The sequence below is a fragment of the Thermaerobacillus caldiproteolyticus genome, assembly GCF_013761245.1.
In the GTDB taxonomy this organism is placed as follows: Bacteria; Bacillota; Bacilli; order Bacillales; family Anoxybacillaceae; genus Thermaerobacillus; species Thermaerobacillus caldiproteolyticus.
The window spans coordinates 1-230686 of sequence record NZ_JACDUT010000006.1 but is presented as its reverse complement, the minus strand read 5'-3'; the positions used below and the strand labels follow the sequence as shown (position 1 = coordinate 230686).

General features: G+C 40.4%; 236 protein-coding genes, 2 other RNA genes, 15 pseudogenes and 3 riboswitches (1 of these 256 cut by a window edge). Of the genes and pseudogenes, 181 read left to right on the top strand and 72 right to left on the bottom strand.

The window, feature by feature from the left end:
• The 6 genes from HNR31_RS11300 to HNR31_RS11275 all read left to right on the top strand — a co-directional run.
• A protein-coding gene (locus tag HNR31_RS11300; protein WP_181556334.1) for a pyridoxamine 5'-phosphate oxidase family protein crosses the window boundary here: on the top strand, positions 1 to 463 show its 3' portion. 83 nt of this gene lie to the left of the window's left edge; 463 of the gene's 546 nt are visible here — the last part of the coding sequence; its start codon lies beyond the left edge, outside the window; it ends in the stop codon at positions 461 to 463.
• Positions 464 to 633: 170 nt separating this feature from the next.
• Positions 634 to 1383 (top strand): IclR family transcriptional regulator, encoded by a 750-nt coding sequence (locus tag HNR31_RS11295; protein ID WP_181556333.1) that lies wholly within the window; start codon positions 634 to 636, stop codon positions 1381 to 1383.
• The gene (pxpB, locus tag HNR31_RS11290; RefSeq protein WP_181556332.1) at positions 1380 to 2090 is read left to right on the top strand and encodes a 5-oxoprolinase subunit PxpB; all 711 of its coding nucleotides are present in this window, start codon (positions 1380 to 1382) and stop codon (positions 2088 to 2090) included. The genes HNR31_RS11295 and pxpB overlap by 4 nt, the downstream gene beginning before the upstream one ends.
• Positions 2065 to 3051: a 5-oxoprolinase subunit C family protein gene (locus tag HNR31_RS11285; protein WP_181556331.1), complete on the top strand. Its 987-nt coding sequence runs from the start codon at positions 2065 to 2067 to the stop codon at positions 3049 to 3051. Before pxpB ends, HNR31_RS11285 begins: the two co-directional genes overlap by 26 nt.
• Positions 3038 to 3799, top strand: a complete 762-nt coding sequence (locus HNR31_RS11280) for a LamB/YcsF family protein (protein WP_181556330.1) — start codon at positions 3038 to 3040, stop codon at positions 3797 to 3799. The genes HNR31_RS11285 and HNR31_RS11280 overlap by 14 nt, the downstream gene beginning before the upstream one ends.
• 111 nt (positions 3800 to 3910) lie before the next feature.
• Complete coding sequence (locus tag HNR31_RS11275; RefSeq protein WP_181556356.1) at positions 3911 to 5053, top strand: NRAMP family divalent metal transporter; 1143 nt, start codon at positions 3911 to 3913, stop codon at positions 5051 to 5053.
• Positions 5054 to 5983: 930 nt separating this feature from the next.
• Here HNR31_RS11275 and HNR31_RS11270 read toward each other — a convergent pair.
• The 6 genes and pseudogenes from HNR31_RS11270 to HNR31_RS11250 form a co-directional block, all read right to left on the bottom strand.
• Positions 5984 to 7081 carry an acyltransferase gene (locus HNR31_RS11270; protein ID WP_181556329.1) on the bottom strand — a complete coding sequence of 366 codons (1098 nt, stop codon included), beginning with the start codon at positions 7079 to 7081 and terminating at the stop codon, positions 5984 to 5986.
• A 141-nt stretch (positions 7082 to 7222) separates the two neighbouring features.
• Positions 7223 to 7596 (bottom strand): annotated as a pseudogene (locus tag HNR31_RS19440) (ISNCY family transposase); the annotation flags it as partial.
• Between the two features lie 180 nt (positions 7597 to 7776).
• Positions 7777 to 8151: an ArsR/SmtB family transcription factor gene (locus HNR31_RS11265; RefSeq protein WP_181556328.1), complete on the bottom strand. Its 375-nt coding sequence runs from the start codon at positions 8149 to 8151 to the stop codon at positions 7777 to 7779.
• Positions 8151 to 8585 carry an SRPBCC family protein gene (locus HNR31_RS11260; RefSeq protein WP_181556327.1) on the bottom strand — a complete coding sequence of 145 codons (435 nt, stop codon included), beginning with the start codon at positions 8583 to 8585 and terminating at the stop codon, positions 8151 to 8153. The genes HNR31_RS11265 and HNR31_RS11260 overlap by 1 nt, the downstream gene beginning before the upstream one ends.
• A gap of 645 nt (positions 8586 to 9230) precedes the next feature.
• Positions 9231 to 10022: a phosphotransferase gene (locus tag HNR31_RS11255; RefSeq protein ID WP_181556326.1), complete on the bottom strand. Its 792-nt coding sequence runs from the start codon at positions 10020 to 10022 to the stop codon at positions 9231 to 9233.
• Positions 10023 to 10061: 39 nt separating this feature from the next.
• A complete protein-coding gene (locus HNR31_RS11250) occupies positions 10062 to 10400 on the bottom strand; it encodes a formate dehydrogenase accessory sulfurtransferase FdhD (protein WP_220129499.1) in 339 nt (112 codons plus the stop codon).
• Between the two features lie 483 nt (positions 10401 to 10883).
• Between HNR31_RS11250 and HNR31_RS11245 the strand changes: the two genes are divergently transcribed.
• From HNR31_RS11245 to HNR31_RS11235, 3 genes are all read left to right on the top strand, one after another.
• Entirely contained in the window at positions 10884 to 13232 is a 2349-nt protein-coding gene (locus HNR31_RS11245; RefSeq protein WP_181556324.1) for an FdhF/YdeP family oxidoreductase, read from the top strand.
• Positions 13233 to 13410: 178 nt separating this feature from the next.
• A complete protein-coding gene (locus tag HNR31_RS11240) occupies positions 13411 to 14262 on the top strand; it encodes a GNAT family N-acetyltransferase (protein ID WP_181556323.1) in 852 nt (283 codons plus the stop codon).
• 97 nt (positions 14263 to 14359) lie between these two features.
• On the top strand, positions 14360 to 14932 hold the full coding sequence (locus HNR31_RS11235; RefSeq protein WP_309505685.1) for an HAD-IA family hydrolase: 573 nt from the start codon (positions 14360 to 14362) through the stop codon (positions 14930 to 14932).
• 127 nt (positions 14933 to 15059) lie between these two features.
• Here HNR31_RS11235 and HNR31_RS11230 read toward each other — a convergent pair whose 3' ends face one another.
• The gene (locus HNR31_RS11230) at positions 15060 to 15794 is read right to left on the bottom strand and encodes a class I SAM-dependent methyltransferase (protein ID WP_181556322.1); all 735 of its coding nucleotides are present in this window, start codon (positions 15792 to 15794) and stop codon (positions 15060 to 15062) included.
• A gap of 598 nt (positions 15795 to 16392) precedes the next feature.
• Here HNR31_RS11230 and HNR31_RS11225 point away from each other — a divergent pair.
• The 5 genes from HNR31_RS11225 (at position 16393) to thiE (ending at position 21636) form a co-directional block, all read left to right on the top strand.
• Positions 16393 to 18060 carry a DUF6044 family protein gene (locus HNR31_RS11225; RefSeq protein WP_181556321.1) on the top strand — a complete coding sequence of 556 codons (1668 nt, stop codon included), beginning with the start codon at positions 16393 to 16395 and terminating at the stop codon, positions 18058 to 18060.
• Positions 18061 to 18072: 12 nt separating this feature from the next.
• On the top strand, positions 18073 to 19104 hold the full coding sequence (locus HNR31_RS11220) for a glycosyltransferase family 2 protein (RefSeq protein WP_181556320.1): 1032 nt from the start codon (positions 18073 to 18075) through the stop codon (positions 19102 to 19104).
• A 56-nt stretch (positions 19105 to 19160) separates the two neighbouring features.
• Positions 19161 to 19270, top strand: a riboswitch (TPP riboswitch).
• A 62-nt stretch (positions 19271 to 19332) separates the two neighbouring features.
• Positions 19333 to 20142: a hydroxyethylthiazole kinase gene (gene thiM, locus HNR31_RS11215; RefSeq protein ID WP_181556319.1), complete on the top strand. Its 810-nt coding sequence runs from the start codon at positions 19333 to 19335 to the stop codon at positions 20140 to 20142.
• 13 nt (positions 20143 to 20155) lie between these two features.
• A complete protein-coding gene (gene thiD, locus HNR31_RS11210; protein ID WP_181556318.1) occupies positions 20156 to 20965 on the top strand; it encodes a bifunctional hydroxymethylpyrimidine kinase/phosphomethylpyrimidine kinase in 810 nt (269 codons plus the stop codon).
• Positions 20966 to 20979: 14 nt separating this feature from the next.
• Positions 20980 to 21636: a thiamine phosphate synthase gene (gene thiE, locus HNR31_RS11205; RefSeq protein WP_181556317.1), complete on the top strand. Its 657-nt coding sequence runs from the start codon at positions 20980 to 20982 to the stop codon at positions 21634 to 21636.
• A 13-nt stretch (positions 21637 to 21649) separates the two neighbouring features.
• On the opposite strand, the gene HNR31_RS11200 is transcribed toward thiE, so the two are convergent.
• Positions 21650 to 22645, bottom strand: coding sequence for an acyltransferase family protein (locus HNR31_RS11200; RefSeq protein WP_181556316.1), 996 nt, complete (start codon positions 22643 to 22645; stop codon positions 21650 to 21652).
• Between the two features lie 97 nt (positions 22646 to 22742).
• Here HNR31_RS11200 and HNR31_RS11195 point away from each other — a divergent pair, with 97 nt between their 5' ends.
• From HNR31_RS11195 to HNR31_RS11185, 3 genes are all read left to right on the top strand, one after another.
• Positions 22743 to 22949, top strand: a complete 207-nt coding sequence (locus HNR31_RS11195) for a hypothetical protein (RefSeq protein WP_181556315.1) — start codon at positions 22743 to 22745, stop codon at positions 22947 to 22949.
• Positions 22930 to 23112 (top strand): H-type small acid-soluble spore protein, encoded by a 183-nt coding sequence (locus HNR31_RS11190; RefSeq protein ID WP_181556314.1) that lies wholly within the window; start codon positions 22930 to 22932, stop codon positions 23110 to 23112. Before HNR31_RS11195 ends, HNR31_RS11190 begins: the two co-directional genes overlap by 20 nt.
• A gap of 89 nt (positions 23113 to 23201) precedes the next feature.
• Positions 23202 to 23369 (top strand): twin-arginine translocase TatA/TatE family subunit, encoded by a 168-nt coding sequence (locus HNR31_RS11185; RefSeq protein ID WP_181556313.1) that lies wholly within the window; start codon positions 23202 to 23204, stop codon positions 23367 to 23369.
• Between the two features lie 135 nt (positions 23370 to 23504).
• Here the strand turns inward: HNR31_RS11185 and HNR31_RS11180 are convergent, their stop codons facing one another.
• Complete coding sequence (locus tag HNR31_RS11180; RefSeq protein ID WP_181556312.1) at positions 23505 to 24971, bottom strand: amino acid permease; 1467 nt, start codon at positions 24969 to 24971, stop codon at positions 23505 to 23507.
• Positions 24972 to 25072: 101 nt separating this feature from the next.
• Positions 25073 to 25258, bottom strand: a riboswitch (Lysine riboswitch).
• A gap of 145 nt (positions 25259 to 25403) precedes the next feature.
• On the opposite strand from HNR31_RS11180, the gene HNR31_RS11175 reads away from it, so the two are divergent.
• On the top strand, positions 25404 to 25988 hold the full coding sequence (locus HNR31_RS11175; protein WP_181556311.1) for a YitT family protein: 585 nt from the start codon (positions 25404 to 25406) through the stop codon (positions 25986 to 25988).
• 192 nt (positions 25989 to 26180) lie between these two features.
• On the opposite strand, the gene HNR31_RS11170 is transcribed toward HNR31_RS11175, so the two are convergent.
• Both HNR31_RS11170 and HNR31_RS11165 read right to left on the bottom strand, forming a co-directional pair.
• Positions 26181 to 27536: a S8 family peptidase gene (locus HNR31_RS11170; protein WP_181556310.1), complete on the bottom strand. Its 1356-nt coding sequence runs from the start codon at positions 27534 to 27536 to the stop codon at positions 26181 to 26183.
• Between the two features lie 643 nt (positions 27537 to 28179).
• Entirely contained in the window at positions 28180 to 29562 is a 1383-nt protein-coding gene (locus HNR31_RS11165) for a peptide MFS transporter (RefSeq protein ID WP_181556309.1), read from the bottom strand.
• A 254-nt stretch (positions 29563 to 29816) separates the two neighbouring features.
• On the opposite strand from HNR31_RS11165, the gene HNR31_RS11160 reads away from it, so the two are divergent.
• The 3 genes from HNR31_RS11160 to HNR31_RS11150 all read left to right on the top strand — a co-directional run bounded on the left by HNR31_RS11160 (position 29817) and on the right by HNR31_RS11150 (position 33475).
• A complete protein-coding gene (locus HNR31_RS11160; protein WP_181556308.1) occupies positions 29817 to 30608 on the top strand; it encodes an MBL fold metallo-hydrolase in 792 nt (263 codons plus the stop codon).
• A 138-nt stretch (positions 30609 to 30746) separates the two neighbouring features.
• Positions 30747 to 31448 (top strand): thermonuclease family protein, encoded by a 702-nt coding sequence (locus HNR31_RS11155; RefSeq protein WP_220129498.1) that lies wholly within the window; start codon positions 30747 to 30749, stop codon positions 31446 to 31448.
• 86 nt (positions 31449 to 31534) lie between these two features.
• Positions 31535 to 33475 carry an electron transport protein gene (locus HNR31_RS11150; protein WP_181556307.1) on the top strand — a complete coding sequence of 647 codons (1941 nt, stop codon included), beginning with the start codon at positions 31535 to 31537 and terminating at the stop codon, positions 33473 to 33475.
• Positions 33476 to 33682: 207 nt separating this feature from the next.
• Here HNR31_RS11150 and HNR31_RS11145 read toward each other — a convergent pair whose 3' ends face one another.
• Together HNR31_RS11145 and HNR31_RS11140 are read right to left on the bottom strand one after the other, a co-directional pair.
• Complete coding sequence (locus tag HNR31_RS11145; protein ID WP_181556306.1) at positions 33683 to 34048, bottom strand: hypothetical protein; 366 nt, start codon at positions 34046 to 34048, stop codon at positions 33683 to 33685.
• A gap of 41 nt (positions 34049 to 34089) precedes the next feature.
• Complete coding sequence (locus HNR31_RS11140; RefSeq protein WP_181556305.1) at positions 34090 to 35211, bottom strand: histidine kinase N-terminal domain-containing protein; 1122 nt, start codon at positions 35209 to 35211, stop codon at positions 34090 to 34092.
• Between the two features lie 219 nt (positions 35212 to 35430).
• Between HNR31_RS11140 and HNR31_RS11135 the strand changes: the two genes are divergently transcribed.
• The 3 genes from HNR31_RS11135 to HNR31_RS11125 are packed head-to-tail and all read left to right on the top strand — an operon-like array spanning position 35431 to position 38488.
• Positions 35431 to 36432 (top strand): YncE family protein, encoded by a 1002-nt coding sequence (locus HNR31_RS11135; RefSeq protein WP_181556304.1) that lies wholly within the window; start codon positions 35431 to 35433, stop codon positions 36430 to 36432.
• Entirely contained in the window at positions 36404 to 37078 is a 675-nt protein-coding gene (locus tag HNR31_RS11130; protein WP_181556303.1) for a response regulator transcription factor, read from the top strand. The genes HNR31_RS11135 and HNR31_RS11130 overlap by 29 nt, the downstream gene beginning before the upstream one ends.
• A gap of 3 nt (positions 37079 to 37081) precedes the next feature.
• Positions 37082 to 38488 carry a sensor histidine kinase gene (locus HNR31_RS11125; protein WP_181556302.1) on the top strand — a complete coding sequence of 469 codons (1407 nt, stop codon included), beginning with the start codon at positions 37082 to 37084 and terminating at the stop codon, positions 38486 to 38488.
• Positions 38489 to 38734: 246 nt separating this feature from the next.
• Here the strand turns inward: HNR31_RS11125 and HNR31_RS11120 are convergent, their stop codons facing one another.
• Entirely contained in the window at positions 38735 to 38908 is a 174-nt protein-coding gene (locus tag HNR31_RS11120; protein ID WP_181556301.1) for a hypothetical protein, read from the bottom strand.
• 146 nt (positions 38909 to 39054) lie between these two features.
• Between HNR31_RS11120 and cysK the strand changes: the two genes are divergently transcribed.
• The gene (gene cysK / locus HNR31_RS11115) at positions 39055 to 39978 is read left to right on the top strand and encodes a cysteine synthase A (RefSeq protein ID WP_181556300.1); all 924 of its coding nucleotides are present in this window, start codon (positions 39055 to 39057) and stop codon (positions 39976 to 39978) included.
• Positions 39979 to 40641: 663 nt separating this feature from the next.
• A complete protein-coding gene (locus tag HNR31_RS11110; RefSeq protein WP_220129497.1) occupies positions 40642 to 41280 on the top strand; it encodes a Bax inhibitor-1/YccA family protein in 639 nt (212 codons plus the stop codon).
• Between the two features lie 88 nt (positions 41281 to 41368).
• Here HNR31_RS11110 and HNR31_RS11105 read toward each other — a convergent pair whose 3' ends face one another.
• A complete protein-coding gene (locus tag HNR31_RS11105; protein WP_181556298.1) occupies positions 41369 to 42175 on the bottom strand; it encodes an ABC transporter permease subunit in 807 nt (268 codons plus the stop codon).
• Positions 42172 to 43059, bottom strand: coding sequence for an ABC transporter ATP-binding protein (locus tag HNR31_RS11100; RefSeq protein WP_181556297.1), 888 nt, complete (start codon positions 43057 to 43059; stop codon positions 42172 to 42174). Before HNR31_RS11100 ends, HNR31_RS11105 begins: the two co-directional genes overlap by 4 nt.
• Before the next feature lie 161 nt (positions 43060 to 43220).
• Between HNR31_RS11100 and HNR31_RS11095 the strand changes: the two genes are divergently transcribed.
• The 13 genes and pseudogenes from HNR31_RS11095 to HNR31_RS11040 all read left to right on the top strand — a co-directional run bounded on the left by HNR31_RS11095 (position 43221) and on the right by HNR31_RS11040 (position 56457).
• The gene (locus HNR31_RS11095; RefSeq protein ID WP_181556296.1) at positions 43221 to 43814 is read left to right on the top strand and encodes a TetR/AcrR family transcriptional regulator; all 594 of its coding nucleotides are present in this window, start codon (positions 43221 to 43223) and stop codon (positions 43812 to 43814) included.
• Positions 43804 to 45167, top strand: a pseudogene (locus tag HNR31_RS11090) (aldehyde dehydrogenase). Before HNR31_RS11095 ends, HNR31_RS11090 begins: the two are co-directional and overlap by 11 nt.
• 328 nt (positions 45168 to 45495) lie before the next feature.
• Complete coding sequence (locus HNR31_RS11085) at positions 45496 to 47748, top strand: DEAD/DEAH box helicase (protein ID WP_181556295.1); 2253 nt, start codon at positions 45496 to 45498, stop codon at positions 47746 to 47748.
• A gap of 100 nt (positions 47749 to 47848) precedes the next feature.
• Positions 47849 to 49111, top strand: a complete 1263-nt coding sequence (locus HNR31_RS11080) for a ribonuclease H-like domain-containing protein (protein WP_374058307.1) — start codon at positions 47849 to 47851, stop codon at positions 49109 to 49111.
• A gap of 156 nt (positions 49112 to 49267) precedes the next feature.
• Positions 49268 to 49342 carry a hypothetical protein gene (locus HNR31_RS18765; protein WP_228485713.1) on the top strand — a complete coding sequence of 25 codons (75 nt, stop codon included), beginning with the start codon at positions 49268 to 49270 and terminating at the stop codon, positions 49340 to 49342.
• A 143-nt stretch (positions 49343 to 49485) separates the two neighbouring features.
• Positions 49486 to 49719 carry a CotD family spore coat protein gene (locus HNR31_RS11075; protein WP_181556293.1) on the top strand — a complete coding sequence of 78 codons (234 nt, stop codon included), beginning with the start codon at positions 49486 to 49488 and terminating at the stop codon, positions 49717 to 49719.
• Positions 49720 to 49791: 72 nt separating this feature from the next.
• A complete protein-coding gene (locus HNR31_RS11070; RefSeq protein ID WP_181556292.1) occupies positions 49792 to 50361 on the top strand; it encodes a DUF1273 domain-containing protein in 570 nt (189 codons plus the stop codon).
• Positions 50362 to 50407: 46 nt separating this feature from the next.
• Complete coding sequence (gpsB, locus tag HNR31_RS11065) at positions 50408 to 50704, top strand: cell division regulator GpsB (protein ID WP_181556291.1); 297 nt, start codon at positions 50408 to 50410, stop codon at positions 50702 to 50704.
• A gap of 77 nt (positions 50705 to 50781) precedes the next feature.
• Positions 50782 to 51179, top strand: an RNA gene (gene rnpB, locus HNR31_RS11060) — RNase P RNA component class B.
• Positions 51180 to 51311: 132 nt separating this feature from the next.
• Positions 51312 to 52451 carry a THUMP domain-containing class I SAM-dependent RNA methyltransferase gene (locus HNR31_RS11055; protein ID WP_181556354.1) on the top strand — a complete coding sequence of 380 codons (1140 nt, stop codon included), beginning with the start codon at positions 51312 to 51314 and terminating at the stop codon, positions 52449 to 52451.
• Positions 52452 to 52590: 139 nt separating this feature from the next.
• A complete protein-coding gene (locus HNR31_RS11050; protein ID WP_181556290.1) occupies positions 52591 to 52761 on the top strand; it encodes a hypothetical protein in 171 nt (56 codons plus the stop codon).
• Between the two features lie 157 nt (positions 52762 to 52918).
• Positions 52919 to 54856 (top strand): ATP-dependent DNA helicase, encoded by a 1938-nt coding sequence (locus HNR31_RS11045; RefSeq protein WP_181556289.1) that lies wholly within the window; start codon positions 52919 to 52921, stop codon positions 54854 to 54856.
• Positions 54857 to 54948: 92 nt separating this feature from the next.
• The gene (locus tag HNR31_RS11040; protein ID WP_181556288.1) at positions 54949 to 56457 is read left to right on the top strand and encodes a carboxypeptidase M32; all 1509 of its coding nucleotides are present in this window, start codon (positions 54949 to 54951) and stop codon (positions 56455 to 56457) included.
• Between the two features lie 36 nt (positions 56458 to 56493).
• Here the strand turns inward: HNR31_RS11040 and HNR31_RS11035 are convergent, their stop codons facing one another.
• Genes HNR31_RS11035 through HNR31_RS11025 form a run of 3 tightly spaced genes read right to left on the bottom strand, consistent with a single transcriptional unit; the run spans position 56494 to position 58791 of the window.
• A complete protein-coding gene (locus HNR31_RS11035) occupies positions 56494 to 58140 on the bottom strand; it encodes a b(o/a)3-type cytochrome-c oxidase subunit 1 (protein ID WP_181556287.1) in 1647 nt (548 codons plus the stop codon).
• Positions 58137 to 58613 (bottom strand): cytochrome c oxidase subunit II, encoded by a 477-nt coding sequence (locus tag HNR31_RS11030; RefSeq protein WP_181556286.1) that lies wholly within the window; start codon positions 58611 to 58613, stop codon positions 58137 to 58139. The genes HNR31_RS11035 and HNR31_RS11030 overlap by 4 nt, the downstream gene beginning before the upstream one ends.
• 22 nt (positions 58614 to 58635) lie before the next feature.
• On the bottom strand, positions 58636 to 58791 hold the full coding sequence (locus tag HNR31_RS11025; protein ID WP_181556285.1) for a cytochrome c oxidase subunit 2A: 156 nt from the start codon (positions 58789 to 58791) through the stop codon (positions 58636 to 58638).
• Between the two features lie 327 nt (positions 58792 to 59118).
• A riboswitch (purine riboswitch) is annotated at positions 59119 to 59220 on the top strand.
• Between the two features lie 148 nt (positions 59221 to 59368).
• On the opposite strand from HNR31_RS11025, the gene HNR31_RS11020 reads away from it, so the two are divergent.
• The 17 genes from HNR31_RS11020 to HNR31_RS10940 all read left to right on the top strand — a co-directional run bounded on the left by HNR31_RS11020 (position 59369) and on the right by HNR31_RS10940 (position 71709).
• Positions 59369 to 59956, top strand: a complete 588-nt coding sequence (locus HNR31_RS11020; RefSeq protein ID WP_181556284.1) for a xanthine phosphoribosyltransferase — start codon at positions 59369 to 59371, stop codon at positions 59954 to 59956.
• Entirely contained in the window at positions 59953 to 61260 is a 1308-nt protein-coding gene (locus HNR31_RS11015) for a nucleobase:cation symporter-2 family protein (protein ID WP_181556283.1), read from the top strand. Before HNR31_RS11020 ends, HNR31_RS11015 begins: the two co-directional genes overlap by 4 nt.
• 114 nt (positions 61261 to 61374) lie before the next feature.
• Positions 61375 to 62448 (top strand): type III polyketide synthase, encoded by a 1074-nt coding sequence (locus HNR31_RS11010; RefSeq protein WP_181556282.1) that lies wholly within the window; start codon positions 61375 to 61377, stop codon positions 62446 to 62448.
• 6 nt (positions 62449 to 62454) lie between these two features.
• Positions 62455 to 63015, top strand: a complete 561-nt coding sequence (locus tag HNR31_RS11005; RefSeq protein WP_258561061.1) for an isoprenylcysteine carboxyl methyltransferase family protein — start codon at positions 62455 to 62457, stop codon at positions 63013 to 63015.
• Between the two features lie 91 nt (positions 63016 to 63106).
• Positions 63107 to 66793, top strand: a complete 3687-nt coding sequence (locus HNR31_RS11000; RefSeq protein WP_181556281.1) for a dynamin family protein — start codon at positions 63107 to 63109, stop codon at positions 66791 to 66793.
• Positions 66790 to 67536: a nucleotidyltransferase domain-containing protein gene (locus HNR31_RS10995; protein ID WP_181556280.1), complete on the top strand. Its 747-nt coding sequence runs from the start codon at positions 66790 to 66792 to the stop codon at positions 67534 to 67536. The genes HNR31_RS11000 and HNR31_RS10995 overlap by 4 nt, the downstream gene beginning before the upstream one ends.
• A gap of 13 nt (positions 67537 to 67549) precedes the next feature.
• Positions 67550 to 67744, top strand: coding sequence for a hypothetical protein (locus HNR31_RS10990; protein WP_181556279.1), 195 nt, complete (start codon positions 67550 to 67552; stop codon positions 67742 to 67744).
• On the top strand, positions 67737 to 68000 hold the full coding sequence (locus HNR31_RS10985) for a YpbS family protein (RefSeq protein WP_181556278.1): 264 nt from the start codon (positions 67737 to 67739) through the stop codon (positions 67998 to 68000). Before HNR31_RS10990 ends, HNR31_RS10985 begins: the two co-directional genes overlap by 8 nt.
• 11 nt (positions 68001 to 68011) lie before the next feature.
• On the top strand, positions 68012 to 68848 hold the full coding sequence (locus HNR31_RS10980) for a sulfurtransferase (RefSeq protein WP_181556277.1): 837 nt from the start codon (positions 68012 to 68014) through the stop codon (positions 68846 to 68848).
• Positions 68849 to 68911: 63 nt separating this feature from the next.
• Positions 68912 to 69052 carry a hypothetical protein gene (locus HNR31_RS10975; RefSeq protein WP_015864064.1) on the top strand — a complete coding sequence of 47 codons (141 nt, stop codon included), beginning with the start codon at positions 68912 to 68914 and terminating at the stop codon, positions 69050 to 69052.
• An 89-nt stretch (positions 69053 to 69141) separates the two neighbouring features.
• Positions 69142 to 69654 (top strand): TlpA disulfide reductase family protein, encoded by a 513-nt coding sequence (locus HNR31_RS10970; protein ID WP_181556276.1) that lies wholly within the window; start codon positions 69142 to 69144, stop codon positions 69652 to 69654.
• 114 nt (positions 69655 to 69768) lie between these two features.
• Positions 69769 to 69900 (top strand): FbpB family small basic protein, encoded by a 132-nt coding sequence (locus tag HNR31_RS10965; protein ID WP_181556275.1) that lies wholly within the window; start codon positions 69769 to 69771, stop codon positions 69898 to 69900.
• Positions 69901 to 69955: 55 nt separating this feature from the next.
• Positions 69956 to 70099 (top strand): acid-soluble spore protein N, encoded by a 144-nt coding sequence (locus HNR31_RS10960; protein ID WP_017437393.1) that lies wholly within the window; start codon positions 69956 to 69958, stop codon positions 70097 to 70099.
• Between the two features lie 74 nt (positions 70100 to 70173).
• Positions 70174 to 70407: a small acid-soluble spore protein Tlp gene (gene tlp, locus HNR31_RS10955; RefSeq protein WP_181556274.1), complete on the top strand. Its 234-nt coding sequence runs from the start codon at positions 70174 to 70176 to the stop codon at positions 70405 to 70407.
• 150 nt (positions 70408 to 70557) lie between these two features.
• Positions 70558 to 70974: an acyl-CoA thioesterase gene (locus HNR31_RS10950; protein ID WP_181556352.1), complete on the top strand. Its 417-nt coding sequence runs from the start codon at positions 70558 to 70560 to the stop codon at positions 70972 to 70974.
• Between the two features lie 10 nt (positions 70975 to 70984).
• Complete coding sequence (locus HNR31_RS10945) at positions 70985 to 71287, top strand: hypothetical protein (RefSeq protein ID WP_181556273.1); 303 nt, start codon at positions 70985 to 70987, stop codon at positions 71285 to 71287.
• Between the two features lie 17 nt (positions 71288 to 71304).
• A complete protein-coding gene (locus tag HNR31_RS10940) occupies positions 71305 to 71709 on the top strand; it encodes a hotdog fold thioesterase (RefSeq protein ID WP_181556272.1) in 405 nt (134 codons plus the stop codon).
• Between the two features lie 25 nt (positions 71710 to 71734).
• Here the strand turns inward: HNR31_RS10940 and HNR31_RS10935 are convergent, their stop codons facing one another.
• Positions 71735 to 72022 carry a HesB/YadR/YfhF family protein gene (locus HNR31_RS10935; RefSeq protein ID WP_181556271.1) on the bottom strand — a complete coding sequence of 96 codons (288 nt, stop codon included), beginning with the start codon at positions 72020 to 72022 and terminating at the stop codon, positions 71735 to 71737.
• Between the two features lie 144 nt (positions 72023 to 72166).
• Here HNR31_RS10935 and HNR31_RS10930 point away from each other — a divergent pair, with 144 nt between their 5' ends.
• Positions 72167 to 72304: a hypothetical protein gene (locus tag HNR31_RS10930; RefSeq protein ID WP_181556270.1), complete on the top strand. Its 138-nt coding sequence runs from the start codon at positions 72167 to 72169 to the stop codon at positions 72302 to 72304.
• Between the two features lie 266 nt (positions 72305 to 72570).
• The gene (locus HNR31_RS10925) at positions 72571 to 73509 is read left to right on the top strand and encodes a magnesium transporter CorA family protein (RefSeq protein WP_181556269.1); all 939 of its coding nucleotides are present in this window, start codon (positions 72571 to 72573) and stop codon (positions 73507 to 73509) included.
• A 28-nt stretch (positions 73510 to 73537) separates the two neighbouring features.
• Here HNR31_RS10925 and HNR31_RS10920 read toward each other — a convergent pair whose 3' ends face one another.
• Entirely contained in the window at positions 73538 to 74134 is a 597-nt protein-coding gene (locus HNR31_RS10920; RefSeq protein WP_181556268.1) for a DUF502 domain-containing protein, read from the bottom strand.
• 180 nt (positions 74135 to 74314) lie between these two features.
• Here HNR31_RS10920 and HNR31_RS10915 point away from each other — a divergent pair, with 180 nt between their 5' ends.
• The 10 genes and pseudogenes from HNR31_RS10915 to HNR31_RS10875 form a co-directional block, all read left to right on the top strand.
• Complete coding sequence (locus HNR31_RS10915) at positions 74315 to 75754, top strand: NAD(P)/FAD-dependent oxidoreductase (RefSeq protein WP_181556267.1); 1440 nt, start codon at positions 74315 to 74317, stop codon at positions 75752 to 75754.
• Positions 75755 to 75879: 125 nt separating this feature from the next.
• Positions 75880 to 76875: a biotin synthase BioB gene (bioB, locus tag HNR31_RS10910; RefSeq protein WP_181556266.1), complete on the top strand. Its 996-nt coding sequence runs from the start codon at positions 75880 to 75882 to the stop codon at positions 76873 to 76875.
• A gap of 125 nt (positions 76876 to 77000) precedes the next feature.
• Positions 77001 to 77909: an NAD(P)/FAD-dependent oxidoreductase gene (locus HNR31_RS10905; protein ID WP_181556351.1), complete on the top strand. Its 909-nt coding sequence runs from the start codon at positions 77001 to 77003 to the stop codon at positions 77907 to 77909.
• Between the two features lie 550 nt (positions 77910 to 78459).
• Complete coding sequence (locus tag HNR31_RS10900) at positions 78460 to 79830, top strand: aspartate aminotransferase family protein (protein WP_181556265.1); 1371 nt, start codon at positions 78460 to 78462, stop codon at positions 79828 to 79830.
• On the top strand, positions 79814 to 80515 hold the full coding sequence (locus HNR31_RS10895) for a CoA transferase subunit A (protein WP_181556264.1): 702 nt from the start codon (positions 79814 to 79816) through the stop codon (positions 80513 to 80515). Before HNR31_RS10900 ends, HNR31_RS10895 begins: the two co-directional genes overlap by 17 nt.
• Positions 80500 to 81156, top strand: a complete 657-nt coding sequence (locus HNR31_RS10890) for a 3-oxoacid CoA-transferase subunit B (RefSeq protein ID WP_373367411.1) — start codon at positions 80500 to 80502, stop codon at positions 81154 to 81156. The genes HNR31_RS10895 and HNR31_RS10890 overlap by 16 nt, the downstream gene beginning before the upstream one ends.
• A gap of 15 nt (positions 81157 to 81171) precedes the next feature.
• Positions 81172 to 82458, top strand: a complete 1287-nt coding sequence (locus tag HNR31_RS10885; RefSeq protein WP_181556263.1) for a peptidase — start codon at positions 81172 to 81174, stop codon at positions 82456 to 82458.
• Between the two features lie 16 nt (positions 82459 to 82474).
• Positions 82475 to 82847, top strand: a pseudogene (locus HNR31_RS19435) (aminotransferase class III-fold pyridoxal phosphate-dependent enzyme); the annotation flags it as partial.
• 777 nt (positions 82848 to 83624) lie between these two features.
• Complete coding sequence (ablB, locus tag HNR31_RS10880) at positions 83625 to 84458, top strand: putative beta-lysine N-acetyltransferase (RefSeq protein WP_181556262.1); 834 nt, start codon at positions 83625 to 83627, stop codon at positions 84456 to 84458.
• Between the two features lie 69 nt (positions 84459 to 84527).
• Positions 84528 to 84860: pseudogene (locus HNR31_RS10875) on the top strand (lysine 2,3-aminomutase); the annotation flags it as partial.
• Positions 84861 to 84907: 47 nt separating this feature from the next.
• Here HNR31_RS10875 and HNR31_RS10870 read toward each other — a convergent pair.
• From HNR31_RS10870 to HNR31_RS18755, 3 genes and pseudogenes are all read right to left on the bottom strand, one after another.
• A complete protein-coding gene (locus HNR31_RS10870) occupies positions 84908 to 86470 on the bottom strand; it encodes a recombinase family protein (RefSeq protein WP_181556261.1) in 1563 nt (520 codons plus the stop codon).
• A gap of 4 nt (positions 86471 to 86474) precedes the next feature.
• A pseudogene (locus tag HNR31_RS18760) lies at positions 86475 to 86848 on the bottom strand (ImmA/IrrE family metallo-endopeptidase); the annotation flags it as partial.
• 242 nt (positions 86849 to 87090) lie between these two features.
• Entirely contained in the window at positions 87091 to 87258 is a 168-nt protein-coding gene (locus HNR31_RS18755; RefSeq protein ID WP_233414636.1) for a helix-turn-helix domain-containing protein, read from the bottom strand.
• A 344-nt stretch (positions 87259 to 87602) separates the two neighbouring features.
• On the opposite strand from HNR31_RS18755, the gene HNR31_RS10860 reads away from it, so the two are divergent.
• Positions 87603 to 87782, top strand: a complete 180-nt coding sequence (locus HNR31_RS10860) for a hypothetical protein (RefSeq protein ID WP_181556260.1) — start codon at positions 87603 to 87605, stop codon at positions 87780 to 87782.
• A 403-nt stretch (positions 87783 to 88185) separates the two neighbouring features.
• Here the strand turns inward: HNR31_RS10860 and HNR31_RS10855 are convergent, their stop codons facing one another.
• Positions 88186 to 88407, bottom strand: a complete 222-nt coding sequence (locus HNR31_RS10855; RefSeq protein ID WP_220129495.1) for a hypothetical protein — start codon at positions 88405 to 88407, stop codon at positions 88186 to 88188.
• Positions 88408 to 88536: 129 nt separating this feature from the next.
• On the opposite strand from HNR31_RS10855, the gene HNR31_RS19135 reads away from it, so the two are divergent.
• Entirely contained in the window at positions 88537 to 88689 is a 153-nt protein-coding gene (locus tag HNR31_RS19135; RefSeq protein WP_181556258.1) for a hypothetical protein, read from the top strand.
• A 281-nt stretch (positions 88690 to 88970) separates the two neighbouring features.
• On the opposite strand, the gene HNR31_RS10845 is transcribed toward HNR31_RS19135, so the two are convergent.
• On the bottom strand, positions 88971 to 89624 hold the full coding sequence (locus HNR31_RS10845) for a cupin domain-containing protein (protein WP_181556257.1): 654 nt from the start codon (positions 89622 to 89624) through the stop codon (positions 88971 to 88973).
• Between the two features lie 155 nt (positions 89625 to 89779).
• Here HNR31_RS10845 and HNR31_RS10840 point away from each other — a divergent pair, with 155 nt between their 5' ends.
• On the top strand, positions 89780 to 89941 hold the full coding sequence (locus HNR31_RS10840; RefSeq protein ID WP_181556256.1) for a hypothetical protein: 162 nt from the start codon (positions 89780 to 89782) through the stop codon (positions 89939 to 89941).
• A gap of 285 nt (positions 89942 to 90226) precedes the next feature.
• Here the strand turns inward: HNR31_RS10840 and HNR31_RS10835 are convergent, their stop codons facing one another.
• Positions 90227 to 90484: a YesK family protein gene (locus HNR31_RS10835; RefSeq protein ID WP_181556255.1), complete on the bottom strand. Its 258-nt coding sequence runs from the start codon at positions 90482 to 90484 to the stop codon at positions 90227 to 90229.
• 317 nt (positions 90485 to 90801) lie between these two features.
• On the opposite strand from HNR31_RS10835, the gene HNR31_RS10830 reads away from it, so the two are divergent.
• The gene (locus HNR31_RS10830) at positions 90802 to 91305 is read left to right on the top strand and encodes a DinB family protein (protein WP_181556254.1); all 504 of its coding nucleotides are present in this window, start codon (positions 90802 to 90804) and stop codon (positions 91303 to 91305) included.
• Between the two features lie 125 nt (positions 91306 to 91430).
• Here HNR31_RS10830 and HNR31_RS10825 read toward each other — a convergent pair whose 3' ends face one another.
• From HNR31_RS10825 to HNR31_RS10815, 3 genes are all read right to left on the bottom strand, one after another.
• Positions 91431 to 92171, bottom strand: coding sequence for a metallophosphoesterase family protein (locus tag HNR31_RS10825; RefSeq protein WP_181556253.1), 741 nt, complete (start codon positions 92169 to 92171; stop codon positions 91431 to 91433).
• 243 nt (positions 92172 to 92414) lie between these two features.
• Positions 92415 to 92780, bottom strand: coding sequence for a cupin domain-containing protein (locus tag HNR31_RS10820; RefSeq protein ID WP_181556252.1), 366 nt, complete (start codon positions 92778 to 92780; stop codon positions 92415 to 92417).
• Positions 92781 to 93916: 1136 nt separating this feature from the next.
• Entirely contained in the window at positions 93917 to 94102 is a 186-nt protein-coding gene (locus tag HNR31_RS10815; protein ID WP_181556251.1) for a hypothetical protein, read from the bottom strand.
• Between the two features lie 545 nt (positions 94103 to 94647).
• Here HNR31_RS10815 and HNR31_RS18745 point away from each other — a divergent pair.
• A pseudogene (locus HNR31_RS18745) lies at positions 94648 to 94910 on the top strand (SunI/YnzG family protein).
• Positions 94911 to 95186: 276 nt separating this feature from the next.
• Here the strand turns inward: HNR31_RS18745 and HNR31_RS10810 are convergent.
• The 3 genes and pseudogenes from HNR31_RS10810 to HNR31_RS10800 all read right to left on the bottom strand — a co-directional run bounded on the left by HNR31_RS10810 (position 95187) and on the right by HNR31_RS10800 (position 97235).
• A pseudogene (locus tag HNR31_RS10810) lies at positions 95187 to 96006 on the bottom strand (radical SAM protein).
• Between the two features lie 64 nt (positions 96007 to 96070).
• Positions 96071 to 96586 (bottom strand): annotated as a pseudogene (locus HNR31_RS10805) (methylated-DNA--[protein]-cysteine S-methyltransferase).
• On the bottom strand, positions 96570 to 97235 hold the full coding sequence (locus tag HNR31_RS10800) for a bifunctional transcriptional activator/DNA repair enzyme AdaA (RefSeq protein ID WP_181556249.1): 666 nt from the start codon (positions 97233 to 97235) through the stop codon (positions 96570 to 96572). Before HNR31_RS10800 ends, HNR31_RS10805 begins: the two are co-directional and overlap by 17 nt.
• A 341-nt stretch (positions 97236 to 97576) precedes the next feature.
• Between HNR31_RS10800 and HNR31_RS10795 the strand changes: the two are divergent.
• Positions 97577 to 98435 (top strand): annotated as a pseudogene (locus HNR31_RS10795) (DNA-3-methyladenine glycosylase family protein).
• 540 nt (positions 98436 to 98975) lie between these two features.
• Positions 98976 to 99443, top strand: a complete 468-nt coding sequence (locus tag HNR31_RS10790; protein WP_181556248.1) for a hypothetical protein — start codon at positions 98976 to 98978, stop codon at positions 99441 to 99443.
• A 110-nt stretch (positions 99444 to 99553) separates the two neighbouring features.
• Here the strand turns inward: HNR31_RS10790 and HNR31_RS10785 are convergent, their stop codons facing one another.
• From HNR31_RS10785 to HNR31_RS10765, 5 genes and pseudogenes are all read right to left on the bottom strand, one after another.
• Positions 99554 to 100261 (bottom strand): polysaccharide deacetylase family protein, encoded by a 708-nt coding sequence (locus tag HNR31_RS10785; protein ID WP_181556247.1) that lies wholly within the window; start codon positions 100259 to 100261, stop codon positions 99554 to 99556.
• A gap of 193 nt (positions 100262 to 100454) precedes the next feature.
• A pseudogene (locus HNR31_RS10780) lies at positions 100455 to 100846 on the bottom strand (NUDIX domain-containing protein).
• Between the two features lie 614 nt (positions 100847 to 101460).
• Positions 101461 to 101910 (bottom strand): prenyltransferase/squalene oxidase repeat-containing protein, encoded by a 450-nt coding sequence (locus tag HNR31_RS18740; protein ID WP_258561060.1) that lies wholly within the window; start codon positions 101908 to 101910, stop codon positions 101461 to 101463.
• 318 nt (positions 101911 to 102228) lie between these two features.
• On the bottom strand, positions 102229 to 102414 hold the full coding sequence (locus tag HNR31_RS10770) for a hypothetical protein (RefSeq protein WP_181556246.1): 186 nt from the start codon (positions 102412 to 102414) through the stop codon (positions 102229 to 102231).
• Between the two features lie 569 nt (positions 102415 to 102983).
• On the bottom strand, positions 102984 to 103163 hold the full coding sequence (locus tag HNR31_RS10765; protein ID WP_181556245.1) for a small acid-soluble spore protein H: 180 nt from the start codon (positions 103161 to 103163) through the stop codon (positions 102984 to 102986).
• Positions 103164 to 104677: 1514 nt separating this feature from the next.
• On the opposite strand from HNR31_RS10765, the gene HNR31_RS10760 reads away from it, so the two are divergent.
• The 5 genes from HNR31_RS10760 to HNR31_RS10740 all read left to right on the top strand — a co-directional run bounded on the left by HNR31_RS10760 (position 104678) and on the right by HNR31_RS10740 (position 107325).
• Positions 104678 to 104992 carry a hypothetical protein gene (locus tag HNR31_RS10760; RefSeq protein WP_258561059.1) on the top strand — a complete coding sequence of 105 codons (315 nt, stop codon included), beginning with the start codon at positions 104678 to 104680 and terminating at the stop codon, positions 104990 to 104992.
• Positions 104993 to 105069: 77 nt separating this feature from the next.
• A complete protein-coding gene (locus HNR31_RS10755) occupies positions 105070 to 105318 on the top strand; it encodes a hypothetical protein (RefSeq protein ID WP_181556244.1) in 249 nt (82 codons plus the stop codon).
• 105 nt (positions 105319 to 105423) lie between these two features.
• A complete protein-coding gene (locus HNR31_RS10750; protein WP_181556243.1) occupies positions 105424 to 105705 on the top strand; it encodes a hypothetical protein in 282 nt (93 codons plus the stop codon).
• Positions 105706 to 105852: 147 nt separating this feature from the next.
• Positions 105853 to 106176 (top strand): NUDIX domain-containing protein, encoded by a 324-nt coding sequence (locus HNR31_RS10745; RefSeq protein ID WP_181556242.1) that lies wholly within the window; start codon positions 105853 to 105855, stop codon positions 106174 to 106176.
• Positions 106157 to 107325 (top strand): IS3 family transposase gene (locus HNR31_RS10740; RefSeq protein WP_181556241.1). Its coding sequence is split into 2 segments (ribosomal slippage): positions 106157 to 106424 and positions 106424 to 107325, totalling 1170 coding nucleotides; the frame shifts between segments, so codons are not numbered across the junction. Before HNR31_RS10745 ends, HNR31_RS10740 begins: the two co-directional genes overlap by 20 nt.
• A 196-nt stretch (positions 107326 to 107521) precedes the next feature.
• Here HNR31_RS10740 and HNR31_RS10735 read toward each other — a convergent pair.
• Together HNR31_RS10735 and HNR31_RS10730 are read right to left on the bottom strand one after the other, a co-directional pair.
• Positions 107522 to 108613 carry a class II aldolase/adducin family protein gene (locus HNR31_RS10735; RefSeq protein ID WP_181556240.1) on the bottom strand — a complete coding sequence of 364 codons (1092 nt, stop codon included), beginning with the start codon at positions 108611 to 108613 and terminating at the stop codon, positions 107522 to 107524.
• A gap of 42 nt (positions 108614 to 108655) precedes the next feature.
• Positions 108656 to 109882: a zinc-dependent alcohol dehydrogenase gene (locus tag HNR31_RS10730; protein WP_181556239.1), complete on the bottom strand. Its 1227-nt coding sequence runs from the start codon at positions 109880 to 109882 to the stop codon at positions 108656 to 108658.
• Positions 109883 to 110004: 122 nt separating this feature from the next.
• Here HNR31_RS10730 and HNR31_RS10725 point away from each other — a divergent pair, with 122 nt between their 5' ends.
• From HNR31_RS10725 to HNR31_RS10700, 6 genes and pseudogenes are all read left to right on the top strand, one after another.
• A complete protein-coding gene (locus tag HNR31_RS10725; RefSeq protein WP_181556238.1) occupies positions 110005 to 110619 on the top strand; it encodes a lysophospholipid acyltransferase family protein in 615 nt (204 codons plus the stop codon).
• Between the two features lie 428 nt (positions 110620 to 111047).
• Positions 111048 to 111935, top strand: a complete 888-nt coding sequence (locus HNR31_RS10720) for a diacylglycerol/lipid kinase family protein (protein ID WP_309505679.1) — start codon at positions 111048 to 111050, stop codon at positions 111933 to 111935.
• A 513-nt stretch (positions 111936 to 112448) separates the two neighbouring features.
• A pseudogene (gene kamA, locus HNR31_RS10715) lies at positions 112449 to 113537 on the top strand (lysine 2,3-aminomutase); the annotation flags it as partial.
• Positions 113537 to 113806: a YokU family protein gene (locus HNR31_RS10710; RefSeq protein ID WP_181556349.1), complete on the top strand. Its 270-nt coding sequence runs from the start codon at positions 113537 to 113539 to the stop codon at positions 113804 to 113806. The pseudogene kamA and the gene HNR31_RS10710, both read left to right, overlap by 1 nt.
• Positions 113807 to 113876: 70 nt before the next feature.
• The gene (locus HNR31_RS10705) at positions 113877 to 114095 is read left to right on the top strand and encodes a YozE family protein (RefSeq protein ID WP_181556236.1); all 219 of its coding nucleotides are present in this window, start codon (positions 113877 to 113879) and stop codon (positions 114093 to 114095) included.
• 138 nt (positions 114096 to 114233) lie between these two features.
• Positions 114234 to 114872 carry a hypothetical protein gene (locus HNR31_RS10700; protein WP_181556235.1) on the top strand — a complete coding sequence of 213 codons (639 nt, stop codon included), beginning with the start codon at positions 114234 to 114236 and terminating at the stop codon, positions 114870 to 114872.
• Here HNR31_RS10700 and HNR31_RS10695 read toward each other — a convergent pair.
• Positions 114864 to 115010 carry a hypothetical protein gene (locus tag HNR31_RS10695; RefSeq protein WP_181556234.1) on the bottom strand — a complete coding sequence of 49 codons (147 nt, stop codon included), beginning with the start codon at positions 115008 to 115010 and terminating at the stop codon, positions 114864 to 114866. The genes HNR31_RS10700 and HNR31_RS10695 overlap by 9 nt on opposite strands.
• A 132-nt stretch (positions 115011 to 115142) precedes the next feature.
• Between HNR31_RS10695 and HNR31_RS10690 the strand changes: the two genes are divergently transcribed.
• On the top strand, positions 115143 to 115319 hold the full coding sequence (locus HNR31_RS10690) for a YozD family protein (RefSeq protein ID WP_181556233.1): 177 nt from the start codon (positions 115143 to 115145) through the stop codon (positions 115317 to 115319).
• A 20-nt stretch (positions 115320 to 115339) separates the two neighbouring features.
• On the opposite strand, the gene HNR31_RS10685 is transcribed toward HNR31_RS10690, so the two are convergent.
• Positions 115340 to 116479 carry a DUF2515 domain-containing protein gene (locus tag HNR31_RS10685; protein WP_181556232.1) on the bottom strand — a complete coding sequence of 380 codons (1140 nt, stop codon included), beginning with the start codon at positions 116477 to 116479 and terminating at the stop codon, positions 115340 to 115342.
• A 91-nt stretch (positions 116480 to 116570) separates the two neighbouring features.
• Here HNR31_RS10685 and HNR31_RS10680 point away from each other — a divergent pair, with 91 nt between their 5' ends.
• The 5 genes from HNR31_RS10680 to HNR31_RS10655 all read left to right on the top strand — a co-directional run bounded on the left by HNR31_RS10680 (position 116571) and on the right by HNR31_RS10655 (position 119573).
• Complete coding sequence (locus tag HNR31_RS10680; RefSeq protein WP_181556231.1) at positions 116571 to 116759, top strand: hypothetical protein; 189 nt, start codon at positions 116571 to 116573, stop codon at positions 116757 to 116759.
• 2 nt (positions 116760 to 116761) lie between these two features.
• Positions 116762 to 117577, top strand: a complete 816-nt coding sequence (locus HNR31_RS10675) for a serine/threonine protein kinase (RefSeq protein ID WP_181556230.1) — start codon at positions 116762 to 116764, stop codon at positions 117575 to 117577.
• Entirely contained in the window at positions 117561 to 118325 is a 765-nt protein-coding gene (locus HNR31_RS10670; RefSeq protein WP_181556229.1) for a sporulation protein, read from the top strand. Before HNR31_RS10675 ends, HNR31_RS10670 begins: the two co-directional genes overlap by 17 nt.
• A 650-nt stretch (positions 118326 to 118975) precedes the next feature.
• Positions 118976 to 119293, top strand: coding sequence for a hypothetical protein (locus tag HNR31_RS10660; protein WP_181556227.1), 318 nt, complete (start codon positions 118976 to 118978; stop codon positions 119291 to 119293).
• A gap of 121 nt (positions 119294 to 119414) precedes the next feature.
• Positions 119415 to 119573: a hypothetical protein gene (locus tag HNR31_RS10655; RefSeq protein WP_181556358.1), complete on the top strand. Its 159-nt coding sequence runs from the start codon at positions 119415 to 119417 to the stop codon at positions 119571 to 119573.
• Positions 119574 to 119627: 54 nt separating this feature from the next.
• On the opposite strand, the gene HNR31_RS10650 is transcribed toward HNR31_RS10655, so the two are convergent.
• Positions 119628 to 119783: a hypothetical protein gene (locus HNR31_RS10650; RefSeq protein ID WP_181556226.1), complete on the bottom strand. Its 156-nt coding sequence runs from the start codon at positions 119781 to 119783 to the stop codon at positions 119628 to 119630.
• A gap of 114 nt (positions 119784 to 119897) precedes the next feature.
• Between HNR31_RS10650 and HNR31_RS10645 the strand changes: the two genes are divergently transcribed.
• The 3 genes from HNR31_RS10645 to HNR31_RS10635 all read left to right on the top strand — a co-directional run bounded on the left by HNR31_RS10645 (position 119898) and on the right by HNR31_RS10635 (position 122347).
• Positions 119898 to 120299 carry a hypothetical protein gene (locus HNR31_RS10645; RefSeq protein ID WP_181556225.1) on the top strand — a complete coding sequence of 134 codons (402 nt, stop codon included), beginning with the start codon at positions 119898 to 119900 and terminating at the stop codon, positions 120297 to 120299.
• A 421-nt stretch (positions 120300 to 120720) separates the two neighbouring features.
• Complete coding sequence (deoD, locus tag HNR31_RS10640) at positions 120721 to 121425, top strand: purine-nucleoside phosphorylase (RefSeq protein ID WP_181556224.1); 705 nt, start codon at positions 120721 to 120723, stop codon at positions 121423 to 121425.
• Between the two features lie 70 nt (positions 121426 to 121495).
• The gene (locus HNR31_RS10635; protein ID WP_233414674.1) at positions 121496 to 122347 is read left to right on the top strand and encodes a M15 family metallopeptidase; all 852 of its coding nucleotides are present in this window, start codon (positions 121496 to 121498) and stop codon (positions 122345 to 122347) included.
• A 100-nt stretch (positions 122348 to 122447) separates the two neighbouring features.
• Here HNR31_RS10635 and HNR31_RS10630 read toward each other — a convergent pair whose 3' ends face one another.
• A complete protein-coding gene (locus HNR31_RS10630) occupies positions 122448 to 122699 on the bottom strand; it encodes a hypothetical protein (RefSeq protein ID WP_181556223.1) in 252 nt (83 codons plus the stop codon).
• 72 nt (positions 122700 to 122771) lie between these two features.
• Complete coding sequence (locus tag HNR31_RS10625) at positions 122772 to 123473, bottom strand: class I SAM-dependent methyltransferase (RefSeq protein WP_181556222.1); 702 nt, start codon at positions 123471 to 123473, stop codon at positions 122772 to 122774.
• A 189-nt stretch (positions 123474 to 123662) separates the two neighbouring features.
• On the opposite strand from HNR31_RS10625, the gene HNR31_RS10620 reads away from it, so the two are divergent.
• From HNR31_RS10620 to rarD, 7 genes are all read left to right on the top strand, one after another.
• Entirely contained in the window at positions 123663 to 124541 is an 879-nt protein-coding gene (locus HNR31_RS10620) for a cation diffusion facilitator family transporter (protein WP_309505678.1), read from the top strand.
• A 73-nt stretch (positions 124542 to 124614) separates the two neighbouring features.
• Positions 124615 to 125571, top strand: a complete 957-nt coding sequence (locus HNR31_RS10615) for a magnesium transporter CorA family protein (RefSeq protein WP_258561058.1) — start codon at positions 124615 to 124617, stop codon at positions 125569 to 125571.
• Positions 125572 to 125709: 138 nt separating this feature from the next.
• Positions 125710 to 126252 carry a peroxiredoxin gene (locus tag HNR31_RS10610; protein WP_181556221.1) on the top strand — a complete coding sequence of 181 codons (543 nt, stop codon included), beginning with the start codon at positions 125710 to 125712 and terminating at the stop codon, positions 126250 to 126252.
• Between the two features lie 32 nt (positions 126253 to 126284).
• On the top strand, positions 126285 to 126725 hold the full coding sequence (locus HNR31_RS10605; RefSeq protein WP_181556220.1) for a TlpA family protein disulfide reductase: 441 nt from the start codon (positions 126285 to 126287) through the stop codon (positions 126723 to 126725).
• A 641-nt stretch (positions 126726 to 127366) separates the two neighbouring features.
• Positions 127367 to 127459, top strand: a complete 93-nt coding sequence (locus HNR31_RS10600; RefSeq protein WP_181556219.1) for a YjcZ family sporulation protein — start codon at positions 127367 to 127369, stop codon at positions 127457 to 127459.
• A 22-nt stretch (positions 127460 to 127481) separates the two neighbouring features.
• Entirely contained in the window at positions 127482 to 127607 is a 126-nt protein-coding gene (locus tag HNR31_RS10595; protein WP_181556345.1) for a YjcZ family sporulation protein, read from the top strand.
• Between the two features lie 123 nt (positions 127608 to 127730).
• Positions 127731 to 128666 (top strand): EamA family transporter RarD, encoded by a 936-nt coding sequence (rarD, locus tag HNR31_RS10590; protein WP_181556218.1) that lies wholly within the window; start codon positions 127731 to 127733, stop codon positions 128664 to 128666.
• 272 nt (positions 128667 to 128938) lie between these two features.
• Here the strand turns inward: rarD and HNR31_RS10585 are convergent, their stop codons facing one another.
• The 3 genes from HNR31_RS10585 to HNR31_RS10575 form a co-directional block, all read right to left on the bottom strand.
• The gene (locus HNR31_RS10585; RefSeq protein WP_181556217.1) at positions 128939 to 129733 is read right to left on the bottom strand and encodes a DUF817 domain-containing protein; all 795 of its coding nucleotides are present in this window, start codon (positions 129731 to 129733) and stop codon (positions 128939 to 128941) included.
• Between the two features lie 400 nt (positions 129734 to 130133).
• The gene (locus HNR31_RS10580; RefSeq protein ID WP_181556216.1) at positions 130134 to 130355 is read right to left on the bottom strand and encodes a helix-turn-helix domain-containing protein; all 222 of its coding nucleotides are present in this window, start codon (positions 130353 to 130355) and stop codon (positions 130134 to 130136) included.
• Between the two features lie 10 nt (positions 130356 to 130365).
• Positions 130366 to 130848 (bottom strand): DUF2975 domain-containing protein, encoded by a 483-nt coding sequence (locus HNR31_RS10575; RefSeq protein ID WP_181556215.1) that lies wholly within the window; start codon positions 130846 to 130848, stop codon positions 130366 to 130368.
• A 514-nt stretch (positions 130849 to 131362) separates the two neighbouring features.
• Here HNR31_RS10575 and HNR31_RS10570 point away from each other — a divergent pair.
• From HNR31_RS10570 to HNR31_RS10550, 5 genes and pseudogenes are all read left to right on the top strand, one after another.
• The gene (locus tag HNR31_RS10570; protein WP_071880425.1) at positions 131363 to 131461 is read left to right on the top strand and encodes a YjcZ family sporulation protein; all 99 of its coding nucleotides are present in this window, start codon (positions 131363 to 131365) and stop codon (positions 131459 to 131461) included.
• A 38-nt stretch (positions 131462 to 131499) separates the two neighbouring features.
• Positions 131500 to 131652: a YjcZ family sporulation protein gene (locus tag HNR31_RS10565; RefSeq protein ID WP_181556214.1), complete on the top strand. Its 153-nt coding sequence runs from the start codon at positions 131500 to 131502 to the stop codon at positions 131650 to 131652.
• Positions 131653 to 131845: 193 nt separating this feature from the next.
• Positions 131846 to 132046 carry a DUF1028 domain-containing protein gene (locus HNR31_RS10560; RefSeq protein ID WP_309505677.1) on the top strand — a complete coding sequence of 67 codons (201 nt, stop codon included), beginning with the start codon at positions 131846 to 131848 and terminating at the stop codon, positions 132044 to 132046.
• Positions 132047 to 132268: 222 nt separating this feature from the next.
• Positions 132269 to 132433 (top strand): hypothetical protein, encoded by a 165-nt coding sequence (locus HNR31_RS10555; protein ID WP_181556212.1) that lies wholly within the window; start codon positions 132269 to 132271, stop codon positions 132431 to 132433.
• A gap of 228 nt (positions 132434 to 132661) precedes the next feature.
• Positions 132662 to 133404 (top strand): annotated as a pseudogene (locus HNR31_RS10550) (sulfite exporter TauE/SafE family protein).
• Positions 133405 to 133700: 296 nt separating this feature from the next.
• Here the strand turns inward: HNR31_RS10550 and HNR31_RS10545 are convergent.
• The 4 genes from HNR31_RS10545 to HNR31_RS10530 all read right to left on the bottom strand — a co-directional run bounded on the left by HNR31_RS10545 (position 133701) and on the right by HNR31_RS10530 (position 138536).
• Positions 133701 to 135065 carry an MATE family efflux transporter gene (locus tag HNR31_RS10545; RefSeq protein ID WP_181556211.1) on the bottom strand — a complete coding sequence of 455 codons (1365 nt, stop codon included), beginning with the start codon at positions 135063 to 135065 and terminating at the stop codon, positions 133701 to 133703.
• A 191-nt stretch (positions 135066 to 135256) separates the two neighbouring features.
• Positions 135257 to 136519 carry a two-component system sensor histidine kinase NtrB gene (locus HNR31_RS10540; protein WP_181556210.1) on the bottom strand — a complete coding sequence of 421 codons (1263 nt, stop codon included), beginning with the start codon at positions 136517 to 136519 and terminating at the stop codon, positions 135257 to 135259.
• A gap of 81 nt (positions 136520 to 136600) precedes the next feature.
• On the bottom strand, positions 136601 to 137353 hold the full coding sequence (locus HNR31_RS10535; protein WP_181556209.1) for a TatD family hydrolase: 753 nt from the start codon (positions 137351 to 137353) through the stop codon (positions 136601 to 136603).
• Complete coding sequence (locus HNR31_RS10530) at positions 137346 to 138536, bottom strand: alanyl-tRNA editing protein (RefSeq protein ID WP_181556208.1); 1191 nt, start codon at positions 138534 to 138536, stop codon at positions 137346 to 137348. Before HNR31_RS10530 ends, HNR31_RS10535 begins: the two co-directional genes overlap by 8 nt.
• Before the next feature lie 220 nt (positions 138537 to 138756).
• On the opposite strand from HNR31_RS10530, the gene HNR31_RS10525 reads away from it, so the two are divergent.
• The 3 genes from HNR31_RS10525 (at position 138757) to ilvA (ending at position 143236) form a co-directional block, all read left to right on the top strand.
• On the top strand, positions 138757 to 139959 hold the full coding sequence (locus HNR31_RS10525; protein WP_181556207.1) for an MFS transporter: 1203 nt from the start codon (positions 138757 to 138759) through the stop codon (positions 139957 to 139959).
• Positions 139960 to 140728: 769 nt separating this feature from the next.
• A complete protein-coding gene (locus HNR31_RS10520) occupies positions 140729 to 141958 on the top strand; it encodes an MDR family MFS transporter (RefSeq protein ID WP_181556206.1) in 1230 nt (409 codons plus the stop codon).
• Between the two features lie 69 nt (positions 141959 to 142027).
• Complete coding sequence (gene ilvA / locus HNR31_RS10515; protein ID WP_181556205.1) at positions 142028 to 143236, top strand: threonine ammonia-lyase; 1209 nt, start codon at positions 142028 to 142030, stop codon at positions 143234 to 143236.
• Between the two features lie 40 nt (positions 143237 to 143276).
• On the opposite strand, the gene HNR31_RS10510 is transcribed toward ilvA, so the two are convergent.
• Entirely contained in the window at positions 143277 to 143528 is a 252-nt protein-coding gene (locus HNR31_RS10510) for a DUF6154 family protein (protein WP_181556204.1), read from the bottom strand.
• A gap of 134 nt (positions 143529 to 143662) precedes the next feature.
• Between HNR31_RS10510 and HNR31_RS10505 the strand changes: the two genes are divergently transcribed.
• On the top strand, positions 143663 to 144445 hold the full coding sequence (locus tag HNR31_RS10505; protein WP_181556203.1) for a GNAT family N-acetyltransferase: 783 nt from the start codon (positions 143663 to 143665) through the stop codon (positions 144443 to 144445).
• A 175-nt stretch (positions 144446 to 144620) separates the two neighbouring features.
• Here the strand turns inward: HNR31_RS10505 and HNR31_RS10500 are convergent, their stop codons facing one another.
• Positions 144621 to 144872 carry a DNA alkylation repair protein gene (locus HNR31_RS10500; protein WP_181556202.1) on the bottom strand — a complete coding sequence of 84 codons (252 nt, stop codon included), beginning with the start codon at positions 144870 to 144872 and terminating at the stop codon, positions 144621 to 144623.
• Between the two features lie 146 nt (positions 144873 to 145018).
• On the opposite strand from HNR31_RS10500, the gene HNR31_RS10495 reads away from it, so the two are divergent.
• From HNR31_RS10495 to HNR31_RS10485, 3 genes are all read left to right on the top strand, one after another.
• Positions 145019 to 145777 (top strand): alpha/beta hydrolase, encoded by a 759-nt coding sequence (locus HNR31_RS10495; RefSeq protein ID WP_181556201.1) that lies wholly within the window; start codon positions 145019 to 145021, stop codon positions 145775 to 145777.
• 26 nt (positions 145778 to 145803) lie between these two features.
• Positions 145804 to 145965, top strand: a complete 162-nt coding sequence (locus tag HNR31_RS10490) for a hypothetical protein (protein ID WP_181556200.1) — start codon at positions 145804 to 145806, stop codon at positions 145963 to 145965.
• A 458-nt stretch (positions 145966 to 146423) separates the two neighbouring features.
• A complete protein-coding gene (locus HNR31_RS10485; protein WP_181556199.1) occupies positions 146424 to 147434 on the top strand; it encodes a thymidylate synthase in 1011 nt (336 codons plus the stop codon).
• A gap of 410 nt (positions 147435 to 147844) precedes the next feature.
• On the opposite strand, the gene HNR31_RS10480 is transcribed toward HNR31_RS10485, so the two are convergent.
• Complete coding sequence (locus tag HNR31_RS10480) at positions 147845 to 148390, bottom strand: flavodoxin family protein (protein WP_181556198.1); 546 nt, start codon at positions 148388 to 148390, stop codon at positions 147845 to 147847.
• Between the two features lie 175 nt (positions 148391 to 148565).
• Between HNR31_RS10480 and HNR31_RS10475 the strand changes: the two genes are divergently transcribed.
• The 18 genes from HNR31_RS10475 to HNR31_RS10390 all read left to right on the top strand — a co-directional run bounded on the left by HNR31_RS10475 (position 148566) and on the right by HNR31_RS10390 (position 165063).
• Positions 148566 to 149216, top strand: a complete 651-nt coding sequence (locus tag HNR31_RS10475) for a TetR/AcrR family transcriptional regulator (protein WP_181556197.1) — start codon at positions 148566 to 148568, stop codon at positions 149214 to 149216.
• A gap of 136 nt (positions 149217 to 149352) precedes the next feature.
• Positions 149353 to 150495 carry an acyl-CoA dehydrogenase gene (locus HNR31_RS10470; RefSeq protein ID WP_181556196.1) on the top strand — a complete coding sequence of 381 codons (1143 nt, stop codon included), beginning with the start codon at positions 149353 to 149355 and terminating at the stop codon, positions 150493 to 150495.
• A 58-nt stretch (positions 150496 to 150553) separates the two neighbouring features.
• Complete coding sequence (locus tag HNR31_RS10465) at positions 150554 to 152188, top strand: AMP-binding protein (RefSeq protein WP_181556195.1); 1635 nt, start codon at positions 150554 to 150556, stop codon at positions 152186 to 152188.
• A gap of 18 nt (positions 152189 to 152206) precedes the next feature.
• A complete protein-coding gene (accC, locus tag HNR31_RS10460) occupies positions 152207 to 153559 on the top strand; it encodes an acetyl-CoA carboxylase biotin carboxylase subunit (protein WP_181556194.1) in 1353 nt (450 codons plus the stop codon).
• A gap of 23 nt (positions 153560 to 153582) precedes the next feature.
• On the top strand, positions 153583 to 153795 hold the full coding sequence (locus HNR31_RS10455) for an acetyl-CoA carboxylase biotin carboxyl carrier protein subunit (RefSeq protein WP_181556193.1): 213 nt from the start codon (positions 153583 to 153585) through the stop codon (positions 153793 to 153795).
• Between the two features lie 14 nt (positions 153796 to 153809).
• Positions 153810 to 154718, top strand: a complete 909-nt coding sequence (locus HNR31_RS10450) for a hydroxymethylglutaryl-CoA lyase (RefSeq protein WP_181556192.1) — start codon at positions 153810 to 153812, stop codon at positions 154716 to 154718.
• A 36-nt stretch (positions 154719 to 154754) separates the two neighbouring features.
• Positions 154755 to 155537, top strand: coding sequence for an enoyl-CoA hydratase (locus HNR31_RS10445; RefSeq protein ID WP_181556191.1), 783 nt, complete (start codon positions 154755 to 154757; stop codon positions 155535 to 155537).
• Positions 155538 to 155549: 12 nt separating this feature from the next.
• A complete protein-coding gene (locus HNR31_RS10440; protein ID WP_181556190.1) occupies positions 155550 to 157112 on the top strand; it encodes an acyl-CoA carboxylase subunit beta in 1563 nt (520 codons plus the stop codon).
• 26 nt (positions 157113 to 157138) lie between these two features.
• Positions 157139 to 157828 carry a CoA transferase subunit A gene (locus HNR31_RS10435; protein WP_181556189.1) on the top strand — a complete coding sequence of 230 codons (690 nt, stop codon included), beginning with the start codon at positions 157139 to 157141 and terminating at the stop codon, positions 157826 to 157828.
• Between the two features lie 5 nt (positions 157829 to 157833).
• Positions 157834 to 158487, top strand: coding sequence for a CoA transferase subunit B (locus tag HNR31_RS10430; protein WP_181556188.1), 654 nt, complete (start codon positions 157834 to 157836; stop codon positions 158485 to 158487).
• A 45-nt stretch (positions 158488 to 158532) separates the two neighbouring features.
• A non-coding RNA gene (ssrS, locus tag HNR31_RS10425) (6S RNA) lies at positions 158533 to 158724 on the top strand.
• Between the two features lie 182 nt (positions 158725 to 158906).
• On the top strand, positions 158907 to 159347 hold the full coding sequence (locus tag HNR31_RS10420; RefSeq protein WP_181556187.1) for a MarR family winged helix-turn-helix transcriptional regulator: 441 nt from the start codon (positions 158907 to 158909) through the stop codon (positions 159345 to 159347).
• 3 nt (positions 159348 to 159350) lie between these two features.
• Positions 159351 to 159989: an HlyD family secretion protein gene (locus HNR31_RS10415; protein ID WP_181556186.1), complete on the top strand. Its 639-nt coding sequence runs from the start codon at positions 159351 to 159353 to the stop codon at positions 159987 to 159989.
• Between the two features lie 9 nt (positions 159990 to 159998).
• The gene (locus tag HNR31_RS10410; protein WP_181556185.1) at positions 159999 to 161681 is read left to right on the top strand and encodes a DHA2 family efflux MFS transporter permease subunit; all 1683 of its coding nucleotides are present in this window, start codon (positions 159999 to 160001) and stop codon (positions 161679 to 161681) included.
• 111 nt (positions 161682 to 161792) lie between these two features.
• A complete protein-coding gene (locus HNR31_RS10405) occupies positions 161793 to 163841 on the top strand; it encodes a transglycosylase domain-containing protein (RefSeq protein WP_258561056.1) in 2049 nt (682 codons plus the stop codon).
• 108 nt (positions 163842 to 163949) lie between these two features.
• Complete coding sequence (locus HNR31_RS10400; protein ID WP_181556184.1) at positions 163950 to 164102, top strand: DUF2639 domain-containing protein; 153 nt, start codon at positions 163950 to 163952, stop codon at positions 164100 to 164102.
• Positions 164103 to 164189: 87 nt separating this feature from the next.
• Positions 164190 to 164393 (top strand): NETI motif-containing protein, encoded by a 204-nt coding sequence (locus tag HNR31_RS10395; protein WP_181556183.1) that lies wholly within the window; start codon positions 164190 to 164192, stop codon positions 164391 to 164393.
• Positions 164394 to 164847: 454 nt separating this feature from the next.
• Positions 164848 to 165063: a DUF6501 family protein gene (locus HNR31_RS10390; RefSeq protein ID WP_181556182.1), complete on the top strand. Its 216-nt coding sequence runs from the start codon at positions 164848 to 164850 to the stop codon at positions 165061 to 165063.
• A 70-nt stretch (positions 165064 to 165133) separates the two neighbouring features.
• On the opposite strand, the gene HNR31_RS10385 is transcribed toward HNR31_RS10390, so the two are convergent.
• The 4 genes from HNR31_RS10385 to HNR31_RS10370 form a co-directional block, all read right to left on the bottom strand.
• Entirely contained in the window at positions 165134 to 166324 is a 1191-nt protein-coding gene (locus HNR31_RS10385; RefSeq protein ID WP_220129503.1) for an MFS transporter, read from the bottom strand.
• A 172-nt stretch (positions 166325 to 166496) separates the two neighbouring features.
• Positions 166497 to 167636 carry a Ger(x)C family spore germination protein gene (locus HNR31_RS10380; RefSeq protein WP_181556180.1) on the bottom strand — a complete coding sequence of 380 codons (1140 nt, stop codon included), beginning with the start codon at positions 167634 to 167636 and terminating at the stop codon, positions 166497 to 166499.
• Positions 167633 to 169159 carry a spore germination protein gene (locus HNR31_RS10375; RefSeq protein ID WP_181556179.1) on the bottom strand — a complete coding sequence of 509 codons (1527 nt, stop codon included), beginning with the start codon at positions 169157 to 169159 and terminating at the stop codon, positions 167633 to 167635. Before HNR31_RS10375 ends, HNR31_RS10380 begins: the two co-directional genes overlap by 4 nt.
• A gap of 2 nt (positions 169160 to 169161) precedes the next feature.
• Positions 169162 to 170247: a GerAB/ArcD/ProY family transporter gene (locus tag HNR31_RS10370; protein ID WP_181556178.1), complete on the bottom strand. Its 1086-nt coding sequence runs from the start codon at positions 170245 to 170247 to the stop codon at positions 169162 to 169164.
• Positions 170248 to 170558: 311 nt separating this feature from the next.
• Here HNR31_RS10370 and HNR31_RS10365 point away from each other — a divergent pair, with 311 nt between their 5' ends.
• The 3 genes from HNR31_RS10365 (at position 170559) to HNR31_RS10355 (ending at position 173214) form a co-directional block, all read left to right on the top strand.
• Positions 170559 to 171491: a DMT family transporter gene (locus HNR31_RS10365; protein ID WP_181556177.1), complete on the top strand. Its 933-nt coding sequence runs from the start codon at positions 170559 to 170561 to the stop codon at positions 171489 to 171491.
• Positions 171472 to 172404, top strand: coding sequence for a DMT family transporter (locus HNR31_RS10360; protein WP_181556176.1), 933 nt, complete (start codon positions 171472 to 171474; stop codon positions 172402 to 172404). Before HNR31_RS10365 ends, HNR31_RS10360 begins: the two co-directional genes overlap by 20 nt.
• 132 nt (positions 172405 to 172536) lie before the next feature.
• Positions 172537 to 173214 (top strand): YetF domain-containing protein, encoded by a 678-nt coding sequence (locus tag HNR31_RS10355; protein WP_181556175.1) that lies wholly within the window; start codon positions 172537 to 172539, stop codon positions 173212 to 173214.
• A 47-nt stretch (positions 173215 to 173261) separates the two neighbouring features.
• Here HNR31_RS10355 and HNR31_RS10350 read toward each other — a convergent pair whose 3' ends face one another.
• Positions 173262 to 174518 (bottom strand): ATP-binding protein, encoded by a 1257-nt coding sequence (locus tag HNR31_RS10350; protein ID WP_181556174.1) that lies wholly within the window; start codon positions 174516 to 174518, stop codon positions 173262 to 173264.
• 203 nt (positions 174519 to 174721) lie between these two features.
• Between HNR31_RS10350 and HNR31_RS10345 the strand changes: the two genes are divergently transcribed.
• The 5 genes from HNR31_RS10345 (at position 174722) to HNR31_RS10325 (ending at position 180570) form a co-directional block, all read left to right on the top strand.
• A complete protein-coding gene (locus tag HNR31_RS10345; RefSeq protein ID WP_181556173.1) occupies positions 174722 to 175111 on the top strand; it encodes a GntR family transcriptional regulator in 390 nt (129 codons plus the stop codon).
• Positions 175104 to 176003: an ABC transporter ATP-binding protein gene (locus tag HNR31_RS10340; RefSeq protein WP_181556172.1), complete on the top strand. Its 900-nt coding sequence runs from the start codon at positions 175104 to 175106 to the stop codon at positions 176001 to 176003. Before HNR31_RS10345 ends, HNR31_RS10340 begins: the two co-directional genes overlap by 8 nt.
• A complete protein-coding gene (locus HNR31_RS10335; RefSeq protein WP_220129491.1) occupies positions 175978 to 177969 on the top strand; it encodes a DUF6449 domain-containing protein in 1992 nt (663 codons plus the stop codon). Before HNR31_RS10340 ends, HNR31_RS10335 begins: the two co-directional genes overlap by 26 nt.
• Positions 177970 to 178109: 140 nt before the next feature.
• A complete protein-coding gene (locus tag HNR31_RS10330) occupies positions 178110 to 178475 on the top strand; it encodes an ArsR/SmtB family transcription factor (protein WP_181556171.1) in 366 nt (121 codons plus the stop codon).
• Positions 178465 to 180570, top strand: coding sequence for a heavy metal translocating P-type ATPase (locus HNR31_RS10325; RefSeq protein ID WP_181556170.1), 2106 nt, complete (start codon positions 178465 to 178467; stop codon positions 180568 to 180570). Before HNR31_RS10330 ends, HNR31_RS10325 begins: the two co-directional genes overlap by 11 nt.
• A 104-nt stretch (positions 180571 to 180674) precedes the next feature.
• Here HNR31_RS10325 and HNR31_RS10320 read toward each other — a convergent pair whose 3' ends face one another.
• Complete coding sequence (locus HNR31_RS10320; protein WP_181556169.1) at positions 180675 to 180908, bottom strand: hypothetical protein; 234 nt, start codon at positions 180906 to 180908, stop codon at positions 180675 to 180677.
• 130 nt (positions 180909 to 181038) lie between these two features.
• Between HNR31_RS10320 and HNR31_RS10315 the strand changes: the two genes are divergently transcribed.
• The 8 genes from HNR31_RS10315 to HNR31_RS10280 all read left to right on the top strand — a co-directional run bounded on the left by HNR31_RS10315 (position 181039) and on the right by HNR31_RS10280 (position 191252).
• The gene (locus HNR31_RS10315; RefSeq protein ID WP_181556168.1) at positions 181039 to 182643 is read left to right on the top strand and encodes a spore germination protein; all 1605 of its coding nucleotides are present in this window, start codon (positions 181039 to 181041) and stop codon (positions 182641 to 182643) included.
• Between the two features lie 19 nt (positions 182644 to 182662).
• Positions 182663 to 183871: a Ger(x)C family spore germination protein gene (locus HNR31_RS10310; RefSeq protein ID WP_258561055.1), complete on the top strand. Its 1209-nt coding sequence runs from the start codon at positions 182663 to 182665 to the stop codon at positions 183869 to 183871.
• Between the two features lie 16 nt (positions 183872 to 183887).
• Positions 183888 to 184976, top strand: a complete 1089-nt coding sequence (locus tag HNR31_RS10305) for a GerAB/ArcD/ProY family transporter (RefSeq protein WP_181556167.1) — start codon at positions 183888 to 183890, stop codon at positions 184974 to 184976.
• A 283-nt stretch (positions 184977 to 185259) separates the two neighbouring features.
• A complete protein-coding gene (locus HNR31_RS10300) occupies positions 185260 to 186729 on the top strand; it encodes a SpoIIE family protein phosphatase (RefSeq protein ID WP_309505676.1) in 1470 nt (489 codons plus the stop codon).
• A 12-nt stretch (positions 186730 to 186741) separates the two neighbouring features.
• Positions 186742 to 187161 (top strand): ATP-binding protein, encoded by a 420-nt coding sequence (locus HNR31_RS10295; RefSeq protein WP_258561054.1) that lies wholly within the window; start codon positions 186742 to 186744, stop codon positions 187159 to 187161.
• Between the two features lie 6 nt (positions 187162 to 187167).
• Positions 187168 to 187605, top strand: coding sequence for an STAS domain-containing protein (locus HNR31_RS10290; protein WP_181556166.1), 438 nt, complete (start codon positions 187168 to 187170; stop codon positions 187603 to 187605).
• Between the two features lie 130 nt (positions 187606 to 187735).
• Entirely contained in the window at positions 187736 to 189475 is a 1740-nt protein-coding gene (locus HNR31_RS10285; protein ID WP_181556165.1) for an ABC transporter ATP-binding protein, read from the top strand.
• Positions 189456 to 191252 (top strand): ABC transporter ATP-binding protein, encoded by a 1797-nt coding sequence (locus HNR31_RS10280; protein ID WP_181556164.1) that lies wholly within the window; start codon positions 189456 to 189458, stop codon positions 191250 to 191252. Before HNR31_RS10285 ends, HNR31_RS10280 begins: the two co-directional genes overlap by 20 nt.
• A 37-nt stretch (positions 191253 to 191289) precedes the next feature.
• On the opposite strand, the gene HNR31_RS10275 is transcribed toward HNR31_RS10280, so the two are convergent.
• The 3 genes from HNR31_RS10275 to HNR31_RS10265 form a co-directional block, all read right to left on the bottom strand.
• Entirely contained in the window at positions 191290 to 191946 is a 657-nt protein-coding gene (locus tag HNR31_RS10275) for an MOSC domain-containing protein (RefSeq protein WP_181556163.1), read from the bottom strand.
• A gap of 13 nt (positions 191947 to 191959) precedes the next feature.
• Positions 191960 to 192964 (bottom strand): LLM class flavin-dependent oxidoreductase, encoded by a 1005-nt coding sequence (locus HNR31_RS10270; RefSeq protein ID WP_181556162.1) that lies wholly within the window; start codon positions 192962 to 192964, stop codon positions 191960 to 191962.
• A gap of 130 nt (positions 192965 to 193094) precedes the next feature.
• Positions 193095 to 193754 carry a hypothetical protein gene (locus HNR31_RS10265; RefSeq protein WP_181556161.1) on the bottom strand — a complete coding sequence of 220 codons (660 nt, stop codon included), beginning with the start codon at positions 193752 to 193754 and terminating at the stop codon, positions 193095 to 193097.
• Positions 193755 to 193895: 141 nt separating this feature from the next.
• On the opposite strand from HNR31_RS10265, the gene HNR31_RS10260 reads away from it, so the two are divergent.
• The 18 genes from HNR31_RS10260 to HNR31_RS10180 all read left to right on the top strand — a co-directional run bounded on the left by HNR31_RS10260 (position 193896) and on the right by HNR31_RS10180 (position 209263).
• Positions 193896 to 194456: a thioredoxin family protein gene (locus tag HNR31_RS10260; protein WP_181556341.1), complete on the top strand. Its 561-nt coding sequence runs from the start codon at positions 193896 to 193898 to the stop codon at positions 194454 to 194456.
• Between the two features lie 247 nt (positions 194457 to 194703).
• The gene (locus HNR31_RS10255; RefSeq protein WP_181556160.1) at positions 194704 to 194904 is read left to right on the top strand and encodes a cold-shock protein; all 201 of its coding nucleotides are present in this window, start codon (positions 194704 to 194706) and stop codon (positions 194902 to 194904) included.
• A 290-nt stretch (positions 194905 to 195194) separates the two neighbouring features.
• Entirely contained in the window at positions 195195 to 195590 is a 396-nt protein-coding gene (locus HNR31_RS10250) for a gamma-glutamylcyclotransferase family protein (protein WP_181556159.1), read from the top strand.
• Between the two features lie 270 nt (positions 195591 to 195860).
• Complete coding sequence (locus tag HNR31_RS10245; RefSeq protein ID WP_181556158.1) at positions 195861 to 196208, top strand: GNAT family N-acetyltransferase; 348 nt, start codon at positions 195861 to 195863, stop codon at positions 196206 to 196208.
• Positions 196209 to 196253: 45 nt separating this feature from the next.
• The gene (locus tag HNR31_RS10240; protein WP_309505690.1) at positions 196254 to 196970 is read left to right on the top strand and encodes an ABC transporter permease; all 717 of its coding nucleotides are present in this window, start codon (positions 196254 to 196256) and stop codon (positions 196968 to 196970) included.
• Between the two features lie 82 nt (positions 196971 to 197052).
• The gene (locus HNR31_RS18735) at positions 197053 to 197154 is read left to right on the top strand and encodes a MerR family DNA-binding transcriptional regulator (protein WP_233414518.1); all 102 of its coding nucleotides are present in this window, start codon (positions 197053 to 197055) and stop codon (positions 197152 to 197154) included.
• Positions 197155 to 197538: 384 nt separating this feature from the next.
• Entirely contained in the window at positions 197539 to 197811 is a 273-nt protein-coding gene (locus tag HNR31_RS18730; protein ID WP_233414517.1) for a TipAS antibiotic-recognition domain-containing protein, read from the top strand.
• Positions 197812 to 198037: 226 nt separating this feature from the next.
• Positions 198038 to 198922 carry a sulfite exporter TauE/SafE family protein gene (locus tag HNR31_RS10230; RefSeq protein WP_181556156.1) on the top strand — a complete coding sequence of 295 codons (885 nt, stop codon included), beginning with the start codon at positions 198038 to 198040 and terminating at the stop codon, positions 198920 to 198922.
• A 784-nt stretch (positions 198923 to 199706) separates the two neighbouring features.
• The gene (locus HNR31_RS10225; protein ID WP_181556155.1) at positions 199707 to 201071 is read left to right on the top strand and encodes a glutamine synthetase family protein; all 1365 of its coding nucleotides are present in this window, start codon (positions 199707 to 199709) and stop codon (positions 201069 to 201071) included.
• Between the two features lie 275 nt (positions 201072 to 201346).
• Positions 201347 to 202126, top strand: coding sequence for a sugar phosphate isomerase/epimerase family protein (locus HNR31_RS10220; protein ID WP_181556154.1), 780 nt, complete (start codon positions 201347 to 201349; stop codon positions 202124 to 202126).
• A complete protein-coding gene (locus HNR31_RS10215; protein ID WP_181556153.1) occupies positions 202117 to 203064 on the top strand; it encodes a sugar kinase in 948 nt (315 codons plus the stop codon). The genes HNR31_RS10220 and HNR31_RS10215 overlap by 10 nt, the downstream gene beginning before the upstream one ends.
• 1 nt (position 203065) lies before the next feature.
• Positions 203066 to 204364, top strand: a complete 1299-nt coding sequence (locus tag HNR31_RS10210) for an MFS transporter (protein ID WP_181556152.1) — start codon at positions 203066 to 203068, stop codon at positions 204362 to 204364.
• A gap of 76 nt (positions 204365 to 204440) precedes the next feature.
• Positions 204441 to 205082, top strand: a complete 642-nt coding sequence (locus HNR31_RS10205; protein ID WP_181556151.1) for a bifunctional 4-hydroxy-2-oxoglutarate aldolase/2-dehydro-3-deoxy-phosphogluconate aldolase — start codon at positions 204441 to 204443, stop codon at positions 205080 to 205082.
• A gap of 137 nt (positions 205083 to 205219) precedes the next feature.
• Entirely contained in the window at positions 205220 to 206233 is a 1014-nt protein-coding gene (locus HNR31_RS10200) for a LacI family DNA-binding transcriptional regulator (RefSeq protein ID WP_181556150.1), read from the top strand.
• A 48-nt stretch (positions 206234 to 206281) separates the two neighbouring features.
• A complete protein-coding gene (gene hxlA, locus HNR31_RS10195) occupies positions 206282 to 206914 on the top strand; it encodes a 3-hexulose-6-phosphate synthase (RefSeq protein ID WP_181556149.1) in 633 nt (210 codons plus the stop codon).
• Between the two features lie 2 nt (positions 206915 to 206916).
• Positions 206917 to 207468: a 6-phospho-3-hexuloisomerase gene (hxlB, locus tag HNR31_RS10190; RefSeq protein ID WP_181556148.1), complete on the top strand. Its 552-nt coding sequence runs from the start codon at positions 206917 to 206919 to the stop codon at positions 207466 to 207468.
• Between the two features lie 202 nt (positions 207469 to 207670).
• Positions 207671 to 208624, top strand: a complete 954-nt coding sequence (locus HNR31_RS10185) for an MBL fold metallo-hydrolase (RefSeq protein WP_181556147.1) — start codon at positions 207671 to 207673, stop codon at positions 208622 to 208624.
• 381 nt (positions 208625 to 209005) lie between these two features.
• Complete coding sequence (locus HNR31_RS10180; RefSeq protein WP_181556146.1) at positions 209006 to 209263, top strand: YiaA/YiaB family inner membrane protein; 258 nt, start codon at positions 209006 to 209008, stop codon at positions 209261 to 209263.
• Between the two features lie 842 nt (positions 209264 to 210105).
• Here the strand turns inward: HNR31_RS10180 and HNR31_RS10175 are convergent.
• Complete coding sequence (locus tag HNR31_RS10175) at positions 210106 to 210444, bottom strand: YmaF family protein (RefSeq protein WP_181556145.1); 339 nt, start codon at positions 210442 to 210444, stop codon at positions 210106 to 210108.
• A 464-nt stretch (positions 210445 to 210908) separates the two neighbouring features.
• On the opposite strand from HNR31_RS10175, the gene HNR31_RS10170 reads away from it, so the two are divergent.
• The 4 genes from HNR31_RS10170 to HNR31_RS10155 all read left to right on the top strand — a co-directional run bounded on the left by HNR31_RS10170 (position 210909) and on the right by HNR31_RS10155 (position 214195).
• Complete coding sequence (locus tag HNR31_RS10170) at positions 210909 to 211223, top strand: hypothetical protein (RefSeq protein ID WP_181556144.1); 315 nt, start codon at positions 210909 to 210911, stop codon at positions 211221 to 211223.
• Positions 211224 to 211513: 290 nt separating this feature from the next.
• On the top strand, positions 211514 to 212311 hold the full coding sequence (locus tag HNR31_RS10165; protein WP_181556143.1) for an SGNH/GDSL hydrolase family protein: 798 nt from the start codon (positions 211514 to 211516) through the stop codon (positions 212309 to 212311).
• Positions 212308 to 213222, top strand: a complete 915-nt coding sequence (locus tag HNR31_RS10160) for an ABC transporter ATP-binding protein (protein ID WP_181556142.1) — start codon at positions 212308 to 212310, stop codon at positions 213220 to 213222. The genes HNR31_RS10165 and HNR31_RS10160 overlap by 4 nt, the downstream gene beginning before the upstream one ends.
• Complete coding sequence (locus tag HNR31_RS10155; protein ID WP_181556141.1) at positions 213215 to 214195, top strand: ABC transporter permease; 981 nt, start codon at positions 213215 to 213217, stop codon at positions 214193 to 214195. Before HNR31_RS10160 ends, HNR31_RS10155 begins: the two co-directional genes overlap by 8 nt.
• 30 nt (positions 214196 to 214225) lie before the next feature.
• Here HNR31_RS10155 and HNR31_RS10150 read toward each other — a convergent pair whose 3' ends face one another.
• Together HNR31_RS10150 and HNR31_RS19130 are read right to left on the bottom strand one after the other, a co-directional pair.
• Positions 214226 to 214645, bottom strand: a complete 420-nt coding sequence (locus tag HNR31_RS10150; RefSeq protein ID WP_309505675.1) for an FMN-binding negative transcriptional regulator — start codon at positions 214643 to 214645, stop codon at positions 214226 to 214228.
• Between the two features lie 61 nt (positions 214646 to 214706).
• Positions 214707 to 214838 (bottom strand): FMN-binding negative transcriptional regulator, encoded by a 132-nt coding sequence (locus tag HNR31_RS19130; protein WP_309505674.1) that lies wholly within the window; start codon positions 214836 to 214838, stop codon positions 214707 to 214709.
• Positions 214839 to 215395: 557 nt separating this feature from the next.
• On the opposite strand from HNR31_RS19130, the gene HNR31_RS10145 reads away from it, so the two are divergent.
• The gene (locus tag HNR31_RS10145; protein ID WP_181556140.1) at positions 215396 to 216229 is read left to right on the top strand and encodes a pirin family protein; all 834 of its coding nucleotides are present in this window, start codon (positions 215396 to 215398) and stop codon (positions 216227 to 216229) included.
• A gap of 551 nt (positions 216230 to 216780) precedes the next feature.
• Positions 216781 to 217635, top strand: a complete 855-nt coding sequence (locus tag HNR31_RS10140) for an MBL fold metallo-hydrolase (protein ID WP_181556139.1) — start codon at positions 216781 to 216783, stop codon at positions 217633 to 217635.
• Between the two features lie 628 nt (positions 217636 to 218263).
• Here the strand turns inward: HNR31_RS10140 and HNR31_RS10135 are convergent.
• Positions 218264 to 218899, bottom strand: a complete 636-nt coding sequence (locus HNR31_RS10135) for an FMN-dependent NADH-azoreductase (protein WP_181556138.1) — start codon at positions 218897 to 218899, stop codon at positions 218264 to 218266.
• Positions 218900 to 219207: 308 nt separating this feature from the next.
• On the opposite strand from HNR31_RS10135, the gene HNR31_RS10130 reads away from it, so the two are divergent.
• From HNR31_RS10130 to HNR31_RS10120, 3 genes are all read left to right on the top strand, one after another.
• Positions 219208 to 219432 (top strand): DUF4062 domain-containing protein, encoded by a 225-nt coding sequence (locus tag HNR31_RS10130; RefSeq protein WP_181556137.1) that lies wholly within the window; start codon positions 219208 to 219210, stop codon positions 219430 to 219432.
• Between the two features lie 1145 nt (positions 219433 to 220577).
• A complete protein-coding gene (gene nfsA / locus HNR31_RS10125) occupies positions 220578 to 221327 on the top strand; it encodes an oxygen-insensitive NADPH nitroreductase (protein WP_181556136.1) in 750 nt (249 codons plus the stop codon).
• Between the two features lie 176 nt (positions 221328 to 221503).
• On the top strand, positions 221504 to 222010 hold the full coding sequence (locus HNR31_RS10120; RefSeq protein WP_181556135.1) for a GNAT family N-acetyltransferase: 507 nt from the start codon (positions 221504 to 221506) through the stop codon (positions 222008 to 222010).
• 528 nt (positions 222011 to 222538) lie between these two features.
• Here the strand turns inward: HNR31_RS10120 and HNR31_RS10115 are convergent.
• Positions 222539 to 223120, bottom strand: coding sequence for a beta-class carbonic anhydrase (locus tag HNR31_RS10115; protein WP_181556134.1), 582 nt, complete (start codon positions 223118 to 223120; stop codon positions 222539 to 222541).
• Between the two features lie 628 nt (positions 223121 to 223748).
• On the opposite strand from HNR31_RS10115, the gene HNR31_RS10110 reads away from it, so the two are divergent.
• The 3 genes and pseudogenes from HNR31_RS10110 to HNR31_RS19290 all read left to right on the top strand — a co-directional run bounded on the left by HNR31_RS10110 (position 223749) and on the right by HNR31_RS19290 (position 225129).
• Entirely contained in the window at positions 223749 to 224351 is a 603-nt protein-coding gene (locus HNR31_RS10110) for an NAD(P)H oxidoreductase (RefSeq protein ID WP_181556133.1), read from the top strand.
• 357 nt (positions 224352 to 224708) lie between these two features.
• Entirely contained in the window at positions 224709 to 224843 is a 135-nt protein-coding gene (locus tag HNR31_RS18725; protein ID WP_258561053.1) for a hypothetical protein, read from the top strand.
• A gap of 23 nt (positions 224844 to 224866) precedes the next feature.
• Positions 224867 to 225129: pseudogene (locus tag HNR31_RS19290) on the top strand (NAD(P)-binding oxidoreductase).
• A gap of 848 nt (positions 225130 to 225977) precedes the next feature.
• Here HNR31_RS19290 and HNR31_RS10100 read toward each other — a convergent pair.
• Together HNR31_RS10100 and HNR31_RS10095 are read right to left on the bottom strand one after the other, a co-directional pair.
• Positions 225978 to 226889 (bottom strand): pseudouridine-5'-phosphate glycosidase, encoded by a 912-nt coding sequence (locus tag HNR31_RS10100; protein ID WP_181556132.1) that lies wholly within the window; start codon positions 226887 to 226889, stop codon positions 225978 to 225980.
• A 3-nt stretch (positions 226890 to 226892) separates the two neighbouring features.
• On the bottom strand, positions 226893 to 227990 hold the full coding sequence (locus HNR31_RS10095; RefSeq protein WP_181556131.1) for a carbohydrate kinase: 1098 nt from the start codon (positions 227988 to 227990) through the stop codon (positions 226893 to 226895).
• Between the two features lie 356 nt (positions 227991 to 228346).
• Between HNR31_RS10095 and HNR31_RS10090 the strand changes: the two genes are divergently transcribed.
• The 3 genes and pseudogenes from HNR31_RS10090 to ybaK all read left to right on the top strand — a co-directional run bounded on the left by HNR31_RS10090 (position 228347) and on the right by ybaK (position 229760).
• Positions 228347 to 228649 (top strand): ArsR/SmtB family transcription factor, encoded by a 303-nt coding sequence (locus HNR31_RS10090; RefSeq protein WP_181556130.1) that lies wholly within the window; start codon positions 228347 to 228349, stop codon positions 228647 to 228649.
• A gap of 118 nt (positions 228650 to 228767) precedes the next feature.
• A pseudogene (locus HNR31_RS18715) lies at positions 228768 to 228886 on the top strand (LLM class flavin-dependent oxidoreductase); the annotation flags it as partial.
• Between the two features lie 391 nt (positions 228887 to 229277).
• Positions 229278 to 229760 (top strand): Cys-tRNA(Pro) deacylase, encoded by a 483-nt coding sequence (gene ybaK, locus HNR31_RS10085; RefSeq protein ID WP_181556129.1) that lies wholly within the window; start codon positions 229278 to 229280, stop codon positions 229758 to 229760.
• Between the two features lie 473 nt (positions 229761 to 230233).
• Here ybaK and HNR31_RS10080 read toward each other — a convergent pair.
• Positions 230234 to 230515, bottom strand: a pseudogene (locus tag HNR31_RS10080) (acetone carboxylase subunit gamma); the annotation flags it as partial.
• Positions 230516 to 230686 lie beyond the last annotated feature (171 nt).

The window sequence follows — 230686 nt, the reverse complement described above, 5'->3', positions numbered from 1 at the left end:
GGCAGATGGCGACGAACCGTATGTCGTGCCGCTCAATTTTGTTTGGTGGAACAATTGCGTTTATGTGCATGGAGCCGAAGAAGGGCGAAAAATGGAGATCATCAAGAGCAACCCGCGCGTATGCTTTACTGTAAGCGAGAATGCTGGAACGATGGTGCATCCGGTGCCGGCGAAAACGAGTACGGCTTATATGAGTGTTATCATATTTGGGCGGGCATCGGTTGTTTCTGACTTGGAAGAGGCAACAGCAGCGTTGCAGCAATTGCTTTATAAATATGTTCCGGGGTATTTTTCCACGCCGCTTTCTAAGCGGCACGTGTCCTCATACCGTTCTTCAATGGGAAGCGGTACGGTGGTGTTAAAAGTGATTCCTGATATGATGACAGCGAAAGAGAAACCGATGGACGAGCAGCGGCAATTTTACAAAGGAAGGACGGTTCAAGACGACATCGGACGTTTTTAAGCTTGAAAAAGAGCATGAACGCGAACGAATGTAGCGAAGAAAGTCGTTACTCGATTCGCGTTTTTTATTGCTGAAATATATAGAAAATTTTGTTTATTTTTATTATAATGAACATACTGATTTGATTTTTGGGATAAATGTTTCAATATTCGGAACAAAGGGAGAACATCATGAATAAAACAGTTGTCAAAACGATGGAGATGTTGCGGTTGTTTGTCGAACATGAGCGGCTAACGCTACAACAAATGGTATCGTTATTGCAGATGCCAAAGACATCGGTGTACCGGATGGCACAATCGTTATTAGAAATGGGGTTTTTACAAAAAATAGGAGATCATTACCAGTTGGGATTGGCGTTTTTATCGTTTGGCATGTTAGTTGCGGAACGATTGGATCTTCGCCAAGTGGCCTTGCCGGTGATGAGAAGGATAAAAGAAGAAACGAAAGAGGCAGTTAATTTAGTTATTCGTGATGGCGATGAGGCGATTTATATCGAAAAAGTGGAAACATCTGAACCTGTACGCGTCTATACAAAAGTAGGTCGTCGTGCTCCTTTATACGCAGGAGCGTGCCCGCGTGTGTTATTAACGTTTATGGAAAACGAAGAGCAGAAACGATATATTGACCATATTGAACTTGTAGCGATCGCAAAAAATACGATTGTTGACCGACAAACGTTACGGAATACGATTGAACAAGACCGCAAACGGCAGTATACCGTTAGCTACTCGGAATTGGAAGACTACTCCGCAGCGGTGGCAGTGCCGATTTTCAATTATGAGGGAAAAGTGGTAGCCGGGTTAAGTATTGCCGGTCCGGAGCCGCGTTTTTCTCAAGAGGCGGTCGAGCACATGGTGCCAATATTGCAAAGAGCTGCATTTGAGATTTCTAAACAGCTTGGCTTTTCAAGGAAGGGATGAATGTGAAGTATACGATGTTTCCATTAAGCGAAAATGCCCTTACGATTCGATTTTTCCATGAAGTGAGCGAACAGGTGAATGAGCGAGTTCATCAATTCACGTTGATGCTCCAAAAACAACGTTGGGAAGGAATCGTGGATATTGTGCCGACCTTTTCTTCTCTCACCATTTACTATGACCCACTTTTTGTTGGAGCGTATGAGCGAATGTGCGAAAGGCTGCAAACAGCATTAGAGCGGCTCGAACAGGAAGTGCCTCCTGTGCCAGAACGAACGATTGTTATCCCCGTTTGTTACGGCGGGAATTTTGGTCCCGATTTACCGGATGTGGCTGAGTATCACGGATTGACCGAACAAGAAGTAATCAATGTTCACTCCCATGGCACGTACAAAGTGTTTATGATTGGTTTTGCCCCGGGGTTTGCGTATTTAGGGGGACTATCTCTAGACATTGCGACACCGCGCCGGGCGACACCTCGCATAGCCGTGCCGGCTGGTTCTGTGGGAATTGCCGGGAATCAAACGGGAATTTATCCCCTTTCAACTCCCGGTGGATGGCAAATCATTGGGAGAACGCCTCTTTCTTTATTTCGTCCACACGATCCAGAACCAAGCTTATTGCGTGCGGGAGATATTGTCCGATTTCAACCTATCACTGAAGAAGATTATAGGATGTGGAATGATGAACGCGATTCATGTCATTCATAGCGGGTTGTTGACAACCATTCAAGACTTAGGGAGGTGGGGATTTCAAAAAGATGGAGTGTCTGTGAGTGGAGCGATGGACTCATTTGCCAGCCGTATTGCGAACTTCCTAGTCGGAAATGAAGCCCATGAGGCGACATTAGAAGTGACAATGCTTGGACCTACGCTTCGTTTTGAAAAAGACGCCCTCATTGCGATTTGCGGTGGCGACTTTTCCTGTACATTAAATGATGAGCAAGTTTCATTATGGAAACCTTTGTTCGTCAAAAGTGGTAGTGTTCTTTCGATTGGAGCGTGTCGGAACGGATATCGAGCTTATATTGCATTTGCAGGTGGGCTTGACATTCCGCTCATCATGAACAGCCGCTCTACTTATTTACAAGCACAAATTGGCGGGTTGCATGGAAGGGCGTTGCGAAAAGGAGATATGTTGTTATTGCGTTCTAGTGACCGACCTATTTTTCCACACCGTGTCAACTGGGGGATTGCTGTTTCTGCACGCGTCTATATTTATGGAAAGAAAAGGACCATTCGAGTGACGGAAGGAATAGAGTATGCCACGTTTACAAACGAAAGTATCCATTATTTTTTTACATCTCCTTATAAAATCACAACACAATCTGATCGGATGGGCTATCGTTTGCAAGGACAGGTGCTTGAACGAAACACGGAGCAGGAAATGGTGTCAGAAGCAGTCACATTTGGAACGATTCAAGTGCCGAAAGACGGTCAACCGATTATTTTAATGGCGGATCGGCAAACAACAGGGGGGTATCCGCGTATCGCCCAAGTGATTTCCGTTGACTTGCCGATATTAGCCCAGGCGCGTCCCGGGGATGTGATTCAGTTTCAAAAAGCGAAATTCGAAGAAGCGCAACAGCTGTACATTGAACGCGAGCGGGAGATGAACCGATGGAAAACAATCATTGATCAAAAATGGAGGGAGATACGTGGCGCGAATTGATATCAATTGCGATTTCGGCGAAAGTTTTGGCGCGTATCGGATTGGTGAAGAGGAAGCGATTTTGGACTATGTGACTTCCGTTAATATTGCCTGCGGATTCCATGCTGGGGACCCTATTGTGATGCGGAAAACGGTACAGATGGCGCTTTCGAGAGGAATTGCGGTCGGAGCGCATCCCGGTTTTCCCGATTTGCTTGGATTTGGTCGTAGAAACATCGATGTTACTCCAGATGAAGTATACGCGTATGTCGTGTATCAAGTGGGGGCGTTATCCGCATTTGTTAAAGCGGAAGGGGGGGAACTGACGCATGTGAAGCCGCACGGTGCTTTATACAATATGTCTGCAAAAGATGTGCCACTTGCTGAAGCCATTGCCAAGGCGGTGTATGATATTGATCCGACATTAATCTTGTATGGATTAGCGGGGAGTGAATTAATTACGGCTGGTAAGAAAATCGGTTTAAAAACAGCAAGTGAAGTATTTGCCGACCGTACGTACCAACAAGACGGTTCACTGACACAACGAAGCGATCCGAATGCGCTCATTGCCGATGAACGTGAAGCAGTTCGTCAAGTGATGAGAATGGTTCAAGAAGGACGCGTTCGTTCGTTACAAGGCATTGATGTTTCCATTGAAGCGGAGACAGTTTGCATTCATGGAGATGGAGCAAAAGCTGTTATATTTGCGAAACAACTCTATGAAACATTGCAGGACGCAGGTGTTGAGATTAGACCTTTCAGCGACTAGTAGGGGAGGATAGGAAAAGTGAGTGTCGAGCGTGAAACGGAGAAAAAGACTATATCCATTGCGAAGAAGGGCTCATCAAATATCGGAGTGTTGGCTGGGGCTGTTTTCTTAATGGCCACGTCAGCTATTGGACCAGGTTTTTTAACACAAACGACCGTATTTACACAACAGCTTGCCGCTAGTTTTGGCTTTGTCATTCTTGTTTCTATTATTCTTGATATCGGAGCGCAAGCGAACATATGGCGCATTATTGCTGTATCGGAAAAGCGGGCGCAAGACATTGCTAATGACGTTTTACCGGGATTAGGATATATGTTAGCAGGCCTGATTCTGATTGGCGGATTAGCGTTCAATATTGGCAATATCGGTGGCGCTGGATTAGGGATTAACGTCCTTTTTGGGCTGTCACCGAAAACGGGAGCGGTCATTAGTGCGGTCGTTGCTATTGCGATTTTTCTTGTTCGTGAAGCAGGAAAAATGATGGATCGCTTTACGCAATGGTTAGGCATTGTGATGATTGGATTGACGCTTTATGTCGTATGGACCGCGAAACCTCCGCTCGGTGAGGCCGCTGTTAAAACGTTCGTGCCTGAGAACATTGATTTATTGGCGATTGTCACACTTGTTGGAGGTACGGTTGGCGGCTATATTACATTTGCCGGCGGGCACCGATTGTTAGACGCCGGAATTAAGGGAAAAGACAGCTTGCGACAAGTGACGCAGAGTTCCATCTCTGCGATTGGGGTAGCTTCATTAATGAGACTTTTATTATTTCTTGCTGCTCTTGGCGTTGTCGCCCAAGGGCTAACGTTAGATGAAGCGAATCCGCCAGCTTCGGTGTTTCGTTTAGCGGCGGGTGAGGTAGGGTATAAGTTTTTTGGTATTGTTATGTGGGCAGCAGCGATTACGTCCGTTGTCGGTTCCGCTTATACATCGATGTCATTCATTCGTACCTTTCATCCGACCTTAGAAAAATATCATCGCTTGCTGATTGTTTTATTTATTGTGATTTCTACGTTTGTGTTTGTTTTCGTTGGTCGTCCGGTGAAGACGATGATTTTTGTCGGGGCATTAAACGGGCTTGTGTTACCGATTTCGTTAGGGGTTATGCTAGTAGCTGCCTATAAACGAACAATCGTCGGAGATTACAAGCATCCGCTCTGGATGACGGTGTTTGGCGGAGTAGTTGTCGCAGTGATGGCATATATGGGCATTTATACGATAGTTCACCAAATCCCCCAACTGTTTCGATAAGTGATCCGCTGGAAAGAAACCTGAATGTAGTTATTTTTATAGAAGAATAAATTGAAAATCGAGATACACGTCGTTTCTGATGATGGCGAACGATGCTTTGTTTTTCCGTCTGGTCATTGACAATAAAGTTATTTCATTTCGGTCTTATAAGTACATATACCACCATTCAAGCTTTTTAGAACGGTGGTCAAGTCGTTGTTTAATTTTTCATATCCTATACTAATTTTCTCAAATTCAACAACAATGAAGTTGTTTAAAAATTGGAGGCCAACTAACAGTTAGCTTTTTGCAAGGTTGAATTGCCATGAAGCACCATATTTATTTTTACTCCAACCATACTTTTTACTAACTGGAGGAGCAGCTAATGGCATTAGAACTTTTATCTTTTTATTGTCAGTCAACACCATTAATAAGTGAAGTTCTTGCTTTTGTCTGGGAGATGCGGCTAATTTGATAGTCTAACCGTTGATGAATGGAGATGGTGGCTTCTTTTTTTGGAAATTTCACGGCGAATACGGGCAATCTCGTGCAGCATGCTGTCCTGAAGGATGTGCTGTTCAATCTGATTGTCTCGAATCGCTTTCGCCATTTTGTGTTTTCATCCATTTGCACTGGGACATTTCTTGCAGTGTACCCAACGAAACGATATGTATATTCAATACAAAATCAGGTAAAAATGGAACTAAAAACTTTGCTTTGATGACAGTGTTCCGCTAGGTTACGATAGATTTAAATAGGAATACTTTGAGGTTTGCTATATGTATGCCATTTATGAAGGAAACTTTAATAAAATGCATATCCTAGCTTAAACACTATCTTTACAAAATTGATCCCCACCATTTTATGGTGGGGGTGCCATTAACCTGTATAATTTCTCTATCTATTTGATAATTAAAGGTTTATCTAAAACTTTAAAATATAATTTTAGAATTAAGTAGAAGTTCTTATGTTTGCTAATTTTTGTTGGGTTTTATTATATATTATAGCCTTTAAATATTGAAGCAAATGATATAAAAAATAGGAAAGAACAAAAAGAATAGGGGAATAAAGTAAATTCCAAATCAAAGTCCTCGTTATATATTCTATTTCAAGAAAAATTAGTGCATGATAAGTTAAACTTATAATTAACGGATGGATTACATATATACCGAATGAACTTTGTCCAACTTTACTTATGAAAGTTCCCTTTCCTAAACTTTGGTAATTTATAACCATTAATATAAGACAAATGGTTGATGGTATTGTGAAAATGTAATAGTTGCCCCAAGGACCGCCGAATCTTTTAACAAGTACATAAGCTTCAACTAATTGAAATAGGGTAAACAATATAAATAATATGAAAAGAAGTGTTGGACTTACTCTTAACGTTTGAGCCTCATATTTTTTACTTAGATAGTAGCCGAGTGTAACGTAGAATAAACCAAAAAACAAAGCATCTCTTGTCTGTAATGGAACATTGAATATACTTGAATAAGATTGACCGAATAATCCTATGAAATTCAAAATAACACTGAAAACAAGTAATAAATGAATTTTATTTATTTTGATAAAAAAATATAATATGACGATACACCACATAAGAGCCATTAGAAACCATAAATGGAATGAAGTACCGTAAGTCATTCCGTAATACAATCTTCTTAATGTGAAAGCAGAGTTTAAGTAATGTATTACTTCTGATTTTATATGTAAACCATTTAAATAAGATGTTATCACAAGTATTAATAAATCATATAAAAAGTATATAATAGTCCAACTAATAAGTAATTTCACTATTTTCAATAAATAATGTTTAATATACGAGAAAGAGTTTTTGTTTTTCGTAATTTTAATTTTTTTGCCTAATAAATAACCGGAAGCAGCAAAGAAATATGGAACACCAAATCTAGCAAATACATTTATTATAAAACCAATGTTTTCTCCTTCAATAAATTCATTTTTATAATGAAGAAAAGGGGCCGTGTGTATAGATACAACAGCGAAGATGGCGAAAAACTTTATGAAATCAATCGAGTAATTTCTTTCCATGTTTTCTACCCTCAGTGAATTGCATGTTATATATTCCCATCAAAAGATGAAATGACTAAAAATAAACGTAACAGTATCTGCGTTTTTTTGTAATAAACTCATTTTATAATAAAGATGGTGTTGTGAAATAGAGTGAAAAATCAAAAATATGCATAACTGCACGTGTAGTGAATAGCGGTGAACTCCATACCAGCGTGGTTGCTCTACCTCATTGCTCTTTAAACTGATTGAATACATGCTTTGAATACATGCTCAATCGAATTGTGAAACCCAAATAGCCACTTTCTTAATCTGGTTTTCAACAAGACCCGGATGACATGGCCATATGCGTCTTTTCACTCACCACTATTTCATCGATTAGCTGGTGAAAAGAACAATATTCCGGATTGTTCGGCCACTTTACGGACGTTTTCACTATCATACGCTTCATCTCTAAGAGCAAACTCGATGCCCCATTCTTGTAAAGACGAAAGTAGTTAAGGTACCACCGCTGTATCATTTCGATTTGCAGTCGTAAAGAAAATGAAATCAAATACAAGAGGGAGATTTCATAATCTACTGCATGTTCAGTGACCAAAGCGGAATCATGTTAGTGTCCACCCCTTGGATTGTGTTTTAGCTGCTTTCCAAGGCGGTGGATTTTTTACATCTTTTATGCATCAATTATGTGTTTTGCAACACGTTCAATCTTCTTGTCACGAATCTTTAGATTCCTCATTGGATTTAGGGATGATGAGATTGAGATTACCTGCTTCCTCGTTTTCCACAAAGTGTTTAAGCATTGAAATCTTGTTGTCCCAAAATTGCTCGAAAAAGGAAAGCCAATGCTTAAGTTCGAGTAGCGCCTCTGGTTGGAGTTTGTATAACTTCTCCCTTCCTGACTTCTCCACACTGACAAGTTTCGATTCCAGTAAAATGCGCAAATGTTTAGAAACGGCTGTACGGCTCATAGGAAAATGCTTGCTTATTGCCGTAACGGGCAGTTTCTTATCAGCGAGCAGTCGAAGTATTTTCCGTCGAGTGGGATCGGCGATTGCTTGAAAAATATCATGCTTTGGCGCGGCTGACATTAAGCCTCAACTACTTTGCGCAGTTTCTCTTTAACAAGAGATTCCCAACCATTGTCCATTCGATTTCTTATTACTGAGTGTGTTTCCCCCGGTGCTGGAATAATCTCATTAGGCTCACCCCAACCAGAATGAATGAGTGTAAATTCCGTTTTTCCATCTAGTTCCTTTAATTCAAAAGAAACACGCCAACCGAATGTATCCCATGAAAAGGAAAGTCGGTTAGGTGGATCGAGTTCCAGAACTTTGCAAGGTGAGGGTCCAAAAGGTGACTGTAAAGTGAATTCATGTCCAACTTTTGGCTCAAAATCATTTGGCATAAACCATGCGGCAATACCTTCTGAAGTTGCCACTGCTTCCCATACTTTTTGAATCGGCGCATTAAATACGGCAGTTTTTCGGATGTCTGGAACTTTGCTTTGATTATTTACTTGCATATGACGTACCTCCATGTTGATTAATATGTAACCAAAAGGTTTCGTATTTCAGTATATGAAACCTTTTGGTTTCGTGTCAACTCTTTTTTCCGCTATGCTGTCCGTTAGAGAAGGAATATATTATTTTATACAAAGTCACTTCTTTTAGGAGAAAAATAACTCAGGATGTTTTTGTTACTTCTTCTATTTAGTCTATTGTAATCTTGAGATATCTTACATTAGTAAACGGTTTCAGTTGTAGTGCTTAATAAAGAAATCAATGTTAATTCCAGTTGCTCCAGGACCGCATTTTGATAAAGAGTAAGTTGTCCCACGTTTGCATTTCCACAACGGTCTTATAGCCTCGTAACTTTGCGATGAACGGCATGGAGCATTAATGTTTCTGATTCCTTTTGCCATGCTGTTCTTTTGCAACGGCAATATTCACAATCTCTACTGTTTCATCGTCCTTGATGATCTGCTCACCTACTTCGGCCACACAGCATCGTCCTCTTGTTTATATGTTGGCCAGTCTTTCAGAAGGATCGGCTAACAAGATAGTAAATACATTGGAGGCTGTTTATCATTATGTTTCCTCTTTTTTCACAAAGTGTATCCGATCATTCATGTATGGCTTTTTAAAAGAAATTTTTACAAGAGACGTTGTTAAAAAAATTCATATAATCCATTCGCAAAATAATTATAGTCTTCTTCATTGATAAGTTTGTCACCATATCCTTCAAAGAATATATGGACATCGAGTTCGGAATCAAACGCTTTTCGTTTTGGACGGATTGCTAAAGACACATCATATCTAGGGTCGCCGAAGGCTCCGCCGCTCCAATCGATTACACCGACAATCATTCCGTTACGGACTAAAACGTTATCAATCGTGAAGTCGCCGTGAATAAATGTTTGTTGACATTCTTTTGGACGATTTGTCTTTAATTTATTTAAAAGCTTTGCTGTTCCGTCAACGTTATAGTGCTGGAGATTGTATTCGGCTTGTGCCAACATTTCGTCAAGCCATAATGGATTTTTTACTAATTCGCGTGGGCATGGGGTGGAATGGATCTCTGACAGCGTTTTTCCGAAATAAAAAATCATTTCAAGTCTTTTATCTTCGTTATTTTCCTTCCATAGTGAGCTTCTTAATGTTTCTCCTTCAATATAATCGAATAATGCCCAAGATTGCTTTTCATTTTTTTGTTCAATAAACTGATGAACTTTTGGCACGGGAAGCTTCGTGTGAGATATGCTGTTTAATACAAGCACTTCTTGAGATAAATAAAAACAAAAACGTTCCCCTTTTGTTCGTTTTAAAGCATAACAACCGTTTTGGCTCTCGATCATTCCGACATCGGAAGTGTGGCCTTGTCTGGGAAATTGAATATTTTTAATTGTGCCTACATAATCGACGATTTCGTTAGGTATGTCATGTAATGTGAAGGGATGCAAATATCGTTCACCTCTTATATTAGTGGCATAAATTCGCTTTCAAACACAATCTGGATGAGTGTATGGCGGATCAAGACGACAGCTGTTATGCTCAAGTCTTCCGACAACTGGGGTGGAGTGGGCTTTGAACAATAAAATCCCAACGACTATTTTTTGCACTTTTAACCATACTTTAGAAGATACTCTACCGCTAAAAGCAACGATTTTAGTTTGTTGGATCATGCAATATCTGTAAAGTTTATCAAGAGCGTTGTGTCTTTCGATGTCGGACTTTACTACAATGATTTCGGATTCACCGCAAAGCGCTGCGTTATGAACTCCGCCTATTTGTTGGAAAACGATGCTCCTGTACTGTAAGTGTTCCATGAGATAAAGCATTGCTCCACCTAATGTTTCTATTCGTCATCGCTGTTTTACATCATTGGGCAAATAAAATTGTCTGCTTTTCCTGCAGAAGGAACCGAAAAACACTGCTGGTTAATCGGTTGCTTTGCGTGTACATCAATATAGGCGAAGTTGAGATTGGCATCAGAACCAATAAGACCCTCGGAAGCAAGAAACCAATGACTAGTTAAGCGTACAAACCATTGTTTCGAATGGTTCGCCGTTTACAACAATGGTCAGTAGATATTTTTTCACAATGCCGTCTTCTTGTTCGAACCCTATGTTTTCGTAGCCTTTCATCTTGTTTTTTAGCCGTTGTCTATTTTGTTTACCTTCTTTATTTTTATGTTACAATCATATTATAAGAATAAACGAATGATTTTGAAAATTGCAAACTATTCATAATGTCCGGAGCTAGGCGTATAGAGCATGATGTTATTCATTTTGCCAATATGCCGTTTTTAGGGAGGATTGATGATGGGAAAAACGAAACATACGGGGCCGATAAAATTGGACAAAAGTCCAAAACCTTCTCTTTGGGCAAGTGTTATGCCGATGGGGTTAGGAAAGGTAAAGCCGCATCATATTCGTGATACATTAAAGGTCGTCTGGGAAAATAAAGATCAGCTGTCTTATGCGTATCGCATTTTGACGCAAGGAGTATGTGACGGCTGCGCTCTCGGAGTTGCCGGATTGCGCGATCAAACGTTAACAGGTCCACATCTTTGCACGACGCGCTTAAATGTGCTTCGCCTAAATACGATGCCTGCAATTGATGGGAAATGGCTGGAAAATGTCGATAAATTGAGAGAATTAGATAGCACAGAGCTCAGAAAACTTGGGAGAATCCCGTATCCGCTTTCAAGAAAACCGGGAGAAAAGAAGTTTACGAGAATTAGCTGGGATGAAGCGTTAAACCGCATCGCCGAAAAAATTAAATCAATCAATCCAAAGCAGTTAGCGTTTTATTTAACGGCGCGCGGCATCACGAATGAGGTGTATTATACGGCGGCAAAAGTAGCGCGGTTTTTAGGAACAAACAATATTGACAATGCATCGAGAATTTGTCATTCACCAAGCAAAACGGCATTAAAGCGGTCGCTTGGAATCGGCGCATCCAGCTGCAGTTATAAAGATTGGATTGGCACAGATGTCCTTGTATTTTGGGGCTCTGTGGCGGCGAATAACCAGCCGGTTTCGACGAAGTATATGTACGCGGCAAAAAAAGCGGGTACAAAGATCATCGTCATTAATCCGTATCGCGAACCGGCGATGGAGAAATATTGGATTCCGTCAATTTGGGAAAGTGCGCTTTTTGGCACAAAAATCGCCGATGATTTTTATCAAGTGAACATTGGCGGCGATATTGCCTTTATGAATGGTGTCATAAAACATTGGTTCGAAATGGAGGAAAACAATCCGGGCTCAGCCATCGATTGGCAGTTTGTCCGTGAGCATACGAACGGAATCGATGAATTAAAGGTGCATGTCGCAAAATACGATTGGGAAACGTTAGAGAAATCTTCTGGTCTTTCTAAAGAGAAGATGTATGAGTTCGCAAAATTGCTCGCTGAAGCGAAATCGGGCGTGTTTGTCTGGAGTATGGGGCTTACTCAGCATCGCTTCGGTACGGACAATGTTTCGCAAGTGGCCAATCTCGCCATGCTTCGCGGCTTTATCGGACGCGCTCATTGCGGGCTTATGCCAATTCGCGGCCACAGCGGTGTTCAAGGCTCAGGGGAAATGGGAGCCGACCCGTTTGTATTACCGGGAGGGGAATTTGATGAAGAAAATATCGCGCGTATCGAAAATATTTGGGGATTTCCGATTCCGCGCTGGCAAGGGGATACGATCGGACAGACGCTCGAAAACATCCTACTTCCTGACGGTCATGAACGAAAAGTGAGAGTGTTATATACGAGCGGCGGCAATTTCTTAGAAACAATGCCGAATCCAGATTTTATCCGCAAGGCGTTGGAAAGCTTGGAATTGCGTGTTCATCAAGATATTATTTTTAACACGTCGACATTGTTGGATGCCAAAGAAGAAGTGATTATCTTACCGGCAATGACGCGCTATGAACAGCCGGGCGGTGGCACATCGACAAGCACGGAGCGGATGGTGTATTTCAGTCCGGAAATCGAGGGACCGCGAATTGAAGAAGCACGGGCGGAATGGGAGATTTATATCGACCTTGCTTCACGCGTCAAACCAGAAGAAAAACATTTGATTCATTTTAGTCATGCGCAGGAAATTCGCAACGAAATTGCCATAGCGAATCGAAACTATGATGGAATCCAGCATTTAAAGAAAAAAGGTGATGTTTTTCAATGGGGCGGTGCTTGGCTTTGTGAAGGAGGGGTATGTCCGACAGCGGACGGTCGTGGTAATTTAATTCCAATTGAATTGCCGGAGCTGCGAAAAGCGGAAGGACAATTTTTTGTGACGACTCGACGCGGCAAGCAATTTAATTCGATGATTTATAGCGACAAAGATCCATTTAATGCGGCAGATCGTTATGATATTTTAATGAATCGTGAGGATGCAACGAAACTTGGCATTCGTGAAGGCGAGACGATTGTTGCTTATAATCGTCATGGAATGATGCAGGGCCGAGCAAGGTTCGCAGATGTAAAACAAGGAAACATTGCTGTCTATTGGCCGGAAGGAAACGTGTTAATTCCAAAAGGAGTCTATGAAACATACGCCCAAATCCCAGAGTACAATACTATCGCTATCGTCGAAAAAGCTGAGACGTTCCACGCACAGAAAGATCAGAAATACGTTGAAAAGCGCATTGAAGAGATGGAAATGACCGTTGACTAACTTCATAGCTTTTAAGATGTGATTTATTTGCAAAGTATAATTTTTTATAAATTCCAATAAAATCTTTTAATCAATAGGAAAAGTGATATTATCTTTATCACTTCATGACTGTTGAAAGGGATTGAATGTGGAGATTTTTGTTTTTGGCAAATTGAAAATTAGGGGACAGGAGAGAAATATGATCGAATTAAGAAAATACAGTGATGCTTCGGTATTTAAACAAGATGTACTCCCATTTCTCGGGCAATATGAAGGAGAAAATAATTTACTGTTAGGAGTACTCATGAATTTAAATGAAGGCGATAAGCCTCTTTATATGGGAACGGTCACAAAAAACGGGGAGTTATCGCTTGTATTATTGCAAACGCACCCTCGTCAAATGATTTTATCAAAATCATTGCCGTTAACATCTGAAGAGATTGCTGATTTAGCTAAGAAGCTATACGAGGATTATCCAAATATTCCTGGGTTGATCGGTGAGTCTACCCTCGTAACATCGCTCGCTGAACAAATTGCGCGTCTGAAACATAGTGACGTTCATATTCATATGAAGCAACGCATTTACGTCCTGACTGAAGTGAAAAAACCGGCTTCGGCAAGCGGAAAGCTGCGTCAAGCAGAAATGAATGATTTCGCAACTATGAAAGAGTGGATCTACCACTTCTGTCAAGACGTAGGGGAGCCGATATCGGTTGAGGAAGCCGTACAAAAAGCGGAAGAGATGATCGAAAAAAAGAGGTTGTATGTATGGGATACTGATGGAAAGCTCGTTTCCATGGCCTGCTGGGCACGCCCGACAAAAACGAACGTAACGGTGGGGTTTGTGTATACGCCGCCGAAAGAGAGAAAAAAGGGCTATGCTTCCGATTGCGTTGCTGCTCTCACACAACATTTGTTAGATTCGGGATATAACACAGTTTCCCTGTATACAGATTTAGCAAATCCCACGTCAAACAAAATTTATATGGAAATCGGCTATGAGCCGGTGATGGATTCAATGGTAGTGCTATTTCGAAAGGAGCTATGCTAATGAGCCGAATCCCCTTTGCCTTAATTTTCGATATGGATGGTACACTGTTTCAAACAGAGAAAATTCTTGTCCCAGCATTGCATAAACGTTTGACCGGTTGCGGAGTGAAGGACAATGGCAAGGAGAAACTCCCGTTCGGCAATATTTGAATATTCTCGGCGTCACTCTCCCAGAAGTGTGGCGTCAGCTTTTACCGAACGCAAGTGAAGCGGTTCGCGAAGCTGCAGATCGATGGTTTCTTGAAGATTTAGTGCAGGAAATTGAGCAAGGAAACGGGCAATTATATCCGGGAGTCGTATCTACCCTTGCCTATCTCAAGGAACAGGGAATTTCTCTTTTTGTTGCCAGCAATGGGTTGGAGCGTTATGTCGATGCTATTCGGCAATACTTTTGCTTAGAACGTTATTTCACCGATTTTTACAGTGTCGGTCGCTTTCATTCGCCGTCGAAATCCGCTTTAGTTGCTCGGTTGTTGAGAGATTATGACATTGAAAAAGCGGCGATGGTTGGCGATCGGAGTTCCGATATTCAAGCGGCTAAAGAGAACGGTTTGTTGTCCATCGGCTGCCGGTTCGGATTTGCCAACGATAATGAGCTGCGTGATGCCGATTTCATTGTACATGAATTTTCGGAGATTGTTTCAATGATCGTGGAATGGAAAAAGATATAGTAGTAGAGAAAGACTGTCTCAAACATAAACAGGCCGATTTCAATAACACATAAAAAATGGAAAATCCTCAACTCGTGTCGGTGTTCGGCGATGAGACAATCCTTTTTGCATCATATAGGTTAGGACTTTATTTTTTATGAGCTACAACGATTTGTGAAAATGGAAAGGTGTAAAAAATTCGTTTTGTTTCAATTTGACTTGCTAAGGGTGCCAATATCTCGATATATTCAGATATTCGCTGAATGTCAGAAATGACTAATCTTCCGTTTGGACGCAAGACCCGCCACATCTCCCGAACTGCTTGTTCTCTATCTTCAGGGCTTTTAATATTATGAATAACAAAATTTGACACAACGGCATCAAAACTTTCAGCTGCAAATGGCAATTCACAGGCATCTCCATCAATAAGTTCAATATCAGCTACCTGTTCTATTTCTGCATTTTTTCTAAAAGCTTCCCTGCTGTTGCCGCTAATGTCCCACTGTGACCAACGATCAATGGCTGTTACTTTACATCCCATTTGTGCTGCTGCAATTGCAAGAAGTCCTCGACCTGTTCCTACATCTAGTACCTTATCATTCCTGTCAACTTGAGCTAGCCGTAAAATAACGTGTCGGTGCTTTATTTTGATAACTGTGGAGTACAAGAACATCCATAAACCCATAGATAACATGAACAACCCAAAGAAGAGGCCGCCTATACTTTGAGGCAATCCTTTGAGACTAACAAGAGAAAATATCAATCCGATGACGATGAGAATCCCTACCCAAAAAGGGGCATCAATCCATATCGAAGCGTAAATCGCATCCGTTATCCTCCTAAGTTTTTGTATCTGAATTACATGAATATTAATAACAGTCATTCTAATTCTATGACACTAATTTAATATATGGGCATGTGTGAATCAAGTTTTTTAGAGAGGACTGATGTTTTTGGGAAATATTAACTTTTTCTAAGCGATCATCGCATCATTTTGTCACGAGACAGTTGTTTTCCGAAGGAGCTGTTCTCGAATGTTCACAGCAGTATCAAAGAGGTTGACAATGGTTTTAAACGATTAAGGAGATTCGTTCTAAATTTGACCTGCATGTATTGTTTGAGTTTTATCTTGCTCTTTGTTTTACGAGAAAAGAACTATATTCGCTTAAGATAAGCTATCTAAAGATTCTAGGAAATGGCCCTTTTTCTTGGTATTATCTCGTTCTAGCATGTTAATCCCGACTCTTCCTCTTTTCAGAATAGAAATTCTGCTTATTGTTGTTTTGCTATTTTCTAGTCAGAACGAAAAACATACGAGCAATATCCTATTGAAGACATCCCATCTTATCTTTATAAACTTCTAAAAAACAATCTCTTCCTGTGAAAGGAAGAGCTTTTTTATGCATATTTTCCTTCTTATCGTTAGAAAATAAAGGGAGACAATAGGCGTCTGTTAGGACGAGGCAAAGGAGGAGAAGAGAATGGAGAAAATGGAAAAGCGATTACTGTTCTTCTCGTTCCTTGCAATTGCTGTTTTTGTATCGCCGTATTTTGTTTTTGGCGAAGATGCGCATATGCGTGTTCACGATAATCTTGATTCCAATATTGCGTGGTATAAGGTGTTAACAAGAAGCGGGGAGCTGTTTGGTCCGATTAATGCCGTCATTCCGCAAATTATTAACGGCTTACCGAGAAATGCGTATGGAACAGAATTTAGCGGAATCGTTTGGCTTCATGCGTTATTTCCATCCATTTACGCCTATGGATTAAGCCAAGCGATCACGCGCGTGTTTGCGTTTATCGGCATGTATCTTTTGCTTAAAAAACATGTGATCAAATCCCCGGAATGGTCTTGGATTCGCGTCGGTGCAGCTCTCGCTTTTGCATTGACGCCGTTTTGGCCGTCGGGCATGTTAAGCACGCTTGGAATGCCGCTTGCGTTATGGGCGTTTTTAAACATTCGTGCCGGCGAGCGTTCGTGGGTAAATTATCTTGTGCTTACGCTTTTGCCCTTTTATTCCAGTCTTGTGCTCGGTTTTTTCTTTTTCCTTAGTGCCATGGGAGTTTTTTGGCTTGTGGATGTTGTGCGCGGGAAAGGGTGGAATTGGCGATTTTTATTGGCGATTGTGTACATGACGGCTATTTATGTTGCGATTGAATACCGCCTTGTCCATTCGCTTTTATTTGCTGATGAACCGACGAGTCGTGATGAATATTTTCATGCCCGTCTTTCTTTTTGGCGTGCTATTCGATTGACGTTGAAAAATTATATTCTTGGCCACAATCACGTGATGACGGTGCACGGTCTTGTCATTTTGCCGGTGACGTTCGTCGCTTTATATATGGTTTGGAAAAAGAAATTATGGAAGCAAGAAAAAATGTTTCTGTTTCTTCATGCTTTGAACTTCGCTCTTTCGGCATGGTATGCGTTTTGGTTTTATAAAGGATGGGTCCCGTTAACTGAACGCTTTGACATTCTCGATAAATTTAACTTTGCCCGCTATCATTTTTTGCGGCCGATGGTGATTTACATGCTATTTGCGCTTTCGTTAAAAATTTTATGGCAACAAGGACAAGCGTGGAAAAAAGCATGTTTTACCGCGATTGCGGCACAACTCATCGTGCTTGCGATATTTAATGAGGAAATCTTTTATCGCCACAAACCGTCGTTTAAGCAGTTTTACGCCGAAGAACAATTTCAAGAGATTAAAGAATACATAGGCCTTCCTGTGCACAAATATCGCGTCGCCAGCATCGGAATTCATCCGGCGATCGCCCAATATAACGGGTTTTACACATTAGATACGTACAATAATTTTTATCCGTTGAGGTATAAACACCAGTTTCGAAAAATCATTGCGCGTGAGCTAGCGAAAAATAAAAAGCTGCGCGAGTATTTCGATGAATGGGGAGGACGTTGTTATATTTTCGTAGACGAGTTAGGCAAGCATTATATGTTTAAAAAACATTCAAAGAAAAAGATTACCAATTTACAGCTAAATACCGATGTGTTTCGTCAAATGGGCGGACGCTATATTTTTTCCGCCTTACCGATTACAAATGCTAAAAGCAATCAATTAGCACTGGAAAAAGTGTTTCATTCCGATGAATCCGCATGGACGATTTATCTATATAAAGTGACATCGTAAGGAGGAATAGCGATGAGCGAACCGGTTCTCACTATTGTAGTCCCTTGTTATAACGAAGAGGAGGTGCTTCCAGAAACGATTCGGCAACTTCGTGATTTGCTTCAGCAATTAATCGCCGAGCAGCTTGTTTCTGAACAAAGTAAACTATTGTTCGTTGATGATGGAAGTCAGGATACTACGTGGACGATTATTTATAAAGCAAGCTTGCGATATCCAGAAGTGAAAGGATTGAAACTCGCCCGCAATGCCGGGCATCAAAATGCCCTTTTAGCCGGATTATTTGCAGCTAAAATGCTTTCTGATTGTATCGTTTCCATAGATGCTGATTTACAAGATGATATTTCCGTCATTCGTGAGTTTATGAAAAAGTTTCATGAAGGATACGAAATTGTATACGGAGTACGGAATAAGAGAGATACGGATTCGTTTTTTAAACGCCACAGCGCCCAAGGGTTTTATAAATTAATGAAAGCGATGGGGGTGCATATCGTTTATAATCATGCCGATTATCGTCTCATGAGTCGACGCGTCGTTGAGGAGCTCGAACGGTTTGAAGAAGTGAATTTGTTTTTGCGCGGCATTGTACCGTTGCTCGGTTTCCGTTCGACAACTGTTTATTATGACCGAAAAGAGCGATTAGCAGGAGAAACGAAATACCCGCTTAAAAAAATGTTGGCGTTTGCTTTAGACGGGATTACCTCATTCAGCATTACACCGATTCGTTTCATTTCGCTCGTTGGATTTGTTTCCTTTTTTGTGAGTTTGTTTTTTGGGGCATATTTTCTATTTTTAAAATTTAACGGTTATACGCAAACGGGGTGGACATCGCTTATTACGTCGATTTGGCTTCTTGGCGGACTTCAGCTCATTGCGCTCGGCTTGATTGGGGAATACATCGGGAAAATCTATAAAGAAACGAAACGCCGTCCGCGTTATATCATTGACCTTGATTTATTCAATTTCCCGTTGCCGCTTCCGGTAAATCATGTTCCATCGCTTGGAGAAGAGCGGAAAAGCATCGATATTCAGAAGAGGAATAGGTAACGGCGATTTTTTGCTTGCATTCCTTTTCAAGAAGGAGTAGACTGGGCTTGTAAAAACAAATAGTGAGCGGGAGCCTGTGGAATCAGGCTGAGAGTACGACTAATCCGTCGTTGACCGTTTGAACCTGTTGGGTAATGCCAGCGTAGGGAAAGTGACAAGGAGAGAAGTGTACACTTTGCTTACGCGCAAAGTGTTTTTTATTTTTGCGTGGAAAGGAATGGAACAAGGATGGACGTGCAAGAGATTGCCAAAACATTAGAAAACGTGCGGCAGGCTAATCCGCTCGTTCATAATATCACTAATGTTGTCGTTACAAATTTTACGGCAAACGGTTTGCTTGCATTAGGCGCTTCTCCGGTTATGGCATACGCGAAAGAGGAAGTGGCTGATATGGCAAAAATCGCTGGAGCGCTTGTATTAAATATCGGCACATTAAACGAAACGGAAGTCGAAGCGATGTTGATGGCTGGAAAATCGGCGAACGAACACGGCGTTCCGGTCATTTTCGATCCGGTTGGGGCAGGAGCGACGCGCTACCGAACAGAAACGGCAAAAAAGATTGTTCGTGAAGTGAACGTTTCTGTCATTCGCGGCAATGCGGCGGAGATTGCCAATGTCATAGGAGAAAATTGGATGATTAAAGGTGTGGATGCCGGCGAAGGAAACGGTGATGTCGTTGTGTTGGCAAAAAAAGCAGCACAGCAGCTTCATACCATTGTCGCGATTACGGGCAAAGACGATGTGGTTACCGATGGGGAGACAACATACGTCATTCGTAACGGCCATCCGCTTTTAACGAAAGTCACTGGAACGGGCTGTTTATTAACATCGGTCATCGGGGCGTTTGCCGCTGTTGAATCCAATTTATTGGTAGCGGCAGCTTCTGCGCTTGTCAGTTATGGAGTTGCTGCGGAAATCGCAGCGAAAAAAGCGGGAGAAGCGGGTCCGGGAAGCTTTCAAATTGCCTTTTTAAACGAACTTGCTCGTGTAGGGGAAGAAGATATTCGTCAATATAGTCTCATAGAACAAGTGAAGTGAAAGGGAGATTGTCATGAGAAACGTGTACAAAGCGTTAACGATTGCTGGTTCTGACAGCGGCGGCGGCGCCGGCATTCAAGCAGATTTAAAGACATTTCAAGAGCTGCGAGTATTTGGAATGTCCGCATTAACAGCGGTGACGGCGCAAAATACGCTCGGCGTACAAGGAGTATATCCTTTATCCGTTGAGGCGGTTGAACAGCAAATTGAATCGATCGGGACGGATTTAGGAGCCGATGCCGTCAAAACAGGGATGTTGTTTAGCGCGGAAATTATTCAAGCGGTGGCAGCCAAAGTGAAGCAATTTGGTTGGAATCAGCTTGTCGTCGATCCAGTGATGATTGCGAAAGGTGGTGCGCCGCTTTTACAAGAAGAAGCGGTTAGCGCCTTAAAAACACACTTGCTTCCATTGGCGATGGTCATTACTCCTAATATTCCGGAAGCGGAAGTGTTAACAGGCATGACAATCCGGACAATCAATGATCGCCATGAAGCCGCAAAGCGCCTATATGAACTAGGTGTCAAGCATGTCGTCATTAAAGGCGGTCATGATGATGACGACGATGAAGCAGTCGATGTATTGTACGATGGTCATGAATTTTCATATTTTACAAGCAAACGGATCGAAACGAACCATACGCATGGGACAGGTTGCACATTTGCAGCAGCGATTACGGCGGAACTCGCGAAAGGCCGCAGCGTCAAGGAAGCGGTACAAACAGCGAAAGCATTTATTCAAGCAGCAATTGAGCATGAATTAGGCATTGGTCACGGTCATGGTCCGACGAATCATTGGGCGTACCGACAAGCGAATTTATCATGATTAGGTGATGAACGGTGACACGAATCTCAACAGAAACGATGAAAGAATTGTTACGCGTGTATTTTATTATGGGCAGCAGCAACTGTAAGAAAAATCCTTTGAGCGTTTTAACCGAAGCAATCACTGGCGGGATCACATTGTTTCAATTCCGTGAAAAAGGAAAAGAGGCGTTCACAGGCGAGGAGAAGTATGCTTTCGCAAAAGAGTTGCAAAAGATTTGCCGACAACATGGCGTGCCGTTTATCGTCAACGATGACGTCGAATTAGCAATTGAGCTCGATGCGGATGGAGTGCATATTGGACAGGACGATGAAAAAGCCGATGTCGTTCGCAAGAAGATCGGCGATAAAATTCTTGGCGTTTCCGCTCACAATTTGGAAGAAGCGCGCGCGGCGATGACAGCTGGAGCTGATTACATCGGTGTCGGTCCAATTTTTCCAACGACATCGAAAGACGATGCAAAGGAGGCGCAAGGCGCTTCTATCATTCGGTTTCTTCGTGACAGCGGCATCGACATTCCGATCGTGGCGATTGGTGGAATCACGCATGAAAATGCAAGTGAAGTCATCGCTGCTGGAGCTGATGGTGTTTCTGTCATTAGCGCGATCGCCTCTGCAGAGTCGCCATTTGATGCAACAAGACAACTTGTTCAATGTGTAAAAGTTAAATAACGGGCTGTTTCAGTTACGAAACAGCCCGTTTCTTTTTTGGAAAGCGCCATTCAATTAGAGGTCGCACAAGCCGAACAATCGGTTCGCTTCCTAAAATGAACATGACGAACAATGATAAAAGGAGCAACAACGGATAACCGTGAATGTCCATAATGAAATCAGGAAAATGGGTTACATGTAAATATTTTAAAATAAACCCGTGAAGAATATAAATATAAAACGTTCTTGTGCCCAACGTTGAAATTGGTAAGCGACGATTTGGGATGAGCGACATAAAGCAAAACATCATGAAAGCGCTCGCTCCATAAATAATCAGTCGACCTATAGCTCCTTTTTCTTCATGAACACCTAGCGTTTCATATGATTTAGAGCCGTACAACCATTCTTGCGGCAAATCAGGAAACCCGAGATGAATACAGATAAACATGCCGATTAAGACGATTAATGAAAATAGGCGAACACGTCGTGTCAGCAATCGTTCAAAATGGCTTTTCTGCAAGAAAAAACCCATTAAAAAGAACGGAAAAAACGTGAATGTTCGAGATAAGCTCAACCATTTTTCCGCTTCGATCATTCCGGCCCCCACGCCGAGTAACAAGGCGATCAATAGAGAAATATGTTTAGGTATATTGGCAAAAATCCATAATAATATATTCCAGCTAAACAAACTGATTAAAAACCATAAACTCCAATGCGGTGTAAAAACATCGATTTGTACCGTATCTTTTTCATATAAAAACGAATAATAAATCGAATACAATAGTTGAAAAATAAGATAAGGAAGCAATAATTTTTTCGTGATTTTTTTCAAATACCCATGCTGACGAAATCCTTTAGCAAAGTAGCCGGAAATTAAAATAAACGCTGGCATATGAAAAAAGAAAATCCAAACGTATAAGCTATGGACAAACAACTCACTATCAATATAAGGGCGGAGAAAGTGGCCAAACACGACGAGGAGCATTAAAAAACATTTCGCATTGTCGAAATAGCAATCGCGTTCGCTCATCACACCTTCCCCCATTCTCTTTTTTCTATACTAATTCGAATTTTTTTTGCTTGTTATGGGGGTGATATTGCGTTGAATATCGACAGGAGGGTAAATCATGGAACACGAAACGACAGATATGACTCAATTGCTAGAAATTATCAATGCAAAAGGAGATGCAGGAGAACTCGAGCAAATTGTTCATCCGTATGTGCAGCTTATTTGCAATGATGAATTATTCTGGAAAGAATTACGGGTAATAGCAGAAGATAGTGCAAAAGATAATGAAGAGGAGGGAAATAACGATGGAAGTCATGCGCGCTAAACAAATTGCTGAGACGGGAGAAATCATTCCCGTTATGTATGAAGGAAAACAAGTATTCATCCAGCACGTTGATGAGGAACGAAAAATGGCAAGAATTTATCTGAAAGAACGGTCCGAAGAAGAAATGGAAGTTCCTGTTCGCCTTCTTCAAGAGCGGAACTAGCTAGCTTCTATTATTAGCGTGTGATATAATGAAATAGGATATGTTGAATGTGGTGATTTAGTGGATCATTGGAAAATGGAGTGAATACGATGAATATTGGATTTGGCGAAATTGCCCTTATCGTGTTTTTTGCGTTGTTAATTTTTGGTCCAAAGAAATTGCCGGAACTTGGTCGAGCAGCAGGGAAAACGCTTCGTGAGTTTAAAAATGCGACAAAAGGAATTATCGACGACGAAGAGCAAAAGGTACAAAAATAAACATGGGCTTGGTGTAGCTGTACACCAAGCCCATGTTTATTGATATAAACAATGGTATCACAAAAGCCTGTTACAAAATGAATAGACGCTTTTTAGTTTAGAAGGAGATGCCACGGGCAGATGGTGTTCTAATTGTTATTTGAATTTACATTCATGAAGCGGAACGACTTTTGTCTTTTTCGTCCATTTATACCCTAACCAAACGATAATAAATAGTGGTAAGCCAATATAAGAAACGAGAATGCCATACCAATCGATTGTTCCACCTATAAATGCAGAATAGTTTTGTCCCAAAATAACGATCGTACAAAGAACCAACGCAAAGATTGGACCAAAAGGAAACCATTTTGCTTTATAAGGTAAATCGCGAAGATCCCGACCTTGAGCAACGTAGGCTTTTCGGAAACGGTAATGGCTGATGGCGATTCCTAACCATGCGATAAACCCCGACATTCCTGAGGCATTTAACAACCATGTATAGACAACACCGTCCCCAAATAAAGAGGCCAAAAAGGCGAGCGTTCCTAAAGATGAAGTGACGATAAGCGCATTCACAGGTACGCCGCGTTTGTTTAACTTTGCTAAAAATTTCGGTGCCTTACCTTCGCGAGCTAAGTCCCACAGCATGCGAGTAGATGCATACATCCCTGAGTTACCAGCCGATAGAACCGCTGTTAAAATGACTGCATTCATGACGGAAGCAGCAAACGCAATTCCTGCCTTATCAAATACAAGCGTAAATGGGCTCACGGTTACATCGCTATTGGCAAGTTTTTCATTCGTGTAAGGAATCAATAAACCAATCGCTAAAATAGCTAAGACATAGAATAAAAGGATGCGCCAAAATACTTGGCGAATGGCACGCGGAATGTTGCGCTTAGGATCTTCGCTTTCGCCGGCAGCGACCCCTAACAATTCTGTTCCTTGAAAGGAGAATCCTGCTGCCATGAAAATTCCAAGCATCGCCATAAACCCGCCATGAAATGGAGCGTCTCCAATCGTAAAGTTTTTGAAGCCGACTGCTTCACCGCCCATAATCCCAACAATCATCAAAAAGCTCACAATTAAAAAAATGATAACAGTTGCGACTTTAATAAGAGAAAACCAATATTCAGCTTCACCGAATCCTTTTACGGATAAATAGTTTAATAGAAACATGACGGCTAAACAAAGCGCGCTCCATAAAAGCGAAGGGCTGTTAGGGAACCAAAACTTCATAATCATCGTGACGGCAGATAATTCGGCGGCAATGGTGATTGCCCAGTTGTACCAATAGTTCCATCCTAGCGCAAATCCTAAAGCTGGGTCCACAAACTTTGTGGCATAGGTGCTAAATGAGCCGGCGACCGGCATATATGTAGCCATTTCTGCAAGGCTTGTCATTAAAAAGTACACCATAATTCCAATGGCCGCATACGCAACGAGTGCTCCGCCAGGCCCTGCTGTGTGAACGGCGCTACCGCTTGCTAGGAATAAACCTGTGCCAATCGTTCCTCCTAAGGAAATCATTGTTAAATGCCGCGCCTTTAATTTTCGGTGTAACTCATTCGAGGACAGAGAATCGGAAGCAGACATTGCTTCTTTTTTCGTGACTGTCTCCATTGGTTCAATCACTCCTTTTCATTAGAATAATTGAGGAATAAAAAAGCCGTCGAAGGAGATTCGACGGCAGTGTACTCAATACCCGCACGCATCAAACCTTCCATGAAGATAGCGCTCCACGTCTGCTCCATGCAAACGTGACAGTGCTGTTCCTATTCGGCAACAGCCCCAGCTTAAGCATCCAGAGAAATGCCCAAGCTTCGGCAGCTTTTCCTTTCCAGTGAAGTCTTTGACGTCTCTGCGTCTCGTTCACTGTACTCATAAAAGCTGCGACCTCTACCTCATTGGTCTAATGAGCGTCCTATTCAGTTCTACCAATCATATTGTAAATGATTTTTGTAGTCGCGGCAATATAAAAATATTAAGAGACAAGTCTTTAAAAACAGTGCCATATATATTGAAATAGAGCGAAAAAAATGAGGTGTGGCACAAATGTTCAAAAAGATGGTTGCAATCGGTGTCGGCAGCGTTTTACTAGCCATTGGCATTAACGTTTTTTTGGTTCCCCATCACTTGTTAGACGGGGGAATCATTGGAATCGGCTTAATCGCGAAATACATTTGGCAAGTTAAAGTAGGGTTGACGACCATGTTGGTAAGCGTACCGCTTTATATTATTGCATGGTTTTACTATCGACCGTTTTTTTACAATAGTTTGCATGGACTGTTATTTTCCTCACTAATGATCGATGTATGTTCGGTGTTGCGTGGGACGGTATCGGTTGATCCGATGATCAGCTCGATTATTGGCGGAATTTTTGTCGGGACAGGCATCGGTATGATGTTACGGGAAGAGACAAGCACGGGCGGAACAGATTTATTAGCCCAATTTATCGCTAGAATCACAAATTGGAATGTAGGGATTATCATTTTTATAATGGATGCGTTGATTATTACAGTAGGGAGTTTTCTAATCGGTTCGACGTCATTTCTTCACTCGTTCATCGTTGTGACAGTCGTTGGTATTGTGACTACAATATTGACCGAAACAAAAAGATGGAGTCGCCCCATCATTTGACGTCTCCATCCTTTAATATAAGCGTTGAATCGCTGCTAGTTTTCTTGTGCCAAACTAGCGCTTGGGAAGTGACAGGCACTTCTACCGGCGAAGAGCATTTAGCTTTGAGAGAGCTGGGATGGCGATATTTCGTCATTTATTCACAGGACGTGGTCAAGTATATAGAAGAAATTGGACGCTTCCGCTTTCTTGTCATCGCAAGTCATTGGCAAGTTCAAGGGCGCGATATACGTTAATTAATCCGTGACCAAAATATGCATCTTTTCCGATTGGGCCTAAATCAACGGTTGTTCTTGTGATGATTTGCATAACTTGTTTGTTCGTTAGTTTCGGATTCAAAGAGCGAATAAGTCCTGCCAGAGCGGACACATGCGGAGCGGCCATTGATGTGCCAGAAAGAGCTGCATAGCGATGCCCGAGAAATGTGCTTGGAATATTCGTTCCCGGAGCCACAACATCTAAATAAGTTCCATAATTGGAATATTCAGCAGATGAGCCATCAGGATTGATTGCACCGACGCTTAATACTTCAGGATAAGCGGCGGGAAAGCTAGGCTGTGATGAGCGATCATTTCCGGAAGCAGCCACTAAGACGACATCGTGGTCATAGGCGTAGCGTACAGCTTCTTGTAATAATGTCGATGTCTGATAGTTGCCAAGGCTTAAATTAATCACTTTAGCTCCATGATCTACCGCCCAGCGAATTCCTTTTGCGACGTCAAAGGATGTGCCGTATCCTTCATTATTTAATGCTTTAATCGGCATAATGGGGTTAAACCACGTAATACCGGCGATACCTTCGTGATTGTTCGGGTCTGAAGCAATAATGCCCGCCACATGTGTACCATGTCCGTTATCGTCTTGAGGGATGTCATTATCTGCTAGCACGTTATATCCTTTTTGAAGGCGATGAACTAAATCGGGATGGTCAAGATCGACACCGCTGTCAATGACGGCAATCGTAACGCTTTTCTTCCCGTGGGAAAGCTGCCATCCTTCCTCCGTTTGAATGGCTGGCAAATTCCATTGATAGCGCGAATACAGTAAGTCGTTTGGCTGTTCATTTTGCAAAAAAATATAATTCGGTTCGGCATAGGCAGCATTCGGATGTTGGCGAAAGTAGTTGATTAATTCGTTATACGTTTTGCTGTTGGAGCGAAAGATGAAAAAATGGTCAAAACGGTTGACTGCTGTTCCGTCAATCTCTTGTTCGATGCGCGCTATATCCCGCTCCGTCGGCATCCGGTGAAATCGAACGGTAATTTCGTGATTGTAATAATGGCTTTGATCGCGGCCATTATGATTGATTTTCACAATCTTTGGATGGCGATTTAATTTGGTTTTGATCGTCTCGTTCATCGCTAAGCTATTAAGGGTAATGATGGTCGGATGGGAACGAGGCGCTGGCTCATAAGGGGCTGGAGCAGTTTTTAACTGTTGAGCTTGTTGTTTGTTTACTGCGGGACGATACAAAGCAATGATTCCTGCAACGGTAACGAAGACAATGGCAAGTCCAGTGACAATGATCAAAAATGATGTTTTTTTCATACGTTTCACCTCATTCATTAGAATGAATCAATCGCAAAAAAATATGAAAAATGGGATTCCGGCTGTCGCGGCCGAATCCCATAGTTGAAACATTGCGGAGAGGGAAGGTGCGAATTATCGTTCGTTGTTTGTAAAGGGGGGTAAGACGCCTGCGTGTCTACGTGTATCTTCTTTTGCGCGTTCGTGGGATAATCGTAGACTTTATTCATATATTGGCTAGTTTGCCCTTGAAATTGAATCACAGCGTTTAAATGCTGTTTTAATGTATTGCATATTTCCGGAGCGATGCTTCGTCACATCGTATAGACTTTTACATCGTTTTTCTTGGTGATGACAAAATCCGTAGCAATCGGTTAAGAACGCTGGTTGTTTTGCTCATAAGCTAAAAGATTTTGTAAGCCATGTTGTGTTGTTGTGTTTTTTGAAGTCGTGATTGGAGTTCTAAAGCAGATACCGCTCGTTGCATTGCGACACTTTTGATTTTTAAACGCCAAAAGTTCATGAAGTTCTAATGTTTCATATGCTCTCAATTGCTTTCATTGTCTCTCATCACCTTACGAGAAATAGTGTGTACTGGAAGGGAATTTGTACGCATGGAAAATATATAGAAAGAAGGCTAACTCCGATTAAGGAGTTAGCCTTCTTATTCCATCATACGTACAAGTTTTTTCGTCAACAGCAATAAAATAAGTCCTAATCCAATCGTTAGGCCGCCAATTAAGCTGAAGATTTCTAAATAACCTAATGATTCGGTCAACGCGGCTAATTGACCACCTAAAACTTGAGCAACTCCTGTTCCTGCTAACCAAACGCCCATTAATAGTGATGCTAAACGAATTGGAGCAAGTCGGCTTACCATAGACAATCCTACTGGTGATAAGCAAAGCTCACCAAGCGTATGAAGGAAATAGGTCAAAATGATAAACATAACATTTGCTTTTTCGACAATGTGATGTTCATTGCTGCCAGTTTGTAGTACAGCAGGAATTAAAACAGCAAATCCAAGACCAAGTAAAATCATACCAATCGCCATTTTGGCTGGAATTGGTAAGTCACCACGTTTTGTATTCGAAAGTTTCACCCATAAGGCCGAAAGAATCGGTGCTAACACAACGATAAAGAATGGGTTCAATGATTGGAACCAAGACGTTGGGATTGCCCAACCACCGATGGATTTATCAACAAATTTATTTGTATATAATGTTAATGAGCTTCCGGCTTGTTCAAATCCAGCCCAGAAGAAAATGATAAAACATGCTAGAATTAAAATTACTGCGGTACGTTGCTTTTCTTTTTTCGTTAATGGAGTTTTTGGAACAGTTGCTCCAGTTTCCGTTTTCCCAACTGGTTTTTTTCCAATTTCCCCTAAATAACGATTTCCAAAGACATTAAAAATGATTTGACCGATAATCATACCGATCGATGCAGCAAGGAAACCGTATTTAAATCCGTATTGGACAACACCATTGACAGTTGTTTTAAAGTAATCTTCTGCTAAGAAGCCGCAAACAAGTGGTGCGAAGAAAGCACCGATATTAATACCCATGTAGAAAATAGTAAATGCTGCATCCCGACGCTTATCGTTTGGCCCGTAAAGTTCTCCAACAAGCGTTGAAATATTTGGTTTAAAGAAACCGTTACCAATAATTAGTAAAGCAAGTCCGAGATATAGACCTGTATGGTTGTTGATGGCAAAAAGTAAAAAGTTCCCAAGCGCCATCGTAATACCACCAATTGTAATCGCTAGCCTTCTACCTAAAAAGCGGTCAGATAGATAGCCACCGATAATTGGGGTAAAGTAGACAGCTCCTCCGAAGAAGCCGTAAATGCTCATCGCGACGCTTTCTTTAAATCCTAAGCCACCGCTAACGAGCTCTGTTGTTAAATAAAGAACAAGAATGGCTCTCATTCCATAATAACTGAAACGTTCCCAAAGCTCTGTAAAGAATAATAAATAAAGCCCGGGAGGATGCTTCTTTTTTGAATGATGATCGTTCATCACTTGAGTTTCTGCTAGTGCCCCCATGATGTTTCCTCCTCGTAAAAATGATGACATGTCCTATTTTAATTTACAAAATATTTATAAGTCAATAAAATTATATAGAAATAAAAAATTCTAAAAGTTTTGATGTTTATTTTTGGTTAAGACAGAAAATATAAATTTTTTAAAATATATATATAAATTATTTTAGTAAATAATTGTGTAAGTGCATAGTCGGGCATGGATGCTTACAAATTATTAAAGATGGAGGATTACTAATCCATGAGGAGGAAAGAGCGATGGGACCATATAAAAAGCCGTTTGTCGCTTCACATATTGCGAAATTGCGTACGTATATCGTCAATGTCTATTTCATTCAAATACCGGATCAGCGGGCATGGGTACTTGTAGATGCGGGAACTGCGTTTTCTGCCTCTTTGATTCGGCGTATGGCAGAACGATTATTCGGTAAGCACTGCCGCCCCAAAGCGATCATTTTAACGCATGGACATTTTGACCATGTCGGAGCGTTAGCAGATTTGCTGAGCGATTGGGATGTTCCTGTATATGCTCATCGGTTCGAGATGCCGTATTTAACAGGAAAAGCAAATTATTTGCCACCTGATCCGACCGTTGGTGGTGGACTTATAGCATGGCTTTCCCCGCTTTACCCACATGAAGGAATCAACCTAGGAGAAAAGGTGAAGCCGCTATCGGAAGACGGAGCTATTCCGTTTTTACCAGGATGGCGAGCGATTCATACGCCGGGGCATACACGGGGACACATTTCTTTATTCCGTGAAGAAGACCGTGTCTTACTTACAGGTGATGCGTTCATTACGGTGAAACAGGAGTCATTGTGGGCGGTGTTACTGCAACAGAAGGGAATTCACGGTCCGCCGATGTATTTTACGCCAGATTGGGAGCAAGCAAGACAGTCGGTCATCCAATTGTATCACTTGCAACCAACTATTGCGCTTCCCGGTCATGGTATGCCGATGTATGGAGAACAGTTACAAAACAGTCTAGAACAACTCGTAAAACGATTTGACGAGCTTGCTATTCCTGATCATGGCCGTTATGGTTCATGAGTAGATAAAGAAAAAGAGTGCCATCCCTCTTGTACAGACAGGAGCCGTCTTGTTACAAGAGGGATTGTTTATGAGTAGGAAAAGTAATGGGGAGTTGACAACGTCGTTATAATGAAGGAGAAGAAAGGAGGATAAACTTTGAATCTAATAAGAAAGAAATCATTACGAACATACATAGCGATTTTGCTTTGTTTTGCGTTTCTTGTTGGTTGCCAATCCTCTTCCCATCGAATTCCTGCTGAAGTAGTAAAAGTCGTTGATGGAGATACGCTAAGGGTCAAAGTGGGAAAAAAGGAAGAGACGGTACGAATGTTGCTCATTGATACACCGGAATCCGTACATCCAACGAAACCGGTACAGCCATTTGGTCTGGAAGCGAGTCGCTACGTCAAATCGTTATTACCGAAAGGAACGAATATCGAGCTTGAACTTGATGTAAGAGAGCGTGATAAATATGGTCGTCTTCTTGCTTACGTATGGTTCGGAAATACAATGGTGAATGAATTGTTACTAAAAAAAGGATATGCGCGCGTCGCTTATGTATTTGAGCCGAATACGAAGTATGTCGATGAGTTTCGCAAGATTCAAGATGAGGCAAGAAAAAAACGGTTGAAGATTTGGTCGATCGAAAATTATGCAACAGACCATGGATTTAATGATCAAGTTAGTGCAGAACATCAAACGTGCCAAAAACCAATGATTAAAGGGAACATTGCGAAAAACGGTAGGAAAATTTATCATGTGCCCGGCAGTCCGCAATATAAAGTGACAAAAGCAGAAGTGATGTTTTGTACAGAACAAGAAGCAAGGGCTGCGGGATTCCGTCCGCCGTCCCGTTAGTGATGAGTTTTGCACAAGCGACTAACGGAACAGAGAGAAGGATACAATATGCTTGGTGAAATTCTTCTCTATGGACGGTGGTTGCGATGCGAAAGAGGTATGTCGCTATAATAGTGGTGCTCCTATTGCTCATTGGAGGGGGAGTGCTATACCATTCGAACTTTGAGTACGCTCTATTGCCGGAGGAAAACGATATAAAGCAATATAAAGCGAATGAACAGAAAGGGTTTGATATTTGGGGAAAATGGATCAGTCAGCATGAAAGTAATACTCAAAAGTCGTCAACAAACGAAAAGAAAACTCTCTTTTCTCCAGAGCAAGGAGCTATCCCTATCGATGAACGCCTTTTAAAATTAGGGCGCGAAGTATTTTATAAGGAAACGTTTGGGAACGAAGTGTTTTTGACTGATATTATGGGGATTATCGATGGCCCGCTTACCATCGGGAATATGGCAAAAGCGATTCTTGACTTGAAAGGGAAGGGGACAACGAATTTAAAAGTCGAATTAGCAGAAGATATTACAATTGGAGACCGAACGTATAAAAAAGGCGAGAAAATTGATACAGGTATTGATGTTCCAAAAGGAGCTTATTCCCCGCTAGGAATGCCGGTTGTTTGGAACGATGGAAAAATTCGCATCGGCATTAGCTGTGCAGCTTGCCATGCGACTGTTGATCCACATACGAAAAAGGTTATTGAAGGTGCACCGAATAACGATTTAAATGCGGGGTTATTAATGGCTTTAGCAACGAACTCCTCCGCCTATTTTACACATGCCCATATAGAAGGATTGCAAAAATATATTCGTTCACTTGATCGGAAAGTCATTGATTCGAAGGGAAAGGAAGCTATTTTACCTGACCCGGAAGCGCTTGAGAAAGAGGTAGATCGAATTTTTGCCAGTTGGCCAAGGGGAAATTTCGATTCAACGATTGATATGAAAGCCAATCCTTCACAAATTCCTGATTCTTTCACTTTAGGTGATCATCCGTATGGATGGAGCGGTTTTGCCGCGGCAGGGTCGTTTAACGGATTGACCGTTTTCAGCAATAATGTGCATGCACAAAACGCTGATTCTCTTGCGCAATCGGAAATTAGTGAACCATTATTTGGAATAGACGAGGAAGTGTATTTAGGGACGATATTGCAAAATGCAGCGAATCCAAAATTGCGATATAAGCCGACCACTGAAAGAAAACCGTCGGAATTTTTTCAATCCGTTGACCCGACCCCTGGTGTAGTGGGAGTCAATCAATTAGTGGCGCCTCCGCAATTTCCAAAAGTATCACTAGTCGCACCGGATGGCCTTATTGTGAGTGAAAAAGGCTTTCGTTTTAACGAGCAAAATAATGCGGTAGCTGCTTGGCAAAATACGTTAAATCCCCCAGATCCAAAGAAGCGTCCGACGGCTGAACAAATCGAGCGCGGTCGCGAAGTGTTTGTAAAAGCAGGATGCGTAAGCTGTCACGCCGGAGCGCATTTAACCAATCATCGCGTTGTTTCCTCGCAATTCATTGGCACAGAACCTTCGCGTGCCCAAGCGTTAAAGAAAACGGAAAAGGTATTTGGCGAAGCAGTTTTATATGCTCCAGATACACCTGTTCCGATTCCAAAAAATGCAAAAGTGTTAAAAGTGCCGACGGATCATTTAGATAAAGAACAAATTCGATTGGCGTTTGCTCATGGCAACTCTCCTGGAGGATATAAAGTGCCAAGTCTCATCGGACTTTACTGGACAGCCCCTTATCTCCATGACGGTGGCGTAGCAGTAGGACGAAATGGGGAGCCCGGCATATCAGGTACAGTATTAAAAGGAATCGTCCCAGATCCACGCAATAGTTTGCGAGCACTGATGGATCGGAAGTTGCGGGAGCAGGTGATTAACGCGAACAAATCAAGTAAGCAACTTCAAGATGTGCATGTAAGCGGTGAAGGCCACCGCTATTGGATTGATGAAGCAAGTGGGTTTACAAAAGAAGAACAAGAAGCGGTCATTGACTATTTATTTTCCGTTACTTCGCCGTAACAGCGTCTTTTAGGGATTAGTTAACATGAAAAAATATGCTTCTTCCTGTCCAAAAATGTTTTTACTGCGAATGTGAGTGCGAAGAGTCAAAAATGCACTATGTTTCTTTTTACACTTCTAACGAAGAACGAGAGGAAGTGTTATGCCCTGAATGCTATAAGGAATGGTTACATGGAATGAAAGGATGATGGAAACGCCGCCCCGTTGTTACATGGGGGCGGCGTTTTGTGTAAGAAGAGGCGGGACTTTTACAATGTTGTCAAGACTGCTTTTTTCATCGTAGGAGCGATAGACCATCGGAGAGGCATGAGCCGAAGAAATACAGATGAACAAAATGTGTTCTTTTTTCGTTTCCTCGCCGATCAGTCTTGTTTCCATCGACAATGTTGTGTTGCCTATTTTGAGAAAATAGAATCGGTATGTTAAACCAAGCCATGTGCGTTCCGTCACCCAAGTGTCCGAATGTTGTTGAATTAACTTCGCAATATCAGAAAAGGATCGTTTTTCTTGTTGTAGCCAATCGGTAATCGCTGTTGTTGCTTGTTTCATCCATTCTTTCCACGTTTCAAACATTTCGCTCACCTTTTTTTATTCTTAGTATGGCTTGGTCATATTTATACGATTCTCTTTTTTTCGAGCGGCAAGGAAATCGAGAAAGAAGTCGCTTGTTCATTGGAGGTACACGTGATATGCCCTCCATGCTTTTCGATAATTTTCTTACAAACATAAAGACCAATTCCTGTCCCCAATTTTTTTGTCGTAAAAAATGGTTCAAAAATAGTTTTTACAATTTCTGGTGGGATAGCTGGGCCGTTGTTGGAAATGTGAATGTGAGTGAAATTTCCTGAGACAGATGCACAAATGTGAATTCGTCGTGGCTTTGGTTTTTCTTTTACCGCTTCAATGGAGTTCAGCAAAATGTTGATAAATACTTGCCGCAATTGATCTTTATAGGCGAATACTCTTATATTTTTGTCAATCGCTGTTGATACTTCAGCATCTCCATCGACAAAGCTTGGATATAAAAATTCAATAATTTCCTCGAATAGTTCGTACAGAAAAAAGGTTTCTTTTTCACTTTCTAAAATATCTTTTCTCGATGCATGAAGGAACTGGGAAATTCGAAATTTTAACTGTTCGAGCTCATGTTCGATGATATCGAGATACTTTAAATCTGGGTGTTCAAATTTCAATAGTTGAATAAATCCCATAATCGAGGTGAGCGGATTGCGAAATTCGTGAACAAAGCTCGAAGACATTTGTCCAAGAAGTGTTAAGCGATCTTTGTGAGACTGAGTAATCAATAAGTTTTTTTCTTGCAGTTCCGCTTCTTTTAACTCCGTATATTTCGTAACCGCATAAAACGAAAAGTGATCGAACAAATAATTAATATCATCGATAAGTGGTTGCAATTCCTCAATCGGCAGGCCGGATTGGAGCGAGTATTTAATGACCAAACTCCGTCCGAGATTGGTGTTATAAACAAAGTCCCCAATATTAATATTCGCCTCTGCTCGTTCTTTCGCAATTTTGTAAGCTAATTGCTGGATTTCGTCGATGCATAAGCGGCGTCCCATCGCTGTTTTGACTAATTGAAACACGGCCAATCCATTATGTTCGACGTAGCCAATATATTTATCATGATTGGCGATATACATATGATTTTTCCAATGTTGGAGAAAATGGGAGAGATTCTGTTCTAAAAATTCGATCAATTTTTTGACAGAGGATTTCAAGCAATTCACCCCGTTTTCTATTCACCGTGACAATGGTTCTGTGATACAGTCATATGTAGTTGGTTTCTTATTTCTTATTATAAATGATAAAAGAAAAACATGAATAGAAGCAAAATAATATTTTTTATATAGGAGTCACGTGAAAAGTTAACAATACTTCACAAATCTTTCACAATATTCGTTTATAATCAACTTGTTTTTGAAAAAAAGGGGGAAATTATGAGACTCGTTTGTGCGTTAATCGTTAGTTTTTGTGTGTTATTAGCAGGGTGTGAAAGCGAGACGCTCCCCTCCATTTCGCGACAGATAGAAACGTTGATTAGCGTGAATGTAAAAGATGGAAGCGTTACATTTTTCGATTTGTACAAAGGAACTACAGTAGCGCAATGGAACTTGAAGCAACCTGTGAAAGGCGGGGCACTGTTTCCCGATGGAAATACGTTGCTATTGTATGGAGACGAATTGGACAGAGTGTATGTATACGATGTAGTGACCGGAAAGCTGAAAAACGAGTGGAAGACAGGAAAAGGAATTGTGAGCGCTCTTGTTTCGAACGATGGAAACCGTATTTTTCTTGCTGATGGGCGGCGAAAAGCGATACGAATGTTTCAAATGAACGGGAAGGAAAGCGGTGAAATCAAAGTCGGGAGTCAGCCGCTTACGTTGCTGCAAAATAGTACAGGAACGAGGTTATATGTCATCGATTTTTATGATGAAAAAGCCTATGTCATCGATGTGGACAAGCGGCAAGTGATGGATACATTCTCCGTTCCGAAATTTGTATTCGGGGGATTGCTTCGCGAACATGAACAAGAGCTTTGGGTTGGGGGTCATGGCAGCGGCAGTACGGTCGAAACAAAAATACACGTGTATTCATTAAAAACCGGTAAGCTTTTGAAATTAATTGACGCCCCAGATATGCCAGTGAATTTTGTGGAAACAAACGAAGGCGTTTTTGGATTAAGCCATGGCTCGAACATGGTTCGAAAATGGAGCAAATCGGGGCAACAAGAGGCTTCATTAACCGTTGGAGCGAACCCTTTCACGATGATAGGAGCAAATGGGCGTTTATATGTCGCTAGCTATGATAGTGATGAGATTTATGTGATAGATGAGCGCACATTACGAATCGTCGCCCGCTGGAAAACCGGAAAAGGACCGTTTCAATTACTTATTCGAGGAGAGGATGTGCTTGGAAAAGAAAACAGTGTTAATCGTTGACGACGAGGAAGATATGCGATTTTTAGTGAGCATGTACTTAGAAAATTCAGGATTTGCTTGTTTGCAGGCAAAAGACGGTGAAGAGGCATTGCAAATCATAAGGAGAGAACAAGTGGATTTGATTTTGCTTGATATTATGATGCCGAAGATGGACGGGTTTACGTTGTGCGCGCGCATTCGCGAACAATCTGATGTGCCGGTGCTGTTTTTAACAGCAAGAGGAGATGAATGGGACAAAGTAAAGGGATTAAAGCTTGGCGGGGATGATTACATTGTTAAACCGTTTAGCCCAGGTGAGCTCATTGCCCGAATTGAAGCGGTCATGCGGCGTGTATATCAGGAGAAGCATCGAAACGGAGGACTTTCTTTCGGACCGCTTTGCATTGATGAAAAAGGAAGAAAAGTAACAGTGGATGGAGAAACAATCGTGTTAACGTTAAAAGAATTTGACTTACTTCTTTTTCTTGCCAAACATCATGGACAAGTATTCAGCCGGGATGATTTGCTTGTACGCGTATGGGGATATGATTATACAGGCAATGCAAGAACAGTCGATACGCATATTAAAACATTGCGCATCAAGTTAAAGCAAGGAAGCCATTTCATTAAAACGGTATGGGGAATTGGCTATAAGTTTGAGGTGTAACGAATGCGACCAAGGTCGATGACATTAATGCAAAAAATTTGGCTTACGATTAGTATGGGTGTAATTGTCACCGTATCGTTTTCTTATTTTCTTTTAAATTATTTTTATCAAAAATTATATGTAGATAAAGTTGAGCAGACATTAATTGAAGAAGGGAAAAACTTAGCGGGCGATTATCACGGCGGACCGATTACAGCAAGTTATCGAAAGCAAGTGGAATGGTATAATGAAAAATCGACAGCGGAAGTGTTGTTAGTCAATAACCCGCGAGAATTAAGCGCGTGTTTGCCGTTTCAAATTGATTACGATTCGTTAATTAGCGAGTCAGACCGCGCCAAACTGTTAAACGGTGACATTGTAACAAAGATCGGTTATGAAAAGCGATTTGGCCACAAAATTATGGGCATCATTGTTCCGCTTTTAGATGAACATCGGTTAGAAGGGGGGCTTTATCTCTATATTCCTCTAGCGAGCATTCAAGATATGACAAAAGAAGTCGCTGATATTTGGATTCCGCTGGCGCTCGTGTTTGTAGTGATGTTGCTTGCTGTGGGAAAAAGAATGGCTCGTCACATCGCCGGACCGTTAAAAGAAATGGAAGAAGTGGCGTACAAAATGTCACAAGGGGATTATAAAGCACAAATTCCGATTCGTACGGATGATGAAGTGGGAAGGTTAGCAAAAGCCTTCAACGTGATGGCTAGATCGATTGATGAAGAAGATATGAGAAAGCGGGAATTTTTAGCGAATGTCTCTCATGAGTTGCGAACGCCATTAAGTTATGTCAAAGGATATAGTGAAGCCATTCTTGAAGGAATGGTGAAAACGAAAGACGATGAAGAGAAGTATGTAAGATTGATTCACCGTGAAGCGAGCCGAATGGAGCGGCTTGTCCGCGACTTGCTCGATTTAGCACAGCTGGAAGGAAAAAGTGTTCCGCTGCGGAAAGTTCCTCTTGTGTTTTCCCAAGTGATTGAAGATACATTAGCTAAGTATGAACCATTTTTGTGCGAAAAACAATTGTCTCTGACGACGGATTTAAACCCGGACATTATCATTGAAGGTGATGGTGACCGAATAGAACAAGTCATCCATAATCTTCTGGATAACGCAATTCGCTATACGCCAAACGGTGGAACGATTCATGTGCAGCTTGAGCAAACCGATCCTCGCCATTGTCAGCTGATGATTCGTGATTCAGGGAAAGGTATTCCGAAAGAGAAACTTCCATTCCTTGGTCAAAGATTTTTCCGCGTTGATGAGGCGCGGACAAGAAAAGAAGGAGGAACGGGATTAGGATTAGCGATTGTCAAGCAAATTATTTACCTTCATGGCGGAACGGTGTCGTTTTCAAGTGAGGAAGGGAAAGGGACAGCTGTTTTCATTCATCTGCCTATATGGACAGAATAAACGAAAAGGGGACGGACCGTGAGGGGAGGTCCTCTTGATTTTTAGGCGGCTATTGTTTCTGTTTCTTTTTCGATTATGCGCGCAGCATTTTTGCCGCTAAGAAAATACCCGTCCAAATGCTAATCGAGGTGAGCTTGTTTGCTTCTTTACTCATTGCGTACCATCTGAAGCAATAGTTACGATTGTTTCTTTTTCGTCGTTCAGTTTGACGATGTACATTCCATGATTCGTGACCCCCTACATCATTTAAGTCGAAAGCACATGTTTCACCGGCTTTTTCCACGGCATCGAACATGGAAATATGTTCGCCATGTCCATCACGATGATGCGAGTGATGGTTAATGCCCCCATGAGCCACCGCTCCGTTAATAATAAACCTGCTCCTGTTTCGATAAAAAAGGATAAAATGTACTTTTTCATAGTCTTCCTCCCATTTCTAATGCTTCATGATAAAGGCAAGATGTGTGCCGAATACGATAATGATGACAAATGTGTGAAGCATTGAAAGGAAATGATGAAAGTCATATAATCAAATAAGAATGAGCGAATAAAGGTTGGAGATGCCGATGAAACGATACGAATCAATCCTAGATTTAATCGGGAATACGCCGGTTGTAAAACTAAACCGAATTCCTGACCCGCATGGAGCAGATGTATATATAAAATTGGAATTTTTTAATCCGGGAGGAAGTGTCAAAGACAGGGCTGCGCTCAATATGATTCGCCGGGCCGAAATGGCAGGAAAGATTATTCCCGGAAAAAGCACGATTATTGAGCCGACTTCAGGGAATACCGGAATTGGTCTGGCGATGGTATGTGCTGCAAAAGGCTACCGATGCATCATTACGATGCCGGATAATGCGACAGTGGAGCGGGTTAAAATTTTAAAAGCGTATGGGGCAGAAGTGTATTTGACTCCAGCTGAGCTGCGCATGCAAGGAGCGATTGATGAAGCAAATCGGCTTGCTGCGCAAATTCCGAATAGTTTTATCCCGATGCAATTTGAGAATGCGGCTAATCCGGATGCGCACCGTCACAGTACAGCGATAGAAATTTTGGAGGCGTTTGATGGGAAGCTCGATGCGTTTGTCTTAACAGCCGGTACGGGCGGAACGGTAACGGGAACAGGAGAGGAATTGAAGAAACATATTCCCTACTTACGAATTTATGTTGTCGAACCATATGGCTCGCCTGTGTTGTCAGGTGGAAAACCGGGCCCGCATAAAATTCCCGGAACCGGTCCAGGTTTTATTCCGAAAATATTAAATCGTAATATTTACGATGACATTTTTTTAATTAAGGATGAAGATGCGCAAATGATGTCGCGCCGTCTTGCTGCCGAGGAAGGAATTCTCGTTGGCGCTTCAGCAGGTGCCGCAGCCTATTACGCCATCGAAGTAGCCAAACGCCTTCCTAAGGAAGCACGTGTTCTTTGTATGGCCCCAGATTCCGGGGAGCGATATTTGTCTTCGGATTTATTTGCGGATTAATTTCTAAATGTCAAAAAGCTCGCATGATCGCGAGCTTTTTATCGTATCAGATATGTATGTATATCTTGCTTCCTTTTTGTAGAGAATGGTCTAGCGTAACTAAAAATCCCATTTGTATTCGTATCGAGTCATTTGTGTACGGATGAATGCAAAGGTTTCAAAAGCATTCCGTGGATAATGGCCATGTAAAATGGAATTTTTCACAGTCAATCTTTCAGGTTGTAATAAACACCGATCAATACGACGAATGGAAAAGTAAGTATCATTGTTGTCAATGGTAGTTAGAAACACAGGGGAAAATACGGTGCGGATACGAAAAAAATCTCGCTTGACAAAGATATAACAAGGAATATTTCCAATGACGACAGCTAGCAAAAATAACGATCTACAGCCTTTTTAGTTGATACGTAAAAAGGAATTACCTCAATATTGTTCCTAAAGAAAAAAACGTTTATAAAAATGCTACTCCACTTTAAGCTTCTTTTTGGATTAGCATAGAGTAAAAAAACGGTTCAGTAACGGCAGAGTTTTCGATAGCCGATTTATAATCACGTTGATATCCAATTAGACATTTCATTTTTCTTCTTTTATAACAAAAAAGATCCAACAAACCAATGACCAATAAGCCGCAATATGATAAACTGAGTAAAAAAGGGGGAATGAATGGTGAATTATTCATCAACGTATTCATCGAGTCCAATTGCGAAATTAGTGTTTACGTTTTTGGCTGCATTAGCGGTAGCTACAGGGGGATTATACGTCGGTCAATGGATTCCCGCAATAATGTACTTTCCACTCCTCGTACTAGAATTGATTTTATTGATTGTGATGATATTCGCAAGAAGCAAAAGAGCAGTCGGCTATCCACTTATGTATAGTTTTATGTTTGTTTCTGGTGCGACGTTATTTCCGCTCATTGCACAGTATATTGCGATCATTGGCGCGGCTGCGGTGTTAAAAGGGTTTGCATTAGCGGTTGTATCCTTTACGGGAGTAGCGCTTTATGCAGCGAAAACGAAAGAGGACTTCTCCTTTCTTGGCAGCTTTTTAATGATGGGAGCATTTGCTTTACTCGGCTTACTCCTCATTCAATTTTTTATTCCGTTTTCTAGTGTCGGGCAAATGGGCATTTCCGCATTAGGGATTTTGATTTTTCTTGGATTTACGATTTACGACATCAATCGGTTAGCACGTTACGGATTTTCTGAAGCGGACATTCCGATGATTGTCGTCAATATCTATCTCGATTTTATTAACTTATTTACTTACATTTTACGTTTTTTCGCAAGCGATGAAGATTGATCGAACCTTTATACAAAAAGGACTGTTTCCTCTATTGGTTAGGGAACAGTCCTTTTTCATTGTACACAAGCTATTTGATTGCAAGAAGTCAGATCGCTAAATCGCGCTTCGAAAAGATAAGGATGGCCATTATATAGCTGATCATACCTAACGCAAATAAAAGAATGCATACAGGAAGAAGATCTGCATTTCCTTGAGCAATTTCTGCTGGCTGAAACGTCGCAAATAGAGAGATGTTTCTTAGCCATTCTACTTTCTCAGCCAATTTACCGACTAAATCGAAACAGTAGAATAAGAAAGTGACACCTGCTGATAAAGACAATGCCTGTTTTTCGTCATTGACAATGGCTGAAAAGAAGAAAGAATAGCCACTGATGGAAAAAAATAGTAGAAGACCAACAAGATTCATTTGGATAAATAACGAGCGATCAAGTGAGTAGTCGGAAACGAGCCACTCGGCACCAGCGATTCCAGCTATTGTTGTGATAAAAACAATTGTTACTATACCTGTTAAAAGGACAAGTGCTTGGGTAAAAGCGATTTTTTGCCGGGAATTCGGCGTTGCAAGCAAATACGCTATCGAACCGCGATCGATTAACCGCGCCATGAGCTGATTGGCTGTCATGATGCAGTAAATCGAAAGGATTAAAATGAAAAGTAAGCTATAATATTCTCCGGCGACAAATTCGGTCAGATTTCCCATGCCGGTATTCAAGCCAAATGCTTTGAGCCATTGCTCTGGCATTTGTTTTAATAACTTTTCCATTGCTTGTGAATCGGCAATGGACGGATATATCCCGACAATTAATAACAGATAAAAGGCAGAGCCGATGGAGTAACTCAATATGGTTTTGCCATGAACTTTTAGCATTTGCTTGTATAAGGCGAAATTCATCGCTCATCACCTCGCCGATCGTAATAATTCATAAAGATGTCTTCCAGACTTTGCACATGCACATCCATACTTTGAACGTTGTATTTGGCAAGTTCGCGGATAAATGTATCATAATTTCCTTGCACAGCGATCCGCACACGATTGCCGTTATGGCTGATAATGTCTAATGGTGATTGCAAAAGATCTTGAACCTCTGACTCAGATGTTAAGACGACATCAAATAGTTTTCGTTGCATCGATTGAAGTTCGTGAATATTTTTCACGGCAATGATTCGCCCATCTTTGATAATGGCAGCCCGGTCGCATGTTCTTTCAATCTCAGGAAAACTATGCGATGACATGAAAAACGTCTTTCCTTTTTTCTTTTCTTCAAGAACAATCTCAATAAACGTTTGTTGCATAAGCGGATCGAGACCGGATGTCGGCTCGTCAAGAATAATCACTTCGGGATCGTGCATAAACGCGGCAACGATTCCAACTTTTTGCTTCATTCCTTTTGACATTTTTCGTATTGGCGTGTGAACATCAAATTGAAGTCTTTCGATAAGTTCATCGCGGTATTTGAAGTTTTTCATTCCGCGCATTCCAGCTAGTAAGTTTAAAAATTCGAATCCTGTCATTCCTTCGAGGAACGAGATTTCACCGGGCAAGTATCCTATATGTTTCTGAACCGAGGATGCTTCGTTCCAACAATTGAAATTGTTAATTGATGCCGTCCCTTTTGTCGGCTTCATAAAGCCCATTAAATGTCTAATGGTTGTTGATTTGCCTGCACCGTTTGGTCCTAAAAAACCAAACACTTCACCTTTTTCGACAGTAAAGGTGATATCAAAAATTCCTTTGCCATTCGGAAAAACTTTTGTTAATCCTTGCAGTTGAATCATAATGTTCCACCTCCGAGGTGAAAATGAAATTTTTTATGATGGATATTTCATTTTTCATCATACGCTTTTATTATTTCATCGTCAATGAGTTTTGAAATATTTATTTATAATTATTTCATTAAATGTCATAATAGAAGTATAAAAAGGAGGAAGGTGGTACGATGAGCGGCTTTGCCAAGCGGACAGAAAGAAAAAAACAAGATATTAAACGAGCGACTTTAGAAATGTTAAAAGATACAGATCCGAAAAATATTAAAATCAGCGATATTGCCAAAAAAGCAAATGTGTCGCAAGTGACGATTTACAATCATTTTCACAGTAAGGAACAGCTGATCAGAGAAGTCATCATTGAATATCTCATTGAGCAAGTGGAGCAACGTGAACAATTTTTAAAAGCGGACCGTCCATTTCAAGAAAAAGTCGAATATATTATTTTCGAAAAGAAAAGGGCGATTCGACAAATTCGTGTAGATCTTTTTCAAAACTTGATGAAAGAAGATGAACAAATTCGGAACGTCGTAGAATCTTTATATCAAACCCGGATCATTCCGCTGTTTATCGAAATGGTCAAGGAGGCACAACAAAAACGAGAAATCGCCCCGAATATTTCGATCGACACACTGTTATTTTATTTAAAAATATGGAGAGAAATGGGGGATCGACTCCATCCATCTTTGTATGATGAACGGTTTACGGAAGAACTTGCTCGTTTATTTTTCTATGGGGTGAAGGGGGCGGACTGTCATGAGTGCTGAACTCCTAGCCAAGCAACAACAATATTTTCGCACCGGAGAAACGACGAGTGTTAAATTTCGCCTAAAGCAGCTGAAAAAGCTAAAAGAGACAATTGAATCATACGAAGAACAAATCATGGAAACATTGTATGAGGAATTGCGAAAATCACCGCTTGAAGCATATAGCATGGAAATTGGTTTCGTATATAAGGAAATCCGCTTTATGATGAAGCATTTGCGAAAATGGACAAAGCCGAAGCGGGTAAAAACGCCGCTGACACATTTGGGGGCGAAAAGTTTTCTTTACCCGGAACCATATGGAGTGAGCCTCATTATCGCTCCTTGGAATTATCCGTTTCAGCTTGCAATCGCTCCGTTAGTGGGGCCATCGCTGCAGGAAATTGTGCAATTGTGAAGCCATCAGAGTATACGCCGAAGATGTCGGCACTTTTGAAAAAAATCATTTCTAAGGCGTTTGATGAGCAGTATGTGGCGGTCGTGGAAGGGGGAGTTGACGTCAGTACGGAACTATTAAAGTTGCGCTTTGATCATATTTTTTTCACCGGAAGCGTTCCGGTTGGAAAAATCGTGATGGAAGCGGCGAGTCGACATCTCACTCCGCTAACGCTTGAATTAGGGGGAAAGAGTCCTGCGATTGTCGATGAAACGGCGAACCTTGAACGGGCAGCAAAACGGCTGGTTTGGGGAAAGTTCGCGAATGCTGGGCAGACGTGTATCGCCCCTGATTATTTATTGGTGCACGAAGCGGTAAAAGAGCAGCTTCTTGAAAAGATGAAGCATTATATTCGGGAGTTTTACGGAGAACAGCCAGAAACAAGCGAGCATTATGCGAAAATCGTGAGCGAACGTCACACAAAACGGCTGGTTTCTTTTTTGCACCAAGGAACGATCGTACACGGTGGACGATATGAGATCGAACAGCGATGGATCGAACCGACCATCATCGAAGGGGTCTCATGGGATGATCCAATCATGCAAGAAGAAATTTTCGGACCGATTTTACCTGTATTTGCTTTTACGTCCATTGATGAAGCGATTGCGAGCATTCATCGTTATGAAAAGCCGCTTGCTTTGTATATATTTTCCGAAAATCACCGCGTTCAACAACACATAATCGAGCGCGTGAGCTTTGGCGGTGGCTGCATTAACGATACGCTTATGAATATTGCAACACCATACTTACCGTTTGGCGGCGTTGGTCAAAGCGGGTTTGGCGCTTATCATGGAAAGGCGAGTTTTGATGCATTTTCCCATTATAAAAGCGTTCTGAAACAAACGACAGCGTTAGATTTGTCAATTCGGTACCCGAATCATCCGAATGCGTTAAAATGGATGAAGCGGTTGTTAAAATAGTATGGAAAAAAGTTGGGCTCACTTTGTTTTAGAGGGAAGAAGACACCCTTGAATGAGGAAACCGATAGATGGAAACATCTCTTAGGGATTGTCGGGTGATACTCACAGCCGTTCTTTTGCCCATCAGCGCTTTCTTCAAATGTTTTATTCATTAAGGGACTAATATGAGCTTTGCCTAAAAACAAACTAAACCATGTTCTCACCGCATAATCCGAAAATAACCCTCCGGCTGATCCCGGTGTTATAACGGGGGATAATATTATTTTTATAGAAAGCATGATAGATTTTTGATTAAAATAAGAGTTGGATTGAATGAGGTGAGGAAATGATGAAGAAAAAAAGCCTTTCTGAATTGATAGAAGAATTGAGAGGTAATCCAAATGTCATATATTGGTATGAAATTGAACCACAAGAGGCGAAAACGGTTCCTATGCCGGACACGATCGATCAACGTCTTCGAAAAGCCTTAGAACAAAGAGGAATTGCTGCACTTTATACGCATCAATATTCTGCTTACGAAGCGATTCAAGAAGGGAAAAATATTGTAGCAGTTACCCCAACGGCTTCTGGGAAGACTCTTTGTTATAACTTGCCAGTTCTGCAGGCGATTGCTGAAGATGAGAACAGCCGAGCGCTTTACTTATTCCCGACAAAAGCACTTGCGCAAGATCAAAAAAGTGAGTTAAACGAAATTATTGAGGAAATTGGAATTCCAATTAATAGTTATACGTATGATGGAGATACAGCACCAAGTATCCGCCAAAAAATTCGTAAGGCAGGCCATATTGTTATTACAAATCCAGATATGCTTCATTCTGCGATTTTACCGCATCATACAAAATGGGTATCATTATTTGAAAATCTAAAATATGTGGTGATTGATGAGCTTCACACGTATCGCGGGGTATTTGGGAGTCATGTTGCCAATGTGATTAGGCGCTTAAAACGCATTTGTCGCTTTTATGGAAGCAATCCTCAGTTTATTTGCACATCAGCAACAATTGCCAATCCAAAAGAGCTTGCAGAAAATTTAACCGGAGAACCGATGGCTCTTATTGATAATAATGGGGCTCCTAGAGGGCGGAAGCATTTTGTTTTCTATAACCCACCTGTAATAAACAAGCCGTTAAACATTCGGAAAAGCGCCACAGTAGAGGTCAATCACCTCGCCAAAGAATTTTTGAAAAATCATGTCCAGACCATTGTTTTTGCGCGTAGCCGTGTGCGTGTAGAAGTCATTTTGAGCCATATTCAGGAACTTGTTAAGGATGAGCTAGGCCCTAAAACGATTCGTGGTTACCGTGGCGGGTATTTGCCAAAACAGAGGCGAGAAATTGAAAAAGGCTTGCGGAGTGGCGAGATTATAGGAGTCGTTAGCACAAATGCCTTAGAGCTTGGAGTCGATATTGGACAACTTCAAGTATGTATTATGACAGGATATCCGGGAACGGTCGCCAGTACATGGCAACAAGCTGGACGGGCTGGGCGAAGACATGGAGATTCGCTCATTATTATGGTGGCGAGTTCTGCCCCCATGGACCAATATATTGTACAGCATCCTGAGTACTTTTTTAATCGCTCCCCGGAATCGGCGCGAATTAATCCGGATAATTTAATTATTCTTGTTGATCATTTGAAATGTGCAGCATATGAATTACCCTTTCGCAAAGGGGAAAAATTCGGTCATATCGAAGTTGATGAAATCATGGAATTTCTTGCTGAGCAACGAGTGCTTCACTACAGTGGTGGGAAATGGCATTGGATGAACGAATCGTTTCCAGCGCATAATATTAGTTTACGTTCAGCATCGCAGGAAAATGTGGTCATTATTGATATTTCGAATACTGCAAATCATAAAGTGATAGGGGAAATGGACCGTTTTAGTGCGATGACTCTATTGCATGAGGAAGCGATTTACCTTCATGAAGGTGTGCAGTATCAAGTAGAGAAGCTGGATTGGGAAGAGAAAAAAGCGTATGTAAGGGAAGTGAATGTAGAATATTTCACTGATGCAAACCTCGCTGTCCAACTAAAGGTTCTCGAGGAAGATAAAGCAGAGGAAAGGAATTTTGTGCGTTTACATTATGGTGATGTTACTGTAAACGCTCTTCCGACGATATTCAAGAAGATCAAGTTAAGCACGTTCGAAAATATAGGCTCCGGCCCGATCCATTTACCTGAAGAGGAACTGCATACTAGTTCTACATGGATTGATTTTTCCGAAGATGTATTTCCTTTAGGTACTCAAACGATAGAACAAGTGCTAATGGGAATTTCGAATGTTTTAAGTAATTTAGTTCCTGTATTTGTCATGTGTGATCGTGGAGATGTACATGTCGTACCGCAAATCAAAGCAGCTCATTCTGGTTTGCCAACGATCTTTTTGTATGACCGCTATCCGGGCGGTATTGGGTTATCAGAAGAAGTGTTTAAGCGTTATGATGAAATCATGAGGGAAGTTAAAAAAGTGATTGAAAGCTGTCCATGCGATAAGGGATGCCCTTCCTGCATTGGGGTTATAGAAGAAGCAACTGATAATATTAAGCAAACCATTTTAGCGTTTTTGGATAAGCTTGTATAAAAGAGCAATATGTGTGTTTGTGCTATACCTCATCCATAAACAGATGTGTTACATTTGTTGACTGCTTTAAATTAAGCAATGAGAGGGTTAGATGATGTCGATTAAACATAAGTTAGCAAGATTGAAAGGGCATATAGCTAGAAATGAGCCGACTCATCAAGATGAAACACAAGTGTCATCTCCCGCAAAAACGGGAGATGAGACCATTCCATATTTTGAGCGTTGGCTCGATTTTGGCGTTAAGCCGTTCTTTTTTGATGGTGAATATTGTCTTATTCGCGAAGTCGTCTATCCGCTAGACTACCGACATGGTCAATATCATCTCGGTGAATTACATGATGTTTGTAGTATGTGGCAGCAGGCTCCCTTTACTCACCCGCTTTCAAGCAAAGGGCACGAAGTCAGTGACTTATTTTTCTTTGATACAGAAACGACCGGACTTGGAAGCGGGACAGGGCATGTCATTTTTTTGCTTGGCCATGCCCGCGTTTATTCCGATCGTGTAGTTGTTCGTCAGCATTTTTTGCCAAATCCGGGGGCGGAGATCGCTCTCTATCAAAGTTTTTTATCGGAAGTCGATTATACGACATTGGTCACGTATAATGGAAAAGCGTTCGATTGGCCGAAACTGAAAACGCGCCATACGCTCATTCGTGACACGGTACCGAAATTGCCGGCATTTGGCCATTTTGACTTATACCATGCGGCACGAAGAATGTGGAAACAGAAGCTTGAATCGGTTCGATTAGCGAATGTGGAAAAAGAAATTCTTGGGATTGAGCGCGAACATGATATTCCGGGCTTTTTAGCGCCGATGATGTATTTTGATTTTCTCTCCACACCACATCCAGAGCGAATTTTCGGAGTGCTCCAACATAATGAGATGGATATATTGTCGTTAATAACCCTCTATATTCATCTTTCTAAACAAATTTTAGAAGCGAACGAGATGGGGGGCACGCTTGAACAATTCGAGACAGCTCGCTGGTTTGCTGCTTTAGGTGAAATAAATGCGGCGAAGGAAGTGTACGAACACGTCGCCGAAAGTGATATGCAAGAATCCATAAAAGCGAAATGGAATTTATCGCTTCTTTACAAAAAGGAAAAAAGATACGAAGAGGCGGTGGAAATCTGGAAGGATTTATTCCAACATAGCAACGACTCGCTGAAAATGAAGGCAGCAACCGAATTAGCGAAAGCGTATGAACATTATTTCCGCAAGATAGAAGAAGCGTACAACTATGCCATCCAGTCTTATGAGATATGGAAATCGCTCGTTCGCACTTATAAACAAAAAGATGAGGAGCAGGAATACGAGTTGATCAAGCGAATCAATAGGCTCAAACGGAAAATGAAAACATAACTATTTCCTCGGAAAGCGCAAAATACGACAGAAAATAGAGAAAATTTTGTTTTTATAGATGAAACTTGTAGAAAAAACAAAAAATATGTACAATTATGTTTTGGGAATAGAACGTGAAAACGAAAGCAATGGACGGAGAGAAGAACGATGAGGAGCATGTATAAGAAAATTTTCTACTTGTTTTTTGTTGTCGTTTGCCTAACTGCGGTTGTATTTACAAATTTAACGTGAAGGAAGCTTGTATTTGGCACTTGGGATGCCCATTCATAGACATCTATGGGAAAAATGGGTATCTATACTAGTACGAGTCCGCTCCTTTCATCATAGGCTAGTATTGTAAAGAACAGCTTATGATAAAGAAAGGAGAAATCGATATGCATTGCAGACCACATGTTGTGGCACCGATTGTTCATCCACCAAAATGTTGTGAACAACATTATTTCGATGCAACGGTTGTGCCACATATTCATCCATCTCACACAACCCATGTGAACCATCATATTTTTCAACATCAACATTATTTCCCGCACACCGAATCGGTTGTGAATGAGGTAGCGAACCAACATTTCCATTGCGGTGTCCCTGCTCCGTTTCCATGGGGCTACTAAACCGCGATAAAACAGGAACTGAATCATCAGTTCCTGTTTTACTATATGTTATAAATAAAAGGAGAGACACCTTTGGTTAAAGTGCTTGCCGTGACAGGTTATAAACCATATGAATTAGGTATTTTTACAAATGATCATCCTGCCGTTTTTTACATAAAAAAAGCGGTCGAAAAGCGTCTTCTTTCACTTATCGACGAAGGTTTGGAGTGGGTGGTAATCAGCGGACAATTGGGCGTTGAGCTTTGGACAGCAGAGGTCGTGTATGACTTACAAGCGACATATTCGCATTTACAATTGGCTGTACTTACGCCATTTCTAAATCAAGAAGAACGATGGAGCGAAACAAATCGAGAATATTATGAATGGATTGTTTCGCAAGCTGATTTTGTTGACAGTATTACAAAGCGACCGTACGAAAGTCCTGCTCAGTTTCGGATGAAAAATGAATGGATGGTGCGAAAAAGCGATGGGTTACTCATCGTCTATGACGAGGAAAAAGAAGGAACGCCGAGATATATGCTAGAAGTTGCAAAGAAAAAAGAAAAATACGTCATTTTTCCCATTACTTTTGCGGATTTGCAAGCTATCATAGAAGAAGCGCAAGCAGATGAGTCGCAAATTGACAATCGTTTTGATTTCTGAAAAAATAAAGAAAAAGATAGCGGAACTGGAATTGGGGTGAAGAACTATGTTAGCGGGTCGCATTAAGTTAACAGCGAAAGACATTTTAGAAAAAGAGTTTAAAGTGAGCATGAGGGGGTACAATCAAGACGAGGTTGATCAATTTTTAGATATCATTATTAAAGACTATGAAACGTTTCAGCAGGAAATCGAGGAACTGCAGCAAGAAAATATGCGCTTAAAACGCCAAATCGAAGAGCTACAAAAGCGCCCATCGACACAAGCGGGGACAACGAATTTTGATATTTTACAGCGGTTGTCCAATTTAGAAAAGCATGTGTTTGGCAACAAACTTTATGATTGACGGTACATAGTCGGAAAATTTCCCATTGAACTGAACGGAAAAATCGACTATACTACAATATGCAGACGGCGTTAATAATGTTCGGGTAATCGCTGCGACAATTGTTTGTCGTAGAGGAAAGTCCATGCTCGCACGGTGCTGAGATGCCCGTAGTGTTCGTGCCTAGCGAAACAATAAGCTAGGGCAGTCTGGCGCAAGGCTGGGCTGACGGCGGGGAAAGAACCTACGTCCTTAACAGGATATGGTTCGATTACCCTGAAAGTGCCACAGTGACGGAGCTCTAAGGGAAACCTTAGAGGTGGAACGCGGTAAACCCCACGAGCGAGAAACCCAAATGATGGTAGGGGCACCTTCCCGAAGGAAATGAACGGAGGGAAGGACAGATGAAGTTTTCATCTGTAGATAGATGATTACCGCCGGAGTACGAGGTGATAAGCCGCTTGCAGTACGAAGGTACAAAACATGGCTTACAGAACATTATTAACGGCCGATATAGTATGATGAAAAGCTCTCCTGCATAGAGGGAGAGCTTTTCGCATTTTTATTACATCAACGGGGAAACATGTTTATACTACATATAGACAACATGAAGGATTAGGTGACGAATATGGGAAATATAACATTGATCGCGACAGCAGCAATGGGAATCGAGTCGATTGTAGCCGACGAAGTACGCCGCCTCGGTTACGAATGTCAGGTGGAGAACGGAAAAGTGACGTTTGAAGCCGATGAGTTAGCGATTTGTCGCGCTAATTTGTGGCTTCGTACCGCCGACCGCATCAAGCTCAAGGTCGGAGAATTTAAGGCAACATCGTTTGACGAGTTGTTTGAACAGACTAAAGCGCTTCCTTGGGCGGATTATATTCCGGTCAATGCCGAGTTTCCGGTCATCGGAAAATCCGTGAAATCGCAATTATTTAGCGTTTCGGATTGTCAAGCCATCGTCAAAAAAGCGATTGTAGAAAGCTTAAAGCAGCAGTATCGGGTATCATGGTTTGAAGAAAACGGTCCGCTCTATCGCGTTGAAGTGGCGTTGCATAAAGATATTGCGACACTTACGATCGACACAAGCGGCGCCGGCTTGCATAAGCGAGGCTACCGCGTTGCTCAAGGGGAAGCTCCATTAAAAGAGACGTTGGCTGCTGCTCTTATTCAATTAACGAATTGGACGCCGGATCGTCCATTTGTCGATCCGTTTTGCGGCTCTGGAACGATTCCGATCGAAGCAGCACTCATCGGTCAAAACATCGCCCCAGGGTTTAATCGCGAGTTTGCTTCCGAACAGTGGGAGTGGATCGGCAAGCGAACGTGGGAACAAGCGCGAGAGGAAGTGGAAGATTTAGCAAATTACGACCAGTCTCTCGACATTTACGGTTTTGATATCGACCACCGTATGGTAGATGTCGCCAAAGAAAATGCGCTTGAGGCAGGATTAAGCGATCTCATTACGTTTAAGCAAATGCAGGTGAAAGATTTTACCTCAAAAAAACAATATGGTGTTATTGTCGGCAATCCGCCGTATGGCGAGCGTCTAGGAGAACGGAAAGAAGTGGAACAAATGTATAAAGACATGGGAAAGACGTTCGCGAAATTGGATACATGGTCGATTTACATTTTAACGTCTCATAAAGAGTTCGAGAAGCATTACGGCAAAACAGCAACGAAACGTCGCAAACTGTTTAACGGTTTTATTGAAACACATTACTATCAATACTGGGGACCGCGGCCTCCAAAACATGATTATTGATTCATAAAAATGGACCACACTTGCCTGCAAGGAAGTGTGGTTTTTTTGTTGAATCGAAAAATACAAGAATGATCTCTCATTTCTTCGCATAGAATACAAATATTGTAAAGATGTTATTTTTCTGGAGAGGTGGTTTACGATGAGGCAACCGTCTGTTGATTTATTAAAGATCTCCCAAGCGCTCGACAACACCTATACTCTCTTAGAGCAGCATGATGTCGAAACGGAAAGGTTAAAACAAATTAAAATTGCTAAAGATGTATGGAAACAGGCATTTACATATGTATTGTCAAGTACATTTAGGGTATAACCGCTCGACATGATTAACGTGACGGTTCGTTGTTTGAAAAACCTTCTATGTTTTTAAGTACCGAGTCAAGCGGTTCGTTCCTTTTTATTGACTTCTGAGAAAATATCGATGATAATAATAATTTGTGACTCTTATTATTTTGGAGGTTTTTCAGACGATGAGCCGTGAGCGCTATCCTTTTACGTTAGAGAAAAACGAGAACTTTTTTGATAAATTAAACGAATGGATCGGTGATGTCTTTTACGACATTTTACCGGAAGCAGGATTCGAATTGCGGGACGAGCAAGTATATATGGCGTTTCAGTTAGAGCGTGCTTTTAAAGAGAAAAAGGTTATGTTTGCTGAAGCAGGGGTAGGGACTGGAAAAACAATTGTGTATTTGCTATATGCCATTTGTTATGCGCGTTATACGGGAAAACCGGCGATTATTGCCTGTGCCGATGAAACCCTCATTGAACAGTTAGTGAAAAAAGAAGGAGATATTGCAAAACTATCGCGAATTTTGAATTTACATATCGATGTGCGTTTAGCCAAATCACCAGACCAATACTTATGTTTAAATAAGCTCGATGAAGCCTTGCTTCACGATGACGACATTGAGCTTTATGAACAGATTTTTGATGAGCTTCCTGCCTTTGTTCATGATAACAAAACGTTGCAGGCGTTCCACCATTACGGCGATCGAAAGGAATATGCCCATTTAAGCGATGAACAATGGAAAAAAATCGCGTGGGATCCGTTTCAAGATTGCTTTACATGTGAAAAGAGACATCGCTGCGGACAAACGTTGTCGCGTGAACATTACCGAAAAGCAGCTGACTTAATTGTTTGTTCGCATGATTTTTACATGGAACACGTCTGGACCTATGAAGCGCGCAAACGGGAAGGACAACTTCCACTCTTGCCGGAAGCGAGCTGTGTCGTGTTTGACGAAGGGCATTTATTAGAGTTTGCTGCGCAAAAAGCATTGACGTATCGCATGAAAGAAGCGACGTTAGAGACGTTATTAACGCGCTTATTAGAAAACGATATCCGAGAAGAGCTTGCTTATTTAATTGAAGACACGTTACAAATCAGCGACCGCTTTTTTGCTGAGCTTTTAGCATGTTCTACCGAGGTTGCCGGGTCAAACCGGCAAGAAATTACATTTTCTCCGGAACTTGTTCGCCTTGCGAAACAGCTGCACGGAAAAATCGGCGAGATTGGTAACGAGCTTGTGTTTGAAAGTGAGACGTATACGATCGATCATTACCAGCTAAATATTGTCGATGAATATTTAGATCAAATCGAACATTCATTGCATCTTTTCATTCATAACCGTGAAGCGATTACGTGGTTAGAAGCGTCTGACGAAGGAAAGACGCTTGTCATTATGCCGCGTACTGTACAAGAAGTATTGCGCGAAAAAGTGTTCAGCAAGCGAATGCCGTTTATTTTCTCATCAGCGACATTATCGAATCGCAAATCATTTACATACATTGCCGAAAGCTTAGGGATCGATGAGTATTTATCGTTTAGCGTCGATTCACCGTTTGATTATGACGAGCAAATGACGATTTATATGCCGACGTTTTCAAATGACGAAACGCTATTTTCGCAAAAATATAACTACGCTTTACAAAAAATACGCGAAACACAAGGTCGAGCGCTTATTTTGTTCCCATCGAGACAAGAATTACAACAATTCAAGGCAGTCGCTTCTCAAGAGAGCGAATTTTCCTTTTTGTTTGAAGGAGACCGCGAAATTAGTGAACTCGTGGCTACGTTCCAAGCTGAAGAAGAAACGATTTTATGTGCTGAGCATTTATGGGAAGGACTCGATATCCCAGGACCGTCGCTATCGAACGTCATCATTTGGTCGCTTCCATATCCGCCGAATGATCCAGTGTTTCAGGCGAAACGAAAAGCGTATGACAACCCGTTTTGGGATGTTGACGTTCCGTATATGTTATTGCGGTTACGCCAAGGGGTGGGCCGCCTCATCCGCACCCATGAAGACCGTGGAATCGTTTCGATTTTTATCACAAATGATGAACATGAAAAAGTCATTGAAGCGGTAAAAGATGTGTTGCCGACGGATGTTAGGGAAGAATAATATTCTTCCCTCTTTTTGTCATAAAAAAAGAGGAGATTGGTGTTTTCAATGGAATTATATATGTGGCGAACGAAGCGATAGGGGGATGAGTCATGATCAAAAATATAGAGCAGCAATTTTTACATTATGTGAAAAAAATGATGAGTTACAATGAAGCCATTCAATTGATGTATTGGGATATGCGAACAGGAGCGCCGAAAAAAGGAATTGAGCAACGCTCCGAAGTAATCGGTGTTCTTTCCCACGAAGTGTTTAAAATGTCGACATCTGAAGAGATGGCAGCATATATTGCGAAACTTTCGCCAAGAGATGTGCAAGAACAACTATCTGAAGTTGCTCGCTATACGCTTGCGGAATGCAAAAAAGAATATGAACGAAATAAAAAAATTCCGGCGGACGAATATAAAGAGTATGTCGTGTTACAATCGAAAGCGGAGAGCGTGTGGGAAGAGGCGAAAGCGGCGTCCGATTTTGCGATGTTTCGCCCGTATTTAGAGAAACTAGTGGAGTTTAATAAAAAATTTGTTGAATATTGGGGATACAATGGAAATCCGTACAATACGCTGTTAGATTTATATGAACCTGGAATCACCGTTGATGTGTTAGATGAGGTATTTGCGAAATTACGGGAGCGCATTGTCCCGCTTGTGAAAGCGGTAGTTGCTTCACCGCACAAACCGGAAACGTCGTTTTTATTTCACCCGTTTCCGAAAGAGAAGCAGCGGGCGTTTAGCCTGAAATTGTTGCGCGAACTCGGTTATGATTTTGCGGCGGGCCGCTTAGATGAAACCGTCCATCCGTTTGCGATTGGGCTTAATCCAAACGATGTTCGCATTACGACTAGATACGATGAGCGCGATTTCCGCACAGCGCTGTTTGGAACGATTCATGAGTGCGGTCATGCTTTGTATGAGCAACATATTTCTAAAGAGCTCATCGGTACCCCGTTATGTACAGGAACATCAATGGGCATTCACGAGTCACAGTCATTATTTTATGAAAACTTCATCGGCCGCCATTATTCATATTGGAAACGAAATTATCCGCTTTTACAGCAATATGCGCCAGAACAATTTGCGAACGTACCGCTCGATGAGTTTTATCGCGCGATTAATGAAGCGAAACCGTCGCTCATTCGCATTGAAGCCGACGAATTAACATATCCGTTACATATTATGATTCGTTACGAAATTGAAAAAGGGCTATTCAATGGAACGATTGAAGTGAAAGACTTGCCAGATATTTGGAATGATAAGTATGAAGAATATCTCGGCATTCGTCCCGACAATGATGCGGTTGGCGTCTTGCAGGATGTGCATTGGTCGGGAGGAAGCTTCGGTTATTTTCCTTCCTATGCTCTTGGCTATATGTATGCCGCGCAATTAAAAAACGCGATGATTAAAGACCTTCCTCATTTTGATGAGTTACTAGAAAGAGGGGAGTTGCTCCCGATTCGCGAATGGCTAACGGCCAACGTTCATCGCTTTGGCAAAACAAAAAAGCCGCTTGATATTTTGCAAGAAGCGACCGGTGAAGGATTGAATGCCGACTATCTTATTCAATACTTAGAAGAAAAATATAAAGCGATTTATCGGTTATAAACGAAATCCCCTCCTTGTTCGGGAGGGGATTCACTTCTACCATAGCTTATAACCTTTTGAACCCGGAGGAGCGTTTTGAATCATATCGATAAACGGAATGGTGTAAGCAATTAAAATAAGTACGACAGTAATACCGATCCAAAGCTTCCAGTTTTCTAACACAAGCGGTGTACGTTCTGTGCTTTCAGCGGCTTCGCCAACAGGGAACTCTGTTTCTCCTTTTGGTGCAAAGAATGCCAAGTTGGTTACAATGACAAGTACTAAGATAATACCGATGAATAAAATTGTTCCACCGACTGCTTGTGCAATCTGATATGGAATCCATTCAAGCGCTTGTGGCGAGTTTCCGTATGTGGAAAAAGCGGAACGACGCGGCGCGCCAAGCAGACCAGCAAAGTGCATCGAACCGGACATAAAGCACATCCCAACAGCCCATACTACCGTTTGGATGATTGCTAATCGATTCATTGCTTTTGTCATCACTCGTCCGCTTAAATGCGGAATGAGCCAATATGCTGCACCGAAGAAGGTGAGAACGACCGTTGTTGCTATTGTTAAGTGGAAATGCCCAGTAACCCAAACCGTATTATGCACGACTTGGTCTAACTGGTGAGAAGCATTGATAATTCCGCCGGCACCGGCAGGAATAAAGAATACCATTCCTACAAACGGTGCGAAGAAACGCGCATCTCCCCAAGGAAGTTTACGCAACCATCCGAAAAGTCCTGTAGTACCTTTTGAACGACCGTACATTTCAAAAGTCGCAAACATCGAGAAAGCGGTCATTAAAGATGGAATTACGACCATAAACGTTAAAACAACCTGTACATATTTCCAAAAAGGCTCAATTCCTGGCTCCAATAATTGATGGTGGAATCCGACTGGAATTGAGAAAATCAAGAATAAAATGAACGCTAAACGAGCTAGTGAGTCAGAGAAAATTTTTCCACCTATGACTTTTGGAATGACCACATACCATATCATATAAGCCGGTAGTAACCAGAAATAGACAAGCGGATGTCCAAAATACCAGAACAATGTCCGGCTGACTAATATGTTAATTCGATCGACAAGACCTAAAGACCAAGGTAATAATTGAATAAGAACAGTTGCCGCAACGCCTAATGTGCAGACTAGCCATAAAACCATGTTCACAACAGCCATAAAGGTGAGAAGAGGGCTTACTTGGCCTGGATGTTCTTTTTTCCATTTCATATAATGCGCGAACATCGCAAAGCCGCTCATCCAGCTTCCGACAACGACAAGTGTTAAACCAAGATAAAAGCCAGGATGTGCTTGTAAGGGTGCATAAAATGTGTAAAGAACAGAAGCTTGACCTGTTAAAATGAAGAAAGCGGTCATTGCCGTACCAAACGTCATTGTCCAAAAGCCGATCCAACCCCAAAAACGGACGCGATCGGAAAACGTACCGGCTGTTCGGCTTATCGCGGCAAATTGGAAGCCGATAATAAAGAATGTTGTTAATACAAGCCCAAGCAATACACCATGTGTTGTTAAAATCGTATAGTAGCTAATGTTGGCTGGAAGCGTAAACTTTCCAGAACGCACTAACGTTTGTAATAAACCGGCTAATCCCCCTAATCCTAATGCGATAAATGCGACGTAAATATGTGCTAATGCTAATCTCGCATCGCGACGATCCACTTTCAATGTTTCATTCATTGTTTATCCACCACCTTAATTCTTGCCGTCATCATATGGTGGCCGGCACCGCAATATTCGTTGCATAAAATGGTATATTCCCCGGTTTTATCAAAGGTTTTTGTGAATGAATTCACATATCCGGGCTCAACCATCATATTAATATTTGTTCCTACGACTTCAAAGCCGTGGATGACGTCTTTTGATGTGACATTGATCGTAACTTTTGCTCCTTTTGGGATTTCCACTTGGTTCGGTGTATAAGCAAATGCGGAAGCAACAATGTTAAGCTGGTATTCATTATCCCCTGTTTTTACTAACCCCGGCTTGTTAAATGGCGGAGTTTGATCTACTTTCTCAGGGTCGATCGTTGTTAAACAGCTTGGAGGCTGGTTGCCTTCGGCGAATGCGCTTACTCCAACAATTGTTAGAAACACAAATAAGCAGCCAATTCCGAACACGAGCCAAACTTTTTCATATTTATGCATATGCATATCGCCTTTTCTCTCCTTTCATTTATAGACGATGTAAAAACAAGAAATAGACGCTAACCCATGTGAAAATAAGGAAAAAACCGAGTAAAAAAACAGAGGTGAGTGTTCCTTTTAATGATGTTTGTTCTTCTGATACTCTGACGTTTGTCTTTGAGTGGTGTAGCTCTGTTTTTGCCATCCTCCCATACCCTCCTTTCTGAATCCCCCAGAACTTTCTACACTTTTATCATACAAAACTAGTTAGAAAATGGTAGGAGCGTTTTACCATTTCACAAATTGTTCATTCCTTACTTTGTCACTATCATAACAGTAAAAAATTGATACGACAGTGATTTTCGCCGCATGAAGCCGCAAAAACTTGTGAAAATATTGTGAACGTCTGTCTTAGGAAAGGAATGATGATGAGGAGATAGAAAACGAACTATGATGTGTTTTTTTATATAATTGTTCGTGTTTTTTGAAAAAACTCTTTCCAAATTCAGAAAACCATGCTATACTGCTAGTAACTTTATATAGCTGACTCACTCATATAATTGCAGGAATATGGCCTGCAAGTCTCTACCGGTCGACCGTAAATCGACCGACTATGAGTGGCAATGTCAGAAACGGTTGGGTGAGGTTGACGTTTATGGCCCCAGTGTCTCAGTGAAGTGGCGTCAATCATTGCCCGTTTACGGCTTAAAAGACATTGCCTGACTCATGCATGAGTGAGGTCGGTGTTTTTTAAGCTTTTTTATTTTTAAAGGAGGAACAACATGCGTGAACTGATTGAAAAAATTGTAGAAGAAGGGGAAGTTCTTTCCGAGCACGTTCTCAAAGTGGATCGCTTTTTAAATCATCAAGTTGATCCGGTGCTGATGAAGCGGATTGGGGAAACATTTGCAAAAACGTTTCAGAACGAGAGTGTTACGAAAGTCTTGACGCTTGAATCATCGGGTATTAGTCCAGCGCTGATGACAGCGTATGCGTTAAGGGTGCCTCTTTTGATTGCCCGAAAACGGAAGTCATTAACGCTACAAAACGACTTATATACAGCGAAGGTTTATTCGTTTACGAAACAGGAAGAAATAGAAATTTCTGTTTCGCGATCATTGCTTCATGAAGATGACCACGTCGTTATCATTGATGATTTTTTAGCTAATGGCCAAGCGGCTTTAGGGTTAACAGAAATAGTAAAACAAGCGAATGCAAAAGTGGCTGGCATTGGGATTGTTATTGAAAAAGCGTTCCAAGACGGGGGAACATTATTACGGAATCGCGGTTTTCGCGTTGTATCACTTGCGCGCATTGCTTCCCTGCAAGGTGGAAAGGTGCAATTTGCAGAAGAGGTGGTGTGCCCATGAACCCGATGAAGCTATTCTCTTTAGGACTTCAGCATGTCCTTGCCATGTACGCGGGAGCGATTATTGTTCCTCTTATCGTCGGCAGCGCACTAAAACTGTCGACAGAACAACTTACATATCTTGTGGCAATTGATTTGTTCATGTGCGGAATCGCGACATTGCTTCAAGTGTGGAAAAATCAGTTTTTTGGCATTGGTCTTCCGATTGTGCTGGGTTGTACGTTTACCGCTGTAGGTCCGATTATTGCCATTGGTCAACACTATGGGATGTCCGCTGTATACGGAGCGATTATCGCTGCAGGAGTATTTGTTGTTATCGTCGCCAAATATTTTAGTAAGCTGCGTACGTTTTTCCCGCCGATTGTGACCGGTTCTGTCGTGACCGTGATTGGGCTTACTCTCATTCCTGCGGCGATGAATAATATGGCAGGAGGACAAGGGGCAAAAGATTTTGGAGATATCAGCAATATTGCTCTTTCGTTCGGTGTGTTGTTATTTATTATCTTTTTATACCGCTTTTTTACTGGATTTATTCGTTCGATTGCAATTTTACTCGGCATGGTGGCGGGGACGATTGTAGCAGCGTGGATGGGAAAAGTGGATCTAAGCGCCGTAAGTGAAGCTTCGTGGTTCCATATGCCTCGATTATTTTATTTTGGCATGCCGATGTTTAATATAACCGCCATATTAACGATGATTTTAGTCGCAACAGTCAGTCTCGTCGAGTCAACAGGTGTTTATTTTGCCTTGAGCGATATTTGTAAACGTCCGTTGACGGACAAGGATTTAGCGAACGGTTACCGTGCGGAAGGATTAGCGATTATCTTGGGCGGATTATTCAATGCATTTCCATACACGACGTATTCGCAAAACGTCGGCCTTCTTCAGCTATCCGGAGTAAAGACGCGCCAAGTGATTTATGTTGCCGGAGCCATGCTCGTCGTGCTTGGATTGATTCCGAAAATCGCGGCGATGACAACGATCATCCCGGCTCCGGTACTAGGCGGAGCGATGGTAGCAATGTTCGGGATGGTCATCGCATACGGAATAAAAATGTTAAGCTGCGTCGAATTTACATCTCAGGAAAACTTATTTATCATTGCTTGTTCGGTCGGCATGGGGCTTGGGGTGACAGCTGTTCCTAATTTATTTGCGGAGTTACCGTCAAGCATAAGAATTTTAACAGATAACGGCATTGTTGCAGGCAGTGTCACCGCGATCCTCCTTAACATTGTCTTTAACGTGTTACCGGCGAAAAAAAGAGTGCAATCTGTTCCATCGCTTCATGAACAACAGGTTTCATAATGATCTATATATCCGTTTTCTTTGTATCATGAACTAATGGAAGTATTTGCATAACTGTGATGATAAAGGGAATATTAGCTGTAAGCAGTGATTGGAAAGAATTGAGGTGTTATTATGCCAGCTATTGTTTCTGTTGGAACAGCGTCATTGCCTTACAAAGTGAAGCAGGAAGACGTTCGCGGATATACGAAACAACTATTTGAGCACTCATTTCCACATATTGATCGATTGCTCAACATCTTTGAAAACGGTGAAATTGAATCGCGATATTTCGTTCAACCGCTTGAGTGGTATCAAGAAAAACATCGGTTTTCCGAAAAAAATGATTTATATATAAAAAGCGCCGTTCACTACAGTTGTGAAGCGATACAACGCTGTTTGCAAAATACAACGCTTTTAGTGAGACCTATTTCTTACGATGAAATTGAAGCGATCTTTTACATATCGACAACCGGGTTGGCAACTCCCAGCATTGAAGCACGAATTATGAATATGCTCCCTTTTTCACCGCATACAAAGCGAATCCCGATTTGGGGATTAGGGTGTGCAGGGGGAGCGGCTGGATTAGCGCGTGCGTATGAGTATTGTCTCGCCTTTCCAAATGCCAAAGTGCTTGTGATCGCAGCAGAGTTTTGCAGTTTAACGTTTCAGCCCCATGACGATTCGAAAAGCAATTTGATTGGCACGTCGCTGTTTGCTGACGGAGTAGCGTGTCTTTGTGTTGCCGGAGATGCCGCATTGGACGAGTGCATTCGACCGCGCATTGTAGCGACGCAATCAGTGCTGATGCCCGACTCAGAAGATGTGATGGGATGGGACATCCGCGATGACGGATTGTTCGTCGTTTTTTCGAAAGACATTCCGTCGCTAATTTGCTCATGGCTCAAACCGAACGTAGAATCGTTTTTACAGCAATACAACCTAGCGATGAGCGACATCGCTCACTTTATTGCTCATCCGGGTGGAAAAAAAGTGATTGCTGCTTATCAAGATGCATTTGGAATTGATGAGCAAAAAACAAAGGCATCATTTCAAGTTTTACGAATGTTCGGAAATATTTCGTCAGCCACGGTATATGTTGTGCTTGAACAGTTTATGAAAGCGTCAATTCAGCGCGGCGAATACGGGCTTATGGTCGCGCTCGGACCAGGATTTAGCGCTGAGCTCATTTTATTGCGATGGGAGTGAGGCTGATTGGTCTTTTATGCCTTTTTCTTTTTTATTGTTGGTGAGCGGCTTGTTGAGCTAGCGATCGCTAAGCGGAATGAGCGTGTATTGAAAGCGATGGGAGCAAAAGAATTTGGTGCTCGTCACTATCCGTGGATCGTGGCCATGCACGCATTGTTTTTCGTTTCGTTTTGGATCGAAGCCACATTAAAAGGGGGACAGCTTTCGCCATGGTGGCCGTTTCTTTTTAGTTTCTTTGCCGCTGTTCAAGGGTTACGCATATGGACACTTTGGTCGTTAGGGCGACTTTGGAATACGAAAATTCTAGTGCTGCCAAATGCTCATGTCGTCGTTAAAGGACCATATCGCTGGTTACGTCATCCGAATTATCTCATTGTCATCTTGGAAATGATTCTGATTCCCTTGTTATTTGAAGCGTATTGGACGGCGCTCATCTTTTCGGTGTTGAACGCCTTTTTATTATCGATTCGGATTTCTACCGAAGAACAAGCGCTTTCAGCGATGACCAATTACAAACATAAATTTCGTGATCGTCCACGTTTCTTTCCATTTCGTCCCGTCAAATAATTGACGGGATTTTTGCAATTTTTTGTATTGGGAAATGTGCGTAAATACAGTAAAATGATTGTATACGATGCAAACATAAGGGGTTTTGGATATGGTCCATGTTACGCAACAATCATCATTGCGACAATGGTTAAAAAAATTAACGTATATTCATGAAGAATTTGCAAACCGAGGTGATGAAGCGAATGTGAAAAAAGCGCGCCAGCTGTTGCAAAAAGCGGCGAATGAAGAGTTTGCCATCGCTTTTTGCGGCCATTTTTCTGCTGGAAAATCAAGCATCATCAATGCATTGCTCGGCGAGCCTCTCCTGCCATCAAGTCCGATTCCGACGAGCGCGAACCTTGTAAAAGTGAAATCAGGACGAGAGTATGTTCGTGTGTTTTATAAACATGAGCCGCCCGTTGAATATGCAGCGCCGTATGACTATGAGCAAATTCGCGCACATTGCAAAAACGGAGATGCGATTGAAGCGATCGAAATTAGCCGATATACCTCGCTCATTCCAAAAGGAATTGTGATGATGGATACACCGGGAATTGATTCGACTGATGATGCGCATCGACTTGCAACGGAATCCGCGCTTCATTTAGCCGATGTCGTGTTTTATATGATGGATTATAATCATGTTCAGTCTGAACTTAATTTTCAATTCATAAAAGAGCTAACGAGTTATGGAAAAACGCTGTATCTTATTGTGAATCAGATTGATAAGCATCGCGATCAGGAACTGTCGTTTTTGCAGTTTCGGCAAACCGTTTATGACGCGTTTCGTGATTGGGGAGTGCCGGTTGAACGCATGTTCTTTACTTCTCTAAAGGAACAGAACCATCCGTATAATGAATTCAATGAACTCGTACAATGTTTACAAACGTTGTTTCATGAAAAAGAAGAACGGTTCATGTATGGTGTGGAGATTGCTGCGAAACGGCTTATTGATGATCACCTTGCATGGTTGCAACATCGCGATGCGGAAGCAGAAGAAGCAATTCACGTTCGCCTTGCTGAAAGCCAAAGCCATGAAACAGAAGAGAACGTTGTATGTGAACGCCTAGCCAACATGAAAAATGAGCTGCAGGCGCTTGAAGAGGCTTGTTCTGAAGCAGAAGCGCAATTTCGAAAAGAACTAGATGATATCCTTGAGCATGCCTATATCATGCCGTTTGAAACGCGCGAACTCGCCAAAGCATACTTAGAATCTATTCAATCTGATTTTAAGGTAGGTCTTTTCTTCACAAAATCAAAAACAGAACAAGAACGGACGAATCGATTGCGAGCTTTTTACGAAAATCTGAAAGAAAAAGCGATTTCGCAAATGGAGTGGCACCTTCGCGAACTGCTCGTGCGTTTTTTAAAGCAGCATGGTCTTGCTGATGCAAGGCTCATAGGCGAATGTCAACAATGGACAGTAGCGTGGAAGGAAGAAGTATTGCGTAACCTCGTTAAAAAAGGAGCAGGCCTAACAGGGGAGTATGTGTTGAACTATACCCATGATGTAGCAAATGAGTTGAAAAAGCGATACCGTGATGAAGCAATGCGCTTGTTTGCTATTTTATTGTCTAAATGGCAAGAGAAAACAAATGAACAACGTCAGCACTTATTAAGCGAAATCGAAAAAGAAACAGCGAAATATAAGCTTATTCAACAGTTGAATGCGCTCAAACAAAAACGAGAACAGATTTATGTGCAGCTGCTCCACGTTGTAGAGACAGACGAATCATTTCCGGAAATCGATGAGGAGCGCATAGCTGCGCTTATATCGGAAACGTTACCAGTGAAAATTGAGGAGAATGATCACAAACAGCCTCAAGTCCCTTCGCGTAACGAAAAAGCGGAAACAAAACATGAACGAGCGATCGGTCGCCATGAACAAACGGGACAAAAAGTACAACGGGCGATTGAACATTTACGGAAAGCGGCTCATTTTATCGACGGAATAGCGGGGATGAATCGTCTTGTTCATGAGTTAACAGAAAAAGCAAAACGATTAGAACATCGTACGTTTACAGTGGCGCTATTTGGAGCGTTTAGCGCAGGGAAATCGTCGTTTGCAAATGCCCTAATGGGAGAGCGAGTGCTGCCATCGTCACCGAATCCGACAACCGCAACGATTAATAAAATCGTTCCGCCGACTCATGAGTGTCCACACGGTACCGTGATCGTGCAGCTAAAAACATCACAACAATTGCTCAAAGATTTGCAAGCCTCGCTGCGCTATTTCCACATGAAAGCCGAAACGCTAGAAGAGGCGCTAGCGCTGAGTGAAAAAGCATTGCAAATTGAAAAGGTCGATGCTCGGGAAAAACCTCATTATTCGTTTATTCAATCTGTTGTTTCTGGCTATGTTCGCATGGAACAGCAGCTCGGTCGCACCTTACAGATTGATCTAGAACAGTTTGAACAATATGTTGCGGATGAGGCGACCGCTTGCTTTGTCGAATGGATTGAGCTCCATTATGACTGTGCTCTCACCCGGCAAGGAATCACCATTGTTGATACACCGGGGGCCGACTCCATTAACGCTCGCCATACGGGAGTCGCTTTTGAATATATCAAAAACGCTGACGCTGTTTTATTCGTAACGTATTATAATCATGCTTTTTCCAAAGCAGACCGTGAATTTCTTATCCAGCTTGGTCGTGTGAAAGATACGTTTACGATGGATAAAATGTTCTTTGTTGTCAATGCGGCTGATTTAGCCCATTCTCATGAAGAATTACAGACGGTTCTTGCATACATTGAAGATCAGCTTGCGCGTTTTGGTATTCGCTCTCCGCGGCTTTATGCTCTCTCAAGCCGCTTCGCTCTCGATGAGAAAACAGGGGCAAAAGCAGAAAGCGGATACGGTATTTTAACTGAATCGGGGATTCGCCAGTTTGAAGAAGATTTTACCCGTTTTATGATGGATGAATTAGCAGAAGTGGCGGTGGCAGGGGCGTACGCGGAAATGGAGCGCGCGAAAATGACGCTTCGGGACTATATCAAAGAAGCTGAACAGAGCAACGAGGAAAAAGCTGCAAAGCTCAAAACGTTAGCAAGCGCCCAAGCGATGATCCAACAGCTGTTACCTTCGCTCAGCATTGATCATGATCTTCAAGCTTTAAAGCAAGAAATTTCTGAGTTGGTGTATTATGTGAAGCAGCGCATTTCATTTCGTTTGAACGACTGGTTTAAAGAGGCATTCAATCCAGCTTCTTTGCGCGATGATGGCCGCGATGTAACTCAGGCGTTGCAAAATTGTTTACAAGAGTTGCTTCATTCCGTCGGCTTTGATTTAGCTCAGGAAATGCGAGCGACAAGTTTGCGGATTGAACGTTTTTTGATCTCTAAGGTAGAAGAGCACTTTGCTGAGCTTACCAATAGCATTTACCGCATTCATGAAGGCATCCCGCTTTCTAAAATGGAGCAAGAACCGTTTATGACAATGGAATTTGCGATAGGTTTGGAACATATTGATGCCACACGGTTTAAAAAAGCCTTATCGCTTTATAAAAACGCGAAATCGTTTTTTGAACGGGACGAAAAACGATTGATGAAGGAAGAAATAGAAAAACAATTGCAACAGCCGATCAACGAATATGTCGCGGAACATGAACAACGCCTCTTTGCGTTTTATAAAGAGGAATACGAGAAAGCTATTGCCCGTCTCTCTGCTTTCATCGAACAACAAGTCGACGATTACTTTGCCGGTCTTATGACGACGTTAACCGAGCGGGTCGATATGGAACGGTTGCGCGAGTGTGAAAATCAACTGGCTCATTTGTTAGGGGAGAGAGCATGAACGAGTACATTCACAAACGGATTACGACGCTACAGCAAGAACAAAACGTGCGCATTTTGTACGCTTGTGAAGCGGGAAGCCGAGCCTATGGAATCGCTGCTCCCGGAAGCGATTATGATGTTCGGCTTATTACGATAAAGCCCGTACGCTCGTATTTGTCCGTTTCGAGCGTACGCGAAACGTGGAGCGAATCGCTTCCGCCTGTCGAGTTGCATAGTTGGGATGTATTTAAAGCACTCAAACTGTTCACAAAATCGAATCCGTCGCTTTACGAGTGGTTTCTCTCTCCTATTATTTATAACAAAGACGATTTCTTTTATAATAAAATGAACGCGATGATACAGCGGTACTACTCGTTGCGGCGATTAGCGCATCATTATCATTCACTGGCAAAAAGAAATAGTAAGGAATTGGCAAGAAAAGAACAAGGGAGTAGGGCGTATATCAAAACGTATGTGCAAGCATTGCGCGGAGCATTAGCCGTCCGTTGGATCGTTCAAAATCGGACACTCCCCCCACTTCCGCTTCTACATTTAAGCGATGGGGATGAAACAATGAGCGAACTCGTCTGTTTGTTACAAAAAGCCAAACAAGGCGAGCGAATTGCTCTCCGCTTTTTTTCTGTCGATCGGTTATTACCGCTTATTAACATCGAGCCAACGATGATCGACTCATTGCCTTCCGGCGAAACGATCGACGCTCGTGTGCTTGATGAGTTCGTCTGGGCGTTATTAGGGGTATAAAAGGAGCGATAAGATGAGCCGTTTTCATGCTTGCGCTACATGTATTCATTACGGCATTCGCAAAAGCGACCAAGGTCTTTATACGTATTGCCAGCGGCTTGGTTATGAAACAAAACCGTATTACCAATTTCGCTGTTGGACGCCAAAGCCACACGTTCAAGCATTAATGGAAAAAGAGCAACAACGAAAGGAGAACCAAAATGAGTGAAGTTCATCAAGCGATTACCGCACATTCACAGAAACAACATGCGATCGTCAAGCAATTTTTACAGCTTGAGGCGAAACGAGAACAATATATTGACGAGGCAGTAGCGCTTTGCCAAAACGGGCAACCGTTTACGGTTGAAAAAATTAATGAAATAACCAAACAAATGAACGAGCTTGCCAAACAAGGCATCGTTCCACAGCGAAAATATGTCACCGTCGACATGGTTAAAGAATATGTCAAACGGCTAAAAAAGTGAGGGGAAACAAAATGAATTATATTGTCTCGCACGAATGGCTGGCTGAGCGCTTGCACGATGACAATGTGCGTATCATTGATTGCCGTTTTTACCTTGGGGATGCCTCCCGTGGAATTAACGAATACATCCGCGATCATATCCCGGGTGCCTTATACTTTGATTTAGAGAAGGATTTATCAGGGCCTGTTCAAGAACATGGGGGGCGGCATCCGCTCCCATCCATCGACGATCTTGTGACGAAACTATCGTCAGCCGGAATTGATGGAACGATGACCGTCGTTGCGTATGATGAACAAGATGGTGCCATGGCTGCTCGTTTTTGGTGGCTGCTTCGCTATCTTGGGCACGAGCGGGTATACGTATTAGACGGGGGCTATACAAGATGGAAAGAAGCAGGCTACCCAACAACATCAGACATCATCACAGTGAAAAAACGTTCCTTTCTTCCTGCCCTTCAACCATCTCTTTTGGCGACTGTAGACGACGTACGGCATGCAGTTCATGAATCCTCAGCTATTTTAATCGATTCGCGCGAACGAAAGCGTTATTCAGGCATCGAAGAACCGATTGACCGAATCGCTGGCCATATCCCGGGAGCACAAAACATCTTTTGGCGCGAAAGTGTCACGAGCGAGGGAAAGTGGAAACAACCGAGCGAACAAGAAAAACGGTTTGCTTCTTTCCGAAAGAAAGATCCGATCATTGTGTATTGCGGTTCAGGTGTAACAGCCTGCCCGAATGTTCTCGCCCTGTATGAAGCTGGATATACGAACGTGCGCTTATATGTCGGAAGCTGGAGTGATTGGATTTCTTATCCTGACAACCCTATCGCCACAGGAGAAAAATAACAGCATATTTTTTCGTGATTCACTGAGACTATCCATATACCCTTTTGTAAAGGAGTGAATCATGTGGGACGAACAAAGCTTGGAAATGCTAACGCACAACGCAACAATAACGCAAAACAAAAAAACGGTTTTAACAATGAATTCGCTTCATATGCTGAGGTTGAAGCGAAAAAAATGAAAAATGAACATAAAAATATTCGTTAACGAACAAAGGCTGGTCGTTTTGACAGCCTTTTCTCTTTTTTTCATGCTCTTTTTATGATTAAATAAAACATAGTGGGAGGGAAAAGGAAATGAAAAAACTAGTAGCGATCATATTGCTGCTTGGCCTCACTGGGTACGGAATTTGGCAGGCGCTCGCGGCAGGGCAAAGCAAGGAAGTAGGTCTTTCGGTTCGGAATACCGCACCCGATTTCGCTTTGAAAACCATCGACGGCCAATCGATTCACTTATCCGATTTTCGTGGCAAGCCGGTTATCGTTAACTTTTGGACAACTTGGTGTCCACCTTGTCGTGAAGAATTGCCAGCAATGCAGAAATTTTACCAAGAATACAAAAACGAGGTTCAATTGTTAGCCGTTCATTTAACATCGCAAGACGAACGTCAAAAAGTGGAACCTTTTATCCAAAAATATGGAATCACTTTTCCGGTTGTGCTTGACGAGAAAGGGAAAATATTGAAGTTATATAACATTCAAACGCTCCCAACATCTTATCTCATTGACTCTAATGGCGTCATTCGCAAAAAAATCGTCGGCCCGATGACATACAAACAAATGGTGGAAATTACAGCTAAACTCCGCTAACGAAAGCATCTGTCCTCATGGAAGATGCTTTTTTATTTTTTGAAAAGTTGTAATAAATTTTATCTATTTTGGTAATTACTAAAATTATAATAAGTAGAGAGGGAGGGAGCGAACATGAGAAAAATCCGGAAGTTTACATTTGAAGAACTCGTTATGGAAAACAAACGCCAATTATTAAATGATGAAAAAGCAATGGAAAAAATTGAACAGAAACTTGAAGAGCGTATTTTGGAAAAAGCAGAATAAGCCATGTATAGCATAAAACGAAGCGGATAGACTAGATGGTGAGGAGGCGAGGTACATGAGCAATCCGAAAGGAAGCCGTAAGCATTTCGTCCCGAACCATCTAGGCACCCAACCTCGTGCCGCTGGAGGAAATAAAGGGAAACAAATGCAAGATCAATCTGGACAACACGCCCAAGTCATTCAGACAAAGGGTGAGTAACTTTTTGTTAACATAATATAATTATTAGAAATTAAAAATAAGAAGTAAACATCGATTTTGAAGGAGGAACGACGATGGCTTACCAGCGACCGAATCCAGACGACCGTAGCGATAATGTCGAAAAATTACAAGACATGGTGCAAAATACGATCGAAAATATTGAGAAAGCACATGAAACGATGCAGTTTTCTTCACCGGAAGAACGTGAACAAATTGCTGCAAAAAACAAACGACGTGAAGAAGCCATCGATGCTATGCGTGCGGAAATTAAAGACGAAGCAGCGTCACGCGAAAACAGTTATCAATAACAAATTTGTGAAAGCCATAAAATATAGCATACCGGGGTTATCCTGTTTACAGGGTAACTCTTTTTTATTGTTGGCTTTCTGGATTAGTGTGATAAGATATAAAAGTGATACATTTGTATGGAAAAGTGAGGATAACGGAGGTGAACAATGATGAAAATTGCTGAAAAGCAAATCGAAGTCCGTTATGCAGAAACGGATCAAATGGGAGTAGTATATCATGCCAACTATCTTATTTGGATGGAAGTGGGGCGAACAGAGTTAATTAAACAGTTAGGATTTCATTATGCTGATATGGAAAAAGAAGGGATTATTTCTCCTGTGATTGACCTTCACGTTTCCTATAAAAAGCCGCTTCATTATGGGGAAACGGCCACCATTAAAACATGGATTGAGGCATATGACGGAATTCGTGTAACATATGGATACGAAATTTTTACTCCTAACGGCGAGCTTGCTGTAACTGGAAGATCGCAACATGTTTGTGTCAAGCGCGATTCATTTCGCCCAATTGTAATTCGCAAATATTTTCCAGATTGGCACGAAGCTTATGAACGGGCGAAAAAGTAAGGTGATACATATGGCATTTGGCATTCGCAAGCAGGAATTAGATGCATGGAAAGAGAAAGTACAAAATGGTGAAATTGCTTTTCTCACCCATTTTTGGTATGATCCCCGATTTCCCGAGTATACGACAGTGACGAAAGTGGGCTGTGGCGATGTAAACAAGCTGGCTGCATGGGGGATAAAATATGGATTACGAAAAGAATGGATCCATCAGCGCAATTCGTTTCCTCATTTTGATTTATTAGGGGAGAAACAAAAAAACATTTTACAACAAGAAGGACTAATCGACCATATTGAACGATTTCACTTACGGTAAACGAAGGGAAGAGGAAAATGAATGTAAAAGAAATGGCAAAAGGCACATTGCTGGAGGCGTTAGGTATTGAGATTACCGAATTAGCGGAAGGACACATTGTCGCGACAATGCCGGTCGACCATCGCACCCATCAACCATTCGGCTTGCTTCATGGCGGCGCTTCTGTGGCGTTAGCGGAAACGGTTGCAAGCATTGGTGCCTATGCACTTGTCAATCATGAAACGGAAAGTGTCGTTGGCCTTGAAATTAATGCGAATCACATTCGTGCTGTACGAAGCGGCATCGTCATCGCTACAGGAACGGTTCTTCACCGCGGCAAAACGACGATGGTATGGGACATTAAAATCGTTGACGAACAGCAAAGACTCGTCTGTGTTTCCCGCTGTACGATTGCCGTAATTAAAAAGAAAGCTAGCTCTTAAATCGGATGAGCTAGCTCCTTCTATGTTATTGGACTAAAAACACCGGTTCGTTTGCTTGTTCGTTAAAATCGACGATTAAATCGTGGTTGTCAAAATACCATATATCATTATCCTCGATAAAAAAGGTTACCCCATCCACCGTCGTTTGCGCCTTCGGATGAATAGGAGTTTCTTTCGTAATTCCGAGAGAAAAACCTTTTTGCACGGTGCCGCATCCGCCATAACGGGCAAAAAAGCGAACAAAATCACCTTCGTGCAAATCTAACTCTTCTTTGTACCACTCAAATGCTTTTGGTTTAATGACAATTTCCATTTGTATACCCTCCTTATCCCTTATTATAAGTTAATGAGCAGCAATATGTAAAAATATTCATGAACATCTCATGACATTTTTGACTAAATCATTCCATTTTTACATAAAGTAAAGATATGGACAACGAAAAGGGAGGGCGGCAATATGGACAAAAAGTCAACGTTTCGTTTAAGCTACGAATCCGATGGTGTGATGGGAAAGCGAGAGTCAAAACAGCCATCCGCAAAAAAAGAGAAAAAAAATCAACACGATTTTTTTAACACAACACAATCGAGTGAATAAAGTAGCCAGTAGGCTGCTTTTTCTTTTGAAAAACACTATACAAATCATCGTTTCGACGTTATTATTAATCGAGGATAGAAATTTTTGTGAAAGGAGTGACGTTTTCGTCTATGAGTAGTCGAAGTTCGGCTGAACCAGAACCGGAATATAGCGGGGAAGTCGCGTCTTCTTTTCCAATGAACGAGCTACTCATCATTCGAAAACGAGCTCCGTTCGGAAAGGAAGAATGACAAACTTCCTCGCGTCGAAAAGGAGGAAGTGTTCATATGATGAAAATGTATTTATCAAACGCAAATGGAAAAATCGAAGAAATTCATGAAGTAAAAAATGGGTGCTGGATTAATCTTGTCGCTCCGACGGAAGAAGAAATCCGGTATATTGCCAATCATCTCGATATTCCGATCGATTCTATCAAAGATGCACTGGATGATGAGGAACGGTCGCGTGTCGAAAAAGAAGACAATCATGTGTTAATTATCGTCGATATTCCGATTATCACTCATGATGAAGTCGATGGCCCGATTTATGAAACGATTCCGATCGGTATGATTATTACAAACACGTGCTTTATTACGGTTTGTCTTCAAGAAAACCCGATTTTTGAAGAATTTTCCAATAATAAAATTAAAAACTTCTACACGTTTATGAAAACGAGATTTGCGCTGCAAATGCTTTATATGATTTCGACGTATTATTTGCGCTATTTAAAACAAATTAACCGAAGAACAAGCGAAATCGAAAAAGAATTGCACCAGTCCATGAAAAATAAAGAATTGTTTTCGTTATTAAGCATGGAAAAAAGCTTAGTGTATTTTATGACTTCACTGAAGGCAAACAATATTGTGATGGAACGGCTTATGCGCCTCAATTATTTACGCATGTACGAAGATGATCAAGACTTGCTGCAGGATGTCATTATCGAAAATAAACAAGCGATTGAAATGGCCGAAGTCTATAGCAGCATTTTAAGCGGGATGATGGACGCATTTGCTTCTGTCATCTCGAATAACTTAAACATTGTTATGAAGTTTTTAACAGCAATTACAATCGTCATTTCCTTGCCGACAATGGTCGCTAGTTTTTACGGCATGAACGTGCCGATTCCTTACCAGCATTCTCCGTATGCATTTATGGTCGCGATGCTGCTTGCGGCTTTGCTTTCGAGTGTAACGGCATTTATCTTTTGGAAAAAGCGATATTTCTAGAGAAGAATTATGTTAAATGGGCTTCCCGCTATTTTCGGGACAGCCCATTATTTTTTACAGATGTCATTCCTCCGGAAAGAACGAACTTCATCGCTTCTTCCGGTTTCATATCAATGACCTCAACTTGTTGTTTCGGAACTAAAACGGTAATCCCAGCGACTTGGAACGTTTGCGGAATATAGACAGCGACGTGATCTTTAAACGGATGGAATAAGTTTTCGACTTCCTCCGATGTAATAAAGCCGATGCATTTCATTCCCGTATTTGGCAACTCCACGAGCACAACTTTAGAAAACGACCGTTTTTCTCCAACAAATGAGGCGACTGTATCTTTAATGACGGAATAGACAGTTTTCATAAGCGGAATGCTTTCCAACAGACGGTCAATCAGTTTAATCACACGTCCACTAATGTATTGCGTCGATAACCAGCCGAGAACGGTAATCAGAACAATCGTACATAAAATGCCGATTCCCGGTATGTACGCATCGTGAAGATACGGTTTGACATATCTTCCAAGCAATCCGTCAAAAAACGTAAATACTTTATAAAATACGTAGATGGCTAAAATAATCGGCACAATCGTTAGTACGCCGTTTAAAAAGTTTTTAACAAGGAACTTCATAATCTCACACCCTCTCTTTTTTGTACTCTACAAACTTATCAAGTTTTTTGATGAAACACAAGTTTGAAAACACGAACATTTTATGATGTTTTTTGTGTAAAAGTTCGTTTTTGGTATTGACGGGAGTTGTTATGCTTGGTATAGTTACAGATGGAAAACGATAAGGTAGGGGATGCATATATGAAAACACATTATGATGTCATTGTTGTCGGCGCAGGGCCGGCAGGAATTTTTACTTGTTATGAACTTACGTTAAAACTTCCAGGAGCTAACGTGTTACTAATTGATAAAGGACACGATATTTATAAACGAAATTGCCCGATTCTTCAGAAAAAGATCGAGAAATGCCCACCGCCAGCAGGAAAAAAAGATTATGCTGGCTGTGTACCGGCCTGTTCCATTACAAACGGTTTTGGAGGAGCAGGAGCGTATTCAGATGGAAAATTTAATATTACAAGCGAATTCGGCGGTTGGATGACCGATTATTTGCCAGCTTCTACCGTGATTGAACTCATCAAATATGTCGATTCAATTAACTTGAAGCATGGGGCGACCGAATCGATTACCGATCCGATGACGGAGAAAGTGAAAGAAATCGAGCGTCGTGCCTACGCCGCAGGACTTAAACTGTTGCGCGCCTATGTTCGCCATTTAGGAACAGAGCAAAACTTAGAAATTTTAAAAAGCATTTATGAATATTTACATAAACGGATTGACATGCGCTTTCAAACAGAGGTTGAAGATATTGTGACGGAAAAAGAGAATGATCGCCATCGCGTAATTGGTGTCATTCTAAAAAACGGTGCAGTCCTTACGGCTGATAAAGTCGTCATTGCTCCGGGAAGAGATGGCTCTGTATGGCTGACAAAAGTATTAAAAAAACGTCGTCTACGCATGATCAATAACCAAGTCGATATCGGCGTGCGCGTCGAAACATCGAACATTGTCATGGAAGAAATTAATGAACATTTGTATGAAGGAAAGTTTATTTTTAACACGTCGGTGGGCACCCAAGTGCGCACGTTTTGCAGCAACCCATCGGGACACGTTGTCGTCGAAAATCATTCTGGCATTATGCTTGCCAATGGTCATGCGTATAAAGATCCGAAGCTTGGCAGCAACAACACGAACTTTGCGCTATTAGTGTCGCATAAGTTCTCTGAGCCATTCGATAAACCTAATGAATACGCTCACGAACTCTCTCGCCTTGCCAACGCGCTATCTAACGGCGGAATCATTGTGCAAAAGTACGGTGATATTTTAAAAGGAAGACGTTCAACTGAGAAGAGAATTAAAGAAGGATTTATTGAACCGACATTGAAAGAGGCCGTTCCCGGCGATTTAGGTCTCGTTTTACCATACAATACAATGAAAAGCTTAATTGAAATGACCGAAGTGCTGAACCATGTTACTCCGGGGCTTGCTTCCGAGCATACGCTCTTTTATGGAGTCGAAGCGAAATTTTATTCCGCTCGCCCGAAGTTGAATGACCGTTTTGAAACAGAAATTTCCGGACTTTACGTCGGTGGAGACGGTGCGGGCATTACGCGCGGTCTTGCCCAAGCAGGCGCCTGTGGGGTATGGATTGCACGCGACATTGTCGAAAAATTAACGAAATAAAAGGATGGGAAGTCTGCTCATCCTTTTTATCTTTAGTAATAGTTAACTACATTTTTATTTTAGTTGACAATTTATCGCTCGTTGCCATACGATAAATGTAATCACATGGAAAGGGGAGAGGACATATGCAAAATTGGTTAGCATTAGCTGACCGTGTTCTTGCGGGAGAAGAAATCACGAACGAAGAAGCAGAAGCGATTTTAGACTGTCCGGATGAAGAACTGCTCGTGTTGCTACAAGGAGCATACAACATTCGCCGTGCCTATTTTGGCAACAAAGTAAAATTAAACATGATCATTAACGCGAAATCGGGGCTTTGTCCGGAAAACTGCGGATATTGTGCGCAATCATCCGTGTCCACAGCACCTGTTAAAACGTACAAAATGGTCGATAAAGAAACGCTCATTCGCGGAGCGGAAGAAGCGTCTCGCCTTCGCGTCGGAACATACTGTATTGTTGCAAGCGGCCGCGGTCCAAGCGAAAAAGAAATCGATACCGTCATTTCGGCCGTAAAAGAAATTAAAGAACGTTTCGGACTCAAAATTTGCGCGTGTTTGGGGATTTTAAAACCAGAACAGGCCGTGCGGTTAAAAGAAGCGGGTGTCGACCGTTATAACCACAACATTAACACGTCCAAAGAGCATCATCCGAACATCACGACATCACATACATATGACGATCGTGTCAAAACGGTGGAAACGGTCAAACAAGCTGGCATTTCTCCGTGTTCCGGCGTCATTATCGGCATGAAAGAAACAAAGCAAGATATTATTAATATGGCGCGCAGTTTAAAAGCGCTTGATGCCGATTCAATTCCTGTCAATTTTTTGCATGCGATCGACGGAACACCGCTTGCGGGCACAGACGAGCTTGATCCGCGTTACTGTTTGAAAGTGTTAGCGCTGTTTCGCTATATTAATCCGACAAAAGAAATTCGTATCTCTGGCGGACGTGAGGTTAATTTACGCTCCTTGCAACCGTTCGGATTATATGCGGCTAATTCGATTTTCGTTGGTGATTACTTAACAACGGAAGGTCAAGAAAAATCGGAAGACTATCGCATGTTAGAAGATCTTGGTTTTGAGATCGACTTCGCAGGAGAACAACAACCTGTTTGTTAATATTGGTTTAGAGGGCTGTCTCTCTCGTTGGAGACAGCTTTTTTCGTTCAATTATGAATGAAACAAAACAAGTAAACTACACTAAGAAAGAATAATACATACTAGGAGTTGAAACAATGGAACGAATATATGAATGCATTATTGTCGGCGGTGGTATTGCTGGATTGCAAGCAGCCATTCAGCTAGGACGTTATCGTCATCATGTTCTTGTGATTGACGCACACAACGGCCGCTCAAACCTTTGTCGCGCTTATCATAACTTGCTTGGCTGGCCAGATGGTGTAAGCGGCGAAACATTGCGCACGCTCGGAAGAAAACAGGCGGAACGATTGAATATTCAGTTTGCTGACGATGAAGTCATTGCCGCAAAAAAGAAAGAGAAGAAGTTTTTATTGTTCGGAAGAAGCGGACAAACGTACGAAGCAGAACGGATTTTATTGGCAACAGGAGTGAAAGACCGCATTCCGCCTATTGATAACCTCGTTCCGTGTTTAGGAACAAGCATTTACGTCTGTCCTGATTGTGATGGGTATGAAGTAACGAACAAAAAAGTCATTGTGTTAGGGGCAGGGACGGCAGGAGCGAATATGGCGAAGACGTTACTGTACTGGACCAATGATATTACGTATGTCAACCATGATGGAGAAGAACTTTCCCTTGACTTACAACAGCAGTTATCCCAACAAGGTATTCATTATGTGCGTGAACCGATTCAATCCGTTTTAGTGACAGAAGGGCCATTTTTTTGTGGTGTTCGTCTGCAAAATGGAACTGTACTTACCGGAGAACGGGGATTTATTGCGTTTGGAAATAATCAAGTTAACACGGAATTAGCAAAACAACTTGGGGTTGAGCGATTAGAAAACAAGCATATCCCAACAGACGCCCGAACGAAACAAACAAATGTAAAAAATATTTGGGCTGCTGGTGACATCGGCGTTCATTCTGAACAAGTAGCAATTGCGATGGGAGAAGGAGTGCAGGCGGCCATTTGGATTCATAAAAGCATTATGGCAGAGAAAAAAGCGACGTAAATCCGTCGCTTTTTGATGTTTTTCGTAAGAACTACTCCGGTGTTCAGCCGCTCGGAGGCAAATAACCTTTTTCAAGAACTTCTGGCAAATAGAGAACATTTGTCCATCGCGGGAGACAGGATGGTGACATTCCGCCGTTTGCCACAGGATGTGAAATTTTTTGGTAATAGGGGGTGCTTGAGCTTTTTTCGTTTTCAAATTGAAACTATTTGTCTATTTCGGTAATAAGGCTTGATTTCCCTTTCCCTATCGTCTAGCTCGGCTCCCGACACTTGTTAGTTAGAAAAATCATTTTCTGCTGTCAAAATGCAATCATTTTTCGTCGGAAGAATATGTTCTTTCATCCTTAGGAAGAGATTTCTTATTGTCCCTCGCTCTTTTGTGACAAATCATCTTTCATTTCCAAAGTGAAACAAAGCAGCGATTTCTTGCTTCAAGAGAATTTCCTTTGCAGCTAGACGTTCGGTTTCGCTTTTCTTTTCATGAAAAAGTTTTTTGCAGCATACTATTTCACTACAAGGGAGGGAGTGAAGGAAAGGGGGAGAAAGTGATGGCATCTGCGTATTTAATTAAGCCTCACCTTCATCGGACGTATCCAATAGTGCAATACGGCAAAGGCATATACCTTTATGATACAGATGGAAAAAAATATATAGACGGCTGTTCAGGGGCGGTCACCGCCAATCTCGGTCATGGGGTACAAGAAATCATTAATGCGATGAACAAACAAGCGAAAAAAGTGGCGTTTGTATATCGTTCGCAGTTTACGAGCGAAGCGGCGGAAGCGCTCGCAGAAAAATTAAACAAACACATTTCTCGACACACACACTACTGGACGTTCTTGGTGAATAGTGGTTCTGAAGCAACGGAGACGGCGATGAAAATCGCGATTCAATATTGGCAAGAGCAAGGCATAAACGGGAAAAACAAAATTTTATCGCGTTGGTTAAGTTATCACGGCATTACGCTCGGAGCGCTTTCCATGTCCGGTCATCCTACACGAAGGGTGCGCTTTGTCCCTCTATTAGAAGAGTTTCCATCCGTTTCTCCGCCCTATTGTTATCGTTGTCCTTATCATTGTACGTATCCATCTTGTCGGTTACGCTGTGCGGATGAACTAGAAGAAGCGATTATTCGCATTGGGGCTGAGCATATTGCTGCTTTTATCGCCGAGCCCATTGTCGGGGCGGCTGGGGCAGCGATCACCCCACCTGATGAATATTACAAACGCATTCGTAATATTTGTGATCGCCATAATATTTTATTTATCGCTGATGAAGTCATGACTGGACTCGGTCGAACGGGAAAAATGTTTGCGTTGGAACATTGGAATGTAGAGGCGGATATTGTAACGCTTGGAAAAGGATTAGGGGCGGGATATACACCGATCGCGGCAACGTTAGCAAGCGAACGTGTTATGGAGCCGATTTTATATGGATCCGGCGTTGTGATGAGCGGCCATACGTTAAGTGCCAATCCGTTATCGGCAGCGACAGCGCTAGCCGTTCTTGAATTTATTGAAAAGCATCAACTTGTCCAAAACGCAAACAAAATCGGGGGCTATTTATTTGAACAACTACGTTCGTTACAAGCGAGCTTTGGCTGGATTGGCGATATTCGCGGAAAGGGATTATTGATTGGAATGGAATTTGTCCATCCCAAAACGAAAGAAATGATTCCTAGTTCCCTTGCGTTTACCGATATGGTTGTCACCATCGCACAGAAAAACGGATTGCTCGTCTATCCGTCCGCTTCAGGGAACGGAAAAGACGGAGCAGCGATCATCATTGCTCCACCGTTAACGATGAATCAAGAAGAAGCGGCGGAATTCGTTGATCTGCTTACACGTTCCTTTGTAGAAATTGATCATGACCTTCCAACGTGGATGAAAGGAAAGAATCATCATGACAATGGTCAGTAACGAGTATGGAAAAATCATCACCATTGAACAAGCGGTTGAGATGATCGACGATGGTTGTTCGTTAATGGTTGGAGGGTTTGGGGGCATTGGTTCTCCTCCATCCCTCCTTCAGGCGATTATCGATAAAGGGGTACAACAGATTACCTTAATTTGCAATGATACGGCGTTTCCTCATATCGGCGTCGGTCCGCTAGTGGCTCAAGGAAGGATAAAAAAAGCGGTTGTTTCACATATTGGCTCCAATCCTATTGCAGGACAATTGCTGCACGAAGGAAAAATGGAGGTCGAATTTTCTCCGCAAGGCATTCTGATTGAGCGAATTCGCGCAGGCGGGGCAGGGTTAGGCGGCATTCTTGTCGATATTGGGGTTGGCCACGAATGGTTAGCCAAAGGGAAACCAACCGTCGATATCGACGGAAATCGCTATCTGCTTGAGCGTCCTTTAACCGCGGACATTTCTCTCGTTTATGCGAAAAAGGCTGATCCGTTTGGAAATTTAATTTACGATAAAAGCGCTCGTAACACGAATCCATTAGTGGCGATGGCCGGGCGCATAACGATTGCGGAAGTAGAAGAAATCGTGCCACTCGGGGAATTGGATCCTGAGGAAATTGTTACGCCCGGTATTTTTGTAACGTATATTGTGCAAAGCAATGGGGTGGACTGGAAATGGATATGGGAGTAAGGGAACGAATCGCTAAGCGTGCAGCACAAGAACTAATAGACGGAATGGTCGTCAACCTTGGCATTGGTATTCCGTCACTCATTCCTAATTTTTTACCAGAAGAAAGAAGAATCATCTTTCAAGCGGAAAACGGCATCCTTGGCATTGGAAAAAGTCCAAAAAAAGGTGAAGAGGATGCTCATCTATGCAATGCTGGAGGCTATCCCATTACCGTGGTAGAAGGGGCGTCGTACTTTGATAGCGCGACAGCATTTGCGATGATTCGTAAAGGGCTTATTGATGTGACTGTCTTAGGCGGTTTACAGGTGAGTGAACGAGGAGATTTAGCGAACTGGATGGTTCCTGGGAAACGTGTACCGGGAGTCGGCGGAGCGATGGAACTGGCTCAAAAAACAAAAAAAGTGATTGTCGTGATGAGCCATGTCAATAAAGACGGTGAACCGAAAATTGTGCAGCAATGCTCGTTGCCTCTGACCGCTTGGCGTTGCGTCGATCTCATCATTACCGATATGGCCGTCATCGAAGTAACGGATGAAGGACTTTTATTAAAAGAAGTGATGGCTCCGTATGATGTAGAAGATGTGATTTCATGCACTGCTGCTCGCCTGAAAATGGCAAGTGCGATAAAGCGGATTGAATAGAAAGGGGATAGGAGAGTGGAACATCCACAACAATTGCTTCATCACTGGTTTTTACAGCAGCGTAAATCAGGCATTGAGCTGTTAAGGCGTCTTGTTCAAGAAGCGAGTACACAAGGGAACGAAGCAACTGCTCAAGCGCTCATTATTGAAAAGTGCCGTCAATTACAGTTGGAACTCGATATATGGGAGCCTAATTACGACGAGTTGAAACACCATCCTTATTTCGTGGCTTCGCGTTCTGATTTCGTGAATAGCCCGAACGTTGTAGCTGTATGGAAAGGAACAGGTGGGGGCCGCTCGCTCATTTTAAATAGTCATATTGATGTCGTGCCGGAGGGAGATCCCAATCAATGGAAAGCAGAACCATATAGCGGCATAGTCAAAGATGGAAAAGTATATGGTCGCGGCGCTTCCGATATGAAAGGAGGAACAGTATCTCTTCTTTTGGCCATTGAGGCAATTCAGTCGCTTGGCATTCGGTTGAAGGGAGATGTTATTTTTCAAAGCGTGATTGAAGAAGAAAGCGGCGGAACAGGGACACTCGCGGCGATTTTGCGAGGGTATCGAGCAGATGGAGCGATTATTCCAGAACCAACTAACATGAAAATTTTCCCAAAACAACAAGGATCGCTGTGGTTTCGCCTCACCGTTCAGGGGAAATCAGCGCATGGTGGCACTCGCTATGAAGGAGTCAGCGCGCTAGAAAAGGCGTGGGTTGTCTTTGAGAGCGTACGACAGCTGGAGGCAGAGCGAAACACTCGAATTCATGATCCGCTATATCAAAACATTCCAATCCCTATTCCGATCAATATTGGCACGGTTAACGGAGGAACGTGGCCTTCCTCTGTACCGGATTGCGTCATTCTCGAAGGAAGAATGGGGATTGCTCCGAACGAGACAGTAGAGCATGCCAAACAGGAGATGGAAGAAACGATTTGCACGCTCAATGAACGCGACAAGTGGTTTCGGGCCCATCCCGTTCAACTCGAATGGTTCGGCGCCCAATGGTTACCAAGTTCTATTGATGATACGCATCCGCTCATGAATGCGATGATGGATGTCTATCGCCGTGTGAAAGGAGAAGATCCGATCATTGAAGCTTCTCCGTGGGGAACAGATGGCGGATTGTTAACTCAGGTCGGGGCGATTCCGACCATTGTGTTTGGTCCGGGAACAACAGCGGTGGCTCATTATCCGAATGAGTATATTGAAATCGACCGTATGTTTGATGTAGCAGAAATGATTGCGTTACTCATACTTGATTGGTGTGAAATCGCACAAGCGGGCAGAAGAAAATTATGAGTCGTTCATTTATTAATTGAGAACAGAAATTCCGGGTCCGAAAGCAAAATAACGTTTACAAAGGAAACCGCGGCACGTTCTGCACGGGCTGCTTAATACGATACTGACGTTTGTTTCAAAGGACGATGTTGACGGGGAATGTGTTCATCGATTTTGCCGGAACCATCGGGACATTAAAGTGAAACGTCGGCTACTGCGATAATTGAACAAGTCAAAGTGTATCTTCACATGATGTACGAACCGTATGCGCGCTAGCAGAAAAATGAAACGAGATTGTGCCGATTGATGGGGAAAAGAAAACGTTTTTCCTGAATAGCGGAGCGAAAGCGGTAGAAAACACGATAAAAATCGCCAGAAAATATACGGGACGAAGAGCTATCCTTTCGTTTGCTTCCTTAGGCGCATATATATGGCGATATCGCTAACAAGACATGGGTTTGGCCTATTCGTTATAAATTGGCCGTATCCATAGGATTATCGCACGCCGGTATCAGAAGGAATGATAGAACGTGGTATTGCCAGCAAAATCGCAGCAGAAGTGCCGGCGAAAGGGGCTGTGTAACAATTTTTGAACTTGTCCCAAGGAGACAGAGGAATTCAAGCCGGGTTTGCCTGAACAGGAAAACTATTTGCGACGGCGTTATGCCTCATTTAATGACAATGTCGAAATCGATTGCCGCTAGTGTGCCGATTAGTACCGTAGACAGGGAAAGAAGACATCATGGAGGCTCCAAACGTCACGGACTATATGGCAGAAATGCACTCGATTGTATCACTGCGTTAAAAGTGATTGAAATGGTTGAATAAAAAACTTGACAAAAATGACATCATGGACTATATGGTAAAATGGGAAAACGCACTTGATTTTGTCGGTGATGCGATTGTACTTGAGGCATGTGCGTGATCGAAACCGTCAAAAGCAAACAATCAAAACAGTCTGATCTGGAGCGAACGAAACGGCTATTAACAACGATTTATCCAAAAGGTGTTGTCATCTTAGGCGTTGGATGATACAGTGGTGTCATTCGTTTATTACCTCCGCTTGTCATGAAATGGCGAACAAGTAACAGAGAGACTTGATGTCATCGGAGAAGCGCTTATCGAAAAAGCCTAACGACATCCGTTAGGCTTTTACTTTCTAGCCCAGTGTAGAAAGGAGAGAAATGATGAACAATCATGTCATCCGAGATGAGACATTTGTGGCACACGTGATTTTTGATGATATAAATGAGCGTATACGAGTAGAAGACTATCGCGGAGATGTTCAAAGATGTATTGGGTATCTCAAACAAATCGATCGGCAAAAATATAGTAAAGTTATTGTGAAGGCGCGGCAGGAGCATGTCCCTCTTTTTATTGAAAACGGATTCAATTATGAAGGATGGATTGAAGGGTACTTTAGAGGAAGTCATGCCCATTTTCTCACCTTTTATTTCCAGATGGAACGAAAAATGAGTCGACATTGGTGTATGGAAGATCAAGTGCTCGAAGCTGTTCAAACGAAACAACGAACGGTTTTATCGTCTTTACCGAACGGCTATCGATTTCGGAAAGCAACCGTAACGGATGCAAACGAATTATCCAACCTTTATCGTACAGTATTTGCGATTTATCCCGCTCCTTTACATGATGTCAGCTATGTCGAAAAAATATTAAAAGAAGGAGCGATGTTTTATGTAATCGAACATGATGGAACGATTGTGAGTGCTGCTTCCGCCGAAATCAACCGCACTTACTATAATGCCGAACTTACAGATTGCGTAACGCTGCCGGATCATCGTCAGCACGGATTGATCAAATATTTATTACAACAGCTGGAAGCTGATCTGAAACATCAACAAATTTTTTGCGCATACTCTTTAGCGCGCGCTCAATCATACGGAATGAATGCAGCATTTCATCAACTAGGCTATCGATATAGCGGACGATTGGCAAATAACTGTTATATTTTTGAAAACTTAGAAGATATGAATATTTGGGTAAAAGATTTATCGCAGTGAGTGTGTAGTTACCAATCTTCCCCTATTTGCATGTAATATTACTACACGATGAAAAGGGAGGATGAATGGATGACATCATTATATCGTCCAAAACGTCATTGGAAGGAAATTGAGCTTTGGAAAGATGTTACTGAGGAGCAATGGAATGATTGGCTCTGGCAATTAACGAATACCATTCGCACGCTCGATGACCTGAAAAAGGTCATTCACCTTACACCGGAAGAGGAAGAAGGAGTCAAAATATCAGCAAAAACGATCCCGCTTAACATTACCCCTTATTATGCTTCATTAATGAATCCGGACGATCCGCGCTGTCCGATTCGTATGCAGTCTGTTCCAACGGCAAACGAGCAATATAAAACAAAGTATGACTTAGAAGACCCCCTTCATGAATGTGAAGATATATGCTCCTAAATAAAAAGAAAACCGTTAAAAAACGGTTTAGCCTATCAAATTTTAGGATATAATTGAATGATAAAGTCTCTTGGATCGGTCGATTCCGGTAACCGGCGATATGTTACCTTTTCAAGCACGGATTTGAGAAGGTGATTTTTCTTTTGTACATCGTCTGTGCTTAGATATGCATCAATCACATGTTCTACTTGTTTTACATACGCATTTAAATCTTTATTATTCTTTTCTTTCTCTTGGTTGATTTGTTCTTCAATCGCGAAAATTTCTTGTTGTTTTTCTCGAATGCGGTTACCTAAGTGTTGCTGACGGCTCATAAATGTGTGGATATCATAAACTTCTTTTTCTAGTAAATCGTGTAGATTTTCTTTCTGTTTTTCAAGTTCGTATAACTCTTTGCGTTTTTCTTCTAAAATCTTCTCGAAGTTTTGGATCATTACAGGTTCTTTCTTTGTTTGCTTCGACGCAATCTTTAATTGCTTCATTAATTCTCGCAGCCCCGTAATAACCGCTTCCTCGACATATTCCATTTTAGCCGATTTCTGTGTTTTTTGGGTCCGGCATTGCGTAGAGATACAACGATAGTAATGATATATATCTCCGTTTCGTTGAGGGGAATAATTTCGTTCCATGGAATGCCCGCAAACTTCACATTTTAAAATGCCAGCTAAGGGATTTGCTAATGGTTTTGTTTTATTTTTTGGTGGCCGAAACCGTTGTGACATTATCTCTTGAGCTCTTTCGAATACTTCGCGCGACACTAACGGTTCATGAGCGTCTTTTGCTATGATAAGCGCGTTTTTATCTGTATATGTACGTGAAGCTCTCTCATTCCCTTTTTTTAGTACCGATTTTCGATAAACAATATCGCCTGCATAGGCTTCGCGTTTCAAAATTTTCATAATACCATTGTCTGTCCATTTCTTTCCGCGGGGCGAGGGGATATTCAATCTATTTAGGTGTTCCGCGATTTCCGCACGTAGCTTCCCTTCTCGCACGAACATGTCAAAAATCATTTGCACAACCCAAGCGGTTTTCGGGTCGGGGATAAGTTTTAAATTCTCATCTTTCAAATATCCGTATGGCGGTTTAGCAGCGATGAATTTCCCTTCTCTCGCACTTTGGTTCCGCCCGCGAATAAGACGTTTGTTAATTTGTTTCAACTCTTCACGAGCGATAATGGACTTGATACTAAACGTCAATTCTTGAGTCTCATCGGCTGGGTCAATTACTTCAAGAGGAGTGATGATAAGAGTCTCTGTATATTTTAAGATGCGGTAAATCGTTCCTTGATCCGCCATGTCACCGCGCCCTAATCTGTCTAAATCCATAACTAACACTGCGTCAACAGGTTGATGCTGTAAATCACGCAACATTTCTTGCATTTTAGGACGTTGGTCGAGGTATTCGCCAGATACAACTTCTTCATACACATTGAGAATGGTGTGTTTCTCTTCTTTTGCTAGATTAAACAATTGCTTCCGATGGCGATCTAGTGTGTCGTAGCTTCTTCCTTGAGTAGCTGCTTTTTGCTCTTCTTCAATGTCGCGCCGGCTTTTACGAAGGTAGATAAAGACATTTAGGTTCGTGGGTCTGTTCATAACATCACCTCAAAAATTTTTTAGGTGAACAAGTTTTTTTAGGTACACTATGTATTTCTGTTATGTCATATATGGTTATATTTATGTTTTTGTACTGGGAAATAAATTCGTCTGGAAGCAATAATTCCAAAGCAAATGTACTAGTTTCTACTTCTAATTTTTCAACAGAAAATAATGTGTTCGCTCTTAAAAAAGGGAGTGTTGGATTTAGAGGGGAATACAGCATCTCCAAGTTCGTGAGCACATACAAAACGCTGCTCCAGTTCATTCAGTTTATTATTAAATATAAATGAACTGAACTCGCTTGTAAGAACTATAAAAACCAAGAGTATTTCCAAGCTCCGCAAATAAGGTTCTTTTGCTATTTTTAAACGGATCATCTTATTTATAAGTTGCTTAACTATTTCTTTTCTTGCCTTCATTGCCTATTTTTTTAGGAGGAACTTTTTCTTATCGATTTGTTTCGCTAGCCGCATACAGTTCTCCAAAGAAATTTTGATGAACTCTTTAGTTTCCTCGTCCATTGGTCACCGTCATACATTAAACCTTCACAATTCTCAAGGTTATCCATGATTCTTTGTAAGCCTTTTGCGATATTGGGCTCATCTTGTTCGATTAGTTCAGGTAGTTTTGAGTCCAAATTTGAGTTTTCTTGCTTCTAAAGGGCGATCTTCCAGTAACTGATAGGCATTAGCTATAGACTTTAATACATCAAGACTCGGGCTGTATCTGTCATTTTCAATGTCTGCTAAGTAAGGTCTAGGAATGTTTGCTTTATTAGCTAACATCAATTGTTTGATTTTTTAAAAAATTAATGTTATTTCCAAATTGTCATATGTAAGCACTCCTTTATAGTCGGTTATTCCGACATTATAGAAGGGGATAATCGCTAATTATGGCAGAAATACAAGTTATTGATTTTGATTCAAATGACTGTCAAGTTCCGGGCATTGAGAAATATATATAAATTATTAGTTAATATGGTAAAAAATAGAAGGAATCACAACAAGCTGTTTTTTACGCAAGAAATTTGGTGTTTTGTCACAGAAGATGGGACAAAACGCTAAATGCATACAATTTAAAAAGGCAACTCATCAACGGGTATACACATAAATAAAAGGGAGGGGAGAGTATGAATCAAGAAATCCCATCCAAAACGATTTATCTCGGCAAAACCAAGATTATTATTCATTCATTGCTTATGGGGATGACAGAGGATGAGCAGGAAAGGTGGTTCGAAGATGAATGGAAGAAAGGTAACCCCGTCTTAAAACAGATTGTAGAAGCGGCGTGGAAATGCCTTGAAGGATAAAAATGGAATAATAAATGAAACGTGTAAAAAGGATGAAGAGATTGAAATGGAAGGCCCTGACTAGTAGAAGTCGGTCACGGATATGACGTCGAGTACACATGTCCAGAATGTGGATATTGGGACACATCATACGAGTTCTAAAAAGCTTCTAATGGGGGCGTTCTTTTCGGAAGAAAATTGGACAAGCAGAGGGGAGAAGTATGGCAGAAGTAACAAATGGCTTCTGCAGCAACAGAGGTTGTAACGGTAAAGTGCCAATATGTTGGATGTGAAAATAAAAATAAAGCTACGGCTTTTTTGGATACATCTCCATTCTTAAGAAACGTTTTGATAATATGAGGTTTTCCATTGATGTAAAGGCCAAGTTCCAGATTACATAGTAGCTTCATGTATTCTTCTATTCTTAGGCGGATGAAACCAAACCATTTCTTTTCAGCCCCAAAATTTTTGGTAGTTCTCGACATGTTTTTTGTAATTCATTTTTTGCCGTCTTGCTTCTGTAATTCCGCAGCGTCACAATATCTTTATTTTCACGATGCATGGTGACTACAGCGTCACGGAAGTCTTTCCGGTAATCTGTAGCAGGATTATATTCACCACGTCTTTTGATTTCTTTCACTTTCATTTGTCAGAGAAAAATCAATGAAGCCTGTAAATGAAATATTTATTTTCATAACATTCACCTCCTTCCCGTCAATAATGATTCGACAGGAAAGGAGAAAATCCTACAAAAAGAGAAAGAGGGGAGATAAGGATGGATAAAGGCAAAGATTTGAAAGTTATTGCTCATGAAACTGCACACCAATCGTCCACGAAGTTGATTGAACGATACAAGGGGCACTCGTTTATGCTGATCTGCCTCACATTTTGGAGACACGGACTAAACGGCATTACAAACATGAAATAACAATCCAAGATCACGTTGAATTGTTAGATTTGCTTGCTGTCCATCCCGGTCCGGTTCTCCTTTCAGGATATCCCCATCCGATAAATGATAAACGCTTGGCAACGGCCGGGGAAGAAACAAAAAGAGAGGAAGTCATCCAACAGCAGCCGAGCAAGGATACTTTTAGCAATCTCTATTTAGCATCATTTAAGAAACAAAATAAGCAGGGAGTTTCCCTTTAGACACAAAACGTGACATAACATAAAAAGACAGGGACTTACAATAGTCTTGGCCATACAAAATTAAGCGTAACCTGAATGAGGAAGTTGCTGATATTGGTAATTGTAAGGGGGGTGAGGGTAATGATGGATATAACGCTGGCTTTGATAGGTCAATCTAGCTTGATCATTTTGATGTTGTTTACGATTACAGTTTTTATGTGGACCTATAAATGTATTGGATTGAATAGGAGCTATAGTTTTTTTCCATTCATTTTCATTGAGGCAATAGGTATGTGACATGATATTTGGTGGAGTAAATTTCAAGAGATCTGAACCTAAAATTACCTCAGGAGTTGGTGCATTAAATATGGCCAGAAGGTGTGTATTATCCATAGTTGCTACTTCATAATGCCACCATCCTTGTGGAACATTTGCCACTTGGCCTGGTTTAATTGGATAGTTATGAATTTGTTTAGTAAATGGGTTGAATAAGGAAACTACAGCAGATCCTGAAATACAATAAACAAGCTCAGCAGCATTTGGATGATAGTGAGGCTCTATGACATTATTTGAGCTTAAGAAAATGTCCAATAAAGATATATTTTCTAATGTGTTTAACTGTTTAATTCCTAAGACATTTATAAAATTGCGTTTATCCTTTGTGAACACATTACTATTGTTTACATCGAAAGTGAATTGAGTATTAGGTGATGTGTAATCCAAATACAAAACCATTCTGATTCACTCCTTTGCATGAAATATTGTGATTACAAACTAATCTATGCAAACACGTAATAGTAGTGCATGTACCTATCTTTTATGAATAACCAGCATAGTAATGTACGAAACACAAATAGCAATTTTATTTCCTAAATGAATGGGGAATAAAAATGAATTTGCGAGGGATTGACCGTTTGGTTGCAGAAAAAGTGATGGAGTGGGAACCCTTTTATGATGATGGCAATCTCATTTCATTCGTCACGGAATTTGGCACTTTGTTCTTTTCTGATGATGAATCAATGAATCGAAATGGAATCCTACAAGAGACGTAACAGACGCTTGGCAAATGGTGAAGAAGTTACGGGCAAGAAGAATATTTAGTTTGTGCGATGTTTGGGATGAAAAGGATAAGCCGATTTTTTACGCTAATTTTCAATATAACGACGGATATCACATTGTTAGTTATGATGCTTACGCAGAAACCGCCTCACCTAGCTATTTATCTAACCGAACTGAAAGCGGTGAGCGCAGAAATGATGGAAGCACCAGAAGAAACAAAACAAGCAATGTGTTTTATGTTTAGCAAATAACAAATAAAAAGAGAATACTGTTTTGTATCATTTTCCTTTTATTAGAAAGTAGAAAAGGCCAACGAGATAAAGAAGAAGACCAAGGGCGGCAGTCATCAGACCAATAAATCCAACTGCCATTCCTTCGAAACCACCGATTATTCTAATGCTAAATACGATAGTTAAGAAACCTAAGAGAATAATAATTAGCGAGAAAATTATGGTTATGAATCTTTTTCCCATAAACATTAGTGTTAAAAATGTTATAAACATCATAATCGCAATATATTTAATAATTTCTTCCAAGAAAAACACTCCTAAATAAAGGGGAATTTATTCCATTATATGGTTAAAAATGTGGTTTTTTTAAGTATAACTATAAAGATAGGCAAGAACTGTTTCCATTCCAATGCAAGTAAACAAAATGATAGGTGAACTCCCAAAACATATATTATTTGCGATTTACGAACGTATGTTTTATAATATGCAAGGTGGACCAGTTGTAAAAGCAGGAGTGCTCAATTCAGAATTACATCCATATTGAGCGACTATGCTATAGGAACAGTAAGGTCATGTAAGGTAAAACTGAATCCAATCATATTGAAAAACGGAGGAATGGCAAAATGTATACCACAATCGCAGAATTTATCGAGGAATGGAGCCAAGAAGCGACCTTGACTCAGAAAGTGTTGGACACTTTGACGGATACGTCGCTTCAGCAACAAGTTTCGCCCAATGGTCGCACTTTAGGGAGAATTGCATGGCACATCGTAACCAGTATCCCGGAATTTCTTTCCCACTTCGGACTTTCTGTTGAAATGGTGAAAGACTCAGCCACTGTTCCATCCTCAGCTAAGGAAATTGCTGAGAGCTTTCGAAAAATAAGTGCTGATGCAGCGGAAGCAGTGAAGCAGCAGTGGACAGATGAATCCTTAAAGCAAGTTCAGAATGCATTTGGAAGAGATTTATCGAATGCTGCAATACTTTCACTGCTCATCAAGCATACCATTCATCACCGTGGGCAAATGACGGTTCTCATGCGTCAAGCCGGACTAAAGGTTCCCGGAGTTTATGGTCCTGCAAAGGAAGAATGGAGTCAGATGGGGATGGAAGCTCCTGCGATTTAATAATATTAGAGTGTCTGTTTTCCGAGTAGAGCGCCAAATGAGCCTTAGAAGCTATTCTAAAGGCTCATTTTTGGTCCTTTTGTATGTCTTCCTCAACGAACGCATCCGTTTGTTCAATAGGAAAGCTACTCCTTAATACCTCGGTATCGTGCTGTTGTTAGTTCTTGTATATATGGTTCGAGGTCAGGCATCCCACTTTCTTTTGCCAGTTTCACAGCTAACTCTATATCGTAAGGAACACGGATCAGCTGAATAGAAAAACTTCCTGTTTCTTCAAGACCGTATTCTCCTTCTAAAATTGCATAGGATGCTTGGGTGATTTCAAGGGGATTTCCTACGCTTCCTACATTGCATAACGTTTTTCCTTTAAAATTTTGAATGTAAGCATTATGTATATCTCCATAACAAATAACGTCTGGTTCCCTTTTTCCAAATATATTTTGCGTATTTATCGTATTTTCAAATAAACTCAAACGACGATCTATTGGGTCCCACGGCTGAATTCTTTCATATACACTTCTTGGTGAAGCATGAAATAATCTGATTAACCTTCCGCTCATAATAAACTCAACTGAAAAGGGGAGTAGTTTTAAATAATTCTTTTGTTGATAAGTTAATTGATCCTGGTGCCATTTTATAGTGTGCGATTCACTTGGCTTTGTAATAAAGTCATCCCAATTCCCCATAATGACTGTTTCGCAATATTGGTTAACCATATCTACTGCTATACTGGAATGAGGGCCTTTTCCGACTAAGTCACCTAAGCAGATGATTCTATGAATTTCTCTCGCTCGTATATCTTTGAGGACTGATTGTAAGGCAGGAATATTTCCATGAATATCTGAAATAACTGCTATTTTGTCCAAATCTGTACCACCCTCTTTTCTTTATTTAAAGGAAATTTTCTCCTATCCTAATTAATTCCCTGATATAGTCAAAAATCCTTTTAAAGATGTACATTAATTAATCTGACCCGTTAGCCACCCATGCATCGCTTCGCGGCACGAACTTAATTCGTTCTTCCATGGGAGACCACCATACCGCATTTATGCGGCACCATTGGAAGAATGAAAACATTCATTTTCAGGATAGTAGAAGAAGAAACGGTTTTATTCTGTTGCTTTAATTTTCATAAAAGATTCAGGATTTAAAGTTTCAGATTGAATTACTATTGCAGTCATTCCCTTATCACTTCCTGATTCGTGCCATTCTCCTTTCTCCCAGAAAACACCTTCTCCTCTTTTTACAAAGATTCTTTTGCGGTCCTCACCTGTTACCCAACCTTCCCCTTGAACCACCAGAAACAATTGAGAGACGGGTGCTTCGTGATATCCAACAACTCCGTTAGGCTCTATATACATACAACCGAGAACAGAAGGTTCACTTGTTTTTATAATTCTTGTATAAATTGCTAAGTCCGAGTTGTATTTCTTTACTTTTTCACCGACTTCTTTATCAAATCTAAAAATTTTCATAATAAAACCTCCGAATTTAGCAAAATATCCCCCATCTTATGGAGTTCAACAATATATTGACTATTACCTCTTTTTTAATTGGGGGTCCCTATTAATGAATTCTGCTCGTTAGATGGACAAGGAGGTCAACAACATTCTAATAAACAATATTTTGATAAAATTGGTTATTTTTATTAATTATACATAAAATGTAAATTATGCGATTCATTTTTATATATTTGTTAAACTCAGTAGTATCAACGGGTTCAGCTGATTACTTAATTATCCAAAATAGAAGTTATGGGGAATAGGGTGTATGCAAAATGATTGCAAAAGTAAAATTAAAGCCTTCTGATCAGTTCGGCCATCTTTAAACAAAGCTGGCTTTTTATTTTTGAATTTTTTAGCGAGAAAGATTGCACATAATAATTCCCACAGGGGTAAATGGGAAATTGCAGAAAACAGAAAGGAACGAACAGCATATGGTTTGAATATACAAGTATTAATAATTGGTCAAGTGTTTATTTTATACAGCATGATGGCTCTATCAAGAGAGATTTAACTACAAATATTGAGAAACGGGTTAAAGAAGTGCAACAAGGAAATCCGGACAAATGACATGTACTACATACGACAACTGGGGGATAAAATTTAGAAAGACTTTCAAATCATTGTATAAAAATGAAAGGTTTACACCGGATGATGAGATTCTGGAGTTTATTGAAAATTTTAAGTTCAAAGATGAACTTTATGGAAAATTAGAATCTATAGTTAAGGCTATCAGATCAAAAAAAGAGAATGGGAAGCATTAGTGATGTTAACTAGAGGAGGATGTTTCTGATAATTATTGTGTTTATCAAAGAAAAATTCCTCATAGGAGGATGGAAAGCAGGAGATTAGACGTTTTTTTGTGTAGAAGAAATGTACTCCGGTGACATAGAAACTCAGAAGGGGAAGAAATATACCGCGTATCATATAATTTATTTTGGCAGGCTTGTGTCAGAAAAAAGCAGAGCATTTTATGATGGTATCGTAGATAGTTTGTTGAAGCAGGACGTCACTCCGATCGGAGGGCTTTTTTTCTTTCAAGCACTTCTTAATACTCGGTGAATATAAGAAAAAAAACAGACTCAGGCAAGAGCCTGAGTCCGTAAAGTTTATTTATCTACTAGAGCTATTATTCCTTTGAATATAAGGACTAGTGAAAAAACAAGAATAGCTAAAATCCCAATTAAGGACGTTATTGGTTGTATAGCAGCTAAAGCTGAACCGGCTAAAGGAAGGTTTATTAGTGCAAAACCAGCAAGGATGCAAGCTAAGAACAAGAACACGAAGTTACCCATGCTACTTCCTCCTTTCAATAACAATATATGTAGAAGTAGAAGAATTTGTTCGTGAAGAAGGAACAATGAATGATTCTAAGGCATCCATTTTTAGTGGAGGGATGCAAATAGAAGATTAAGGATCTGTTGAATAAGCAATAAAAAGGAATTTGACATAGATTAAATCGAAAAATGAGAAACTGGCACAGAATCTGGATTTGATGGGCGCTCGTCGAGATGTCACAAGAGGGGGCATGGGGGGATTAGACGCAAAAAATATCGATATTTGACGAGAAGGTGATGTAGGAAAATTCCGCCTTTTGTCGAAAGAACAAAATTATATGCATTCCCAATACGAAGAATTAAATTGCAAATACTAGGGGGATGTTCTTGAAGCCACCACTAATAGCATTTTATAACAATTGCCCCCTTACAAATCGAGGTAAATAATTATTGAATAAAGCAAACAGTACATAATTATAGAAAGAAGAACGAGAGTCCGTCTTATCGAATGGCATGAAGGAGATGATTATACATTACTTCACCGGAAGACTGGAGGAAATATTATGTCAGGGATAAAAGTAGAAAAATTAAATGATAATTTAGTTATTAGTTGGCTATTAGCAAAATAGAAATACCCATTTCTGAGATTATAGAAGTAACACTTGACGATACTTATGGAGGGGAGGAGAAAAAAGCTATCAGAGTTGGTACTCCATATGGTACATCTGATAGAGTTGTCATTAAAACTAATTCTAATACCTATATTTTATTTACAACCAATGCAGTCTCAATTACAAATAAAATCAGTTCGTGTATGAACAATTAATTCAAATATAAGCTCCATTAATGTCAAACCTCCCATTTTAACGGGTGGTGAAGAAGACAATCAGAAAGAAGCGGCATTCAGGCGACTGAAAAAGCTTGATGCCGCTTAACTTTACTTTACCATTAGATTATTAGGACAGGAATTTCCAATCGATAAATATATTCCTTTTTTTTAAAATGTGACTCTTCACCAAAAGATGTACTCGACCTTTCAACAGAAATGTGTTGAAACAGTCTTGTTGTCACTGTTCACCCTACCAATATATCTCATTATAAGTTAAGGCAAGAACCCATTCCGGCTCAAATAGATTTGTTCATCTGGGAATACTTTTTTTAGTCTGTCATACACGATACGATATGCGGAAGGATCATACCATTCTTCCAAACCCAATTCTTTGTACATAGAAAAAATGTCTAAATTCTTGGTTCGTTTTCCTTCGCTGCCATCTCCCATGAAATAATCATCCACACAGACACGATCGACTAAGTTCTTTAATTTTTCCGGAAACTTTTCACTACTAGGCAACACAGGGGCGATTGTGGTTTGAGTCGGCACACCTGCATCAGCTAAAAGCTGTAGCGCTTTTAATCTAGCGCTAATCGGTGGGGCATGAGGTGTAAAATATTTACGTATATCTTCTCTGTCTGTTTCAATAGTCATGCTAACTCGGACTCTATCCTTTAAAAGAAGAAATAAATCAATGTCTCTACATACTAGAGGGCTTCGGGTTTGTACGAATAAAAAATCCGGTTTATTTTCCACCATTACTTCCAACAAGGATCTTGTTACTTTCTCCTTATACTCAATAGGCTGATAAGGGTCTGTGCTCGATGACATAAAAATCGTCACTTTCCCTTTATTCTTGGCTCTCTCAAGCTCTTTACGAAGTAAGTCTGCCGCGTTCTGCTTTATGTCTACCCAGGTTCCCCATTCCTCCTTACGGAACATCGAAACAGGCATTTGACGCACATAGCAGTATGAACATCCAAATGAACAACCAGTGTATGGATTCAGAGAATGACTATAACCGGAAAGAAATCCTGTTCCTTTATTAAGAAGAGTTTTTTGGGAATTTGTAAAAAAACTCAACCTTCACATCGAATTCTCCCATAGGTGTTACATACGTTCTGTGATACTATTCGGCATGCAGGGGGGCTTTCTCATAAGCGTTCCAACTGTAGCAGACGTTTCTTCATTTCCAAACCGCCCCGATAACCTGTCAGTGTTCCATTTTTACCGATAACCCGATGACAAGGTACCACAATTAAAACTGGATTGGCGCCAATAGCGGTTCCAACGGCACGTACCGAAGCAGGTTTTTGAATATGATTCGCAATTTCCGAGTAAGATTGCGTTTGTCCGTGCGGAATTTCGCACAATGCGTTCTACACTGATAATTGAAACGGAGTACCGTATAAATCAACAGGTATCGTAAAGGTTTTGCGCTTTCCTTGGAAATATTCTGCTAATTCGACTGTATAAGGTTGTAATTTCTCATCATCTTGCACTAAAACGCTGTTCGGAAAGCGTTTTGTAACCCAATTGGCTAACTCTTCAAATGGCTTATTCGGAGAACCTACGTAACAAAGTCCATTTGATGTGGCAGCTATATGCATTTGCCATTGTTCATACATAAATAAAGTCCAATAAACCGTTAGATTATTTTTTGCCACCATGATTTAACGCCTCCATCGTTATTTTATTGCTCATTAATTGTCGATAATCTGTAGGCGTATAACCCGTTTCTTTTTTAAACAAAGTGATAAAGTATGCTGTATTAGGAATGCCTACTAATAAGGAAATTTCTGCAATGGTTTTACCTGAAGTGGTCAGATACTGCATGGCTTTGGATATTCTTGTTTGCCGGATATATTCGGCTGGGGTTATTCCCTTGATCCGTTTAAATGTACGGTGCAAATGGTAGGGACTGCCGTGACACATATTCGCCAATGTTTTCAGCGTTAAAGTTTCACTGTAATTCGTATCAATGAACTGTGTGATTTGGGCCACCCATTCTTCATCCGGCAACCGTTGTCCGGTCGGTTTGCATCGTTTGCATGGGCGGAAATTTTCTGATAGGGCTTGTTGCGCATTTTGAAAGATGCGAACGTTTTCCTTTTTTGGGGGACGGGATTTGCAAGAAGGACGGCAAAAAATACCGGTAGTCTTTACGCCGTAAAAAAATTTATCGTCATAGGACGAATCGTTGTGCACGATCGCTTGCCATATTTCGTCTGTCATGCTGCCCTTACCTGTACCTATTTTATTAGCGTGTTGAGGTATAATTTGAAAATTTTCTTGTTCTTGTTGCGTTTTAGTCTTCATTCGACCACCCTCCGCTTATAGTATACCTCGTGCGATAGCCGCATGTACGTTTTTACAAATGTAAAAGCAAGATTTCAAAATCACATCGAATCATTTTATGTTGCAGCTAAGAGTGCATCGCTATTGTTTTATAAGTGGAGGGAATTTACATGAAACATAGTATGATTTATCCTAAGTGGGACGCCCCTTATTTTATAGGAATGAAAACAACGAAGATCTATTACTTCCCCTAGTGCAAAGGAAAACCAAAGTCGAAACAGGCCGGCTACCGTCCTTGCAAAAATTGTTGTTCCGGTCTTCCGCTAGGTTCTTGGGAAGATAACAAGCAAGAGATCAAATTGATGGTCCGAAAGAATTCAGCTTTGCCGAAAACATGAAATACTTGTCTAACGCCCCAAACGAATGCATGTATCATATTAAGAATAATAGAATCTACAGAGTAGTTCCGATAGAGCAGGAAAACACGTTAATAGAAATAAGGGCTGATCATGAAGATGCTATTACCATACGTTTTGTGGGCAACACAGCTCCTTCTCGCAAATAGGTGCGGGCCGCGGTGGCGCGATATGTAAGAGAATGGTTTGATTTGGAGAGCGATTTACGCCCGTTTTATGATTTAGCGAAAAGAGAGATTTTGCTGCAAAAAGCAGTCAGACAATTTTATGGGCTTCGTCTGATCGGAATTCCCAACTTATTCGAGGCCCAGTGCTAGGGGATCATCGGACAGCAAATGAATCTTACCTTTGCGCATACATGAAAAAGGCGTTTCGTGGAAACCTTCGGCCGGCATGTAGAATGGGACGGAGAACAACATTGGATATTTCCATCCCATCAAGGCATCGCGGCATTGACGGTAAGCGATTTAACTGGATTACAAATGACAACTTAGGAAAAGCGAATATCTAATTGGAGTAGCTCAACTCATGGCGGAAGAGAAATTGATGAAAGAGTTGTTGATGGGCGCAGGAAGTTGTAAAGAAGCAGAAAAAATGTTAGTCAATATCCGTGGGATTGGGCCTTGGGCAGCAAACTATGTTTTGATGCGCTGTCTGAGAATGCCTTCTTCCTGCACAACGCCATTAAACACTTTCTGGGCTCCAAGAACAAATTCTTCTAAAGAAGAAATCTTAAAGTCATTTTCAAGATGGACAAACAGGAAGACCCATGCAACTTTTTTATTTGTGGAGATTCCTTTATTAATTTTGGGTATATCCCCATCACATTGGACAGCGTCGCTAAATAAGAGCAAGAGCTTTTGTAAAAATTTCAACGTCATCTTTGTTATTTGATACGGGGCTGTGCGTACAACATATTTTTCTTTGTTTGTAGTGTCAGCACTAAGTTTCATTTTTATGTTGATTCTTGCGCGATAAGATACACATTGCAAACTTGTATGTTATTATTAACTTTCTCCAATATTTACCTAACGAAAGCATTAGTTCAATAAGAAAAACAAAAGGTAAGCAAACGATTAATATGTGCTTACTTTTATTTTTGGATTTCAGGTCTTGATAAGCCTTATCCTGTCTTCTCGTATATGGCGATAGAGCATGGCATAAAGTATTGCAAGCGGGGAACGAAATGTGGTGCCGGCAATATGAAATTTTGCATGAAGGGTTATGCAAACACGATTTTTGAAGGAGGATAGTCGGAAATTGTTGAATCCCATTTGTAATAAGATGATATGAAAGAAATCAGCAGTTTCTAAATTCCTACAAATATAATAGGGGAGATGATGTTATGTATTTTTGGAATGTTAAAGCATTGGCTGAAGAATTAATGCAAAAAAAGATAACACCACAGAAGAAAATGCAATATTTACTAGCATTTATATTGGTGGAAACAATTTCCGTGGAACTATCATATTGGTTAGGTATTTATAGCAAGGCTAATATTTATGATGTCCTATATAGTTTTTTCTCTATAGCTATTAATTTTTTAGGCGTAATCTTTTGTTATAAGGCTAATAAAAGAGGCGACAATCAGGATTTTATTGAAAGGTTTGTATGTATTGGTTTGCCTATAAGCATAAGGATTTTATTCCTCGGTATTGTTATGGTTGGTTTATATATTCCCATAGGAGGATACTTTGGATTTTATACAGATTCAACAAACATTATTGATTTTATTATTTGTATTTTGCTTGAGGTACTTTACTACGCTCGGATGAGGTCTTATATTTTGAAGATTTCTACCCATTCAATATGAGAAAGAAACAGGATTTTGGGACAGGAATATTATGACGTGTAGGTTCTTCGAAAAAGTATTTTAAAAATGACATATTGTAAAATAAGCTTTTTAAGCCATTTCCTATTCATTTACTTATTCTGCAACTTTTGTAGTTCATTAACCGTGACAAATTGATAACCTTTTTTTGATAAAGAATCTAATATTCCTTCAATGGTTTTTAATTCGTTACCAGTCTCATCATACATTGGATGTAACAAAATAATGGTTCCTGGTTTTACATTTTTATTTACATAGTTCACTTTGTCAGAAACTGAAGAATAATAGGTGTCGGGTTCAAGACTCCATGTAATGGTTTCTATGTGATGTTTTTTCAAATAATAGGGTAAACCAAGCAGTTTTTTTCCATTAGGTGGACGAAAGTCTATTTCTCCTTTATAACCTGTCTTTCGAATCAATTGGTTGGTCATTTCAATTTCCTGCTTGATAAAAGAAGGTTTTTTGAAAATCATTCGTTTATGAGAATATGTATGATTTCCGATTTGATGTCCAGATTCTGCTATCTCTTTTCCTAACTTTAGATTTTTCTTCAGTTCATTTCCAATTACAAAAAAGGTAGCTTTCGCATTGTATTTATCCAAAAGAGGCAATATTTTCTCTACATTTTTTGTCGGCCCGTCATCAAAAGTCAACGCAACTACTTTTTGGTCTGTATCTATGTGACTAGTTAATCCTCCAAATAACTGGTATGTTCTTGAATTCATTAGTTTATATGTACCGTATAATAAAAGGAAAATGGCTAATATCACTATCCCAAATGTAACTATCCTTTTTTTCATACATTAACAACCTCACATCATAATTCAAATTAATTTCACTTTCGAGAATTAGCGTACTAATTATATTAAAAATTATATCAAAACTAGCAAATTACTTTTTCTTTAATTAAACCGCCCTTTAGTTGAATAAAAAAGCACTTCTGTTCTTGTTGCAGAAATGCCCCCGCTAGTGCAAAAAGAAACAAAAAGAAATTTACTTTAAATTTCTTTGAATATCGTTGATTAAAAATTCTCTATCTTCAGAGTAGGGCAGCTCTAATTTTTTAATTTCCTCTGCTGATTTCCAATCAATATCGTAAATTAGATTATCGGGGTCTTGAATTTTACGTTCTCCACCAATTACCTTTGTCAAAAAATAATGAACCTCGTATGAAATATTTTATATACTTCTTCAACTAATTGAACATCATAGCCTGTTTCTTCATTTATTTCTCTAATACAACATTCTGAAAAAGTTTCGTTGTTTTCTAACTTCCTTGAAGGAATAGACCACGTTTTTGTTTCTCCTGATTTGCCTTGCAACACCATGAGTAATTCTGCATGATCATTTATACATATCTCCACCGAACCAAACCATTTTTTCATGTAATACCGCTCCATATTAAAAGAAATTAATCAACTATTCTATATTAGCTACCCATACATCGCTGCGGGGCACCACAGATGATGGATTCTATGGGAGACAACTATGCCGCATCTATGCGGAACCATTATGAAGAAGGAAAATATTAATTTTCAGGATGGATTGCGTTTTAATTTTCTATATGGCCAAAAGAACGAAGAATCCTTAAATATTCAAGCGTTAACCAACCTCTCCACTCTTCTTTTGCCGTTTCCCATTCCTCTTCAAATTGTCCCTAGGACCCAAGTAGGCTCCCAATATCCATCTTTTGTTTGCTTCGTTACTAAATAATTTAGATTCATCGGGATTATATCTGCAAATAAATCGTAGTATTCTGACCTAGGTGAATTTACAACTTGAATTGGTTGAAGGCAATAGGAATCCCATTTTTCTGGGGCATCGGTAACACAAGCTTTCACCATTTCTCGTAATTTGTTAGACATTAGGTTGTATTGTTTGTCAGGTAATTTCTCTGATAGCTTTAGGAAACTAAGTAACTCGTGATGTTCAAATTTATTTAAATGATTTACATAATCAATGGCATATTGAGTCACATCATCCAAGAATTCAGTAGGCACTAATCCTTTATAATGATGAAGAAGACCAATGATTTCTGCACTGGGATTTCCCATTCCCAATTTTCAATATAATTCCACCAACTAGCACGAGGAGCTGTTTTCACTTCTTTCGGAACAATTTGCCATCCCATTTTTTCTTTGTTAAACGTATTTAATAAATAATTAACGGCTTTCTTGACCATTTCATCTGTTTCATCCGCATCTGCTCTAGATAGATAGTGAAGACCGATTGCTGTTGCTAGTGCTGAAGATTCCTTACATCTAAAATCAGGCTCTAATCCGTTCCCAAAACCGCCATCTTCATTTTGATAAGTCTTTAATTGTTTTACAACATGTTCCTTGCTTCCATTTTCAAATTCAAATTCGAACAGAGCACGTTCTAATTTTCTTGCTTTTGATTTTAAAAAAGTTTTTGCTTGTTCAAACCGATTTTTGGATAATTTATTCATTAAAGTTCACCACTTTTACTTTTTTACATGTCCAATTTCTCTATGGTAATCTTGTAATTCCTTCTTCAACCTATCCTGCTTTGTTAGTTGAACAGGATAATCAACAACATTCTTTAACAGAGATTTGTTTTTAAAGGGACAGAAAACGGAAAGAAAGAGGACGGAATATTTCTGTTTAGACGTGTTGTGATGATATCGCGGATAGTTTATTAAAGCAGGATGTCGCTCCGATCGGGGTGACGTTTTTTCTCTCAAGAACTTCTTAATACTAGGTGAAGAGAAAAAACAGACTCAGGCAAGAGCCTGAGTCCATAAGGTTTATTTACCTACTAGGGCTATTATTCCTTTGAATATAAGGACTAATGAAAAAACAAGAATAGTTAAAATCCCAATTAAGGACGTTACTGGTTTTATGCCAGCTAAAAGTGAACCGGCTAAAGGAAGGTTTATTAGTGCAAAACCAGCAAGGATGCAAGCTAAGTACAAGAACACGAAGTTATCCATACTACTTCCTCCTTTCAATAACAATATATGTAGAAGTAAAAGAATTTGTTCGTGAAGAAGGAACAATGAATGATTCTAAGACATCCATTTTTGGTGGAGTGATTTTATGCTAAGCAGACCAAAGAAGCCTTGCTCTTTTCCCCGTTGTCCTAATCTGACTGTGGAAAGGTATTGTGAGCAGTATAAGCCGCAGGAGCATAAACGATACGATGACAGATGAGCGAAAGAGAATATGATTACCGTTGGAGAAAGGAATTATGCGTGCAAGGCGCAAATCCTTACACGTAAAAACTTCATTGGCTTTTAAATCATTCGTTTCTAATTTATTCGCTTTAACGCCACTCTTTCTTGGCGAATTGAGGTCAGCCCGGTTGCCTCTTGCGTTTATGTGTGAGGGGGAAGCAAGATGCGGAGCGTATTTAAGAGTATTGTTGATTTTCTTCTAAGCTAACGGAGCAGGATCGTTAAAGAAGACGCAAATGAGCTTAATCAAGCATGAAAACACCACTCTGAGGGTGGTGTTTTATTAAATGCTATTGCTTTATTTGATTGGGAGAATACTTGACAAATCAATGCTCTTTTAAGCTGGATACAGAAACTTTTTGTTTATTCTTTGGTTCGTCAAGGGGATAGATTGTAGCTGTTCCATTTTGTTCATCCACCTGTTCAATATAGATAGGTACGCCATTATAGGTTACATTAGCCATAACTGGTGAAGCAGCAATTTCTTTCGCCCGTTGTGTGTTCATTATAAATAATGACCTCCTTTTGATTTGTAACAGTTTATAATATTTGCTCCAAATTACTTGAATATACTTGTTGTTATTGAAATATGGTTATAACATCACGATCTCGCACGTTGGATGCGACGGGGGCATTTTATGTGGTTTGAGTATATATTCTAACTAAAATATGTGCTAAATAAGAAGCAAGACGACAAGCATGGAACGATAGGACGAGTAAAAAAGTCATAATTTTTTAATTATTTTTGTAATTTTTAGTTCATTTTGTGTATAAATATATAACCGTGAAAATAAAAAAATCACCCGGTATGGCAGTACCAGGTGAAGGAATGAACTGCTATCTGACAAGAACCACGATTAGAGCAAGGAAGGTGATGATAAAAAAACAGAAAGCTGAAAAAGCTAAATACATTTTGTTCATATGTTCCACCTCCTTTGTTACCTTTATATTTTTAACGAAGGAACTTTATGCCATTTTTTTGAGAAATTTAAACATTTTTTGTACAAAATAAACTAAATCTTAATTATGATGAATTGGGTTTTGTTGATATTTGATGAATAGAAAATGTAGGAAAATATCTCCGTTTGTCGCATTAAGTTGGAAACGGTGAAGGGAAAGGAAAAGCAAAGTAAAAAATGATATTAAAGATTCTGTAAAGGATACTGCCATCGATACTACGATGTAGGAAGTGATACCGTAGCAAATATCGCCAAAGAAACATTTACGGAATATTTCGAGAGATATTGGTTGATGCAGGAGCTTCATTAATTCCAAGAGTATATGGAGCTATATCCGGTTATAAGTGAGCTCGTTTTGAACGGAACATAAAGAAATTTACCGGCGATTGTATTCAAAAATTGAAGAAATAAGGGTAATTTTAGATGTAAAACAGAAGGGAAAAAAAGCAAAATTGACCAACTATTTGGTTAAGAGGAAAAGATAAAATTTGTGGTTAATGGTTTTGTTAATATCACAGAACATGCTCAAGTTACAGAAGATCTTGTGTTAACTTATTATGCTGTCTTCTAAGGTTCATGTATTCATCACATTATTGGGTAAATGATGCTGAAAGAAAAACCTATGAAGATGTTATGAAAAGACATCGACTAAGTTACGAGCAGGATGAGTCTGTACGTCGGAACTTAGTTTGTTTACAACAAAAACAGATTTAAGTATAAATGATGATTCAGTTAAAATATACAGAGTATTTAAATAATTATATGCTTATTTAGATGAATTAACAACCCTTGGATATAAACGTTCATTACCAAAGTCAAAGATGGCTTACAAATATCTAGATTTGGACGAGATTTTGTTGAGTTTTTTTGGAACTTAGAAACAGGACAATAATAGTCCTGTTTTTACTTTTTTGAGAGAGGAAGAAAAATGAATTCCGAGATATTTTACTTTGCTTAAACTTGCGAAAGAAATAGAAGAGAAATCTGTTTTGTATTTCCGCCGAAGAAGAATTCTTAAAGCAAATGGATATTTTTGTTGAAGTAAATTATAGATACATTAGATGTTTTGGTTAACAAAGAATGACGTGCTAGATGGAATCCGAAATGTAGCAACAGCGTTAAATAAAAAGACAATGATTGCTGCAAAGAAACATTCCGGGAATACAGCTCTTATGTATGGGATGAAAAAGCGGCGGAACGTGGAGAAGATGAGCCAGTCAAACAAAAACGATCACCAGCTTAACGCTGATCCGCTATTTTGTCAATACGGTGTTATTCGGAAACAAAGCCCGCGCTGTTCCGGCTTTACATTAGACTCCGTCAAAGAATTCGGTTCTGGTACTAGAATAATTTTAAGTTCATTCTATGTATCTTAGAACCTATTGAATTTGTATCTGTTTGTGAGAAAATGTAAATAATAAGGAATAAATTGTAAACAGAAAGGGATAAACAGGTGAAAAAGATAAAAAAGTATTTTAATCTAATTTCAATAATCATACTCACTCTAATACTGTTTAACTTACCTCATACGGATTATAGACTGACACTTTTAGGAATGGTGGTAGGATTCATTTTAGCTAAAAAAGGCGAACCAGGACTTTTGAAATGTTTTGCTTTTGTAGTTTTCACGCTTTGTATTATGTATTTATTACTTGTGGTTCTGGCTGGTATTCTTATGGGCGGGGCAGCAAGATATTTGTAAAATTAAAAAAGTCTGGAATAAGCGATTTGCAGTGAATGAAATTGAAATCTAAAATAAACAAGAACACAAAACGATTTATTCTGTTTTAGTGAGAGGATAAATACTATGATTGAGAAAAATTATGGACATTGGCACTTAGATTATTACTGTGAAGAAAGAGACTTTTATACAACAGCTACTGGATTTTGGAATGATGAGGGGAGTTGGGATGTATTTTTTAACGAATTAAAAGATAATGAGATGTGCAAATTGTTCGGTAGTTTGGGTTATGAAATAGATAAGGCTTTTGGTGTCGTATTGTTCAAAGCAAATGATTTTGATGATGTACATGATAAGTTCGTAAGGTGGGTAGAGGATATGCTGCTACCATTTTTGGAAAAGAAATAAAAAGGTGCTTCTTTCACTGAACGGGTGCGATACTTCAACAAGAGGGGATCGCTTTTTCCTTATGTACTAACGATAGTTAATCAAGGGATATAAAACTAAGTGTAGAAATCAGACTAAACAGTTATAAGTTTAAGGTAGGGGAACTAAGTGGATAAAGACAAGAAATTTCATCGAGCTTTTGGAGTATATGGCATTTATTTTGAAGATGGAAAACTATTAGTGATAAATAAAAATGGAGGACCTTATATCAATCGTTTTGACCTTCCAGGAGGGAGCTTAGAAGAAGCTGAAAGTTTAACAAATGCATTAAAAAGAGAGTTTCTTGAAAAGACAGGTCTTGAAGTCAAAGTCGTAAAGTGCTTAGGTGTTATTGATGTTAGTCTAAAAAGTGGACACAGAGAACAGAGAGATTATAATAAACTTAATTACAATCGGTTCGAGGTGTCCAATCATGAAAAAGAGAACATTTGATCAAGAATACAAGATTCAAGCCGTTGAGTTATGCTTGGAGGGGGACAAGTCCATCGCCCAAGTGGCAAAAGAGTTAGGTTTGGCTTACAACACTCTTCACCGTTGGGTCAAAGAATACAAAGAAAGCAATGGCACAAGCTTTGTAGGTTCAGGAAACATCAAGCCACAAAATCAAGAAATCATCGAATTACGCCGCCGCAATCAAGAGTTAGAGGAGGAATTAGCCATCCTAAAAAAGGCGTTAGGCATCTTCACCAGAAACCAGAAGTAATTTACGCGTTCATTTTTCAACATCGAAATGAATTTCGCGTGGTGAAGATGTGCCAAGTTCTCGGTGTTTCTAAAAGTGGGTATTATGCATGGCTGAAACGCCCAAAAAGCAACCAAAAAGAGAAAAAAGAACAATTGACCCAACAGATTCGGAACGAGTATCTCAAGTCACGCAAGATTTACGGAAGTCCGAAAATTACGCAAGAACTACGCAAACAAGGAATTCGTGTGTCTCAAAAGACAGTCGCTCGTATCATGAGCGAAGAAGGATTGAGATCAATTACAGTGCGTAAATACAAGGCAACGACCAATAGTAATCACCCTTACAACGTGTATGCGAATCTGTTGGAACAGAACTTCCAAGCAACGGCTCCAAATGAAGTATGGATGGCCGATATCACGTACATTCCTACTGATGAAGGATGGTTATATTTAGCGAGCATCATGGATTTATATACACGAAAGATTGTAGGTTGGTATATCGATACACGAATGACCAAAGAGTTAGTTATCAAAGCCTTACAACGAGCGTTAAACAACGAGAAACCAACAGGAAGAGTGATTCACCACTCGGATCGTGGAAGCCAGTATGCGTCGAATGATGATCAACAACTGTTACAAGAGCATCATTTCCAAGTCAGTATGTCGAGACGTGGGAACTGTTACGACAACGCTTGTATGGAGTCGTTTCATAGCTTAATCAAGAAAGAATGCATCTATCCAAATCGATTCCGTACGCGAAAAGAAGCGAAACAAACCATTTTTGAGTACATCGAATGCTTCTACAACCGAAAAAGGAGTCATTCCGCTCTTGGCTATGTATCGCCATGTGAATTTGAGGCTGCTTACTACGCTAACCAGAGAAAAGTAGCTGCCTAAGTTCAGCTATTTCTCTCTGTTTAACGTGTCCATTTTCTTGACATAATACCATGTATTAAGGGTTATTAGAAAATATCATAAAGTTCCTGAAATGAGAATAGCTCCGTGTTATAATTAGCTTATATTTTCATCATTGGGAGAAATCCCGATTTTTTAAGATGACGTTTACGGTTTTTTATCTAAGCAACTAATTATATTAAAACATTGGTACTTGAGGAATAATTTTACCTTCGATACGTTCAAATATATCATCTAAATCGGTACCAGTTATTGTTAAGCCATGGTTTTTAAGACCAATAATAGCTCTAGAAGGTTCCTCCGAATTTCTGACAAGTTCAGCCACTGTTTTTGCAAGCTCAATTGTTCCACATGGATAATTAATCTCTGTAGCTCTTATGCCATCCATCCAAGCATGAACATGTACAATCGCTCCTACCTCCGGGTGTTCTTTATAAATCATCCAGTGCTCAATAGCGTCGACAGATGCCCTTTTTGGTGTTATATTCGGGGGAACGCTTACTTTCATGGCATTTTTATCAGGATCATATCCCCTTATTAAGAGAAAATCTTCACCAACCGTTTTCATATCTGCTTTGTTAATTCCGCTTGCGCTCATCCAAAAGCTTTCACTGTCCCGTCTGGCACTGAGGTTTCCATAGCTTAGTCCTCCGATTCCGTAAAGCTTTTTTAAATGTCTCATATCACGAGGTGTAAGATATTCCTCCAATGGAAATGGAGCAGGGAGTAAATTCATACGGTCAAGCTTTTTTCCTGATTCGCTTAATGATCTCGTAATCTCATCGCCGTTCCACATTTCTTCTGGAAGATCATCATAGAAATCATTATCAATCACTAATTGCGAAGCGGCAAGCGGTTCTAATCTTTCATAAATACGTTTGAAAAATGTTTCTTCTTCTCCTTTTCGATACGTCAATTTGTAAAACCCTTGTTCAGGTGTAAGAAAATAAATATCTGTTGTTTCATCCTCGTTATGTAAGATATACATCAAATGATTGGCTAAAGACCTGATTAAATATGGATAGGCTGATTTGTGAATGTTTTCGGATTTTTGGGATGTCTCCATAACAGAAACGACAAACGTTGCCTGAGCCTTTCTCCGGTAAGGCCGTGGTTTTTCAGGATCAATAAAATGAAACACAAGTTTAATATTTTCTTCAGGAGCGGAATAAAACGTATAACCCCTTGACAAAAACTCGTCTTTTATTCCTTCTACAAGCCAATTTAAAAAAGGAGTTTGCTTGTTTCCACTAATGGTGAAAGTTCTCACGGTGTTTCCCTCCAAACTAGTGTTTTGATATTAAAACAGCGCTTAAGGTTCGAATACAACTTTCATGGTTGAACCTTTTCTTTTGTTAATAACCGTTTGTAAGGCATCCTGATAATTTTCCAAAGGAAAACGATGTGTTACCAATGGGGATAAATCCACCTTTTGACTACGCATTAATTCAATGGCGATTTGTAACGTCCGCATTTTCTTTCCTTGATATTCTTCTGTACTGTATGCAAAGCTTCCTTTAATATCTAACTCATTAAGCCAAACGGTTGTCCAGTCAACACCGTCAATGATCCCTGCTAATCCCAATAGAACGACTTTTCCTCCATGTCTAGCAAAACGGAGTGCATCGTTTATGCTTTGCTTATTACCGACACATTCAAAAATAAGATCGGCACCACCTTGTACAACTGGATCGCCAAAGAGCGGCTCTAACAGGCTTGCATGAAGAGATTTGGCTGTTTGGTAAATATAGTTTTTATTTTTTGTCAGATAAATGATTTCATCTGCACCATAGTGGGAAGCGAGTTGTGCTTGAAAGGCGTGTTTTGCCAAAACCACAATTCGGCAGGGAATTTCAAGTGCTCTAATCGCAGCGACAACGCAAATCCCTATTGTACCAGCTCCAATGACCAATACCTTATCATCCTTTTTCGGACGATTTCGCAAAACCGCATGCAGGGCACAGCTAAAAGGCTCTACCAACACACCATTTAAATCATTTACATTATCAGGAAGCTTCAATACTTGACTTTTATGTGCAACAAGATAAGATCCCCAGCTTCCGCCGGTGTCACGGCAAGTGCCTATTAACATCCCTGGTGAAATGATCCCTTCAGTCATAAAATGACAAAGGCTATAATCCCCCTGTTGGCAGTTAGGACAAGGATCTGCTATCCCTCTTGTTATACATGATAATATTGGGTCAATGACTACCCGGTCTCCGACATGAATGTTTTCTGCCTTTGAACCAACTTCTTCAATCGTTCCTACTACTTCATGTCCAATCGTAAATGGAAAAGACGCAAACGGAGAAGTGATTGGACTATCATTTAAAAGGATAAGATTTAAGTCACTTCCACAGATTCCTCCGTATTTTACCTTTACTTTTACCCATTCATCGTTTGGAAGTTTGGGGACTTCTACACGGCGTAATCGAATGCAGGATAATCTGGAATTCCAATAAAAAGATTTTGAAACTTTTCCCATCATTTTACTTAAGACATACCGCGGTATACTGTATTCAAATTGAATGGAATTCATTTTTATATCACCCCCTTATATGGAATATTCTTGTTAACAAGTATAATTTATTCTTTTGAGTAGAAAATATACATGACAACTAATTTAAACAACATTTTCTTATAGGGTATGAGTGAAGAAGTATGTTCTATGCGAGTATGAGATGGCTTTCAAAAATAATCTTATGTTTCATTTTTCGAATTGAAGTGATTGGCATAAAAAATGTTCCTAAGACTGGTCCGGTCATTGTGGCAGCAAATCATATAAGCAATTATGATCCCATTATTCTTTCCAGTATCTTTCACCGAAAAATTCATTTTTTAGCGAAAAAAGAACTGTTTCAGCGACGTTTTACCAATTGGTTTTTTCAAAAACTTCACGCTATTCCTGTTGACCGACAAAGCGGAATTGTCATTCGTCCAGTTCGCCGTTCCTTAAAAGTGATTGAAAACGGGGAAGTGCTTGGAATTTTTCCTGAAGGTAAAAGATGTAAAAATGGGGAAAGTATCAAACCGAAAAAAGGGGTAGCTTTTTTCGGTTTAAAAACAGGAGCACCTGTTCTTCCGGTTGCGATTGTTTATCTGGATACGAAAAAGTGGATTCGAAAGCCAGTAAAAGTTGTTATTGGGCCAATGATGTATTTAAATGAACTTAAAAGTTCAGATTATACCGTACTTGCTGAGGCAGTTATGAATCGCTCAAGAGAACTTGGAGAAATATATGCGCAAGTTGACGATTATCAGGAAATTTTGGGGTAAATACGTTGTGAATATTGAAGCAGTGGCATGTAGACATTCAAACTGTTAAAAACCCCTTTATACATAGCTCAGTTGTTTCGGTTACTCAGATGTTTTTTCTTTTGCCAATCACTATACTATTTCTTCATCAAAAATTTTTCTTTCCAAGGATATGCCAGTAAACTTAGACGGAGAAAAAAGCAGCATCAATTACTTGCATTTTCAAGTGATTCCCGAGCATATTCGTGTATTTGTCCCCTTAGACAACATAAATAGAGCTGTTTGAATATTTTCCTTATAAAAAAGGAAAAATTGTTATTAAAAATATACGGTAAAAATTAACAAAAAATAACCCTAGTTATAGAATACCTTTTTAACCATGCACAATAAACCGATTTTCGCATATCCTGTAAAACTCTTACCATCTCTAATAAAAAGGAAAGATCTATATGATGTATTATTTTATCGTCAATAAAATCTCGGGAAATGGAAAAGGACTAAAAGTTTGGAAAAAGGTTGAGAAATTGCTTCAAGGGAAACGGGTAAATTATCAAGTGCGTTTTACTGAACGTCCAAAACATGCAGCAGAAATCGCTAAGGAGTTATCTTCTGAACAATGTGATGCTGTTGTTGCCGTAGGCGGAGATGGTACAGTCCATGATGTTGCTAACGGATTAATCGATTCGAATATACCTTTGGGTGTTATTCCTGCAGGATCGGGGAATGATTTTGCAAGGGCTCTTGATATACCAATGGACTATAAAAAGGCGTTAGAACGTATTTTAATGGGAAAGCAAAGAAAGATTGATATTGGAAGAATTGGTAACGAATACTGCATCACTGTAACGGGGATCGGTTTTGACGGTAAAGTCGCCGAGGTAAACAATGCCTCGAAATATAAAAGTTGGTTGAATTTTATTAGATTAGGTGATCTTTCGTATGGACTTAGCTTCTTGCATGTTTTATTAAAATATCGTCCTGTCAACATTCAATTAAAGGTTGATGGGAAGAACCTAGTTTTTTTTAATGTATGGTTAATTGCCATTGCTAATATCCCGAATTACGGCGGAGGCATTAGAATATGCCCAGACGCTTATTATAATGATGGACTTTTTGACATTTGTATCGTACACAACATGACAAAATGGGAGCTGTTACGCACTTTTCCAAAGGCGTATAAAGGCAGACATATTTTTCATCCGTGTGTAACCATAATAAAAGGAAAACAAGTAGAAGTTATCTCTGAATTGCCGATTATTGTACAAGGCGACGGCGAGCTTCTTACTAAAACTCCGGTGAATGTGACGATTCATAAGGATGCATTACTTATCATTTAATAGAGGACGATAACCAGAATACTTAGTGAGAACAACACCGAGGCTGCCACTAGATGCAAAGTACATTTCATTTTTTGTGTTTCTGTTTAGGGGTTCCTTCAGCATAAAAAATAGTAGATAAGCATACATGAATTTACTCACTTTATTTACACTCTTTTTCGGTTAAACACCTTGAAGTGATAGTGAAAAATTCTAAAATAGGTAAATAAAATTTCTAATCTTTTTTATATAAATCATCTACTGTCCCACCTAACCGGTTCGCTAGTTTAAAGGCTTTATCCAGTGGAGGTTAACTTCTTCCTTTCATGCAATTTGACAGTTGATTTGCCGATCCGCTATGAATTTCTTTTTGTTTGATGATGCCGTCAATTTTGCATTTCATTGTATTCACTCATATACATTTTTCTTGCTGAAATCCTTTTCGAATGAGAGCGATAAAAAGAAGGGGGAGTGAGACTTATGCATATATACTGTATGAATGGGGAGTCAGCTTTTTAGAAGCATAGATCTTCATATGAAGATGAGGATTCGCCTGTTCCGGGACTGACACACCGCTATCCTGACCGAGTTCTCTTTTTAATTACGAACCAATGCTCTATGTACTGCCGCTACTGTACAAGGCGGAGATTTTCCGGGCAGATTGGCATGGGAGTGCCGAAAAAACAATTGGATACGGCCATTGATTATATTGCCCAAACCCCACAAGTACGCGACGTCCTGCTGTCCGGCGGTGATGCGTTATTAGTCAACGATCAAATTTTGGAATATATTTTGAAAAAACTGCGCGCTATTCCTCATGTAGAAATCATCCGCATTGGAACAAGAGCTCCCGTTGTATTCCCGCAACGCATTACCGAAAACTTATGTAACATTTTAAAGAAATATCATCCAATTTGGCTGAATACCCATTTTAATACATCCATCGAAATTACAGAAGAATCGAAACGAGCATGTGAAATGTTAGTCGATGCAGGTGTTCCTGTTGGCAACCAAGCGGTCATTCTTGCTGGCATTAACGATAGTGTGGCTATTATGAAAAAGCTCATGCACGATTTAGTAAAAATGCGCGTGCGTCCGTATTATATTTATCAATGTGATTTATCGGAAGGCATTAGTCATTTCCGGGCACCGGTGGCAAAGGGTCTGGAAATTATTGAGGGATTGCGCGGACATACGTCGGGCTACGCAGTACCAACGTTTGTCGTCGACGCTCCGGGTGGCGGTGGAAAAATAGCTTTACAACCGAATTATCTTATTTCGCAAACACCGGAAAAGGTCATTTTGCGCAACTACGAAGGGGTCATTGCCTCATATCCAGAACCGACCGGATATGTACCAAACCGAGCGGAAGCGTATTTCAAAGAAATCTTCCCGAACTTAGATGACAAACGCTCGACGACAGGAATCGCAGCAATTATCAATGAAACAAAGTTTTCTATCATTCCAGAGAAGCTAGAACGTATTGAACGCCGAAAAATATATGAAGCGGACCCGAATCATAAATCATTAAAGGATTTGCGTGAAAAACGAGATGAACTGAAAGAGAAAAAATATCAAACAATGTTGAAGAAATGGAGTGAAACGGAGGAGAAAAATCAATGATGACTTGCCTTTGGTGCACATCTTCACGCGTCACCGCCACGTTGCAAACCGTTTACTGGGAGCTTCCTGACGGCTTTCGAGCGATCGAAATTACCGATACACCAAGCGTTTCATGCGCCGAGTGCGGAATGATATATCAAGAAGAGGATATTGTAGAAAACATTGAAGACCAATTATTCCTCATCGATACAGCGCACCTAAATAAAACGATCAGTTACGATGAACTTATGCAAAAGCCGCGGCGACTGAAACGAAATTATTTTAAGTAAAATCGCTTCACAAAAACGAAAAAACTCATTACAATGACAAAAAAGAGGAATAGAAAGAGGATGAGGAGAAATGGCACGTTCGTTTTACCACTATTTGCTCAAATTTCGTGATGGCAAAAAAGAAGATCCGTTTGTTCGATTTGCCAATGGAGTCTATCATGATCACGGATTTCCAAAAGAGTCAACCGATTATGATGAAATTAGCCGCTATTTAGAGCTAAACGGAGATTATTTAGAAAGCATGACGATATTTGATGAAGCATGGGAACAGTTTTTACAAGAGGCTTGAGCGTTCGTTATGAGCGCTCTTTTTTTGAAAACGCTATCATATTAATATTGTGTGATTGACATTCGTGACATACAACGGTGTCCACTCATTTGTATTTGCATATAATTTATTATCAATCTTTCGAACGGGGGGAGACAAATGGGTGGCCCAAAACAGCCAAAATTTTCGCTTGGTGATGTCGTTGTCAATACGTTGTACGGGACAGTTGGGACGATTACGGATATTCAACAAGTTGATGGAGCGTTTTTATACGAAATTAATCATAGCCATAGCTTATTTATGGAGCATACATTAGTCTTATTATCTGAATTTACTGGTGATTTATGGATTACAGAAGAAATTGAAATTGAATTGCCGTTTTTCTTAGGAGAAATTGTTCGGGTGAAAGATTATGGACATGATTTATTTAAAATTATTGGAGTGCGTACGGAAATTTATCGTTATCAAGATGGAGGATGGGAGGAAATTATATACGAACTAAAGCGATTATTTGATGGACTAGAGATTGAGGCCAATATCGACGATGTGATTTCACTTACCGATTATGAAGAAACATCAGTGATTATTTTGCAGGATGTCATTTTGTCAGCTATAGTAAAACCCCATGCGCTATCGTCTCCTCAACAAGAAAAAATCGAATCGATTGATGGCTTACTCGATTTGTATAACGACTATAAACGATTATACGAGTGGTTTGGCGATGAACAATACAAACATGTAATGGAACTCGTATTAAATCATTTACATGGGCGTGCGGACAAAAAAGAGCTACCATAGCAAAAACTGAATCCATACGTAAATGAAATACGGGATTCCAAGGAAAACGATAAGAGCAAACAGCATGTTTAAGACCGTTTCCATTATTTTATCGATGATGTCATCGAAAGTAGAATGCTTGTCCAATAGCCGATTCATGATAACTCCCCCTCGTTTTTTGCTATTTCCAATGTATGAATGAACATCACCTCCTATTACATACAGAATAAAAAATTCTTTTGACATAAAACGGTATCGGCCTACATAATACATTACAAAGGGGGCGATATTGTGAAAGAAATAGAGGTTGTCATTGACACGGAAGAAATTGCAGAATTCTTTTACAATGAACTCATTCGCCGCGGATTTGTCCCGTCGCGAATCGAACTCGAAGAGCTTGCCGACATTACGTTTGATTACTTAATTGAAAAATGCATTATCGATGAAGAATTCGAGGTAGAAGAATAGAGGAGAAACGACGAGTAGAGCTACTCGTCGTTTTTTAGTTTTTTCATCGCAGCCGCAGCTTGTAATTCAACGAGATGATGGGAATAGGTTGTTGTCATATCTCCGTCGATGACAAACGGAATGTTCTTAATAGCTTTTACAATCGTTACATCCTCGAACCAATCGCGACGGTCTGGAAAGTGGTGAACGATGTCTGGCCATGCATCTTCAAGACACGGACTGTAGATGGTTGATATGTGTCGGGTGTTTGTGGAAGAAAAGGCATGTGGCCAAAAATCAGCGCGCGAACCGGTATGTTCACAGTGCACAGCAAAACGGTAGGCGCGTTTTATTAACCATGGTTTATAAAATAACATTCCATAAAGAGTTTTGCCGATGTGAATGCGGTGATGCACATCTGCAAAATCGCGAATCGTGATTCCAGCAAGCCGGACCTGTTTCGTCGTTTTATACGGAATGAGAACATCATTCATCCCAAGCCATTGCTGAACCAAAAATGGCAATGTAGAAAGCACGTGTTTTTGGAAAAATTCATCTTCAACGACCCTCTGCTGAATATACTGTTGTTCATTAATAATGAGAGCCACGGTTAGTAGAGCGGAGTGTCTTGCTTCGAAAAAATAATCCCAAAACGGTTTCATAAAAGAAGAAACAAAAAAGCACGGCAACAAGTGAAACAATGGTTTCTTCCTTCGCTTGCTTTCTTCGTATAATAGAAGCTGCGGATAAGCGTCATGAAAAATAAGAGCATTGGCTCGTTCTAAAAACAAAAAAAGCGGTTCAATTTGTTTGGGTGGGATGAGATTAGGAATGAGGTCCCCTTTTAAATCGGTCATATTCCAGCCGCCGTTACGGGAGACAATATGCGCTAAAAACGCCCAATGTACTTCAGGACAGCGTTGAAAAAACGCGAGATACGCGCGTGTACGCGTCACATTGTTGCGGTTAAGCTCTTTCGTTTTCTGTTGAATGGCTGCGACGATATCCTTTTCTTCTTCGGTCATTGTCTCGACTGTATGGGGGTGGGAGGCTTCCCATCGCTGTGAAAGCTGTTTTACTATGTGAGGGGAAGCGGTGCGAATCGTTCGCCGATACAGCCAATAACGATACAGCGATTGAAACGGATGAGTTATTTGATATACAAAATCATTCCATGACATCTATGATTCTCCTCCAAAAATATGATTGCTTTTGAAACTTACGTGTCGTTGTTCCGTATATATAAGTAATCTGTGATAAAGGAGAGATTTTATGTTAAAAAAACTTATTAAAGCGATTTTAAAAGAAAAATCCCATCATCATTATCATAAAGCGCATTATAGCAGCAGCGACCACTATCCGAAATATCACAACCATATTCATCCTTCCCACTACGGTCACGGACATTATAAAAAGAAGCACCATAGCGGCAGTTTCTTTTCAAGCTTTTTCGGTAGTTAATGATGGGCATTCCATATTTTCGATTTTTCGACCGACATTATAAAGAAGGTACGCTCATTCGAGGCCGCTATCAAATCGTGAGAGAACTTGGAGTGGGAAGTTATGGAATTGCTTATGTAGCCAACGATTGGGAAACAGGAAGACAAGTCGTCATTAAACAATTGCGAAAAACAAGACGAAAAATGCAAGAAAAAATACAGTCATTCCAGCGGGAGGCCGTCATTTTACGGCGGCTGCAACATCCGCAAATTCCAGCGTTGTATGAAACGTTTATAGAACGAGGAGTTCCCCATCTTGTGATGGAGTATATTTCTGGAGAAACCATTGAAACGTTAATTTTTGACAAAGGGAAAACGTACACGGAACAGGAATCATTTCAACTGCTAAGGGATGTGCTAGATGTTGTGGAATACATTCATGCAAATGAAATTGTCCATCGTGATTTGCGCATCCCGAATATTCTTTTCCGGGATGGGAACGTATTCATTATCGATTTCGGGTTAGCCCGATTTTTTCATGAACAAATCCCACATGTAGAAACATATGTATTGGAGAAAAAGTTAAGGCGGCAAATTGATGTCAAAAGCGATTTTTATGCGTTAGGTCATTTTACGTTATTCTTGTTGTACTCTTCATACGAGCCGACAACGGATGAAGAGAGAAGCTGGGAAGAGGAATTATCCATTTCCGAACATGCCCGTTTTATATTGCGAAAAATGTTACAGATTGATGAACCTTACCACCATATTCGTGAATTAATGAAGGATGTTGACGAGTTAATTAGAAAGGATGGGGCGACCGATGTCATTGTTTCATAAACTACTAGCGCGCGTTGGTATTGGAGCGGCTATTGTTGATACGAAATTGCTGTCTGAGCGGTTAATGATTGGCGATGAAGTAGAAGGAATCGTTGAAATAACTGGAGGAAACACCGAGCAAGCGATTGATCATATTTATTTATCTCTTTATGCTACGTATACAGTGGAAGTGGATGACCGAAAAACGACGAGCCACGCTTTAATAGGAAAGTGGAAAATTACCGAACCGTTTACGATTGGTATCCATGAGCAAAAGAAAATTCCGTTTCGATTTACGCTTCCGCTTGATACACCCATTACGGTCGGCAAAACAAAAGTGTGGCTCCATACTGGGCTTGATATGAAATATGCTCTTGATCCGAATGATCAAGATTATATCCGGGTTGAACCAACACCGGTTATGAATGCGGTCCTAGCGAGCATGGAGGATATGGGATTTCGCCTTCGAGAGGCGGAATGCAAAAAAGCAGTGAGTGCCAAACGGCTTCCGTTTGTGCAAGAATTTGAGTATGTGCCGAAAACAGGTCTGTTTCGCGAGCGACTAGACGAAGTCGAAATCATGTTTGCATCGATTTCTAAAGACGAAGTAATCGTATACATGCAAATTGATCGTCGGGCTCGTGGGTTGAAAAGCTTATTTGCTGAGGCTCTTGATTTGGATGAATCGTACGTTCACTTACGCGTCACAAGCGATGATCTCTCTCAGCTATCTCAAAAACTTTCTCGTTTCATTCAATCATATTGCTAAAGATTGGGTGCTGACTCAATCTTTTTTTATCTTTTATTTTCGGAGAACGCTCTAGTTCCAGTGCCAACTTTAAGCAGACGTAAGAAGGGAATCATAGGAGTGAATGGTAACATTACATGCTCATCGTGAGTTTATTGTGGCTCGGTAGTTTAACATATGATAATTCATCCTTTCATTCGTTCGACGAAGGGGACAGAGAAAAAATCGATCGCCTGCTTTCCCCGCATTCCTTGTTCGGAGTGCGTGTTGTCAATGTGCAATTAAAGCTTTAGATCGCCGAAGAGCGGATGCAGTGGACCCATTTGACCTATAGTTTTCCAAGAGGTCACGCTATAAATTCAACAGCCTTTTTTCTCTTTTTTACCAACGCACCCGCTATTAGGGGCATAGGTGTTTGTGTTTCTTTTGGTAATGCCGGTTTTAGTGAGTATGAGCCGTGTTTATTCGGAGCTTTCTATCCGGCCGATGCCATTGCTGGAATGATTGGTGGTATCTTATTAGGAACGGGCTATATCGTTGGGTTAAAAAGAGGATTCGACAAAACAACAATAATTTTGCTAAAGGAATCGACATCACGAATCGCTAATATGTTTGACAAACGGTATTGGATCGCCGTTTAGCATCCATATTGGGTAGAGGAGTGATGTCCGATGGTTCGCCTTTTAATGAAGAAAATGCTACACACAAAGCAAACATATGATGTAACGTTGTTTCAAACACCTCGATTTGGTCAGACGAAAGGATATCGTCAAGTATATCGGTTAACAATGGCAGCATTGAACCATGACGAAGCACTATCACTGGTGTATCGCATGTTTAACGTGTCGGATTTATTGCCGAAAGATTATAAAGCACGTTATGTCAGCACAGGGGATATTGTATTAATTGATGAAGGAATTAAGGGACAGGTATGTTATAAATTATGCCCGGAAGGATGGAAAAAAGTGAATCGTATTCATATTCGATAAATATAGATCTAAAAATTCTAAATATTCCGTTTTATATAACGCAATATCATGATATAATGAAAAAAATGAATAGTTTTATCTACACAAGGGAAGGGATATAAAAGGAAAGGGGGGCGATGATGTGCGACAACGAGAGGAAGACAAACAAATCCCTACTGTAGCTCCAGGAATGGATGACGATGAAGAGTTAAATGAGAAAGCGACAAAAGAAGAAATTGTTCACGGAGATTATACAAAAGTTGTCACGTTGTCATTCGATGAGGTCGATCCTTCCACATAGAAAACCCTTGTGTAGAAACAAGGGTTTTCTATGTTTTGCTAGCGTATGGGAACGTTATGAATCAGGATTATCATGATGTCCCGGACCATTTTTCCGTCCTGTTGCAGAGTATTCCTTTGCATGGGCTGCATCCTCAGCGATTAATGCTTCCTTTGGAATGTGATTATTCTTTTTCTGTCCGTTAATTCGGTTGCGGTGTTTTTTACCCATTGTGTTTTCCTCCTTTTATTGATCACTATTAGTTTGTTCGCTCAATATTCGTTCTATTGACGGAAATTGCTTGTAATTGAAGGTGTGTACAATTTCGAAAAAGGAGAATAAAGGATGACGGCATTATTCGTTTCCGCTTTCCTTGGCGCCGCTTCTACCATTGCTTTATTATTTGTAAAAGTGGAGATGGAAAGATTGTTTCATCGTCGAAAAGATTTTCCTTTGTTACATGTTGTAAATGTACTTGTCACAGGTGGTGTGGTTGCTATTTCATATTACCTATTTAGTGACATTCATATCGAAATATCCGAGATTAAGGAAACTAAACGGTTTTTTTACGTATATGCAGGAGCTCTTCAGCTCATTCTTCCTATGTATGCGGTCATCGCCCTATTATTTCAACAGAGGAGAAAAAAGCAGAGAAAATATACAACAAGCAAAGACAAAAAAGTGTTGTATATTAACGAAAAATATTTGGCGCGACGGTATGACGATTACCATTCGAAAACATCATAAAAAAGGGGGAGGACGTTCCCCCTTAAAAATTTTTTTGAGCTTGATGTCGATGGTTGGTGCGCGGTACAGGATGACGGACTGGTTTTGTCCGCGTATTCAACAGCTTGTTCTAGTTTCTTTTTTCATCTGTTTTCCCTTCGTGATGGTTGTTATTGTCTCCTCTTCCTTCTTAATAAAATACAAATCTGAAACGAACATTGTCTAGTTTCAGTGACAGCCCTCTTGTGCTAAATCATCTTCATGTTCCAAAAGTACCAAGCTGTCTTGCGAGTGAAGAACATTTGAGTTCGTGAGATGATGGTGGTGATTTCGCTTTTCTTATCTTGTCCTTCTTTTCCTTTCGTTGCATGTATGATATGATAAAAAGGATGCGAACCAAGCATGATATTTCTGCTGGAAAGGATGCTAAGGAGGACAGGTTATGAGTATTCACATCGAAGCAAAACAACATGATATTGCTGATAAAATTTTGCTACCGGGTGACCCGCTTCGGGCTCAATATATTGCCGAAACTTTTTTAGAAGGGGCGACGTGCTATAATCGAGTGCGTGGCATGCTTGGATTTACTGGTACATATAAAGGGCATCGCATTTCCGTACAAGGAACTGGGATGGGGGTACCATCCATTTCGATTTACATTAATGAATTAATGCAAAGTTACAATGTACAAACATTAATACGTGTCGGTACATGCGGTGCGATTCAAAAGGATGTACGTGTTCGCGATGTTATTTTAGCGATGAGCGCATCAACCGATTCCAACATGAATCGTTTAACATTTGGAGGAATGGATTATGCGCCGACAGCCCACTTCGATTTATTGCGAACTGCTTATGACGTTGGTATAGAAAAAGGATTGCAGCTAAAGGTTGGAAATGTCTTTACTGCTGATATGTTCTATAATGACAATGCGGACTGGGAAAAATGGGCGCGTTACGGTGTTTTAGCCGTAGAAATGGAGACGGCAGCTTTGTATACGCTAGCGGCTAAATTTGGTCGTAAAGCTCTTTCTGTTTTGACGGTGAGCGATCATATTTTAACAGGGGAAGACACGACAGCACAGGAACGACAAACAACATTCAATGAGATGATTGAAGTTGCTCTAGAAGCTGCGATTCGGGTATAATGACAAACACTCTTGGCGAGCCCAAGGGTGTTTCTATCACGATATTAACGAAATAAGTAAGGTGGAAAGAATGAAACGTTTATACATGTTATCGGTCATAGCTACTGTTTTCCTTATAAACGGTTGTACAGCAGCTAATTCTTCTCCCTCCCATTCAGCACAACCAAATAAAAATGTGACAAATGGGCAAAGCGTTGAGACTCCGTCCTCCAGCGAGCAAAGTAGCGTTCAAGGACAAGCGGGGACAAATGAATCGAAGGCGTCAGTCGATCCTGATTTATTATTGGAATCGAAATATTGGAATGTCGTTAAAGTGCAAAATGGGATGAAAGTCATTATGAATCCAAGCAATATTTTAGCGCTGGTGAATAAAGAGCAAAGTTTACCTGCTACGTATAAACCAGCCGATTTGGTCGTTCCCCGTGTGCAATTTTCTTTTGCAGAAAAAAATGTTGATAAACGCTACATGCGCGCCGAAGCAGCCAAAGCGCTTGAACAATTGTTTGCAGCTGCTCATCAAGCGGGTATAGAGCTGGTGGCGGCGTCAGGGTATCGGTCTTACGAGCGCCAAAAAGCCTTATTTGACGAAGAAGTGAAAAAAGGCGGGAGAGAAGAAGCTGTTCATGCTGTAGCGATACCGGGACAAAGTGAACATCAGACGGGATTAGCGATGGATATTACCAGTCCAAGTGTAAACAATGCGCTTACAACCGCATTTGGTGACACAAAAGAAGGAAAATGGGTCGCTCTTCATGCCCATGAATACGGTTTTATTATCCGCTATCCAAAGGGAAAAGAGGCAGTTACCGGCTATCAATATGAACCATGGCACTTACGATATGTCGGAAAAAAGGCAGCTAAAGTTATTTTCGAAAAAGGGATTACGCTAGAGGAATACTTCCGCATTGTAAAAAAAGTATAAGAAAACAAGGTGGCTTATTGCTCAGCAAACAGCCACCTTTTTATTTTTCTTTAAGAACATGTGCTCATCGCATTTAGCGAATTTCCTCTGCTTTTCGGATTTACCAAAAGAGGCCGATTAATGCAATAGCAGCAATAGCGGCGAGAGCGATTCCAAACCCCCAGCCCCAACCCCATCCCCCATAAAAGCCGAAACCGAATCCACCAAGATTTCGACGGCCGACTGGTGCGATATAGACGCGATTCGGGGTGACGCGCGTAATACGCCCAATGTGTACATTGCCAAATTTATCATGGATTCGCACGACTTGACCATGATAGCGGCAACAAACATTGTACCATTGTTGTGACATATGCGTTCCTCCTTTTTTGTTTACTACATCTATAGCGTATGAGAAGGGGACTAGGGAAGTTTGTACCTATGACTACTTTTCACATGAAAATATACAGTAACCAAGTCGTCGACCATATTGTTTTGTCATATGCTCGTGAGTGTGTAAAATGGTGAGCATCTCTTCAGAAACGTCAGCGGTAATGGTAAAAGGAGTTGCTGCAAGTACACGTTGTTGCATGACAGGATGATAAGCGGTTTGCACTTTATGAAATCCATTTTTGTGCAAGTAGGCTTCCCATTGCTGTTCTGTGAGTAAATGACGAAACCCGTAAAACGAGGTGATGTCTTTTTTTTCGGTTTCAGTTAATTGAGAGTGGGCCACTTCAATGGAGAGCAGTTTTCCCTTTGGTTTTAACACACGGTAAATTTCTTGCAGAGCTTTGGATAAGGAGACAAATGATAAAACTGATTCGCATAATATCACGTCGAATTGCTCTGAGGAAAACGGAAGTGATTCAATAGAGGTGTTATAAAGATGAACAGGATGTGATAAAGAAGCGAAACGTTCTTTTGCTTTTTGGAGCATCGTTGGGTGAATATCAATGGCAGTTACATTCGCACGATATTGTTCGGCGATGTAGGCCGCTGTTTGTCCAGTGCCGCAGCCAACATCGAGAATGCTGCTCGTTTGCTGTATGTTAAGTTTACGTAATATATTTTTTGTTAATGAAAAACCCCCGGGATGAGCACTATCGATTCCTAATTCCGCTAAAACATCGAGATATGTGGTCAATGTGATGTCCTCCAATCGTTCTTTTTCATAATCTATGCATATACGTTAACTTTTGCCCTTGCTCAATAAAGTTACCTATGTAGGAAAAAGTTTGTCCAATTCTATAGTCATTCCATATCCCAACTTTGTTGCTGTAGACTCACACAATGTTATGTTGCTAAACTAATATATGCAAATAAGGACGATAAGTTGGTGAAGTATGTGAAAAAACGGATGAAAGCGGAATTAGGAGCTTGGGTGAGTATTGCGAGCTATATCATTTTAGCTGTTGTAAAACTGATTATTGGATATATAGCTCATTCGGATGGGGTGACAGCGGACGGCTGGAACAATTTGAGTGATATAATTGCTTCCATTGCTATCTTAATTGGAATTAAAATTGCGCAAAAGCCAAGGGATCATAATCATCCATATGGTCATTCGCGGGCAGAAAACATTTCATCGCTCATTGCTGCGTTTATGATGATGTCAATCGGGATTGATGTTGTTTCTGAAGGAGCTTCGTCACTCATTCATCACGATCGAAGCCAGATGCCGAAATTGCTCGCGGCGTGGGTGGGAATGTTTTCGGCCGCTGTGATGTTAAGCGTATATTGGTTTAATAAGCGTCTCGCTCAACATGTCAATAGCCAAGCACTCGCCGCTGCAGCGAAAGACCATTTGTCAGACGCGCTTGTGAGCATAGGAACAGCGATCGGGATTGTCGGTGCACAATTTCATCTCTTTTGGATTGATCCACTCGTTGCTTTTCTCATTGGTATTATGATTTGTAAAACGGCATGGGATATTTTTATGGAAACGTCCCATATGTTGACCGACGGATTCGATGAACAAGCATTAACGACATATAAACAACAAATTTCTACGATCGAAGGGGTAAGACGTGTAGCGGATGTAAAAGCCAGAATGGTAGGAAACCAAGTCATTCTCGACGTTACAATCCATGTCGATCCGAATTTAACCGTCGTTAAAAGCCATGAGATTGCTGATGAAGTGGAACGAATGATGAAGGAACAGCATGACATTGAAACAACCCATGTCCATATCGAGCCGGATACGATACCTTAATCGCGTCTTCGCGATTAAGGTTTTTTTATAAAAAAATGTGAAAACTATACATAAAAAAGAAAGGAAATGGACGATGTTATACTACGATGAAATGAAACAGACAGTGATTGAAACGGAAACGTCATTGCTTCCCAATCTAAAAGGGGTATGTTGGCTGCATTTTACGGAGAAAACAAAATCAGATCTAGAGAGATTATTAACCCAGCTTCCGATTCATCCGTTGGCCAAGAAGGCATTATTGTCCGGTACAGATATTCCGAGGGTTGATGAATACGAGCAGTGTTTATTTGTTTCACTTTTTATCGCACGGCATGATTTACAAATGACACAATTACAGCTTGTCGCTACAGAACAATATATTATTAGTTATACAAACGAAGATGAATCGTTTATGAGAACCGTAAAAGAAAAATTGATTCATCACCCCCAATACTTGTCACATCCGGGTTATGTCTTATATCAATGCTTTGATGTAGCCACTATTCATTTTTTACGAGTCATTGATGACATCGCTGACAAGATTCAATCGCTAGAAAAGCAAGTGTTTAAAACGCCATTTGCCAACGAGATTGGACGTAGTGTGTATCGATGGAAAGTGAAGATTCATGAGCTTCGTCAAATTGCTGAAGCACAAGAGGAAATGATGAAAACGATCCATCATACGAAATTTCCATATGTCAATGACGAAACGAACCCGTACATTCAAGACGTCATTAGCCGATTTTCAAGAATTACAGCTGCCCTTGATGCATTTAAAGAAACGCTATCAAATATTTTTAACTTACAGTTATCGCTGAAATCCGATCATATGAACGTTATTATGAAAACATTGACGCTAGTCAGTGTTATTTTCATGCCAATGACCTTTGTTGCTGGAGTGTACGGAATGAACTTTGAAATCATGCCGGAGTTGACATGGAAGTATGGATATGCTTATGCGCTAATTGTTATGGCAAGCCTCGGTGTCCTTATCGCTTTTTATTTCAAGAAAAAAGGATGGTGGGGGGAAGATGAAACGAAGGAGAAATAACAGACAGTGTTCTGTTATTTTTTTATAAAAGATACTTTTTTAAATTAATTATAAAAAAGTATTGACTATAAATTAATATTTTATATAATATAACATGTATTAAATAATAATCATTTTAAATTAGTGGAGGTAAGAGAAGTGGCACAGCGCATGGTAGGAAAACAAGCACCGCGTTTTATGATGGAAGCAGTGATGCCAAATAAAGAATTTCAAACAGTCTCTCTTGAAGAAAATATGAAAAACGGAAAATGGACAGTATTATTTTTCTATCCGAATGATTTTACATTCGTTTGCCCAACAGAAATTACTGCATTAAGTGATCGATATGAGGAATTTGCTGATTTAGATGCAGAAATTATCGGCGTTTCTACTGACTCTGTGCATACCCATCTTGCATGGATCAATACAGACCGCACACAAAATGGTTTAGGTTCATTGAACTTTCCGCTTGCTTCTGATAAAAATATGAAAGTTTCCAAAGATTACGGCGTATTAATTGAAGAAGAGGGAATCGCGCTTCGCGGGTTGTTTATCATTAATCCAGAGGGAGAATTAATGTATTCTGTCGTAAACCACAATAATATCGGCCGCGATGTGGATGAAACATTGCGTGTCCTTCAAGCATTACAAACAGGGGGGCTTTGCCCTGCGAACTGGAAACCGGGACAAAAAACGCTTTAAGATAACAATGTACAGAAGGAAGGGATAAATTGATGAAGTTGCGCGATGAAATGCCAGAATTAGTCGGTGCTACCGAATGGATTAACGGTGAGGTCAGAAAAGAAGACTTGCTAGGCAAACCAACGTTGATTCACTTTTGGTCTGTCAGCTGCTATTTATGTAAAGAAGCGATGCCAGAGGTGAATGAGCTTCGCGATGAATATAATGATGAATTAAATGTTGTGGCTGTTCATATGCCGCGTTCTGAAGACGATTTAGATATTAATGTCATCCGTCAAATGGCGTTGGCTCACGATATTATCCAACCTATTTTTGTCGATAATGATCATAAGCTAACAGACACTTTTGAAAATAAATATGTTCCTGCTTATTACGTATTTGATGCGGAAGGGAAGCTCCGTCATTTCCAAGCAGGAGGAAGCGGTATGGCGATGCTACGGAAACGCATTAACCGCGTGTTAGGAAAAGAGTAAAAGATAAAGTAGCCTAAATGGGGTGGTTACGCCTCGTTTAGGTTTTTTATTGATATATTTAAAGGTGAACTATCTAGCTCCAATGATCAACCAGTTTGTTTCTTGAATCACATGACTTGAAACATGGTGCTCAAGAGCTGAAGAGTCAAACTAGCAAAGCTTTTCGGAAGAGAGAACATGTGCTGTCGCGAAAGACAGGACAGCGCCATTGGCCGTTTGCGTTTTTCTTCCTTATGATTAAAATGAACTATCCGTCACTTAACATATTTGAAGAGGGGAGATTTGCGGCTTGTATGTTTTAGCCGAATGATAAGCAACATAAAAGGAATCACTTTAGGCTTCCCCCGTTCCGAAAGAGTTCTAACATCACGATAGAACATATATTCTATTTTGTGGACTGAAGGTTATCTTCCTATTCAAACAAAACTTCGTCATGTTCTTGAAGTGGAAGGGCTCTTTCGGAATTATGCTAAAATACTGTCTCCCCTTCTTGTGACAAACCAGTTCCCTCAGGAGGAACATTTGGATTTGAGAGTGGTTCGTGCCTTGCGCTTTTCTTGATTGTCCACTGGGCATTCGCCCTGCCACCTGACTAGGCGAATACATATACTACCCCTGAACAGCTAAAGGAGGTGCTCGCCATGAGCGGCGTTTATAGCAGTGGTTATACATTAGTAGTTGTGTTATTCATCTTATTAATTATCGTAGGATGTGCTTGTATCGGTCGTTATTAGTGAAGAAACGGGGGAGTAAGTGATGTGGTACTACGGTTATGGACCATACTATGATGGATGCGGTTACGGATATGGTCACGGTTATACGTTCGCGCTCATCGTTGTTTTATTTATCCTGTTGATTATTGTATTAGCAGTGATTAAATAACGCGCCTGTTTTTCACAACAGGCGTTTTTTCTTGGAAAGAAAATCAAAAACGTTTTATAATGGACTTTGTTATAAATTAGAGGAACATCCCGCTTTCACTTAAAATCAAAGGAGATGAAGACGATGAAGCAGTCGGGATATAACGAAAAGATAGGGATTTTTTATACAGCGATCGCCTATGTCATGTGGGGAGTTTTACCGCTTTATTGGAAGTTATTAGATGAGCGCTCTGCTGCGGAAATTTTAGCACATCGCATCGTTTGGTCATTTGTTTTTATGATGGGGCTATTACTCGTCACTCAGCAAATGAAACGATGCCGTGAGCAGTTTCTGGAAATGATGAAGCAGCCAAAATTGGCCATAGGGGTCATTACTTCTGCATGTTGCATTAGCGTAAACTGGTTTATTTACATATGGGCGGTCAATCATGAACATATCGTAGAGACGAGTTTGGGTTATTACATTAATCCGCTTGTCAGTGTTGTATTAGGAATGGTTGTATTGAAAGAACGGCTCAATATTTGGCAATGGATTTCGTTTGGGTTAGCTTTTGTTGGCGTATGCATCATTACGTTTCAATATGGAAAGTTTCCTTGGATTGCATTGTCACTTGCGCTGTCCTTTGGATTTTATGGATTGGCCAAAAAATTAGCGACATTTGATTCAGCGATCGGTCTTACCTTTGAAACGATGATTGTCACACCGCTTTCACTTGTTTATCTGATTTTTCTCTATGGTCATGACAATACGTTTCTGTCGATTTCGATGTGGCAAGCAATATGGCTGATCGGTGCAGGACCAGCTACTGCATTGCCGTTACTGTACTTTGCCAAAGGGGCCAAACGCATTTCGCTGACGATGGTTGGTTTTCTGCAATATATTGCTCCGACTTTAAGTTTGCTATTTGGCGTCTTTCTTTTTCATGAGTCATTTACAAAGACTCATGTTTATGCGTTTAGTTGCATTTGGGGAGCGCTCGTTATTTTTTCATTGGCAAAAACCAAACGGATGCAAGACTTCCATCATAAACTTATTCGGCGCAGCTCTTTTGAAGGATAGAGTAAAAACGGATCTTCCTGTAAGATTACAATAAAGTTATTTAATTTTATAACCTCAAACACACAAAACCCCGTTCTGATTTAGGACGGGGTTAAAATAAAGTTGTTTAATTTTTGATATAAAATGCTTTACCGAACTCAAAACTATTACAAAAAAGTCGTTTAAATCTAAGGATTCTTATTCAACAATCGCGCCTGATTGTTAAACAAGCTAATACAGGCTATGTTTGAATCAGAAAGAAATTTCAATAGATTTTGAAATCTATTTAACAGTTATAAAAATTGACTAGTACTAGTTTCTCCTAGTTGAATTTTTCCCTTAGCCTGCTTTAACGTCGCTACTATAAGAAAGCTAACAATCACTAATAAGAACCATGAACTCACCTTTCCTAGATGAACGAAACTCCATGCATCGGTTTGGTTTGGATATTCCCAAGCTCCAAAGAACGTTGCGATATTTTCGGCTATCCATATAAAAAATCCGATAAGCACAAAAGAAAGTGCGAGTGGCATACGGTAACGAGTTCCATCAACCTCGTATGTGACCCATGATTGCCAAAAGACGATAATTACAAGTCCAGATAACCACCAACGAACGTCAATCCAATAATGGTGGGTGAAAAAATTCAAATAAATCGCAGCTGCAAGAGGTACAACTACCAAAAACGGTGGCCAATTAACCAGTTCAACCTTAAGCCTCCTCCACGCCTGGCAAAGATAACTCGCTACACTTGCGTACATGAATCCACTATACAAAGGCACTCCAAAAATTTTGGAATATCCTTCCTCTGGATAAGACCAGGAGCCCATATGTACCTTGAAAAGTTCAAGAGCAAGTCCAATAAGGTGGAACAATGTGATAACCTTTAGTTCATCCCGTGTTTCGAGCCCAGAACGCACCATCCACCACTGCATCAGAAGGCAGATGATGAGCAGCCAGTCATACCGTGGTAGGAAGGGAAGTGGCATGATTTTTGTAAAAGCCAAAGAGGCAAAAATAACGACAGGAAACAAACATGATAGGGCCTGCTCCCAACCAAAACGAACGAGTTGTTTTAGGGCTCTCACGATTTGTGCCTCCAAAGGTTTTTTCTGAATATATGTAAGTCCTGCTTAGTATAGTAGCTAAATAGATTTAGGGTTATGTACATAGGTTCACCGCCGAATAATTTCTTTTATTTTAAAAGGCTATTTAAAGAAGATTTATATCATCTAATTCCTTTTTATTTCCAAAATCTTTAGAAACATTATGAATGGTTAAACTCATGAGTAACTCCCCTTTTATAAATTTGATTCATTTGATAATGGATATTATTACAGCAATGATAGAAACTCAGAATATCATGGTGGAATAGGAGATTGCCAACGTAAAAATTAAATGTTAACCCTCCTACTACCACCATTTTTGAAAGGATTATTACTTATAAAAAATGTCAACAATAACATCCTGTAAAATATCCCCACTTTATTATCCTTGAGTGTCTTCGTCACTTTTGTATTCTAAAATATCTCTAGGCTGACATTCTAAAGCCTTACAAATCGCATCTAAAGTTGATAATCGAATCGCTTTTGCCTTTCCATTTTTCAATATAGAAAGATTAGCCATCGTGATTCCAACCCTCTCCGAAAGTTCTGTAACGCTCATTTTCCTTTTAGCCAGCATTACATCAATATTAATTATAATTGCCATGTTATTCACCTCAGATCGTTAAATCATTTTCTGATTTTATATCGATGGCTTCTTGTAAAAGCCTTTGAAGAACAGCAGCAAAGACTGCAATAATCGTTGAAGCAAAAATAATGCCCAATCCGATTAGCATGATACCTGGGGCGTCTTCTAACTTCGCAGCGATATAGAAGAATGGCAAACCTGGCACATACAAGATACTGATTGTGATTGCACAGTATTTTATATTCTTTAAAGCCTTTACAGATAATTCCGAGAACGCTTTGTTCTTGTCAATATAACTTAAAAGTTTAAAAGCCTGATACAGAGCGAAGAAAAATGGTATCGCCGATACATACATAACGATTAAAAAGCCATATAGTACATAAGCGAACTCCGAATTACTTTCTGCTGCTTCTTTAGCTAACATAGGCAACCCAAATATACATAAAGCAAGAACTGGAGTTCCGATAATAAAAACAGCTATTTTTAAAAACAATGTTGATCTTTGTTTCATAAAAAGCACCTCACTAATTTATTTTCGAATAAATTTTAATACATCATTTATCGTTTTACAATAAAAATTTATTAAATGTTGATAAAAATTTGTTGTTAAATTTGACCGAAAACTTGAAGTCGGGAAAACCTTACCATTGATTCTCATATAATTATAGAAGCATCTCTGATTTCACAGAGATGCTTCTTAAAATTAGAATATCAGACACAAAAAACATCAAAAGAAGTATATTGGGCTTATTGTGCAACATCCCGTTAATTATAAGTATTTTCCTTTAAAAATAACTGGTACGCTATTCAACAATACGGCCCGTTTGTTGAATAAAAAACTAAACGACTTTTTTATTTTTTAAATGACATTTTTATAATTTAAACAACTTTTTTATTACTCAACACTTCCGTGTGAAGATCCGTTTTTTTTTGACTCAACAAATACCCATTTTTATGAAAACGTCTAACCATTTTTAGCCTAGATGAATAGTCTACTAGTACAAAAGTGAAGGAGGTGCTCAAAGATGGGTGCAGCTTACGGTGGCGGCTTTGCGTTAATTGTCGTCTTGTTCATCTTGTTAATTATTGTTGGATGTGCATGTATTGGTGGTTGGGGATACTAATGAACAACGATAACGATGTCATATAAGGAGGTGGATGTATGCCATTCGGATATGGATACGGCTGGGGCGGCTATGGCGGCTGGGGCGGCTATGGCGGCTACGGGTACGGCGGCTACGGTCATGGCCGTAGCTTCGTGCTAATTGTCGTCTTGTTCATCTTGTTAATTATCGTTGGTGCTACATGGTGCTAATGCGTATAAACGGGAAGAAGCTCCAGAACAGCTTCTTCCTTTTTTATTTTTAGATAGAATGAATGAAAAAGAGAAAGAATTATGACAGGATAGGATAGCTGTGCATACACATTCCATAGTTGAATATGATCAGGAAAAATGAGTTGGGCAGTCGGTTCAGAAATTTTTCGGAGTCGACGCTGTCATTTCGTAGGTGAAAGCTGGGGCAGGGATGATTGTAATTCAATCGTATGCGAACACATCTTACGCCGCCAGAGGATTAGAATTAATGGCATCAAAAAAATGTCATAAGAAACGCCTAAGTAAGATATTGCTGACAGAAGAGAGCGACCGCGAACGAAGGGAAGCCGGAATCGTGGATGCGAAAGGAAATACAATGGTATTTTACAGTTAAAAAATGTTATCCTTAAGATGTTGGAATTATCAGAAACTACTACGCTGCACAAAGAATATGTTAGGAGAGAAGAAACAGTATTAGTGATGGGAAGAACGTTTGAACAAAAAAGGATTGCCTCAGGCTGCTTGTTGAAGGCGTTATATGCTAGCTAAGAAGCTGGGACATCCAAGGTAAACAGTCGTTCCGCGTTTTTAGTTGTCAAAGAACATGGAGGTTTTGGTGGCTACAATGACCGTTATATTGATTTATGCGTCAATGACCATTATTGCAGAGTTGTCCTTTACCAAAACCGAAAGAGAGAAACATCGCTGCTATGAAGAAGAAGTGAAAAATGAGCTTTCATGCCTTTTTTCTCACATCGGCTGTCTAAAAGGCGATAATTGATGTAATCATCTTTACGAAGCGTTAACCTTGCATTATTGAGTGACCATAAAGATGCGGAATTATCAATAATGCCGTTGAATTTACAATAGAGCTTTTTTACTTTTCATACTCAACTAAATTGGTAAAGGTGATACGATGATAGGGAGGGTTATCGCCGTTACTCCTAAAGCAGACATTGAAAATTATATCATTCTCTGATTAGATTTAGAAATTTTTTGGGGGAGTATCTTGGATACTTTGTTTTTTGCTTTATTAGGGGTAGGAATTATCTCTTCTTTTGTTGGAACGTTAGCTGGCGGTGGCGGATTAATTACATTACCAGCAATGATGCTTGTAGGAGTTCCTATTCAAATCGGCATTGCCGCCAATAAGTTTTCATCTGGGATTGCCGCACTAACGAGTGTATCATATTTGTTAAAAAATAAATATCTAGATGGCAAAACGATATGTATGAATGTTTGTATTGCATTGCTTGGAGGGATTTGCGGAGCTCTAATTACTACAAGTATTGACGAAAAGACTATGAACGTTATAGCCCTTATTTTATTGGTAGTTGCCTTAATTGTTACTTTAAGAAGCAAACAGTGGGTATCGTCTGTTGAAGGGAAAAACAAAAAAACTAGTATCGTAAGCAGAATTGTCCCTTTCTTCATAGCTGCATACGATGGAGGATTTGGACCGGGATCTTCAACGTTTGGAATTATTCACTATATGAGTCAAGAAAATACTTACATGAAGGCTGTTCAGCTTACAAGGGTTTTAATTTTAGGAAGTTGTTTGGGAGCATTTGGTGTATTTTATCAAACGGGATTTGTGCAATGGCATTATGCTTTTGCTATGGCAATAGGATCAGCAATAGGTTCTCAATTTGGCTTACTGACATTACCGCATATTCCTGTAAGATATGCTAAGTCTTTATTAATCACTATCATTTTTTGTTGATAGGACAAGTATTATACAAGTTCATATAAACTTTTTGTTTAACACAAACATTTAAATTTTCCTTTTTTTAGATAATTTAGTTGAACTAGCAGAGGGCTGAATAGTTGAGGGGCATGAAAAGGCTTTATATTACTGTTTCACATAATAAAGTTGCAGCTATTTTTATTATCCAAGTAAGGCTTAAGAGTTTTGTTATTGAATACGTATTTACATACGGAGAATATTTTGAAAAACGATGACTTGAAAATGAAACATTGATTGCGAAGTGCTTGACCATATGAAGCAACAACGCTGAAAGGAGAAAAGGCTGACAGTTATTCATCTGTCAGCCTTTCATTGTTTGTATGCGGTGGTAGCGGCGTTGGATAAACAAAAGACGGGCAAGAAGGAAAACGGCACCAGCAGCTAAGCCTGCAATAAGCCCAATCCAATAACCAAACGCGTGAGCTGAAGTGAACTTCGCTAGTAGATAGCCAAATGGCAGTCCGATGACCCAGTAAGAAATTAAGGCGGCTACAAACGTAGCATTTACATCTTTATACCCTCGCAATGCTCCTTGAATCGGAGCAGCAATCGCATCAGAAAGTTGGAAGAAAATAGCGTACAACAGAAATTGTTTCGTTAGTAAAAGCACTTCTTGTTCTTTTGTGTAAATTGAAGCGATTTCTCCACGGAAAAAATAAAGAAAAAGCGAAGTAAGAACGGCTGTACATACCGCCATTCCGATGCCGAGAAAACTGTATTGTTTGGCATCTTTATAGCGATTTGCCCCAACTTCAAAACCAACAGCGATCGTTAGTGCTGTGGAAATACTTAACGGAATCATATAAAGAAGTGAGGCAAAATTCATCGCGCTTTGATGGGCAGCAATCGTTGTTGTGCTAAATTCACTCATCAATAATGTAACCGCAGCAAAAATACTCGTTTCAAAAAAAATTGCAAATCCGATCGGAAGTCCTACTTTTAATAACTCTTTCCACATGGCCAATGAAATAGGATAAAGGCGATGAAGAACACGATAACGGGCAAATCGGCGAAAACGATGGATGACTAATAAAGCAGAAAAGCAACAACACCAATACGTAATCGCTGTTGCATAGCCTGCGCCGACTCCACCTAGCTTAGGGAACCCTAGCTTGCCGTAAATGAGTAAGTAATTAAAAAAGATATTCATCGGCAATGCGGTTAAGGTAATGAACATTGTTACTTTCGTTTGTCCAAGTGCATCGATAAAACAACGTAACACATGATAAATGAACAATGGAATAATACCAAAAGCAAGAGCGACTAAATAATCATAGGCAATTTGTTGCACGTTATCTTCTAACTTCATTTGTTCTAAGATAAAGTCCAATCCGATCATTCCGCATCCAATAATGACAAATGCAATGACAATTGCTAAATACATCGCTTGCATGACCGAATAAGGGATTTGATCATATCGTTTGGCTCCGAGGTGTTGAGCAACGATCGGGGTAATGGATAACAGAATTCCACTAAGGCCCGTAAAAACGGGAACCCAAAGGCTTGATCCAATGGCGACCCCCGCTAAATCCACAGCACTTGCATGACCTGACATTGTTACATCGGCAAAGTTCATCGCATACAAGCTGAGCTGCGTGATTAAAACAGGAAAGAGAATGTGCAGTAATTGAGCTGCTTTATCTTTTAGTGTGACGGTTTGTTGCATTTCCGACGCCTCTCTTTTACAAAGAAATTCCACTATTACTATAGATTACGAGAAAAAGAGAAAAGAAACAATAATTTTAAACGAAAAGATATGGCGTTCGCAAAAAGGGATACGAGAATCGAATTATGTTTATATATTTAAGTAAACATTGTTCTAAATGAATAATATAAATGAAGCTGTCTCGACTATATTTAAGACAGCCTTGCTTTCACAATGGGCAATTCGATGAAAAAGCATGTTCCGCATTCGCTGCTTTGCACTTTCATCGTTCCTTTATGTAGTTCAATAATTTTACGTGATAACGATAGTCCGAGCCCTGTTCCGGTTTCCTTTGTCGAGAAAAATGGGTCAAAAATGTGATCGATAATGGTCGGAGGAATTCCTGGGCCGTCGTCACAAAATTGAATTTGTACAATGTTGTTATGTAATTTGCTTGAAATCGATACATTCATCGTTTTTTTCACTTTCGCTTCGACTGCGTTGCGAAATAAGTTTAAAAACACTTGCAGAAGCTGATTTTTATCTGCTTCGACATCATAATCGGTTAAACGTTCATCTAAATTAAAACGAATCTCCACGTTATGGAGTAACCCTTCACTTTGTAGTAACATGCCTAACTCCTCTTGAATAAATTGATTGATTTGTATTTTTTCCATCTTGATGTCAGCGGGTTTGGCGATATTCAAAAAATCGGTAATAATGCTGTTAGCACGGTCGAGTTCAGGAATAAGCAATTGATCGATAAGTGAAACGATTCGGTCAGGGAGATCGCTCTTTAAAAATTGCAAATATCCGCGCACGGTTGTCAGCGGATTGCGAATTTCATGGGCAATTCCTGCAGCGATACGTCCAGCTACGGCTAATTTTTCCGTTTCTTTCATCAAGTTTAACGATTGAAACATACTGATAACACGTTTGATAGAGCCGTCCTCATTCCGGATCATGCGCGTATTAATAATTCCGTAATAGCGGTCTAATACTTCTTGATTATAAATCGGTTCGTTCATTTCAATTGATTTTAGCGTGACAATGAGTTCATCCGGTAGTTTTACTAAATCACGTATATGCTTTCCAATAACAGAATCGCGGTTAACTCCCATATCGTTGGCTGCTTGCAAGTTGCAAAGCGTAATGATTCCGTTACCATCCACAAACACGATATGATGTGGAACGAAATCAAGAATCGGTGCTAAAAATGTTTCGATTTTCTCAAAAGGTAAATCGCTATCCAGATTGATATCAAGCTGAAGATAGGTACCTGTTTCACGAGAAGTGGAAAGCGAATGAATCGTTGGTGCTATTTTTCCACGCTTTTTTTTCAATTTCATTCCTAATGAGTGATCCGTAAATTCCACTGGAAAAGGAAGCTCCTTCACAAAATTTTTATATAATTGTAATTCTTGTTCTAATTCGGTGATGCGCTGTTTGAGCTGTTCATAGGAAAAATCGATCATACTACACGACTCCTTGATTAAAACGTTCGTTAGTTAGTGTACAGAAAAATGGTCGTTTCCGCTAGAGGAATTTTTGCGACGTCATTTGTAAAGCTTCCTTGTATTGGTAACGATGCTTGCCCGTATTGTTGCAATATCTTGGCGATAAAAGGAAGCGACGGCTTGAAGCGAATACGATAATAATAAAGGCGATGTAGGAACATCGGTGAACGGTCCATCAAATGGCCAAGGTCCGTCCGTTTCTAATAACAGTTGCTCGATCGGAACGTGAGAAAGCAATTGTCGATCACGTTTCCGATAACAAACTTCTGGAGTAACGGAAATATAATAACCGCATTGGATAATTTGCTGAACGAGAACGGGATTGGCTTTTAGCCAATGAAAATGTGCCTTTGTGGCTTTATACTTTTGCAAAATTGTTAAAGCAGTCTGCGCGCGATCATATACGGCATGAATCGCTAAAGGTAAGGAAGTATCGACAGCAAGCTGAGTGATCTGTTCAAATAAATCGCGATAGTAGGGAAAATGCGAAACGGCTTCCGCTGAATAGTACGGAAGCCCGACTTCTCCGATGGCAGCAAGATGTTGACGTTCTTGTTGTAATAAACGAGTCCATTCGTTCCAATCTGCTTGATTTGGCAGCGGTTGTTCCGGATGAAAGCCGATCGCTGCATAAATGAAGGTAGGGAACCGTTGTTTGAGCTCGAGTGTCCGATAACTTGACCGTAAGTCGGTAGATACAGCGACAACCGCCTCAATTCCTGCCTCTTGCCATTGTTGTATAGTTTCTTCGATATCAGCATATTGGTCAAGATGAATGTGGGCATCAATCATTCGCTGTCACTCTCATCACTTCCGTTTCCAACCAATGCATAAACGCATGTACATCTTCAATGGTTGAAAAGGTTGCCTGTGCTTGTCGTTCGTTACCGCCACCTTTTCCGTTCATTGCTTCGAGCTGCTGTTTGAACAATTGTCCGACATGTAATGAAAGAGAAGGGGACTTGACCATGACTAAACGATGTTCTGTTGTTGTTGCCAAAATGGCAGTTTTATTGTAACGGGTCACGATTTCGTTCGCAATGGCCTGCAAATCTTTCATCGTATATTGTTCATAGAGGCGAACGACAACTGGAATATTTTCGGCTTGTTGAGCGCTTGTTTGTGCTTCGCTTCCATAAATGACTTGCTTTAGCTGCTGCAGCTGTTTCTGTAACTCCTTGTTTTCTGATTCTAGTTTACACAGCACATCGAACAACATTTCTCGGTTTGTTCCGAATTGTTGAGATATATTGGTAAGGATAGTGTGAGAGGCGCGATAATCGTCAAGCGCGCGTTTACCGCATTTAAACGACAGGCGCGTCATACCGCGATGTCGTTCGGTTTTTAATAGTTTAATCATTCCAATTTCTCCAGTCCGTGCGACATGCGTGCCGCAGCAAGCGGAAACATCTACTCCTTTGATTTCTACGACGCGAATTTCACCATCGACATCCGGGAGTTTACGAAACGGAATCGTATGAGCTTCTTCTTTTGAGACGTAGTACGTTTTAACAGGAATGTTCGCATAAATAAGCTCGTTCACCCGGTCTTCAATTGCCATGAGTTCGTGTTCCGATAAGGATGGAATGTTCAAATCAATCGTAACGATATCACTGCCAAGATGAAAACTAACGGTATGGGCATCAAATAAGTCGATACATACGGCGGATAATAAATGTTGACCGCTATGTTGTTGCGTATGATCAAGACGACGATCAGCATCAATTTGACAGTGAATCGTTGATGTAGACGGAAGGGAAGGGAGGCGATGATATACTTCCCCGTTTTGTTCAAAAACATCGATAACAGGAATATCTTCTATCATTCCTTTGTCAGAAGGCTGGCCACCCCCTTCTGGATAAAAAGCTGTTTCTGCTAATGTGACGATATATGTATCACCATCTTCGCGACAGCTGGTGATCGTTGTCATCCATTCCGTCGTCGAGGGCGAAGTATAGTACAATTTCGTAGTCACAAATTTCATCCTTTCTTGTCATCTCATTTTCTTTATTTTAACAATTTTTCAACCTCCTGCCCACTTTTTGTTATATATATTTTTAATAAAACTATGTTCTAAATAAATAATTGTAAAAATCAAAAATAACATGCAATAGAAAAGAGTGAAAAGAGAAAAATATTTCTCTAATCGAAATAGTGTGATAAAATGTCAATGGCAAAAAAGAGGAGATGGTGACATGTGGAAAAACCAAAATGTGTGGCTTGTGCTAATAGGAGAATTTGTTGCAGGATTAGGGTTGTGGTTGGGGATCATTGGGAATTTGGAATTTTTACAACAACATGTTTCCTCTGATTTTTTGAAATCCCTTATTTTATTTATAGGGTTGTTGGCGGGGGTTATGGTAGGTCCGATAGCGGGAAAAGTGATTGACCGCTACAAGAAAAAAACGGTATTGCTATATGCAGGCTTTTTTCGAATGGCCAGCGTCATATTTATGATGCTAGCGCTGCATTTTTCATCCGTTGGTTGGATGGTTGTGTTTATGGTTGTCATTCAAGTGTCAGCCGCTTTTTATTTTCCAGCACTTCAGGCAGCGATTCCGCTCATAGTGAAGGAAAAAGAATTGTTATCAATGAATGGGGTTCATATGAATGTTTCGACGGTGGCTCGAATTCTCGGCACTGCCTTGGGTGGAGCATTGCTTGCTGTGATGAACCTTCACTCGCTATATGTATTCAGCATGATTGCCTATGGAGGCCTATTTGTATCAACGTTTTTCCTACATATTCAGGAAGAGGGAAAACAAAGACGGAACAAGCATCACCAAGCAGCCAATTTTAAAGAAATCGTCCCTGTTTTAAAACAATTCCCTCTTGTGAAAATCGCATTGTTATTAACGATTGTTCCAACGTTGTTTCTCGGCGGATTTAACTTAATGGTCATCAATATAAGCGAATTGCAACATGACAGCACGATTAAAGGGCTTTTATATACAGCAGAAGGGGTTTGCTTTATGATCGGCGCGTTTATCGTGAAACGAATTGCGGAGAAATGGGATTTACGAAGAATGTTATACAGCTTTTCTCTGTTGATTGCTTGCGCTCATTTATCGTTATATTTTGCGGAAATGAAAATTGCTCCATTGTTGTCATTTGCTGTATTTGGTTTTGGAGTTGGCTGTTTTTTTCCGATTGCTGCAACCATTTTTCAAACAAACATTCCAAAACAATACCATGGCCGCTTTTTCTCGTTTAAAAATATGTTAGACCGCGTCATGTTTCAAGTCGTTCTTCTTGGAACGGGATTGTTGCTTGATACGATTGGACTATCATATATGGTCGTCGTCTTTGGTACCATTTCATTGGCGCTTGTTTTATACTTTTTTACCAAAGAAGTAAAGAAGCAACCGTCCTTTCATCATCATGACCCATCGGCATGATCATAATATTATCTAATGAAACTATGTTCTAAATAATCAACTAAAAACAAAGTATCTTTCTTAGGAAACAACTTGCTGATTGTCCTTTTTAAACTTGACAACAAATAATAGTAAAGAGACAGAGTGAATGCAGATAAAGCAATGCTATATAATTACGAAAGTTCAATCATTATCGTAAACAGCTATTCTGCTGTCGAAGGATCGAAAAATACAACCTAGCGAATCGAAAGAAGTCCAGTGGTGCTTCCTTGACTGCTTATAGCGTGTTTTGTAATGGGCAATGACAAACAAGGGAAGATCACGCCGTTTCCAATCTCGGAAATGGATAAGTATAGGGGGCGTGAGGAAATGAATTACTAGAAAAACGGGCGCAAGCTCTAGTAGCAGAAACAACGATTCATGCTTGATCACTTTTTTCCTTCTCCGAATTTTTCAACGAGTTTGCTGGCCAGTCCCATATTAATTCTGTTGAGTGAAGCACTGCGAGTTTTGCGGCATAGTAAGCAAGACCAGATAAAGATATACAAATATGGCTAAAGCCCTAGTCGGTTTCTTTTCTTTCGGTAACGATTCTTTTAAGAAAAAAGAGGTTATGAGCAATAAAAAAGGGAATTACACGATTTTTTAGCGAAAATCTTCCAATTGTAGGGTCACAAATAATCCAATCCCGATCGCTTTATAACAGCGGGAGAAAGCGAAGTTTTCCATAGCTGACACTTCCGTTATGTACTATCCCAATGGCAAAATATATCGATTTAAGGGGGAACGTATGGGTACACTCAAAACATTGCATCCGTTAAGCTTACATATTATTATCGGAACATTATTCGCAAGAACGGCAACATTTATGGCGATTCCTTTTTTATCGATTTATTTAACAAAAGTAAAGGGAATTAGTCCTGTAGAGGCGGGAGCTATTATCGGAATCAGTGCATTTGTCAGCTTGTTTAGCGGATTTATAGGCGGTCACTTATCTGATCGTTTTGGAAGAAAACGGATTATGCTTGCTTCTATATGGGTATGGGCATTCGTGTTTATTGGTTTTGCTATAGCAGAGCATGTTTTTGTCTTTTTTCTTCTAAATGCCCTAAACGGAATATGCCGTTCATTTTTTGAGCCATCTTCGCGGGCATTGTTATCGGATGTAACAAAACAAGAACAAAAGTTGCTTGTATTTAATTTGCGCTATGCTGCTATTAATGTTGGAGCTGCTATTGGTCCATTGCTCGGCTTAAAAATGGGAAGTGCTTCCTCGACCTCTGCTTTTTGGCTTACCGCCATCATTTATATATTATACGGCTTGTCGCTATCGCTCATGTTCCACCGCAAACAATATACGATAGCCTCGCCGTCTGGTGAAACGAAAGAGCATATCACATTACGGAAGGCATGTTACGTATTAATCCATGATAAAGTATTTTTCTTTGCAATTATCGGTATGACGTTAGGTGTGGCAGGATATTCGCAATTTAGTTCCACCATTCCTCAATATTTATCGAGTGCCCCGTATTTTCAAAATGGAGTAGAATTGTTTTCTTATTTGATCGTGGTGAACGCTGTTACTGTTTTAGTGGCGCAATATCCGGTTTCACGAATTGGCAAATTTTATTCTCCTATTGTATCGATTATGCTTGGTACGGTCACAGTTGGAAGTGGATTATTCTTATTTGGACTTGTTCATCAGCCTTGGTTGCTAGTCATAGCTGTGGTCATTTTTACGATTGGAGAAGTGATGATGTTTACAATGAATGACTTATTTATTGACCAAATTGCCAATCCAGAGATGAAGGGATTATATTTTGGAGCAATGAGTTTTACTTCGATCGGCAATGCGTTTGGGCCAACATTAGGCGGATTTTTCATTTCTGTATTCGGTGTTTCTGGGGGAGGTTACTTATTCGGGTCTCTAGCGCTCTTAAGTTTCTTGGGCTTTCCGTTTCTTTTCTACGTATCCCGTTTATTAAAGGTGGAAAAGCAACATATTGAATATAGTTTGTAGATGAATAACCGCTTGATATATAATAGCAATGCAAACGCTTAAATGAATGATAGTTAGGTGATAGAAACGATGTTGATACTTAATGACGTTCTACAGGCAAGAGAAAAAATGAAAGGGACGATTCACGAAACTCCTCTTGAACATTCGCAAACGTTCAGCAAACTTTCTGGTAATGATGTGTATATGAAGTTAGAAAATCTGCAAAAAACAGGGTCATTTAAAGTGCGCGGTTCGTTCAATAAAATTATGTCGTTGCGGGAAGAAGAACGGCAGCGCGGAGTAATTGCTGCATCTGCAGGAAATCATGCCCAAGGAGTTGCTTATTCAAGCAGCATGATCGGCATTCCATGCACGATCGTCATGCCGAAGGGAGCGCCGTTAAGTAAAGTCCAAGCAACACAAGGATATGGGGCAGAAGTGATTTTACATGGAGATGTTTTTGACGAGTCGCTTGACTACGCGCTAGAACTGCAGCGGCAGAGGGGAGCGACATTCGTCCATCCGTTTGATGACTTAGCCGTCATGGCAGGACAAGGAACGATTGGGCTAGAGATTTTAGAACAACTCCCAGATGTGGATGTCGTGTTATGCCCTGTTGGTGGAGGAGGGCTACTTTCCGGATTGGCGTTTACGTTAAAGCAATTGAAGCCGTCGATTCAAGTGTATGGGGTCGAATCATCAGCTTGTCCAGGAATGACAGCGGCCCTTCGCCATAAAAAGCCGGTAACGATTACTTCTTCCGATACGATCGCGGATGGCATTGCAGTAAAGAAACCAGGAAACATTACATATGAGTATATTGAAAAATACGTTGATGGCGTTGTTTGTGTAGAAGAAGCGGAAATTTCGCGAACGATGCTGTATTTACTTGAACGAAATAAACTGTTAGTCGAAGGTTCTGGCGCGTGTCCACTCGCTGCTTTGTTATATCATAAATTACCGTTTACAGGAAAAAAAGTTGTCGCTGTGTTAAGCGGGGGCAATGTGGACGTCACACTCATTTCCCGCATCATTGAACGCGGATTAGTCGAATCGGGGCGATTTGTTACGTTTACAACGGTCATTTCTGATAAACCGGGACAACTTAATAAACTATTGCGCATCATCGCTGAATTGGAAGCAAACGTCATGTCGATTCATCACCAGCGCATCGGAACAAAAGTGTTACCGGGTCAAGCGGAAATTCATTTCTCACTTGAAACCAAAAATCAAGACCATATTCATCAAATTCACCAAGTGTTAATAAAAGAAGGATATGATGTGGAATTTTTTCAATAATTCCAAAAGGATGGCTATATAAGCCATCCTTTTGCTTTGCCTAATGAACCACTGATGCAGACGGCATCTTCGTTTGCCCGAGTCCTTCGTGCGCCATTTTGGCTTTAAGGCTTTCGAGAATGAAAAGACCTACCATGCCCATTAATTCATCATCATCCATTTCTTTAATAAGTTGAAGTAAATCATGTCGGTCTAACTCTTCTAAAATCGACATCGTCACGACTTCTGCGTCTTCCTCGTCTCCTGTTAGCCGATCTTTGTAATATTCATATAGCTCGTCAACAAATTTCATTATTTAGTCCTCCACGTGTTCGTTTTACTATCAGTATAAATAAAAACGAAAAATTTATGTACATTGTTACTGTCTATTTTTAGTTAAATATAGTATTCTAGTAAAAATATTAAAAAACAGGGGAGATAGATGGGATGATTCGTCGTCTAACGAAAAATGATCATAAGTTGCTTTTTTCTTTACTAAAAGAAGAACCGTCATTCAATCTGTTTATTATTGGGGACATCGAATCTTTTGGATATGACGCAGATTTTCAAGACATATGGGGAGAATTTGACGAAAATGGTACGTTAAACGCAGTGTTGCTTCGCTATTACGATTCTTACATTCCATATGCGCGAACATCGTTTCATATGGAAGCATTTGCGCAGCTTATCCGACAAACGTCTACCTCGTCTTTCGTGTTGTCTGGAAAATCAGAAATTGTCGAGCAATTCGAGCACGTGCTACCGCTAGGAAACAAGCGTGTTACCTATTTTTGTGAATGTCAAACAGATAAACTCGCGACAGGAACAGAGAATATTGACATCAAAAAGGCGACGCTTGATGATGTTGACCGAATTATCGCTCTGCGACAAAGCATTGCGGAATTTACAACAACGCCGAGAGCGCGGGAGATGTTGGCGAAAGGGCTAGAGACGAATACAAGCAGAACATATTATATTGAGGAAGATGGAAAAATGGTTGCTTCCGCTTCGACGACTGCGGAAAATTCATTATCGGCGATGATTGTTGGTGTATGTACAGAAGAAGCATATCGGCAAAAAGGGTATGCGAGTGCCATCATGAAAAAACTCATACAAGATTTGATTTCCGAAGGGAAAACATTATGTTTATTTTACGATAATCCAAAAGCAGGAAATATTTATAAGCGTCTTGGATTTCGAGACATTGGCACATGGACGATGTATCTTTAGAAAATCGCAAGATGCTTGCTTAGGCGATGATAAGCGTTGAGGCTTACCGAAAAAAGCACGGTAAGCCTATTTTTTTAAGAGAGATTATTATCCATCGGCTTTGTTCAGTGTGGCGCGGCGAATATGTCCGTTTCCTTTTGCATTATTATTAACGGTTTGCTTTGGTGGCCATTTTTCACCCCATTTCCGAAGAATGTTGCGCTCGTTTAATAAACATTTCCGGATTTTCAATGAGTCCACATGCAGCGCATTGAACGCGATAGCTCGGCCCGCGATAAGGAAGATGAAACGGGTTAAGTGTGTCGTTCGTATATTCTTGTTCGATTTCACCCGTTTGCGGATTGAGTTTTACCGCTCTCGGCTGCTGCTCAATCAAATTAAAGCGCGTTCGGTTCGTTTTGCAGTTTGGACATAACATCGGTTCCAAACAAATCACCTCCATTTTTATCTTCTAGAACTGGTGTGATGATTATACATAAAATGTGTAAATTTCCCATGCCAATATAGAGGAATCACATAGAAATATAGAGAAAATGTAAAGCAACAAAATAAAATAAAAAGGAGACGATCGACATGCAAACTGCCATTACACTAGAGCATAACGGGATGACGTTACGTGGCATGGAACATATACCAGGTACAGCATGCAGTCAAAAAGTTCCCGCAGCCATTTTGTTTCACGGATTTACCGGCACAAAGTTAGAGCCGCACCGTCTGTTTCTTAAAATATCAAGAAAGCTCGAACAGCACGGTATCGCCAGCTTCCGCTTCGATTTTCTAGGAAGCGGGGAAAGCGATGGTGATTTTGAACAAATGACTGTATCGAAAGAAATTGCAGAGGCGCATGCGATTGTTGATTTGGTGAAAAACGATCCGCGTATTGACACATCGAATATCTATTTACTCGGGTTAAGCATGGGTGGGCTTGTCGCCAGCGTTGTTGCAGGAGAACGGCCAGCAGATGTGAAAAAGTTAATCTTGCTTGCTCCTGCCGGAAATATGTATGAACTCATTATGCAGATGATTCAACAAGAGGACATTGACGTGACGACTCCATATTATGATCATGGCGGAAATTTAGTCGGCCGCGAGTTTTTGGAAGATTTAAAAACAATCAACGTGTTTGAACGAGCAAAACCGTATCACGGTCCTGTACTACTCATTCACGGCACCGGTGATGATGTCGTACCGTATCATGTGAGTAATGTGTACCGACAAAGATGTTATGGTGATCAAGCAACCGTTCACTTTATTGAAGGAGCGAACCATACGTTTGACCGGCACGACTGGGAAACAGAAGTCATCGAAACAATCAGACGATTTGTCGTTTGATTTCGCTCAGGTGAAAGGGAGGGAACGTGAGGGAGTATGTACGGGAATTTTTCTCTGCTAAAGATGTGATCGCTGCGGCGGTTACCGCTGGCGCTTCGTTTATTGCTTCGATCGTTCAAGCAACCGATATATCGATTGTTGTTCCGCTTTTATCGGTGTTTTTCTTTATATCGTTAGCGAGTCTATAACGCATCGCTTTATTTTTATGAAGCCGCCGAAACATCCGGTGTTACTTCAATGAATGAGGCGTCTTCACTATGATTATCACTCAGATCCGAATCATCTCACATGTTGTTTTTACCATTTTGGTACGGCTTTTCACAAATGGTCATGATCAGTTTGATTACGTATAGCGTTTCTCATCAATTCGTCTATTCTTTAGCGATGTATGCCGGATTGTCGATGACCTTACTTTATTACGAATTATGTCGCACATCGACCGATTCAGCCACGTACGTCATGAGGAAAAGGCAAGGATTACGCATTTTTAGTTCGAGGACCCGGAAAAGTGGAAAATGTTACTTACATTCTTTTTAATTAAGAGAAGGATGATCCTCCTAAGTTGGAAGAATATTTAATCAATAATAAAGCTATACCACAAGTAGAAAAATACTTTCAAGTTAATTGAGTCTGCGGAGGGATTTTTATGCAATATAATCGTTTTCATGAAGCTTATCTGGATATATTGAAAGATATTTATTATAATCCTCAGTTTTTTAATGCTCCACGTGGCAATCGGAGTCGTGAAAAGCTAAATGTAAATTTTACGATAACTAATCCGATTGAACGAGTATGTTACATACCTTCTAGAAAAACAAATATAATTTTCAATTTCGCAGAAGTATTATGGTATTTATCATCAAGTAACCGTCTAGATTTTATAAGCTATTATGCCAAAAATATGGTTAAATATTCAATGGATGGAAAAACTCTGACGGGTACAGCATATGGCCCAAAAATATTTGAATTTGGTAATGCTAAAATCAATCAATGGCAGCAAATAAAAGATTTGCTGTTAAATAAAGATCCTGATTCTAAGCGAGCGTTTATGCAAATTTTTGATGCTTCAGAATTGGTTATTACAGATAACATTGATGTGTCATGCACGATTGGACTGCAGTTTTTTATTAGAGAAAAAAAGTTATATATGGCTTCTTATATGAGGGCGAATGATGCTTTCCGTGGTATGGTCAGTGACGTTTTTTCTTTTACTTTTATCCAAGAAATGATGGCTAAAGACCTTGGAGTCGAATTAGGTGAATATTTCCATAATGTAGGTTCTGCTCATATTTATGAATCTGACGAGGAAAAGGCAAAAAAAGTTCTTTATGAAGCAAATAACAAAACTCAAAATCTAAACCCTGAGCTTAGCTTTCCAAAGCTGCCGGATGGCAACAACTGGCCTTTTATTGAAATAGTATTAGAGCATGAGGCTTTACTGCGCAAAGATCTTATTAGGTTAAATTTAGATAACATTGAACAATTGAGAATACCAGAATATTGGAAACAAGTTTTGATGTTATTTAGTTTGTATCAACAAATTACTTATCATAGACCGATAGATATGGAGCTTTATGATAGTCTATATCCGGTTTATCAATTTTTTGTAGCTAACAAGTGGCCAGAGTTATTTGCTACAGTGACAAGGGAATTATAGAGGGAAAGATTTATGTAAACACCATAGCGAGGAAAATCCGTTACCATAAATTTGTGATTTTCAAGGCCCATAGAGCAGAGGAGGTTATATAGATATATAAGCTCTTATTACTTATTGATCGTTGAAACTATCCTTTGAGAGGGAACATAAACCAAAGAAAACTGGGAAGTGACTGTCTGTTATTTAGCTAGAGTGGAGGAGTATCGAAGACTATGATTTCAGAACAAATTGATGCTTTCTTTATTATTTGACTTGGACGGAGTTATTTATAATTATATGTATTTTAAATTTGGAAACATATTTCCCTATATCATTGACTGACAAGTAACCTTTGTCACTTAAAGCTTATTTTTTCACTTGGGCAAAGCTACACTCCCACTTTCCACAGTCTAGGAAAGTGGGAGTGAATTTTATAACGACTGAAAAAATTGATTCCAGTACTTCGCTTGACGAATCGCTAGTTCGTCGCGGAGCACATCGCCTGGAGCATTTCCTTTTCCAATCAAATACCCTATGTATTCAAGACCGACAAACTGAAAAATATATTGAAATTGTTGAATGAGCGGCAGTCCTTTTACATACGGATCGTCTCCACCACAAATGAGAACAAAAGCCTTTTTCTTTTCCATTTCCGCTTTAAAAGAAAATCTCGTATCTCGTAAACTTTGTGACCAACGATCAACAAATTGCTTCATATGCCCGCTCATTCCATACCAGTAGATAGGCGTCGCAAAAATAAGCACATCATGTTGGCGAACCGTTTCAATCACTTGATCATAATCATCAGCAACTGCAGTGAACCCACCCGGAACGTGGCGCTGGTCAACAATTGGTTGAATGAAAAAATCCCTTAAATTCATGCGAGTACAAGAAATTCCTTTCAACATAACATCAGCTAATTGCTCTGTATTTCCGTTTTCTCTTGAACTCCCGTTAATCAATAATATATTGGTCATCATATCTACCCCGTTTCTTTATTTACATCACATAATCATTATAAACGATGATTGACATTTCTTGCATGAATTACGTATTTTATAATCATGAGTGAAAATAATGTCAAGATCAAATAATAAAAAATATTTAATTTTTCAGAAAATAATGTTAATATAAGAGTAAAGGAGACTTTTCATGGGAGAAAAAACATTAAAAGATCGAATCATTGATACCGCACTTCATCTCTTTGAAAAATATGGATATCATGGGGTCACTGTTGACCGCATCGTAACCGAGAGTAATACATCAAAAGGTGGATTTTATCATAACTTTAAATCAAAAGATGAACTGCTCTACCATATCCATGATGTGTTTATTACCTATGTACTAAACAAGGCACAAGAAGCATATAAAAATTACGACACACCAACAGAACGGCTGTACGCTATTATTCAGTCATTTGTAAAAGTATTCCATTTATATAAGCCGCATATTACTGTCTTTTATCAAGAAAGCACGTACTTAAAACCAGAATATTCCCAAAAAATTAATGAAAAACGGGATGAATTCAAACAAGTGATTTTTCGTGTCATTCGTGAAGGAATCGAGGCAGGGGAATTTCGCCGCGAGCTTTCCGTTGAAATTACCGGCATGTCGATTATCGGTATGGTGAACTGGACATATAAGTGGTATAAACCAGATGGACCAATGACCATTGAAGAAATTGCCCATCACTTTATCGATTTCATTTTACATTCCATTTTGACAGAGGAAGCAAAACAAAAAGAAAGCATTTCTTCGTTTTTCTTAAAACACCGCCCCATTCCATCTAATATCTATCGGTAGGTATGGATGGTGAAAAATTACTTTATATATAAAGGGTATGCTTATTAATATAACAAACCAACTAGTCGGTCTAAAAATATTTAAAACCGACTAGTCGGTTCAAATACATCATAGTTGAATGAATGGGGGAGAGAAGATGAATTTTGAATTAACGAAAGAACAGCAAATGATTAAAGAAATGGTCAGAGAGTTTGCTGAGAAGGAAATTGAGCCCAATGCAGCAAAATGGGATGAAACAGCGTGTTTTCCTGTTGAAATATTCAAAAAGATGGGGGAGTTAGGGATTCTAGGTATTCCGTTTCCAGAACAGTATGGTGGGGCTGGAGGAGACACGATTTCATATGCAATCGCTGTTGAAGAGATTGGTCGCGCTTGTGGGGGCACAGGACTTAGCTATGCCGCTGCCGTTTCCTTAGGGGCAAGTCCGATTTACTATTTTGGCACCGAAGAGCAAAAGCAGCAATGGCTTGTTCCGATGGCAAAAGGAGAAACGCTGGGAGCGTTTGGATTGACTGAGCCTAATGCTGGTTCGGATGCTGGAGGGACACGAACAAAAGCGGTGCTTGACGGAGACGAATACATCATTAACGGAGAAAAATGTTGGATTACGAACGCTGGATATGCAAGACAAGTCATTATTACAGCGGTAACTGGAAAAGACGGCAGAGGAAAAAATATTATTTCCGCCATCATTGTTCCAACGGACGCTTCTGGCTTTACGATCCGATGTAACTACGACAAAATGGGGGTGCGCGCCTCAAATACATGTGAGCTTGTCCTTGAGAATGTACGTGTGCCAAAAGAAAATGTATTAGGCGATCCAACGAAAGGATTCAAACAGTTTTTATACACCCTTGACGGAGGGCGCATTTCAATTGCAGCACTTGCGGTTGGTATTGCACAAGCGGCATTTGAAAAAGCTCTTAAATATGCAAAAGAACGCACGCAATTTGGCCAATCCATTTCCAAATTCCAAGCGATTCAATTTAAACTTGCCGATATGGCGATGGAAATTGAATTAGCCCGCAATATGGTGTATAAAGCTGCATGGCTGAAAGATCAAGGAAAACCGTTTACAAAAGAAGCTTCTTTCGCCAAGCTGTTTGCGTCAGAAACGGGATTCCGTGTTTGCAATCAAGCGATTCAAATTCACGGCGGCTATGGATATATGAAAGAGTATGGAGTTGAGCGCCATTTACGAGACATTAAACTGATGGAAATCGGCGAGGGTACATCCGAGATTCAACGGCTTGTCATCGCCCGGCAATTAGGATGCTAAATGTTAGGATAAGTGCATAATGTTTAAATAGACTTGTACAAAGGAGAGTAGGATTTTTATGCTGCACATTACGATGGGGAAGCTGTTAGAAGAAAAAGCGAAACTACATCCTGAACATGAAGCAGTTGTGTATGCCGATCGAGGATTAAGAATGACATACAAACAATTTGATGATTATTGTCGGCTTGTCGCGCGCGGGTTCATGAAACTTGGCATTGAAGCAGGGGAACATATCGCGATCTGGGCGACGAATATACCGGAATGGCTCGCTTGTCAATTTGCCACAGGAAAAATGGGAGCCGTTCTTGTTACGGTGAACACGAATTATCGCACAGCAGAACTTGAGTATTTATTAAAACAGTCAGATTCAACGACGCTTCTTCTTATTGAACAATATCGCGATTCTTCTTACATTGAAATGATTTATGAGATTGCCCCTGAACTTCGCGAATGCGAGCCGGGTCAACTGAAAGCAAAGCGACTGCCTAAACTCAAAAATGTCATCGTTCTTAGCAACACTCGGTATCCCGGCACTTATTCATGGTACGATATCCTCTCCATGGCTCACGATGTGACAGAAGAGCAGTTAAACGAGCGAATGAACTCCCTTGACCCGCATGATGTCATCAACATGCAATACACCTCAGGAACAACAGGATTTCCAAAAGGAGTCATGTTAAGCCACTATAACATTGTAAACAATGCCTACAATATTGCGCAATGCATGAAACTCACCAAAGATGATCGGCTATGCATTCCAGTTCCATTTTTCCATTGTTTCGGTTGCGTGCTTGGCACACTAGCCTGTGTCTCAGTAGGAGCAACGATGGTACCACTTCAAGAATTCAACGCCAAACAAGTACTTCGCACCGTTCAGGATGAAAAATGTACGGCGTTACACGGTGTACCGACGATGTTTATTGCTGAATTGAACGATCCGGATTTTGATAAGTACGATTTATCATCACTACGCACAGGAATTATGGCTGGGTCCAGCTGCCCCATTGAAGTGATGAAAGCTGTCATCGAAAAAATGGGAGCCAAAGAAATTACAATTGCATACGGTCAAACGGAATCCTCACCGGTTATTACGCAGACACGAACAGATGATCCGATTCATTTGCGTGTCGAAACAGTGGGGCGTGCGCATCCAAATGTGGAAGTGAAAATTGTTGAGCCGGGGACGAACAAAGAAGTGCCACGCGGCGTGCAAGGAGAGCTTTGTACGCGCGGCTACCACGTGATGAAAGGCTATTACAACAATCCGGAGGCAACCAAAGAAGTGATTGATGAGGACGGATGGTTGCATACTGGCGATTTAGCGGTGATGGATGAAAGCGGTTACTTCCGCATTACCGGACGGCTGAAAGATATGATTATTCGCGGCGGTGAAAACATTTATCCGCGTGAAATTGAAGAGTTTTTATATCAACATCCGAAAATTTTAGACGTTCAAGTTGTCGGTGTGCCAGATAAAAAATACGGAGAAGAAGTAATGGCATGGATTATTTTGAAGGAAGGGCAAACGGCCACAGCCGAGGAAATTCGCGAGTTTTGTAGAGGGAAGATTTCACGCTATAAAATTCCTCGTTACATCGAGTTTACTACTTCGTATCCGATGACAGCATCTGGGAAAATTCAAAAATTTAAGTTGCGAGAACAAGCGAAACAACTTCTCGGTCTTACCACATAAAGGAATAGGGGGGATTGTATGTTTTCGAAAATGTTAATCGCCAATCGTGGAGAAATCGCCGTACGCATTATTCGGACGTGCAAAAAACTAGGAATTCAAACTGTCGCCGTTTATTCGGAAGCAGACGCGGATTCCCTTCACGTCAAATGGGCAGATGAAGCATATCTTATCGGCAAGCCACGCGTCAGCGAGAGCTACTTAAATATCGAAAAAATCATTGAAGTCGCGAAAAAAACAAAAGCAGAAGCGATTCATCCGGGGTATGGATTGTTATCAGAAAATCCGGCGTTTGCTCGACGCTGTGAAGAAGAAGGCATTGTCTTTATTGGACCGAGTGCCGATGTCATTGCAAAAATGGGCAGCAAAATTGAATCGCGAAAAACAATGGCAGAAGCCGGCGTGCCGATCGTTCCTGGCATCTCGTTTCCGCTTAACGATGCCGATGAGGCGATAAAAACAGCGGAAACAATCGGGTATCCGATCATGTTAAAAGCGTCGGCAGGCGGCGGTGGCATCGGCATGCAGGTCGTAAAAAATGAAGAAGAGCTGCGAAAGGCGTTTGAAGGAAATCAAAAGCGAGCCGCCTCCTTTTTCGGCGATGGAGCGATGTATCTGGAAAAATACATTGAAAATCCAAGGCATATCGAAATCCAGCTACTTGCTGACCACCACGGCCATTGCATTTATTTATGGGAACGAGAATGCTCAATTCAGCGGCGCCATCAAAAAGTAGTTGAAGAAGCCCCATCACCGTTTTTAGATGAACAAACGCGGCGGAAAATGGGAGAAACGGCTATACGGGCGGCAAAACATATCGGCTACACGAATGCGGGCACGATTGAGTTTCTCGTCGATGAACAAAAAAACTTCTATTTTCTCGAAATGAATACAAGGCTTCAAGTTGAACATCCAGTTACGGAAGAGATTACAGGCCTTGACTTAGTCGAAGAACAATTGCGTATTGCTGCTGGTGAAAGGCTTCGTTATACACAAGACGAAATTCAGCAGGACGGTCATGCGATCGAAGTGCGCATTTATGCTGAAGATCCCAAAACGTTTTTCCCATCCCCGGGAAAAATTACGCTCTTTCAGGCGCCGGAAGGAGAGAATATTCGCAATGAAACGGCGGTAACGAGCGGAATGACAGTAACTCCTTTTTACGATCCAATGATTGCCAAACTCATTACAAAAGGACAAACTCGCCAAGAAGCAATGACTCGTATGTTGCAAGCTCTTGAACACTACCAAATTGAAGGCATTAAAACAAATATTCCAATGTTAAAAGAAGTCGTATCCCACCCCGCTTTTCAAGCCGGACAAACAACGACGAATTTTGTCGAACTACATTTGCATAAAGCGACAACAAAATAAGAAGAAATGGAGGAAGAAAAGCAATGAGCCAAGTAGTGGCAACGATGGCAGGAAACGTATGGAAAATTGTTGTGTCTGTTGGAGAACAAGTAGAAGAAGGGCAAGATGTTGTGATTTTAGAATCGATGAAAATGGAAATCCCGATTGCCGCAGAAACATCAGGAACAGTGAAAGACATTCGTGTACAAGAAGGTGACTTCGTCAATGAGGGCGATGTGCTACTTGAGCTTGAGTAAGAGGTGAAACGCGCATGAGCAAATGGCCACAACGTGTCACGATAAAGGAAGTCGGCCCTCGCGATGGATTACAAAATGAAGAAACCACCATTGCGACGGAAGATAAAATTACATGGATTAACCAATTATCAAAAACAGGATTGACCTATATTGAAATCACGTCGTTTGTTCATCCGAAATGGATTCCGCAACTCGCTGATGCATTAGAAGTAGCGACAAGGATTGAACGAGTCCCCGGTGTCACATACGCTGCGCTTGTCCCGAATATGAAGGGATTAGAAAAGGCATTAACTGCTCAAGTGAATGAAGTATCGGTGTTTATGTCGGCGAGTGAAACACATAATCGAAAAAATATTAATAAATCAATAGAAGACACATTTCCGGTGCTCAAGGAAGTGGTCAAGGTGGCAAAACAGGAAGGGAAAACAGTGCGAGGCTACGTCTCAACCGTTTTCGGTTGTCCGTATGAAGGAGTCATTTCTGTTGATCAAGTCATTAATGTTTCGGAAAAGCTGTTTGAAATGGGGATTGATGAACTGTCTCTAGGCGATACGATAGGGGTTGCGACTCCACGCCAAGTACAAGAGATACTTGAGCAGCTGCTAAAGCGATTCCCGAAAGAAAAACTTGCCATGCATTTTCATGACACGCGCGGTACAGCGCTTGCGAATGTGCTTGCTTCATTAGAAATGGGAATGACCACATTTGACAGCTCGCTTGGCGGCTTAGGAGGATGTCCGTACGCCCCAGGTGCGTCGGGAAATGTCGCGACCGATGATTTAGTGTATATGCTTCAAGGTATGGGAATTTCGACGGGCCTTCATGTTGAGCGATTAACCGAAGCTGCATTATTCATTCAAAGCAAAATCGGGCGCCCGCTTCCTAGCCATTATTTACAAACGGTCGATGTACCGCCGTGCTAGCGTTCTATTTTGCCAAAAAAGGAGGCATCTCTTCTTATGTCCGAACAAGTCCTTTATTCGTCACTTGACCATGGTATTGCTCTTATTACCCTGAATCGGCCCGAGACAGCAAATGCATTGTCAATTGCGTTGCTAAAAGACTTGCAACAGTTGCTTCATCATCTTGCATTTCAACGTTCGATTCGTACTGTCATCGTCACAGGAGCCGGGGAAAAAGCTTTTTGCGCCGGAGCTGACTTAAAAGAGCGCGCTGGCATGAATGAAACGGAAGTGCGGAAAACCGTTGCGCTCATTCGCGAAACGGTTAATCAATTCGAACAGCTTCCACAGCCTGTCATTTGTGCGATGAATGGTTCCGCGTTTGGCGGAGGACTTGAACTTGCCTTGGCGTGTGATATCCGCATTGCTGCCGATACCGCTCAACTCGGACTTACGGAAACTTCACTCGGCATCATTCCGGGTGCCGGTGGAACACAACGGCTCCCTCGCTTAATTGGAAAAGGAAAAGCAAAAGAACTTATTTTTACTGCGAAACGAATTACTGCGCGAGAAGCGGAACAACTCGGGCTTGTGGAATATGTCATACCGCGTGAACAAGTGCTCGAAAAGGCGGTTGAACTTGCAAAACAAATGGCGCAAAATGCACCGATTGCCCTTATGCAGGCGAAACTCGCTATCAACCGTGGCCTTGATGTTGACTTATATACAGGGTTGAAAATTGAACAAATGGCATATGACATCACCATTCCAACAAAAGATCGGCTCGAAGGATTACAGGCATTCAAAGAAAAACGAAAACCCGTCTACAAAGGGGAATAGGGGGAACGAAATATGCAAACGAATGATGTCATCAATCAACAAAAGCAAACGCTCACTGAAAAATTAGAAGAACAAATCAAAAAAATCGAACAAGGCGGCGCTGCCAAATACCATCAAAAAAATGCAGAACAAGGAAAACTGTTCGTTCGTGACCGACTTAAATTATTATTTGACGATGGAATGCAATTTGAAGATGCGCTATTTGCCAATTGTCTTGCAGAAGGGCTCCCTGCCGACGGTGTCGTCACTGGAGTTGGGAAAATCAACGGTCAGACGGTTTGTGTGATGGCCAATGATTCTACCGTAAAAGCCGGATCATGGGGAGCACGGACGGTCGAAAAAATCATTCGAATTCAAGAAACAGCGGAAAAACTTCGCTGTCCTATCTTATATTTGGTGGACTCCGCCGGCGCGCGCATCACTGACCAAATCGAAATGTTCCCGGGCCGCCGCGGAGCCGGTCGCATTTTTTATAATCAAGTCAAGCTGTCAGGAAAAGTACCCCAAATTTGCTTGTTATTCGGACCATCTGCGGCAGGTGGTGCCTACATCCCGGCATTTTGCGATATTGTCATCATGGTAGAAGGGAACGCTTCGATGTATTTAGGTTCGCCGAGAATGGCGGAAATGGTAATTGGTGAAAAAGTGACGCTTGAAGAAATGGGCGGTGCGCGCATGCATTGTACTGTATCAGGATGCGGAGATGTGCTTGTCAAAAACGAAGAAGAAGCGATTGCCTTTGCGCGCCGCTATTTATCTTATTTTCCAGCCAATTTCAGTGAAAAGCCACCGATTGCTGAGGCAAAGCCGCCAAAAGAGTTTGAAAAAACCATTGAAGATATTCTTCCAGCCAACCAAAATGCACCATTTAATATGTATGACCTCATTGATCGTATTATCGACGAAGGATCGTTTTGCGAAATTAAAAAGCTATTTGCCCCTGAATTAATTACAGGGATTGCACGCATCAATGGGCAGCCGATTGGCATTATCGCGAATCAGCCGCGCGCCAAAGGCGGTGTATTATTTCACGATTCCGCTGATAAAGCAGCGAAATTCATTACCCTTTGCGACGCATTCAATATTCCGCTTCTATTCTTAGCGGACATTCCGGGATTTATGATCGGCACGAAAGTAGAGCGCGCTGGCATTATTCGTCATGGTGCAAAAATGATTTCGGCGATGTCAGAAGCCACCGTTCCGAAAATTTCTGTCATTGTGCGAAAAGCGTATGGTGCAGGGCTTTATGCGATGGCGGGACCGGCGTTTGAACCGGATTGCTGCTTAGCGTTTCCGAACGCACAAATTGCTGTGATGGGACCGGAAGCGGCTGTCAATGCGGTCTATGCGAATAAAATTGCCGAGTTACCTGAAGAGGAGCGAGCCGCCTTTATCGAACAAAAACGGGAGGAATATCGCCGCGATATCGACATTTACCGTCTCGCTTCGGAAATGGTGATCGACGGTATCATCGCTCCGAATGCGCTTCGTGATGAACTTATTCGTCGATTTGACGCGTACATGTCGAAATATATGACATTTTCAGAGAGAAAGCACGGCGTTTATCCGGTGTAAAAACAAAAAGGGGTGAAGAGGAAACCATGAAACCAGTCTACACCGATTTTGTAGAGGCAGTGAAGGATATTCAAGACGGTATGACCATCATGGTCGGCGGCTTTGGCTTATGCGGGATTCCAGAAAATCTAATTCTCGCGCTTGCGGAAACGGGGGTGAAAAACTTAACCGTTATTTCAAACAACTGCGGCATTGATGATTGGGGACTCGGCATTTTATTAAAAAACAGGCAAATCAAAAAAATGATTGGCTCCTATGTCGGGGAAAACAAAGAATTTGAACGGCAAGTTCTCTCTGGAGAGATCGAAGTAGAGCTCATTCCTCAGGGAACATTAGCAGAAAAAATTCGAGCGGGCGGCGCAGGAATTCCTGCGTTTTATACCCCGGCTGGAGTCGGCACACCGGTTGCCAAAGGAAAAGAAACGCGCGTGTTCCATGGACGTGAATATTTGTTAGAGGAAGCGTTGACAGCGGATTTTAGCCTCATTCGTGCCTGGAAAGCAGATAAAATGGGAAATTTAGTCTACCGAAAAACGGCGAGAAATTTTAATCCGATGATTGCCGCTGCTGGAAAAGTCACGATTGCCGAAGTAGAAGAGCTTGTCGACATCGGTGAGCTTGATCCGGATCACATCCATACCCCAAGCATTTACGTGCAACGCCTCATCGTCGGCAAGCAAGAAAAACGAATCGAACGATTAACGGTACGGGGGTGAGCGTGATGAGTATTCGTGAAAAAATTGCAAGAAGAGCAGAACAAGAAATTCAAAACGGATATTATGTCAATTTGGGCATCGGCATGCCAACGTTAGTCGCAAACTTCATTTCTCCAGAGAAACAAGTCGTTTTGCAGTCAGAAAATGGACTGTTAGGAATCGGTCCTTATCCGACGCAAGAAGAAGTCGATCCGGACTTAATTAACGCTGGAAAAGAAACGGTTACTGCCATTAAAGGGGCGGCGTTTTTTGACAGCGCCGAGTCGTTTGCGATGATTCGCGGCGGTCATATTGATGTCGCCATTTTAGGAGGCATGGAAGTATCTGAAAAAGGAGACCTTGCGAACTGGATGATTCCTGGGAAAATGATTAAAGGCATGGGCGGAGCGATGGACCTCGTTCATGGCGCAAGAAAAATTATTGTCATTATGGAACATGTCAACAAAAACGGTGAACCGAAAATTTTAAAACAGTGCAAACTTCCATTAACGGGGCGACAAGTCGTGCATCGTATTATTACTGACCGTGCTGTCATCGATGTTACCGACAACGGCTTAAAATTGGTCGAAGTAGCGAAAGGCTATACGATCGAAGAGGTTAAAGCCTCCACAGAGCCGTCCTTATTCATCGACGATAACGTGAAACTAGACGCGTATTAAACTAACCCTCTTGCAAAAAAGCAAAAAATTAAGTATTATAGTGATTACCTGCTGCGTTGTACGTGAACGAATGAAGTTTCAACCGATGGCTGTAAAGAGGGAGTTCTATATCGAAACGGGAATGTCATGCCTCCCATTGATGATGGCAGAGGACGACAAGAACGTTTCTGCGAACACCCACCTAGTGGAGTGTGGTTGAGAAACTCCATTCAAACAACGGCAAATCGCGGCACTTTCATTGTAATGAAAAGCCGATCTCTACAGATAGAGATCGGCTTTTTTCTTTTGGTAAACATGTTTTTCTGATTTGTTGGAGCAATATTGTTGATTTCTCTTACAAACGTGTTATAATCATAATTCGTGTAGGAATAATTCGCATAAGAACTATTTGTGATGAAAATAAAAAGGGGGGGAGGATCGTGGAGAAAGCTGGACGCGAAATCATGTATTCCGTGTTTCGGATTCAGAAGGCGCTGTACCGGCTCGTTCGTGAAGATGCGACTAGAGTCGGAATTACGGAAGTACAACTCATCGTTCTATACACATTGTTTAAAAAAGAGAATATTCGGTTAAATGATTTAGCTGAGAAATTAAACATGAGTAATAGCACTGTTAGCGGGACCATTGATCGGCTTGTCAGTGCCGGGCTAGTCATGCGGGAAACATCTAGAGAGGACCGACGTGCTGTCACGCTTCGTTTAACCGAAAAAGGAAGAGAAAAGCTAATAGAAGCCTTCAATCATGAATCCGTTCTCGTACAGCGGTTACGAAAAATAGAAAATGAAATAGAAGCCGCTGATATTGAGAAGTTATTATCGATTCACCAAACCATTAAAGACATTTTACTAGGGGAGGAATAGGACGTGAACGTAAGACGTTTGATTACCTTAAATATCATTGTGCTTATCTTATTAGTGGCAGGTGGATTCGCCGCTTATTATTATGTTAATGAAACAACGAACTATATTAAAACAGATAATGCTCGAATCGATGGGCAGGCGATTACGATTTCGTCACCGATTTCTGGAAAACTTATTAGTTGGTCTGGTGATGTAGGAAAAACATTTGACAGCGGTGATAAAATTGGGGAAGTGTCTGACGGGGAACATACTGTTCCAATTACGGTTCCTCACTATACAACCATCGTCCAACAAAATACTGTTACAAACTCTGTTGTCGCCGCGGGTATGTCTTTGGCACGTGGCTACGATTTAGATGATTTATGGGTTACAGCAAACATTGAGGAAACTAAAATTGAAGATGTGAAAGTCGGTCAAGATGTCGATATTTACGTCGATGCTTATCCAGATCGCAAATTTACAGGAAAGGTTGAAAAGCTTGGATTTGCGACAGCGAATACATTTAGTTTACTTCCAAGCTCCAATAATACAGGAAACTATACGAAAGTGACCCAAGTTATTCCGATTACGATTTCCATTGACAATTATAACGGGGCGGGGTTAGTACCAGGAATGAACGTCACCGTTCGCATTCACAAGTAGGTGATCGGTATGTCAACATTTTTAACCGCGTATATTGTTTTTTCAATTCTTGTTCTTGTTGTACTGAATTACGCAATAAGAAAAAGAAGAAACGCACCCGTCCTGCGCGAAGAAGCAGAAACGGCTGAACGTGTTCAACCGATAGATGAAGAGTCTCAAGCAGCACCGCCTCCAAATCAAGGAGGAATGATGAATATTGGAAGCAGCCGTATAAAAGTCGTTGCCACCATCATGCTCGGGGCGTTCGTAGCGATTTTGAATCAAACCTTAATTAACGTTGCTCTTCCACATATGATGAGCGATTTTAATGTTGAAACATCGACGATTCAATGGCTTGTGACTGGCTATATGTTAGTCAACGGCGTATTAATTCCGATTAGCCCGTTTTTAATTGCCAAGTTTCCAACGAAAAAGCTGTTCCTTTCAGGGATGACGCTGTTTGCGGCTGGTGCTCTCATTTGTTCATTTGCCCCTTCGTTCGCGGTTATTTTAACCGGTCGTCTCATTCAAGCCGTTGGTGCAGGGATTATCATGCAATTAATGATGGTTATTATGTTGAACATCTTCCCGCCAGAAAAACGTGGAGTGGCGATGGGGACAGTCGGGATTGCAATGATGTTTGCGCCGGCGGTCGGACCGACATTGTCCGGTTGGATTGTCGAACATTATTCATGGCGCTTACTCTTTTATATCGTGCTGCCAATTGCGATTGCTGATATTATTCTTGCTTTTCTTTGGTTAAAAAACACGCCAAAAACGGCGAATCCTACGTTGGATGTTCGTGGAGCGATTTACTCTACGATCGGATTCGGTGGAGTGTTATACGGCTTTAGTGAAGCGGGAAGTAACGGCTGGGGCAGTACAGAGGTAGCGGTATCGATTATTATTGGTGTATTGTTTTTAATTTTATTTACATGGCGCTGTTTAACTGTTGAGAATCCAATTTTGAACTTACGTGTGTTCAAATATAACATTTTCACATTGACAACGATTATTGGCTGCGTCATTAACATGGCGATGTTTGCAGCGATGGTACTGCTTCCAGTATATTTACAAAACATTCGCGGCTTTACGCCGCTTGAGTCCGGGTTATTGCTATTACCAGGGGCAATTGTGATGGCAATTATGTCTCCGATTTCGGGAGCGATTTTCGACCGAATCGGTGCGCGTTTATTGGCCATTGTCGGGTTAACGATTACCGTTATCACAACGTGGGAATTCAGCCGGCTCACATTAGAGACACCGTATCGCCACATTTTATGGCTCTATATTTTCCGAATGTTTGGCATGTCTATGCTGTCGATGACGATTATGACCGCAGGATTGAACCAACTGCCGCGTCAGCTATATAGCCACGGTACAGCAACAGCCAATACGTTGCGCCAAGTGGCTTCATCGCTAGGAACAGCATTTCTTGTTACAGTCATGTCAAACCGGGCAAAATTCCATGCGGAAAATTATACAAACGAAATGACAACGAATAACCCGGTCGTGACTGATATGATTGCGCAATTGAAACAATTGATTCCAAGCGACCAGGTGATTACGCAACTTCTGTACGGAATGGTTCAACAACGTTCTACTGTAGAAGGAATTAACGATTCATTTATTGTTGCAACAGGTCTTGCGCTTCTCGCGTTAATCTTATCGCTCTTTTTAAAAGGGAAAAAGAATGATATAACCTCTTCTTAATAAAAAACCACCTTTCATGAACCGCCTATGAAAGGCGGTTTTTTTGTTTATGTACGAAAAATAGCTGCTGCCATCGAATCGTATAAAAGCGACAGAATAGGGGGGATTCGGTTGGAAGAAAGTCGAGTATTGAAAAGAAAGAAACAAAAACGAAAAAAGGGAAAAATGTGGATTATTTGGACTGCGGCTGCTTTGATTGTTTGCAGTTTTGCTGCAATTCAATTCTATATTGCTACGCGTGATATTGGTGCTCTTGCAGAGCCGCTTCCAGCTCCTACGATGATTTATGACCGAAACGGAAAGGTGGCTAGTAAAATTTCTGTGGCAAAGATGGATCCGGTATCGATCGATCGCATACCAAATCATTTTTTAGAAGCGGTTGTTGCGACAGAAGATCACCGTTTTTATGAACATGATGGCATCGATTATCAAGGAATTTTACGTGCGCTCATTCGCAATATCGAAGCAGGCGAATGGGTCGAAGGCGGTAGCACGATCACCCAGCAACTAGCGAAAAACGTCTTTTTAACGAATGAAAAAACATTGCGGAGAAAATGGGAAGAATGGTTCATCGCCAAAAAGATCGAACGAACATACTCGAAAAAAGATATTTTAGAGATGTATGTCAATCGAGTTTATTTTGGAGAAGGGGCGTGGGGTGTAAAAAAAGCAGCAGAGACGTATTTTGGAAAGGATGTTTCTGATTTAACTGTGAGCGAATCAGCGCTATTAGCGGGGCTCATTAAAGCCCCTTCTTCTCTTTCTCCGTTCAAACATTACGAAAAGGCGATGGCGAGGAGAAATATCGTTCTCGGTTTAATGAAAGAACAAGGATTTATCGATGAGAAGACGTTTTTACGTGCGAAACAAGAAAAAATTGTATTGCGAAAAGAAAAGACGGATCCATATCAAGGAAAATATCCGTATTATGTCGACCATCTCATCGATGAGGCAATACATCAATACCATTTGACGCAAAGCGAAGTGCTTTCTGGGGGATTGCGTATTTATACCGAACTTGACCAACATATGCAACAAGCATTAGAAGCGGTATACAAAAACGATGAACTTTTCCCGAAAGGAACGAATGACCAGCTTGTTCAAAGCGGGGCGGTGTTACTTGACCCGAGATCGGGTGGGATTACTGCTTTGATTGGTGGTCGAGGTGAGTATGTCTTTCGCGGATTTAACCGGGCGACTCAATTGAAGCGACAGCCCGGCTCGACGATGAAACCACTCGCTGTATATACACCAGCGCTAGAACAAGGGTATCACATCTTTGACGAACTAAAAGACGAACCGATGGACTTTAACGGTTACCGTCCAGAAAACTACGATCATACGTATCGTGGGCGTGTGACGATGCATGAGGCTGTCGTTCATTCGCTCAACGTTCCGGCGGTATGGCTTCTTGATCAAATTGGGCTTGAAAAAGGGGTAAACGCTGTTCAACGATTTGGGATTCCTCTTGAAGAAGAAGATCATTATTTAGGAATAGCTTTAGGCGGACTACAACATGGGGTGTCACCATTACAAATGGCCGAAGCCTATTCCGTTTTTCCAAATGAAGGAGTTCGAACAGAGGCACACATCATTACAAAAATTATTGATCAAAATGGAAACGAAATTGCTAAATGGAAGAAACACGCAGTGCGAGTGACAACGAAAGAAGCAGCACAAAAAATGACGTTTATGCTTCAAGGAGTTATGAAAGAAGGAACGGGAAAGCGTGCAAATATTCTTGGAAGAGCATTGGCAGGAAAAACTGGCTCAACCCAAGTTCCGCTTGGTAGTATCAACGGTGTTAAAGATCAGTGGTTTGTCGGATTCACCCCGCAACTTGTAGGGGCAGTATGGCTCGGATATGATCGGACAGACGAACATCATTATTTACAAACGACGAGCAGTCAAACGGTAGCGGTGATTTTTCGTGAAATTATGGAAAAAGCTCTTGAAGGAATACCGCCAAAATCATTTTCGTACTCCATGCTGAAAACAGAAAAACGTCAATTACAGAAATTTTATGAACAAAGAGAGAAAGAAAAAGAAGAGAAGAAGCATGAAAAAGATTATCCATCAAGACCGAGAAAAGTGAAGGAAAAGCTGCCACACTATCCCCATGAAAAGAAACAAAAAGAAAAAAGTCATAAGCATGAATAAGTAGAGAAGCGGATTGGTTGAATTAAGCCAATCCGTTTTTCTTATCGTTCTAACGAGAATATTTTGATCATATATATAGGACAAGTTCAGAGGAAAGGAGTTTTTCACATGGCGCACTTTGGTTCCAAAGGCTGGCTTGTGAAGCAACTGAAGGACGTCGGAATTCGGCGTCATCCGGTTGAACTGAAAAAATTAGAAACGTACAAGTCATCAATTTTGTATGGGCTATATAAAAAATATGTGATGAAAAAATTGAGTTAACCGGGCGAATTTTTCGTTCGGTTTGTTTTTTAGAAACAGATAGGTGATTATAATAGAATAGGTAAGGAAGAAAGGAACGGTGGAGAAATGGATAAAAAAAGAAAAAAGAAAACGTTCGAAGTAGGGGCGAATGAAACGATTGAACAATGTCTACAGCGCATGAAGGACGAAGGATATGCTCCGATACGACGTGTTGAAGAGCCGATCTTTCATGAAGTGGAAAGGAACGGAGAGCGGATCATTGAACCGTGCGGAAGAAAAGTAATTTTCGAAGGAATACGCAACGAATAACCAGAATGCCTCCTAGGGCATTCTGGTTATTCTTGCAAATCACGTGTTTTTTTGGCGATTCGATGCTCCCCGGTAGGGTTGCCGCTGGATGATTCGTATCCAACTCGATATGCATAGTTTTTCGGCGCATGAACGACATTGTCCATGTTGTATTGCTCCAAATCTTGTTGGAATTGGCGATCACTTAGATGTTTTTCTATCGCTCATTATATGATGCGCCAATCGACAGTATTATGTGAACATTGTTAAACGAACATAAAAATACTCCTTTCCTTTCACTTCAAAATCAGTGTCATTCTCTCTTTTATTACCAAAGCAAATCATCCTTTTTTCGCTTTTTCTATTGTCTGCAAACATAAATATCGATAAAATGGGATTAGTTTAAGGCGGAGCGATTGTTCTTTCGCTCAGGCGTGAGCCTTTTGACCATCATAGCTGAAAAGGGGAGACAAATATGATTCATCACACTTGGTTGAAACGTCCAACCATGAAAAAAGTAAAATGTGTACATACGAATGCGGAAAAGTACATCGTTGACCATGTGTTAACACCGGGAAAAACGTATGAAGTGAAAAATGAAACGGAAGAATTTTATTTTATCATCGATAACACCGGCAAAGTCGGTGGTTTTTACAAAGATTATTTTGAAGTAGTAGAAGAGGCGAAATAAAATCGCCTCTGAAATATTTTGCTGTTATGAAACAAGGCTGTCTTTGTTCTTCACGGAGACAGTCTTTTACCTATTGAGAAACGAGTGCTTTCTCTTTCGGTAACCACCATGTGAGTACTCCGAGCAGCGGAAGAAAGCTGCACAATATCATAAGAATGTTCAAATTATACAAATCAGCAATTTTTCCAAGAACAACAGCCCCAAGCGCCCCCATCCCAAACGCGAGACCAACGATCAGCCCCGACGCCATACCGACATTTCCGGGAAGCAATTCTTGAGCATACACGACAAATGTGGAAAAACTTAATGATAAAATAAACCCAGCAAGAAAAACGACAGGCAGTATCCATGCAAGCGGAAGATACGGAAGCATGAGGGCAAACGGTGCAGTGCCGAGTGTCGAAAATAACATTAAATTTCGTTTTCCAAATCGATCTGCTAGAGGTCCGCCTACAAATGTACCGATTGCTCCGGCGATCATAAATACAAACAAATAAACCTGTGCTTCTTGAATCGGCACATGATAGTGTTTCATCAAATAAAATTGATAATAGTTTGAAATGCCAGCGGAGTACCATGACCGCGCAAACACTAAAAAGATTAATAGCGACAAAGCGAAGATGATATTTTGGCGTTGTCTTGGATTTGCTTTGTCGGCTTTCGCCTGTTTACGAATGGTTCCGTATTGTTTGAGGCGGTTAGAATACCATCGTGACACGCGAAACAAAAGGACGATACCAAAAGCAGCAATAACGGTGAACCAAACCGCGCCTTTTTGCCCAAACGGAACAAAAATCAGTGCCGTAAATAGTGGAGCAAGGGCATTCCCTGTATTCCCGCCCACTTGGTAAATGGATTGGGCAAATCCTCTTCTTGCCCCTGCTGCAAAATATACAACGCGTGATCCTTCCGGATGAAAAATGGCTGAGCCGAACCCTACAAACAAGACGGATAATAAGACAAAGAAAAAATGCGGTGCAAACGCAAGCCCTACCATGCCCAGCAAGCTCGCTGCCATTCCGAGCGGAAGAAAGTAAGGAGAAGGGGTTCGGTCCGTAAAAAAGCCGACAACCGGTTGCATCACCGAGGAAGTCATATTTAACGTAAATGCGATCCATCCGATGGCCGTATATGATAAATTCATTGATTTCTCCAAAATCGGAAACAGGGCAGGAATGACCGCTTGCATTGAGTCGTTTAATAAGTGACCAATACTAATGGCAATTAAAATGGGATATACCGTTGTATGTACTCCTGTCATACGTTGAAGATTTGTTTCCACGTTTCTCCATCCTCCTTATCGTTTTCAAAAAAAATCCCCTTCGTGGAAAGCGAAGGGAGGCATTTTATTCCATTATAACCCATTTGATGATGGTCGCAATAAAAAGATTTTTTACAAATAGCATATGTTTCACAAACATAGAGATACATTATTATCTTAGTTTCTCTTTCCCAGATGTATCAATGGAAATTTCTACTTTAATCTTTTTTAAATTTTCGTCTGTTAATGGAATCTTTCCGTTTTCGGAAAACTTCTTCCAATCTTCTGAGTTTTTGCGATACATCACTTCAGAGAGATTAAGGATATCAATATCATATTTTATCCCTAACTTGTAGAGGCTTCTTATTTCATCTTCCACTGCTTTTTGTGCCAAGCGAATTAATTGTGTTTCTGTTAATTTTTCCCTTAACTCAAGCACACTTCCACTGCCGGATACCTCTATGTTAAATACAGGAGTATTTCCTTTGATTTGGTAGGAAATCTTTGAATTAGGATTAAGAACATTTATAGATGCAACTACTTTGTTTCCTTTTTTTACATAAATAGGAGTCCTGCTTATTTTTTTTTCAAGCCACCTGATTCCCAGCAACTTAGAGCGATCAATGCATTTTTGAAGCTCATAGTGATCAACAAAGCAAATTCCTTTTAAATTTAACATCGATTTTTCTTTATTATTTTCCTCCCAATTACGCGTAGTAATGTTGAGATAAGGAAGCCGCGCTGTTTTTGAAGCTTCATTGATATCAGCTATAAAAAGATTTAAGCGAATCGGCCGAATAAATGAACTTTGTTTAAAAATCTCTTCAGGATTTGATAATAAAGAATAGTATGGGGTTGTATGCAAAAATGGTGTTGTCTCAAAAAGTTTTTTTAATGGCTCATCTGTCGCATAGACCCATATTGTATGCCTAATTTCGTTATATCGGTTTAAAACATCTAAGACGTCTTGCAGTACTGCTTTCTTCAGCGCTCTTTTTGTAAACACGATACTTTTCGCATGCCCCCATGATACCCTTCGTTGAATCGAAGTATACAGCTTATCGGTTGCAATATTAAACGTTTCGCCTGTGGCTTTTCCAACGGCAACGGATGTTTTTTCCTGAGTCCCTCCAGTTTCCACTTTTGCTAATCCGGTGAAGCTAAAGAGCTGAACATAAACGATAAAATGATCATCTTTATAATCAACACCTATGGAATCAACATACACCAGATGATCAATATTTTGTGCTCCCCAGCACCCTGTCAGCAAAAATATAGAGATCATAAGGGGAAAGGCGGTTTTGAATTTCAATTCGCTCCCCCCTTCGATGTATCGTCCTGCGGTTTTACCAAACCCGCCCTTTTTTTGAATAGTTTCCAACCATTTGGGATTAAGGGTTTCAAAATATCCATGGTTGGTGGAGAGAATGGAGTAAGATATGGAATTCCAAATATAGTTAAATTTGCTGTATATGTTAAAAGTAAAAATAAAGAAGCGATAAACCCAAATAACCCTAGTACAGAAGAAGCGATTAAGACAATAAAACGCAACAATGTCACGGTTCCCGATAAGTTTTGATTCACTAATGTAAACGTGGCAATTACGGAAATAGCCGCTACAACAAGGCTTCCCGGTGTCGATAAGCCAGCGTTGACAGCCGATTGTCCAATAATCAATCCGCCGACAACCGATAATGTTTGACCGATCGCTAACGGCAAGCGCATGCCCGCTTCTTTAAAAATTTCGAACAACCCTACCATGATAAACATTTCGAGTGGAGCAGGTAGCGGTACTCCTTGCCTTGAAAGCACAATGGTTGCTAAGAGAGTGAATGGTATTTCGTCTTGATGAAACGATAATAAGGAGACCCAAAATCCGGGTAAATAAATAGACACAGAAACGCCCAACAAGCGAAGGAGTCTCTGAAAAATGACAAAGATAGGTGATGTAACAGTATCTTCGGATGTATTCAGTAAAAACAATAAGTTTCCTGGACCAATAATGACGGTAGGAGCACCGTCTAATAAGATGATAAATCTTCCATTTAATAAACAATTCGCTGCAAAATCCGGCCGTCCTGTGTATGCAAATAACGGAAACAGCAAGAAACTTTTGTCACCAATCAGTTCTTCCAACTGATTGGTACTCGTAATGGAATCAATATTTACATGTAAAATTCTTTTTTTCACCTCATGAATCATTTCGCGGTTCGCGATATCATCCATGTACATTAATCCCACTTTTGTTTGACTTCTTGTTCCAACGATAAATTGTTCATAAAAGAGCTTATGAGATTTCACTCGCTTGCGGATGAGTGCGACGTTTTTCGAAATTTCCTCAATAAAACCGTCTTTCGGACCGCGGATTGACACTTCCGTGTTCGGCTCTTCCGGGTTGCGGTTCGGCGGATTGGCAAGCGTAAGGGAATATAAAACATCGGCTTCTTGAAAGTAGACTAATAAATCACCGTTAAAGAGAAGATAGTTCAGATCATCAATCAGCACTTCTTTTCCAAGCAACTCCATTGGCATCAGTTTATTTGCTTCAATTTCCTCCACCGACTGGCAAGGATATTCGCGGCACATTTCGCGAAACATTGGAAATATAGCCTGTTTCATAAGCTGGGTATCACACAGCTCCTCGCAATAGACAAACGCTAAGGTAAGCGTGCCGCTTGCGGTTTTTGCCGGTTGAATCGTCGAAGTAAGAATTGCGACATCTTTGCAATTAGAAAAATGATCGCGCAAAGTTTGCTCGGAAATGATGAGTGTTTCCTGTCCGCTATGATCATTTTTATTATTTCTGATTTGTGGTGCTCTTGAAGGAATTTGCATGATTAAGCTCTCCTCTTTTTTAAATATGAAATGAGTGCCAATATTCCAATGAATAAAGAGAGAGATAGAATGGATAGCAGCGAAAGCGGTAAAACAAATTTATATAGCAAATCTAAAAATTTGTCGTCGCTGATTGGAATCAATGCGGCTAAAAAAATGGTGATATAAATGACGATTAGAATCCATAATCGTGATTTTTTATCCGTTACATGAAATAGCTCTGGTATAAGCGCAGTAACCAGAGAAATGCGGATAAACGCTCCAGACATCCACTGATAAACAGAAAGAAAATCAAGATATTCAATGTACGTTCCTAATTTGATTAATCGCCATTGTTCAAACGCCGGGTAACGTAAATTCGCTGCTTCTTTCGGTCCGAATTCAATAATCGCACCAATCGTTGGACCAATGCATAAGCTTGCGGCGAGAACACTAATGATGAAAAGTGCTGTAAAAGAAAATCGAGTTTGAAGATGATGTTGCATGAATAGAATAATAAAAATTTCTACATATCCGGCACCGACATAAATCATCCCTTGTAAAACAGGAGTAAAACCATTTTCCATGATTGGCTTTAACAATGAATAATCTTTATGCGGCGCGGTTGCGATCATCACTAAAATCCCAAAAAGAACGACAAACGGAAAAATAATGACCGCCGTCTTTGCGATGGATGGTATGCCATAATAGGCGTTATAAAAGCACATCGCTGTAATGGTTAACAAAACAGCCCAATCGGGTGTGCGCGTTAAGTAGGTAGTAGTAGTAAACGTAACCGTGTCACTGAGCGTAATATAGCCTATAACAAGTAATAATAGACTTCCAACAATAGACACAAAATATGCAATGGCACTTTTAAATTCGTTTTTTAACCATAAGAATAAATTCATTTGATTGGATTGCTTCATGACAAAGTACAAAAGCGGAAGCCACAATGGCAATGCAACAAGGGCTGTGAGTGCCGAAATCCACGCATCACGGCCGGCTGCGTCTAATAGCAACGGGATCACAATGACATGATTCATTAGCCCGATAGATAACATAAATATACAAACCAGTTGTACTGTACTTAACGAACGATTATTCACAGCGGACACCTTTCTTTGGCTAACTATGTTGCTATTTTTTCCAAAAGAGGCAATGCCTATTCTTTTTCGTAATATACATGAAATAATATACAAAAATAGTAATGTGTATTTGACGATAATTTGATACAATGAAACAAAATTCAGTGATATTCATATAGGGAAAGGATGGGAACGATGAGAATGTATTGCGATTTATTTGAAAACGATCAACCTGCTGTTCACTTTTAAGACGAGGTGAGCAGCTAGTAACCGCGCCTCGTCTTAGGGATGATGGTGTTTTTAAATCCCTATGAGGACGGAGGTTTGTTTCAATGAAAAATACATTTTTCGGCGCTTTATATTTATCGTTAGCAGCTAGCATCTGGGGCGGGATGTATGTTGTCAGCAAATATGTCCTCGATTTCGTTCCGCCATTTACGTTAGTGTGGCTTCGTTATGTCATCGCGTTCGTTGTTTTATTCGGGATATTAAAAGTCCATCAATATAAAACAAAAACGAGTATTTCCATTGGAAAACAAGATTGGTTTTTGTTAGGATGGATCGGCTTTATCGGCTATTTTGTTTCCATCTCATTGCAGTTTATCGGAACAAAATTATCTGATGCGCATACCGGAGCGTTAATCACGTCAGCAACTCCGGCGTTTATTATCTTGTTCGCAAGATTTGTCTTAAATGAGTTGATTACCTTGAGAAAAGCCGCTGCTCTTTTGCTGGCTTCCATTGGAGTTATCATCGTCATCGGTTTTGACAATAGCGGTGGATCATCATTTTGGGGAAATATAGTGTTACTTGGGGCAGCGCTGACATGGGCGCTTTTATCTGTGTATGTGAAAGTGGCCTCCACTCGCTTTTCGGTCTTGACGATCACAACATATGCCATTTGGTTTGCCTTATTATTCACTACCCCGATTATGCTTTGGGAACTACATGAACAACCTGTTTCTTTTCCTAGCATGATCGTCGTATTTGGAATACTGTATCTTGGAATTATTTCGACAGCAGGGGCGTTTTTTCTCTGGAATAAAGGAATGGAAATGATGGATGCGGGGATCGGCTCGTTATTTTTCTTTTTTCAGCCGCTCGTCGGCGCTGTTTTTGGCTTTTTGTTTTTACATGAACAGATGACCGCTTCGTTTTATTTAGGCGGGCTGCTGATTATCATAGGGGTGTTTATTGCCGTTATGTCTCCTATCCATCATCGTCAGTCAAAAGAAGGGAAGAATTATGGTCGCTCAAGTCTCTAATCGAATAAAAGGACTAATAATGGTCATCACCGGTGCAACGCTTTGGGGATTATCAGGGACAGCGGCACAAGTGTTATTTCAAGAAAAGCAAATAACCGCAGAATGGCTTGTCGTTGTGCGAATGATTCTTGCAGGAAGCGTATTACTATTGTTTGCGGCATACAAACGGATGGCAATATTTTCGCTCTGGACCGACATCAAAAGCGTAGTAAATTTATTATTGTTTGGATTTGTCGGCATGCTTGGAGTGCAATATACGTATTTTGCATCGATCGCCACCGGCAATGCCGCTACAGCCACGCTATTGCAATACTTAGCTCCTGTATACATTGTTATATACGTGATGGTTGTCCAAAAGCATCGTCCATCGAAAGAGGTGACGTTTGCCATTTTATTAGCCCTTCTAGGAACCTTTCTATTGATTACAAATGGTTCGACAGGAGAATTAAAAGTATCGCTCATTTCTGTCATTTGGGGGATTCTTTCGGGTGTTGCTTTAGCGTTTTATACGTTATCTTCGGCACAGATGTTGAAAAAATGGCACTCCGTCATCGTTGTCGGCTGGGGAATGGTCATCGGTGGGGGAGGCATGTGTTTTATTTTTCCTCCTTTTCCTTTGCCGTCGGTTCACTGGGATATGGAGACATGGCTACTTATCTTATTTGTCGTTGTATTTGGCACTTTATTAGCCTTTTTATTGTTTGTCGAAAGCATTCGCTACTTATCGCCGACGGAATCGAGCCTACTATCTAGCGTAGAGCCGCTATCGGCCGTAGTAGCCTCGATCGCTTTCTTACATGTCCCGTTCGGCCTGTTCCAAACCATTGGAGCTGTTTGCATTACTGTGACGGTTCTCTTGTTGTCTCAGAAAAAAGAGAGACAATCCTCACGTTCGACAACATCTATATTATAAAAAACGAGGGATGTTGACTAGGTCGACATCCCTTGTTTTGTTTATTCAACAAGTAAAATTCTCCTTAGAGGACATAATCAGACTTGCATCCGCTCATAATGAATAATAACGAATGTGCGCAGGAGGGCGGGTATGAAGCTCATTCATCTTACATTAGAACTCGTCACAGGGTTTGTTTTTTTGTTTCTCATTGTCAAAGTGATTGGAAAAAAGCTGATTAACCAGATGACCCCTTTTACGTTTATTTCTGCTCTTGTGTTGGGAGAATTGCTTGGAAATGCACTGTATGATGATCAGATTAGCGTATTTTATGTTATCTACTCAATGGGGATATGGGGACTGTTGCTTTTCCTTGTCGAATATATCGGGCAAAAATTTTTACGCTTTCGTGGCATTGCAGAAGGGAAACCATCAGCTCTGATTAAAAACGGCATTATCGATTGGGAGGAGTTAAAGAAAAATCGAATAACGCTCAATCAATTACAAAGTTTGCTTCGCCAAAACGAAACGTTTTCCATTCGTGAAGTAGCATTTTGTTATTTAGAGGTCAACGGTTCGATCAGCGTGATCAAAAAAGCGAAATATCAAAAAACGATCCGGGAAGATTTTCGTATGCCGCCACAACCTGTTCATGTTCCCGTCACGCTCATTCGCGATGGGGAAGTGCTTTTAGACGAGCTTCGCGATGCAGGAAAAGATGAAATCTGGTTACAACGCGAACTGCGCGCACAAGGAATTTCTAACTATAAAGACGTATTGATTGCCGAATGGCTTGAGGGAGACGGACTATTTGCGCAAACATATGAATAGTACAACAACAAATGAAAAGAGGGCATACATCCCTCTTTTTCTCATGATTAGTTCGTAGCCTTAGGAAACGTAATCGTTAACGTAGTTCCTTTATTTACCTCGCTTTGAATATGCAACGTTCCCTGCATCGTTTGAATCATCTTTACAGCTACCATTGTTCCAAGACCGGTTCCCTTTTCTTTTGTACTAAAGTATGGCTCACCAAAACGGCTCACTTGTTCCGCTGTCATTCCCACTCCTGTATCTTTAATGGCAATGATGACATGATTCCCATGCAAGCGGGATGAAATCGTTAATGTTCCTCCGTTTGGCATGGCTTCGATGCTGTTTTTTATCAAATTCAAAAAACATTGTTGAAAGTACTGAATATTTCCAACAATCATACCGGGCTGCAGTTCCTCAACAATTTCAATCGAGTTCATATGAGCCATTGGTGCTAACATCTGAACGACCCTTCGCAATTCCATATCTACCATGAGATGTTCCACCTTGTTCGATGTTGGTTTGGCAAAGGTTAAATAATCGTTAATAATTTCTTCCGCTCGATTAATTTCGTCTAAAGCAATTTGAATGTAACGATCTTTTGTATCTTGTGGAAGAGAAGGGGTTTTTAATAATTGAATAAATCCTTTTACAACGGTTAATGGATTGCGAATTTCGTGTGAAATGCTGGCCGCAAGTTGACTAACCACTTCCATTTTCTCGACTTTTACTAGTTTTGAGCGCATCATAATCGCTTCTTTTAATGTTTCCATAATATACACAACAAATAGCATCCCAATCGGAGGAAGCAAGATGAAATAAACAATATAAGAATCCGTTACTGGAAAATGAGCGATGATGATGGCAAGAAACGTGGTAAGAATCGCCAGAAGAAAGGTTAACCAAACCGACATAGAGAGCTTGTTTGGGCGTTTTAATGTCTTAAATGTTGGCGAAATGAGAGCCGTGACGCCAAACATGGTCATATACACTATCGCAGTAAGATGCTCAAACCCGTAAATCAGAAAGCGGGCAGCTAGCAAAATCAGCAGCAAAATAAAGCCGACGATTCCACCACCATACAGTGTGCCTAGAAGAAAAGGAATTTGTCGCAAATCATGAATGCAATGCTCATCAATGTAAATGGGAAATTTCATGCATAAAATTAACGGAAATCCCATGCAAATGGTAAGGAGAGCATTTCTGTATGATTTTCTCTTTTTAAATATCTCCCCGTGATCATAAATAAAGTAAAAAACAAATACGCTCACTAAAATATAAAACAAATTGTTTAATACATGTTGATTTATATAAGCCCCCATATAATATCTCCCATCTACGAAAATTCAACACTATATTATTATACGGAAAGAATGCGTTTGAAAAAAATAGCTTTTTTATTAAGGAAACAGACATTGCTGCAAAAAGAGAGTTGCTATCATTACCAATTTCTTTTATGATTATAACTGTAATATATTAAATAATACAGTTAGTACGCATGATACATCATGAAAGGAGGAGGGACATGTTCGAACTTGATCTTCGAAGCCGACAACCCATTTACGAGCAGCTGGTTGAAAAAGTGAAAGAGCTTATTATTCACGAAGTATGGAAATCTGACGAACAACTCCCATCTGTTCGTTGGCTGGCAAAAGAATTAACGATTAACCCCAACACCATTCAAAAGGCATACCGCGAACTCGAGCATCAAGGTTATATTTATTCCATCCCGGGGAAGGGGCATTTCGTTGCTCCTCAAGCGAAAACAATGACGAGGGAGAAGGTGGAAACAATGCGGAATGAATTACTTCGTCTCATTTCTGAAGCGTTATATTTAGGGATGAGCAAAGAAGATATTTTGTCCTTGATCGAGCTGGCCGAACAATCGGTGAAAGGAGGCATAAAACATGATTGAAATCATTAACATCGGGAAAGAATTTGATGATCTTGAAGCCATAAAAGGGATTAATATGCATATACAAAAAGGATCGATTTATGGCTTGCTTGGTTCTAACGGTGCTGGAAAAACGACGTTATTGAAAATGATTGCCGGCATTTATCGGCCTGACCGTGGAACAGTCAAGATTAGTCGAGAGCCGGTGTTCGAAAATCCAAACATTAAAAAAAGAGTTTTATTTTTACCAGATGCTCTTTACTTTTTTCCACATGCCACAATTCGACAAATGGCGGACTTTTATAAAAGTATATATCCATCATGGAGCGAAGAACGGTTTGCGCGGTTACAAGACGTATTTCCTCTTGATCTTCATAAAAAAATTCATCGTATGTCGAAAGGAATGCAGCGACAAGCGGCATTTTGGCTCGCCTTTTCCGTCATGCCTGATGTATTGATTCTCGATGAGCCGTTAGACGGGTTAGATGCAGTCATGCGACAAAAAGTAAAAAACTTGCTTGTCCAAGATGTAGCTGAACGTGAAATGACAGTGGTAATTTCATCCCATAATTTGCGAGAGGTTGAAGACCTTTGCGACCATATTGGCATTTTACATCAAGGAGAGCTTCTTATCGAAAAAGAATTAGATGATTTAAAGGCTGATGTTCATAAAATTCAAGTGGCATTTCACGGAGGCATTCCTGCTCGGATTCTTAACGGCCTAGAGATCGTTTATCAAGAACAGCGTGGAAGTGTGCTTTTATGCATTGTGCGTGGAAACAAAGAACAGATTATATCGTATATTAACAAGTTTGAACCAGTCATCTTTGATGTGCTCCCACTGACGTTAGAGGAAATTTTTATTTATGAAATGGGGGATGTCGGCTATGCTTTCGAAAACATTATCGTTTAATCGCGGTATCACCGTTCAAAATCTCCGCCATGTTGGATGGATTGGACTTGTTCATTTGCTCGTTTTATTGGCAGCTGTTCCGCTTCAACTCATTATGTTGTACACAAGAAGAGAGCAAAATGACGCACCTCTTTGGAATAATCTTTTTGAAATATCAGGCTCTTTCCAAGCGGTGGTTGTGTTTACTTTCCCGGTGTTGTTAGCGATCTTTTTATTTCGTTATATGCAGGTGAAAAGTTCTGCCGATTTTATGCATAGTTTACCAATTCGACGGAAAGCGTTATTTTATCAACATACGGCATTAGGAGCATTTCTGTTAGTCATCCCGGTGGTCGTCACTGCCCTTATTACTCTTATTCTTTATTATACACTAGGGATTGACGTGTTGTTTTCCGCCACTGATATTTTCCAATGGGCAGGAGAAATGTGCCTGATGGAGCTGTTCGTCTTTTTTGTCGCCGTATGGATCGGCATGATGACAGGGATGTCGGTGCTGCAAGGAGGGCTTACATATATTTTGCTTCTTTTTCCTGCGGGAATTTCCGTTCTTTTGCTCATGAACATGACATATTTGCTCACTGGGTTTGCCGCTGATTATTATTTGAATCGAGATCTCGAACATATCATTCCGTTTTTCCGATTTATGCGGCTCGGCGCAGAACCATTTGCCTTCATCGAAACGTTCGTTTATCTCTTTCTGATCATCGTTTGTTACGTGCTGTCTTTATGGCTATATCAAAAACGTCATAGTGAAGCAGCAAGCCAAGCGCTTGCTTTCCCTGTATTGCGTCCGGTATTTAAATATGGAGTAGCGTTTTGTACAATGCTTGTCGGCGGTTTTTATTTCGGGGAAACACAGCAACAATTCGGCTGGATTATATTCGGATATATGACGTTTTCGATCGTTGGCTTTTTTGTCGCAGAAATGATTATTGAAAAAACATGGCGCGTGTTTGATAAGTGGAAAGGTTATCTCTATTTTTTCGTAGCGATGCTGATCGTTGGTACTTTGCTTCATTTCGATATTACAGGATACGAAAAACGAATTCCGGAGTTAGGAGAAATTGAGCAAGTGTATTTTGGCGATTCTGTTTATGATTTTATCGATAAGAAAAGCGAATACGTGCCTTACATCCAACTAGAACAAGTAAGTCAATTTTTAAAAGAAAAAGAGAATATCAAAAACGTCTACTTGTTCCATCAGCAGCTCATCGAAGATCAACCGATGCCTTCCTCCCGGTCTACAGAAACGAGATACGTTGTCATTGGCTATATTCTCAAAAACGGAGATCGCATGATTCGCTCGTATGAAGTTCCGGTAGAACAATATAAATCATTTTATCGCCCGATCATGGAATCGAAAGAGTATAAGAAAAACTACTATTTTCTTCTTCGTGACAAAGGGGTTTCGCCTGTTCGACAAGTGACAATGCGTAAGGCGGATTCGGGAGAAGAAACGGTCGTGTTAACCGAGCCGAAACAAGTCGAATCATTTTTAACCGCGCTGAAAGCGGATTTGCAAAATGAATCGGTCGATTCGATGCTTGGTAATGTCGGCGTATGGGGCGATATCGAGTTATTACAAAGCGATGGCGATATTCTTCACGTGACATGGAAAAAGTCATATATGAACGTTGAACAATGGTTGAAACAGCAAAGATTGCTTTCCAAAGCAAGACTAACTGCAGAGGATGTCGATTACGCGATTGTCGTGAAAAATAAAAATATCGAAGGGAAACCGTTAACTGCTGATCCCCGCTTCATACAACGATTATCAGCAAGAACTGATGTTGTACGCATCACCGATAAGAGGAAAATCGATGAATGCTTGCGCCAATCGTCATCGCCACTTGATGAGCGGCATTTGTATATCATTATATTTTATCGTTCTGACGGTTCTGATCCGCAATTGGGCGGCTTTGACGAAAAAAACGTTCCATCATTTATTCGTGAACAATTGCAATAAACCCACAAACGAGGTTAACGATGCTACGTTAGCCTCGTTTTTTTACCTATTATTCAAATGAATATTTGAATGAATTGACACATTTTTTATAATTGCACATAATATATTCAAATGAATGTTTGAATATTGAAGGTGAAATTATGGTTCAAGATATGTGCGAAGTTTTTTGTTTTGATGAAGAGAAAGTGAATGCGCTCAAACAGCGAATGGATGACATTCAAGGAGTGGAACAATTATTTAAGGCATTATCAGATGCGACGCGGCTAAAAATTGTCTATGCGCTGACGCTAGAAGAAGAGTTATGTGTTTGTGATGTCGCGAATATTATCGGTTCTACGGTCGCGACTGCTTCTCATCATTTACGTTTTCTTCGCGATATCGGCTTAGCGAAATATCGGAAAGAAGGAAAACTTGTGTTTTATTCTTTGCAAGACGAGCATGTTTACCAGCTAGTTTCGATTGCCCTTGTCCATGTAAAAGAAGGGGAGAAAAACGATGGAGAATAAACAGGTATACCGCCTTCAAGGTCTTTCATGCGCCAACTGCGCGGCACAATTCGAGAAAAATGTCAAAATGATTGATACGGTCAAAGACGCACAAGTAAATTTTGGCGCTGCAAAATTAACTGTGATGGGAAGTGCCACAATTGAACAGCTTGAACAAGCGGGAGCTTTTGATCGTATAAAAGTCATACCGGAGAAAGAACAAAAAGAAACTCCTTCCGTTCCGTTTTGGCGAAAACGAGCGAATCTATTAGCGATGATATCGGCTTTCTTCCTTTTATTTGGCTATATTGCTTCCATTTCCGTTGGTGAAAAAAGTGTTGTGACCATCGGATTATTTGCCATTAGTATCCTCATTGGCGGTTACGATTTGTTTAAAACGGGCATTGCACATTTTTTCCGCTTTCAATTTGATATGAAAACATTAATGACGATTGCTATTATCGGTGCAGCGCTGATCGGAGAATGGCAAGAAGGAGCGGTGGTTGTTTTTCTATTCGCTATCAGTGAAGCGTTAGAGCGGTACTCAATGGATAAAGCGCGTCGTTCGATTCATCGTTTAATGGAAATCGCACCGAAAAAAGCCATCGTTCGTCGAGGCGGACGGGAATACGAAGTGAATGTTGATGATTTGCAAATCGGTGATACGATCGTTATAAAACCGGGGCAAAAAATTGCGATGGACGGGATCGTCATTCGAGGAGAATCGTCCGTCAATGAAGCTGCGATTACAGGAGAGTCCATACCTGTTTATAAAACGGTTGGGGACGAAGTGTACGCGGGAGCGCTGAATGAAGAAGGAGCATTAGAAGTGCGCGTTACTAAGCGCGTCGAAGATTCGACGATTGCTAAAATCATTCATCTTGTCGAAGAAGCGCAAGCAGAACGCGCTCCATCCCAACAATTTGTTGATCGCTTTGCCCGGTATTACACGCCGGCCATTATGGTCATTGCTTTTCTTGTTGCGGTCATTCCACCGTTATGGTTAGCCGGAGAGTGGCAAAGATGGATTTACCGTGGTTTAACTGTATTAGTCGTCGGTTGTCCGTGCGCCCTTGTCATTAGTACCCCGGTAGCGATCGTGACCGCGATCGGCCAAGCGGCACGGCAAGGAGTGTTAATCAAAGGCGGTATTTATTTAGAGGAAATGGGGCGGCTTGCTGCGATGGCTTTTGATAAAACAGGCACGTTAACGAAAGGGATGCCGGAAGTCACGGACATTCGTTTATTTGGTTCCACAAGCGAAAAGGAATTGCTAGAAATGGCTGCCGCAATTGAAAAACATTCACAACATCCGCTTGCTTCAGCTATTTTGCGGAAAGCACAACAGCAAAATCTCTCTCTTGACCGCTTACATGTGACCGATTTCCGCTCCATGACAGGAAAAGGAGCAGCAGCATGCATTCATGGAACAATGTATATGATTGGGAAACCATCTGTCTTTTCCGACCATCTTGTCCCAGCAGAAGCTCACGAAGAAATCCAAAAGCTCCAACAAGAAGGGAAAACGGTCATCTTGCTAGGGAATGAGGAGAAATTGCTTGGCTTAATCGCTATTTCTGACCAAGTGCGCAGCAGCGCTGCTTCCGTGATCAAGACATTGCGAAAGCTTGGCATTGAAAAAACGGTCATGTTAACAGGTGATAATGCCGCTACCGCCAAAGCAATCGGAGAATCTCTAGGGTTAACAGACGTCAAAGCGGAGCTGCTTCCAGAAGAGAAATTGACAGTGATCAAGGAAATAAGAAACGAACTGAACTGCGTTGCAATGGTCGGAGATGGAATTAACGATGCTCCAGCACTGGCGGCAGCGACAGTGGGCATTGCGATGGGGAAAGCTGGGACCGATGTGGCTTTGGAAACAGCCGATGTCGTATTAATGGCTGATGACCTTCGTCAATTGCCTTATGCTATTCGTTTAAGCCGAAAAACGTTGCGAATCATTAAAGAAAATATTACATTTGCCTTAGCGCTAAAGCTGTTTGCTTTACTTCTCATCATTCCAGGGTGGCTCACCTTATGGATGGCGATTTTTGCGGATATGGGAGCTACGCTACTCGTGCTTCTTAACTCATTGCGACTTGTCCGGTTACAATAAGAAAAGCAGAAGCAATACTCCCAACCTCCATAAGCAAATATATAGAGATGCGATTCACAAAAACAGTCTCTTGTCAAAAAAGCAACTCGGACAAGAGACTGTTTTTATGTTTGTTTTTTCTTTTGTCTTTGGCGAAACAACGTAACTAGGACATTAAGCACCCATAATAGTAAAAATGAAAATAAAATAAACAATTCAGGCGTTTCCATCACTCGGAAAGGATTGATGACATTATGGAGCGATTGCTGTAGCTTAAACCCCATTAATAATATATCGATCCCAATGATAACCCCCATTAACAATCCTCCAATAAGCAAAGAAACCCCAAGCAATTTCATGTTACCACACCTTTGGCAAACTACGATTTTTTCTAGTTTCTGTTTTACGAAGTTCCCTCATTCATGTTTGTATAACTTCTTCGTCATTTGTCCATAATGGCGAATAAATTAAGAAGAATGGGGGATAGTGATGTTATTTCAGTGGGGACTACGAAAAAAGCAGCCAGCTAATTCTGCGACAACGAAAGAACAAGAACAAAGTGGCCAAGCAAAAGATGTTCCCAACGGGAGCCTCGACACCATCGTGAATGTCAACATTGATATTGTTCAACGAACGACTGGAAATAGTTCTGATATTGTCATTCGTCGGTTTACGATCGGTGAAGAGAACCCTATTCATGCTGCGATCGTTTTTACAGATGGACTTGTTGATGAGAAGATTATTTACAATTTTTTACTCGAGTCACTAATGACGGTGAATATTCCTTCCTCTTTTTCACCAAAGGATCTGTTTTTATTCATCGAGCAAAAATTGGCGGCTGTCGGTGGAGTCAAGCACGTTCAACAATGGTTTGATGTATTTTCATCGTTATTATCTGGTCAAACGATTATTTTTATCGACGGTATTCCTACTGCGTTAAGTGCCAGTACAAAAGGAGGGGAGTATCGCTCTATTGAAGAGCCGAGTACACAACTGGCCATTCGCGGTCCACGTGAGGGATTTACGGAGTCGCTTCGTACGAATACGGCGATGATCCGCCGTCGCATTAAAAATCCGAACTTATGGCTTGAAACGATGAAAATCGGTGAAGTGACACAAACCGATGTCGGAATTATGTATATAAAAGGAATTGCGAATGATGAAATTGTTGAGGAAGTAAAAAAGAGATTACGAAGCATTCATATTGATAGCGTGTTTGAGTCAGGATATATTGAACAATTAATCGAAGATCAAACGTTTACTCTGTTCCCAACTACGTATCATACGGAACGACCAGACGTTGTGGCCGCCAATCTTGTTGAGGGAAGAGTCGCAGTGATAGTGGATGGGACTCCGTTCGTATTATTGGCGCCAGCGGTATTTATTCAATTTTTTCAGGCGGTCGAAGATTACTATGCCCGCTTCGATATTGCTACAGCACTTCGCTTTTTGCGCGTATTAATTTTCTTTATCTCGCTTGTCGCTCCCGCTGTGTATATCTCAGCGACGACATTTCACCAAGAAATGATCCCTACTCCGCTTGTCATTGCGATTGCGGCTCAGCGCGAAGCTGTGCCGTTTCCCGCTTTTGTGGAAGCATTGATAATGGAAGTCACGTTTGAAATTTTACGGGAGGCAGGAGTGCGTCTCCCGCGCGCTGTCGGACAAGCGGTATCGATTGTTGGCGCGCTTGTCATTGGCCAATCAGCGGTGGAAGCAGGAATTGTATCTTCCGCCATGGTCATCATTGTATCAATTACTGCCATTGCTAGCTTCGCGACACCATCATTTGCGATTGCAATTTCTGCACGGCTCATCCGTTTTTTGTTGATGTTTCTTGCCGCTATGTTCGGATTTTATGGTGTTATTATAGGACTTCTTTTGATGACCATTCATTTATGTAGCCTCCGTTCGTTCGGAGTGCCATATATGTCACCGCTTGCTCCATTTATTCCTGCTAATGCAGGCGATACGATTTTCCGCGTCCCAACATGGGCATTTAAAGAACGACCGCGCCTCATCAACCAAGCAAATATCATTCGTCAAGGAGAAAACCAACGCCCGCAACCACCTGACGAAACGAATAATGAATGATAAAAGAAGGTGACCTAGGTTGAAACGCAAGGCTTTTTTTCTCATTGTTCTTTTCATGAGTATGACCGTACTTTCAGGGTGCTGGAGCAGAAAGGAATTAACGGATCTTGCGTTTGTCATTGCAGTTGGTCTCGATAAAACCAAAGACGGAAGGTATATGGCTACGTTTCAAGTCGTCAATCCCGGTAACGTTGCTGGGGCGACCCAGCGTGGGGGTGGAAGCGGAGGAGTCCCGATTACTTTGTACAAGGCAACAGGGGACAATTTAGTCGAAGCGAGCCGAAAAGGGTCACAAAAAATATCACGCTTGATCTATTATGCTCATACGAACTTAATTGTGATTGGAGAAGAGATGGCAAAAGAAGGAATTGGCCCTCTGTTTGATGCAATGGAGAGAAATCCACAATTCCGGACAACAGCTATTGTGGTAATTGCACGACATCGGACAGCAGAAGAGATGTTAAAAATATTAACTCCGATTGACAAGCTCCCCGCCAATCAAATGATAAAAACACTACAATTTACTGAAAAAACATGGGGACAAAATATTAGTGTCCACGTAGGAGAGGTGATTAATGATCTCACATCAGAGGGGAAAGAGCCTGTTATTAGTGGATTTCGTTTAGTCGGTGGTGTACAAGAAGGAGAGCGACAAACAAACGTACAGGAATCCGAACCGGATGCACGGCTGAGTGCTGATGACTTAGCCATTTTGAAAGATGGTAAATTAGTAGGGTGGATCTCTGGAAAAGCGGCACGTGGTGTCTTATGGGGGCTTGATAAAATCGAACAAACCGTGATTACGATAGATTGGAAACATAAACAAGAAGCCATCGCGTATAAAGTCGTAAGGGCAAAAACGAGCGTCAGTGCCGACATGAAGAAAGGAAAACCTGTTGTTTCTGTCCATATTGGAGCAGAAGGAGATATTGGTGAAGCACTCGTTCCTTTAGATTTCTCTGATCCCCAAGAAATTTTTGCGCTTGAAAAAAAGATACAAAAAGAAATCCGCCAAGAAATTATAAAAGCCATCGAGAGAGCTCAACAAGAAAAAAGCGATATTTTCGGATTTGGAGAAGCATTACATCGTTCCGATCCCCAAGAGTGGAAAAAAATAAAAGCAGACTGGAACGATACGTACTTTCCTCAATTAGAGGTAAAGGTGAGTGTAGATGCATCTATTCGGCGAACAGGATTGCGCAATAAGCCGTATATGTTCGGAAGATAAAAGGGGCGGTGAGACCATGGAACAAACGAAAATCAATGCAAGACAGCTATTTGTATTGATCGTGTTATTTGAACATGGCAGCACGATGGTCATTCCGCTTGGGGGGGAGGCCAAACAGGATGTTTGGCTAGCCATTTTAATCGGAATGATTATAGGACTATTGTTATTTCTTGTTTATTATCGTCTTTATCTATATTACCCTGATCTTCCGCTTACCGGATATATTCAAGATATCACAGGACCGATTTTTGGAAAGATATTCGCGTTGGTTTATGTGTTGTATTTTTTGTACCTCGTTGCACGAGTATTACGAGATTTTGGAGAACTGTTGTTAACGTTTGCCTATCCAGAAACGCCATTATTTGTTCTAAATGCAATTATGATGTTGACGGTCATGTATGCCGTCTATAAAGGGATAGAAGTGTTAGCCCGAACCGGAGAACTCTTTTTTACGCTTCTCTATGTTCTTGCCATATCGGGGATGATATTAGTCGTTGCAGCAAAATTGATTGATATTCACCGGTTACAACCAGTTCTTGAAGAGGGGTGGAGAAGGGTTTTTAAAGTCGTATTCCATCAAACACTATATATTCCATTCGGTGAGATCATCGTGTTTACGATGCTATTTCCATATATCAATAATCCAAAAAAGACAAAAATAGTTGCATTGTCGGCGATGACTTTATCAGGAATTAACTTGGCCATTATGATGACGGTGAATGTTGCTGTGCTTGGAGCTGATGCTGTCTCCCGTTCGACGTTTCCGCTTCTCAATACGATTCGCGAAATTCAAGTCGCGAATTTTTTGGAGCGATTGGACGTCTTTTTTATGATTGCTTTAATTATTGGAGGATTTTTTAAAATTGGAGTCTTTTTTTATGCAGCAGTCATTGGCGCTGCTCATTTATTTAATGTAAAGGAACATCATCGTCTTGTGTATCCGCTGGGATTAGCATCTTTATTATTATCTATCGCTGTTGCTAGCAACTTCCCTGAACATGTTAAGGAAGGGGTAAACATTGCAACTGTGTATATCCATATGCCGTTACAAATCATTCTTCCAGTATTACTACTTGCTATTGCTTGGATTCGACAACGGATGTAAATCGTCAACGATATATGTCACTTTTATTTGATTCAAAAGAAGGAAAATAAATATGATTTTAGAAATAATAGGGAATAGAGAATTTCTAAGAGAAAAGAGGTGCCATGTGATGATCATCGATGTTATTGACAAATGCGGATCGGTGTAAGTAAGTTTGCAACGAGCAATTATTAATATCCAACAAGTTAAAACTTTTATCCTATGAAAAAAGATGGAGCCCCTTTGTCCATCTATCATTTATAATAAAATTAACCAATATTATCACAAAAAGGGTTGAAAACAAGTGAAATTGGATTTACATGTGATGGAAAAAACGTGCAGTCATTGTGCAACACAAGGCATTATCATTACCGACCACAATGAAACGATTGTTGCTGTCAATGATAGTGCTTTAAGATTAACGGGTTACTCAAAGGAACAACTCATTGGCCAACCGTTCCGCCTACTTACCTCAAACGAACACTATATTGCTGTCTATGAATCCATCTGGGAATCGGTAATAGAGAATGGGTATTGGGAAGGAGAAATTCGTAATGTTCAGTCGAACGGAAAGATATTTTTTATCAAGTTGACTGTCTATGCGCTAGCAAGCAGCATCGACAAAAGCGACCTCTATGTGTGGTGCTTTTCTGATCTGGAAGAACGCTCGAACGACGTAGAACCCAAACAAATGTTGGAAGCGATTTATAAAGCTTCACCGATGGCGGTCACGACGCTACATAAGGATATGACAGTCAAAGATTGGAGTGATACCGCACAAAAGCTGTTTGGCTGGAAAAAAGAAGAAGCGATTGGTCAGCCGCTGCTGTCATTATTAAGCTGCCACTCCCATTATATCGCATCATTTCTTCAACAAATCGCTAAAGGCGACATTTCCAGTCTTGAATGTACCGCTAGACGAAAAGACGGAACTGTCATCGACATTGCTTGTTCTATTGTCTCCATTGCTCGTCCAGATGGAACTATTACGGGATATATTGTGATGATCAATGACATTACTAAAACGAAGCAAAAGGAGCTTGAATATAAAAAACAGGTGGAGCTAGCGAAAAAAATCCAGCAGAGCGTATTAACGGCCCCCATTCAAAGCAACGTTGTCACAATGGATGCGATTTATATTCCATCAGAAGATTTGTCGGGCGATATGTATGCTTGTTACCAAATTGACAGTCATCGGTATGGTGTAATTATTATCGACGTCATGGGCCACGGGCTCTCTGCCTCTTTAGTAAGCATGTCTTTACGTTCATTATTGAGAGGGTTAATTCTTCGAGTTATTGACCCCGTTTATGTAGCGGCGGAGTTAGAGAAACATCTACAAAATTTATTTCCGGACCAAGCGAATGATATGCATTATCTTTTTTCAATGATTTATTTAGTCATTGATACAAAAACAAAGCAAATTGAATATACGAACGCAGGACATCCTGCTGGTCTTTTATTAATGGACGATGGGAACATTGTGGAACTCGATAAAGGGGGACTTGCGATTGGAAGCCCATTCTCCGTTCCGTTTGACAAAGGAGTCGTTCGCTATCATAAACGCACGAGATTGTTTTTATATACAGATGGTATCTTGGATGAAATAGACTCGTCCATTTTAAACAGCATGGCAAAAATTCGCGGCTACGTCAAACACAATCGTCATCTATCAGATCAACAGTTTTTGCAGCTGTTTGTCGAAAAACATTTATATCAATCTCGTCCAGCGGATGATATTTGTTTACTTTCAATTACGATTAATGAAAAATAGTAGGTGCAGAAGATGTATGAAATTACCGTCAAATGTCCAGCTACTATTGAAGCGATGGAGTTTTGTGATGCATTTGTTGAAAGCATCGCTCAGTTTTTTTCCATTCACGAACGTGAATCTCTTGTTTTATCGATCCATGAAGCCATCATTAACTCTATCGAAGCGATGAAACAATTGTATGGTGAGGATCATAACAACACCTTCTCGCTTTACATGCGTATTACCGAAGAAGAATTGATGATTCTTGTGATTGATCGTGCAAACGGTATCCCAGCGCATGAACATAAGAAATTGCATGTCAATAGTTTAGAAGATTTATTGCTAGCCGAATCAGGTCGAGGTCTTTTATTAATCAAAGAATTAATGGATGATATGTGGTTTGAGCAACGAGAAAACGGAGAGCATGCGATTGGGATGAAAATGAGGAGATGAAACAAAATGAATCGTTGGACATCTACTCTAGAAATGGAAGCAACGTCTATGGCTATCTATGAAAAAATCTCGTTTAAAGGGAAATTAACGTATAGCACCCAACAAATTGCCAGACAAAAGCTATACGATTTATTATCGAAAACAAACAAAGATTTTGTTCTTCTTGATGTGAGTGAGTTATCATTTATTGATAGTACCGGCCTTGCGGTTTTTATTCATTTTTTAAAACAAGAAGTAGACAAAAACAGAAAGTTTATATTTGTCTTTTCGAATAATGATGTATTGAACAAGCTTTTAATGATTGCTAAATTTCATAAACTGTTTCCATTTGCAAAAACGGAACAGGAAGTCAATCAATTTTTAGTAGAACAAGGCCACTTAGTTGCTAATCAAGAAGCGCTGTTAAACATTTGGGTTAAGCAGGGAAACGAAGAGAGCAAATAGCGGGAAGATTACTCCCGCTTTAATTTTTGTATCAGGAACTAAAGTTTTCTTCCCCCGATAGCAAAAAATTGTAAAAAACTATCTTTAGGAGGTACAATATAAATTACAGCAAAAGTGTGGGGGAGTGAACATGCAACATGTATTATCATACTTAAAGCCGTATCGAAAATGGATGATCGTTGCCTGGATATTCATGCTCATTGAGCTGTTTGTTGAATTGTGGCAGCCGCTATTGATGGAAAAAATTATTGACCATGGTGTGATATCAAAAAATTTACACATCATATGGACATGGGGCGCAGTGATGTTGGGGACGTCGCTTTTGGCGTTTGCCTCAGGGATCGCTAACTCTTTCGTTGCTGCTCATGTCGGTCAACAGTATGGGTTTGATTTGCGAAAACATTTATTTGAAAAAATTCAATCGTTTTCGTTTGCAAACTTTGAACAATTTTCAACCGCTTCGTTAATTACGCGAATGACCAATGATGTAACACAAATGCAAAACATGGTGTTTATGAGCTTGCGAATAATGCTGCGAGCGCCGCTTCTTGTCGTTTTTGGCGTCGTCATGTCGTTATTCGTTCATGTTCAACTTGCGCTTATTTTTGTCGTTACCGTACCGCTGCTTTTAGTGTTTCTCATTTGGATGATGAATAAAGCTGCGGCATGGTTTTCCGTTGTTCAACAAGCGCTCGATCGTGTCAATAGCGTTATGAGAGAAAATTTGGCAGGCATGCGTCTCATTAAAGCATGGATGAGAGGAACATATGAACAAGAGCGGTTTACAAAAGCGAACGAAACGCTTATGACGCGGACGATGAGCGTATTACGCCTCATCGAGACGATTACGCCTGTTTTACTGTTCGTTATGAATATGGCCATCATCGTCATTCTTTCTGTCGGGAGAATGGAAATCCATACAGGCAGTGCCACGGCAGGACAAGTAGTGGCGGTTGTGAATTATACGACGCGGATTACAACGGCTTTATCGATATTTACCTTTATTACGATGGCGTTTTCCCGTGCCAGAGCGTCTGCCCAACGCATTTCCGATGTCTTCACCGCACAAGTGGATATTGTCGATGATGAGCGGGCACACGACACGAACATTCAAGAAGGAGAAGTACGATTCGATCATGTTTCGTTTCGCTACCCGAACAGTCATTCATTCGTATTGAAAGATATCTCGTTTGTTGTTCGTCCGCATGAAACGGTCGCGATTTTGGGAGCAACCGGGGCGGGGAAATCGTCGTTATTGCAGCTCATTCCTCGGTTATACGATGCAATCGAAGGGCGAGTGCTTATCGATGGAATCGATGTTCGGCAAATGAAACAAGAAAGTTTGCGGACCTATATTCGTTTTGTTCCACAAGACATCTTACTATTTTCTGGAACGATTGAAGATAACATCCGTTTCGGAAAAGAAGATGCCTCGATGGAAGACATTATCCAAGCAGCAAAACACGCGCAAATCCACGAGACGATTATGAAATTTCCGAAGGGGTATGATACGCTCATCGGGCAAAAAGGGGTCAATTTATCAGGGGGACAAAAACAGCGCCTTTCCATCGCCAGAGCTCTTGTTGGAACACCGAAGATTTTATTGCTTGATGACAGTACAAGCGCTCTTGACTTAAAAACGGAAGGTAAATTGTTACAAGCCTTAAAAACGTATACGTGCACGACCTTTATCGTGACACAAAAAATTCAAACAGCGATGGAGGCTGATACAATTTTCCTTTTAGACGATGGAGTATTGCTAGCGAAAGGAAGCCACAACGAGTTACTACAAACTAGCGATCTGTATCGCAAAATGGTGGAATCACAGTTTGGAAAGAAGGGACTTGGCGATGTTAAGACCGCGACATAGTGCGATGATGCTCACAGAAAAAAAGCGTCATGCCAAAGACAGTATCGGAACATTAAGGCGGATATGGTCATTTCTTTCCGACCAAAAAGGGCGTTTTGCTGCTGTGGTGTTCATGGTTATCATGAGCTCCGGCTTGAGTCTTCTCGGTCCTTATGTCGTTGGCAAGGCGATTGATACATATATCGTCACGAAACAAACGGATGGTTTTGTTTTTGTATTAGCGATACTTGTACTCATTTACCTTTCTCTTTCGCTTTCTACGTTTTTACAAAACTATTGGATGATCCAGATTGCCCAAAGAACGATCTATTTGATTCGCAAACAATTGTTTTATCACTTTCATCAATTGCCGATTGCTTTTTTTGACAAACGGCAACACGGTGAGTTAATGAGTCGCATTACGAACGATATTGAAAACATGAGTCAAACGTTTAATAGCACTGTCATTCAAGTCGTCTCAAGCATGCTTACCCTCGTTGGTGCGGTATGCGTCATGCTTTGGTTAAGTCCGTTATTGACGTTTGTGACATTGCTCATTGTTCCGATGATGTACGGGGGTATGAAGTGGATTACGAACCGAACGCAAAAACGATTTAAAGAGCAACAACAAAATTTAGGAGAATTGAACGGTTTTATCGAAGAAGTCATTTCCGGTCAAAAAATTGTAAAAATGTTCTCTCAAGAAAAGAGAATGATTGCCCAATTTTTATCGAAAAATGAGCGCTTAAAACAGTCAGGGTTTTGGGCCCAAACGTATTCTGGATTTATCCCGAAACTTATGAACGTTTTAAACAACGTAAGTTTTGCGCTCATTGCTGGCGTCGGAGGAATTCTTGCTTTAAAGGGGATTATTTCCATCGGTGTCATCGTTATTTTTGCTGAATATGCCAGACAATTTACGCGGCCGTTGAATGATTTGGCTAACCAATGGAATACGCTATTATCAGCTTTAGCCGGAGCAGAACGAGTCTTTGAAATTTTAGACGTGGAAAAAGAAGAGCGCGATGAAACAGAAGCGATTTCCTTGCCTGAGATGAGAGGAGAAATTGCCTTTCGCCACGTCTTTTTTTCGTATGACAAGGAGCAGGAAGCAATTCGTGATGTAAGCTTTTCTGTATCACCGGGCGAAACGGTAGCGCTCGTCGGTCCTACCGGTGCAGGGAAAACAACGATCATTCAGCTGCTGACGCGTTTTTATGATCCCGATCGCGGCCATATTTTCATTGATGGGCATGATAGCCGATCCATCAAACGAGCAAGCCTTCGGCAACATATGGCATTCGTCTTGCAGGATACGTTTTTGTTTCAAGGAACAATTCGCGAAAATATTCGTTACGGGCGGCTTAATGCGAGCGACGAAGAAGTAGAAGAAGCGGCGAAATGGGCCAATGCCCATTCGTTTATTATGAAGTTGCCAAACGGATACGATACCGTTTTAAACCAAGATGGCAGCGGAATTAGTCAAGGGCAAAAACAGCTGCTTGCAATCGCTAGAGCGATGGTCGCCAATCCATCTATCTTAATTTTAGATGAGGCAACAAGCAACATTGATACGATGACAGAATTAAAAATTCAAGAAGCGCTCGGGCGGTTGATGAACGGACGAACATGTTTTGTTATCGCCCATCGCTTAAATACGATTCAAAACGCTGATCGCATTCTTGTCTTGAACGAAGGACAGCTGATTGAACAAGGAACTCACGAGTCCCTTTTAGAGGCGAAAGGGTTTTATTATGAGTTGTATCACAGCTACTTGAAAAAAGAGGAGATATCCTAAAAGACTTGTACGCGATGTGTGCGTACAAGTCTTTTTTCTATCTTTTTAGTTGATGTAATCTGTTAGAAAACCATTCTCGCCAATCTTTGGATAATGCTGGTTCTTCTACAATCGTTTGAATCGCTTCGACATTGCTCTTTTCTATGTAGGCGATTCGATTGATATATTGAACGGATAGGGGTGTTTTGCTGCGCTTGACGAGCCTCAATATATCACCTTGCGTGACGACCCCTTCTTGCAAGACACGAAAATAAAAACCCGTGTATCCCGTTTCTTGCATTTTGAGAGGGAGCTCTTTGATGCCGTGGCGTTTTGCCAATTTAAAACAAGGTTGACGCGGTTGAGATACTTGAACTACCGCCGTTCCGACTGCAAATACGTCGCCGATGCACACATGTTCTTCCGTTAATCCGGAAATAGTGAGATTTTCTCCGAATGCTCCAGCGGCAAACGAACAATGATACAGACGTTCCCATACGGAAAGATGTTCAGACGGATATACGCAAACCGCTTTATCAGGGCCTCCGTGATGCACAAGATCTGCTTGTCCATCTCCGGCGAAATTGAGTTTTGTTAGTGTGAGCGGCTCATCAACCGGTTGTTTATAAATTCCGGTTGTGAGCGGCTTTCCATCTATCATCACTGTTTTTGGTGTTCCGACATTCACCGAAACAACTTTGACTACATGGTTCATTTGATCTATCCCCCTAGGCGAATATTTCCTTTGCGATCAATTCAAACGATGTTAACTTGTCTTGAAAATCATAGGTAATCGTCACAAGCATGATTTCATCCGTTTCGTACGCTTCGCTCAAACGAAAAAGCTGTTCCTTTATTTGCCGCGGTGTTCCTACGATCATCCGCTTACGGTTTTCTTGAATTCGCTTTAATTCAAAAGGGCTATAACGATATGCGGCCGCTGTTTCAGGGCTTGGTGTGCCGAACGACACAATGCCCTGTTCAATCCTTAATAGTGACAAATCGAGGCTGGAAGCAATGCGTTCCGCTTTTTCCTCGGTTTCTGCGCAAATGGCAAAAATCGCGACCATGTTGCGAGGCTTGTCAAGATATTTTGATGGAACAAAGCGCTCACGATAGAGCTTTGTATAATATTCGCCTCCTTCTCCGTTAATAAATTGGGCGAACACAAACGGTAATCCTTTTTGCGCAGCTAATAGGGCGCTCGACGCACTTGAACCAAGAAGCCATACATCCGGTGAGGTTTGGATGTTCGGGGTCGCCTTCAACCCGTAAAACGGGTGTTCTTCTTTCAAGTCGTTATGTAAATAGGCAAGCAAATCATCGATTTGTTCGGGATAGCGGTCGACATCCCTTCTCTTTCCATCATGAAGGGCAAGGGTGGCAATCGGCATTCCTCCCGGCGCTCTTCCAACACCTAAATCAATTCGTCCTGGATGAAGCCCCTCTAGTACTTTAAAATTTTCTGCCACTTTATAGGCGCTATAATGAGGAAGCATAACGCCGCCTGAACCGATGCGAATGCGCGTCGTTTTAGCACCAAGATGAGCCATCAACACTTCTGGAGAAGATCCGGCTAAACTATTCGTATCGTGATGTTCCGATACCCAAAACCGGGCATACCCTAATTGCTCCACAAACTGTGCAAGCTTTACCGTGTTTAACAGCGCCTCTTCTGCTGTCATTCCCTCTGAAATAGGAGATTGGTCAAGGACACTTAATGTGAGACCCATGAAAGAACATCCTTTCTTTTCAAAACATGTAAACAAAGTACAATTATTCTCTATTATGTTCTGTTTATGGAAAAATGTCCATTGGTTTGCCTGTTACTAAAAGCTGCAGCCCTTCACTTGAAGCGAAGGGCTACATATGGACTATCTCCTTCACCGGTTCTTCATGTTGTTCACGATCCTGTTTTTTTGAAGGAATCCGAAGCAATGAAGAACATAGTTGTTTTACCGCTGTTTCAATTTTTTCGACTACGTACGAACACCGCTCAAAAACAATTTCTTTCAAATTATCAAGTTGCCGCACTACTTTATGATTCACTGCTTCTTGGTCGTCTAAGCGCTTGATGATCGTTTCATGAAAAACGTCTTGAAGCTCTAATTTTTCCGCTAACGTTTGAAATAGTTTTTCTTGGCTTTCGAGACGAGCGAGAAGGTCTTGGTACAGTTGTTCTTGTGACGTCACTTGTTGAGCTAAGTTTTTCGTTGCTATCTCTTGAACAGTGAGCGAATCAAGAATGGCTTGCTTGAGTGTTTCATCCTGTTGGATTTGTTTCATCCATTGTTCGTAAAGATGATGGTGTTGTTCTTCGTGAGAGGAAAAAGAAGCTTGTAACTGTTCGGACAGCTGCTCGACAGAAGAGGATAATTGTTTATGGAAAGTTTGTTGTTGTTCGAATAGTTTTTTTGCTGTGGAATGCCGAAAGTAAAAAACCGGATGGGTTTCATTCGGAAGGCGAGGAGTACCTTTGTATACGCTCGGCTTTGCTTTTGCATTAACATAAATGACTAACACGTTGTTCCACTCCTTTAAATAAAAAGTAAGAGTGCCATATCATATGCGGGCACATCTTAATATGTTTAGGCTCATTATTTGTTAAATATGGTGAGGTTTGCTATAATGAATAAAGCGAAAATAATGAAAGGATGTGAACGTATGCCGGCAGTTGAATCAACAATGTTTCCATTAGGCAAACAAGCTCCGTCTTTCGAACTTGTTAATGTAACAGATGGAAAAACGGTCCGTTTGGAAGATGTAAAATCAGATATTGCCACGGTCATTATGTTTATTTGCAATCATTGTCCTTTTGTCAAACATGTTCAACAGGAGCTTGTTCGTCTTGCAAATGACTACCAGCCAAAAGGGATTACCTTTATTGCGATTAACTCCAACGATGTGGAAAAGTATCCGGATGATTCGCCAGAAAATATGAAAAAAGTAGCTGAAGAACTCGGCTATCCGTTCCCGTATTTATTTGATGAAACACAAGAGGTAGCCAAAGCATACCAAGCTGCATGCACACCAGATTTTTACGTATTTGATGGCGACTTAAAATGCGTTTACCGCGGACAACTGGATGACTCTAGACCAAACAACGGTATCCCTGTTACAGGAGAGTCCATTCGTGCTGCTCTCGATGCTTTATTAAACAACGAGCCGGTACCAACACAACAAAAACCGAGCATTGGCTGCAGCATTAAGTGGAAAGAATCATAGATAGACAAAAATAGCGCATGATGATGGTTAATTGTCTTTATTGAAATAGCTGTTGACTTTTTAATGTCTATCCGTTATGCTGTAAAGGCACCATTCAGTTCGTTATTTCGTTATATCAAGAATCGTTATAAGTCGTGCCTCATGGAAAGTGCAGGCCCTCTTATGGCCTTTCTCCATGCGGGTACGGCTTTTTTGTTTCACAATGAGTAATGGAACGATGGTCAAAATTTGTTTTGGAGGAATCACGATGAACACAGGAAAAGTAAAATGGTTTAACGCAGAAAAAGGATATGGATTTATTGAAGTGGATAATGGCGGAGATGTGTTTGTCCATTTCACAGCGATTCAAGGAGATGGGTTTAAAACATTAGAAGAAGGACAAAAGGTCACGTTTGATATCATCGACGGAAACCGCGGTCCCCAAGCTACTAATGTACAAAAAGCATAAGGAATGAGGAAACACGGAAGGTGATATCGCTTTTGGCGGTATCACTTTTTTTTAACAGAAAACATCCTAGCCTTATCATCTGCTGCACTAGTCTCTCCAAGCATTTCCGCGGATGAAAAACATTTGCCCATCACGGTTAGACATTTTGCATTTGTTTTTTCTTATGGCGAAAAACGAATTCACAACGGCGCAGCCTCGGAGCTGTAAGGATGGAAGAGAGGCAGGGCTTCCATTGTTTTACGTTTTTCGTTATTTTGATTATATAGTCATAAAAAATGGAGGGACATTGCATGGGTGAGCGAATGTATCAAGTATTTGTTTATGGGACATTATTAGTGGGCGAAGAAAACCATCATATTGTCGCACCTTATTTACGCAAGGTACAACCGGGGAAAGTAAAAGGCTGGCTTTATGACGTGGGAGCATATCCTGCACTGGTTGTGAGCGGAGATGGATATGAGGTGATCGGTGAATGGCTTACCGTTACAGAAGAAGGATTGAAGCGAATGGATGAATTCGAAGACTATGAAGAAGGCGGACATCATAACGAATACGAGCGAATTTGGATCAAAGATAGCGAACAAGATATCGAAGGATACGTATACGTATATCCAGCTGATCAAGCAGCACACCTTCCTCTCATTCCATCAGGTTCATGGAGGAAAGATCGCAAAGAAAAATCATAATGGCGCTAAGAGAACGGTCATTTGCAGACAGTTCCCATTCTATTCTTGTAAATAGAACAAATCATTCCAAAAAATAAGAGAATTGTATAAAATAGTCTTATCATCCATTAAAAAGGAGTTGACAGTAAGATGATAACGCCTAAAACCGAGAGCAACTTATCGGTGGTATAACTTTGTTTTTATCAGCCTGGACATGTGCTGTTTTACAGACGTTTGATCTTACAAAAGGAAAAGCCAAGTTTACCGCTCTAACTATCTGGAGTCATTGATTTGTCAGTACGAGATCCATATCGTCATCCTGTTGTTATCCTCTATAGAGATACGACGGTTGGCTTTTTTGTTTTACATGAAGGGAAAAACATTGCCTCTTTTACGAATAATCGTAACACGATGTTAATCCGAGCATTTTCTGTTAATTTGATTCACCAAGGAAAACGATGCACAAAACGAGCCTTTCATCTTCTCACTGCGTTTGTGATGAAGCATTTCCCAAACATCAACGAGATTGTTTTGGCTGTCAATGAAACAAATAAGTTATATGAGAAATCGAGATTTCAAGATAAAGGAATAAGAGGAATGGAAAAAATCGGTCTACCGCTCATTTTACAACGATATTGAACTCATGATGTTGTCTCAAAAGAAAGGGTGTTCTCATTGAAAGAAGTGCCATATACAGCATTACTAGCTGTTTTATTGTTCATCTTTGTGCCCATCATTGTGTCATATCAACAAGCGTTAAAACTAGAAAAAGAAATTCTTTGGTCATCACTTAGGGGATTTGCTCAATTATTGTTATTGGGATATTGTATATCATACATTTTTTCTTTTGAACGATGGTATGTCATTACTGGATATGTGTTGGTTATGATCGTTATCGCTTCACTCAATGTATCGAAGCGGGGACTTGAGATGAAACGAACATTTTTTCTTGTTTTTTCTGGGATGATGGTATCAGTGGGAATTCCCATCGGTTTATGGCTTATTTGTCATATCATTCCATTTGAAGCGCAATACATCATCCCTGTTGCCGGCATGTTTTCAGGGACGGCGATGGTCGCTGCGAGTGTCGTACTCGAAGCAATGAAAAAGGAGGAAGACAAGAAGGAGAAAGAAATGAAGCGCCATGCCATTAAAATTGCCATGATCCCAACGATCGACACATTAAAAACAATGGGACTTGTGCAAATTCCCGGCACGATGACAGGAATGATTTTAGCTGGAGCAGAGCCGATTGCCGCTGTCAAATACCAAATTTTCATCGTGTTCACGCTTCTTGTTGTTGCATCCATTTCATCAATGATCGTTTGTCTCCTAAATTACCGCGCGTTTTATCAAACGAATCATGTTCAGGAATACTATGAAAACAAGCTCTTGTCGTAACGATGGAGTGTTTGGGGATGGTTCCAAACACTTTTTTTATGTTTTGGATTAACTGTAATGTTATCGAGTTGCAGGCAAAGAAATGCCGTATCGAGTCAAGGAAGTAGCGGATATGTCAGGGATTAGTGTACGTACATTGCATTATTATGATCAAATCGGACTTCTCATCTTAGATACGTTATAGCGTATGGTTATCGCCTGTATTCAAAGCGGAATCTTTAGTGATTACAACAAATTCTCTTTTTCAAGGAAATGGGCTTTCGCCTTCGAAAAATCAAACACCTTCTCGACCGTCCTCACTTTGTCAGAAAAAAGCGCTGCAAGTCCATAAAGAATGCTTATCAAAAAGACAGAGCGGCTCGAAGAAATGATCAAGACGGTGGAAAAAACACTTCAATCGATGGAAGGAGGAATAGAGATGGAGAGGAACGAAATGTTTGAAGGCTTCGATATGAGAGGAATCGAGGAACATTAGAAAAGGAGTAAGAGGGCAGGTAGAGAAGCGAACGTGGACGCATTCAAAAGAAGAGTAAAATAGAATCATATTTATCAGAGAATCATTGCTCGAATGGCGTATGGACCTGAAGATGCACAAGCTCAGGAAGCGGTTGACGAATTAAGACAATTATTCACCGACTATTTTTACGATTGCATCATCGAAATTTTCTGTGGAATGGCTGATTGGTATGTAAGTGATGAACGTTTTACCCAAAATATTGATCAGAATCAAAAAGGATTAACTGCTTTTTTGCATGAGCCATGCCTATTTATTGCAATCGCCATAAGAATTAACGCGCCCACTAGAGCAGCCACTCATCATAGTGAGTTGCTTTTTATTTAAAAAACACACTTGACAAGTAGGATTAGTTGGTATTAATGTAAGAATTAATAAAATGATTAAAAAATTCAAATATACGCATGCTGATCAGACAAACTGAAGGCATGAAGTCGTATTAACGATTTCATGCCTTTTTTTCTTATGGAGGGGGGCACAAGGAATAAATGCGATAATAAACACAATAATAAACTTTTTTGTTATTCAGTAAAAAAATTGGAGGACTGGAACGATGAAAAAACTGTTGGTTTTTGTAATAATTGGATTTATTGCTCAACTCATTGACGGTTCACTTGGGATGGCGTATGGAGTGACTTCCACGACATTATTGCTTACATTTGGGATCGCGCCGGCGGTCGCTTCAGCTTCGGTTCATTTAGCGGAGGTTGCGACAACAGCAGCTTCTGGTGCGTCACATTTAAAATTTGGGAACGTTGATCGTGAGATGGTGATGAAACTTATTATTCCTGGCTCGATTGGAGCGTTTGTCGGGGCATGTTTTTTAAGCAATCTTCCCGGAGACTTGATTAAGCCGTACGTTTCTCTTTTTCTATTAGCACTTGGATTTTACATCATATATCGTTTTCTTTTTCTTCATTCATCTCAAGAACAAAAACAGCCCCAAAAACTGTCAAAGAGTCAGTTGATTCCGTTAGGTTTATTGGCTGGTTTCCTTGATGCGACCGGCGGAGGAGGATGGGGACCGATCGCTACGCCTGTTCTTCTTGCCAAAAAAGGAATAGAAGCACGAAAAGTAGTAGGGACTGTTGATACGTCTGAGTTTGCCGTAGCAGTTTCGGCAACACTTGGATTCTTTATTTCCTTAGGATGGGAAGATGTCAATTGGTTTTGGGTTGGAACCCTCATGCTAGGAGGGCTCTTCGCCGCTCCTATCGCTGCATGGCTTGTCAAAATCATGCCATCCCATTTGCTTGGTGTTCTCGTTGGTGGGCTTATCATCTTCACGAATGTGCGAACATTGTTACATGCTTGGGGAATTGCAGAAAATTGGTATACCCCTATCTATGCCATCATCGTATTTGGTTGGGCCGCCGCTGTATGGTGGGCGATTCGCAATCATCGAAAAGCGCCATTATCCAACGATTTGGCTTCATGATGTCACAAGCCGCTCGTTCAAGAAGCGGCTTTCATTATGTTATACTCGATGTAGAGGCAAACAGAATGAAACGCATGATAGTTCAGACTTTTTCTTTTCTTAGCTGTCAACTCCCTACTCAGTCGAAGTTTCGTAACGACTGGAAGTGAGAGCTTGCGAGTGTCCAGCAGTACCAACGCACCAAGCACTATTGACTTTACTTGCCCCATGTATCAGGGCAGGACTGGAAGAGACATGATCAGACAGCCGCTCTTTTCGGAGGTCTTTGTCTGCTGACGGTACGTTTCTTTTCCGCCTATAGCAGACGCGCGACCTATGTTCAACGTTTTCGACTTTCGGCCACTGAGTTGGCAAAGAACGACTAAGAGTCCTTTATCAACGGTTTTTCCTTTTTCCTCATTATACAAAGAAAGGCGGAGTACAGAGGTGGGGGCTCCTGTGCAAGCAAGATGCCATCTACTTTTGATAGTAGGGTATTTTTATCTTCAAGTCATATTATTGAAGAACTTATTTGTATAAAAATGTTGAAATAATTCAAGAAAAAGCGGAGTTGGATAAATAGATGTCAATCTATAAATAAAAGCGATGGTTTATAAACCATCGCTTTTTATTTATAGATATGGGATGGGGCGCATAGATGCTAAAGAAAAACGCACAGATTACGAAAACGTTTTCTTATAAAAATGCAGAAATATTTATAAAAAAGGTATTGTCAAAACAAGAATGTTTCAATATAATAAACTCATGTTATAAAACTAAACATTTGAATGTGAGGTTATCTGACATGTCGAGAGTGGTTGCTTCTCAAGTAAATCATGATGTGGCGGTCCTTGAACAAATTAAAAACATCATCAAACAAAAACATGTAGAACTTTTACATCTCCAATTTGTCGACATCGAAGGAATTTTAAAGCATGTAACGGTTACTGCGGAACAGCTTGACGACGTTGTCGAAGGAAAAATCATGTTCGATGGTTCTTCAATCAAAGGTTTTTCTCCTATCAACCAATCAGATCTCTACCTTCTTCCTGACTTAAACACGTTTGCCGTATTGCCGTGGACAGAAGAAGAAGGATACGCTGAAGCTCGCTTTCTTTGCTCGGTTACAAATCCTGATGGAACATTATTTGAAGGGGATCCTCGCAACGTATTAAAGAAAACTGTTGAACGTGCAGCGGAAAAAGGATTCACGATTTCTGTTGGTCCAGAGTTGGAGTTCTTCCTATTTAAAGCAGACGAGAACGGAAATCCTACGACAGAACTGCAAGATAATGGTGGATACTTCGAACCGTCTCCTAAAGACCTTGGTGAGCGTGTTCGTCTAGAAATTTACCGTGCATTAAAGGCAATGGGCTTTACAATTGAAGCGTCTCATCATGAAGTTGCAGAGGGACAACATGAAATCAATTTTAAATATGCAGACGCATTAGGCTCTGCCGACAATGCGACAACGTATAAATGGGTCGTGAAAACAATCGCAAGCAAATACGGCTTGCACGCAACGTTTATGCCAAAACCTGTATTCGGAATTAATGGTTCTGGTATGCACGTGAACATGTCATTATTCAAAGATGGTGAAAATGCATTCTTCGATCCTAGCGATGAAAATCAACTTTCTGAAGCAGCGTATCAATTTATTGCTGGCTTAATAGCGAACGTAAAAAGCTTTGCGGCTATTACAAACCCATTAGTGAACTCTTATAAACGTCTTGTACCGGGTTATGAAGCTCCTTGTTATATTGCGTGGTCGGCTTCTAACCGTTCAGCGTTAATTCGTATCCCGGCAAAAAGAGGTTTGGCCACACGCGTAGAGCTTCGCTGTCCAGACCCATCAGCGAACCCATATTTAGCGTTTGCAGTCATTGCTGCCGCAGGCCTTGAGGGGATTGAAAAGGGCTTACAAGCGCCGGCTCCAATTGACGAAGATATTTTCCATATGACAGAGGAGCGTCGCGCACATCTTGGTATCGAAAATCTTCCATCCAGCTTAGGAGCAGCGATTGAAGAGTTCGAAAACGGCACGATCGGCCGTAAAACACTTGGCGATCACGTTTTTGGTGAATACGTCGCCATGAAAAGAGCAGAATGGAACAGCTACCGTACTGCTGTGCATGCTTGGGAAATCGAAAACTATCAATCTAAATTTTAATTTCAAAAAGCGGGCATTTTTGCCCGCTTTTTCTTGTACAAATAATTAAACAGATTGCATTTTCTTTTTTAATGAATGAAAGAAAGGGGGTTTTGCCACCTGACAACTAAATAAGTAAAGCGGAGTGTTTTGAATTGGAATTACAATATAGATTTAAAAAATATAGATTATTCAAATAATTCATATTGAAAAAACGCTTACATGATGTTATAATTTCTGTAAATCGATTTACTAAATCGATTTACAGAAATGCTTGAAGAGGGGGTGAGCTGTAAATGAGGAAAATTATCGTACCATTAAATGTTTTCCAAAGTGAGAGAGTAATAGAAAAAGGTCAGGAATTTTTTATTCCAATTATTTCGGAAACGGGCGCAGATGGTGTGGAGATTCGTAGAGAATTGCTTACACAAAACGATTATCCCTTGACAAGGTTAAAAAATATAATCATGGACTATGGATTATTTATTGTGTATTCCGCACCAATTCCCCTATGGAAACGATGTGGGGCTTTGAATGACGAAGAATTAAATTCCGTTATACACGAAGCGAAAGAATTAGGGGCAACGCTGATCAAAGTGTCATTAGGCTTTTATCAGCCAAACCGCTCTGATATCCATCATTTAAAACAACTGTTATATGAAAACGGTAATGAAATCCATTTGCTGGTGGAAAATGATCAGACTTCTTGCGGAGGATCTATTCATCATTTGCTTTGTTTTTTTAAAAGCGCTTCCATTTATAAACTACCAGTTAATATGACATTTGATATCGGGAACTGGAAATATAGTGGTGAAAATGTTTATGATGCGTTACATCAGTTCTATAAGTTTATCAAATACGTTCACCTTAAACATGTGGAAATAGATAATGGAAAATGGAGTACTTTGCCGTTGCCGCTAGACGAATCAGCAGAATGGAGAAGGATTTTGGATGTGCTTTCACAAGATTTACCTGTTGCATTAGAGTTTCCAATAGAAAACGCTCAAATGATACAACGTTATATTAGTATTTTCAGAAAATCAGAGAAAAAGAAAGGAGTAAATAAATGGATGTAGTCACATTTGGAGAAGCAATGGTCATGTTTATCGCAAATGAGGTAGGCCCCCTTCATAGCGTTCGTTGTTTTAGTCGATCGCTAGCCGGGGCGGAAGTGAATACAGCTATCGGATTTGCGAGATTGGGTTTGAAAAGCGGCTGGGTAAGTAAAGTAGGGGATGATATTTTTGGAAAGTATATTATCCAACATTTACAACAGGAAAACGTGAATATCGATCAAGTGATGATCGATAAGAAATTTCCAACCGGGTTTCAATTAAAATCGAAGGTGATGAATGGCGATCCCGAAGTACAATATTTTCGAAAAGGTTCAGCAGCTAGTCATTTAAGTATCGATGATTTTGATGAAGCTTATTTTCGATCAGCAAGACATTTACATATGACAGGAATTCCATTAGCTCTTTCTAACTCAATGAGAGAATTTGCAAAACATGTCCAATCATTTATGAAAATGGAAGGAAAGACCGTATCATTTGATCCTAATCTAAGGCCATCTTTGTGGAAATCCCACAAAGAAATGAGAAAAGTAATAAATAAAATTGCTTTTGAAAGCGATTTCGTATTACCAGGCATTCAAGAAGGAGAATTTTTAACAGGATTCACCCAACCGAGTGATATAGCTTCCTTTTATTTAGAAAGAGGAGTAAAGCTTGTGGTTGTTAAATTAGGAAGTGAGGGAGCTTTTTACAAATCCCATAATGAAGAAGGATATGTAAACAGCTATAAAGTTTCAAAAGTAATAGATACAGTGGGAGCTGGTGATGGTTTTGCTGTGGGACTAGTCAGTGGTTTACTTGAAGGGATTCCAGTTCGTGAAGCGGTTTTGCGGGGGAACGCGATTGGAGCTTTAGCCGTTCAATCGGCAGGGGATAGCGATGGGTATCCTACTCGAACTGAATTGGAACAGTTTATAAAACATTCTGTAGGGAGGGAATAAAATGCAAAACACAATTGCAAAATCGCGATGGTATCGGCTTATTCCCATTTCTTTTATCACGTATAGCTTAGCTTACTTGGACCGTGCGAATTATGGATTTGGGGCTGCGGGTGGAATGGCTGAAGATTTACAGATTTCAGCAGCCATGTCCTCGTTATTAGGATCACTATTTTTTCTCGGATATTTCTTTTTTCAGATACCTGGAGCTCATTATGCGGAAAATAAAAGTGCTAAAAAACTTATTTTTTGGTCATTAATTCTTTGGGGAGGGCTTGCTAGTGCAACAGGGCTAGTGAGCGACATTAAATTATTAATTGTTATTCGTTTTTTGCTTGGGGTAGTAGAAAGTGCAGTGATGCCTTCAATGCTCGTATTTTTAAGTCACTGGTTCACAAGAGAGGAACGCTCACGAGCTAACACATTTTTAATTCTGGGAAACCCAGCAACTGTATTATGGATGTCCATTTTATCTGGATATTTAGTTGAAGCAGTTGGATGGAGATGGATGTTTGTTATTGAAGGTTTCCCGGCGGTTATATGGGCATTTATTTGGTGGAAGTTAGTCAATGATGAGCCGAAAGACGCGACATGGTTAACTGTAGAAGAAAAACAACAATTACAAGAACAATTGGCACAAGAACAACAAGATTTAAAACCAGTCAAAAATTATGTGGAAGCGTTTAAATCAAAAACTGTTATTTTATTAAGTTTACAATATGCTCTATGGAGCATTGGAGTATACGGATTTGTCATGTGGCTTCCATCTATTATTAAAGCTGCGCCTAATATGGATATCGTTACAACCGGATGGTTATCATCCATTCCGTACATTTTTGCCATTGTATTTATGCTCAGCTCTTCTTACTTTTCCGATAAAACATTAAATCGAACTGGATTTGTATGGCCGTTTTTACTGATTGGATCCGTTGCGTTTTATGCATCTTATTTAATTGGAACGAGCTACTTTTGGATTTCATTTGTCCTGCTTGTTATCGCGGGAGCTACAATGTATGCACCGTATGGTCCATTCTTCGCGATTATTCCGGAAATCTTGCCCCGCAATGTTGCCGGCGGTGCGATGGCTTTAATTAATAGTATGGGTGCACTTGGTTCGTTTGTAGGATCCTACATTGTCGGTTATTTAAATGGGATAACAGGAGAATTTGGTGCGTCATACATTTTCATGGCTGGTTCTTTGTTCCTTTCATCTTTCTTAACGATTGCTGCTGTTAAAGGAGTAAATAGGCAAAAAATAAAAAATGTGCCTGATGAATGGGAAGTTCATCAAGCACAAAAATAGGGGATCTCTGAATTATTATACTATAAATATTTTAAGCTAGCATAGTTCATTTATTAAATCTATAGGGAGAGAGAATATGAATATTTATGATATAGAAAGAAAAGGAATTGTGGCCGTTATTCGCAATGCAACTTTAAATACAATTATTCCGATTGCCCAAGCATTGCAAGAAGGGGGAGTGACAGCACTTGAAATTACGATGGAGACACCGAAGGCATTGCAAATGATAGAAAAGCTGCGCTCCGAATTTGCCAATGACACAACAGTAGGAGCGGGAACGGTGCTAGATGCGGAAACCGCAAGAGCAGCTATTTTGGCGGGGGCACAATTTGTGTTTTCTCCAACAGTGAATGTAGAAACCATTCGTGCTGTAAAAAGATATGGGATACTATGTATATCAGGAGCAATGACACCATCAGAAATTTTAACTGCATATGAGCATGGGGCAGATGCAGTTAAAATTTTTCCGGCAAATGTTCTTGGTCCAGAATATATAAAAGCAATATCCGGGCCATTTCCTCATATCCCGCTCTTACCAACAGGTGGCATAACTTTAAAAAATGTAACAGATTATATAAAAGCAGGTGCCGTTGCAGTGGGGGTGGGCAGTACATTGTTAGATACGAATAAAGAAGTTACGAGTGATTATTTACTGAAAATTAAGGAAACAGCCCGCTGCTTTGTTGAGAAAGTAACAAATGCCAAACAACGCTGTTAATTTATTTTCTGGATGCAATTATTTGATCGAGATGAATAATCTTTATCCCCATATACTGGATAAACTAAATAATACTTGCTAAAATGGAAACACGAAAAATCTAAATCTAGCTAATAAAATTAAGAGGAAGATGTCCAATGAGAAGAGTAACAATGGCTGATGTAGCTAAAGAAGCTGGGGTTTCTAAAAGCACTGTATCACAGTTTTTAAATAAACGATATGAGCATATGGGGGACGAAACGAAAGAGAAGATAAGGGCGGCTATCGAAAAACTGGGATACCGTCCAAATTATATAGCACGGAGTTTGAAACAAAAACGAACAGCGATGATCGGTATTATTGTAGCTAATATCATGCATCGAGTTTCCACAGAAATAAGCAGGGCAATTGAAGACTATTGCCATGAACATGATATGCACGCTATTGTATGCAACGCTGATGATGATCCTGTAAAGGAAAGAAAATATATTGAAATGTTACGTGCGAGACAGGTTGATGGATTAATTGTTTTTCCAACGGGTGAAAATATCGAACTGTATAAGCAGATGGAAAAAGAGAACTATCCTATCGTTTTTGTTGACCGAAAAATTGATGGAGTGAATGTAAATACGATTGTAGTGAATAATAAAGAAGCGACGCATCAGGCTGTCTCTCATCTTATTCAAAAGGGGCATAGGAAAATTGCGATTGTAACTCCCCCTTTAACGATTTATCCACGTATCGAACGGGTAAACGGATATAAGCAAGCATTAAGAGACTATAGTATAAAAATAAAGCCCGAATACATGATATCAACAGACATAAAAAATATCCTTTCTCAACTGAAAACGGTGTTTACTTTGCCTGAAAAACCAACTGCATTAGTCGCAGGAAATGATTTGTCTTTTTTTGAAGTCATGACATTTATAAAAGAAAATCGTGTTTGTATTCCGCAAGATTTAGCTATTGTTGTTTTTGATAACATCCCGTTTGCCAACATTTCAAACCCAACTATTACAACAATTGCACAGCCGGCATATGAAATGGGAAAGAAAGCGGCAGAGCTTTTACTTAAGCAAATCAATAAGGAACGCGTTGGTTCAGAACTGTATACGTTTCCATGTAAGTTGATTATCCGGGAATCTTCTAGCGAGAAGAACATTATAAATTGATAAAGCTCCCCCGAAGAAGCGGGTAAATAAAAAATAAGGAGAATTACTATGTATATTCAGCTCGCCCTTGATCGAATGACAGTTGACAAAGCCATCAAAATAACAAAGGAAGTAAATTGCTATATTGATTGGATTGAAGTTGGTACATCGCTAATTAAAGAATTTGGTATCAAAAGCATTTATACCATCAAAAATGTATTTCCCGATAAGCCGCTTGTCGCCGATATCAAAACAATCGATAACGCTAAGTACGAGTGTGAGCTATGCTTTGAGGCAGGGGCCGACATCATTACTGTTATGGGAGTGGCTCCATTAGTTACTATTGAAACATGCTTGAACGAAGCAGCAAAACGAAAGAGGAACATTATGATTGATTTATTGAACGTAAATGAAACAACGTTACGAAAATTAATAGAATACAAGGATGCCATTTTCTGCGCCCATTTAAGCAAAGACGAGCAAGAGCTTTCTGTTTCGAAAGCTGAACATTCTTTCGATCGCTTTAACATTCTGGAGGACCGCACATTGGCGATTGCCGGAGGGATTTCTATCGATTCAATCGAAAAAATTAAGCCATTCAATCCCTTGATTATTATTGTTGGTTCTGCAATAACGCAAGCCGCAGATAAAGTAAAAGCAGCGAGAGAATTAAAACAATCTATTTTATTTATGGAGGATTAACGATGAAACATCCTATTCAAACTATTTTTTATGAAATGGAGCAGGTTTTTCAGGATTTTGATCATATGAATATTGAACATGTAGCCACTCTTCTTCAAAAAGCAAATCGGATTTTTATTGCTGGGGAAGGACGTTCGGGATTAATGGCAAAAGCATTTGCAATGCGGCTCATGCACCTTGGAGCGAACGTCTACGTGGTAGGTGAGACCATTACTCCCGCGCTTCAAAAAGGAGACACATTGGTTGTTGTATCTGGTTCCGGGACAACCAAAAGTACTGTCTGGATTGCTGAAAAAGCCAAACAGCTCGATTGCTACGTAATTGCTTTTACCACTGATGTTGCATCGGAACTAGCCGCAAATGCATCACTCACTATTCATGTTCCTGCAGCGACCAAATACCGCCGCGGCCATGAGAAAAAAAGCGTACAACCATTAAGTTCTCTCTTCGATCAATGTATGCATTTAATTTTTGATGCCATATGCTTGCAGTATGCAGCTGTACAAAATATCAAGCACGAAAGCGCATTAAAACAACATAGTAATTTAGAGTAATTAGTAATTTAGTATGGGTGACCTGAGCAATCTCTTTCTGTCAGGTCACCTGTGTGTTTTGGCATGATATCATATTGCAGCAATTTTTATGATGCTCACATTTATCATCAATCCAAAATTTAGAAGAATATCTATTCCTTATCAATCCGTTATTTGATAGAATATTCAGTAAGAATAGATGAGTAGGAGAGAAGAAAAAGATATGCAAAAACCAATTGATTTAGGTCATGGAATTTCGTTAATTGATGTTTTTGATTTAGGAGTTGCTCAACGAACAGGTACATATGTGCTTCATGAAGAGGAATTAACGATTATTGAAACAAGTGCAAGTCCCTCCATTCCGTATTTACTAAAAGGATTAGAAACGTTAGGGATCGCGGCAAAGAACATCAAAAACATTATTGTCACCCACATTCATCTTGATCATGCGGGCGGTGTAGGTCTATTACTTGACAAGTGCCCGAATGCAAATGTCATCGTCCACCCAAAGGGAAAACGACACTTAGCCGATCCTTCAAGATTAATTCAAGGTGCGCAAGCTGTTTACCGTGAGAAATTTGATGAATTGTTTAATCCAATCTTACCTGTTCCAGAAGAACGTCTATTTACAATGGAGGATGGCGATATATTACAAATTGGCGAAAATCGCACATTGACATTCCTTCATACGCCTGGACATGCAAATCATCATTTTTCCATTTATGATTCTCGCAGTAATGGAGTTTTCACGGGAGATACTGTTGGAGTTTTTTACCCTCAATTGCTTGAGTACGGATTAGAATTTTATTTACCTTCGACATCACCAAATCAATTTAATCCAACAGCGATGTTAGATTCTGCTGATCGTCTCGAGAGCTTAAATATCGAGCGAATTTATTTTGGACATTTTGGAATGTCGAACAACCCAAGTGATGCTTTTGAGCAATTAAGGTACTGGCTGCCAAAGTTTGTGGAAGTTGGTGAAAGAATCACGAAAGACAATCCTAACGCTTCTTTTGAAGAAAAAACAGATGCTGTATCCAGAGATCTTTTTGAAATGATTAGCGCGTTTTTAGATAAACAGAATGTACCTCGAGAAGCAGATGTTTATGAGATTATTAGCTTAGATTTAAAGGTTTGTGCTATGGGAATTATCGATTATTTACAAAAGAGATAATAAGCCATACGGGAGCAGAAACATTTGGTTTTAGACGATTTTCCGTTTCCTGATTTTTAGAATCAGAAGAAAAGAATAAACATCTATGAGCAAATTTACTCCCAACCTAGTCAGGAAAATCAATCTTTCCATAAGGATACTAACGCAAACAGTTTCCAGGACGTGTCTTTTAGTGGTGGTTCAACTCTGTAGAATAAACTGTTTGAGTAGATTTGATGCTTAGTCCATTGTGAACCCTTTTCTTTTGGTGAGGAATTCTTTTTGGATGAAGGGTCATCTCTTTCTGATGCTCTACTTAAATGGTTGAAGTCATTGTCAATAAAATATGCGATATGGAATACATTATTATGAAAAAGACTGCATGAGGAGAGGGGATTTAATATGAATTATCGCCGCCGTAACACCCAGGCGTTTACGTTTCTTGCCTGGGCTTCTTTTGTACTGTCATGCGGGTTTATGTTTATCGGTTTGTACAACTTGGATGCGCCTTTAGTGGAAAAAGGATATTATGCCGTGTGCGCCTGCTTTTTAATTATGTCTTCGTTTGTTCTTCAAAAAACGATTAGAGACAATGCAGAAGATGATGCTTACGAAAAAGAGCATCTGCCTAAAAAGTTTGAAAAAGAGGATGCAAAATAGGTATAAAGATTTGTAGCGTCAAAGATTTATAATCAATAATGAACGGACTTTTTACAGTGCCAAGTAATGAAGTGGAGAGGGTTTAATGTGCCAAAAGCGAAATTCACATGTAACGAACCGTTTGAGTTCAAGGTTTTATAAATATCGACGTATTGATTGAAATGAAGAAAAGGGGTATTACTATTTTAGAGTTTAGTTTGATAAACAAGGAAAGGATTTATTCCATATCAAGAAAATATGATCGCAAACATCTATTACGTTAAACGAAGATTTGCCGTAAATGATTCGCTTGCTAAATAAAATAAATACCTTCTCAAAAAATTTTATTATTTTGAACCTAGCGTTGTTTATCTCCAATATTGGATAGTGAAAAAATACCGAACATCTCAAAATAGGCAACGTATAGTAACTTAGAAGCCTTAGCCCTAAATTCTATTGGGTTAAGGTGTTTAATTTTTTCTGAAATCATTTATCATCGGAAAATAATTTTTTATTTTATTTAATTAAACTATGTTCTAAGTAAACATAATAAAAACATGTACGACAACAACGAACGAAAAAGCTAGCTTATAATAATAGGTTTAATAAAAAATTATGTTATCTTATGATACAGTGGAATGTTTGGCTTGGGCGACTGTTTCATTTGTCTGAACAGTTGGCTAAGATTATGAACAATTGGCCCCTTGGATATGTGTTTGAAAATATTATTCCAATACTAATTAGCAGTGACAAATAAACAAATTGATTTTATAATCCAGCTAAACTATTGGGAGAATAGCAATTAAAAAGCAGCCTTATTTATGGCTGCTTTTTTCGTATAGATAATAGAAACAAAGGTGAGTTTAGCGGGTTCCGGGAGCGGGCTTATCAACACCTGTCACATGATGTCTATGACCGTGATCTTCTGTTGTGTAGAAATCGTAATAATGTACGTGCATGCCATCTCCAACTGGAATAGCTGGACCTGAGTATGCTCGATAATAATGTGTATGCCCATCTTCATATAACACATAACCTTCAGTATAGTGGATGTGGCTTCCATCTTCCGTAGGAATTGGTGGCGATGTGATATCTAAACATTGATGTACATGCCCATCTTCAACAGAAGTATAATCCACTGAACCGTGATTATGATTTGGGACAAAACCAGAGACAAAATCATCTTTGCCCACCCTTTTCATAACGACACCCCATTCAAAAAAATTATAAGATATCGCTAATATATATGAATGGGTGTAGGAAATAATCATAATTTATGAACGAGTTTCATTTGTGTAAAAAGGACAAGCATTTCTTTACTTACGACATGACACAGGTTCATTAACATAATTCCTTACGAAAAGCGAATAAACAGAGTATGAAAGTTTTCATGTTATGAAAGAGGAGAACATTTAATTTACATAATATATTTATTATAAATTTTTTGCTTAGTTACTTGAAAACTTCGGATTGCCAAAATACTTATAATTAATAATGTAGGAAATCTATGTCCATATTTGTGTTTTCCCAATTGACATAAAGAGAAGAGGGAATATTATATACTCTATATAACATTCTTTTGGCACCTAAAGTTTTTCAACAAAGGAGTAGGAGGAATAAGGAAATGGAAGTAAATTAAACATTCTTAAGACGATGGTTGTATAGTTTGTCTATTACGCTAGGCGCTTTAATTGCAATTACAGATTATAATGCAGATGAACCTTTTAATGCGATTATTCTATTGTTCATATTTGGAGTATTTTTAGGGGGTATATATCCGAGCGGAGCATGGAAATTTAGTATTGCTTTAGCCATATTTATCCCTATAATCAATGTTTTATCGGTTATCATTCACGGAAGACATGATTTGTTTATTTCACAAGGGATTGGCTCCTTCATAGCATTAATACCTTCCGTAATAAGTTGCTACATTGGAGCATGGATCAATAAATTTTTAACTATTCGCCATGCGGCTAAATAAAAGCATCACATCGCTATTAAGAAGAGATTAATTGTAAAAGAAATGTATTACAATTAATCTCTTTTTTGTGACCTAACAATACTTTCAAAACATCCAAACGGAACCGCTTAGCATTAGACGTTTTGAATAGTCAGTACATTTCTCTCTTTTTAAATACCGAGCGGGCTTTTCACATTTTTAACATTTATCATGGTTGACCTGCATTATCATCGGCTCTTTATAAGTGCTTAATACGGACAGATGTTGTATGATGTAAATAATAAATGGGCTCTGATAGAAAGGATGGTACCGTGAAAGTAACTACAGTTAAGGTCATCACAATTCTCTCTATCCTTGCAAGCGGATTGTGGCTTGCCGGATTAGGAATGACAATCAAAGATCAATTTTTTCACGGAGCTGTATCTCCGGTAAAGGAATCACATTTGGGGGAAACGGCAAACGACAAAAAGGAGAGGTTCTATCTTGTTGCGCTCGGTGATTCATTGACCCGGGGAACGGGAGATGAAAGCGGGAAAGGGTATGTCGGCTATGTACTTGATGAACTGAAGGGAAAAACGAAGCAACCTATTTCGATGGCGAATTTAGCCATTAAAGGACAACGATCCGCTGGATTAGTCAAGCAGCTTCAACAAATAGAGGTGCGCCGACAGCTCCAACAAGCGGATGTCATCTTGATGACCATCGGCGGGAACGACTTGTTTCAAGGTGGGGAAACGCTAAGTCATTTTTCGATTGACCGAATTAATAAAGCGAAAGTCGATTACCTTCAAAATTTAGATACGATTTTCAAAACGATTCGCACGGTCAATCCGCAGGCTATTGTATTTTACATCGGTCTTTACAATCCGTTTAACGATCTTCGTGATGCCAAAACAACATCGGCGATTGTGCGCCAGTGGAATTTTGACTCAGCGGAAATCGCCGCCCGTTATCCAAACATCATCGCTGTTCCGACGTTTGATTTGTTTGAACTTCATGTCAATGATTATCTTTATAGCGATAAATTTCATCCGAATAAAGAAGGATACAAACGAATTGGTGAACGTGTAGCTTCCTTGATTACGCTCACAAAGGAGGAAGGCAAATGACAAAAAACGCTACCCTCGTCGTTACAGATTTGCGAAAAACGATTCGAAATAAAGAAATTATTAAAGGTCTTTCGTTTGAATTAACCGAGGGGGAAGTATTTGGGTTTTTAGGTCCAAATGGTGCCGGAAAAACGACGACCATTCGTATGCTTGTTGGACTGATTAAGCCGACATCCGGACATATCTCTATATGTGGGTATGATCTACATCGCCAATTTTCCAAAGCAATTCGAAATATTGGCTGCATCGTCGAAAATCCGGAACTTTACCCTTATTTAAGCGGATGGGAAAACCTTGAACATTTTGCTCGAATGGTACCTGATATTCCCAAAGAGCGAATTGTGGAAGTTGTTGAATTAGTTGGGCTGCAAAATCGGATCCACGATCGGGTAAGAACGTATTCATTAGGGATGCGGCAACGACTTGGTATTGCTCAGGCGCTACTTGGGAAACCGAAAATCTTGATTTTAGATGAACCAACGAACGGATTAGATCCGGTTGGGATTCGGGAAATGCGTGAGTTTATTCGCTTTTTAGCGGAGACAGAAGGATTAAGCGTGTTAGTATCTTCCCATTTGTTAAGCGAAATTCAATTAATGTGTGACCGTGTTGCGATTATGTCCAAAGGGAAGATGATTCGAATTGATACAGTCGAACATCTTTTAAAAGAGCAGGCACGTGTTGCTTGGAAAGTGAATCCTGTTGAGACCGCTAAAAACATTTTATCGAAAGAAACAGTGGTCATTAGTGTACAAGGTGGCACGCTGATTACCCCATATGAAGCAAAACAGCTTCCAAAATGGAATGAGAAATTGGTACAAGCAGGGGTGGAAGTAAGCGAAATTCAACCGAAACTGCCGACGCTAGAAGATTTATTTATCGAACTGACGGGAGGGGAGACGATTGATTAATCTCGTTCACAACGAAATGGTAAAAATTGTTCGAAAAAAGCGCCTTTTCATCATTGCTGCCATTATCGCCGTTCTCGTCGCTCTCTTTACATATGCCCAATTTAAACATGTTCAAGACTTGCAAGAGAGGCTAGGAACCAACGATTGGCGGACTCAACTTCAGCAACAAATTATTGATGCACAAAATCGATTAAATTCAAGCGGTCTGTCTGACGAATGGAGGAAATATTTACAAATTCGTCTCCAGCAACAGCAATACTATTTAGATCATGATGTTAATCCATCAGCGCCGGGCGCGCCAACTTTTATGCGAATGTTTATCGAAAACTCCATTGACTTGTTTCTTCCGCTTATGGTTATGGTCATTGCTGCTGATTTAGTGTCTTCGGAAGCGAGCGGGGGTACCATCAAATTGCTTTTAACAAGGCCTGTAAAAAGGTGGCGAATTTTACTCAGCAAATACATAGCCATGATTTTATCGATTTCATTTATTTTGTTATCGGTAACGATCATCTCTTATCTTATCTCAGGAGCGGTATTTGGATACAAGGGATGGAATTTACCATTATTAACAGGATTTACAATTAACGGGGAAGAATTAAATACTTCAAACGTTCATTTACTTCCGCAATGGCAGTATTTGCTTATCGAATTAGGACTTGCTTGGTTTGTTTCTATTATTGTCGGTACATTAACATTCATGCTTTCAGTTTTGATGAGAAGCACAGCTGCTGTGATGGGAATTATGTTAGCAGCGCTCATTTCCGGGGCGATATTATCGAGCATGGTCTCTTCTTGGGAGTCAGCGAAATATTTGTTTATGGTCAATTTGCGCCTCACTGATTACATTAGCGGCACAGCACCGCCAATCAATGGAATGACACTCGGATTTTCTATGGCCGTTCTGGCGGTTTGGGGCTTCATTGGATTTGTCGTTTCTTTTGCTGTGTTTACGAAAAGAGATGTGTATTAAGGGGCAAGAAGGTAAGCGCATATTGTTTGCTTACCTTTTTAGATTTTCTTCCATCATTTTTGCAATTTCTTGCGAATGATATTGGTTTGTTGTTTTTAAACCATGGATCACGCGATGTTGTCTTTGGATCGAACGATTCTGACTTAACTTCCATTTCTCCTCTATTTCGTTAATGGAGATTTCAAAACCGACAATGCCATTTAGCAAACCATCTATAAATGGATCATGGGCATTCATATTCCAAGGATGAGGCAACGATGATTCGTAAACTTTCACTGTCTTTTCTATGGCTGTCACTAGCTCCTCTTTTGTCTCCATTAATGTAAATGTTCCATATACGTGAACAGATACATAATTCCACGTCGGGATAGTATTTTTTTCGTTATAACAGGATGCTGAAATATACGCATGGGGGTCAGGGAAAACGACAAGAACCTTTTTTCCATGCAATGATTCCAGTGCAGATTGTGTTTTGCCATATGCCTCAGCAATACACCGTTTTTGCCTTTGTCTACATCAAGTAGAAATGGGTCGCAAATGGTCCATTCTCATTTTGAGAACACAAAATGCCGAAACTATTGTTTTTTATAAAATCGAATAATTTTTCTTGATCATGAACTTCAAATGCTTTAGGTATGTACATCACTATTTCCTAGCTACTAAAATCTTATAAATATCGAGGTCATATCTCGATAGAACCAGCAAAACTGCTTGCCCTTGCCGCTTAGATTCTTATAGAGTTCCTTCCCATGTCATTCATCTGGCGTGAAAGATGTACCGTGGCTTGCTGTTAGCGACAGCATCGTGCATTTTTCCTTCCATCGGTCAGTACGTGGCAAAAGGGTCTACGCCTCCTTTAGTTAAGTTTGATATTGGTTCAGCCGACAATTTCTATGTTATTTCCATACAAAATAAAAAAATCCCAACTGCAACTAATAAAAGAATGATGGACTAGAGCAGTCACGTACCGCTATTTATTACGTGCGCATTTATGCATAATTTTGAGCTGTTGCTCTGGTTTATAAATAGTCTAGTTGTGAATCTATAACTCGATTGATCGAGGAGATGCATAAAATAAAATTTTGTATGCAACGTGAACATCTACACAAATACAAATGGTTTTAACTCTTGTTTGACATCAAAAATGGTGGAAATATATGATAAACTTATATAAAATTCGATTCATTATTAGGAGGTCCTATGCAAAACCAACGAGGCATTCGCCGTATAAAAACGGTACAGTATCAAACAAACAGCTCAATTCATCGGAATGGATTTGTGTTAGAACCTGGGAACTGGAAAGAGTACGATCCTTTTTTAATGTTAATGGAGGATTTTTTTCAAAGGGGAACGTTTGATTTTCATCCGCATCGTGGTATTGAAACGGTGACATATGTCATTGATGGTACACTGGAGCATTTTGACAACAAAGCCGGACACGGAAAGCTCGGACCGGGGGATGTGCAATGGATGACTGCCGGAAAGGGTGTTATTCATAAAGAAGACCCGGCTCCCGGTTCTACGGTGCACAGTTTGCAATTGTGGATTAATTTGCCGCGCTCGAAAAAAATGACAGAGCCGCGTTATCAAAATTTAAAAGGCAAAGACATGCCTGTGCGTAAAGAAGAAGGAGCCATCGTTCGTGTGTTTTCTGGTTCTTCAAAAGGCGTGCAAGCTCCGACGCTTAACCACGTGCCTGTCACCATGGTAGAAATTTTACTTGAATCCGGAGCGAGTGTTGTGCAAGATTTGCCTGGGAGTTATAATGGCTTTCTCTATATTCTGGAAGGTAGTGGGACTTTTGGTGTTCATCAAACGGAAGGAAGGGCTGGACAAGTATTATTTTTAGATTCAGCCGATGAAGCTCTAGAGAGTGAAATCACCATGACTGCCAGAGAAAAACTCCGCGTCTTGCTGTATGCAGGTGAGCCGATTAACGAACCGGTTGTCGCATACGGACCGTTTGTCATGAATACACAGGAAGAAATCCGTCAAGCGATGATCGATTACCAAACAGGGAAATTTGATGAATAGCCAATATCCAGTGAAGTTACCTAAACAGCTAAAAAGATTCTATTATCCGGTTTATAAACATCTTTCAGGGCAGCTTTATTAGATGCGTTCCTTTGTTGGAACGCGTTTCATTGTTTAGTCTGTAGCAAAAATCTACTAACTAATATTTTTGTACAGAGGGAGATCTTTTCATAAAGGATCAGCATCTCTCCGCCGCGCACTATCAAAAACGATTCGCTTTGCTCCGCGTCTGGTAAGAAATGAAGTAAGTCTGGCGAATTTTCTATCTAAGTGAATCGTTTAGTAGCGTTGACAAGGAGCTTATGGGGAAGGTTATGATCGGCGTGTGATTGGTATTAAGCATAGTATTTCAAGGGTAAATGTTTTTAATAAAAAGTGGTATTTATTCAATTGTATAGAAGATTGATTATTCGGAGTATGAGTTGGGCTCTTATTCGTACTTCCTCTAATTTATTGTCCAACAATTAAGTGCCAATTAAATGTTGTGGGAAATATTATAATAATCGTTAAAAAGTAGATAAAACTATTACAAGAAGAAAAGAGTGATAGGGTTGAAGATTGAATTTCTTGGAACAGGAGGGGCAATGACCATCCCGCGCCCACTCTGTCGTTGTCGAGTGTGTGAAGAAGCGAGAATAAAAGGTGTACCGTATAGTCGTTCAGGTCCTGGTTTATTTGTGCACGGACCAAATATATTGCTTGATACGTCAGAAGATATATATTATCAAATCAATCGTTCGAATATTAACGAAATAAACGCGGTATTCTATTCTCATTGGCATCCTGACCATGTGATGGGAAGAAGAATTTTAGAATCTATCAATGCCGATTGGAGAAACTACCCACCAAAAAATAGACAAACCAATGTATATTTACCTGAACAAGTAGCCGTTGATTTCAATCATCGTCTCGGAAGCGGAGAACATCTTAAATTTTTTTCTGAACAAGGATATATACGAATTCATGAAATAAAAGACGGTGATAGCGTTTGGATCAATGAGATAGAAATACAGCCATTCCGTCTGGCAGAAGCCTACGTTTATGCGTTTTTATTAAAAACGCAAGAGAAAAAAGTTTTAATCGCACTTGATGAACTTCATAACTGGAAGCCCCCTCAAACACTACAAGGTATTGACCTTGCCGTTTTACCTATTGGCATTTTTGAATATCATCCTTTTACAGGCGAACGATTAATATCTTCTGGACACCCTGTGCTAAAAGAGGAAGCGACTTTTTCAGAAACACTCGAAATTATTAAAGAATTGAATGCTAAAAAAACGGTATTAACACACATCGAAGAAATGAACGGGTTGAGTTTTGATGAACTAAAAGAAGTGGAAAGGCAGCTAAACAAAAAAGGTCTGGAAATTAGAATAGCGTATGACACCTTTATAGTAGAGGTGTAGCCCTGGATGTCAGTCAAACATCAACTATCTCTACTACTTAATTGAGGCTTCGTAACGAGTGGAAGTGGGAGCTTGTAAGTATCCAGCAGTATCAACGTGCCAAGCACCCCTGCCTTCACTTGACCTCTGCATCGACTGCAAGAGACATGCTGAAGCAGCCGACGTTCGTACTTTTCTTTTCCCCATACAACAGATATTACAACAGATATACGGTTATGTTCAACGTTTTACGGTGGCAGCAACTTCTTGCTACCAACCTCATATGTTAAGCGTCAAAGAACGAATAGGAGTGCTTATATGTATTCTAGACAAAATAGAGCGAACGCCTTCGAAAAGAAGAGAAGCGTAAAGCAGTTCTTGTATGTCGCTTATTGTTCGGATATCACAGACAAGTCGCATACAATCTACGATCCCTATTCAAACGTTAGTTAAGTGGGCAGGTATTCGTATTTCTTTCATAAGGCATTACAAGGAAACAATGACAAAAAGTAATCCAGCAAACGATAAGTACACAAATACAAAAAAGGAAAGAGTGACTGGTTAATTGTTACAGTCACTCTTTTTCTCTTCAATGAATTCAAGTGTCTGTTTTCCATACCCCTTCTCGAAGTAAAACGTGGTGAACGAATTAGAAGTTTTTCGCTACTTCCTCTGCTTGTTTAATTGCTTTTTCTTTAATGCTTTCTGCTTCATTTGGGAATTGTGCCATTCCTTCTACAATAATTGATTGAACATTTGTAATGCCGATGAAGCTGAGCACAGTTTTTAAATAACGGTCTCCAAACTCCATGTCTTTCATTGGACCTTCGGAATAAATACCTCCGCGGGCTTGGATATGTACCGCTTTTTTATCTGTTAATAACCCTACAGGTCCGTTTTCCGTATATTTAAATGTTTTACCTGCCATACAAATTGTATCAATATACGCTTTCATTTTTGGTGGAAAACTAAAATTCCACATAGGAGTCACAAATACATATTTGTCTGCTTCGATAAACTGGTCCGTTAATTGGTTAATGCGGCTGACTTTTTGTTTTTCCTCTGCGCTTAACTGATCAAAAGCATGTCCTTGTTGGAGTTTTCCCCAACCGCTAAACACATCTTGATCGATGTGCGGAATATCGGTCTGATAAAGATCCAATTCCACTACTTCATCTTGTGGGTTTTGTTGTTTGTAGGCATTTAAAAATGCTCGGCCGACAGATAAGCTGAACGATTCATTTTCCGTTTTTGGATTCGCCGTAATATACAATAATTTTGCCATGGTAATTCTCCCTTTCTTTGTTTGATGAAATCATCCATTATTTTTTTCAAAAAAGCGAATACCATACCTTTTGCAACGTGTTTGGTAGGAAGGGGTACTTCTAAACAATAAATATAATAAAGTAACTTACTTACTTTTGTAAAGTGATATATTCTCCATGAAACGGTAATTTTTTCTACAGCGAATACGTATAGAAGAGCTGTTGAATCAAGTAATTTCATAACTGTTGTCTCGATGACAACGAACATATATTCTTATTTATGTTATAATAATATTTAGAAAATAGTTTGAGGTGAGGCGGTGCTATCGTGTATAACACGACCATTTTTATCAGCTCTGTCGCCCAAGACTCTCTGTCTCCTATACGAAAAATTGTATTTGAAGAGCTCAAAAATATGGGACATGAACCAATTCGCTTTGAAGATACGATGCAATATATTTATCAGGATGCTGTCCGAATAATACGGCCACAAATTAAACAATCGCTAGTGAAGCATTTGAGTGAACGTAGAAAAGAGCCTGATTCGATGTAGGAGTTTATTCGTGAAACCATTAAAGATTCATCTCAAGCAGCTGAACATTATGTGTGGTATTTTCTGTATGATGCCGAACAAAAAGGCATATATTTTGAAAAATGCTCATTAGGTGTTGAAATTCTCCCAATATAAAGGGGTATCTTTCAGCACGACTCAAAGAAAGCCTCCACTACTTCAATATTCGTTCCGAAATCGAAAAAAGTAGTTATACGGCGATTTTTATGGACTTTCCCTTGAATTCATCAACTTATTGCATAACGGACAAATTACCAATTGGAGAAGACTGCTGGTACTTTTGCGTTCAAATATGGTCAGATGCAATCGTTATGTGACAAACACCAAGTACCAGCAAGAAGCAATAGGGGCATTAATGGATTGTAGAGCGGTTACCCTTTATGAATAAAGGGGAAATCAGATGGTGTGTAAAGAATATGATGGGTTGATGACCCCTGAAATCAAAGAGTTTTTCCATTTGGGATAGACCGAACAGGGGACCACTGATATTATCTTTTGTAATCAAGAGTTTACAATTCATAATGAGTTAGCTGTAAAGATAACAAAAGCAAGGAATCAAGAAGGAGATATTGTAGAGGGCGTTAATTACAACATATTTGATTTTTTACACCAACTAAAAGGAAATGACAATTTATGATGAACATTTCCCTTTTGGCTTGCCCATGGAATAGATTATGTTACTAGGATAGAAAGAAATGCAATATTGCATTTAAACGCTAACTTTTAAAAAGAAAAAAATAGATTAAGGTAACATAATAAAATTATCGTAAACTAAAAGCCGCAATTCTAAATGAATCGTTTCATAACCAGAAAAGAAATGATTAAAAGAAGAGTTGTTAAAAAAATTACATTACAAAGAAGGACAAGCCATGGTATTGAACGCATCCTACGGGTATCGTTTAGGCATCGATCTGAAGAAGGAAAGAAATCGAGGGAGAATATCATTTTGTTCAACTTTATGTAAAGAGTGCTCAAGAAGCAGATGAATGGTGACGAAAGTGATTCCGGTCAAAAGAGTAGTGTATTTTTATCAATATTTGAAAGCTAAATATTTTTTGACCTTTTCTTTTTTGTTATGATGAATAACAAAGAAAAACTTTATCATTATTGGTGTAGGAGGGAAAGAAATGAATCAAGTCATTGAAACGATTTTACAGCACCGTTCCATTCGAAGATTTGAAGACCGCGCTCTATCCGATGAACAAATTCGTACCATTGTCGAGTGTGCCCAGGCAGCTTCCACATCCAGTTTTATTCAGGCATATTCCATCATCGGGGTGAAAGATAAAGAGACGAAACGGAAGCTCGCTGAGTTAGCGGGAAATCAGCCATATGTGGAGAACAATGGTCATTTCTTTATATTTTGCGCAGATTTGCATCGCCACGAGATTATCGGCGAAATGGAAAACGCCGATGTATCTGCGGCGTTAGAAAGCACCGAAAAGTTTATGGTTGCGCTCATTGACACGGCGTTGGCAGCGCAAAATGCTGTAATCGCGGCTGAGTCAATGGGATTGGGAGCTTGTTATATCGGCGGTTTGCGGAACAACTTACCCGAAGTGTGTGAGCTCTTAAAAGTTCCGAAACGAGTGATTCCGTTGTTCGGGATTGCAGTAGGGTATCCGGCGCAAAATCCTGATAAAAAACCGCGCTTACCTTTCCATCATGTTTACCATGAAGAAACATACGAACAAGATCGTTCCAAATTAGAATACCAACTAAATCAATATAATGAAACGATTTCGTCATATTATGAAAAACGTACAAACGGAGAACGCCGTGACACATGGACCGGACAAATGGCCAGCATGCTTAGTAAACAGGTTCGAATGTATATGAAGGAGTTTGTCGAAGGAAAAGGTTTCAATTTAAAATAGCTCATGAAAGGCAGATATACATGGCAGAAGAAGGAGTTCTTCTGTCATGTATGATCATTTTTTAGAAAAAGGTCTATAAAAAGAACAAGTAGCTTCTCGTCCATGTTGTCATGAAGTGATCAAGAATAAACTTTTTAATGTTTTGTATCGAAAAGCAAAAGCAGAGGTGTTCACGCATGACTGTCATTGAAACAGAGCGATTAATATTAAGGAAAATGGATTTTCGTGATGAAGATAATCTGATGAAAATTTTTTCTGATCCGATAGCCATGCGATTTTATCCTTCTACAAAGACCAGAGAAGACGCAAAAAAATGGATTCAATGGAATCTGAATAACTACGAAAAACATAGTGCCGGTTTGTGGATTTGTGAATTCAAGGAAAATGGCGATTTTGTTGGAATGTGTGGGATTGTCCCACAGATTGTTGACGAACAACATGAAATGGAAATTGGCTATTTATTAGTGCGCGAACATTGGGGAAAAGGTTTAGCAACAGAGGCAGCGAAGGCATCAAGAGATTTCGGATTCAATGTTCTTAAATTAAATAGACTGATTTCGATGATTTACAAACTAAACACACCATCTATCAGAGTTGCTGAGCGAGTGGGTATGACGTTTGAAAAAGAAACATTGATTCGCGGTAGGGAGACACTCGTTTACTCGATTGAAAAATCTGTATAATGTTTTGGTGGTAACAAGTTTCTTCAACTAAAGAGCAGTTAAGTTAAAAAACGAAATCACGTCTTTTAATCGTCGCAATTGTCATGATTATAAAAATTTAACAGGGGAGAATGTCGTTGATCAATTACAATAACCAGACACAAGAAGGAAATATAATGATTGTTACATAATCGAGGGAAATAGTAAGTGAATATTTAGCAACGATGGAAGCCCAGAATTTAGATATAATCACGTTAATATCAAAAATGAGATTAATGGTGAAAAATGCAAGTCTATTCCTAATCTTTTGTCTGAATATAAAAAATGGCAGAAAGTGATTTTTTATCACGTAATGATTTTATAACCGAAAACAAAGTCATTCAGCAATCGGCTATGTATCATTATGAAGAATTTAAAGAGACTGAAGACCCTAAACAGAGAGAAGTAGCTGCATAGGCTCGGCTACTTCTCTCTGTTTAACGCGTGTCCATTTTTATGCCACACCGAATAAGAAGTTCGTTTTATGAAGGCAAGCAGCAGTGCGGATGATCAGGTGGTTGCCCGGCCAATACGGTTAGCTTCAGGTACTTCAATCAGACGACCGTTTTTCACGTCGTAAATAAAACCGTAGATCGCAATGTTGTTCGGAACAAGAGGATGGGAGCGAATCCGTTCGACATCGTCGATAACGCTCTGTTCAAGATTGTTGATCGTTAAGAATTCCATGTATTCTCCTGCTCTGGAACCGGGGCCTCTTCCCACGTCATGCCAATTTTGTCCATCGAACTTGGCTGTTTCCAAGCTGTTGGCGAGCAAATTACGGATAATTTCATTGGTAAACGTCTCCATACCACAATCGGTATGATGAATCACGAACCATTCCCGTGTTCCCAACAGCTTGTACGAGATGACGAGGGAACGAATCGCATCGTCGCTTGCCCGGCCTCCTGCATTTCGGATCACATGAGCATCACCTTCCGCAAGTCCGGCAAACTTGGCTGGGTCGAGACGCGCGTCCATGCAGGTCAAAATCGCAAATCGACGCTTCGGCGGCATCGGCAAATTTGCTTTGTCCCCGAAACTGGCAGAGTACACCTCATTTGCGGCCAACACTTCGCTCAAAACGCTCATTTTCCGCCACCCTTCCTTAAATAATTCTTATAAATTTTATAGGTTTGCTATGATTATAATACTCCGTTTTTTTGCCGTCAATTAGCTCTTGTTCCACATGTATTTTATTTTCTATTGAGTTATATCTAGTGTTATTCCAGAAATTGGACAGAGATGTATCTGATTATAAAAATATACGGGGACGGGGGATTAATATAATTAATTAAGTTTTTGTTATCATAGATTGGGACATCTACTTGTAAACCCAGTGGAGTTGTTGGGCGAATTATTTTTCGGAAACGCTTTTTACTCATGGCAGATTAGAAACTAGGGACAGAGTCTTGCTACAGGTAACGTTGGTGTCGTAAAAAAGAATTGAAGATTACTCTTCTGTCCGCCCTATATTTAGATGAACAGGAAGCAGGGGAACGGAAGGGGGATAATATGATATCCGGTTATGGACATACTGCTTCTCAATGATAAACCATCCCAAAACGAGAGTTTTAGCTGAAGCCAACGGATGAAATTAAATTTGTTATATGACAACTGGAGCAAGAATCTTAATCGTTTGATTATGAATGAAGATAATGGTAAATTTCAAGATAGTTACTCAAAAAAATTGTTGAAAATCTGTTTAGGAGCTGATTACATGAGAGTGCTAACGATTGTCTCGCATCCTCGAAGGGATTCCCTTACTTTTGCCGTTGCCGAACGTTTTGTTCAAGGGTTAAAAGATGCCGGACATGAAGTTGAAATAGCGGATTTATATGGTGAAGAGTTTAATCCACTGGTATATGAACAAGATGAACCTGATTGGGACAACCCTCATAAAAAATATTCCCTGCGTGTTCAGGCAGAAATGGAAAGGCTAAAGAGAAATGACGGATTAGCGTTCATATTTCCATTATGGTGGTACTTGTTACCGGCCATTACAAAAGGATATATAGACCGCACATGGAATTATGGTTTTGCTTATGGAGGAGCGCGCCTTCCACACAAAAAGGTATTGTGGATTCCGCTTGTCGGGGAGACAGAGGAAAGTCTTAAAAAGAGAAATTTTGATACCATGATTTCCCATTATTTAAATGTTGGTTTAGCTGGCTATACAGGCATTTCTCAGTCTGAAGTGGCATTTTTGTATAATACGTTAGCTGAAGATATGGAAAACGAAGATGAAATCAAAAAACATTATGACAGTCTGCTTAATCGGGCGTATGAGCTAGGGAATACGTATAGCCATTCATTATCATGATAAATCGTGCGTCAAACAGATTCGGGACGATGATATGAGTTTTTCGCCTGATTACATTGAACTCATAGTTCAATACAGGATAATTGTATGGGGGACTTTCGGTAAAGTGCGCATCCCACAGTGCAGAGGAAGTAAAAACTTGCATTTGAATGCGACTGTGGAACTATGGTAACGGCAGTATAAAGTCAATCTCCATAGCGAAAGGGATCTATGGTTAGAACAAAAAGGAATGGGAATATGAAAGTCCTTATCGCAGGTGCAAACGGTCACACGGGTAGATTGATAGTGGAGCTTCTTGGGCAAAGTAATCGTCATGAAGCTTATGCAATGATTAGAGAGGCAGCGCAAGCGTAAAAATTGAAACAGCTTGTTGCCAAAGAAGCTATAGTGGCTGATCTTGAAGAAGATGTTTCTCGTGCCGTTAAAGGTATAGGATGTGGTGATTTTGCTGCTGGATCCGGCTCAAAAACGGGTCCAGATAAAACCATTTAGACCAAGAAGGAGCAAAACGCCTTATTGATGCTGCCAAGAAAGAAAGCATCGCTCATTTTGTTATGCTTAGTTCATATGGATCTGGTGATCCACAAGCTATACCCAAAATTGCACATTACCTGAAATCAAAGGGGAAGCGGATAGATACTTAGAAGAAAGCGGATTAACATATACCATTGTTCGTCCGGGGTTTCTAAGCTTTGAACCACCGACGGGTAAAGTCGAAATAGCTAAGCATTTTGAAAGCATTGAAGAAATATTCCATGTGGAGATGTGGCGCAAGTAATTGTGTCTTGTGTTGATATTGAAAATGCCAAAAACAAAACGTTTGAACTCCTCAATGGTAATCAACCGATACAGGATGCACTCAAAGCTCTTTGAGGTAAGGGGATAGTAATTAACGAGAACGATTTTATCCTTATTCCGATTTTCTGCTTCAGTAGCTATCCCCACAGTCAGAGAGAGATATTATTGATTTTCATAATGCCTCTTTTTTCCGTTCTTTAGACAGTAGCGGCAAAATCACGCTGTCCAAAGTTTCGTCCCGGATCCCATGCCATAGCAGGCATTTTAACGGCACGGTCTCACACTGGTGTGTTTTTTCGAACGGCTACTTCTTCTCAATATCAACCTCTTTTGATATTTTAAGAGGGAAAGATTCACCTTCGTTACGAAATAAAAAAATGCGAAGGGACTGATTGCTTTTATTGATATCCTGAATCGTTGTTCCATAGTTTCATATAGATATTTTCAATAGCAATTGCTTTATTGTTGATTGACAGGGGGACAGGCTGAGTAAAGGCTTCGAAACAATTCCAGCGCATATTAGCAGCTTAGCTTTTACAAAGAACATGAATCTCTCTTCTAGGATCGAAGGAGAATCGACCGTGACGCCGGAGGCGAACGACCTCGAGTGACAGTATGATTTACCTTGTCCTGTAAATGAGAATGGTATGTTAAAAGACTGATTTGAACTAACCAAGCTGCACCCATGCAGAGTAGAAGCAAGGTATTGTCTCCATTCGGATCTGAGAAGAGAAGATTCATACATAATGTTTTCTGTCAGTTGTCTACTGCATATTATTCTAAATATACATGAGGTTTGTTCGGTAGTCACAAGCACCTATCCAATAATTATCGCAAGTGAGCCGCAATGTTCGCAGCAAGGATGGCATTGTTTTTTACCAAGGCGATATTGGCTTCTAGGCTTTTACCTCCTGTTAATGTCTTTACTTTATCGAGTAAAAATGGCGTGACCGCTTTACCAGTGATCTGTTTTTTCTCTGCTTCTTTTAGAGCTTCTTCAATGATAGAAGTAATGTATGCTTCTTCTAATTCATCCTCTTTTGGGATTGGATTGGCAATGACAAGTCCCCCGTTTAACCCAAGCCCCCATTTCGCTTTGATTAATTGTGCAATTTCCTCAGCTGTATCCATGCGGTAATTGACCTTGAAAGGGCTCATTCTCGAATAAAAGGCTGGTAATGTGTCTGTACCATAGCCAATCACCGGGACACCATTCGTTTCGAGATATTCTAACGTAAGACCTAAATCTAAAATTGATTTTGCTCCTGCGCATACAACCGCTACATTTGTTTGCGCTAGTTCCTGTAAGTCAGCGGAGATGTCCATGGTTTGCTGGGCGCCGCGATGAACGCCGCCAATTCCGCCTGTCGCAAATACTTGAATCCCCGCCATATTTGCACAAATCATCGTAGCGGCAACGGTAGTTGCGCCATGCTTTTTTGTTGCGATGATATAGGGTAAATCTCTCCGGCTCACTTTTTCAATGTCTTTGCTTGTTCCTAAAAACTCAAGCTCATCATCTGTTAAGCCAATTCGTATTTTTCCATCTAAAATCGCAATTGTTGCAGGAACCGCGCCGTTTTCACGAATGAGATGTTCCACTTCTTTTGCTGTTTGTATATTTTGTGGATACGGCATCCCATGAGAAATAATCGTTGATTCTAACGCAACAATCGGTTGGCGATTTTCCATCGCTTTCGCTACTTCTTCTGAAAAAACAAGTACGTCTTTAAGTTTCATTGTTTAGGCCTCCTCAGAAAAATATTGCTTATATGTTTGATTTAATAGGTGTTCATTCAGTTGTGTACATACTGTCTCTTTCGTTTGCAAAGCGATGATCGAACAGCTCATTCCTAATTTGCAGGCTTTTTCAAATGATTCTCCGTTGTTCATGCCATATAGGAAACCTGATGTAAACGAGTCGCCTGCTCCCGTTGCATCGATTACTTTTAACTTTGGTGCAGATATTGTCCCGTGTTCTCCTTTTTTATTTTTATATACAATTCCTTTTTCTCCTTGAGTAATAATGACATTCTCCGCTCCGAGAGTGAGGATTTTTTCACATGCTTCTTCTACATTCCCGCTCTCAAGACCTGCTAATGTCATCGCTTCGTCTTTATTAGCGATGAGCCATGTCACACCGTTAAGATTTGCGGGCAATTTTTTCACTTTTGGCGCAGAAACGGGTGCAATGCATAGAGGAATTTTTTCTTGATAGCAGCGCTCAATGACCATTTGCAATACATCACTAGGAAAATTCGTATCGAGTAAAACCATCGATGCAGATGAAATATGACTCCATCTTTTTTGAATAAAATCTTGACTGACTGTGTCATAGATCGCCATATCAGCGAGCGCAATTACCATTTCTCCATCATGATCCAGTACGGCCGTGTATGTGCCTGTGTTCATTTTCTCTACTTTCATTGTTTGGCTCGTATCAACGTACGGACTTGTTATTGAAAGAAGCCATTCGCCTTCTTGATCATCTCCCACAACGGTTAAGAGAGAAACTGAACTACCAAGCCGGCCAAGATTTTCAGCGACATTTCTTGCTACCCCACCACATGATTGCGTAATAGTTACAGGGTTAGAGGTGCCGAATTGGACTGAAGATTGCGCTTGTGCCTTGCGATCGACATTTGCTCCGCCGATACACATAATTCTGGATGGTTCGGGCAACACATAAGCTCTTCCAATAATCTTTCCTTGTTTCGTTAGTGAGGAGATATAGCCGGCTACCGCAGACCGTGAAAGATCAAGCTCCTCTGCCAGTTTACTTTGTGTAATAAATGGGTTTTTTCTTATCAATTCTAATATTAACTTTTCTTTCTCATTCATCAGAATGCACCTCAGCATTCATTTAATTATAAACATTTGTCTATATAATAAACAAATGTTTTGTAGCTGTCAAAGAGACTTGTCTCCGCTTAAAAGAAATATGCATGTTCCGTAAGCAAAGAGCCATCTCTTTGGAAGAGGGATTTTGTAAAAACTTGATTCACGCCAAAGAAGATAAAATATTGTAGATTTCTTGGTGATATGCTAATCATGTTCATACATGAATTTCCTTGATAGGGGAGTTGGGTTGCATATCTTATCTAACTAGGGAATTAATTAATTTATGTTAGTTGATTTACTCAAGTACAGTAATGTAATATAAAAAATACGATTGATTGACGAACTTGGAGGTAACAATGGAACTTTTGGAAGTGTTTAAAGCCTTGTCCAATGAAACGAGGCTGCAGATCATAAAGTGGTTAAAAAATCCTGAAATCCACTTTCCAAAACCGCAACACGGGGATATACACGAAGATAGAGTTTGCGTGAGCGACATCCATAAAAAAGTGGGATTATCTCAATCTACAGTGTCCCTTTACCTATCGATGCTGCAAAATGCCGGATTGATAAAAGCAAAACGAGTTGGGCAGTGGACTTATTATAAAAGAGATGAGGAGAACATCAAAAAATTGATTGAACTGTTATCTAGGGAATTATAAGTTTAAATCCTCGCCTTAGATCGTAAGCGTCATTACCATTTTGAACTTGAATTTTTTTATATTATTAATATTGATAATTCTAGATATTTATAAATATAGAAAATCCGTAGGAACGATGATGAACCGATTTGATAAACATAAAGGATATGCATGTTTAAAGAAAACCATCTGACTTTTGGGTTATTCTTTCCTATAGAATCGTACGAGGGCAGCATTCCGGAGATGAACGTTGAACAATAAAGGATTTGGCAATTCAAAATGAAAATGTTGAAAAATTTGCGATTGCTGTCAGAGGAACACACGGACTCATAAGCAGAGTTACGAAAAATAAAAAGGACGCATAATCAGCCCTGAGATCGGAATGGGCGGTCTTGGGGGCGTTTTACGTAAGCACAATCCCTTGCAAAATCTACCGGCCTTAATGCGAGTCCAATGAAGTATTGACGCATTCTCGAGCCATGATTGTGATTCATTACGGCATATAAATACAAGGCAGCAGCGAATAGCCATTATCGTGTATGTAAATCTTGTTGAAACAAAACTTCCAAACAACGTCTCCCAAAATGAAGTATTATTGACATAACACCGGCAGATGTGGTTTATCTAAAACGAACATGGAGGGAGAAAAATGTCAAAAGCAAAAACCAATGCGATGCGTGTTCTTGATAAGAAAATGATTCCTTACAATGTCATTACCTACGACAGTCAAGATGGAAAAATCGATGGAATTTCTGTTACCAATAAAATTGGGAAAGACCCTCAATCGGTGTATAAAACATTAGTAACGCAGGGGAACAGCGGAAACATTTATGTGTTTGTCATCCCTGTGGAGTCAGAGCTGGATTTGAAAAAAGCTGCGCAAGCAACGGGTGAGAAAAATATCGCGCTGGTGCCGATGACAGATATACAAAAGTTGACGGGCTATATCCGCGGAGGGTGTTCACCGATAGGCATGAAAAAACTTTATCCGACCTTTATTGATTCTAGTGCTTCTCAACTTGAGCATATCGTCGTCAGCGGCGGAAAAATCGGTGTGCTAATTGAACTTAGTGTAGAAGCTTTACAAAACGTAACAGAAGCTGCGCTGCAAGAAGTGGTAAAAAAGCAATGAATTTTTGAGTATATTAAACGCTTAATCGCGAACCAATTTATTCCGCATTTGGTCTTAACACTCCGTGCGAATCTGAATAGGTTTACTAATCATAGAAAAGTGGCTGTCTAAGCTAGAGTTTTCTCGCTATTTATCTTATCGTGTCCATTCTTTAGCATAGCACCAAGCGGGAAGGAAAAGGGGATTTGTTTGAACTACACAATTATGATTGGATTGGAGGAAGAAGGGGAGACGTTTACGTTATACTTTAATTATAAAGATAACGGAGGGATAGCCAGCTATGCCGACATGTAACAGTAGAGTAAAATTAGAGAACGAAAAAGGAAACCACCGATAAAATAGTGGTTTCCTCATGATCTATTATCGTTCCTTCTTTGTTGACATCAGCATCTCCATCATCAGGGAGGTAAATGCTTACACTTCTTGATATGAAATGAAACAGCTGGAGGTAAAAAGCCGTCATCTGTTCATATTTATTTCGTTTGGGGCGGACGTTTCAGCCGTTCCTTATAAGAACCTATCGATATCAGGTTCGAAATCTTTTATGACCGGATACCAAGGAGTTACCGCTTCTGTCTCAAGCTGAGTCGCACAGCCAGGGCAGTAGTATTCGCGGAGTATCTGCCATTCCGGATTTTGCGCCAGCATTTTTGGATACAGCTCCGTCAATTTTTCCTCAGTATCACGAACATATACTCATGAAGTTTCCAGTTATCACTTGCCTTGCAGAATTCATGTCCGCAATCGTTCTTCATGAAGAGAGCAAAGAAAGTGCACGATGCAGAGGTCGTGCTAAAGATGATCAAAGAATTTTAGAACCGTTTTTAGATATGATGGTGTTGCAAAACTAGAGTAAAAACTCAAAATCGTGCATAATAATGCATAATTGTACATGCAGTAAATAGCGATGAAACCCATACCAACGT

Bases quoted from the DNA above. Each gene is read 5' to 3' on its own strand.
- HNR31_RS11295 (WP_181556333.1), top strand. From the start codon at position 634: ATGAATAAAACAGTTGTCAAAACGATGGAGATGTTGCGGTTGTTTGTC.
- pxpB (WP_181556332.1), top strand. From the start codon at position 1,380: ATGAATGTGAAGTATACGATGTTTCCATTAAGCGAAAATGCCCTTACG.
- HNR31_RS11285 (WP_181556331.1), top strand. From the start codon at position 2,065: ATGAACGCGATTCATGTCATTCATAGCGGGTTGTTGACAACCATTCAA.
- HNR31_RS11275 (WP_181556356.1), top strand. From the start codon at position 3,911: ATGGCCACGTCAGCTATTGGACCAGGTTTTTTAACACAAACGACCGTA.
- HNR31_RS11270 (WP_181556329.1), bottom strand. From the start codon at position 7,081: ATGGAAAGAAATTACTCGATTGATTTCATAAAGTTTTTCGCCATCTTC.
- HNR31_RS11265 (WP_181556328.1), bottom strand. From the start codon at position 8,151: ATGTCAGCCGCGCCAAAGCATGATATTTTTCAAGCAATCGCCGATCCC.
- HNR31_RS11260 (WP_181556327.1), bottom strand. From the start codon at position 8,585: ATGCAAGTAAATAATCAAAGCAAAGTTCCAGACATCCGAAAAACTGCC.
- HNR31_RS11250 (WP_220129499.1), bottom strand. From the start codon at position 10,400: ATGCTTTATCTCATGGAACACTTACAGTACAGGAGCATCGTTTTCCAA.
- HNR31_RS11245 (WP_181556324.1), top strand. From the start codon at position 10,884: ATGGGAAAAACGAAACATACGGGGCCGATAAAATTGGACAAAAGTCCA.
- HNR31_RS11240 (WP_181556323.1), top strand. From the start codon at position 13,411: ATGATCGAATTAAGAAAATACAGTGATGCTTCGGTATTTAAACAAGAT.
- HNR31_RS11230 (WP_181556322.1), bottom strand. From the start codon at position 15,794: ATGACTGTTATTAATATTCATGTAATTCAGATACAAAAACTTAGGAGG.
- HNR31_RS11225 (WP_181556321.1), top strand. From the start codon at position 16,393: ATGGAGAAAATGGAAAAGCGATTACTGTTCTTCTCGTTCCTTGCAATT.
- HNR31_RS11220 (WP_181556320.1), top strand. From the start codon at position 18,073: ATGAGCGAACCGGTTCTCACTATTGTAGTCCCTTGTTATAACGAAGAG.
- thiM (WP_181556319.1), top strand. From the start codon at position 19,333: ATGGACGTGCAAGAGATTGCCAAAACATTAGAAAACGTGCGGCAGGCT.
- thiD (WP_181556318.1), top strand. From the start codon at position 20,156: ATGAGAAACGTGTACAAAGCGTTAACGATTGCTGGTTCTGACAGCGGC.
- HNR31_RS11200 (WP_181556316.1), bottom strand. From the start codon at position 22,645: ATGAGCGAACGCGATTGCTATTTCGACAATGCGAAATGTTTTTTAATG.
- HNR31_RS11195 (WP_181556315.1), top strand. From the start codon at position 22,743: ATGGAACACGAAACGACAGATATGACTCAATTGCTAGAAATTATCAAT.
- HNR31_RS11190 (WP_181556314.1), top strand. From the start codon at position 22,930: ATGGAAGTCATGCGCGCTAAACAAATTGCTGAGACGGGAGAAATCATT.
- HNR31_RS11185 (WP_181556313.1), top strand. From the start codon at position 23,202: ATGAATATTGGATTTGGCGAAATTGCCCTTATCGTGTTTTTTGCGTTG.
- HNR31_RS11180 (WP_181556312.1), bottom strand. From the start codon at position 24,971: ATGGAGACAGTCACGAAAAAAGAAGCAATGTCTGCTTCCGATTCTCTG.
- HNR31_RS11175 (WP_181556311.1), top strand. From the start codon at position 25,404: ATGTTCAAAAAGATGGTTGCAATCGGTGTCGGCAGCGTTTTACTAGCC.
- HNR31_RS11170 (WP_181556310.1), bottom strand. From the start codon at position 27,536: ATGAAAAAAACATCATTTTTGATCATTGTCACTGGACTTGCCATTGTC.
- HNR31_RS11165 (WP_181556309.1), bottom strand. From the start codon at position 29,562: ATGGGGGCACTAGCAGAAACTCAAGTGATGAACGATCATCATTCAAAA.
- HNR31_RS11160 (WP_181556308.1), top strand. From the start codon at position 29,817: ATGGGACCATATAAAAAGCCGTTTGTCGCTTCACATATTGCGAAATTG.
- HNR31_RS11150 (WP_181556307.1), top strand. From the start codon at position 31,535: ATGCGAAAGAGGTATGTCGCTATAATAGTGGTGCTCCTATTGCTCATT.
- HNR31_RS11145 (WP_181556306.1), bottom strand. From the start codon at position 34,048: ATGTTTGAAACGTGGAAAGAATGGATGAAACAAGCAACAACAGCGATT.
- HNR31_RS11135 (WP_181556304.1), top strand. From the start codon at position 35,431: ATGAGACTCGTTTGTGCGTTAATCGTTAGTTTTTGTGTGTTATTAGCA.
- HNR31_RS11125 (WP_181556302.1), top strand. From the start codon at position 37,082: ATGCGACCAAGGTCGATGACATTAATGCAAAAAATTTGGCTTACGATT.
- HNR31_RS11120 (WP_181556301.1), bottom strand. From the start codon at position 38,908: ATGAAAAAGTACATTTTATCCTTTTTTATCGAAACAGGAGCAGGTTTA.
- cysK (WP_181556300.1), top strand. From the start codon at position 39,055: ATGAAACGATACGAATCAATCCTAGATTTAATCGGGAATACGCCGGTT.
- HNR31_RS11110 (WP_220129497.1), top strand. From the start codon at position 40,642: ATGGTGAATTATTCATCAACGTATTCATCGAGTCCAATTGCGAAATTA.
- HNR31_RS11105 (WP_181556298.1), bottom strand. From the start codon at position 42,175: ATGAATTTCGCCTTATACAAGCAAATGCTAAAAGTTCATGGCAAAACC.
- HNR31_RS11100 (WP_181556297.1), bottom strand. From the start codon at position 43,059: ATGATTCAACTGCAAGGATTAACAAAAGTTTTTCCGAATGGCAAAGGA.
- HNR31_RS11095 (WP_181556296.1), top strand. From the start codon at position 43,221: ATGAGCGGCTTTGCCAAGCGGACAGAAAGAAAAAAACAAGATATTAAA.
- HNR31_RS11085 (WP_181556295.1), top strand. From the start codon at position 45,496: ATGAAGAAAAAAAGCCTTTCTGAATTGATAGAAGAATTGAGAGGTAAT.
- HNR31_RS11075 (WP_181556293.1), top strand. From the start codon at position 49,486: ATGCATTGCAGACCACATGTTGTGGCACCGATTGTTCATCCACCAAAA.
- gpsB (WP_181556291.1), top strand. From the start codon at position 50,408: ATGTTAGCGGGTCGCATTAAGTTAACAGCGAAAGACATTTTAGAAAAA.
- HNR31_RS11055 (WP_181556354.1), top strand. From the start codon at position 51,312: ATGGGAAATATAACATTGATCGCGACAGCAGCAATGGGAATCGAGTCG.
- HNR31_RS11050 (WP_181556290.1), top strand. From the start codon at position 52,591: ATGAGGCAACCGTCTGTTGATTTATTAAAGATCTCCCAAGCGCTCGAC.
- HNR31_RS11045 (WP_181556289.1), top strand. From the start codon at position 52,919: ATGAGCCGTGAGCGCTATCCTTTTACGTTAGAGAAAAACGAGAACTTT.
- HNR31_RS11040 (WP_181556288.1), top strand. From the start codon at position 54,949: ATGATCAAAAATATAGAGCAGCAATTTTTACATTATGTGAAAAAAATG.
- HNR31_RS11035 (WP_181556287.1), bottom strand. From the start codon at position 58,140: ATGAATGAAACATTGAAAGTGGATCGTCGCGATGCGAGATTAGCATTA.
- HNR31_RS11030 (WP_181556286.1), bottom strand. From the start codon at position 58,613: ATGCATATGCATAAATATGAAAAAGTTTGGCTCGTGTTCGGAATTGGC.
- HNR31_RS11025 (WP_181556285.1), bottom strand. From the start codon at position 58,791: ATGGCAAAAACAGAGCTACACCACTCAAAGACAAACGTCAGAGTATCA.
- HNR31_RS11020 (WP_181556284.1), top strand. From the start codon at position 59,369: ATGCGTGAACTGATTGAAAAAATTGTAGAAGAAGGGGAAGTTCTTTCC.
- HNR31_RS11015 (WP_181556283.1), top strand. From the start codon at position 59,953: ATGAACCCGATGAAGCTATTCTCTTTAGGACTTCAGCATGTCCTTGCC.
- HNR31_RS11010 (WP_181556282.1), top strand. From the start codon at position 61,375: ATGCCAGCTATTGTTTCTGTTGGAACAGCGTCATTGCCTTACAAAGTG.
- HNR31_RS11000 (WP_181556281.1), top strand. From the start codon at position 63,107: ATGGTCCATGTTACGCAACAATCATCATTGCGACAATGGTTAAAAAAA.
- HNR31_RS10995 (WP_181556280.1), top strand. From the start codon at position 66,790: ATGAACGAGTACATTCACAAACGGATTACGACGCTACAGCAAGAACAA.
- HNR31_RS10990 (WP_181556279.1), top strand. From the start codon at position 67,550: ATGAGCCGTTTTCATGCTTGCGCTACATGTATTCATTACGGCATTCGC.
- HNR31_RS10985 (WP_181556278.1), top strand. From the start codon at position 67,737: ATGAGTGAAGTTCATCAAGCGATTACCGCACATTCACAGAAACAACAT.
- HNR31_RS10980 (WP_181556277.1), top strand. From the start codon at position 68,012: ATGAATTATATTGTCTCGCACGAATGGCTGGCTGAGCGCTTGCACGAT.
- HNR31_RS10970 (WP_181556276.1), top strand. From the start codon at position 69,142: ATGAAAAAACTAGTAGCGATCATATTGCTGCTTGGCCTCACTGGGTAC.
- HNR31_RS10965 (WP_181556275.1), top strand. From the start codon at position 69,769: ATGAGAAAAATCCGGAAGTTTACATTTGAAGAACTCGTTATGGAAAAC.
- HNR31_RS10960 (WP_017437393.1), top strand. From the start codon at position 69,956: ATGAGCAATCCGAAAGGAAGCCGTAAGCATTTCGTCCCGAACCATCTA.
- tlp (WP_181556274.1), top strand. From the start codon at position 70,174: ATGGCTTACCAGCGACCGAATCCAGACGACCGTAGCGATAATGTCGAA.
- HNR31_RS10950 (WP_181556352.1), top strand. From the start codon at position 70,558: ATGAAAATTGCTGAAAAGCAAATCGAAGTCCGTTATGCAGAAACGGAT.
- HNR31_RS10945 (WP_181556273.1), top strand. From the start codon at position 70,985: ATGGCATTTGGCATTCGCAAGCAGGAATTAGATGCATGGAAAGAGAAA.
- HNR31_RS10940 (WP_181556272.1), top strand. From the start codon at position 71,305: ATGAATGTAAAAGAAATGGCAAAAGGCACATTGCTGGAGGCGTTAGGT.
- HNR31_RS10935 (WP_181556271.1), bottom strand. From the start codon at position 72,022: ATGGAAATTGTCATTAAACCAAAAGCATTTGAGTGGTACAAAGAAGAG.
- HNR31_RS10930 (WP_181556270.1), top strand. From the start codon at position 72,167: ATGGACAAAAAGTCAACGTTTCGTTTAAGCTACGAATCCGATGGTGTG.
- HNR31_RS10925 (WP_181556269.1), top strand. From the start codon at position 72,571: ATGATGAAAATGTATTTATCAAACGCAAATGGAAAAATCGAAGAAATT.
- HNR31_RS10920 (WP_181556268.1), bottom strand. From the start codon at position 74,134: ATGAAGTTCCTTGTTAAAAACTTTTTAAACGGCGTACTAACGATTGTG.
- HNR31_RS10915 (WP_181556267.1), top strand. From the start codon at position 74,315: ATGAAAACACATTATGATGTCATTGTTGTCGGCGCAGGGCCGGCAGGA.
- bioB (WP_181556266.1), top strand. From the start codon at position 75,880: ATGCAAAATTGGTTAGCATTAGCTGACCGTGTTCTTGCGGGAGAAGAA.
- HNR31_RS10900 (WP_181556265.1), top strand. From the start codon at position 78,460: ATGGCATCTGCGTATTTAATTAAGCCTCACCTTCATCGGACGTATCCA.
- HNR31_RS10895 (WP_181556264.1), top strand. From the start codon at position 79,814: ATGACAATGGTCAGTAACGAGTATGGAAAAATCATCACCATTGAACAA.
- HNR31_RS10890 (WP_373367411.1), top strand. From the start codon at position 80,500: ATGGATATGGGAGTAAGGGAACGAATCGCTAAGCGTGCAGCACAAGAA.
- ablB (WP_181556262.1), top strand. From the start codon at position 83,625: ATGAACAATCATGTCATCCGAGATGAGACATTTGTGGCACACGTGATT.
- HNR31_RS10870 (WP_181556261.1), bottom strand. From the start codon at position 86,470: ATGAACAGACCCACGAACCTAAATGTCTTTATCTACCTTCGTAAAAGC.
- HNR31_RS18755 (WP_233414636.1), bottom strand. From the start codon at position 87,258: ATGTTAGCTAATAAAGCAAACATTCCTAGACCTTACTTAGCAGACATT.
- HNR31_RS10860 (WP_181556260.1), top strand. From the start codon at position 87,603: ATGAATCAAGAAATCCCATCCAAAACGATTTATCTCGGCAAAACCAAG.
- HNR31_RS10855 (WP_220129495.1), bottom strand. From the start codon at position 88,407: ATGAAAGTGAAAGAAATCAAAAGACGTGGTGAATATAATCCTGCTACA.
- HNR31_RS19135 (WP_181556258.1), top strand. From the start codon at position 88,537: ATGGATAAAGGCAAAGATTTGAAAGTTATTGCTCATGAAACTGCACAC.
- HNR31_RS10845 (WP_181556257.1), bottom strand. From the start codon at position 89,624: ATGGTTTTGTATTTGGATTACACATCACCTAATACTCAATTCACTTTC.
- HNR31_RS10840 (WP_181556256.1), top strand. From the start codon at position 89,780: ATGAATTTGCGAGGGATTGACCGTTTGGTTGCAGAAAAAGTGATGGAG.
- HNR31_RS10830 (WP_181556254.1), top strand. From the start codon at position 90,802: ATGTATACCACAATCGCAGAATTTATCGAGGAATGGAGCCAAGAAGCG.
- HNR31_RS10820 (WP_181556252.1), bottom strand. From the start codon at position 92,780: ATGAAAATTTTTAGATTTGATAAAGAAGTCGGTGAAAAAGTAAAGAAA.
- HNR31_RS10815 (WP_181556251.1), bottom strand. From the start codon at position 94,102: ATGGGTAACTTCGTGTTCTTGTTCTTAGCTTGCATCCTTGCTGGTTTT.
- HNR31_RS10800 (WP_181556249.1), bottom strand. From the start codon at position 97,235: ATGAAGACTAAAACGCAACAAGAACAAGAAAATTTTCAAATTATACCT.
- HNR31_RS10790 (WP_181556248.1), top strand. From the start codon at position 98,976: ATGTATTTTTGGAATGTTAAAGCATTGGCTGAAGAATTAATGCAAAAA.
- HNR31_RS10785 (WP_181556247.1), bottom strand. From the start codon at position 100,261: ATGAAAAAAAGGATAGTTACATTTGGGATAGTGATATTAGCCATTTTC.
- HNR31_RS18740 (WP_258561060.1), bottom strand. From the start codon at position 101,910: ATGAATAAATTATCCAAAAATCGGTTTGAACAAGCAAAAACTTTTTTA.
- HNR31_RS10770 (WP_181556246.1), bottom strand. From the start codon at position 102,414: ATGGATAACTTCGTGTTCTTGTACTTAGCTTGCATCCTTGCTGGTTTT.
- HNR31_RS10765 (WP_181556245.1), bottom strand. From the start codon at position 103,163: ATGAACACACAACGGGCGAAAGAAATTGCTGCTTCACCAGTTATGGCT.
- HNR31_RS10760 (WP_258561059.1), top strand. From the start codon at position 104,678: ATGTTTTGGTTAACAAAGAATGACGTGCTAGATGGAATCCGAAATGTA.
- HNR31_RS10750 (WP_181556243.1), top strand. From the start codon at position 105,424: ATGATTGAGAAAAATTATGGACATTGGCACTTAGATTATTACTGTGAA.
- HNR31_RS10730 (WP_181556239.1), bottom strand. From the start codon at position 109,882: ATGAATTCCATTCAATTTGAATACAGTATACCGCGGTATGTCTTAAGT.
- HNR31_RS10725 (WP_181556238.1), top strand. From the start codon at position 110,005: ATGTTCTATGCGAGTATGAGATGGCTTTCAAAAATAATCTTATGTTTC.
- HNR31_RS10720 (WP_309505679.1), top strand. From the start codon at position 111,048: ATGATGTATTATTTTATCGTCAATAAAATCTCGGGAAATGGAAAAGGA.
- HNR31_RS10710 (WP_181556349.1), top strand. From the start codon at position 113,537: ATGACTTGCCTTTGGTGCACATCTTCACGCGTCACCGCCACGTTGCAA.
- HNR31_RS10705 (WP_181556236.1), top strand. From the start codon at position 113,877: ATGGCACGTTCGTTTTACCACTATTTGCTCAAATTTCGTGATGGCAAA.
- HNR31_RS10700 (WP_181556235.1), top strand. From the start codon at position 114,234: ATGGGTGGCCCAAAACAGCCAAAATTTTCGCTTGGTGATGTCGTTGTC.
- HNR31_RS10695 (WP_181556234.1), bottom strand. From the start codon at position 115,010: ATGAATCGGCTATTGGACAAGCATTCTACTTTCGATGACATCATCGAT.
- HNR31_RS10685 (WP_181556232.1), bottom strand. From the start codon at position 116,479: ATGTCATGGAATGATTTTGTATATCAAATAACTCATCCGTTTCAATCG.
- HNR31_RS10680 (WP_181556231.1), top strand. From the start codon at position 116,571: ATGTTAAAAAAACTTATTAAAGCGATTTTAAAAGAAAAATCCCATCAT.
- HNR31_RS10675 (WP_181556230.1), top strand. From the start codon at position 116,762: ATGGGCATTCCATATTTTCGATTTTTCGACCGACATTATAAAGAAGGT.
- HNR31_RS10670 (WP_181556229.1), top strand. From the start codon at position 117,561: ATGTCATTGTTTCATAAACTACTAGCGCGCGTTGGTATTGGAGCGGCT.
- HNR31_RS10660 (WP_181556227.1), top strand. From the start codon at position 118,976: ATGGTTCGCCTTTTAATGAAGAAAATGCTACACACAAAGCAAACATAT.
- HNR31_RS10650 (WP_181556226.1), bottom strand. From the start codon at position 119,783: ATGGGTAAAAAACACCGCAACCGAATTAACGGACAGAAAAAGAATAAT.
- HNR31_RS10645 (WP_181556225.1), top strand. From the start codon at position 119,898: ATGACGGCATTATTCGTTTCCGCTTTCCTTGGCGCCGCTTCTACCATT.
- deoD (WP_181556224.1), top strand. From the start codon at position 120,721: ATGAGTATTCACATCGAAGCAAAACAACATGATATTGCTGATAAAATT.
- HNR31_RS10635 (WP_233414674.1), top strand. From the start codon at position 121,496: ATGAAACGTTTATACATGTTATCGGTCATAGCTACTGTTTTCCTTATA.
- HNR31_RS10630 (WP_181556223.1), bottom strand. From the start codon at position 122,699: ATGTCACAACAATGGTACAATGTTTGTTGCCGCTATCATGGTCAAGTC.
- HNR31_RS10615 (WP_258561058.1), top strand. From the start codon at position 124,615: ATGTTATACTACGATGAAATGAAACAGACAGTGATTGAAACGGAAACG.
- HNR31_RS10605 (WP_181556220.1), top strand. From the start codon at position 126,285: ATGAAGTTGCGCGATGAAATGCCAGAATTAGTCGGTGCTACCGAATGG.
- HNR31_RS10600 (WP_181556219.1), top strand. From the start codon at position 127,367: ATGAGCGGCGTTTATAGCAGTGGTTATACATTAGTAGTTGTGTTATTC.
- HNR31_RS10595 (WP_181556345.1), top strand. From the start codon at position 127,482: ATGTGGTACTACGGTTATGGACCATACTATGATGGATGCGGTTACGGA.
- rarD (WP_181556218.1), top strand. From the start codon at position 127,731: ATGAAGCAGTCGGGATATAACGAAAAGATAGGGATTTTTTATACAGCG.
- HNR31_RS10580 (WP_181556216.1), bottom strand. From the start codon at position 130,355: ATGGCAATTATAATTAATATTGATGTAATGCTGGCTAAAAGGAAAATG.
- HNR31_RS10575 (WP_181556215.1), bottom strand. From the start codon at position 130,848: ATGAAACAAAGATCAACATTGTTTTTAAAAATAGCTGTTTTTATTATC.
- HNR31_RS10570 (WP_071880425.1), top strand. From the start codon at position 131,363: ATGGGTGCAGCTTACGGTGGCGGCTTTGCGTTAATTGTCGTCTTGTTC.
- HNR31_RS10565 (WP_181556214.1), top strand. From the start codon at position 131,500: ATGCCATTCGGATATGGATACGGCTGGGGCGGCTATGGCGGCTGGGGC.
- HNR31_RS10545 (WP_181556211.1), bottom strand. From the start codon at position 135,065: ATGCAACAAACCGTCACACTAAAAGATAAAGCAGCTCAATTACTGCAC.
- HNR31_RS10540 (WP_181556210.1), bottom strand. From the start codon at position 136,519: ATGATCGATTTTTCCTATGAACAGCTCAAACAGCGCATCACCGAATTA.
- HNR31_RS10535 (WP_181556209.1), bottom strand. From the start codon at position 137,353: ATGATTGATGCCCACATTCATCTTGACCAATATGCTGATATCGAAGAA.
- HNR31_RS10525 (WP_181556207.1), top strand. From the start codon at position 138,757: ATGTGGAAAAACCAAAATGTGTGGCTTGTGCTAATAGGAGAATTTGTT.
- HNR31_RS10520 (WP_181556206.1), top strand. From the start codon at position 140,729: ATGGGTACACTCAAAACATTGCATCCGTTAAGCTTACATATTATTATC.
- ilvA (WP_181556205.1), top strand. From the start codon at position 142,028: ATGTTGATACTTAATGACGTTCTACAGGCAAGAGAAAAAATGAAAGGG.
- HNR31_RS10510 (WP_181556204.1), bottom strand. From the start codon at position 143,528: ATGAAATTTGTTGACGAGCTATATGAATATTACAAAGATCGGCTAACA.
- HNR31_RS10505 (WP_181556203.1), top strand. From the start codon at position 143,663: ATGATTCGTCGTCTAACGAAAAATGATCATAAGTTGCTTTTTTCTTTA.
- HNR31_RS10495 (WP_181556201.1), top strand. From the start codon at position 145,019: ATGCAAACTGCCATTACACTAGAGCATAACGGGATGACGTTACGTGGC.
- HNR31_RS10485 (WP_181556199.1), top strand. From the start codon at position 146,424: ATGCAATATAATCGTTTTCATGAAGCTTATCTGGATATATTGAAAGAT.
- HNR31_RS10480 (WP_181556198.1), bottom strand. From the start codon at position 148,390: ATGACCAATATATTATTGATTAACGGGAGTTCAAGAGAAAACGGAAAT.
- HNR31_RS10475 (WP_181556197.1), top strand. From the start codon at position 148,566: ATGGGAGAAAAAACATTAAAAGATCGAATCATTGATACCGCACTTCAT.
- HNR31_RS10470 (WP_181556196.1), top strand. From the start codon at position 149,353: ATGAATTTTGAATTAACGAAAGAACAGCAAATGATTAAAGAAATGGTC.
- HNR31_RS10465 (WP_181556195.1), top strand. From the start codon at position 150,554: ATGCTGCACATTACGATGGGGAAGCTGTTAGAAGAAAAAGCGAAACTA.
- accC (WP_181556194.1), top strand. From the start codon at position 152,207: ATGTTTTCGAAAATGTTAATCGCCAATCGTGGAGAAATCGCCGTACGC.
- HNR31_RS10455 (WP_181556193.1), top strand. From the start codon at position 153,583: ATGAGCCAAGTAGTGGCAACGATGGCAGGAAACGTATGGAAAATTGTT.
- HNR31_RS10450 (WP_181556192.1), top strand. From the start codon at position 153,810: ATGAGCAAATGGCCACAACGTGTCACGATAAAGGAAGTCGGCCCTCGC.
- HNR31_RS10445 (WP_181556191.1), top strand. From the start codon at position 154,755: ATGTCCGAACAAGTCCTTTATTCGTCACTTGACCATGGTATTGCTCTT.
- HNR31_RS10440 (WP_181556190.1), top strand. From the start codon at position 155,550: ATGCAAACGAATGATGTCATCAATCAACAAAAGCAAACGCTCACTGAA.
- HNR31_RS10435 (WP_181556189.1), top strand. From the start codon at position 157,139: ATGAAACCAGTCTACACCGATTTTGTAGAGGCAGTGAAGGATATTCAA.
- HNR31_RS10430 (WP_181556188.1), top strand. From the start codon at position 157,834: ATGAGTATTCGTGAAAAAATTGCAAGAAGAGCAGAACAAGAAATTCAA.
- HNR31_RS10410 (WP_181556185.1), top strand. From the start codon at position 159,999: ATGTCAACATTTTTAACCGCGTATATTGTTTTTTCAATTCTTGTTCTT.
- HNR31_RS10400 (WP_181556184.1), top strand. From the start codon at position 163,950: ATGGCGCACTTTGGTTCCAAAGGCTGGCTTGTGAAGCAACTGAAGGAC.
- HNR31_RS10395 (WP_181556183.1), top strand. From the start codon at position 164,190: ATGGATAAAAAAAGAAAAAAGAAAACGTTCGAAGTAGGGGCGAATGAA.
- HNR31_RS10390 (WP_181556182.1), top strand. From the start codon at position 164,848: ATGATTCATCACACTTGGTTGAAACGTCCAACCATGAAAAAAGTAAAA.
- HNR31_RS10385 (WP_220129503.1), bottom strand. From the start codon at position 166,324: ATGACAGGAGTACATACAACGGTATATCCCATTTTAATTGCCATTAGT.
- HNR31_RS10375 (WP_181556179.1), bottom strand. From the start codon at position 169,159: ATGCAAATTCCTTCAAGAGCACCACAAATCAGAAATAATAAAAATGAT.
- HNR31_RS10365 (WP_181556177.1), top strand. From the start codon at position 170,559: ATGAAAAATACATTTTTCGGCGCTTTATATTTATCGTTAGCAGCTAGC.
- HNR31_RS10360 (WP_181556176.1), top strand. From the start codon at position 171,472: ATGGTCGCTCAAGTCTCTAATCGAATAAAAGGACTAATAATGGTCATC.
- HNR31_RS10355 (WP_181556175.1), top strand. From the start codon at position 172,537: ATGAAGCTCATTCATCTTACATTAGAACTCGTCACAGGGTTTGTTTTT.
- HNR31_RS10350 (WP_181556174.1), bottom strand. From the start codon at position 174,518: ATGGGGGCTTATATAAATCAACATGTATTAAACAATTTGTTTTATATT.
- HNR31_RS10345 (WP_181556173.1), top strand. From the start codon at position 174,722: ATGTTCGAACTTGATCTTCGAAGCCGACAACCCATTTACGAGCAGCTG.
- HNR31_RS10340 (WP_181556172.1), top strand. From the start codon at position 175,104: ATGATTGAAATCATTAACATCGGGAAAGAATTTGATGATCTTGAAGCC.
- HNR31_RS10335 (WP_220129491.1), top strand. From the start codon at position 175,978: ATGCTTTCGAAAACATTATCGTTTAATCGCGGTATCACCGTTCAAAAT.
- HNR31_RS10330 (WP_181556171.1), top strand. From the start codon at position 178,110: ATGGTTCAAGATATGTGCGAAGTTTTTTGTTTTGATGAAGAGAAAGTG.
- HNR31_RS10325 (WP_181556170.1), top strand. From the start codon at position 178,465: ATGGAGAATAAACAGGTATACCGCCTTCAAGGTCTTTCATGCGCCAAC.
- HNR31_RS10320 (WP_181556169.1), bottom strand. From the start codon at position 180,908: ATGAAATTGCTTGGGGTTTCTTTGCTTATTGGAGGATTGTTAATGGGG.
- HNR31_RS10315 (WP_181556168.1), top strand. From the start codon at position 181,039: ATGTTATTTCAGTGGGGACTACGAAAAAAGCAGCCAGCTAATTCTGCG.
- HNR31_RS10305 (WP_181556167.1), top strand. From the start codon at position 183,888: ATGGAACAAACGAAAATCAATGCAAGACAGCTATTTGTATTGATCGTG.
- HNR31_RS10295 (WP_258561054.1), top strand. From the start codon at position 186,742: ATGTATGAAATTACCGTCAAATGTCCAGCTACTATTGAAGCGATGGAG.
- HNR31_RS10290 (WP_181556166.1), top strand. From the start codon at position 187,168: ATGAATCGTTGGACATCTACTCTAGAAATGGAAGCAACGTCTATGGCT.
- HNR31_RS10285 (WP_181556165.1), top strand. From the start codon at position 187,736: ATGCAACATGTATTATCATACTTAAAGCCGTATCGAAAATGGATGATC.
- HNR31_RS10280 (WP_181556164.1), top strand. From the start codon at position 189,456: ATGTTAAGACCGCGACATAGTGCGATGATGCTCACAGAAAAAAAGCGT.
- HNR31_RS10275 (WP_181556163.1), bottom strand. From the start codon at position 191,946: ATGAACCATGTAGTCAAAGTTGTTTCGGTGAATGTCGGAACACCAAAA.
- HNR31_RS10270 (WP_181556162.1), bottom strand. From the start codon at position 192,964: ATGGGTCTCACATTAAGTGTCCTTGACCAATCTCCTATTTCAGAGGGA.
- HNR31_RS10260 (WP_181556341.1), top strand. From the start codon at position 193,896: ATGCCGGCAGTTGAATCAACAATGTTTCCATTAGGCAAACAAGCTCCG.
- HNR31_RS10255 (WP_181556160.1), top strand. From the start codon at position 194,704: ATGAACACAGGAAAAGTAAAATGGTTTAACGCAGAAAAAGGATATGGA.
- HNR31_RS10250 (WP_181556159.1), top strand. From the start codon at position 195,195: ATGGGTGAGCGAATGTATCAAGTATTTGTTTATGGGACATTATTAGTG.
- HNR31_RS18735 (WP_233414518.1), top strand. From the start codon at position 197,053: ATGCCGTATCGAGTCAAGGAAGTAGCGGATATGTCAGGGATTAGTGTA.
- HNR31_RS18730 (WP_233414517.1), top strand. From the start codon at position 197,539: ATGGCGTATGGACCTGAAGATGCACAAGCTCAGGAAGCGGTTGACGAA.
- HNR31_RS10230 (WP_181556156.1), top strand. From the start codon at position 198,038: ATGAAAAAACTGTTGGTTTTTGTAATAATTGGATTTATTGCTCAACTC.
- HNR31_RS10225 (WP_181556155.1), top strand. From the start codon at position 199,707: ATGTCGAGAGTGGTTGCTTCTCAAGTAAATCATGATGTGGCGGTCCTT.
- HNR31_RS10220 (WP_181556154.1), top strand. From the start codon at position 201,347: ATGAGGAAAATTATCGTACCATTAAATGTTTTCCAAAGTGAGAGAGTA.
- HNR31_RS10215 (WP_181556153.1), top strand. From the start codon at position 202,117: ATGGATGTAGTCACATTTGGAGAAGCAATGGTCATGTTTATCGCAAAT.
- HNR31_RS10210 (WP_181556152.1), top strand. From the start codon at position 203,066: ATGCAAAACACAATTGCAAAATCGCGATGGTATCGGCTTATTCCCATT.
- HNR31_RS10205 (WP_181556151.1), top strand. From the start codon at position 204,441: ATGAATATTTATGATATAGAAAGAAAAGGAATTGTGGCCGTTATTCGC.
- HNR31_RS10200 (WP_181556150.1), top strand. From the start codon at position 205,220: ATGAGAAGAGTAACAATGGCTGATGTAGCTAAAGAAGCTGGGGTTTCT.
- hxlA (WP_181556149.1), top strand. From the start codon at position 206,282: ATGTATATTCAGCTCGCCCTTGATCGAATGACAGTTGACAAAGCCATC.
- hxlB (WP_181556148.1), top strand. From the start codon at position 206,917: ATGAAACATCCTATTCAAACTATTTTTTATGAAATGGAGCAGGTTTTT.
- HNR31_RS10185 (WP_181556147.1), top strand. From the start codon at position 207,671: ATGCAAAAACCAATTGATTTAGGTCATGGAATTTCGTTAATTGATGTT.
- HNR31_RS10180 (WP_181556146.1), top strand. From the start codon at position 209,006: ATGAATTATCGCCGCCGTAACACCCAGGCGTTTACGTTTCTTGCCTGG.
- HNR31_RS10175 (WP_181556145.1), bottom strand. From the start codon at position 210,444: ATGAAAAGGGTGGGCAAAGATGATTTTGTCTCTGGTTTTGTCCCAAAT.
- HNR31_RS10160 (WP_181556142.1), top strand. From the start codon at position 212,308: ATGACAAAAAACGCTACCCTCGTCGTTACAGATTTGCGAAAAACGATT.
- HNR31_RS19130 (WP_309505674.1), bottom strand. From the start codon at position 214,838: ATGTACATACCTAAAGCATTTGAAGTTCATGATCAAGAAAAATTATTC.
- HNR31_RS10145 (WP_181556140.1), top strand. From the start codon at position 215,396: ATGCAAAACCAACGAGGCATTCGCCGTATAAAAACGGTACAGTATCAA.
- HNR31_RS10135 (WP_181556138.1), bottom strand. From the start codon at position 218,899: ATGGCAAAATTATTGTATATTACGGCGAATCCAAAAACGGAAAATGAA.
- nfsA (WP_181556136.1), top strand. From the start codon at position 220,578: ATGAATCAAGTCATTGAAACGATTTTACAGCACCGTTCCATTCGAAGA.
- HNR31_RS10120 (WP_181556135.1), top strand. From the start codon at position 221,504: ATGACTGTCATTGAAACAGAGCGATTAATATTAAGGAAAATGGATTTT.
- HNR31_RS10115 (WP_181556134.1), bottom strand. From the start codon at position 223,120: ATGAGCGTTTTGAGCGAAGTGTTGGCCGCAAATGAGGTGTACTCTGCC.
- HNR31_RS10110 (WP_181556133.1), top strand. From the start codon at position 223,749: ATGAGAGTGCTAACGATTGTCTCGCATCCTCGAAGGGATTCCCTTACT.
- HNR31_RS10100 (WP_181556132.1), bottom strand. From the start codon at position 226,889: ATGAAACTTAAAGACGTACTTGTTTTTTCAGAAGAAGTAGCGAAAGCG.
- HNR31_RS10095 (WP_181556131.1), bottom strand. From the start codon at position 227,990: ATGAATGAGAAAGAAAAGTTAATATTAGAATTGATAAGAAAAAACCCA.
- HNR31_RS10090 (WP_181556130.1), top strand. From the start codon at position 228,347: ATGGAACTTTTGGAAGTGTTTAAAGCCTTGTCCAATGAAACGAGGCTG.
- ybaK (WP_181556129.1), top strand. From the start codon at position 229,278: ATGTCAAAAGCAAAAACCAATGCGATGCGTGTTCTTGATAAGAAAATG.